The sequence below is a fragment of the Neiella holothuriorum genome (assembly GCF_019457915.1).
GTDB classification, from domain to species: Bacteria; Pseudomonadota; Gammaproteobacteria; order Enterobacterales; family Neiellaceae; genus Neiella; species Neiella holothuriorum.
Genome location: NZ_JAHZSS010000005.1, coordinates 1 through 191,625 on the forward strand (window position 1 = coordinate 1; position 191,625 = coordinate 191,625).

The following is a 191,625-nucleotide window of genomic DNA, read 5'->3' on the forward strand; positions in this document are numbered from 1 at the left end:
CAGTGTGGCTCTGGTTCGACTAACCCACGATAAACCGCAGGAGATCGACACTTCGCCTCAGGGAATCATGATGTCTATTTGCACAATGGAGAGTTGTGAATGTTCAAGTCATGGATGAAGTACTTATCAGTTTTCGCTCTCGGGTTCGGATTTTGTGTTGTTCTGCATGTTGACGAGCTTACACAAAGTGAAGAAATCTCGGCCAATGGATCAGAGCAAAACGAGGTAATGAGCCGCAAGCTTAATCACAGTGCAACTGCCAAGTTACTCATAACCATGTCGAACCGCTATGCCCGGTTTTCGATGTGCGACCTCGATTCAACTAAGAAATATGACATTGCCTCAATGTTTATTTTAAACAGTATGTTGCTCGGCTCAATGACAGTTCAACCAGATGAGATTCACAAAGAGAATTTTACTGTTTCAGTATCCTTAATGTCTCTTCTCAAGCAATCCACTTCAGGTAAATTATTTAGTTCGTTGCTGGCTAAAACAGAGGAATACCGTGCTGAACACTTAAGCTATGACTGTAATAAAGTAAGTGATGTGGTTGATGTCGTTAGCGAAGTGTGCAAATAACAAGTTACTCAACAAAAAACGCCTGCGAAAAACGCTGGCTCGGACTCGCTAACGCTCGCCCGTTAGCAAGACTCTAAGTACTCACAACGACAAGGAAACACTATGTTCAAACTATCAATGATCTTCATGTTGCTAATTTTTAGCTCAACGGTGCTTGCTGCGCCGGAGTTGGATGAACAGCCGTCAGACTCCATATTGCTTACTGTTGTTCTGAAGCATAACCAAAGTAACAACTTTGAAGAGTTTCAGAAAATTTTGGCAGACCAAGGGTTTTTCGAAAAATTCCCGCCCAAAGGAGTCTCTGTTGTGAGCTGGTACGTGATGATGGGCATTGGCCAAGTGGTTACGTTGGAGGTTCCTGCCCATAAGCTTCGAGAGGTCAATTTGGCAGTAGAGAAAACCGCTTGGAAAGCGTTTACGGTTGAGTTCTATCCAACATACAACCTTTATCCAGTATTCAAAGACCGGCTTAGCAACAAGGCAAAAGTGTCTTATTAGCAAGCGCACTTAACAAGACATTGCCTCGGCGTTCGGGTCAAGGGGCCATATTACTATTCGCCCTCTAACTTAGCGCCGATCAACCCTAAACGTTTCGAATGGATAACGTGTTGAGTAAAAACCATTTAGTCACCATCTTTGAAGTGTCAGGCTCTGTATTGGCCATGATCTATGCACTTCTGATTGCTTCAAATACTGGCAACGAGATCCTTGGGTTTAGTTTGTTATTGGTGTCAGCTCTTTTGTTTGCTGCTTGGGGTTATTTAGACAAGCGTTGGGCATTTTTTGCGTTGCAATTCTTCTATGCTAGCTCCGCAATAATCGGCCTCATAAGATGGAGCTAGTTCAAGGTTACATAACAAAGCAGCTATAAACGGGCTATGGTGACAACGGTGATCTTTCGCCCGACTTAACGTCATTGCCCTGCTCTATTATTCGGCGTAATTTGTGACTGCCACATTAGGCTTAAACAGCTCACAAATAAGGAGAAACACGATGGAACCCAGACACGTTGTTGAGGCATGGGTAGAAGCGTTCAATAACGGAGATGCCAACGCTATTGCTGAGTTTTACACTGATGATGCTGTTAATCATCAAGTTGCCAATCAGGAAGTTTTTGGCAAGGAAGCGATTCGCTTAATGTTTCAACAAGAGTTCGCGGCGGCAGACATGGTTTGTATTGTTGAGAATATCTTTCAAGATGGCGAATGGGCCATCCTCGAGTGGAAAGATCCTGTCGGTTTGCGTGGTTGTGGTTTCTTCAAAATAGAGCACAACAAAATTTCATTTCAACGGGGATATTGGGACAAGTTGTCATTCCTAAAGCAACACGGGTTGCCCATTCCTGAAACTTAGTTTTATTGCCTGCCCCAACGTTGTTTCTGCTGCCTGCTAGCGTTAATAAGCCGTGATAATGCATCCGTAAAGGGGTTGCCATGCTCAGGCTTCATTGCATAACGGGTTCAAAAAGCGCCGACGGTAGTTGGTTTAGCTTACGCTTCGTTCCCACGTTTAGTGCTTACGCGTTGTCCTAACGCATGGCTAAAAAGGTATTTTGCCAGCAGAGCCAGTCTACTGGCAAAACACCTAAAGTTGCCGTTGTGCCCCGCATGAGGAAGTTGATTGTGATCCTCAAGGCTATGATGAAAAGACGGTGAGGCTTGGAATAAAAGCGTAGCTTAATTAACTTGACAGAAGACCATGATTTATATGCAGTTACGGCTAATTAGATCATTCTGCTTTGTTATTTCACTTGTATTTTTATCTTTTTCAGCAATCGCCAAATCTATTTTAGCCGCTGTACATTTGTCAGATAGTTCTTTGCTCATTAGATACGATTGATCTTTCTGCTGCTGGGTTAACCCTTCGGCACCGCTATATTGATCTCGATCTTCAGGTTTTCGATCTTTTTGATATGGTGGTGGTTGACTTGCATTACATGCTGATAATAAGACGATCAGCGAAATCGGAAGTAATTTATTTAACAATGCTTGACGCTCCTTGCGAATACAACACCTAAATCTAAGGAACCCGATCACAATGGTGATTCCTTTCAATAGGATAGACCCACACGAGGAGATTTGAGCTAATTCATTTCTCAAAGATTAACCAACAAAAACCTCATGCGTGATGTCGCTATCTTACATGATTTACTTAAAAATCAATGCCTTTTACTCTACAACAAACGATTTAACTCTCTGGGGACTTAGCCCAACCTTCTAGGGGTTAGGTAACATCAATGCGCACTCCTAAACTGACGCAAGGCTCCAACAGCGCAAACAAGTCATGCGGATAACCAAAACCCGCGTATATCTGCAAGGTCAACCGCCGACACTTGCTTGCCAATGGTCGCTCACTGAGGCTCTTCAATGTCAGAAATAAATGCTCGGTAGGGAAATGGCAAACCGGCGGCAGAACCAACGTCGGGGCAGGCAATTGTGGCCATTGGCAACCTCTCTCATAGCCCCGCTGGCCGTTAGGGGTAATAGTATTGAACCGTGATGGCTGCCACCTTCTCGCCGAGTAAGTTACCTGCCTCAGTTGAAGAGCGATAATGCACGCCGTCATATATTCTTGCGTCTGATACTTCTTGTATAAATTCATCAACGCTCGTCCAGGAGCGGCTTGTTCCATTTGCGGTTGCACTGGTGGTTGTAAGACGCGGCATGCTTTGTTCTGCCACATCCGCTTTAATGATGTTGCCAAGCGTTGCTGCCACCGTGCAATGCGCACATGGGTATTCTGGATGCATTGGGGTGGGTATCAACGGTGCCCAGCTCGCGGCCCGTAATGTCTTTGGATGGCCATCGATATCAGCATTACGAATTGCCGTGATCGGCCGCCAAAAATTGTAATGGTATTTACCGTCAAATACCGCGATGACAGCATCATCGATCCCTGTGGTGACGGCAGCAAATAAGCGCGCATTTTGGGTCACGTCTCGGTGAGGTTGGGTCGCTACCGATCGAATGATTCCGTGATACAACGGCGGTAACGTGGCTTGCCAAAAATAGGCAATGGCGGTTTGTTCTGGGCTCCTTACTGCACTATTTTTTTCACCAATGGCTTTCACTTCGTTGAAATCTCTCAACCAAGTATCGCTAGCAAGATCTGGCGGTGGCTCTGAGCGAAACTGCGAGGCGTTGCGGAGTAACCAAGGTTGCCGTTGCGCCCAAGTAGGCGCCGCAGGCATTGTTGTTGGTACGTATTTCCCTGGGCTGGTGTGAGGCCTATAACTTTCTTTCGGCACATTGTCGTGTGCTCTATGGGCAAACACTTTGTTAGCCGCTAATTCACCTAGTGCCACGCCGCTATTTTTGGCTTTGCCATTAGCAATGGTACTTAGCATTGTTTTATAGATCGATTCGATGTCTGAACGCTTATCGGGGATGTTCGATAGCAAACTCACATAGGCTGCGCTAGCAATTGCGGCGTCTATAGAGGCTTGCGGATTGCTGGTTACACTTAACTCGTTTGGCGGGTACTTTTGGCTAATCGCATTGGTTGCTTGATACATACTGACATGGACAATCGCCAGTACTTTGTGCCCCGCACCAGGGCTAAGTTTGGCATCGCTGACGATTTGTAACGCATGACCATTCCAATCCACTATTGGATCGGCCACGGCGGATGAATGTATCGCCAAACTAACAACCAAGGCCTTTATTACTTGGGCTGCTCTCAATTTAATGTTGATCATCTTCTAATCCTTCATCATGAATGGATTGACACGCTTGCACGTATTTTTATGTGGCGCGTTCACCACTTAACTTTGAACAACGCAGCTCCATGTTTATCGATTGGCTTCAATGTAACTAGTACACTTTTTGTACTGCCGTTTAGAAAGTAGCCGTGTTAGCTTGAAGCTAGCAACCTAAAAGTAAGGTGATGTATGAACACACAACAAACTGGGCGGCGTCGAGGGAGTTACGGTCAGGCCTGCCCAATGGCCATGGCTGCAGAATTTCTTTGTGTTAGGTGGTCCATGTTGATTCTGCGTGAGCTGATTGCCGGTGCAACATCGTTTAATGACATTAGTCGAGGCGTATCAAAAATGTCGCGTTCGTTGTTGTCTCAGCGTTTAAAAGAATTTGTTAGCCGTGGCATCATCACCAAACAAACATCCCCATCAGGTTACGATCAATATGAGTTGACCAAAGCAGGCAAAGGCTTAGGAAACGTGGTTGCCAGTATGGGCTGCTGGAGCCAAGAGTGGATGAGTATAGAGCCTTCGCTCGTGGATATTGATGCAGATAATTTGATGTGGAATATTCGGCGCAGCGCGAAGCCTCATCCTGATTTACCCAACCCTTTTGTGGTTGAGTTTTTCATGCCCGATCAGAAGCTCAAATTCCAACATGCATGGCTCGTCTTTCAAGATAATAAGGTTGATTTATGCACCTTAGATAACGACTTTGATATTGATGTTCAAATAGAAGCAACAGCCGAAGTACTCACCAAAGTTTACATGGGCTGGGATGATTTTGATGACGCAGTTAAAAGCCACCAACTAACATTGCGCGGCTCAGAACCCTATTTGAAATTAACCAAGCTGTGGATGGGTAGAAGTGTTGTGGCCGATATTAAAAAGCAACCTAAAGCGCTGAGAGTAGGCTGATACCAGCGCCGCTAAGGCGTGGCATTCTCGGCCACTGTTGTCGCTTACAACACGCTTACTTTTGCCAGCTCTACTCTTTGGTTAAACCGCTTCAAGTACCCGAATCGAAATGGCCGATGCTGACGTTCGGTTATCTACATTGAGCTTTTTGAAAATTTGTTCGAGGTGTTTGTTTACGGTACGGGGGCTCATCGATAAGATTTGCGCCACTTCCCAGTTGGTTTTGCCAAACGACACCCAGTACATCACCTGAGATTCGCGTTTGGTTAGCCCCAGCTCTTCTTGCAGCGCTTCTGCGGTTTTTGTTTTCTTGGGCGTGACTAAGCGAATCAGTTGATATACGCCTTCGTGCTCACCCGAATGGTAGGCCTTAAGTGGTGGATCAAAGGCCAACAGATCGAGGCCGATGGTTTTATCAGGCTGACTCAGCCAAGGCGACAACTGGCTCTGTATTTTTTGCCACGTTGTTTCTGACTGTTCAGTTAATGCGCCCACCAATTCATGGGTGTGTGGCGTAGCCCATTGCAACAGCCCCTGATTATCAACACAAAACACATATTGCCCGCTGTAATCGAGGGCGGCTTGTGCTGTTTCGGCCAGCTTGGCATTTTGGCAATGGACGCGAATACGCGCGAGCACTTCGTCGGGCACAATGGGCTTAGTGACATAATCTACTCCGCCCACTTCAAACCCTTTCAACACGTGCTCGGAGTCGGTTAAACCGGTCATGAAAATAACAGGCGTTTGCGGCAGCTTAGTTTTAAGTTGCAAGCACGTATCAAAACCGTCCATTTCCGGCATCACCGCATCCATCAAGACAACGTCCGGCGTCACGCGCTCAATAATGGTGAGCGCTTGCAGGCCATTAAGTGCAACCAACACCGTTAGACCGGCATTGTTCAACGTGACGTTGAGCATCCCTAAGGACTCTGGCGAATCATCAACAACCAGAACAATCGTGCTATTTGTTTGAGCTAGGTTCATGAATCAAGGTATCTAAGTAGTGAGTGATATTAACGAAATTGCACTGCTTCAAATCAGTACCCAGGCGTTCAATAAACTGGCCGCAGATACGATTGTCTTGCTCCAGTTCGTGGAATTTCTGACTAAAGGCGCTCATGTAACCAATCTCCGCCCAACTTTTTAATTGCAGCAACACATCAGCGGTGGGGATTTGGTCACCTCTGGTGATCAACTCGGTTGCTTCGTCATCGGCAAAATCCCAGCTCAATTTGAGATGTTTTTCTAGCGTTTCTAGCAAGGTCTCAAGAGCAACAGGTTTGGTGATGTAGTCGTCATGTAATTGCGCAACAATGCTTTTTTGTTCCATTTCTAGGGTATTGGCAGAAAACATCACAATGGGCGCAGTGACACTCGCGGCGCGAAGCTGTTCAGCCAATTGCCAGCCCGACATACCGGGCATTTGGATATCGAGCAAATACAAGTCAAACGCACTTGATTGGGTTTGACTGATGCAGTCGCTTGCATCGGCCGCTTGATGAATGTTGAAGCCTAACGGGGTCAGCATGTGGTGCAGCATTTCACGCTGAGCAGGTTCATCATCCACCACCATAATTTTAAATGGCCCACCTTGGTACCCGAGGACTTTCGCATGATGAATTTCAGCGCTGGATTCAGGTTGTTGTACTTCCGCCAACATCAGGCTGAGGGTAAAGGTACTGCCCTGCCCTAATTGCGTGTCACAGCGGATCTCGCCGCCCATCAACTCAGCCAAGCTGTTGGAAATGGTCAGGCCAAGGCCGGTACCACGGATCCCTTTTGCCGATGAGGCTTCGCCGCGCTCAAAGGGTTTGAAGATCCGTTCAACGTCTTGCTTGCCAATGCCAATACCGGTATCAGAGACGCTAAACCGAGCCACATCGCTTCTGAAGCTAACGCTCAATGTCACGCTGCCCTTGGAGGTAAACTTGATAGCGTTATTGAGTAAATTAATAAGAATTTGGCGCAGCCGCTTTTTGTCCGCCGCCACGTAGGCTGGTAGTCGATCGCTGATCTCAGCCGTAAAATTAATGCCTTTGCGCTGCGCTTGTAGCTGAAACATGTCGACAAGCTGGGTGAGCAGTGCGCGCACGTTGAATTCATCGCGCGCAAGTTCAAGCCGGCCGGCTTCAATCTTAGAGATTTCCAATAAGCCTTCGAGCAAGTCAGATAAGTGTTCGCCGCTGCGTTTTAAAATATGGGCATAATCGCGTTTTTGTTGGGTCAGCTCATCGTCGTTACATAGCAACTGGGCATAACCGAGCAAAATATTCAGTGGCGTACGAAGCTCGTGACTGATCCCCGCCAAGTACCGGCTTTTAGCTTGGTTGGCGGTTTCAGCTAACTCTTTGGCGTGTTGCAGCGCTTTGTGCGTTTCTTGGTGGGCTTCGACTTCTTCGGTCAGCAAACGAGCGTGCGACTGCACTTCTTTCATGGCCACCAGTCCACTGGAGCGCGCCAGTACAAATAGCCAACTGACCACACCAATTAAGATTAACAACAAGAAGAATGCTTTTACAAAACCCCAAAAAACTGGGTCGGAGACGTAATCGGCCTCATAGGGTAACTGCGCGTAAGCCAGCGTTAAGATCACCGCCATAATGGTGCTGATGGTGATCATCACCAACATAAATTGGCCCAGCGAAGACGACAGATGAGTCATCCAAGCGGGATTTAAATAAGGGCTCAACCAGCGCTTGAACTGGGCACCTATGGTGGCTTTGGGGCGACATTTATCGCCACAGCGAACGTCCAGCGAACAGCACAACGAGCAGATTGGCCCTGCGTATGCTGGGCACCACGCCATGTCTTCGTGCTCAAATTCCATTTCACAGATGCTACAAGTGCTTTCGGGCTGATCAATTGGTTGAGCCGCACGAACCAAATAGAATCGCCCTTTGGTCCAGTAGGCAATGGCTGGGGCGGTAATAAACGGTAATGCGAACGCCATGTACGACGCCAACGCTTTGCAGATCTCACCGAAGAAATCCATGTGCGCCATAAAGCCAATGGTAGATGCGATAAGCATGGAGCCGAGGCCAACCGGATTGATGTCATACAGTTGCGAGCGCTTGAATTCGATGTGCTTTGGGCTTAGTCCCAGCGGTTTATTGATGATGAGATCGGCAACCAACGTGCCGATCCAAGCCAACACCAACACGGAATAAACCTGCAGCATACTTTCAATGGCTTGATAAACACCCAGCTCCATCAACAACAAAGCAATGGTGACATTGAAGAACATCCACACCACTCGGCCTGGATGACTGTGGGTTAAACGAGAAAAGAAATTCGACCACGCTAACGAGCCTGCATAGGCGTTGGCGACGTTGATTTTTAGCTGCGAAACAATGACAAAAATCGCCGCCAGCAATACGCTCACTCTCGGGTTGTCGGTGACGTAGCTAAACACCACTTGATACATATGCGCCGGATCGTCGGCTACCGCTACGGCAACGCCGTGTTTTACGGCTAGATACGCCAGAAAACTGCCCAGCACCAGTTTTGCCGCGCCCACAAACATCCAGCCAGGGCCGCCCAAAATCACCGCGCTCCACCACTTCAATTTGGTCGTTTTTTCTGGCGGCGGCAAAAACCGCAGAAAGTCGACCTGCTCGCCTATTTGTGCCACGACCGATAGCAATACTGCCGAAGCCGCGCCAAACATCAGCAAATCAAAACTATTGCCATCAACGCCATCAACACCGGCGAACGATAACCACTCGTCAACTCGACTGTCTGGGTGGCTGAAGACGTAAAACAACGGCACCAGTTGCATCAACAACCACAATGGTTGTGTCCACAATTGGAACTTACCAATACGGCTAATGCCGTGCATCACCAGCGGGATCACAACCACAGTGCTGATGATGTAACCCACGACTAATGGGATCCCGAGCAATAACTGCAAGGCCATCGACATGATGGCTGCTTCTAAGGCAAAGAAGATGAAGGTAAAGGAGGCGTAAATTAACGAAACGACAGTGGAGCCAATATAACCAAACCCCGCACCACGGCTTAATAAATCGACATCAACACCATATTTAGCGGCGTAATAGCTAATGGGTAAGCCGCTGATAAACACCACACATGCAACGGCTAAAATGGCCCATAACGCATTGGTGACACCGTAATTCAGGGTGATTGCGCCACCAAGTGCTTCGAGCACCAAAAACGACACTGTGCCTAGGGCGGTGTTGGCAATCCACGCTGACGACCATTTTCGCGCGCGCTTCGCGGTAAAGCGCAAGGCAAAGTCTTCTTGCATCTCATTACAGACGAATTTGTTGTAGATACGGCGAGTAACAAGGACTTTCTGCATACTTTTGGCGAGCTGCCCTGCGCTTGGCAGATTTGCTTCCTGCGGCACTTTTTGCTGCATAGGTGAACTTCGTTTTCCTAGTTTATTGAGTCAGCCTTTTTCCGAACATGCGTTATTTGACGTAGGCCTATGCGCTAATCACCTCATTGGCCGTTTTCTTGATTCCCCGGATAGTAGCTACAAGCCAACGTTGCAGGATCGCAAACAGGGATTTTCCAAGCGTCGCCTGAGCCTGAAACGTTAGCGACAAAAACACACTGCGAAGGTTTTAACGAAATATCAACATAACATTTTTCAGGAGAAATAGCGTGATGAAAGGCTTTCACAAGAACGCACTAGCACTGGCAGTACTGATGGCGAGCCCAATGGCCAACGCCCTTACCGCCGACGAACTTGCAGCTCAATTCGACAAATTCAGCATCTCTGGCTTTGTAGACATGTCTTACTACTACGAAGATCCAGATGATGGCAGCTCAGATTCAAGTGCAGCACTTGATCAGGCTGAAGTGCAACTAGGTTTCGCCTTTACTGACCAACTCAGCACCCATGCCGATATCGAATGGCATGACAATGGTGATGGCGAAGAAATGCACCTTGAGCAAATGACCATCAACTATGCCTTCAACGACAAATTCTCAGCCAAAGCCGGTCGCTTCTTAAGTTACTCCGGTTGGGAAACCGAAGATCCAACAGGTTTGTTCCAATATTCCGGTACCGGCTATGGCAAATACTTCTACGGCGCATATCAACAAGGTGTTTCCGGTTTGTATACCGGTGACATGTTTAGCGCAGCCGTATCTGTGGTTGCAGATACCGGCAACCTAAAAGGCGATGGCAGCGATTTCTCAAACCCAGCAATTGAAACCATGCTGGCGTTCAACCCAATTGAATCAGTGACGGTGAAAGGTTTTTATCTGGCGGATAAGAACGATGATACTGGCGAAGACATTAGCATGGTCAACGTTTGGGCCAGCTATGCCGAAGGCCCAATCACACTCGCTGCGGAATACAACACGTCTGAAGAAACTTACGCGGCAACCGCTGTTGGCGGCGTTGGTGCAGAAGCCGATGGTTACTTGTTTATGGCCAATTATGCCTTTGAACAAGCCGGTATCACTCTGCGTTACCACGCTTGGGAAGTTGAAGACGGATCAGGCGCCACTGTTGAAGACATTAGCGGTGTCACCATCTCGCCAAGCTATGCCATCAATGACTACCTGCTGATTGTTGCTGAATACCGTATGGATACCGACGACGCCACCGACGTTGATACCGACAGTTTTGCACTTGAAGCACTGCTGACCTTCTAAATGACTCGTTCAAATATGCTCGTTAAACAAGGATAAATAACGATGAACCTGAAAAAAATAATGTTAGCTGCGGCCATTGCCGGCAGCATGAGCGCCACCCAAGCGATGGCAGCAGATGACACCATTAAAGTGGGCGTACTGCACTCACTGTCGGGCACCATGGCCATCAGCGAAACAACCCTAAAAGACACCATGTTGATGCTGATTGATGAGCAAAACAAAAAAGGTGGCTTGCTCGGTAAGAAGCTTGAAGCCGTGGTTGTTGACCCCGCCTCTAACTGGCCACTGTTTGCGGAAAAAGCCCGCGAACTGATTGAGAAAAAAGATGTTGATGCGGTGTTCGGTTGCTGGACATCGGTATCACGTAAATCGGTATTACCCGTATTTGAAGAGCTTGATAGCTTACTGTTCTACCCCGTTCAGTACGAAGGTGAAGAGTCATCGAAAAACGTGTTCTACACGGGTGCTGCGCCAAACCAACAGGCGATCCCTGCGGTTGACTACTTGATGGATCAAGGCGTTAAACGTTGGGTTCTGGCCGGTACTGACTATGTGTACCCACGAACCACCAACAAGATCCTCGAAGCTTACTTAAAAGCCAAAGGCGTAGCGGCTTCAGACATCATGATCAACTACACCCCGTTTGGTCATTCTGATTGGCAGTCGATCGTTTCTGACATCAAGAAATTCGGCTCGAAAGGCCAAAAAACGGCAGTGGTCTCCACCATTAACGGTGACGCCAACGTGCCGTTCTACAAAGAGCTGGGTAACCAAGGCATCAGCGCAGATGAGATCCCTGTGGTGGCGTTCTCGGTTGGTGAAGAAGAGTTATCAGGTATCGATACCAAGCCGCTAGTGGGCCACCTTGCGGCGTGGAACTACTTCATGAGCGTTGAGTCGGACGTTAACGACGAGTTCATCGATGCATGGCACGCCTTCATCAAAGACGAAGATCGCGTCACTAATGATCCAATGGAAGCCCATTACATTGGTTTCAACATGTGGGTTGAGGCCGTTGAGAAAGCCGGCACCACGGATCCAAGCGTGGTAGGCGATGCGCTGATTGGCGTAAGTGTACCCAACCTCACCGGCGGCTATTCAGCCATGATGCCAAATCACCACATTACCAAACCCGTGTTGATCGGTGAGATTCAAGATGACGGCCAATTTGAGACCGTTTGGAAGACCTCTGGTCTGGTCGCTGGTGATGCATGGTCTGACTACCTGCAAGGTTCTAAAGATTTGATTTCAGACTGGCGCGCACCACTGTCTTGCGGCAACTACAACGTTAAGACATCGAAGTGTTCGGGTCAGAACTACTAATTTTGCTAGTTTTCTCCCAACAAAGCAGTACCACACGTTAAGTGTACACCTGGATTGATGGCCTCTCTTTTGGGGGGCCATCCTTTTTCCTTTTAGCAGTTCTGGAGGAACGCAAATGATAGCTCGGGTACTTTGGAGCTTTTTGCTACTCGCTTGCGCATTGACCACCCATGCCGCAACGCTTGAGCAAGGCCTAGAACAATTAAAATCCAAGGACTTCAGCCATATTGAACAGGGCATTGCTACGATTGCAGCCAGTGGTGATGACAACGCAGAATTGATCCTGAATCTGCTGTTAAATGGCGAGATATACCGCCACAAAAAATCCAATGAGTTGGTAACCATTCAAGGTAAGGAAGATAAACAGCTCATTATCGTCAATTTGTTTGATGACTCAGGTGATAGCGCCCAGACCGTCAGCAAACGAAAAATCAAAAAAGTTCGAATTAACAATAAGCTCCGCGCTAGTTTAAAGTCAGCCATTGCATCGCTAAAACTCAACTCAAACGATCCTGTATTGCGACTTGAAGCGGTTAATCAACTGATTGGCAAGCTCAACCCTGTGCTCTACCAAACCTTATTAGAACGTCAGCAAACGGAGTCTGACGATCGCGTTAAATCGCTCATTGATGTTGCGCTCGCCGTTACCGATTTAAATAGCCAAGACAGCGATAAAGCCAGCCAAATTAATGCCATTGAGTTGTTGTCAGAAAGCTTGCAACCTGCTGCCCGCAATGCCTTACAGCAGTTTGTTGACGAAACAGATAATGCGTCGCTTAAATTTAAAGCCAATAAAGGTTTGCGCAGCATTGACGAAAGACGCAAATGGGCCGGCCATGCCGAGACCTTATTTTTTGGTTTAAGCCTTGGTTCAGTATTGGTATTGGCCGCCATCGGTTTGGCCATTACGTTTGGCGTGATGGGCGTCATTAACATGGCGCACGGCGAGTTGATCATGCTCGGCGCCTACACCACCTATGTGGTTCAGTTGCTGATGCCGAACAATATTGCCCTGTCCATTTTAGTGTCGATTCCAGCCGCATTTTTAGTTTCAGCAATAGCCGGGATCATGATTGAGCGCGGCGTTATTCGGTTTTTGTACGGTCGCCCGCTCGAAACATTATTGGCAACCTTTGGCATCAGCTTAATCTTGCAACAAGCGGTTCGTTCTGTTTTTTCTCCGCTAAACCGCTCGGTTGCAACACCTGAATTCATGAGTGGCGTGATTGAGATTAATCCGGTGCTCAGCCTTACCTTAAATCGCCTCTACATTATTGCGTTCTGCCTGATTGTTTTTGCGCTGTTGTTCATGCTGCTGCGCTATACCCGGCTCGGAATTGAAGTGCGTGCAGTGGCCCAAAACCGGGCTATGGCCAGAGCCATGGGGGTTCGCTCAGAATGGGTGGATGCCATGACCTTTGGACTCGGTTCCGGCATTGCTGGTGTGGCAGGTGTGGCATTAAGCCAGCTCACTAACGTCGGGCCAAACTTGGGACAGGCTTACATCATCGATTCATTTATGGTGGTGGTGTTTGGTGGCGTCGGCAACTTATGGGGCACCTTAGTCGCAGGATTGTCGCTAGGTGTTGCGAACAAAATTATGGAGCCATGGGCCGGTGCTGTGCTGGCAAAAATCTTGGTGCTGGTATTCATCATTCTATTTATTCAAAAACGGCCGCGCGGATTGTTCCCTCAGAAAGGCCGTTCGGCTGAGGGTTAATCCATGACAACATATCAAGGAATTTTCGATAAAAGCACCGTGCGTTTTCTTGCCGTGCTCATCGCCATTGCGGCGGCGGTGCCGCTGCTTAATACGCTGGATAGCTCAAACCCGTTGCATGTATCGACGTACACCATGACCTTAATGGGCAAGTACCTGTGCTATGCCTTGCTAGCCGTTGCCGTGGATTTAGTCTGGGGTTATTTGGGGATCTTGAGCCTTGGTCATGCCGCATTTTTTGCATTAGGCGGTTATGCCATGGGCATGTATTTGATGCGTCAAATTGGTGATCGCGGCGTGTATGGCGATCCCCTCCTCCCTGATTTTATGGTGTTTCTTAACTGGCAAGAATTGCCATGGTTTTGGAACGGCTTTGATCAGTTTTGGTATGCCGCACTCATGATTGTGTTGGTGCCTGGTTTGCTGGCGTTTGTATTTGGTTGGTTAGCATTCCGCTCACGCGTGACGGGTGTTTATCTATCGATTATTACGCAAGCCCTAACCTACGCCTTACTACTGGCTTTTTTCCGTAACGAAATGGGATTTGGCGGCAACAATGGTCTGACCGATTTCAAAGATATCTTAGGCTTTGATCTGCAAGCCAATGCGACACGTGTGGCGCTATATATCGCTTCAGCCGTAGCGCTTGGACTGAGTTATATTGCCTGCCGCTTTGTGGTCACAAGCCGTTTAGGTCGAGTCGCAATGGCCATTCGCGATGCCGAATCGAGAACCCGCTTTATTGGCTATAAAGTTGAAAATGTAAAACTGTTTATCTTTGTGATGTCAGCGGTACTGGCTGGCATTGCCGGAGCACTGTACGTCCCGCAGGTTGGCATTATTAACCCGTCGGAATTCTCGCCCCTTAACTCCATTGAGTTAGTGGTTTGGGTTGCCCTTGGTGGTCGCGCCACGCTTTACGGCGCCGTCGTTGGCGCAGTGGCAGTCAACTACGCAAAAACCTACTTAACCGCGGCGCTACCCGAAGTTTGGTTGTTTACCCTTGGCGCCATGTTTGTGCTGGTGACACTGTTCTTACCGAAAGGTGTCATGGGGATCTTGCAACGTAAATCGCCTGCTAACAGTAGCGGCTCTGACGACGACACACCTAAACCAGAATTACCGCAAGATGGAGTTAAAGCATGAGGCTTATTGAAGAATTTCAACATCGCGAAAAGGTGTTCGATTTCATGATGCCGAACACCAGCCCAGCATTAGATGTCAGCAAGGGGTACCTACTCTATTTAGAAGACATCAGTGTCAGCTTTGATGGTTTCAAAGCCATCAATAACCTCAACTTGTATATCAAAGAAGGTGAACTGCGTTGCATCATTGGGCCAAATGGCGCCGGTAAAACCACCATGATGGACATCATCACGGGGAAAACCCGACCGGATTCTGGTTCTGCTTGGTTTGGCCAAAAAATCAATCTGTTAGAAATGTCCGAGCCGGAAATTGCCCAAGCGGGTATTGGTCGAAAATTTCAAAAACCAACAGTGTTTGAACATCAAACAGTGTTTGCCAACTTGGAATTATCAATGGCCGGCGCCAAAGGCGTATTTACCACGTTGATGGCTCGGTTCAGTGCATCGCAACTCGATCACATTGACCACGTTCTCAATCAGATTGGACTTAAGCAGCAACGTAACTTGCTCGCTGGCGCCCTCTCCCACGGCCAGAAACAGTGGCTAGAAATTGGCATGTTGTTAATGCAGAACCCCAAGCTTTTACTCGTTGATGAACCCGTTGCCGGCATGACCCATCAAGAGATGGATCGAACCGGCGAGTTATTGTCTTCGTTAGCCGGTGAGCACACCGTCATTCTGGTGGAGCACGACATGGATTTTGTTCGCTCGCTGGCAAATCAAGTCACCGTGCTACACCAAGGTTCGGTGCTCGCTGAGGGCACCATGGATCAAGTGCAAAGTGACAAGAAAGTCGTGCAAGTGTATTTAGGGGAGTAATCGCGGGTGACCAGCATGTTAAGTATTAAGAAGTTGAATCAATACTATGGCCAAAGCCATACCCTGTGGGATCTTGATTTGGAGATCGAGCAAGGCAAATGCACGGTATTAATGGGCCGAAATGGCGTTGGTAAAACCACGTTATTGCAAAGCATCATGGGCTTGTTACCAGTCAAAAGCGGCGAAATGATTTATCGAGGCAGAGGCAAGGACATGGGCTTACAAAAGCTATCCTCCGAACGCCGCGCAACACTGGGTATCGGTTATGTGCCGCAAGGAAGGCAAATTTTTCCGCTGTTAACGGTCGAAGAAAATCTCCGCATTGGCCTCCCCGCACGCCCCGATAAGCAACGCCAAATTCCGCCGTTTATCTTTGATATGTTTCCAGTTTTGAAACAAATGCTGGCACGCAAAGGCGGCGATTTGTCCGGCGGCCAGCAACAACAATTAGCCATTGGACGAGCCCTAGCCATTAAGCCTGAGTTGTTGATCCTCGATGAACCAACCGAAGGTATTCAGCCCAACATTGTGGCGGAGATTGGCGACATTATTCGTAAGCTCAATCAGGATATTGGTCTGACGGTGCTCTTGGTTGAGCAGAAATTGCCATTTGCTCGTAAAGTGGCTGATAACTTCTGTTTAATGGATCGAGGCCGCCAGGTTGCCAATGGTGTTATTGGCGATTTGGACGACAAGCTAGTAAAACAATACCTGACGGTTTAATGGATGTATTGCGAGCCTTCCGTTGATGTTTCGACAAGCTCAATACCAACGGCACTCAAGACAACGGCGTTGAAACTGCGCCACGATTTTAGGCGCTGGGGTTAACCAGAGCGAACCGTTAGCTCAGAACTTGTTGAAAAGAGAGCGGTAAAAACAACGACAGGATGTACCCACAAATTTATGACTGAATTTCTCAAACAAGTGCATAGCAGCAACGACTCGAGTCAACGTCATTGGCCAGCTTGGATTGCGCTTGGTTTTGATCACGCCCGCGACAAAACCCGCATGCATCAAATGCAATTTTATGGCCCCCTCCGTGTTCAACGTCCGTTCTATCCAGAAGGCGACACCTGTCATGTGTATTTGCTGCACCCTCCGGGCGGTTTAGTCTCCGGTGATGATTTACATATTCAAGTTGATTGCCAACCACAATCACACGCACTGATCACCACGCCGTCGGCAGGTAAAATCTATCAAGCTGACTCTGCCAATATCCAACAAAAACAACGTGTGGATATTAGTGTCGATAATGCCTTGTGTGAGTGGCTGCCAATGGAAACCATTGTTTTTGATGGCGCCCATGGTTTGTTGAATACGCAAGTGAATCTGTACGGAGAAGCCCGTTTTATTGGCATGGATGTGTTTTGTTTAGGCCGCAGCCACAGTGGATTGCCTTTTGAACAAGGGATCATTGAGCAAAGCTTTAACTTGTATCACAACGGCACACCTCTGCTGCTTGATCGGCAACGCCTCGGCACCAAAGATCCGCTCATCAAAGCACTCGCGGGTTATAATAATTGCACTGTTTCTGGCACCTTAGTTGCGTTTGGATGTGCGGATCCTGCGCGACAAGTTGAGCAACTCCGCGAAGCAATGACAGTTGTGGAATCAGAGCGTTGCATCAGCATTACCCAGCGCCTCGATTTAATTTTGGTGCGCTATCTCGGCAACTGCTCAGAGCAAGCGCAACGGTTGCTTCGCCAGTGTTGGCAAATCATGCGCCCATCAATCATTGATAAGCCCGCATGCGTCCCGCGAATTTGGCACACCTAAGGCATCAACACTTAATTTGCATGGTAATAGCAACAAAGCCCCGCGTATGATACCTCCACACTTAATGTGAATTTACGAAGGGATTCTTTGTATGTATGGCACTTTGTTACTACTTCATTTGCTGGCTGCAACCATTTGGACTGGCGGCCATATTATTTTAGCGACCGTGATTTTGCCGAAGGCGCTGCGCCAACGTTCAGTGGCTCATTTACAAAACTTTGAAACGGCCTATGAGCGCGTTGGCATGCCCGCGCTAATTGTTCAAATCATTACCGGCCTGATGTTGGCATATCGCTTGGTGCCAGACATTGGCGGCTGGTTTAACCCTGCAAACCCGCTCGCTCATATCATTATGGCGAAACTAACCTTGTTAGGATTAACGCTGGCGCTTGCAATTGATGCCCGTTTTCGCGTTATTCCAAATTTAACCCCTGACAAACTGGTTGATATGGCATTCCATATTGTGCCGGTAACACTGATATCCATTCTGTTTGTTGTGGTCGGCATTTCAATACGCACTGGATGGCTATTTTAGTGGCTCGGGTGAGCTGAAATTATTGCGCAAAAGGCACACGCCCAAAAACCTAAAAATAGCCTTATATCTGTCCTTTGGGCTGCTGTTTATTCCAATAAAAAAGCCGGCAAGTTGCCGGCTTTTCATGCACCAATCGTCACACTAGCTGGCGCTTAGTAGGGCCAGCAGCTCGTCCGTTTTGGCCTGCATCAGCGCCATATCGGCGCGGCTTTCCACATTCAAACGCACCACAGGCTCGGTGTTAGACTTGCGTAAGTTAAAGCGCCAGTCAGCAAATTCCACGCTAATGCCATCAGTACGGTCAACCAGCAAGGCGTCGGCTTCGTACTTAGCTAACACCGCTGCAATGGCACTATCGGGATCGCTTAAGGTTTGGTTAATTTCACCGGATGAGGGATACGCGGCAATCCGCTCTTTCACCAATTCAGATAACGGCTTGCCCGTGGTGGTTAATAGCTCGGCCACAAGCAACCATGGGATCATGCCGCTGTCACAATATGCAAAGTCGCGGAAGTAGTGGTGCGCACTCATCTCGCCACCATATACCGCATCTTCTGCGCGCATGATGTCTTTGATAAAGGCATGGCCAGTTTTGCTCATAATAGCCTGGCCGCCGGCTTGCTCTACCACATCGATGGTGTTCCAAGTTAAACGTGGGTCGTGAATGATTTTAGAGCCCGGTTGCTGCACTAAAAATGCTTGCGCCAACAGGCCAACAATGTAGTAGCCCTCAATGAATTCGCCGCGCTCATCAAACAAGAAACAGCGGTCAAAATCACCATCCCAAGCAATGCCCATGTCGGCACCATGCGCTTTGACTGCATCGGCAGTATGAGCGCGATTCTCTGGTAACAATGGGTTTGGAATACCGTGAGGGAATGTTGGGTCGGGCTCGTTATGAATTTTTATCAGCTCGACGGGTACTTGTGCTTGGGTAAACACGGCTTCAAGGGCATTGACCACATGACCCGCAGCGCCATTACCAGCATTCACAACCAGCTTGAGGGGCTTGAGTTTGGCGATGTTGATATAACCCAATAAATGGGCGATGTACTCGCCCAGCAAGCTTCGTTGCTCGTAGCTGCCTTTGGGTCGCTCGGTGCTAAAGTCGCCATTGCGCCACGGTGCTTCACCAGCAATACGCTTAATGTCCGCGAGGCCATTACTATTGCCGATAGGACGGCTGCCCTGACACACCAGCTTCATGCCGTTGTAGTCAATAGGATTGTGCGAGGCGGTGACTTCGACGCCGCCATCAATGCCCAGGTGGGATGTGGCAAAGTAGATTTCTTCGGTGCCAGTCATTCCTAGGTCAATGATGTTGGTGCCTGCATCCATCAAGCCTTCAGCCAGGGCATTTTTTAAGGCTTCACTGGTTTCTCGCGCATCACCGCCGACGACCACGGTTTCTGGCTGCAAGAACTCACCATAGGCGCGGCCAATGTCATAGGCGATTTTCTCATCAAGCTGAGTGCCCAGCTGGCCGCGAATATCATATGCTTTAAAACAAGTTAACTCTGCCATAGTTACTTTTCCACACGCCCATAACGGTCTTCAAATCGAACAATGTCATCTTCACCCAAGTACGAGCCAGATTGTACTTCAATCAGCTCAAGCGGCACCTTGCCAGGGTTCTCAAGGGCATGCACAACACCAACGGGAATGTAGGTCGATTCGTTTTCGGTTACTAAGAAGGTTTCGTCGCCATTGGTCACACTGGCGGTGCCACTGACCACAATCCAATGCTCAGCGCGGTGGTGGTGCATTTGCACTGACAATTTAGCGCCCGGTTTGACGGTAATGCGTTTAACCTGATGACGCTCGCCATTATCAATGGAATCATAACAACCCCATGGGCGGTACACATACCGATGGTGCAGGTATTCGCTGCGCTCTTGCGCTTTGAGCTCATTGACGATGCTTTTCACATCTTGCACCTTGTTTTTGTCAGCCACGAGCACCGCATCTTTGGTTTCCACCACAATGATGTTGTCGAGGCCCACCACGGCAACCAGCTTTTCTTCGGCATTAACATAGGTGTTGTTGCTTTGATGCACCATGACATCACCACGGGTGACATTGCCGGCATCATCTTTGTCATTCACTTCCCACAGCGCAGACCAAGAGCCAACATCGCTCCAGCCAGCATCGAGGGGAATAACCACAGCACGGTCAGTCTTTTCCATTACCGCGTAATCAATGGAGTCATCTGGGCAGCTCAAAAAGGCCTCTTGATTCACCCGAACAAAATCTAAATCGTGGCTGACATCGGCCATGGACGCCTGACACGCGGCTAAGATAGCCGGTTGGTGTTTACCCAGCTCGGCTAAGTACTGGCCGGCAGTGAACATGAACATGCCCGAGTTCCAGTAGTAATCACCACTGTCGACATACGACTGAGCCGTGGCTAAGTCGGGTTTTTCAACAAACTCGCCAACTTTGTAGGCATCACCTTGGGCGGCACCACTTCGAATGTAACCGTAGCCCGTTTCAGGCCCCGTGGGCACAATACCAAAGGTTACCAGCTCGCCGGCTTGGGCCAGCGGTGTCGCTTGCTCAATCACGCGATGAAAGGCATCGGCATCTTGAATCACATGGTCTGCGGCGAGCACCAACATCAAGGCTTCATCACCAACGGTTTGCTGCAAGGTTAATGCAGCAAGTGCCACCGCCGGTGCCGTATTACGTCCATCGGGCTCTAAGATAATCGTACCCAAATCGCCAAGCTGATGAAGCTGCTCGGCCACAATAAAACGGTGTTCTTCATTGGATATGACCACAGGCGAATGCGTTTTCACCCCCGCAAGACGGGTGATGGTTGCCTGCAACATAGTGCTGTCGCCGTGCAGCGGCAGGAACTGTTTCGGGTAAAGCTTGCGTGAAAGTGGCCATAACCGACTGCCGGAGCCACCGGCCATGATGACGGGGTAAATCATGTCGTATCCTTACTTATCTAAGATATGTGCAACATAAAGCAACTCAGCTCAATCTGAGCGCACGTCAAATTCTTGGAACTTCAATCTCTATAGCAACAGCAAAGTGCGCCATTTCTACTCATAACGAATCTATTTGAAATGCCTTATCCCTTTGTCTAGCAATCTACTTTTTACCTTACAAGGCAACAATAATCGATAATTGCCAAGTGTTCTTCTCATATTCCACCGCATCACTAGTTGAATCGACTTCAGCATAGCTGTAGCCCAACGATGTCGATATATTGCGGCGCCATTCATAAGTGGTGGACAAACCAAGATTCCAAACATCATCATCCCGCGTCACGCCAACATACTCTTTATTTGAATAGCGGACTAACACGCTCGTGCTCCACTGGTATAGCCACGAATGCTTCCAATTTACTTGTAACGACTCAACATCAACGTAGTCACCTAAGGTATTTGGATCCCGCGCTTCTTTGCTACCTTCGAGGCTTAAATTCGAGCTTGGCCGATAAGCCCAGCGGCCGCGCAACTTCCAAGCATTGCCACTGAAATCGATACGGTTAGGATTCGAAAAATCTTTACGTTGATGACCGAACTGAGCGTAAAAGCCCGTCTCCGCGGAAGCCTGCCATCGCACACCAGCCAAAACGCGTGATACTTGGTTGTCACGACTTCCGGAGCCGGTATCCACCGTGTCGTAATTAATGTCCTCGAAGTCACCATCGACAATAATCGACATTCTGGCGGTCAAACGCCACGACATACCAAGCCCAGCTAGCAAGGTTGAATAGTCGCGCTGGCTCGTCACATCGCGAAAATTCTCATAGGTTTTATCAAAGTAACCGACCGACCCACTGAGGTTCATTTGTGCCCCATCAACACCGTACTCATAGCCCATGTTGAGGCGATTGGTTGAGTATTCGACCGGCTCATCAATGAGTATTCCGATCCCTTCAGAGATCCCCTGCCCCCGCGCTTCATGACGATAATCATAAGCCGCGAGTGCATTAAATCGATGCTTTGAGGTCGCTTGCCAATGGCCTCGCAACGTACTGCCGTAATCCAAGTAGTTGTCGTCGCTTGAGTCATGAAATTGAGCGTTTGAAAAATCAACATCCATGGTCAAATGACGAATCTCGTTACCACCGTAAAAATTCGCCCTACCACGAACCGCCAAATAGCTGCTCGTGATTTCATCTGTAGGTGAAAAGGCTAAATTGTCATCATAACCAAACGTCGTTGTTAGTACCGGCGTTACGCGGACATTGCTATCTGCAATCGGCACCGAATTAGGCTGAAACAATTCGCCTGCAGTGACCGATGCGCAAGTCAAATAACACAGGCCACCGCTGCTAAGCATCCACCTTGACTGGAATAATTTTCGCATCCGTTCGCTCCATGACTTGATGACACAATGCGCTTGCTCAGGGCTGATGACTACAACCCACTAAAGTTAAGCTTTGCTCGCGCTTTTACTTCGGCTAAGCGGAGCGTTAATTTGTCGACAAGCGCGACTTGATCCGCCAGTACTTCGGTGGCTTTTGAAGCAACCTGCGAACCAAACCCAGCTTCCGGCGCAATGGAATATTCTTTAATATCAAACATCTGCTTTAGTCCATCGACTTTACCCTGCGTCGCAAGTGTAATCGCAGGCACCGCATTCCAAAGCGACATAATCGCCAAATGCATACGGCCTGTTACCACTAATTTCGCTTCCTTGGTGATCCCTCTCACTTCTTTGGGGGCAAACAAACGCTCGATCAAATAAACCTGAACGCCTAAATGAAAGAAGTAGTTGTAGAGCTCTTTACACGGCGGAATATCATCGCCACCGGGGCGAGATACGTGGGGAATAATGACGGCAAGTAGATTTTGTTTTTTTAACAATTCGCCAAGCGCATGCCACTCGGCAACATCTAAGCCTTTTTTACTGATCAAGCCACTGGCATTCACCAGCACATAGCCTGCTAAATTTTGTTCGCTAACTTTGTCTTTGACCGCCAACAATTCATCGGTTTCAACAGCGCCCGTTGACTCGAATACAAGATCGGCAACTTCAACCACATTGGCTAAATTATCCTCACGCGCACGCTTTGCAGAGAGCGGATCTCGTAAACACAGTTCGGCACCTTGATTCGATGCTTGCAATAACGCATTTTTGGCAATGTCTGAAGGCGCGCCATTCCAGCTAAAACCAAGCACCTTGGCTTTGCAGCCAAACTTGCTTGCAAAAAACACCGCATTGGCACGCGCCGCAGATGCCACTGGATTGTAGGCACCGTCCATAATATCGGCACCAACCACCGACACAGATTCAGCTTTGCTCAGCAACCCAATAAAGCGAGTAAATGACACAATGTAGTGAACAACATTGCCATATATTAGGCCTTTGAGTTCAACCATTCGAAATGAGCTTTGCACGTGCGCAGGCAGCTCAATATCAGCTTTGCGAGTGACCACCAATACCGTAGGTTTGGTGGTATTTTCCAAAAACGATTCCACCATGGCTTGATCGCCAATATTACCGCCGCCGGGCGGTGCAATTAGAATTTGATATTCGGCCTTCGTTTTGCCAAATGACAGCACTTTTAAAAAGAAGTACCCGACTAAAAAGATGGCCCATCCCAACCAAGATCTGATTTGAGTTCTCGTATCCATCGTCTCACACTCTCCGTACATTAAATCGCTTAGTGGAAATATTCGATAATTGCCCAACAGCATCAAAACGGTTGTACCAATTAACGCCAAATTTAAACTTACGCCCATTCCGTGTGCGCTATTTGCAGGTAGTCCACCGCTACACAGGACTCAGCACCCGTTGCCAGCTTTCAGACAGCGCATTGGTGCCATAGCATTGGTTGGCTTCGTGCATGACTTTTTCCGCGCCAACGTAATCTAGCGATGCCATAACCGACGCCAGTTGCTCATCTTGGTATTGCGTTACAAAGCCGTGCTCGCCAACCAGCCAATCTGAAAATGCGCTCTTCTTAACAAGCACGTTCGCGCCCAGTGCAATTGCGTGATAAAACGCGCCGGAGACAATCATCCGTCCATCTTGATGCGGAATAATGACGTATCGGCTACGAGAAATCGCATCAGCCAAATCCGCATCAGGGACAAACTCGTTACGCCACTCAACCGTTAATTGGCGCGTGCGAATCACATCTTGAATGTCATCGGTAAGCTGTTGCTCGGTGGATTTTCCCAGCATCACCAACTTACGTTGTGCCGGCCAGCTAGATAGCAGCTCGATCAAGCCTTTGTAGTGCGATACAACGCCAAAATATAGAAATTCAATATCTCGCTCTTTCGAAGAACAAGCCTGTGCTGCATCGTAAATCGGGTGCGGTACATAGCTAAATTCGGGGAATGTACGATGCGATACTCGTTCATCACTGCACCAATTCATCAGCCGCATCATCGTTTTGTTCATCCATGGGTAAACGGGCCCGGTAAGATTGGAATGCGTCACCACATTGTGTCGCACCCAAATCACTTTCCGCGCACCCAATCTAATTAGGAGCAACTTGGCGACATGGATAAACCAGGACAGGAATCGTGATTTTTTGCTTGTCGTCCACTGATCTTCAAACCAGTTGAGCACAGCGACCGAATGCTGACGACTTGCAGGCCGCAGCGCACTGATGGGATGCACGTCATACCCCATTTGCGACCATGCCCGCTTGTTCAGTTGGACGTAATCGTTTCTGTCCGACGCAAACGGAAATAAATAAATGCTCGGTTTACTCATACCTTCGCCTTCAATGGTTGTCGCTACAGTACGGGGGCATTCCACCCCTGCCTCAAGAAACTTGCGTGACACTTGCTACGGGCACCGTCGCGCTATCAATGGCGCGTTGATACTCAACAAGATAATTAGCAACCATCATCTCGACTGAATAGTTGGCAGACGCTTGATATGCTGCCTCTTGCATCGTTTGATACTCGTGGCCCATTCGATTGATTAACTTGGCCAACGCGTCAGCAAAATCAGCCACCTCTGTAGATGCTGCTAATTCACTAAATTCCGGTTGGACGAGCTCAGGCAAGCCGCCCATTGGTGACACCACTAACGGCTTGCCATGGGCAATAGATTCAATCGCCACGCGCCCCATCGGTTCATGCCACAACGAGGGCACTGCCAGGCAATCTATTTCAGCAAAAAAATCCGCCGGCTCGACTTGCCCCCAAAATCGCACATTCAAACCTAGCGCCGCCTCTTTCAGCTGGTCGACATAGGCTTTGTCGCCCGTTCCAGCAATGCTCAAACAAATTTCCAACCCTCTTGCCTTTAATAAATGTGCAGCGTTAATAAGCATGGCGATGCCCTTGGTTGGCACTAAACGACCAATAAAGCCAACCGTAACGGGGCCATTTAACTGGTGAGCTGTTTTAGCATTGAGATTGCAGTAGGCGTTGTAAATGACGGTTGTTTTCTTGGCTTTTACGAAGCCTTTATGGAGATGGTGGGCGCGCATAAAATCACTGATCGCAACGAACCGATCGACCAATTTCACGGCATGTTTTCTCGGTAAGCTGAAGCATTTGCAGTCGGCACAGATGGCGTCACATTGTTGACTGTTTTTCATCATGGTTGTTTTTGGGCAGAGCAAGTAGAAGTCTCTTGCTGTGTGCACCAATGGCATACCGACTCTTTTAAGTTCAGACCACACCGCCACGGAGATCCCAGATAAATTGTTGGTATGCACCACATCGGCTTGCCAGCGTTCAATATGGTTCGACACCACTTTAGCCATATCGCGGTTGTAGCTATCCTTGGTATGCCAAAGCATTCGAGAAATCACCGAAGGGTTGGGAGCGTTCAGCGGTAGATAGCTATTGCGAATCGGGAAACGAACCACTTCCACATTGCGGATCGAGGTAGCAGAAAACGTTTCGGAAAGCGTCACAACCAGTACTTCATGGCCTGCATCAACAAGCCCTTCAGCTAAAATCCTAACCGAGCGCTCTGCCCCGCCGGGCTCATCTGGAAAGTAGTAACTATTGATAATGGCAATTTTCATCGTGTGGCAATTCCTTTGCTAAGTGCGTCTATCGCACCTGCTAATTAATCCAGTCAATAACTTGCTGACCAACACCGGCAATACTGGGCAGTTCGATTAACGGCGCCACAACCCACAGCAGTAAGCAGGCTGTAACCGGCCCCGCCCATGAGCGTATGTATGGTGTGAATCCAACTTGAACCGACTTCTTCAAAAACAATGGGTACGACACAAACGTGACAAACAATTGGGCTAAGGACAGCGCCGCTGCATAGTGGATTAGATCGGCATTCGAAAACGCCAACGCGAAAAACACGGGTACCGTTAACGGAATGCAAATCAGTTGCCAGTTAAAATTGTGGCGGGTATTTCCGACCGCCTGAGCCGCTAAACCGGCGTTGATCGTAAAAGACCGTAAGGTGCCAAATAACGCCATAAGCGGCACTAGGCTTGCCACTGCCATATACGCTTCACCGTACAAAATGGTGACAGCCCAAGGGGCAAATAACGCCAACACAATAAACACTAACGCGCTGTATTTTGCTGTTTTTCGGGTGTTATCAAGCACCGTCTTTTTAAGTTTTTCTGCATCGTGTTGATCCCTTGCCATTGCCGGCAAAACCACTCGAGCAAGTACTGGGCGAATCACTCGCATTGGGTAACGAATCAACTCTTTGGCAAGCGAATAAATGCCCAGCATTTCAGGCCCTAATGCCTTGCCGACGACCAGTTGGTCGACTTGTGACCGCAGCTGGTTAAGTACTTGTGACACTGCGTGATAACCGCCATAAGACATGGCACTCTTGGCGACTTTGGTGTCGAAACTAAAGTTTGGATGCCAGTGCTTATCAGCAATGATGACAAGGCCAACTAACTGCAAAAAAGCAAAGATTAATGAGCCTGCAATAATCGCCGGGATCCCCCAATGCCAATAGGCCAAGCCAACGATAACGGCGGCGGTTGACATTAATCGTGCAGCCACCTCTAACTTAGCCAGTTGGTTAGCACGAAATGTGCGGATCACATTGGCTTGATACTGCGCACTCAGCCCGAGTAATAAGAAGTTAAGTGCCGAAAAAGGAATCAGATATTTCAGCTCTGGGATTTCGTAGAACACCGCCAATGGGATGGCGCTGCTCGCGGCAATAGCAAATCCAGCAATGCCGAGGGTTACACTCACCCAATAGAGTGTTGAATGGGTTTTGCGTTCTGCTTCGCCAATATGGATGCAATAGCTACTCAATCCCATCCCTTGTATTTCTATGACGATCCAGTTGAGTACATTGACGATCGCCAATGCGCCAAATTCATACGCCGACAAATACCGAGCTGCGACCATGAGCTGAACCATTTGCACCACAGCCGCGAGCACCGTAGCAACGATCGTCCATTTAACATTACTTTTTTGACTGGCCATCCTTGCGTCCTCTTCTAAAAGCTCGCTGCTATAAATCAAGCACTCTCGGGAGTCGACGTCATGTGCATTAATAGTTGCTGGGCAGCACCATGCCATGAAAACAGTTTGGCTCTCGACAAACTTGATTGACTCATTAACTTAGCTTTTTGTTGGTCGCTAAAGAGACTATTCAGCTTTTGTGCCAGCTCCTTCGGATCGTTCGGGTTAAAGTAATCGGCAGCGTCACCGCAAACCTCCGGAATCGATGCTGCGTTAGCCGCTAACACCGGCGTACCACAGTTCATCGCTTCCAACGGCGGAATACCGAATCCTTCATAAGTTGACGGAAAAACGAAGCAGTAGGCGCTTTCATAAAGTGCCCTTAACTCTTCATTTGAGACATAGCCCAACCAGTGAACCGCGTCTTTATTACCAGACGGTGTTGCATGTTGACCGCCGAAAACAGTCATGTTGGCGCCGCCAGCAATCGCCACTTTGAATGGGACTTCAACCATATTTTCAATAGCTTGAAGAACTAACTTGAAGTTTTTGTGCTTCGCCATGCTGCTCACGGCAAACAAATATGGAGTATTGTCGAGGTCATATTTTTTTAAGATATTTTGATCCGAGGCCACATTCAGAATGTGCTCTCCCCCTTCTGAAATCACACCAATATTTTTAGGATTTACATCATATTGCTTAGCAATATCATTGCGAGAAAATTCAGATACGGTTAAAACATGATTTGCTGTTTTTAGTAATACGGGAATAAGAATTTGATACCAAAGTTTAAATTTCCAACTATAAACTTCTGGCATTGATTTGGTAGCAGCATCATGGAGCACCCAAATGTGAGACTTGCGCCATATTGGCGCAGTGTTGCATAAATTAATTAGTCGTTCGCCTTTGCATAGCGCAAACGGCAAACTGAACTGCTCCCACAATAATCCCGGCAATTTCCCCATCTTCTGTACAACAATATTTTTATAGCAAGGTGTTTCTCCGCAATTCTCCGGCACCAACAATCGAATACGTACCGATCTAGCTAATACTTCATCTTGTTCTAATATTTCATCTAACGCTTTAATCGTTTCATCCGCAAAACGATCTACGCCTGTCAGTTTACGCCCAAGGAACCGGCCATTAATTGCAAATCTCATAGTCATACAAATATTTCCACTTCCGGTGTAGTCAAGATCCATTCGAACTAACAGACAATTCGATGTTGTCGAACCTGTGAAAACAAGGCTTCTGCTTCAGCATATGCGGGATGAGCTTTTATTCGCTCGACCATTTTGTTCTTAATTCGCTCTTTCTCTTCACTCGGAAGTGCCACAAGCATGGCTTGAGGATTTCCATCATTTGACTTTCTAATATTCTCTTTAATTTTTGAAAGAGAATCGTCGCACGATTCACCAACATTAAACTGGGTACCAAACTCAGCATTTACTTTGTCAATCACGTGAGTTGTTACATCATTCAAATCTGAATTATCAACAACATAAACATCGTCTAAATAAGGTAGAACTCCATAATAAAAATCTTTGTAATAACTTAGCGCTTGGCGGATAGAAATCTTTTCATCAACAGCATATAAAGATGCAATTGTCTGTATTGGTTCACGTACAACTAAGATGCATGGGATTTTATGGCGCACAGCCAACTTAACTTGTATTGGCGCATGTACATGATGGCTAACTTTGGTGCCTGGATTGAAAAATGAAAAATAATGATAAAGAAACGTGTTGCCGCTTCGTGGAAATCCCTCAATGCAAATTTCCTTGTCTTGGCTACTACGGCGTTGATAAACATTATTGATGCTTAACTTGAGTACCCAATAGAGTATTTCACTGTTCGAAAATGCTGTTTTCAACCAAATTCCGGTGGCTTTCATCATCGCATGGCTCCTTTTATGCAGCAGTTACTTTGTTAACGACAGAAGCGATAACTGGCTTGTGATAAGCCACGTAACTCTCATCGATCATACGTTTTATTTGATCGCGAAAGCGTTCGGCCGAAAATGATTCAGCATGGTTTCTAATAAATGCAGCGTCGAATGACCCGCGATAGCTATCAAATTGATCCAGTGCCGAAACCAGATCATCAACCGATTGGTTTTTAAAATGAATACCAGTCTTCCCATGCATTACGGTTTCTAATGTGCCGCCTTTAGCCAGCGCAATTACAGGGGTGCCGCAGGCTTGTGCTTCGACCGGTAAGATGCCGAAATCTTCTTCGGCGGCGAACACAAACCCCTTCGCCTGTTGCATATGCGTGATCAGCGACTCATCATCTTGATAGCCGAGCAACTCAATATTTTCAGCACCTTGTGCCAGTGCGCTAATTTTGTCGAAATCAGGGCCTGTTCCTATAACTTTGAGTTGTTGTTCGGGGCGTTTTTTAAAGGCTTCAACGATTAAGTCAATTTTTTTATAAGGCACCATTCGCGATGCAGTTAAAAAATATTCCGACTTTTCTTTGCACAACGAAAAGTTGGTAATGTCTACTGGCGGGTAGATGACTTTCGCTTCACGCCGATAACATTTCATAATTCGCTTTTGGATAAAGCTCGAATTTGCCAGAAACTTATCGACACCAAATGATGATCGAATATCCCAAATACGGAATCGATGCAAAATATAACGAGTCACCATCGACATAAAACCTTTGTCTAAACCACTTTCTCTTAAGTACTGACTTTGTAAATCCCAAGCATAGCGAGCCGGGGAGTGGCAGTAACAGACATGGAGTTGGTCTGGCCCTGTGATCACCCCTTTCGCTACTGCATGGCTGGACGATATAACAAGGTCATATGAAGACAAATCAAATTGCTCTACCGCGACGGGGAAAAATGGCAAATATTTACGGTAGTGTTTCTGCGCTTTTGGAAAACGCTGAATAAATGAGGTGGTGACATTGATATTGGACAGCCAGCCTCGATCTTTTTCTGGTAAAAAATCAACCACAGTAAAAACATCAGCTGCAGGAAAAACTTTTAATATTTCCTGAACAACTTTTTCACTCCCTGCATTTACAACTAACCATTCATGGATTAAAGCAACCTTCATGGTATCGATCTCCTATCAAGAATCCCTATTAACGGTAGAGTAAAACTATGTCACTTTATAGATTGCACCCTGCGGTAAATTCATCTTCCGCTAAAATATAAGAACGTGGTTTATCGGTTAGCGAGATACTATTTACACCCGACTTTAATTGCTCTCCACCAAATACATCATCAACAGGTGAATCACCAGAACGGTTTATATCGACAGTTGCACTTCCTTCGCCCCAAAGCGTTAAGAGTTTGCCCCCACCTTGTAAGTCATGACGTAAAATAGTGCACTTTGTTAATAAGCCATCAACGGTACCGGACAATACTTGAGGAACTTCCTGGTGCAGTAGAATGAGGTAATTTGCCGCAGGTTTTTCTTTGTATTCATCGTTCCAGAATCCAAACTGCTGTTCTCGGTCTTGTTTATTGGCTGTTGATTTATCGACAAGCTCGAAGAAGTGAAGCCCTTTGATACTGTCTAACGTTTTCAATAACAGAAAGTATTTGAGCGAATGTAGTCCCGAATCTTCATAAGAAAAGCCATGATGATCTTCACTAGTGGGCCAGCCCATCTCGGTAACGTAAATTGATGTGCCTGTTGGTTTTAGCTTTTCATTTAGTCGTAATAGATAATCATACGAATGCTCAGCCGTTCTTAGGTCGGGGTTGTGGATCCGATAAAAGGTATAAGGGTGAACCGCAAATCCATCGACAAACGCCAGTAAACCTTGGTCGATCGCTTCATCGGTCCAAGGGCTATCGTAACCAGATGTGCTACCACCTAAGACAATGGTTTCAGGGTTTACCGCCTTAACGGCCGCTGCACACGGCTTCGCCATCTTCACATACGAGGTTGCGGTTCCTTTCGCTCGATCCGCATTCCCCAAACCACCATTCCATTCATTCCAAATCTCGAATACCGGTTTATAGCTGGCAAATTCGTTGGCCATATAGCGGCAATACTCAGCAAAGCCATTGATTGCCTCATCTGTTTGCGGTTGGCCGCCGCCGTACAGGGAATTGCCATACGCCAAAATAATCACGGGCTTAAGGCCCTTACTGGCTGCTACTTTTGTTTCTGCCATCATGTTAGCGCCACGCCAGTTGGGCTTATAGCCAACATCCTTTAGTTCGACATCGGTCCACCACACTTCGCTTCTAAACGAATTTGCGCCGGCCTGAATTGAAAGCTGAGCCCCTTTTTCAGCAGCAAAGGTATTCAAAACAAACACGCGATTAAAACCAAACAAGAAGTCGTCGGCGATTCCATTGCTCGTTGCCATTAGCGACACCAATGCGCCCATCATTAGCTTGCGGGCACTATCGAAAAGACACTGGAGGGCCTTAAGTGGCCGGCGAAAGTGCAATCGCATCGTTTGCTCCTTGATTTGATAAGGTTTGGGAAATCGCTATACACACGCCGAGTAACAACCACATAAAAGGCATTGCTAAATCGGGCACGCTAATCATGGCGCCAATCAACATGCCCAGCACAGTGACGCTAATGGCTTTGTCATTGTCACTGGCTGATTTTCCTAAAATACGAATGACGCAAGCGAATGTTATAACGAGGAAAATAATTCCGAATAAGCCGTTTGAGGCCAAGGTGTTAGCCAGCCAGCTGGACGCACGGTTACTTCCAACGCCAACCCCAATGCCATAGGTTTCAAACAACAACCCAACGGCGTGGAAATCTGCCTGGCTGCGGGCAACGCCCGAATTAGATGACAATTTGTTGAGAAACACTTTTTCGAGGTATTGACCATCAAAAAACAACGTATCGAACGCCAACAACAGAACCGCCATGAGGGTGCCGCCAACAATCACCACGGTGATGCGCCGAAACAGTTCCAAATCAATTTTCTTGAACGATAGGAAGAGATACGTTGCGAACAACAGCACGCAACCGACAATCGCCGTTGTTGACGACGTCAATAACAGCATCAACGCCAGCCCACCAATCAATAGCCGATGCCGTTTGGCAACGATCATCAAGCCAAGCAAACCAATGCTATGCATCGCCATAACCGACGGCTCGACAAAGGTGGCCGAAACCCGCTTAACGCCATTGGCAAATTGATCAAATGACTGTGCGCCGCCAGCGTTGGAATTGATGATTTCGCTTGGCCAATACAAGCCAACACTAAACGCCACCATCTGATAGGCGCCGACCAACACAATTAGCCAAACGGCAAGCTCACAGCCCTTGATGACGTCTTTTACGCTGGCCTTTTGCTTCGACAAGATGAAGAACGCAAAAAAGCAAAGTAAGAAGTTAAAAACGATATAAACAGATTGGAAAACATTGCCCATGCCAAAGCGAAGCGGCAGCAAGCCCGCAGACACCGAAATTCCCTCCCGCGGCGACATGATTTTTACATCGCCAGCAAAGACCTTTGGCGCAAGTACCGCACAAAGCACGGCGTACATTGAAAACAGCAGTAAGGCCCAAATTTCTTTAGGGAATCGCATGGCAACGAGTCGTTCTCCGCCACTTGCTCGAACATCTTTAACCACCAGGTTAAATACATGGAAAAAACCCACCGCTAGCATTAGGTAAGCGGGTGTCATACCAATAAACCGGCCAGCAGCAACCAGCAAAAACGGGCTTGCTGCTTGAAACGTTGCGCACACAATCGTTGCCTTCAGCCAATTCTTTGGCGAACTTAACGACCACATTAATAGCAGCGCAAATAGTGGGAAGAAGCCGGTTATGATCATCGGTTAATCACCATCCAATTGAGATTTAAATCTCAATTGCGAACTCCATAGAGCCATGCATTGCAGTGAGATCTTCGATACTTCTCACCTTCGGGCTAACCAACTCTCTGCCGACCACGCCAACGGCGGTCATGAAGCTTGCAAAAATAAAGGCCGCAACCGTAAACAAGCCGGTTCGTGGACCGGTTGGTTTTAGGGGCGCCGAAGCCCACGACAACACGCTGACATCGATGGCCTGCTTTTGGCTGGATAGATTCACTTGCGACAAGCCGTCATTCACTAAATCAAATGCTTTCTCCATATTGACAATGTCTTGCTGCAATAAGGCGATATAGTTGGAGTGACGACGCAGCTCTAACACCACGCTTTTTTGCTTCTCTATGGCTAGGATCAATTCGGAGATGCGCGAGCTGGTAATGCGCTCACTTGAGTCAATCGAGCTGGTAATTTGACTTGTTTCAAACGCGATTTTTGCCATAACCGTCGCTATTTCAGCGTTGAGCGAAGTGACGATGGGGTGGTTAACGCCCAGTTGCTCCATTGCCGTTGAGCGCTGTTTTTCGAGTTGAAGCAGCTGAGATTTCATATTTGAGATCAGTGGGTTGTTCAGTACCTCTTGGAGCACGTCACTGTTGCCTCCCGCGCCTTGTTTCGACATGGTGTCGACCTGCATGCCCTGCACCAAGGTAAGCTGCTTCATCATGTCCGCCAGCTTCATGGTTTCTAAATCCAACTTACCGTAGTCGCCCACAATGCCGTGCTTCACTTGATAGTCAGTAAGTGCGGTTAAACCCTCTTGGTAACGATCACGCAGGTTATCCACTTGTCCATGAAACCATTCAACGTATTGCTTAGCTGGCTGAACCTTAATATCAAGCGCGATTTGCTTGTAGGCTTCAGTGAATGCATTGACAATTTGGGCCGACTTTTCGGCATCCGAGCTGGTGTAAACAATATTGAGTACATTGCTATCTCGTGCTGGCGCCACTTCCAGGCTGCGTCGCAACAAAGCACCGATCCAAAGATTTTTATCACCAACGCCCAGCGTTTCCTGCAGCCAGGCTTCGGTAAATTCAGGCGATTCATCGAGCCCCAACAGCTCAACGGCACGGACTGCGACACGATCTGAGCGAATGATTTCGACTTGCGTGGCAATAATGAGTGGGAAGAGATTTGATGGTACGTTTCGCACCAGCGGATCGGGCGACTCAATATTAACGACCATCTTTGACGCGGCGGTAAAGGTCGGCGACATCAGCTTACCAATAATAAATACCGCAACAGCAACACCGATAGGTATCAGCACCAGAAACCATAGACGGGCTTTAAATAGTTCCATTAATTGATTAATACTCATGGCCAGCATTCCTTTCGCTCAGTCGATTTTGGGCAATTTGCGGTAAGTTGGGCTCGCCCGATTGAAGCATTAATTGCTGCAGGGGCTCGGAAGACGCAGAAACAAAGTCTTTAAGAAAATGTGCAAGCAAGGTGGCCGCTTCGTCCTCAGACAAATTAGCCCCCGCTCGAGTTGAAGCTCGAACCAAGATGCCATCAGGTATATGACCGGTAAGCCCTTGCTGAAAAATGTGTTGGCGTGTCTGTTGCCCTGACGTGCTGAAAAAATCGCCAATTCGCATCCAATAATTCACAACTTCGATGCCATAACCATTTCGAGTGGTCATAGTCACACCTGCTACTAGCTGCACCGGACTGTTGTTACCTAAGTTGAATTTTTGAGGCGTTAGGGTTTCGACCTTGTAGCCTTGGGCTTTGTAACAGAGCGGCGGCTGGTGAATTTTGAGTTCTTGCGTTTGCTGCTGCCCCCAAGCTAACGCCAACATGATGATATGACCTTGTTGGTGCTGGTAATTGACCATTTCAACCAGATCGTAAGGCTGGTTTTCGGTCGCCACACTGACCTGCATAAATGGAGAGTCGACTTGCTGCCAAGCTGAAAACCTCGCCGGGAGCTGTTGCTTGACGTCAAAATCGAGGGGTGTCACCTTCTTGGTTGGCGTTAATATTTGGGCCGCCAGATAGCTAGCCAGTAGCAACGCAACAATGACCACGAACTTAACAACGATCACTAACTGAAAAGCAGACGCTGGCCGATTCATACCCTTCATACCGCCCCCTTCTCTGCAGGCACGGCCGATTGCTTGCGGCAGTAGTTAATCACCGTTCGGATAAAACTATCCGCCATCAAAATGATGATCAGGGCAGAAATGAATAGCACCATGCCGGAAAAATCATGCATGAAGCCCTGCCCTGCGCTATCGCCCCAATAATAAGTAATCAAGCAAAGGCTTAGCACTCGAATCAGATTGGCCAGAAAGCTGATTGGTACAATCAGGATTGCCATGGTGACATTGCGCCAAATAGACGAATGCTTAACTAACGTCATATACAGTAAGCCCAGTGCTTCGAGGGTAAACAACGAATTGAGGCCAGCACACGCATCGGCCACTAGCAGTTTGTATTGACCAATGTTCAATACAACACCAGCCCGGGCAATGGGGTAACCCAGCTGATACAACACCTGCTCGGCTCCCATCGATACGGCAAGTTTCATCGGTTGCGTCACGACATCAATCACCGAGCCAGGAAATGGAATAACAAACAATAAAAAAAAGTAGCCAATCCAAGCGTTAGCAACGACACGCCAACCTAGAAACAGTGCATTCATCGCCAGCGCCGTCAAAATAAAACTGCTTACTTCGAAGATGTAGACCGACTGTGATTTGCCAACCACATACAGCACTAACGACACGACAAATAGCAACCAAGCCGCTAAACCACTAGCACGACCGTTGGGCGCTACCATTCCCTGTCGTAAGGCTTCGCTAGTGCGAATGTAAAGGAGTGCGAGCGAAATGATTAAGACAACCGGGCCATGGGCATTTTGATCCGTTGCCCATAGGCTTTGAGACAACGATAAAAAGGTAGGAACGTATAACAGCGAAGCAGCGACAAGGGACGCAATACAGCCCCATACAGTGAGTGGCAACCCTGTATAGCGTTTGCTTTTGTCCTGTAGTGAGCTAGCCAATAGTTCCATCAAATCTGGTACCTCAGAACGTATTGAGCACAGAGCCAGCGATGGTCACGCCAAGCTCCCGCAATTGTTCGAGTTGCAGCCGAGTAGCTTCAACGGAGCTGGAATTTTTCCGACACATTATGATGGTTTGCCCCGTTTGAACGAGCACCAATTGCGCGTCGCCGCTGCGGTTATCAGGGGCATCAATCAAGATCACATCAAAGCGTTCTTGCAAGGTGTTAAGCAACTGGCCAAATGAACTTTGCGAGAGTAGCTCTTGTGGATTAGGGGGCACCGGACCTGCCGTTAGCACTTGCAATTGGCTCAGGTTTTGAACCGGTTGGATCACTTCTGGCCCATACGCGCCGCGCAAAATGCCTGACAAGCCTTTTTTATTGGAGCAACCAAATAATTCGTGTTGCGACGGTTGGCGTAAATCGCAGTCGATAACCAAGGTTCGCTCGCCTAATTGAGCAAACACCACGCCTAAGTTGGCTGTCATCCATGAGCAACCAGATTCGGGCTCTTCAGCGTATATGGCTAATTTTTTATTGGGTTTTTCGGCAGCCAGCCAACGCAACATTAACTTGCTGCGAATACGACGAAAAGTTTCGACCTTAGATGACTGAGGTTGGTATGCAGCAATGATTGATTCATCAACGTTGCTGTCACCTTTGTTGAGATAAGGGAAGTCATACTGCTGTGACAACGCTTGAGCAATGTCATCTTGTGACACTAGGTTCAATGCCACGGCTGATTCACCGAATGAACGTTTCGTCTGTTGTTGATCAGTCAATATTTGTTTGATCTTATCCTTATCCAAGCGCCCGGACGCGATCAAAATATCGCCAAGAGCGAGTTGCTTCGGGCGCTTTTCAAGCTTTAATACTGTTTCCATTTCAAACTCCGTTTTTAAGTTTATCCGTCACCGAATCATCGGGTTTTCTGGCGCCAATCAACCTACTGTTCGCCGGCAACTTAACCGCTTGAAACTAACCTTTAAAAAAAGCTTTCTTGTACAAAAATCACATCGCCCGAACTGACCCTGTCGGTCAATTCAACTTTTATTTCTTGATTCGCACCAGATGCCGTTGGACGGTTGATCACGATGTCTTTACTTGAGCCACGCAAGGTGATCCCTCCGCCTGTTGAAATGGCTTGCATTACCGTCATATGGCGCATCAATGGAAACGCACCTGGTCGCTGCACTTCGCCATAGACATAAAACACAGGGGCCCGATCAACAAAAACTGAATCGCCAGCCATGATTAATGGGTTTTGCTCGGGTGAGTTAGACTCAAAAATCATTGGAATATCGATGTCCAACTGGAATGCGAGGCCATCTCTAGTGCCTTTAACAACGGCCACTTCGCCTCCTGTTGATGAAATCCCCCCAGCCATCGCCAACACATCGGTTAACCGCAATTCAGCCGAATTGATGGGGTACCGTCCTGGCCGGTTAACAAAGCCTAAAACGGAAACTTGGCTACCAATAAACTGCGTCACCAACAAGCTAATTTGCGGCTTTAACACGTAGCCGCCCGCTTTTAATAAACGAGCAATTTCGCTCTCAGCGTACCGAATGCTTTTACCTGCAACCGGCACTAATCCAATCAAAGGAAACTTGATCGAACCATCTTCAGAAACACGGACCTCGGCATTAAGATCTTGATGGTTAAACACCGAAATTCGTACCACATCACCAGACGCTAACAAGTAGTCACTGGCCATAGCGCTATGACTTATGAACAGACACAAACTCGCTAATGTGGAAATAACTATTTTTCTAAACATGCACATCCCTAGCATCAATAACGCTTGCCAAAGTTCCCGTACCGGCAGCGTTTTAATAAATCAAAACTATTGCAATGAAACCGGCTTATCGCTCGCGTGGCCATTGCCATTCAAATCGCTAAATTTTCCGTAATAGGCAATGTCAGCTTGCGTCTTAAGACGCAACAACTCTTTGTGCATTAACTGTTCCATATTCTTTTTTTGCCAATGTTTTTCTAACAGGGGTTTAGCCTCTGCAAGGCTCAATGGCATTGGCGTTGATTCTTTTAGGTAAACCAATGTCGTTGTATTTTTTCCTTTAAAAATGGCAACTTGATCTTTTTCCATCGCCACCATTTTATCGAGTTGTTCAAGAGGAATATTTTCTGAAAAATTAGCCATATCTTGCGCGGTAAAGGTAAGTTGCTGTTGTTCAAGCCATCGTTCAAGTTCATTTAAGGTAGCGGCTGCAACAACTTGATTGCGAAAGTTTTTAGCTTGGCTTTCAGGAATAGATATTTCTAATTGTCGATAGGTATATAATTTTCGGTTAGCAAACACAGACGGCTGAGCGTTATATAATGCTTGCGCATCATCATTTGAAATTCGGGAACTTTGACTTAGTCGCGCCACATAGGCTTGCGCTAAAATAGTGCTTTTTGCATCTTCTATTGCCCGCATAACATTAGGATCGCGATCAAGTTTAATTTCAACAGCCTTCTCTACCAGCAATGACTTACCAACCAGCTGCTCAAGAAGATTCCTTTGATAATCGTCTAATTCTTCAGGTGGCACAGTAGCAGCTTGACTAAGAGCGCTATTTAGCTGATGAATTGATATTTCACTATCGTTGACTTTAGCGATCACTTGCGACGATGTTTCTGCGTCAGTTCCACACCCCACCGCCATGAAGGGCCCAACAAATAGAACAAACACCAAACGAATTAATGTCAGCCACATATCATCACCTATAAACTATTAAACGATTAAATTTAAAAGCATCATCAAATTCATAAAACCCACTAAAACATATAGATCTAATTTAATGAGTTTAAATTTAGAATTTATTGTAAAAGTAATAGATAAATAAAAGGGAATACTGCTGACTTTCCCTTGACAGGTTTATATTACTTACAGCTATTGCTTGTTGCGTTGGCGACGGCGCGCGGCAAAACCAACGACACCTAGACCAGCAAACAACATGGCATAAACACTTGGCTCAGGTACTGGCGTTACTGACGAAGCAAAGCCAAATACTGAACCAACGTTTGCTGAGCTTTCAGAGCTAACAACGTACTTGTAGCTGCCAGAGTTGAGCATTATGTCAGACGCATATACTTGAGAGCCTGGCGCAAGCAAAGCTCCTGCATAAGTCGTGGCGCTATCGAGAGAAGACAACGATAACGACACAGGCATAAATGCACCTGAAATTGCTGTAAACGATAAATACGAAACCTCAGAGAGCGTGAACTCAAAGACGCCCGAAAATACCGACGGAGTATCAATAATTTCAAAACCTACTTCCAGCTCGCCGTGCTGACCACCGTCAAACGTGGTTAGCGCTATAGCTTTGGTAGGAATTGCAGCGATACTGCAAATCAAAACTAACGTCGAAATAAAACCGCGAATCGACATACCATTCCTCCTTGTCATGGGACACGTTCGCGCGTAACCCAGACATGACTTTAAAATAAACCGGACCCTAAAGAGTTCGGCACTTGTTCAAGGGCAACACATCCACAACGCCCCACTTCGAAGTTAACTACCAAATACCGCCCGACGAACTGCATTCAAGCACCATCTGATAACAACGAACCTGAAATTAGGTGAGCCACATTGCTCTAGCTCCCCTAACCCATTAATAGGCATTTTTGTTCACAAGGCCTTTCCAGAAGGTTTTAAACACGATGGAAAGATCCAAACCAAATGACCAGTTTTTGATGTACCAGATATCACATTCGATTCGCTTGCTAATGGATGTGTCACCACGCCAACCGTTGATTTGTGCCCAGCCAGTTATGCCTGATTTCATTTTGTGGCGAAGCATGTAGTAAGGGATCTCTTTTCTAAATTGCTCGACATACATTGGTCGTTCGGGTCTTGGGCCAATCAAGCTCATGTCCCCAATGACGACATTCCACAGCTGAGGCAATTCATCGAGCGACGTTTTACGTAAATATTTGCCAACCGTTGTGACTCTCGGATCGTCTTTGACAGTCCAGCCTTGATGGTTCTCACCACCGGTCGTCATCGAACGAAACTTCCACATTTTGAACTCTTTACCGTCAGCACCAATACGGATTTGACCATAAAAGATAGGGCCTTTACTGGTCGCTTTTACCAGCAACGCAATGAGCAGCATGAGGGGCGAGATAAGGAGAAGACCCAAGCCGCAACTTGCAACATCGAACATGCGTTTTTGCCAGATAGACGGCCCCGCTAACGGCGAGTCAAACACGCTAAGGGTTTGCACATTACCGACGCCATACCAGCGAGAATTTAGAATTTTGTACATGACTAAATTGGGAACGATATGAACGTCAACCGTTGAATCGGCACAACGATTAATAATTTCACTAATGCGCTTTTCAGCTTTAAGTGGCATGGCAATATAAATTAAATCGATTTCACCATTTTTAGCTTTTTCAATTGCTTGCTCTATGGTGCCAACGATTTTTTCGCGCATCGGAGGCTCGAATCGTTCGGGGTTTCTATCTTCGAAAAAGCCCATCATGCGGACACCGAGCTGTTCGTTATTCATTAACGAACGCTCCAGATTCATGCCTGACTCTGTTAAACCTAAGATGATGGCTCGCCGCGCGTTATGACCTTTGCGGCGCATGAGTTTCAACACTTCACGAAGGATCATTCGCCAAAAAACAGAAATTCCGCAAACACTTGCAAACCAAAACAGCATCACCTCAATTTGCATAAGGCTAACGACATTGATGTAATAAATCGCAATGCCAATAACCGAAAACGTCACCAAGTTCGTGAGGCTAGCTGTCGATAACAGCTCTTTGAATGTCGCAAATCGCCAACTCCGATATAAATCCATGCTTTGAGAAACAAATATAAAGGCGACAACTGAAATTAAAGCCACCGTCAATAACTCACCACTCGACATGCCTAGAGAAAAGTAACCGTTAGTCAAAAACAAACTAGAAAAAACGATTAACAGATCAACGACTTTGTAGAAAAATGTAAATTGCTCTTGGTGACTTCTTATAAACCCAGAGTTACTAGCTAATTCCTTATCCATAGCACGTCCTCACAAAAGTAATTTGCTAATAAAGAAAAACACCATTAACAAAATGCACTACACATCAAAAAGGTTTCGACACAGCCATTAAAGAGACAAACTTTTACATTTGGACTGACATAACCTTACACTTTTATTTCATTCAAAATAACGACAAACAATACAGCTCACTAAACATAGGTCAGCTCACAAAAATAATGCAAAAAAATATTTAGACAAATAATACATGCAATTAAAGAACCGAATAGATAATGAGCAATAAGGATTTTTTCAAAAAACTTGAAGTGAAGAACAACCAAGCAGATTCGCCCCAAATAATCTCCTAGCCGCTCAACCATAAAAAACAATGCAAATAACTGTTATTATTAAATCAAACAAAAACAGCTAATAAACTAAATTAATAACCTCTAAACAAAATATTTAATAAAACATTTTTTTAGCGCAACAATAGACCACACCCTCCATAAGGACAAAACAAACATTTAATTAACAAACAATTAACCAGGCGTAACATTTAACTCTAACTAAGCACCAAAAATAACCGACACTCCCTTATTTAGGTCATTCAAATAAACCATTAATTTAAATAAAAACTCTAAAAACAATTAGCTCTAAAATTAAGATTGGGGTTATTTTTAAGTGTTAGCGAATCGCCCATTTTGGAACCAGTCCTTGCTATGACAGAGTTGATGATCATCAGAGCTTGCTTGAAACCGGCCTTAGCCCTAACCTGTGGCGTCTTAAAAGAGGTATTCAATGAAGCAAACACAATCCCTATATCCGGTCGGTACTCCTGGGTGCCCTTGGTCTGCCGCAGAAAAGTCGCAATGGCTACAGGCCCAGTCAATCAAACGCTCTTATCAGCAAGAAGTCGTCAAAAAGCTCGATGCGCTTAAACAAGATTGCGAGCTGATCCAATACGGGCAATTGTGCTACGAGCAGCAAACTTATCCGTTACTAGCGCTCAAAAGCCTGCAATGGCAACCCGAACGGCCTGTCATTCTGGTAACCGGCGGCGTTCACGGTTATGAAACCAGTGGCGTACAAGGTGCCATTCGCTTTGCTCAAACTGAGATGAAGAAATATCAGGCGCACTTCAATATTGTGGTTGTTCCCTGTATTAGCCCCTGGGGCTATGAATCTATAAACCGCTGGAACCCAAACGCCATCGATCCCAACCGCTCTTTTTACGCTGAATCACCAGCACAGGAAGCTGCCGAAGTGATGGCGTTCATCGCGTCATTGGACGTACCGATTTATGCCCATTTTGATTTACACGAAACCACTGACAGCGACAACAGTGAATTTCGCCCTGCATTAGCTGCTCGGGACGGGGTAACCCATGACAATTGGAATATTCCTGACGGCTTCTATTTAGTGGGCGACACCGAAAAACCTGTACCGGCATTTCAAAAAGCGATTATTGATGCGGTTGAGCCGGTTACCCACATTGCACCGGCAGACGAACAAGGCAAGATCATTGGCGCGCCTATTGAACAACGCGGTGTGATTAATTACAGCAAAAGCAAGCTGGGATTATGTGGTGGTTTTACCAACGCGGCCTTTGTGACAACCACTGAGGTTTATCCGGATAGTCCAAATGCTGATGACGAAACTTGTATTCAAGCGCAAGTAGCAGCCATTACCGGTGGCTTGTCATACTTGATGGCTCAACCATAAGCCTTCGTTCTATCGCCGCTAGGGCGTTGCCCCTTATGAAGGGCGAACATTCGCCCTTCTCTCGCCCACATGCCATCAAAGCGGGGTTATTTTTCGCCTCATCGCAATGCCGTAGTGCCGATACTTCAAAGCTCAACTACGCTTGGTGAGTCTTAAAATTTATAAATTAAAACCGACAGTTACTTATTTTGATTGAGTAACAGGCGAGCGCCTATACGGAGTGCATGATGGCTGATGTAGAACTTGAGGAAGTGTATGCGTTTCTCGTCCAGTATCCGCCGTTTAATGAGCTGCCCGATCTTGCACTCAAAAATTTAGTCGCCCATGTGGAAATTGCCTATTACCGTTCAGGCGTCGAACTTCTCCAACTCGGTGAGCCCATTGCCGATTTGTATATGGTGAGAAGTGGCTCTATTGAGGTCTATAAACGCAATGGCGAACTATTTAACCGACTCGAACAGGGCGAATTGTTCGGTCATACCGGTCTGCTGATGAATCGGAAGGTTCGCTTTCCTGCAACAGCGCTGGAAGATTCTCTGGTTTACTGTATTCCCGACGCAATATTTTTTAGCTACTGCGACGATTACGACGTTTTCGCAGACTTTTTCGATCCTGATAGCGGTGCGCAACTGCGCCAAGCGGTATCGAACCTTGCCGATAATAATGACCTCTCCACTGTCAAAGTGAATACCTTGCTACATCGTCAGGTGGTGAGTGTTGCCAAGCATACCAGCATTCGAGAAGCCGCCATGCTGATGAGCCATGAGCGCGTTTCATCACTGTTAGTGACCGATCCGGAAAAACCCTTACCCAATGATCCTGAAGACGATGATGGCCAAGTCATAGGTATCGTGACCGATGGTGATTTGCGGCGGCGCGTGTTGGCCACCGATCTTAATCCAGCCACGGCTGTTGCCGAAATCATGACCCAAGATCTATTGGTTGCAGATGACAATACCTATGTATTTGAAGCCATGCTCATTATGTTGCGTCAGAACGTTCACCACCTGCCGATCGTTCATCGCAAGCGGCCTGTCGGCGTACTGTCACTGTCCGATTTACTGCGCCACGAATCGCAAAGCAGTGTTCTATTTGTGCGCGGTATATTTAATCAACAATCGATCGAGGAGCTAGCCAATTACGCTCAACAATTACCCGACATTTTTGTCCGCCTAGTAAAAGAAGACTCCAATTCTCATATGATCGGTAGTGCCATGTCGGTCATTGGCAAAAGCTTTAAACAGCGGATATTAGAGCTTGCAGAAGATACGTTAGGGCCGCCACCGGTGAAGTATTGCTTGTTGGCATTGGGCTCAATGGCACGCGATGAGCAGTTAATTGTGACCGATCAAGATAATGCGCTGGTATTAGATGACAGCTACGACTCAGCTCAACATGACGCTTACTTTGCAGCGCTGGCAACCTTCCTATGCGATGGCCTGAATGCTTGCGGTTATCGCTATTGCAGTGGTGACATTATGGCCACCAATCCTATGTGGCGTAAAACGGTCAGTCAGTGGCAATCATGTTTTGAAGATTGGATTGAGCACCCAAGCCCTAAAGCACTACTGCACAGTTCAATTTTCTTCGATTTAGAGGGCGTGTATGGCCATATCAAATGGGCCGACACGTTAAATCGTTTTATTGCCACCAAGGCAAAAAGCAGTCAGCGCTTTTTAGCCTGTTTGGCGCGCAATGCATTAAATCGCACACCACCGCTTGGGTTCTTTAAAGACTTTGTGATGGAAAAAGACGGCGAGCACAAAAACTCCATTAATCTCAAACGACGTGGCACGGCACCATTAACCGACGTTATTCGAGTTCATGCGCTGGCGGTTGGCTCGCGCACCCAAAACTCATTTGAACGGTTAGAAGACATTGCCGCAGCCAATATTTTGCCAGCCGGTAAAGCCACTGATTTAAGTGATGCACTTGAGTACATTTCTATGGTTCGCATCAAGCATCAGGCCATGGACATTGAAGCCAATCGAGCGGCTGACAATAATGTTGAGCCAGAACATTTATCGAGCTTCGATAAACGAAATTTAAAAGAAGCATTTCAGCTCGTGAGCAATGCGCAAAACTTCTTAAAATTCCGTTACAGCAACAATCGAGCAATGCAGTGAGTCGAAACGTACTTATGGAGTCAAGGGCATGACTCATTCAAACAATATAAATTGGCACGATCGCGTGCAAGCGTTGCAGCATCAAGCGAGCGATGCCAGGCTCAAGCACTTCTACTCACAAGTGATCACATCCGGCACCACGCCCATTAGTCACATCAACATGGTTGCAATGGACTTTGAAACAACCGGTTTGGACTCGAATGACAACGATATCGTGAGCATGGGTTTGGTGCCGTTTAACTTAAACCGTATATTCTGTCGCCAAGCACGCCACTGGCTTCTCAAACCCACAACGCCTTTGGATGAACAGTCGGTAGTCCTACACCAAATTACCCACGCAGAAGTCGCTGACGCGCCGCGTTTTGATAAGGTGATCACGGAGCTATTAACGGTATTGGCAGGCAGTGTTGTGGTGGTTCATTACCACCAATTGGAACGCGCGTTTCTAAGAAATAAAATTCAGCAGGTATTAGGCGATACCTTGCTGTTCCCGCTGATCGACACCATGGAACTCGAATTTCGAGCGCTTGATGCGAGACGCGGTTTACTGGGTAAGTTATTTGGTGCGCCAATTGGCTCAACACGCTTGACTGATAGCCGCAAGCGCTATGGCTTGCCGGTCTATAATCAGCATCACGCACTAACCGACGCGTTGGCCACCGCCGAGCTGCTACAGGCACAACTTGCACACCATTACCGCCGGGACACGCCGCTTCAAGATTTGTGGATGTAGAAGCCCTACTCAATACGCATTAAGCTGCGATACTCATTTCAATCTGTTAGCGCTGCTCTGTCCGCAACCCCATCACCAAGCTGACGCACATTAGTAACAGCACAAAAGTAAATGGCAAACCAGACGAAATGGCGCCAGCTTGCAATGCTTGCACGGCCTCAGTACCACCAACCCACAACAAAGCCGCCGCAATTGCACCCTCAACCACTGCCCAAAACACCCGCTGCGGTGCAGGCGCATCGATTTTACCACCGGCCGTAATGCTATCGATCACCAAAGACCCTGAATCCGACGACGTGATGAAGAACACTAACACCAGCACAATGGCGATCACCGATAACAATGAACTCATGGGCAAGGCATCAAACATTTGAAACATTGCCAGCGATACATCGGTCAGCCCTTTTTCACCTAAAGTACCCACCCCATTCATCACTTGTTCAATGGCAATACCGCCGTAAACAGACATCCAGACCACAGTCACTAACGTCGGAATAAGTAAAACTGCGATGATGAATTCCCGAATCGTTCGCCCTTCAGACACGCGCGCAATAAACATGCCCACAAACGGCGACCACGAAATCCACCACGCCCAATAAAACACCGTCCAGCCTTGCAGCCAGGCTTCATCTTCGCGACCGTGAGGATTGCTAAGCGGAATAATATGTTCAACATAGGCGATCAGCGTCGTGGGAATAGTGCCCATGGCGACGGCAAATCCCGCCATAGCCACGCCGACCAACAAGGCAGCAGCAATGACCATATTGACGTTACTTAACACTTTCACGCCACCTTCAAGACCGCGCATCACGGAAATCACAGCCAGTGCGGTCACCACCAAGATCACCAGCATTTGCAAACCGATACCGCCGTCCACCCCAAACACGTGATTAATACCACTTGCGGCTTGTTGCGCGCCTAAACCAAGGGATGTCGCGAGGCCAAACAACGTAGCAAGCACCGCCAACACATCAATCACATGGCCCGGCCAACCCCAAGCGCGGTCGCCCAACAAGGGATAAAATATCGACCGAATCGATAATGGTAACCCTTTATTGTACGTGAAGAATGCCAACGATAAAGCAACCACCGCATAAATAGCCCAAGGGTGCAGCCCCCAGTGGTACATGGTTGCGCCCAACGCTAATCGCGCCGCTTCATCGGTATTCGCTTCAACACCCAACGGCGTTTCATACCAGCCGGTCAGATACGCCACCGGCTCAGCAACGCCCCAAAACATCAAGCCAATGCCCATGCCAGCAGCAAATAACATCGCAAACCAAGACAGTCTCGAATGACTAGGTTTGGCATTAACACCACCTAAACGAATGCGACCCCACGGAGAAATCGCCAGTACGATGCAGAACACCACAAAAATGTTGCCAGCCCACATAAACAGCGCATCAAAGGTCCCGATAATTTGCCATTTAAAGCCATCTAATATTTCTTTGGCGGCGTGCGTGTCGCTCACTAACACGGCAACGAGAAACAACAACACCAAACCTGCACTGGTGCCAAAAACCGGGTTATGAATATCAAATCCCCATTTCTGAATATTGTCCTGACCAACCGTGTAGTCGGTGCTTTCGATACTGTATTTATCGCTAGGCTTACTCATAATTTCTCATTGTTAATAGGACTTATGGGGAGGTGTGGGGGCTTAAAATCCATTAAAAGTAATAGCCAAAGTTGGCATTAAAACGGTGTTCGGTATCGCCATCGCCAGCCATACTGCCACCAATGAATGGTTGATTTTCGGCCATCACGTAATCGAAGTAGGTATACAAACCGCCGGCAGTGACAGCAACGCCGGTTACATTCATGAAAGTATCTTCTAAATTGCCCGACTTTCCTGACACTAAGGTGTAGTCATTATAGAAGGTCAGGTTACTCACCGGCCCCCATTGCACCGGCTGACTGTAGGCAATATTAGCCAGATACAAATCGGCTTCCGCAGCAATTGTGTCAAAGAACGCATACGCACCAACCACCATTTGATCCACGTTCATGCCATCAACATCGTATTCGTAGGTGCTGGCTTGCAGTTGAATATTCCATTGGCCCACATCAATCACGCTATGCAAAGCCGCCGCGAAATGATCACCGTCTTTTCCTTGATCAAGTTCAAGCTGGCCAACTTGACCTGACACGCCAACTTCCACCGCCATCTGATCGAAGTTAAAGATGTGCGCGTAGCGACCATTTAGGGTATTGGTTTCGGCCGCTTGCAACGTCGGCACATCGAAGATCCCTTCCCCTTCGAGGCGCACCCCGACGACATCATAGGAATATCGCTCAGAGCGATCCGACACATAGCCATCAATGCCGCCTTGTTCGTCGTTTTTGTAAAACGCCAAATCAAGTTGATCACTCGCAGTGACATAGCTGTAGTTCACGCCCATGTCGTAATCATCTTCCAATCCGACGTAATAATTAGCGCTAAAGAAAAAGTTGTGAGACGCATAAGGCAAAATGCCAAATGGCACTTTGGTGATGCCGATACGAGCTTGCTGCTCCTCATAGAAGTTGTACCCTACCCACGCATGATGGATAACGTCCATGTAATCGAACCAGCGGTATTGAGCCGATAAAATGACATCGCCGACATTGCCATTAAGATCGAGACGAAAAGTATCGAAATCAAAATCCCCGCCGCGATCTTTATTGTCGCTATCGTAGGCTTCGTAACTGTATTGAAAACGCACCGCACCACCGAGTTCAACGCCTGACATTTGTTCATTGTTGGCGGCCACCTCAACGTTATCGTCAGCGGCTAATGCAACTGCAGACGACTCAGCGCTGTTCTCATTGCCGGCTTCGTCCTTCTGTTCAGAGCTGTTTTTAGCAAGGTCTTCATCACTCAGGCCTGTGGCTTCTGTTGCACTAACGCCGTCACCTTCAGAGGATGGCAATTGGGCCTGTTTGGCTTGCGCCTCAATGAGCGCTTCAAGTCGTTCTATTTTCGCTTCGAGTGCGGCAACTTTCTGTTCAAGTGTTTGGGCGGAGAGGGAAAAGGGAGCTATAGCTAGGGTAAGCAACAACGCGATTTTGAACCGTAAAACTGTAACTAGTTTTAACATGTCAATTCCGTTTAGTAAGCATTTGTTTTTTTTGAAAATTCGAATTCCCTTTAGCCTAGTTAGCAATCGACGTATTTGCCAACCTATCTGCGCCATTTAAATTTGTTTCAGGCGTTTCTTTAATTCTCGATAGTGCTGCGGGGGCGTATTCGGCTCAAATCGCAGCGCCACGAATTGGGCGATCCACGATCGGATTCTGGTTTGTTTCTGCGCGGGTATATCATCAAGCTGAGTCAATATCGCGTTTGGCGACAACCCTTCATCAACCTCAACACCGAGCTTTTTAAGCTTGCGACAAAAGTCAGTAAATAGCGCGACTTGTGGGTCAACCTTTGGGCGTCGCCAAGGCTTGCTTTGCCAAAGCGCGATGATTGTAAGAAAGCCGCTAATAGCAATGACCAGCCCGACCAACATTTGGCGCCAATCAAAATCGCCAAACCACCGTTTTAATAATTCGAGCTGCTGTTGTTGCTTATAGTTCAACACATTTCGGTGCCATAAATACTCCAAACGATCCCAACGTTGGCGCCAAGACAACAGCCATTCACTACCGCTAAAGCGCCAGCTTGATAACGCATTGGAATGCTCAAACTGTTGCATTCTAAGGCTTTGAACGAATGATGATTCGATTCGCTCTGGCGCAATGGCTGCGGTCGGATCGAGTCGGATCCATCCGGCATCAGGCTGCCAGTATTCAACCCAAGCATGAGCATCATACTGACGCACTTGTAAGTAATTGGCCTGTTCATCCCACTCGCCACCTTGGTAACCGCCAACAACCCGACTTGGAATACCAACCACCCGCAACATCAACGCAAAGGCACTGGCGTAATGGGCGCAAAAGCCCGCTTTATGTTGAAACCAAAACTCATCAACGGCATTTAACCCAGCGAGCGGCGGCGATAACGTATACGCATAATCATGCTGGCGCACATAGCGCATTAGCGATTGCACAAAAGCGTTCACCCGCGGTTGTTGTTGCCACAGTGCTGCAGCATATTGCTGAATTTGCGGGTTAAGGTCTTTGGGGTAGTCTAAATAGGACGTTCGATGCTCGCTAACGATGGCTTGTTCCGCATGTTTGTCGAGTGGCGTTGCCCGGCTAGAAACCTCGTATTGAATACGCTGCAAAACCGGCCGGCGGTGCACTAAGCGCTGATCGGCGACTAAACCAATGTTGGGATCAGCACTGGTCGGCATCGCCAATGCTGGTAACCAATGTTGCTGCGACGCTTCCAAAATCACGCTGTATTGAGGCGCGCCACTACTCTGCTCTGCCCACGGTTTTGGCTGCCCCTGCCATGAAACCCAAGGCGTTGCCTTCGGATCAAGTGGTTTGGGCCAAGCTGGGTTCGCAACAGGATTGCGACCAAACCATTGTTGGTTGGCTTGTTGCCAACTACGGCCATCAAATTCCGTCATCACCACGGCGCGCCAATACAACGCTTGCTGTGGCGGCCTCTCTTGGTTAAAGCTAACTCGAAATGCCAACTCATCGGAGCGAACAAGCTGCGAGATATCGCCCGGCGACATGCGATCAGACAAGCCTGTTTGCGCTTGCCCGGTGTTGAGCGATACCTGCCAAAACGGCGGAATTCGTGGCACCAGTAAAAACAATGCAATGGCAATTGGCGCTGCCATCACATAAAGCTGTGCAGCCAGTCGCATTGGCTGACGCCACTGCACCTCGGCGCCAATGTGGTTTAACCCAATCCAGCAGCACAACAACACAAAAAAGCTGATAGCACTTAGAATCGATACAACGAGGGTTTGCGACAGCAGCAAATTCACCGCAAGTAACATCACCGCCAACACCAACACCAGAAATGCATCGCGCAGGTTCTTCAATTCAATCAGCTTGAAAATAAAGCCAAAAGCCAGCAACAGGGCAAAACCTTTTAAGTGCAGCAAGCGGCCTTCGAGTAGCACAACAAGTGCCACACAAACCACCACCGCCAAACCACTAAACCACTTGCCTGGCGGCGATACCCGCCCATTCAACAAGGCTAAGCGCCAGCCCCAGCAGCTTAAACTCAACACAATGAGCCAAGCCGGTAAATTAATTGCCAGCGGCGCCAACACCGCCAACTGTAGGACCATTAACCAAATCAGCGCAGTGCGACTAACGGGGCGTTGTTGCAGCATCATGGCCTCCGTTAGCATCAGCATGGCGGCTGTAATTCGCTTGAATGCCTGCGACATAAGGTTGCAGCGCCAATTGCGTCAAGCAGCGAATCATGTGCTTAGCGCCGCGGTCAGGCGCAATCATGCCGTCGGCTAAGATCAAGCCAAAGTCGATCGGTTGCTGCTGATATTGCAAGCACAGGTAACACAACTGGCTCAATTTCGATTCGTGATCAGGCCCAGGCATGTCGTGATAGTTCAACCACAAGCGTTGATCCTGGTGTTGTTCAAATTGCTTACTGACCAAATCGGCGGGCCGTTTGGCACTTGCCTTCCAAGCAATATGATGAAGCGGATCGGCATTACGATATGGCCGTACCGACGCTAATTCATCAAAGCCTGGAGCCGGCTTCGACGAAGCGCTTTGGTTTGAATGCACTGCGCTGGGCTCTGGCATGTCACAAGCGGTTGGCGTTGGATAAACCAACGCTTGGCTATTAAACGCAACACTGCTCCAGGCTCGGAATAACATTAGCGGGTAACAGCTCACCACTTGTAATCGCTCAGGCTGTAAATAGCCACGACGTGTGGTTGGGTAGAACACCTGTTGCTGAACCAACGCATGTGCAGGTACATCAAACCGAGTTATTTGCTGAGGTTGCCAATACAATTCAATAGCATAACGCGGGCGTTGATCAGCGCTGCCAATCTCAATGTCAAAGCCGAGATCATCGCCAGCATGCACGTGGCGTGATCCTTTTAGCCGCAAGGTTAACCCCGACAAGCTTTGAAATGTCCAGTGCAGCGCCAATAACCAAACCGCGAGCAAAGCGAAGCAAAGGGCAAACACCATGCTGCTTTCATAGTTAATCGCGAGTAACAACAGCAATACGATGAGCCCCAACACCACAAAGCCGAGCCTAGTTGGTAAGATCATGATTGAATTCAGGCCTAGCTGAACCTGTTGCGCAGGCGGTAGTTTTCGCGCAATCCAACGATTAATTGGCCGCTTAAACCATGCCTTTACCTTGTCGAATAGTCCAGTCATGAACAATGACTACGACACAACGGCAACACGCTGTAATAGCTGTTGGCTCAACGCACTACCCGTTTGCCCTAACTGATCGTTTGGCTCATGCAATCGATGTTCAACCACGGACGGCAACACCGCTTGAATATCTTCGGGCAAAACATGTCTGCGGCCTTGAAGCATCGCCCAGCAACGGCCACATTGAAGTAACGCCAGACTTGCGCGCGGCGATAAGCCAACAGCAAAGCTTGGCTGACTGCGGCTGAAATCGACAAGCCGTTGCACATAATCATAAATAGCATCAGCGCAATGGATGGCTTGAGCTTGTTGTTGCAACTGTTGGAAACTCGCCAAATCCATTGGCGGCTTAATTTCATTGAGCTTGATACGACCCGATTCGCCTTTGAGCATTTGCCTTTCGGCAGCTGCGGTTGGGTAGCCAATGGCGATGCGCATGAGGAAACGATCAAGCTGCGATTCCGGCAATGCAAAAGTGCCAGATTGAAACACAGGATTCTGGGTGGCAATGACGAAAAATGGCTCTGGTAAGGGGCGGGTTTGGCCATCAACCGTCACTTGTCGCTCTTCCATGGCTTCTAGCAGCGCGCTTTGAGTTTTTGGCGTCGCTCGGTTGATTTCGTCTGCCAACAACAATTGGCTAAAGACAGGCCCAGCGACAAATTCGAATTGCTCTGATTTGGGTGAATAGATACTAACGCCAGTGATATCAGACGGTAATAGATCGCTAGTGAATTGAACCCGTTGAAATTGCAACCCTAGCGCTTTGGCTAACGCTTGCGCGAGGGTTGTTTTTCCCATGCCAGGCAAGTCTTCAATTAATAGATGGCCGCCACTGAGTAAACAGCAGACGGCCAGTTCAATGGCGTCACGCTTGCCGCTCAGGGCTTTTTCAATCTCATCAATCAGATCTTGCAATAAGGACATACCACACTCCTTTCAAGCCGAACTGTCATTCAGCGTTCAACATGAGCAGTCACTGTGGCGTGTCCATTGTTTTGCGTCAAGTTTCAGCGGTTTTGATTGGGTTAATGAAATGCTCGATATCAGCCAAACTCAGTTCTGGCGTAGCCCCTGCGCGTTGCGCCACCATAGAACCCACTGCACAGGCAAAATTTAGCATTTGCTGCGGTTTATCGTGGGTACATAGCTGATAGATCAGCGCACCAAGGAAATTATCCCCCGCGCCCACAGTATCAGCCACTTTAACGTGATAACCAGCATGATAAGCATACTGATCATCGAGTTTTAAAATAGCGCCATGAGCCCCTTGGGTAACGCACAAAAAGCGCGTGTTGGTGCGCTCCGCCACAAACTCCAAATGCTGATCAAGACCGTGAAACGGCGAACCAAGATGGGCGGCTATTTCCAGCAATTCTTCATCGTTTAACTTGATGAAATCTGCTTGTTCCATTAACGAAATGAGTTTTTCAATGGTGTAGTGCGGCGCGCGTAGATTGACATCAAAGATCTTGAAGTTTGCCACTTTGAGCATCTGTTGAAGGGTGTTGTACGAACAATCGGCTCGCCCCACTAAACTGCCAAAGACAAACGCATCAGCAGATGATACCGCCGCCAATAACGCGTCACTTGGCGCGACGTTGTCCCATGCCGTATCTTCAACAATCTGGTAGCTGGCCGAACCTTTACTATCGAGCGTAACCCGCACTTCGCTGGTCGCTTTGGTTGGATGTTGCAATACCAAATCGGTTGCGACACCGCGCCCTTTGATAAAGTCCAGCAACTCCGCGCCAAGGGCATCGCGCCCTACACTGCTAATGATTTTCGCAGGCAAGCCAAGCGCATTTAGGCGAAGGCACACGTTCAGTGGAGCACCGCCAACGCGGCGCTCGTCTGGAAACACGTCCCATAAGACTTCACCAAAACAGCTAATTGTCGGCTTTGGGTTTTCACTCAATCTTGGGATTAATGCGGTCATCACTCAACCTCCACACTCGCGCTCAACTGATCTTCCATTAGCGTTTTAATGGCTAGATTTGGCGCATACAAACGCGCAATACACTGGCGGTAAACATGACTAAATGTGGCATTGTGTTTGAGATCGCCAAACAAGTCTTCTATCGCTAGAAAAGCGAGTGGATCGGCTTGAGTGTTGGCTGCATGGTGATGAAGCTCCTGTGCCATATCGTCGCTAATTTCAAGGGCATTGCCGTGCTGATCCACACGTTTGTCGCTATATAAACACCAACTCGCCAACACTAAGGTTGCCAATTCGATTTGGCATTCGGCTTTATAGTCCAACTGAGAATCGGCAACACGTGATAAGTTTTCTTGCACGGTGGCAATTAGAAATTTCGGCAATTTAGCCGAGCTCTGCAGGCAAATGCGCGCCAAGCTGTCTTTGATGTTGGGGTTCGAGAAGCGCTCAATTAACGTGTCTTTATAGGCCGTTAAATCAATGCCTGGCAACGCATCTAGCAGCGGCGTTACTTCATCATCCATAAAAGTTCTTAAGTAACGGGCAAATAGTAGATCGCAGACCGCTTCATCAATCGTCGCAAAACCATGAATTGCCCCCAGTAAGCCAAGCACCGAGTGGCCAGCGTTCAGCAATCGAATCTTCATTTTCTCGTAGGGCGTGACATCAGTAACAAACTGCCCACCAGCGCGATCCCAGTCAGGGCGCCCATTACAGAAGTCATCTTCAATAACCCACTGACTAAAGGCTTCACACGTGATCGGCCAACGATCGTCAATAGCAAACTCATGGGCAAGATAATTGATGTCGTTGTCAGTGGTAACCGGCGTAATGCGGTCGACCATACCGTTTGGAAACGAAACATGCTCAGCAACCCAACGAGCCAAATCGGTATCGAATAGTTCGATAAACGCCAGCAACATTTTGCGCGTGACAGCGCCGTTGTGCTGAATGTTGTCACACGACTGAACCGTAAACGGTTTTAAACCCGCATCTCGGCGTGCCTTTAAGCCTGCCGCCAAATAACCAAAGGTGGTTTTAGGTTGCGCTGGGTTCAATGCATCATGCTGAATATCTGGGTGGCTGCCATCAAACTCGCCAGTCGCCGGGTTAAAGTGATAACCGCCTTCGGTGATGGTTAGCGACACCACTTTGGTCGTTTCGCTAGCTAGCTTATCGATTACGGCTTGTTGGCTATCCGGCGCAAATAAGAAGTCGATCATTGCGCCAATCACGCGATTTTCGACCGTTCCGTTCGGATGACGAACAATCAGGGTGTAAAGGTAGTCTTGTTGCTTGAGGATTTGCGCTAACTCACGGTTAGCTTCCAGTAAGCCAACACCACAGATTGCCCATTGCTCATTACCCGGTTGCTGTAACAACTGATCGATGTACATTGCCTGATGAGCACGGTGGAAGCCGCCGACGCCAATATGGACGATGCCGGCAGAGAGCTTGCTACGGTCATAATTGGGTACTTCAATCGCAGCCGGTAACTTGGCAAGGCTAGCTTGTTTCAATTCAATCGTTTGCTGCGAAGTCTTGTGTGGGTTTTCGGTTGTCATTAGAACAACTCCTATCACGTCTTTGTCATTGCTCAGCCAACCATTCATTGACTGAGCTTTATTCGAAAATCGGTTGAGACCCGGTATGCCGTCGGTTTACAGCATGACGGGTGAAGCTTGGCTATCGATGGCTTGCTGCTGCGTCTGCAGCGCAAGCTTTTTTTGCCGCTGTAATGCCAAATACGAGGTCACGAAATACACAATGGTGCCAATAAAGCAGTAAAACTCGAAGGTGGCTTTATTGCCGGTATAAATGTCGAGCGAGGGGCTGAAAAACATCACCTGAACAGCAAAGATGCTAATGACGATTAACGACAGCCACGATGCCGCATTCAGAAACCGGCTAACTAAGCTGTTATCCACCACTTCGGCGGGTAACGCTGATTGCGCTAACGTTGCTTGGTACGCTTCGATTTGCTCTTGCTCTAATGCTTCGGCTTTGATTTCTGCGCTGTAGTCTTTGCCCGCGCCATACTGTTTAGCCAGCACCGTATAAACCACAATGGTGAACAGCCACGTTGGAATGAACAGGTAGTAGAACGACATCACATCGACAGCGTTGAGACCAAACCCGAACACCAAGGCTAATCCCCAGCTAGCAACCGCAGGCACACTAAAGACAAGGTTCTGATACTTGGCCCAGTAGCGCGTCAAACCAATTTTTGGAAACAACACGTGCTCAGCGAACACGATGGCACCAACCGGCACCACTAATAGGCCCGCATACGTTAGTAGCGGCAACATCTTGGTAAATACAAATGGGAAGCACGCGATAATCACCGTAGCAATGCCGACGATTGCCGTGGTTTTCTTACGCGACACACTGGTGAAAATAGATTGCGCCGCTAACCCTGCCCGATACAAATTGGCATTAGCCGTTGTCCAGCCAGCAATGATGATGATGACGAAGCCAGAGAAGCCAAGCGCATGATAAGCAACATCGCCCGGATCAAGCTGAGTAATTGAGGTTTGCAACAACACGGCAGCACCAGCGCCCATAATACCGGCGGAGATCCACGCTAAGTAATGGCCAAAGAACATGCCGACGCCAGAAAACAAGCCGTAACTTTTCTTCTTGGCGTAGCGCAAAATCGCCATATCAATCAGGCCAAAGTGAGTGATGGAGTTGGCCGCCCAGGCAAAGCCAATCACTTCCAGCAAACCGATACCCGACTCGCCTTGGTCATTGGTCCCAGTCCAAATCGAGGTATCGCCTATTTGTAAAAAGTCGCCCCAAGAACCAATGGTTGTGGTACCCAGTACGTGATTAGACAAAGCAGGAAACAACGCAAACGAGCCGGAGATGAAGATAACAAAGAGCCACGGTGCGCAAATTTTTGAGAAATCCGCCACGGTGGTAAAACCATACATAGCGACCAATACCACGATGGAGCCAACTGCCAGCACAATAGCCACAAACCAGAAGCTATTGGGATACCAATTGAGCTGCGCCGGAATATCGAACAAGAACCGCACCGCCGTTGACGAGACGGTAATCATGGCGGCTGAAATCACCGAAAATATCACCACGTTGGCCCAGTTATAGAGCTTGGTCATGGAGTTACCGGCAATTTTATTCAGGTAGTTATACAGGCTCATGCGGGTTTCAACCGCAATTGGCGTGGTCACTAACCACCATGAACACATGGCCAGTAAGTTACCAATAAGCAAGCCTAAAAGAATGTCTCTGGTACTGGCACCTAAGGCAACGAACGTGGCGCCAATCACGAATTCAGTGGCTGCAACATGTTCACCCGCATATAGACCTGCGAAGTGTTTCCAGCCATGGAGCTTGTGCTTAGCTACTGGCATTTGTTCTTCATTCATATTGGCGAATGATGAGGTGGACTGTTTAGTTGTCATGATGAACTCTCCAACTAATCCTGCGTGTCATTTAAAATCATCGTGGCAAGTTTGCAGACTCATTCACGACGTATGAATTGCTGAGCAAAGCGCTAAGGGGTTCGCTTTAAAATTTGTTCAGCGGTGTACTCATTGGTGATCAGTGCGTTGATCAAACGCCCTCGCAAGGCACAGTCCATTGCAGAAACTTTATCTTCGCCGGCTGCAACGCCATAAACAGGCTTATTGGGCGCAGCAATAATCGGTGCGCTGGCAACTCGGCTATTAATCGTATTGGGTAACAAACGGCCATTCTGGTCATAAACCCAGCTAATGATTTCGCCCGCAGCGCCGGCTTGCTTCAGCTCATCGAGCTCTGCTTGGCAAATAAATCCGTCCACAAGCAGCGGCGGCTGTTCGCCCATATGACCAACGCCCACGAAACATGCATCGGCTTGCTCGGCTAATGCCAAGATGCTCTGCACAGCATGGAGGTTATGGAGCGTGTCTTTTTCGGCGGTAGATTCAGCGACAACCGGCAATGGCATGGGGTAATGACGCGCTTGAGTGCGGTTAGCCATTCCCACCACGATGTCGTATTGTGACGCCGCACCATCGGACATCATATTGCCCACCAGAGAGACCAATTTGTGTTGTGGACAATTCATCGCTGGCATTTCATCAGCAATACTTTTTAGTGCTCGGCCAGTACCAAATGCCAAGGTTGTTGGCATACCAGAATTTAAGTAGCGCTCGACAATCGTCGCACCGCGCTGAGCTAAACCAGTAATGGCAGACGGTGAAGCCGGATCACTAGGAACAATTTCACAATCGACCAAGCCAAACCGCTCGGTTAACGCTTGTGCCAAATCCATGCACTTAGCAATCGGATGATCCAAACGAACTTTCACTAGGCCTTCGGTCACAGCCAGTGTCACCAAGCGCTGGGCAGACTGGCGCGATACTTTTAATTTTTGAGCAATTTCCTCTTGGGTGTTTTTGCCCACGTAATAAAGCCACCCGGCTCGGGCTGCGTCTTCTAGTCGTTTCAGTTCACTGTTCGATTTAGTCGTCACTGCTAGCTCCTAAGTTCGGCTTAATACGTTCAAAAATTAGGCTAAAAAAAGTGATGGATAGTGCTGTTCAAACTGTTGCCATTGCTCAAGAACGGCAACATTTGGGTAACGTTCGGTCACTTCTGTTATTTGGTTATTCAAGTGTTTGCCGCCCCGGTAATGCAGCGGCACCATCCCAGCTTTCAGTGCAGCGGTCACACCAAAATAGCTATCTTCAATAACAAGACATTTGTGGGTAGGAATTGCCATTTGTTGCGCCGCATAAAGGAATAAATCTGGTGCGGGTTTGCCGTGTTTAACTTGCTGAGCGGTAAACACCCAACCGGCAAAATTTTCAGTTAGGCCAACAATAGAAAGTGCTCGAGCCGTGCGCTCAATGCTGCTGCTAGTTGCGATGCAGTATGGCCGGCGAAGTCGTTTTAACGTGTCTTTAAACCCCTCGGTCACCTGCAATGACGTTTCAAACGCTGCTAGCAATTGTTGGCGGTATTCGTGCTCAAAGGAGTCGGCCAGATCGACACCGAAATGGTTTTTGATTTTTGTTTTTACTGACTCAAAACTCGCCCCCAGAAAATGTTGCTGGACATGCTGGGTATCGATATTGATGCCTTGCTGCGCCAATTTTTCAATGAGCACAGTGGCGCTGATAATTTCACTATCAATCACCACGCCATCGCAATCAAAAATCACACATTCTGGGTTCACTGCTAATCCTCGTATCATCATTTCGACAAAAACCACATTGAGCATTTGCCCAACCAATGAGCACATAATCATATTCGATTCTTTTTTAATCAATCAGCGGGTTATCAGAATGCGGGATAGCGCACAAAAATAGTCAAACGGGATGGGCAGCAGGTCGAATCATAAACATAACTAACTGGTTTCATACGAATTTTTAAAGATTTATATACATAAATGAACAACGTGAGAATAAACAACAGGTTATCGAGTGACATCAGTAACCAGAGCTTACCTTTACTCGATATTTAGATTTATTGCGTATCGTTGCCGTTGTAGCTCGAAGTGTTTTGACTGCAAACGTGAGCACAGTTAGCGAAAGCGCCTAGCTGCGCGTTCATCTGATTTGAGCGGGTTTGAACGGATGATTGATGGCACGCGCCAGCATTCGTCGCTGGCATTGGAGATCTACCTAAGAGAAGAAGAAAACACCCGTCACATTCACGCCGCAATGTTTAACTTCTCAAGAGTAATGTTGGGCAGCGCCCTCCCCCTCATTGTGTTGCTCAACAAACCAAAAGGCACGATCTCAGGAGGTGTTTACAAGACGTCACGGCGTTGAGTTAGGCGGATCTCTAATTCACTAAAAAGCCCCGTCAAATGACAGGGCTATTCGCAATATTGCGGTTTGGATAAAACGGTTGTGTTTTAGCGAGCATGCAAGTGAATGGTTTGCATCGCTCTTGGCGCCATTTGAACCGAATATTGATTGCCTTCCAGCACAATGTTTAAGTCCAGCTCTTTATCATTGCGGTTGAAAACGACTACAGCAATGGAGCCATCAACGTTTTTAGCTGCGGTGTATTTAACGCCGTCAACAACATCGCCATCAACGCCAATACGGTGTGCGCCTGGGCGAATGAATTTACTGAAGTGACTCAGTAAATAGTAAAGTGGCGTATAAGTAACCTGATGAGTTTCTGGGTTTATGAGTACCGGCGCACTATTAAAGTTGTCATAAGGGTTGGGCTGACCTTTGTGACTCAGTATGGCGCACCATTCAACATACCCTTGGGTACCGTGGTTGAGATCGGTAAGAATGTCATATGCATAAGTATCAAACGGGACGAAGGTGCCAGCATAATCAGTACTGTCGCGCCAGTACTGTCCAATCGGGTCATTCGCATCAATATCAATGCTCGACTCGGTATGGATCATCGCTTTGCTGGGCCACGTTTTTTGCAATGTCGCTAACTCATCAGCGTACCAGTTGTTGTTCGCTAATTCAGAATTGGTATACCAATGAAAGCCAGTTCCCCAAGCGTATTTTGACGCTTCAGGATCAGAGTAAGTAGGCGCAACGTATTCATTCATTTCACTTTTATTGTGATCATAAATGAGAACCCGCACGCCAGCTTCTAAATCAGCTACATCAAGATGACCATCGGCTTCTAGTTGCGGACCTAAATGATCGCGTAGGAAAACTCGCGCTTGTTCGCCGGTCCAGCCATTACTATCCCAACGAGCATCATGGGCGTGCAATGGTTCATTCTGTGGCGTAATGGCCCAAATCGGGATCCCTTGTTTCTGATATTCGGTGATGTATTTTGAAATGTACTTTGCCCAAACTGGCTGATACTCAGGCTTTAAGTGACCATTGGTCATTTCCGCAGTTTCACCCGTTTTCATCCAAGATGGTGGGCTCCAAGGTGACGCGATAATGTTGAAATCGGCGCCTTCAATTGACATGGCTTCCAATATCATGGGAATCAAGTCATAACTAGGATCGTCAAGTTCAATCCCTCTAACTTGCACATTTTCATCGCCGCTAAATCCTTTCAAATCTTCGTGAAGACTAAACGTAGAGAGACTGTCATCACCTTCCTCAACGTATGAATAGTGGTTATTTGAGTAATCACTACTGTTGATATGTGTGCGAGTTAAGGTAAATCCGGCGCCTTCAGTAGGGCTAAATAGTCGAGTCAGTACTTCTCGGCGTTGGCTCTGGGGAATTGCCGCTAAGTTCCACGCCGAAGACTCGGTAAATGAAGCACCAAACCCATAATATTGCTGGAACTCTCTTTCAGGCAGTAAGTTAAGGCTAATGGTGTTTGGCTTAACCTGAGTGTTTTGTGATGCATCTAACGTCGTAATTAGCGCTAAGTTATCTCCCGCAAATGATGTTTGATAAACAGCTGCGGCAAAGGCTTGCTGATCAACTTGTGGCTGTTCTTCAACGTATGAACAAGCGGTTAAACCGCCATAAGCGCATGTCAGAGCAATTAACGAGTTACGATATTTAGTGTGAGTCATGTTAATTAGTAGTCCGTCGATCTAATTTTATTCATGGTTGTAACGAGCATCAGATTTGTTCAATGCAAGCGACAACGTTTGTGGGTTATTGAATAAAGGGGATAGGCGAACAACAACAAAACTTATGACGCTGTTCGCCAAGAGCTAACAATCACAAAACACGTGATTGTTAGCCTGTCGCTGCTTAGTTAAAACCGTAACGAACGCCTAGCGCATAGCGAGGGCCGTACTGACGAGCGTACATAAACTGCTCTTCATAGCGGCCATAACCTTGCTCGGTTTCGTCGTTGAGGTTGATGCCCTCGAAGAATACGGTTAGCTGCTCTGTGATGTCATAGTTGATACTGACATCAATTTGACCAAACTCCTTCACTTGCTGAGGTTCGTTGGCGGAACCTTGGTCTTGTCCCATGCCGGCATAATAAGAATCGCGCCACGCATAGGTTACTTTTGCTGACAAGCCATGCTTCTCGTAAAACCCTTGAAGGTTAGCGGAGTCACTTAGCCCTTCTAACGGAGCCTGAGTACCAACAATCGTCGGATCATACTCAACATCACCATCAACAAAGGTCGCGTTTGCGCCAAAGCCAAAGCCCGACTCTCCAAACAAGTGTTGGATTGCAACTTCAAAACCATCAACTGTCTTACTGTTACTGTTGACGGGCTCTTCAATCGTCCATTCGATGAGTTCATCTGTTGCAGAATCTGGCTCAATTTCGTTGTCAGAGTTGCCATAACCGTTGTCGATCAGCCACCAGTAGATATCATTTTCTGTTGGTGTTACGCCCTCAGAAACTAGCTCGTTGTAGGCTAAATTATACCGTTGCCCACCGTAGACATCATAAAGCCCGTCAACGGTTTGCAGTGACTCTTCAATAACGATGAAGTTATCAACATCCTTTTTAAACCAGCCAATCGCAGCGTAGTTGGCATCATCGTAGTAATACTCAAGCGTCACATCGATATTGACTGAATCAAATGGCTGTAAGTTAGTGTTCCCTTTACTACCATTGCGAGCGCCAGGTTTAGGGCTACCACTAAGACTCTGGCCACCGGCCAAATATGCTAGTGGCGCACGGGACATCGTTTTGCCCGCCGAGAAACGAGCCACTAAGTCATCGGTAATATCGAGCTTAAGATCGAGCATTGGCAAAAACATGGAGTAATCGCCTTCCTCGGAGTAGAACGTCTGATCGCCATCTTCATACTTCATAATCCACTCAGAAGGGCTCGCCCAGACCACCTGCTCTTCAACGTCTTGCAATACCTTGCTCTCGGCGTCGGTACGCTCATATCTGAAGCCCACATTCATGGTCAACAGGTAATCGCTAATATCGAATTCCCACGCGCTGCTTGCGTAAATGGCAAACGTATCCTCGTAAACGGTTTCATCAGAGTCGGTTCCATCGAAGTAAGGATCGGTTGAGAAGTAATTACTACCCACTTCATCTTCAGTGAAATATGCTTCGTGGCGAGCAATCATTTCATCAAAATCGAAGGTGTAATAGTAATCGGTTTGCAGATCACTTCCGCCGCCATTAAAGGCATCAAGAAAACCGCCAGTGCCATGGCGAGTGAACATGCTATCAGGCATGACAGCTTCATAGCCGCCCAAATAGGCCCCGCCGCGTAAACCACTCCAAGCGCTGGTGCCCGCTGACTCCATTTCGGTGTAAGCAAGGCCCGCTTTAATGCTTACCAATGGCGTGTTAAAGGTGCTATACCAAGTCGCATCAAATTGAATTTGTTCAATTTCCGTCTCGCCTGGGGTGTGAATAAATTGACCAAAGTTCGAATCAATTTCACTTGCTTCAAGCGTATTGCTGCCATTGTTCCAATTGACAGAAAACTGAGGGATCTCGCCGGAACGGTAATCGTATTCCTTCGAACTCAGCTCATCTGATCCAAGGATCATCTGAGCGGTGCCCTCAACGCTCTCATTCGTTGAATTATGGTAATCAAGTGCAACTTCCCAGTCGTCATTAATCTGCCATTGCAGATTCAAGCCTATGGACTTAGCCTCAACATCCGAATAGGTCTGTGTTTGACTAACTGAAGAGTCATTGCCGGCAATATCGGCATAAACCGCTGTACCATTTTCATCCAACTCAAACGACAACAAGTTACTACCGAAGTTGTTCCAAATGCCCCAACCCACTTTAGAGCTTTCTGTTAGAGCATCGGTATAGGTGTAGTCCAGAGTCGCGACTAAGCCTTCAACCGGAATAAACTGAACGGTGAACTGAGCATTGGTCTTTTCTCGTTCCGTGTCGGTGAAGCCATAATGCATGTCTTTTGGCAGCCACAAGTAACCATCGGTTGTGGTCCGGTTATCAATGAAGTCTTCTTCACTGAGCGTCGGTAAATCGTCGTCAGTCTGACGAACCCAACCTTGCATGTACGCATGTTGCTGCTGAAAATCTCGCTGCTGATGCGACAAGGTAAACGAAACACCCAGGCGATCATCCATAAAGGTATTACTGTAAATCGCCGACACTTCTGGCGTGATGTCATCGCCATTTTCATTAGATGTATCGTGAATACCTTTGGCCATGACAGAAAAGCGCTGGCCCGGGTTATCAAGCGGTTTAGCCGTGACAATATTAACGGTTGCACCTAACCCGCCGGTCGGCAGGTCGGCCGTTGCAGTTTTATGTAGCTCTAATGAACTAACCCCTTCAGAGGATAGGTTTTCCAAAGAGTAAGACCGGCTGTAGCCTGTTGCTGGCATTTGGCGCCCGTTGAGCGTCACCAAGTTAAAAGCTGGTCCAAAGCCGCGTACCGTGATTTTGCTACCTTCACCATTAGCTCGACTGACCGAAACACCGGTAATACGTTGCAGAGATTCAGCCAAGTTGGTATCAGGAAACTTGCCCATCTCTTCGGCCGAAATGGCATCAACAACACCATGAGCTTCGCGTTTAATATCTGCAGCCCGCATTAAGCTGCCTCGAATTCCTTTGACGAGTATGACTTCCGTAGCCTCGTCCGCTTGATCAGTTACCGCCGCTTCTTCTGCAAAAGCAGAGGTCATCGCAGTGCCTGCAAGTAACAGCGATACGGCGCAAGCTATACGAGTTTTTTTAAAGTTATTAGTATTCATAACTACCTTCTTAAATTCTTTGCTGTGTCAAGACGAGTGACTAATGATTAACAAGTCACTCGGCCTCGCTATGTATGTTTAATCGTTTGCAATGACTGCGTTATCGATTTGGAATTTAGCGCCCTCGCCACTACCCCAGGCAGGGAAAATCATGACCACATCAATGTTGGCCACATCTAAACCTGCGGAAAGTAAATCGGACAGCATGAAGGTGTATGTTTGCCAAACGCCATCGGCGGGATCAGCTCCCTCGACACTGGCATTAAGGTCAAGCTCAACCGCGGTAGCAGCATCGCCAGACTCAATTTTGAATTTCCATGCGGCAGACGAATCAATTGGCATAGACAGAACTTTCATTTCGAATTGCACGTAGCCGTCAGAGACGATTGACGAAGCATCGAAGTAAACGCCATCGTCGGCTAGAAACCCAACGACTGTTGAGGTTGAGCCAATTTCAAACTGAGCAACGGTGCCGTATTCAGCTTCATCTGCCTCAACTTCAGCTGGGGTCGAGCCTGCGCAGCAATCCCACGTAGTCCAGCTATCCGCTACTGTGTCGACAAATAAGTCCAATGTGCTAGACGATGGAGAACTAGCTGTCGGATCATAAATTTTCATGTTGTCGATGCGGAAAACAGCACCATTACCGGCTCCCCAGTTTGGGAACACCATGATGACGTCAATCGCACTGACATCTAGACCTAAATCAGCAAGCGAGGCCAGCGGGAAGGTATAGGTTTGCCATTCGCCCGTTTCTGGTACAACACCTTCAGCACTTTCCGTAAAAGCAAGTTCAACGGCACTATCGGCGTCATTACTTTCAATTTTGAAAGTCCAAACGGCTGACGAATCAAGGGGAGCATCAATAACTTTGATATCGAAGGTTACGACACCCTCATCAACAATTGATGATGCATCAAACTTGGCTGTATCAGGGTCATCACTAATCTTGCTGTTAAAACCAACGACCGTTGCCGTTTCACCAATGGTGAACTCGATGGTGTTGTTATGATCAGCATCGTCATCGACTTCTTGGTTTGGCGTAGTACCACCACAACAATCCCAAGCAGGCCAAGCAGCATTTTCTTCTTCTTCGTAGATGATCAGTTCAGCTGAGCCCATATTGGTATTGAATTCAACGTTATCAATACGGTACACCGCATCAGCGCCTTTACCCCAAGATGGGTAAACCATGACAACATCGATGGCGCTAAGGTCTAGCCCTGCTTCCGACATTTGCTGATAGCTAAAGGTATAGGTTTGCCATTGACCAACAACCGGATCGAGTCCTTCAGCACTCTCGTTAAGGCTAAATGCAGCGGCTGTATCAGCGTTGTTGCTCTCAACTTTGAAGCTCCAAGTGGCTTCCGCATCAGTCGGCGCATCAACAACTTTCATATCGAAACTAAAGGTACCTGTCGCTTCGGCAGCCGTACCGTCATACATTTCTTGTGCGCCGCCGGCATCTGAGCGAGCACTAAAGCCCATTACGGTGCCATCATTGTTATTAATGACAAACTCGATGACTTCGCCGTAAGCATCATCATCAATCTCAACCGTAGGAACCGTGCCACCGCAGCAATCCCACGGCGACCAATCGGTGTAGCTTGAATCAGCCCAGACGACTAAGTCTTCAGCTTCATCGCTCTCAATCACGGGATATGGTGCTTCACCAACTTGCAACGAACCAACGTCACTTTCGTCTTCGTACTGATCGTAACCTGCACGAATCGTTTCACAGCCAGTGCCTAAATCTGTTCCCGACGCACATTCATAGACGCGAACGTAATCGATGATGTACGACTGGCCTTCTGCAAATGCAGCCTCATCAATGCCTGTGTCGTTCGTGTATTCGGGCCAATCTCCGCCCACAGCGAAGTTCAAAATCAGGTAGAATTCTTGGTCAAAAGGAGATGCATCCCAAACCGTTTCTAGCTCGCCATCTGGGTTGTATTGCTGGGTAAACCAGCCACGATGCTTGAGAGTGTAGGCTTCACCATCGGCGTTATACGCAGGTTCAGATGCCCGTTGTGTTGCATACAGATAGTTATCCATATACCAGCGAATTTCGCCTTCTTGCCACTCAATGGCATAGGTATGAAAGTCATCAGCGGGGTTACCATTTGGCGACACATACTCAGCGCCAGTATGGCTGTTATCAGGCCAAGCCTGACCGTAGTGAAGCGTTCCGTAGATGCTCGATTCGACGTTACCTTCGTCATCACTCACTTTCAGGTTTACCGCTTCAAAAATGTCGATCTCACCAGAGCGAGGCCAACCACCATAAACGCTATCAGAAGGCATCATCCAAAATGCAGGCCACGAACCTTGTCCATAAGGAGCCTTAGCACGCATTTCAATTCGGCCGTACTTCCAATCCGCAATATTTTGAGTCGTTAGGCGCGCTGAGGTGTATGGCAACTCAGCCCCGTCTTCGGCAGGTTGTGCAACGATATGAAGATAGCCATCTGCGACATACGAGTTTTCGGCTGAGTCGGTATAGCATTGCTTCTCGTTATTGCCGCCGCCTTCGCAATTGACTTCATGATTCCATTTGTCATCATCAATGCTATTGCCATCAAACTCATCGCTCCAAACTAAACTCCAATCATCGGTGGGTTGTGAAACATCGATTTCTTTGTAGTTTGTGTCCGGATCGCTGCCACAACCACTTAGTGAAGTGGCCGCGAGTAACGATGAAAACACGAGTCCTGCTAGGTACTTTATTCGTGGATTTTTCATTATTATTTCCAAAGGTGCTTTTCTGGTTTAAAACAACGGTGTACAAGGGGCTTGCAAGCCCCAATTTTTAATTTTTTTGAAAGTATTGGTGGGCATTGTGAAAGCAGATATCGCTTACCATCGCGCCAAGCAGAGGGATATCCGGGGGCGCCTCGCCACGCTCAACCCAGCCACCAATCATGTTGCAAAGAATGCGGCGAAAATATTCGTGGCGAGTAAATGATAAGAAGCTGCGGGAATCGGTGAGCATGCCGATAAATTGGCTTAGCAAACCCAATTGAGAGAGCTGTAATAGCTGGCGCTCCATGCCGTCTTTTTGATCGTTGAACCACCACGCCGAGCCAAATTGAATCTTGCCGGCGATGCCACCGCCTTGAAAGTTACCGACCATGCTGGCCAGCATTTCGTTATCTTTGGGGTTCAGGCAATACAAGATGGTTTTTGGAAGTTCGTCGGTCTTGTCCATTGCATCCAGTAACTGAGCCAGTTCCTTGGCGTACGACGTATCGCCAATGGAGTCAAAACCAGCATCGGCGCCGAGCAAACGGTACATGCGGCTGTTGTTGTTGCGTTGCGCACCAATATGCAGTTGCATCACCCAGCCTAACTCGGCGTACCGCTTGCCCAGCCAGACCTGAACGGCTGTAGAAAACTGGGCACATTCAAATTCAGTTAAAATTTCGCCTTTGAGACGTCGGCACAATAAAGCTGTTAAATCAGACTCAGTTAAAATGTTCGCAAATCGAACCACTTCAATACCGTGGTCGGCTGCTCTGCAACCATGATCATGAAAATGCTGTAAGCGCTTACCTAGCGCATCCAAAAAAGTGAGGTACGATGAAATTTCGAGATCAGCAGATTGACTAAGTTGTTCAACGTAATTAGAAAATTCTGGTAATTCGATTTTGAAAGCCCGATCTGGGCGCCAAGTTGGCGTGACATCAACGGTAAGGCTTGGGTCTCCCGCAATGGCTTGATGGTGCTCCAAGGAATCGATTGGATCATCTGTCGTACCAACCATTTTAACGTTCATTTGGCGCAAGATACCGCGAGCAGAAAATGCTGGGGTTTGCAAAATATCATTGCAGTCCAGCCAAATTGATTGTGCGGTGTTGGGGTTAAGTAAGGTGCCGTCAATACCAAGAGGGCGGCGTAATTCAAGGTGGGTCCAGTGGTAAAGTGGATTGCCGATACATTTGGGCACCGTTTCAGCCCACGCATGAAATTTTTGCCACTCAGCAGCATTCCCCGTAATGAAAGCTTCATCAACTCCCGCGGTACGCATCGCACGCCATTTGTAATGATCGCCTTCTAACCAGATTTGTGTCAGGTTTTCGAACTGGCGATCATTGGCGATATCAGCTGGGTTTAAGTGGCAGTGATAATCGAATATCGGCTGATCTGCGGCGTATTCGTGATACAACCGAATCGCAACCTCGTTGGTCAATAAAAAGTCTTCATTCATAAAGGGCTTCATTGCACCGCCTCCCATAATTTCTTCACTGTATTTCGAGCACCATCGGCCACTAATCGTAAATACGCAGTGGTAACCGCTTCAATCACCCGCTCGTTACAGCCAATATCTGGCGGAAAAATAGCGTCGAGAGACAACAAAGTTGCCACGGTTGCATCTCTATATCCGTGCTTTTCGGTAATTGTGTAAAGTTGTTTGGCCATTGGATCACGTACATCAATGGCCTGCCCTTGTTCATCAACGCCAGCCACGTAACGCATCCAACCAGCAATTCCTAAGGCGAGCCATTTAAAGTCGGTATTGTTGGCTAAGTGATGGCGTATCCCGCCGGCAAATCGTTGCGGAATTTTTTGACTGCCATCCATGGCTATTTGCCAGGTTTGGTGTTTGATATTGGGGTTGGAGTAACGCGCGAGGAGTAAACTGGCATAAGCGCTCAAGTCGGTATCTACAGGCATTGCCAACGACGGGGCTTGCTCCGCTAGCATCAGTGCCCGTGCCGCACCTCTGAAGTTTTCATCGGCCATCGTCTCACCAATATATTGATAGCCTGCGAGGTAGCCTAAATAGGCTAAAAATGAATGGCTGCCATTGAGCATGCGAAGCTTCATTTCTTCGTAAGGCACTACATTCTCGACAAACTGAGCGCCGGCAATATTCCAATCTGGACGACCTGCAACAAACTTGTCTTCGATGATCCATTGGCGAAAGGCTTCGCACGCAACAGCACATGGATCGGCCCGACCATCTTGTAACTGTTCAATTTGCGCTAACGTTTCAGCTGTAACAGCCGGCACAATCCGATCGACCATCGTGCAAGGGAACGTCACGTGTAGTTCAATCCACTGAGCCAATTCAGGGTCAAGCTGATGAGCAAACTCCGTCACCACTTTTTTAGTCACGTCGCCATTTTCCTGAACATTGTCACATGACATAACGGTGAATGGAGCGAAGCCGAGCGTACGGCGCATTTGAAGCGCCCGAACGATAAATCCAATAGCACTCTGAGGTTGGTCTTCATTGCAAAGATCGTGAGCTATCAGTGGGTTATTGATATCGAGCGAACCACTCGCCGGATCAGCACAATAGCCCTTTTCCGTAATCGTTAGTGAAACCACTGCAACTTGCGGCTCAGCCAGTTTATTGAGCACAGCTTGAGGGCTGTCTAAAACCGGATGAAGCGACTCCTTAATCGATGAAATGTGCTTACAGCAAATGTCATCGGCACCTTTTTCAGCAACGGTGTAGTTATGCCCTTGAGCACGTAACGATTCGATTAATGGTTTACCACCGATGAGGTTAATGACACATATACCCCAATCACTCGCTGTTTTATTGTTGACTTCATCGGTAAAAAGCAATGGGTGCGCTCTCGCAAATGCGCCGAACCCCAAATGAACAATCTTTGTCGAAAGTCGTTCTTTGTTACCGATTGACGAGAAAAGTCCGTTCGATTGATATGTCTTGTTCATTCGCTTCAATATCCGAAATCGATTAGTTGTGGCTATGTATTAAGAGATTTAAGGGTATGTATGACGCCACGTAGTTCGGCGAGACCTTTCATACGCCCACCGAACGAGTAGCCAGGATTAACGCCAGGTTTGGTAACTTCATCCCCCATCAGGTGACCATGGTCGGGGCGCATAGCTATTGCGGAATTCAGTCCAGCTGATTTACGCCTCTGCTCTTCGTCTAGCAACGCTTTGATGATTCCTATCATGTCGTTGTCGCCGTAGAGGTGTTCAGCTTCGAAAAACGAACCATCCTCTTCTCGAATCACATTTCTCAAGTGAGCGAAGTGAATGATTGAAGCAAATTCCTTCACCATACCCACAAGATCATTATCACCTCGAGCCCCAAATGAGCCGGCGCACATGGTCAGGCCGTTTGCTGGCGACCGTACTGCTTGAATAAGCGCTCGAATATCATCTGCTGTTGACACCACTCGCGGCAAACCAAACAAAGAAAATGGTGGATCATCTGGGTGAATGCACATATTGACACCGTACTCTTCTGCCACCGGAATAATGGCGCGCAGAAACTCAATAAGGTTGTGCCGTAATCCTTCCGTACCAAGCGCAATAAAATCACCAATTGTCTGGCGGATCGATTCGCGATCATAAGAACCTTCACCGCCCGGCAAACCGGCAATAATGTTTTCTTCAAGGCCCTGTTTTTCGACATTCGACATGGCTTCGAAACGAGCCTTAGCCTTTTCTAATTGCTTGTCTGAATAATCTTCCGACGCATTGTTACGCGCTAGAATATGCACGTCATAGGCAATGAAATCTGTCATTTCAAAGCGCAATGCAAAGGATTCATTGTCGAGTTGATAGGTTAAATCTGTGCGCGTCCAATCGACCACGGGCATGAAGTTGTAACACACCACCTTGATTCCGGCCTTACCAATTGAACGGATCGACTCTTTATAGTTCTCGATCAGTTGTAGGTAGTTTCCTGTGCGCGTTTTAATGTCGTTATGAACGGGGATGCTTTCAACTACGCTCCAACTCAAACCGGCCGCTTCAACCTCTAGCTTCCTAGCTATAACCTCTTGATAAGACCATACATCTCCCGTTTCAACATGGTGCAACGACGATACAATACCGGAAGCTCCGGCCTGAACAACATTTTTTAAACTAACGGTGTCATCAGGCCCATACCAACGCCATGTTTCTTGCATTAAGTTCTCTCTAAAGGTGATTAGTTAGTTACTTCAAATTAATTGGATAAGCCACTTGAAAACTGGCCTGTCCAGTGTTTACATGCTGCATCATGACTTTTAACGATGCAAGCTGTTTTGTTGCGGCAATGTTTGAAATTCGAGAGTAAAATTAAAAAATGAGATCTGCATTAAGTTCCAACTACCGGTTCAGAATTCTGGCCCTGTTGTTTTTTGCAACCACAATCAATTACTTCGACCGGAGCCTGATCGCGGTTCTAGCTCCCACGTTCGAGAAAATGTTCAATTGGTCAAATACTGACTACGCCCACATTATGATTGCGTTCAAGGTGGCTTACGGGCTCGGGCTAATCACAATGGGGCGGCTAATCGATCAGCTTGGGACTAAGAAGGGATACACCGCGGCCATCGGTATCTGGAGTCTTTCAGGAATGGCGCACGCACTGGTGCAACCCTCTTTCAGTGTTATCGGCTTTGCCATGGCTCGCTTTGGCTTGGGATTCGGTGAGTCAGGGCACTTCCCTGCCGCCAACAAAACCGTTGCCGAGTGGTTCCCCAAAAAAGATCGCGCATTCGCTACCGGCATTTTCAACGCAGCAACGTCCATAGGTGCAATCGCTGCCCCGTTTGTCGTTGCAACGATCGTTCATGACGATGGTACTAATTGGCGAATCCCGTTCTTAATCACTGGTTTCCTAAGCGCTATTTGGCTGTATTTTTGGTGGAAATGGTATAAGAAACCACAAGATCATGAAGCCATTACGACACAAGAGTTTGACTACATTCATAGCGATTCTGTGGCGGAAACAGATGCCCCATTAGCCTGGAGGAAAGTCATTGCAAAGCGTGAAACGTGGGCGTTTGCTACCGCAAAGATAACGGATGCAGTTTGGTACTTTTTCCTATTCTGGGGAGCCAAGTATTTAGCCGATAAGTTCGGTGTTGATATCAAAGGGATCGCGCTGCCATTTTTCATTTATTACGCCATGGCCGATGTCGGCAGCATCATGGGCGGTTACCTCTCGGGACGCTTTATACGGGGTGGATGGTCTATCAACAAAGCTCGTAAGATCACGCTATTGATTTGTGCCTTAGCCACGCTTCCACTGAGTTACGTTGCCTTTACCGATAATCAATGGATTGCCATTAGTTTAATTGGTCTTGCGGCCGCGGCTCACCAAGCTTGGTCAGCCAATATTCTTACCTTGGTATCCGATATTTTTCCCAAAAAGGCGACAGCATCAGTCACAGGAATTGGCGGTATGGTGGGGGTTGTTGCAGGCATTATCGCCGACTTCTCTCTTGGGGAGATGCTCGACTCTGCAGGTAATGAAGGCTATTTCTGGGCGTTTCTGGTAGCTGGCATGCTGTATATCGTCATCCTTGGGTTAGTCCACCTGATTACCCCAGACATGGCACCGCTCGATGAGAACTTGAAGCGAATTCCGCAATAACGATTTAACAAGCGCTACCAATCACTTGAAACACGAACAGCGCATGAATGAGATGCGCTGGTTGAGCGAGGAAACACGAAACACTACTTGATATCACAACAGGCGCCGTAGCCATGAGTGAGATACGACTAACAGCATAACTTGTGTCGGCTATAGCAAACTTTCTATTACTCGGTGCAGATGTTCATCCATCGCAGCTCTGGATTTCTCCGTATCCCTAGCTTTGAGTGCATCGAGTATCTTTTTATGATCTTCAATAATAGGGCGAATACCGTCCATACGAGTTTGCTTATGAAAGTGGCTGACCAGATCTGATTCATTTCGTAACTGCCATAGCCACATAACGGTTTGGTAAATAGCACTATTGCCTGATGCTTTTGCAATTTCACAATGAAATTCTTCATCCGCTTTTTCCGTGGGCGAAAGACTCTCATTTTCTTCCAGCATCGCATCCAAAAGTGCTTCTAATTTATCAAGCTGTTCATCGGAGATCCGCTTGGCCGCTAAGGCGCACGCTTCGCGCTCAAATATTTGTCGCGCTTCTAGAATTTCAAACGGGCCAGGGCCCCCGTCAATCAATAGTTTTGCCGATTTTGTGGCTGCGTGCTTTAGGTAAATACCTGATGCAGTACGAATTTCAATCATATCTGCCAACTCTAAAGCGACCATCGCTTCTCTGACAGTAGGACGACTAACACCGAGTTCAGAAGATAAAATTCGCTCGGATGGCAGTTTATCGCCCTTGCTAAAATCTTTTTGTTTTATGAGATCAAGGATTTGGTCAGCAACCTTTAGGTAAAGCCTGTTTTGGTTAATCGATGAAAAAATCATAGGAGAGCAAATGACCGCCGGTAAACTAGTAGCCGGAGATTGTACCAAACAACCTTCAGTCCTGACCAGCAAGATACTGTTCAGGCCAGATATAAAAATTGTTCCATTTAGGCATTTATTCCTTTTTATTTCTGTATGCGTAGCAGCAATGAACTATTTGCTAGCGTCATCGCAATGCTTATTTCACCTTGGCAGGGCTAAAGGCTGCCAACATCCCTATCATGCTAACGCAGCTTAAGAACAAAAAGCTGCCAGTCATTGCGCCAGTAGCCCAAATTTGAAGCGCTAATCCCCCAACAAACAACGGTAAAGCCACGAGCCAAGGGCTGGCAGATGTAGCAATTGCACCGCCACTGCGAATTGCTCGACAAGCAAAAAACAACAAAACTAATGACACTAACAGGGCAACACCTATCATGATTGTTTTTCCTCTACCACACGGCCGCTTGTGAGTTGCGCGCTAAGCGCGAGCTGAGATGTTTCAGCGGTTGACAGAAATGCTGCAGAGTTTGGCTTCCAACGTAAACTTAGCCACCACAACAAGCCGCCGATAGCAAAGAGCACCCAGTCCACCGCGACGGACACGTAATGGCCAGTGCTCAGCACATTCAATAAATGGCTACCGGTCAACAGCACATCAAGTGGCATAACAATCAACAATAATCCCGCGGTAAGACGTGTCATCCATTTGACCGTGTGCGCCGCATCAAACCGCACTAGTGCCCACATAATGCAAAGCAACCAACTGGCGAAAAATGAGCCGAACACCAGCTGATTGTTAGCAAGGTTTAGGTTGGTGAAGCTCAACACAAGTTGCAGTGGAAACAACTGCGCGGTTGCCAACACAACGCCGCCACAAGCTCCAATCACCAAACGATTAAAGCGCTGATAGGTTTGCAGCGAATATTTTGGCTGACTCGCATTCAATCCACGCTCTAACCACAGCATTAAGCCAGACAACGGCAGCAGCGCTGTGCTCAGGCCCAGCAAAGTCCAAATAGCCTTGACTAACACGCCACCAAAATTGCCGAAATGCGCAGGGAACATGATGTCGAGAACAATGCCCGATACCCCCTCAATTTTGCTGTAGTTACCAAATGCCTGCACAAATTCGCCGCTAGCACCTTGATGCTCTAGGATCAGCGTGTGCATCTGAGGGCCACCAATGAGGTTGCTATATATCACCGCATTGGCATCGCCATACCCCAAGATCCGAGCAGTTCTCAATTTGCTATCAGGGTGGTAGCTCAATGCATGTTGCAGTGGCTTGGCAATCTGAGTGGGCTGTTCAATATGTGCAATGACTGGATCCGGCGTTGAAGTAAAGTCTTCAATAAGTGCCTCCATGTCGCCTTGGTAACTCACATAAGCTGCTGCCGGAACTAAAATCACGAGCGCCAAACCAAGGAACGCACCAGTAAAACCGATTAAGCCATGGAATAGCATGCCCCACACACCCATGACTTTATGGCCATCGTTCATCAATAGACTAAAGCCCTTAAACGGGCGAAAGGTAAACAGCTGGCGAAGGATTTTTCGGTGAATGATAACGCCGGTAACCAGTGATGCCAGCAAGGTTAAGCCCAGTAAACCGGTGATCAACAAACCGACAGGTCGACCTAAATGCAAGTCAGCATGAAAGTTGGCAATGAAATCGGCCATGTCGTACTGGTAATCATCAAATAGGGTCTCAAAATCACCCTGTTTTTCGCCCAGTAATTCATAGCTGTGCGGATCAAATTGGTACTGGATTACACTGTCGGGCCCGCCGTTCTCATGATCATGACCATGATATTCATAACGAATCTCTAATGCGGTAGCCGAGCGCATACCTGGCATGGCAATAGTAATGGCATCAAAATGGTTGTCAGGCACCATTGCTGCGTATTCGTGGACGAGCCGTTCAACCTGTATGGGATCAACTTGGGCCGGCGTTCGAATCTCAGGTGAGGCCCAAATCTTCAGTTCTGGCCTGGCGAATACCGCCACAGCACCCGTAAAGGCAACCACAAACAATAAAATGCCAGTAATAATGCCAACCCAACTGTGAATCGCATATAGCTTTTTAATGTTGATACTTTTCATGAAACCAACTTCCTTTAAGTCACAGCAAAATAAGCCATCAGGCCATGACTAATGGTTAATATCAGCATTAGGACGGTGGCATGCCATGCTTTATCTGCCATGTAGGCATACACAAACAATCCAGTCCAAATGAATGGAAATAATAAAATGGGAACTGCCACCTGATCAGAAGCGGTCAGCGGTAAATAGGTTGTCATGCCAGGGATCATGGCGGTAGATGCGATTAGCGCGAGCACTAAGGATGCAATGTGGCGTTGTGTGAGGGAACTAAATGTTCGTTTTACGCTACGGGTTGAATCATTCATATCCGTGCACCTAAAAAGCAAAATTGTCGTTAAAGCAATGCGACTGTTTTCAGTCACAAACGGCTGTTACGGTTAATAAAAGACCACTAATAATCCGCTTACCCGCGCTTGGTCATGAGCGAGATGAGCAAGCAGGCAAATATAGGTTGATTGAGGAGTAATTAACGGTCTAGATACTTGAATAACTGGCCTGTTGTGGTCAGCTTAAATCTATGCAAACGATAACGATTTGCGTTACCTTTCGCAACCTTATATTGGCAAGATTGAGTAAAATACTTGCGTGCAAAGCCACCTATAAGTTGGCGTCACAGCATTATTGAGTGATCGTTTAGCTCATTTAGAAGCGTTATCAGCAATCGGTGCAACTAGGTACAAGAACACAAAGTATGATGAACCTAACTTCGATTTATATCGTCGCCAGTTTCACGCAAGAGTTATCACCCAACAGCTAAAAAGTATCTATCAACAACTTGCACCTCATAAGCTTCCCTAGTGGTGCAACACAATAAGCTCACGGAGACTTCCGATGAATAGGCGACATTGCATACGCACGGAACTTGGTAAATCAAGTGAGGTAGTAGCGAGTTTTTCTCAACAAGCGCTTCGTCGCTTAGCCAATAAAAAAGCCCCCAAACCGAAGGGTTTGGGGGCTTTGAGCGCTTTATTCAATCTAAATTCAATTGATTAAACGTTTTAGTAATACTCGCTATTTAGCGATATTCAACTTCCTGAGCAACATCACGACCATCAACACTGCTGACGACATCTACCGCATACCTGCTAAATGCGTCGCTGGATTGAATTTTCAATCTCGACTTGGAGTTTTCAAAGCTAGTCATTTGCTCGAATGAGTTTTTCAATGTAGACCTTGATAGCATCACGGGATCTGTTGGCGAGACAGAAGGGATTATGCCTACGCCAACAAGAACACCTCGGTTAGCTCCTGATTTTTGTCACGGAGACTGATCCCATATAGTCAAAGTAATAAACATCCAGTTTTTAGGTGATATCAATGAAGGCAGTCATATCAACATTCACGCTAACCATTGCGACTTTTATAATCATCGCAAAGTTGTTCTTCAGTAGCTTATTGTCCTTGGCTGGTTATGCGGCGATGCCAATTAGTGAATTTCAAAAATTAACGGCTTCAAAAGCTACTATTGAAAAACTAAAGCACAACCACGCTAAAAAGAAATCTAGGGTAGCCAATCGGTTCGTAAAACGAACAGCAAAAAAGATTGGAGCGACCGCAGTATCGGCCGCAACAATAGGTACAGTCGCAGTGGTCGGTACATTAACTTACATTGAGATTAATGAGTTCTGTGAAGACAAAAAGCAATTATCAGAAGAGGAAAACATCCTGTTTGATAAAAACGATGCGTTTGATTTCAATGCTTGCGTGCAATCAGCAACAGATGATTCTGTCGAGATCACCCAAGAAGCGTGGGCAGCAGTTCAAGAGAAAGGCGAAAGCGCGGTTGATGCTATTGATGAGGCTTTAGAGCCTAGTCGTAAAGAACTCATTAAAATATTTGAAAAAATTGACCGATTTTTCAATTCGTCTGCAGCTGATTGACGCTCACCTAAGCGATTGAATAGCCCTGCAGACTTGAAAGCAACACCAAGTCCGAACGAAATGCGGCGTGCAATGCATTTGACGGTAAAAATACGCAGCGCTTATTGCACTGATTACCCTGTATGGCCTGCCTATCACTAATGTACCTTGCTGTTGTGTTAGGCCAGCACAAGTTCCCCCTACACCGCTGATCTGCGCTATGAATTCACGCCAACCATCAACTATTCCCATTTATTGCAACGTCATCCATTGACAACTTTATCGCTTAGATCTATCGTAAATGATAACGATTCGTATTTATATTATCATATTTATGACTTAGCAACAGTTTCTCGATCGGGGCAACGCCCTGTTCCATCAGCAGGAATATTCGCAAAGCGAAAATTACTACCAGCGCGCTCAATCGCTAACTGAGTTGATGCTTGAGCATAACAACTACAGCGAAGAAGCAATATATGGCTGGGTATGTTGTTGTCACAATCTAGCCGATTTGTATCAGCGCCAAGGGCAGCTAAGCCTTGCATTACATAGCTTGCTAGAAACTTACGAGCGCATAACAAATTTGGTTCAAGATGACTTAGATGGACTGAATACCACCGCATTAAATGCGACCCGCATAACGTTCAGAGCATTGGTGGAATTCCAGCAATCATTTCCTGAAACCAATTCCTGTATGTGCCAACAATCCCGCTCAAACGCTCTGAAGCACTAGTTTCAACCAAAGGATCTTAAGATGCTGACTCATAAACTGAAATATCTAATGCTCCTATTATCCATAACCTTGTTGATGCCATTTCAAGTCACGGCCCACCCCGGCCATGACCATCATTCAATCTGGGCTTCACTCGCACATTGGGGCTGGCTTGCGCCCTTGTTATTTGCCATTGCTGCCCTATCCCATGCCTTACACCGCCATCAGGCTAATAAGGGAGACCAGAAATGATTTATTCATTACTTAATAAAATCGATGCGATTTCTCCTTTTACTAAGGTTTCAGCCCACTGCGATATCCCTTGCAAAATTTACGACCCAAGCGGGGCACAACTAGCGGTTCTGACCATGATTCGCATGGTCGATTTAATTGAAGAATTAGCCGTTAAAGAATCGCTGACGGTTAACGATCAAGCCCAGCTTGCGCGGCTCGTCGCGCAAAAAGAAGAGCATGGTTTTATCGTGAAGAAGGAAATTCAGGTGATCTGGGGCGATTACATGAAGGCGCCGCAATTTGAGCGATTCCCACAACTTCATGAATTAAGTCATAACATCATGTTGGCGGCGTCTAAAGCCAAGCAACATATCGACAAACAAGCAGCCCTTGATCTACTCGCCAAAGTTAATGAGTTTGCTGCCATCTTTTGGCATAGCAAAGGCGTTGCGACCTTCACTGCCACCTGCCCTTACCCACCAGCACAACCGGTGGTGTATCCAGATCTCAAGGAGTAACCATCATGTTAGGCTTTACCATTAACAAGGTTGACGGCAATAGCATGACACCATCATTAACCGATGGCAGTTACGTGTTGTTTGCCAAGCCGTGGTTTAAGCATTTTGTTCGGCCTGGGCAAGTTGTGAAAGTGCGTCACCCAAAATTTGGACTGATTATAAAAGCAGTCCAATATGTCGACCGATATGGGTTTGTGTGGCTCAAAGGCACAGGTGCAGAAAGCATTTCGACCCTTGAGATAGGCCCCGTTTCGTTTGCAGACATTATTGGCAAAGCGCTATTTCATGTCTCCCCCGAACCAGCCATGCACTAGCGACCTTGAGCACCTATCACCAAGGACTGTTCAATAGGCGATTCTCATTGCTCTAGGGCTTGTCGAACGCAGCTCCATTCAAACAAGCTAATTTGTATGAGCTCGCGGCAATGCTGCGCGCACGCGAGCAAAAGTTTATAACAACCATTCGGTGCCAGTTAACCAAAGATAATCAGGCCAACTAAACTGACAAATCCAGCCCCAATCGACATCATCGACATCACTTTTACTTGCCGGATCTGCAATGCCAAAATCACCCCGGTGCCAATACTAAACACCAAACTCACACCAAAGAGTAATCCAAATAGCCACAGCAGCTGACTGCCAAACCCTTTGTGAATGAGCAGCAGTCGATGCCACCAATCATGCTCTTTAACTTCGAGCTCAATAAAGCCTTCGCCGTTGTCCGGGCGTAACGTCACCTCTTGTTTGTAATCGAACCAAACATGGGTTCCTTCCCACCACCAATAGGCTGCGGGGCGACGCATATGGTCTTCTGCAATTAAGTAAGGCTCTACCATATCAATGGCCGTTTGCTCATTGTCAGGCCAAACCGTCTCTGCGGGTAACTGGTAGTGAAACTCATCTGCCACACCACCTTCGATATCAAACAAATACAAGATACCGGTGGCAACAAATAGCACGGTAATGGGTAGAAAAAAGCACGCCACATAGGCGTGCAGTTTCATCCAAAGCATGCGGAATTTTGTGTTCATAAGGATAATCCAGCGCCTTGCAAGCAAGGCGCTTTACTCGTTTGATTTAGAACTGATAGGTGGCTGAGAAGCGAATGTCTCGGCCTGCTTCATACAAGCCAGCAACACCATCCCAGTAAGGTATGTGGTTGTAGTCTGCAACACTTGAGTGGTCGCGGTAGTGCTTATCGAACACGTTAGCTACCGAGAAATTAATCAATACGCTTTCATCAACTAACGGAACCCACTGGACGTACATGTCATGTACTGCATAACTTGGCTTATCAACCGTTTGAACACTGTCGATCCAGCCTAGTTCTAGAGCACGGTGTAGCACTTCGATGTTGTCGAGTGCTTCAACGTAATTAACGCTCCAGCCCATTTCCAGTTGATCAGACCATTCATAGTCCAGCGTCAACAGCCAGGTATCGCCTCGTGCGTTAGCCAGGCCATTGTGCTCATAGCCTTCAACAGGGTTGCCGTTGAGCTCCGCATCATTCTCTGCATAGCTAGCAGTGAGGTGAAGTTGCTCGAAGTTGTAGCCCATGGCTACTTCAAAGCCGTCACTTTCAAATTTGCCTACATTCTCGTAGTACACGCCTTGGCCGATTTGATCCATGATCACATCGTCAATTTCCATATCGTAATAGGCAGCTGTAAACCACAAGCTTTCACCGACATATTCAACACCAACCTCAAGGTTGTCGACTTCTTCCGCGTCTAAATCAGGTGCGATAGAAATACTTCCTGGGGCATGCTCAAGGGTAAATGCGTCACCGACTTCCTTACCACGCATCGCTTCGGCATAACCGGCATTGACTCGCCAATTCGCATCGATTTGATATTCGAAACCAATGTTTGCGCTAACGCCGTCACTGTCGGTGCTATCGTCGTAAGTCACTTGATCAAGTTCATATTCGTCGTAGCGAACACCAACGCTCAACAACAAGCTTGGCGTGATTTGCCAATGATCTTGAGCATAAATACCGGTGACTTCGCCTTCTTCTTTGAATTTGCCAACGTCAGGATCCCACGCCCAGTCTTGCCAGCCCTCGTCTAAATAACGACTTTTTACCGTGTCATCACGATGTTCAACACCATAAGTCACCGTATGTTGGCCAATTTCGCTGGTGTTGCGAACATCAAAACCAATGGTTTCAACTTCACCGGAATAGCGGCCCCAGCGATCGAATCGATCCATGACCAATTCTTGATCGGTGTAGTAAAGAGTACTCTGCAAGTTAACCAGTTCGCTGTAATGCCAGCTGTGGTTGGCTACCAAGGTTGTACGTTCTGCATCGCCGGGATATAAAGTCTCGCCTTCGAGCACAGGCCAGTTTGGACGAGCGCCGAAATCGCCTTCTTCATCGCGGCTTTCAAAGCTCAAGGTGAGATGTTGATTGTCACTAAGCTGACCGCTCAGTTTTGTGAAAAACAACGATTGCTCGGCAGCTGTACCGTACAGTTCATTGCCATCGCCATCTTCCATATTCTCACGGTCTACATAGACATAAGAGCCCAGTACGCCCCAGTTGTCCGATAGATTGCCGTAAAATGTAGCGCTGCCGGTATAGCCATCGTTACTGAAATAACCCGCATTAACTTGTCCGCCAAAATCTTCGCCGGCAGTTAATAGATCGTCAACATCTTTGGTTTTGAAGCGAATTGCACCACCAATAGCACCAGCGCCGGCTGTCGCTTCACCTGCGCCCGCTTGGACCTCAACTTCTTTGAGTAACGATGGGTCAATGCTGACTCGGCCAACGTGGTGGAACAGAGTTGTTGTTTGCGGCGCACCATCAACGGTCACGTTGAGCAAGGTGTCTTCCATGCCACGGATATATATTTTCTGCGCTATACCCAATGACCCGCCAACAGAAACTGATGGCACGCGTCGGAAAACATCAGATAAATCATTAGCTAAATATTTTTCTAGCTCTTCAGGCTCAACGACGGTATTCGTTGTTTGGCCAACCACCACAACCGATTCAATTGATTGTTGGTCTGGCGTTTGATTCAGCTCTTCGGCTGTTGCAGGAACATGCGCCAACAAGGCAGCTACAGAGCTGGCTAGCGCAGTTTTGTGAAAGCGACGTGTGTTCATAGAATTGCAGGTTCCTGTTGCAAAAATTAATGGGAATGCAAATTATTCTCATTATTCCAGTTTAACAACAGTACTTTTACAATTGTTACATTTGAAAGCCAATACCAGCAGCGTATTTCCGCGCGTTAAGCTGGTAATAGTATTTGCATCGACAAACCGCCAGCGGCACGGTTTGAGGCGATAACCTGCCCTTGCACTGCATTCAGTTGACGCCTCGCCAATGCCAATCCCAAACCAAAACTATCGCTGTTGGTGCCGCGCGATTGATCAACACGAAAAACTGGCTGGAAGATAGCTTCCAAATATTGCTCGGGAACGCCAGGGCCGTCGTCATCAATGGTCAATTTGTAACCCCCTTTCATATCAAGCAGCGCAATGGTGACTTGTTGATTCTTAGGCGTGTGGCGCATGGCGTTGCGCACGATGTTCTCTAAGGCTTGGCCAACTGCGCGGTGGTTGCTGTTGGCAATAATTGCGCTGTCGGGTTGGTAAATTTTTAACTGGCGATCAGGAAATTCAAAGCGCGCATCTTCAGCAACAACATCAATTAAATCGACCAAATCGAGTGTTTCATGCTGAAGCTCTGGACGTTCATTTTCGAGCCAGGCAAGCGTTAAAGTATCGTCAACAAGCTTGCGGATGTGCTGCGATTCGCGCTCGATGCGCGCAATATTTTCTTGTTTATCATCCTCAGCCAACGCTGCGACAGCTATATCTAAGCGCGTTAACGGTGTACGTAGCTCGTGCGATAAGTCGGCAATGAGTTGGCGTTGATTGGTAATTAACTCGCCAATTCGAGATGCCATTACATCGAAGGTGTTGGCTAACTCACTCAGTTCGTCCTTACGATTGCCTAGCAAATTCGCAACGCGCACATCTAAGTTACCCTGACTAAAGTGGCGCGTGGCGGATTGCAACTTGCCCAGTGGGTGCATGATGTGGCGATAAAGAATGAGCGATAAGATCGCCAGAAAAATCATTGGCACAATAATTTGCATGGCGAGTTTTACCAGTTGCCAGTGCAAGCCGGGGCGCATACGCTCGGGCAACTTAACCAACAAGCTGTGGCTGCGATCTGAAAACGGCAATTCCATCACCGGGTTGTGTTCAAAATAGAGGTGCACTTTCCAATCGACACTTCGGCCGAGGTGATAGGTATCGCTATACAAATCGCCCAACGGCTCACCGGCCAGTTGTTTGGCTGAAAAACTAGCAACCGAAACCCAAGTCTGCTCTTGCTCACCCAACGCGGTTAGCCATTGCTCTAACTCTTCGGGATCATCGGCGAGATAGAGTTGTTCTGCAGTTTCGCCCCAGGCTCTCAACTCAGCCCTGTGGCTATCGTCAAGCATGCTCATCCCTTCCTCGGTGCGGCTCGTTAGCATGCTCACTAAATAGAAAAACGCCACTACTCCAGTGGCGATAATCAGGCACAACTTCCACAACAGACGGCGTTTCATATCAAGCAATATCCTTTACCATGTGCTGTTTGCAGCCGCTCGCCGTTCCAACCTGCATCATTGAGCTTTCGCCTGAGTCGACTCAAATGCATATCTAAACTGCGATCGTGCGCGCCCAAGCTGCGATTAAGAACCTGCTGATACAAGTAGGCTTTGCTCAGTACTTCGCCACGGTGATGTGCCAGCTCGTATAGTAGCTTGAATTGAATGGGGGTAAATTCCAGCTCGAAGCCTCTGACTTCTGCTCGCTTGTTTTTCACATCAATCTGCAAACCATCAATCTCAAGGCTGTGTTCATGGCTCGGCGAGCCACTTTGACCGCTGCGTCGCAAGATGGCTTCAATACGCAACTTTAATTCAACAGGGTTAAATGGTTTGGCAATATAATCATCGGCACCTATGGTTAACCCTTGGATTCGCTCCTGCTCCGCGCCCTTTGCGGTCAGCATAACAACGGGTACATCTCCAACTCGGCGTAAGCGCTTTAGGAGGGAGTAGCCATCAACCTTTGGCAACATCACATCGAGCAAAATGAGATCGTAGTTTTTGTCTTGTATTTTTAAGTAGCCGTCTTCACCGTCGAAGCTCTGATCGCAGCAATAGCCCGAACGACTCAACATGTCAGTCAATTGATCGCTCAATGAATGGTCGTCTTCAACAATCAGAATTTGTTTATCGAGTATCATAATGCGCCTTTTTTCGCCCTCGTGTAGTTACCACTAGCGAAGTTCTATGTCGACCATATCCGCTAATTCACGCCGCATCCGTAACGCTTCCGTCAATAGCCGCCGACTTGATGCCTTCTCTGTCGCATGTTGGATAGCGAATACCACTTGGTCCAAACACTGGCGGCGCCAATGTCCGGCTAATCGCTCATCACATGCAGCATCTAGAAACACACGAGCCATTTGTAAATAAGCTTGAGAGCTCCATTTACGAGGCGATTTAATACCGCTTACTCGGGCCGCCAAATCGAAATAAATACCGAATAACGAAGGGTTGTCAGGCTGAAGGCCGTGACGAATAAAACAGCCAACTGAGTAAAAGTTAAATAAATCCATAATTCGTAATGACATAAACCGGCCAACGTTCATAAGGGCCGGTTATCTAGATGTTCTTTCAATGCAATGTGGGGTGCGCTGCAAATGCCCCTGCAGGACTAAATTTAGCGCTAGGTGCCCATTCGGTTTTGAGCAAGTCGAGGCAGTCGACTATCCAGCAAGGAACAGCTTGGAGTTCGTAAGTAAAGGCTATTGCTTCAATCCGCCGGCGTGCTTGGCTGATAACGACATAGGCCATGTCTTGGGCATCAAGCTCGGTAAAACATCGGCTTAATGCCCTCGCCGCTTGGCACAGTAACGACAACACTTCAGCAGATGGTTCAACCGAACAATCATCGAGAATTTCCGCAGTTTCAAAAATACAGCCCCAGTACGGTATTGCATCGTGCCAACGCAATTGGCGCAGCATTCGCTGCCCTTTACGTTTCGTATCGGCAACAAACTGGCGCGATTGCTCAGGGTTTTCGCTCACCCACTCGCGGTGATTGGCGCACAAGAAATGCAGTTGAAAATCTGTGGTTGGGGGAGTTTCCATCCGTGCCACCTCAGGGCTAATAGCAATGATTAACTGAGCTTCGATAATATGACCTCACCCACATAAATGCAAATGATTATCAATTGCTTTTAATTCAGATAAAACAAAGCACCATAGCCAAAGGACTCTGCTTCCCTGCAAATTCGCGCCCGACAATGCGTGACTTAACCGGAATAAACGCAGGCAATCATTTGTTATCGCAATGCTGAGGCTACCTCTCGCCGCAGCAGCAAAAACTGCAGCGCGGGCATTTCAAAAAAACATGCGATGAAAGTCGAATTACAAGCCTGAGCAGCATCGTGGTAAAACTAACACGCAGCCCCAAATTGATATGAACAACAATATGTTCGAACGCTAAAAACTGTCCAAGACCATAGCGCTATACCACTAACAAACCATCAAGTTTTTATTTCAAATTAGGCGAGTACAGAGTTTCTTCTACTGACTATAACGAGAAAGGATGCACCTTAATGTGTAAGAGAGCCGTTAAAAAACTAACAATCAATAAGCTATTTAAATTAGCTGTTGTGGTCATGTTCGGCGCAAGTCTTTCAATGAGCGCCATAGCCAAAGATGTCGTGAAAGTAGGCTTTGTCTACATAGGTCCAACCGGAGACACCGGCTGGACGTATTCCCATGACATGGGGCGCCAGTTTGTAGAACAGCGCTTGGGCGATAAAGTCAGTACCACTTACATTGAAAATGTTTCTGATGGCGCCGATGCTGAACGCGTTATTCGCCGGCTGGCAAAATCGGGCCACGACTTAATTTTCACCACGTCGTTTGGGTTTATGAACCCAACACTTAAAGTCGCCAGATCGTTTCCCAACGTTGCGTTTGAACATGCCAGTGGCTATAAGCGCACAAAAAATGTGGGCACCTACTTCGATCGCGTCTATCAGCCACGTTATTTAACAGGTGTTATTGCTGGAAAGATGACCCAATCTAATGTCATTGGGTACGTCGCTTCATTTCCCATTCCAGAAGTAATACGTGGCATTAATGCTTTTACACTTGGTCTACGCAGTGTTAATCCAGAGGCGACAGTCAAGGTTGTTTGGGTTAGCGCATGGTATGACCCCGCCAAAGAACGAGAAGCAGCAGACGCTCTGATTGGTCAAGGCGCAGACATTATTAGCCAGCATACAAATTCTCCTGGGCCGGTTCAGGCAGCTGAAGCCAAAGGTGTTTATTCATTTGGCTACAATGCAGATATGTCGTCGTTTGGCGAAAATACCCACCTAACTGCCGCCATACATAATTGGGGACCAATGTACTTGGCCAAGACCCAAGCCGTGTTAGACGGAAAGTGGAAGTCTACCGATGTGTGGGCCGGGTTGGAGGCCAACGCGACCGACTTGGCCCCTTACCATCCGGCTATCCCTAAAGATGTTATTGAGCTGGTAGAACGTAAAAAGCTAGCCATAACCCAAGGTTCATTGCACCCATTCTCCGGTCCAATCAAAGATCAAACGGGACAAGTGCGTGTGGCCGACGGTGAGACCATGAATGATCGCCAGTTGCTAGGTTTCGACTGGTATGTTGAAGGCGTTGTTGGAGAGCTTCCGAAATAGATACTCGTTCACTAGGCTTAGAATCGCCGCCGCTTTAGCAATGACGGCGACTCTAACCTTTCAGATGAAAATCATGGAATTTGCCGGGCTCTATAAACTGCGTTGCTTAAGATCGAGCGCCAGAGTTCGCAGTCGCGTCAGTACTTCAAATTCATCAACGCCTACGATTTTCCGGTCATCCATCAAGATTTTTCCATCCACAATGGTATAGCGCACGTCATCAGCACGACTGGAATAAACAAGGGCCGCTTCAGGGCTGTATACAGGGGTTGTGTGAGGGCGATTTATATCCACGATGATCATATCCGCCGCCATACCTTCTGCCAGATAACCAGTTTCAGGGCGGTGCATGGCGCGAGCAGACTTGCTTGTGGCTAACTCCAGCATTTGCTTCAACGGCAAGAGCTCAGGATCGTTGTAGTTGTTCTTGTGGATAATGGCTGCAAATTTCATTTCTTGAAACATATCCAGCGTGTTATGGCTCGCCGGGCCATCAGTTGCTAAGCCTATATTCACGCCGGCTTCGAGCATTTCTTTGATTGGCATGTTGCCAGAACAGAGCTTTGCGTTGCTAATCGGGCAATGAGCAACTTGCGATTCAGAATCGGCGAGCAGCCGAATATCTTCTGCATTCAATTTTGTGCAATGTGCCAGCGTAACATCAGGGCCGAGTATGCCCATACTTGCGAACCATTGGGCCGGAGTTGTGCCATAGCGCTCTCCCACATACTTTAGCTCTTGGACACCTTCAGCCATGTGGGTGTGGATGGTAATTTTCAATTCATTGGCGACTTGGCGGCAAAGGCGCCACATTTTTTCACCGCATGAATAAGTAGCATGGGGCGAAAGTGCAACGTGCAGGCGACCATCTTGCGTCTGGTGATGTTTTTCAACCTTATCAGCAAACTGTTCGAGGGCCTTCCAAGAATAGTCAGTGATTGGGCTATAGAGTCCCCTATCCGCAAAGCCATAACCGAGAGTTGCCCGCATTGGCAATTGTTCTAACGCTCTTATTTGTGGAGACACCGCATACGCATCGAAATGTTCATTAAACGATGTGGTGCCTGCACGTATCATCTCGATCAAGCCTGCCAAACTTGCCCAGTAGAGAATTTCGGGATCGAAATTTCGTTTGAGCTTCCACATATGTTGCAGCCATTCGAATAGCTTGGCGTCTTCGTTCAATCCCCGCAGAAGCACGTTTGAGGCAATATGGGTATGACAGTTAACAAAGCCCGGCATGACAACACTTTTGTTCGCATTGATCACACGCTTGGCTCGCCATGAATCGATGTGCGCCGCTTCGCCCAGCATTAGGATTTTGCTCCCCTTGATCAGAATGACGCCGTTATTTATTGGCGGCTGGCCGTTCATGGGCAATATGTAGGCATTTTCAATGGCGATATCTGCCTGATAGTTAGTCAAAGTCATCAATAAAGCCTCTTTGCAGTCAGTTATTGAGGAGTATGCAGGCGCTTAGCGCTGTCGATTCCTGCAAACAAAATGCAATTATCTGCGTTTATTCCGATTGATAAGCGATAGGATGTAATGACTGAACCGATAGGTATCGATTTCAAAGTAAGTCGGTTTTGTCAAATGAAGTACAGCGCTTTGAATAACGCATTCGGTTTGCGAATTCGCTGATGAAGAGATCACCCAGCAACAAGGCGAACATAGGCTAAAAACAAGTCGGCACTACGTTGGCTGATAAAGGCAGAATTATACTAAATCACCATGTTTTTCCTCAGGAGGCGCCATGGCATTAACGATAGAACAACTGTTGACGATTAAGGCCGCCGCAGATTGCGGATCCTTTTCTGCTGCAGCGCGTAAATTGGGCAAGGCGCAATCAACGGTGTCAGCAACGATTAACAACCTTGAACAAGAAACGGGGGTTGTTCTGTTCGATCGCTCTGGCCGATACCCAACATTAACCGAGGCAGGCCAAGGTATTGTTGAACATATTGCCACCTTGTTGGCGCAAGTTGATAATCTTGAGGGTAAATTCAATGCGAGCGCCGTGGGCATCGAGTCCGAATTGACACTCGTTGTGGACGCAGCCATTCCCTATGATTTCCTCGCCCCTACCCTGAATAAATTTTACCAAGAATTTCCTTACGTCACATTGCATGTAGAGCACCCAAACCTCGACGCAACGCTCAATGGGCTTGTTTCTGAACACTATGTTCTAGCGCTGATGTTGACCCAGCCCAATTACCCAGATGAACTAAAGTTTCACCGGCTGGGTAATTTGAAGATGGCAGAAGTGGCTCAAGCCGAACATCCCCTATGTCAAATTCAACCCGTTACGTTTGCTGATTTAAGTAGTTATCGGCAAATCATATTTAGTCCCCATGGCCGAAACTTGGTTACCGCTGAATATCTTCGCTCATCCATGCGTTTATACATTGATAACTATGCAACGCTCATACAAATGACGCTAGACGGATTAGGCTGGTCAGTCGTACCAGAAAGTATGGTAGCGCCATTACTGGAAAAAGGTGAATTAGTGGAGTTGTTGCTGGAGTCCTACCCACATACCAAATGGGAAGTGGGTATTGATTTGGTATGGAGCCGCCGTGCGCATCTTGGGTTGGCTGCTCAGTGGTTACAACGGGATTTATCTTCTCGCTCAGCAAACACATCAAAAACAATGGTTAGCGGCCATAAAGCGCTTCGGTAAATCACGGCATATGACAGAAAGTAGCGCCAACAGTTTGCCGTAACGGTCTAGGAAAAACATATTGGAAAAGTAATTGAGCACAGGATAAAAACGAAGAATCAACAACCAAGCGCTATGCGTAAGCCTGCACGATTCTGCGTGCCCCCTCCCCCTACGCTAACCATTAGCGACACTACGAGCAGCGCTCTGCATTGCTAATCGTTCGCTTATTTTCACCAAATCGCTGTTGTTAATAGATATTCTCAGCTCTGCCTATCATGCTGACAACATACAAAGATTGTTCCATTCAAAAGTGCCCAGCGTACCGACATGTGGGCAAATGTAATTGTCACAACTTGATCCTGATCACGAATAATAATAATTATCATTTGTAATAACTTTGTGATCGAGATATTGTTTTTGCTCCCCCTACAAATCTAAAACCTACAAAAAACATAAGCCCCTAACCGCGGCATTGACTGTGATTTTTTCGAGTTTTTTTATAAATTTAGATGGATAAATGCGCACATGAACACACTCAAATTTCCCAAAAGTAAGCTTGCCTTAGCATGTCTTACTGCTTTAGTCGGTGTTAGCCCCAACGCTCTGGCTGATGATGAGGCCTCTCCTGAAACAGTGACCATTGTGGGTCACAAGTTAACCGAGCTTGGCGAGCAAAATAACGCTGGTGCCTTGGGGATGACAACCGTATTGGAAACACCGTTTTCAGTAGATGTTATCTCTCTCCAAGATATGGAGTTACGTCAGGTAAATACCTTGGACAGCCTGTTCAGCCGTGAAGCTTCGGTATCGACCGACGCCAGTGCTTACAGTACCTTCGGATCGAGTATTCGCGTTCGTGGTCTCGCATTAGACTATACAAACAGCTTTAAAATTAACGGCTTATCGTTTGCCAACTTTGGTGGCGAGCTTCCATATGAAGCATTTGAGCAGGTTACCCTATTAAAAGGTGCAACCGGCTATATGTATGGTATGGCCGCGCCGGGTGGTGTGGTCAACTATGTCACCAAAAAACCAGTTGAATCCATGGTGAGTGCCAATGCCGGTGTACGTAGTGACAGCATCCTCCATGCGCATGTTGATGCCAGTGCTCGATTTGGTAGTGAAGATGAATTCGGCGCGCGCGTTAACGTCGTCAAGGAGAAAGGTGATACCTACCTAGATGGCGGTAACATCGATCGTGAAACCGTTACATTAGCAGTAGATGGCCAGCTTACGGACTCCTTGTACTGGACCATGGACTTCATCTACAACGATCGCTTGACAGAAAATTCATGGACCGTCATGAACAACTCCATGTCAGCCGATGATAGTTTGCCAAAAACCGTCAGCGGTGATCGTAACATTGGTACAGACGGTACGTTTGATAACTACAAAACAACCGTGTTGTTGACGGCTTTAAACTGGGACATCAGTGATAACTGGAGCCTAAAAGTTGAATACGACTACTCGAAAAATGAAACCGAATGGGTCAAGTCGTTAGCTTATTTGCTCAACAGTGACGGTGATGTATCAATCAGCATGTATGAGCAGTACTTCGACATCGACTTCGACCAAGTTCAAGGTATTGTGAATGGTCATTTTGATACGGGCTCTATTAACCACAAAGTGACCTTGGGCGGTTCTTGGCAGCGCAGCAAAACCTACCGAAATGACGGCGGAGAATATGGCCGTAAGGTGACCTGGGGTTATGGCGTTGACAACTTGTTCGAGCCAGTTGATTTGCCACGCTATGAAGCAACCCTACAAAAAGATTTGGCATTAGCTTGGGAAGACGAGCAAACCTCTTTGTTTGCCAATGATCTGATTAGCTTTAACGATCAATGGCAAGCATTAGTTGGTGTACGCCACACCGATGTTGAGCACTCTCCGGGGGAGTACTTTGAGTCATACCATGATCATACGGATGATTCTGCAACTACGCCTGTCGCAGCCTTGATGTATCGCCCTAACAACGAAACCAACATCTACGTCAGCTATGTTGAAGCTTTTGAGGCCGAAAGCACTTTCGTTGACGAACGTTATGAAAATGAAGGTGATTTGCTGCCACCGCTTGAGAGTAAGCAATACGAGGCCGGGATTAAGACCTCGCAACAAGATTGGACAATCACCGCCGCTATTTTCCGCATTGAACGCGGAGCAGAGATGGTCGATGGCGATAATCGCTTGGTGCAAGATGGCGAGACCATCTATCAAGGTATTGAGTTTAGTGGTGCTCTAAGCGTCACTGAAAACTTCTCGCTGTACGGCGATGTCATGCTCCTCGATAGCGAATACGACAAAACCGACGGTGACTACGAAGGTAATGACGTAGCAGGAGCGCCTAAGCGCCAAATGACGTTGCAAACCAACTATGACGTTTCTGCGTTGCCTGGCCTAAGTCTTAATTTAGGTGGTAAATACTACGGAGAGACCGCTTCTGATTCGGCCAATAACTGGGACTTGCCGAGCTACACCTTGGTGTACGGCGGTGCCAGTTACCAAATGCCTGTCGGCGACAACCATCTGACCATCATAGGCACTGTCGATAACCTATTCGACAAAGAGTTCTGGACCGTTGGCGATAACTATGGCGCCATTCGTATCGGCGAGCCTCGTACCTTTGCGGTAAGGGCTAAGTTGGACTTCTAATCGCGATTTGGCTGATCAACGGCGCTGCTGTTGATCAGCTTTTTTGTCTTTGTCATATCTGCCAATGACCTGTTGATTAGCTGATTCATCACCGGCGAGCACATTTGGGTAGGCTTACTGCCGGATCAGAAACTCAGGTTAAGCAATGATATGGATTGCTCCTAGCGACCGTAGCACTTGCATCGGAACTGCAACGTTCATTTCTATAAGCGTGCAGCAATACCGCTAGGGCCAGTACTTTACGGCATATTTTGAGGAGATATTCCAAATGCTGCTGAACTACGTGCTTGCTGCGTTCATGCTTTGTTGCGTGCTGCTGTTATATGTAACCAATCGCCACCAAATTTTGCTGGCAAACCCCATCTCAAAACGTTTTCGCCCACTCGCATACGCAGGGTTAGCCCTCTCACTGATCTGCTGGTTGTTGTTGCTATCGTTTGCTAGCGCACTGTTGATGTGGTTCATGGTGTTAATGATTGGGCTGATGCTAATGCCGATGGTTAGTTTGAAGCAGGAGCGGTAGCAAATGGCTGTGGCTGAAAAGAAAAAAATCCAACCGCAATGGTGGCGAAAATCTCTCATTGCAACCTTCGGTGGGCTGTTGTTGAGCTATGGCCTTGTTGGGATCTTTGCTTGGTTTGGTCCGGGCGGGATCGATGCCAATGCAAAAGTGCAATTCAACATGTGGATGATAACGCCCATCTGGCTAACCATTTTGTCATTTAGCTTCATGTTCAGCACTTGGCGATCTGCGCTGGTTTATTTGGGAGGAGCCAACCTAATCGTGTTTAGTAGCTTTATAGGATTGAAGTGGTTGTTATGAGAGTACGCAGTGATATTTTAAGGACTTACCAAAACATTCATACTTGGACCGGTATTCTATCGGGCTTGCTACTCTTTATCGGTTTTTATGCAGGCTCGTTGACAATGTTTCAACAGCAAATTGATCAATGGGCAACCCCTCCAGCGCAACACCTGCCAATGGTTGAACATGATCAAATGCAGCTATTGGTCGACAAAGTGTTGGCAGAGCATCCAAATGCTGCCAATGCAATGACCCTGCACCTTGATGGCAGTAAATCGCCGATTACTTGGTACGAGCAGGGAGAGCCGCGAGAGTTAAGCCTAAACGATGTTCTTTGGCATGCGACCTTGGATGACTCGAATCAACTAGTTGCCGAGCAAATTCCTGCCAATGCACTCTCAGCGATGATCGATTACTTGCATCGCAGTGCCGGTATTTTAGGTGAATTAGGGCACGACCACGTAGGAGTTTACCTTCTTGGTATCGCCTCTGTGCTGTATTTTATCGCGCTGATATCTGGTGTTATTTTCTTATTGCCGACCTTAGTGAAAAGCTTTTTTGCGCTGCGCACAAAAAAGGGAGCCAACCGCTTCTGGCTTGATAGCCATAACTTAGTGGGAATTGGTAGCCTGCCATTTCATTTGATGATTGCATTTACTGTTGTGGTATTTGCCTTTCATGACTTTTTTTATGGTGGGCTTAAGGTGTTGATATATGGTGATCAGCCAATGTTTCCGCGCCTCGCACCAAGTGAAATTGCATACCAACTGGACGATATGCCATCGATTGAAACGATCCTTGATGAAGCTCTATCTTATGACGCGAGCTATCAACCGGTACAAATCGATTTGCAGGGGCTGAACGGGCAACGGCCGCTAGTAGGCGTTCAAATGGCGAGTGAAACCGCCATGATGCGCGGTCCGATTACCGATTACATCATGCTCAACCCATACACCTTTGATATCTATGGCAGTAGCTTTAGAACCAATGAAGACGGCTTGTGGGAACGTATGGTAGCAACGTTTTTTGCCATGCATTTTGGTTCCTTCGGTGGTGATTTGGGTCGTTGGCTTTACTTCTTTATGGGGTTGGCTGGCGCATTTTTGTTTTATTCCGGTAACTTACTATGGCTAGAAAAACGCCGTAATAAGACACAACAGCAACAGTCTAGCGCCGTTACCATTATGGCGAAACTAACCGTTGGCGTAAGCTTAGGCAGTATTGCAGGTGTTGTACTGTGTTTGGCGGCAACCAAGTGGTTGGTGCCATTATCTCTCAATATTAACCATGCCTATATGTGGCTCTATTACACAAGCTTTTTGGTTGGCATAGCGTTCGCTTTTGGTTTCCGCCCTATTGTGGCGGCAGTGCACCTACAACGCATTATTGCCGTCCTTTGCTTAGCGATTCCATTGACTTCGTTGGTTGGCTGGGTGATGCCGCAGCTAGGGCCTTGGCCATCAATCGATGCTGCTAGCCTTGGTGTTGATTTTACGTCGTTGATCTTTGCCGCGCTGTTCTGGTGGGGGGCGACTAAAACCCAAGCTCGAGGAAATAATGGTGAGCCCAATAGTATTTGGGCTAGATGATTTGATCGGCAGGTAGCACTACCGCTATCAATTTTTTCAATCAGGTAGGATAACGGGGCGACTTAATCTAATCAGTCGCCCCTAATAAATCGGTTGTATTAACTCCCCAAAAACCCTGCACTTCACGCTTTCATCTCGATCAAGCAGAGGCTGTATTGAGCCTAAGCCTCAAGTTCGTTTGGGTCGCTCATATCTGGACAAAAATGCGTTAGATGTCTGACTATAATTGGGTGACACAAAATCAGTGTGCCACCACGCAAATCTAAGCTGCCCTTCAGTTTGAGCCGAAACAGACTATATTTAATTTCCTAATCATTGATAGGTTATGTTATAAACACCATTCGCTATTAATGATTCGATATAACTTAACATTTCATCATTAAATGGGTTATCAGCTATTATCAGAGTAGCATTTGTATCTACTAAAGGGCTAAAATCAACATAATTTAAATCATTAAAGACTGAGACCAAACCCACTATATTGGGTGCATTTTCTAGGTTAAGATTGCTCAACCTTGAATTGTAGTTTAAATCTAAATACCTTAAATTCAGCGCATCGATTGAGAACTCATCAATTAATGTATTTTCAACTGTAGCTTTAGTTAAGTTGTTCATCGTTCCCGTTAGAATCGTATCTATTGCTGGGGAACCTTTAATTGTAATCTCCTCCAGCTGAGTGTTGGATGTTAAGTCAATACTTTCTAAAGAAGTAGCGCTAACCAAACTGATCGTTTTTAGTTGATGGTTTTCAGTTAGATTAATCTCTGAGATAGCTACATCCGTAATAGTTAAGAACTCTAAATTAGGAGCGTACACTAAGTCTATATTGATTGGATCTTCATCTGGACCATTAGTAAATAAATATATTGTTTTTAAATTTGGGAGGAGAGCTAAATCGCTCCAGTCATTAACACCTGAAACATCCGTGCATGGTAATGATGTGACATCGGAAACATATTCTTTGTCTATACAATTTTGAATTTTCGATTCATTAAAATTCAAATCGGAAACTTTTAATGGTGAATCATCACCTGAGCCGCCACAACCTACAATTAGCAATATTAAGCCAGTTAATATTACTCCATTAAATTTATTCACAAATAGTCCCTGTTGTGCTTAATGATCAATCAGTAGTCAAACTCTAACACATAACCTTTGCATATCATAAAGATACATTGATTCAGACCAATTCTTTACCGAAACACCAAGCCTCAGGAGGGAGCCGAGCTTAGTTGACCTTCTGACGAGCTGACATACCTAGGGACCTTTCCCCGAAACTAACACCACAACTTTGACGGGATACAGCAGGTTTCACTGTTAATAGTCCTTGGCTTATAACTCACTTTGGGGCAACAATGTGTTTGTTGTGCTTAGTGCGCATACAACACCATCATAAACAAAATCAGAGAAATTACCGATCCCCAAAAGTATGTTCTAGCCTTCAAATACCCATCAGGATTTTTTTTGGCGTTTACAATATCAACGATGACTTTTACCGCTAATTTAGGCTCTGAAACAGGAATCCTCTTCTCAACCAGTATCAGCACAAAGTTCAAGGTAAAGAACATGTAAACCAATAAGCCCCCAAGTACCAGTAGCAGTTCAGCTTCCTTCATTATTACTCCCCAAATTCACTTTTGTCGGCTCAACTAGTTAATACTGGATTGACTAGCGTTCCAAGTCCAACGTCTACTACTACAAGATCTTGATCAACTGACTGGAGTTGATAACAAAAAATGGGGCACTTCCGTGCCAGCCAACCTAGCAAGTTGATGGACAATTCCGATTTAAGTATCAGTGGCTAACGCCACGTTAAGCGGTAGATAAATAGCAGACTAAAGTTATGAGCACAGCCAGCTGCTTTGTGTCCGTTTAATTTAACGCCTTGTTATGCCTCTATTACCAATACTCTTTAACTAATACAATTTTGCCTTCGCTAAACTCTATTAAACGCATTAGTGGTTTAGGATCTACTTCCGTTTTACCATTTATTGTTGTGGTTGATACATAAGCAATGGTCACTGCGTTGACACCAGCTATACGGTTAGTCACGTTGGTTGCTAAAGATTCAGCCGCTCCCATGTAGCGAATTAAACCATCAATGAATTCAGCCTTTGACAAATCAGCATTATAATTTGGATGTTGATAACGCATTTGAGTTGAAAGCAAATCAGCTACGGCATTTATATCGTTTTGAGTTGCACCTTTTACTTTGGTGGCATCACTCAACTTAATAAATTGATCAACAAGGTCAATTTCTGATGCTATTGAAAGCGAAGGAACTAAAAACAATAAAAATAGAAATTTATGCATGATTTTCCTTACAGCTATAGCCCCTACTAAGCGGCGAACTTTTCTGACGAAACTTGATGAGGAACGAACCTCAGCTAGCTAGAATTTGTTCCAGCCCGCTTTTCAGGGCGAACCGTAAACCTTCCGTGGGTTCGTTGGCCCCAGCGCGTTTCGCTTCCTATACACCCTCTCTTTTTGACGCGACAACATTAGGCGTTGAAATCGTTGGATGCTGTCTTTTTCTCTCACGGTTGCCGTTTACAACTGCGCCAACTCTTTGGGCAATTCGGTCTCTGGGAACTGCTTCATCAGCAGCTTTTTTTCTGATTTTGCCTGCTCGATAAAACCCTGATCGAGATAGGCGTTGATCAAAGCCATCGAATACTTGGGGTGGGAAAACTGTTTGCCGATCCGAGCCATGATCTCAAGCTCTACAAGCTTTTGTTCGGGCATATCTGCAAGTTGGTAGGCATAAAAGCCATACAACGCCATATAGTTTAGGTTGTAGCTTTCCTTTGCACTGGCCAAAGCAATATCGATGATAAAGGCGCCTTCGGTTCTTGCCCGTGAGATCAATTGAAACGTGGCTTCATCCCTGTACAGGGTTCTAGCCTTAGGCGTCAGTCCCAGCTTTACCACCAAGGCATCTGCCGCTTTGGCCACAGACATCGGATTTTGAGCAGTGATTAGCAGACCGTCTTCGGCCACAAATGGCAGCATCGGAGCATTTGACTGGAAGATTGCGCCGCGTGTTACCAACTCGGTTTGCAGCATAAATGGAAATTTATCCAGCAACTCGGCACTGAAGGCGTGTTCTTCTTTCAGGGTGAAACTGTTTACCCGTTTGCCCTTAATAAAATACTCGCCACTTGTTTGTTTGATGTTTAACAAAGCCGCTGGGCCATGACATACCGCAGCAATCGGTTTGTTTTGATGGACAAATTGCGTCAACAAGGCCTGGGTATTTTTGTCGAACGGCAGGTCGAACATGGCGCCATCACCACCGATCACCATCAGCCCATCGTATTCTTGGCTAAGCGCCTGTTTGGCCGACAAGGTGTCAGCTAGTTGGCTTAGAGCTGGCGTTTGTTGTTTGAATTGCTGAATGTACTCGAGGTCGTCTTTCTTCTTGTGAACAGGGACTGCGCCGCCTTTCGGGCTGACGATATCCAGCGAGATCCCATTGTTTACCAGTACAAGATAGGTTTGGGCCAGTTCTTCCAGATCGTAACTGATGCTGCCATCGCCTTCGTTGCCGTATCCAGAAATCAGAAGTGCAACGCGAGTGTCAGAAACGGCAGCAAATGAAACGCTGATCAGAAACAGTATCAGCAGGGTGTGGAAAATGTTTTTCATGGTGTGCTCCTCAAATGTTGGGAGCACTTTAGCCAAGCCTTTGTCGTGATTTTGTGAAGAAATCAGTCACAAGTCATGGCTGATTGAAAATAATGGTCAGCGTAAATTCTGATAGTGCGCTTTCACACTGAGAACGTTCAGAGCATGAGATGCGTGTTTCCATCTGCCATTGATTGACGTCACAGATACGCTTTATCAGATTGAGGCCTTGACCTATACCTGAGCTGTGTAGACCTTTGACCCCAGCAACTTCGGGTTGCCTAGGAACAGGCGCTGAAGTTTGGTTAGTAACGGAGAGTGCATCTGGGGTAAGCCTGATATCCACATCGCTACCTGTGGCGTATTGCACGATATTGGAAATGATATTGCTGAGCAGGATCTGTGTCAGGTTCCGGTTCGCTTGCAGGTAAACGTCTTCCTGCAGTGACAACTGCAGCCCGAGCTTTTGCCCTTTCTCCGAGTTGTTTAATTCAAAGTGTTCAAGCAGTGTGTTTTCTACTAACTGCGTCATATCGAGTTCAGATGTCTGCTTCGATTCGTTTCGTGCCAGCGCCAATAAGGTGTTGGTCATCTTTTCCAGTTCAAAGATCGCACGCTGGGCTTGCTGATAATCACTTTGCGTGAGCTGCTGTGAGTGACTTTGGGTATCGAGAATGTTCTTAAGAATACTGATCGGCGTACGGATCTCATGGCTGACATCGCGGGTGAAGTTTATCTCCCGCTCCAGCGCGTCTTGCAAGTTGCAAAAACTGGTTTCGACCGCGTTGGCAAGCACCCGTATTTCATTATTTGGGTAACTGTTAGCGAACCGTGAGCCATTGCTTTCAGCCGGTAAACTGCTTACCTGATCGGCCAGTTTTTTTATTGGCCGGGTTAACCGACGGCCAATCAGAAAAGCGATGATGGAGACCAAGGTTGCACCAGCAAACGCCAGCAGGGCAAGCCAGCTAAGTAGATTTGGAAGATACTCTTTGCTGACTTCAAAACCGTTAACCTTGGCCATCAATACGTACGCGACCCCCTCTAGCTGCAATACATGGATATGCACTGTGGAGCCATCATTTAAGTCAAACTCAATACGATCCGGCTTACGCTTACGCGCATCTAACAGCTCTGGCGGCATATCCTGCCAATTGCGATGCAGGGTTATAAAGCCTGAGCGAGGCTGGGACAGCGTGCCGTTCTGTTGATAGGACTGTTCAATAAAATCCGCTTCTGCAGCAACCAGTCGATTGAAAATATTGTCTTCAACCACCCACGAGTAGAGCAGGATCAGCAGGCTGTAAATCAAGGTAATACTGATGGCTACCCCCATAACAAGACGGGTAATAGCTGACGGTAAACTGGTTTTCATTCGGGCCATATCCTACTACTCGGTTGGCAGTGCCAATCTGAAACCAATGCCGTGAAGCGTTTTAAGCATTGGGTAAGTAAAAGGTTTATCCAGCACATTCCGCAGAGTGTAGATATGGCTGCGAAGTACATCCGTTTGTGGCGGATCATCGCCCCAGACCTGCTCGGTCAGTTGTCGTTTGCTGACCGAATTTGGGTAAGCCTCCGCTAACAGTTTCAGTAGGGTAAAGTCAGTGCTTGAGAGCGAGAGTGGCTGGCCTGCTCGAATCGCAGCGTGTTTATGAAAATCGACCTCAAGCTCACCAATCGTCAGTGTGTTCTGCTGGTGCAGTTGATGACGTTTTCCTAACGCCAGACACCGTACATACACCTCTTGCAACGCAAAGGGCTTCGTCAGATAGTCGTCAGCACCTGCTCCAAAGCCCTGTACTTTTTCATCCAGGCTGTCTCTAGCGGTCAGCATCAGCACCGGAACATTGGTGCTCAAGGTTTGTTTGATATGGTCACAAATGCTGAGGCCGTCCATATCAGGCAACATCAGGTCGAGCACAACAATGTTGTAGCGCTGTGCGGCCAGCAATTGCAGCGCGGTTTTACCATCAGCGGCATAGTCGACCACAAACCCCTTGTCAGCGAGGTAGTCGACAAGTTGTATTGCTATATCCTGATTATCTTCGACTACCAGAACGGCATACTTAGGCGTCATTGGCTTGTTTTTCCTCAATCAGAGTTAGCGCGCGTGCAATGCCAGCATCTCTTTGCTTCTTTATATCATCTATTGAGCGGTTAACCACATGATGGGGCTCGACACTGCGTCGTTCGGTGTCGCCACTTGGCCTTATCAGCGTTCGGGTGGTGACATAGGTTCGCAACTCAGAATGGGGTAGATTAAACAAATTACCCTGTGCGGTTTGATTGGCAAATCCACCGGTTTTCTCGCCAATCAGAGTCGCAAACTGATTGTCTTTGAGTGTAGTTGCCAACACAATTGCTGCAGAGTAAGTCACCGGCCCCACCAGCAGATAGACCTCGCCTTTAAATCGCTGCTCTGAATCGATAGGCGTCTCCCACTCTTGCCATTGGGTAGTAATGAGCTCACCCACCTCACCTTTGTAATTAAACCAACCTCGGTTATCTCGGTTTAACTTCTCTCGAACTGAAGAAACTAACCTGAATGGCTTATCCGCCAGGTAGCGGCTCAGGTAGGTGACTGTATCGGTATTGCCGCCCGGGTTATCTCGAATATCGATGATTAACGAATGAATCTGGTCCCGCTTTATTTCAGCAAATGCACCGTCAATAAAGTCTTCAAATTGATTTGGTTCGATATCGAAATGGGCGAGATAGAGCAATCCCACTCCCGCTTGCAGCTGCTTATAATAATGTTCGCCCTGTTGTTCTTTGTTGTATGCAGAAACTCGCTGCCAGGACTGTTCTTTAGTAATGGCAAGCGATGCTGGTCTGCCATCGAGCTCAAGTTCGAAGCTGTCAATAAATCCGAAAACAGCCCAGAGCGACAGATCGAACCGCTTGGCAACGACCTGCTCTCGCAACCGGCGAGATTCACCGCCGCTGTATTGCTGCAACGTGCTGACAATGGAAGAGGCTGGTACGCCATTGATAGTGAGTATCTGGCTGCCAGCCGCCAACTGCTTCTGCCCGTTTTGATAATCGTGTTTTAAGTAAATTGCGCCTTGTTGTGAAATGACCACGTCAAAAGGAAACGGATTGTGACCGTTACCTTTGAGTTGTTTGTACTCTTGATATGGCCAGATCAAGAATGAGTGGCCGTCATTTAAGTAGTGATTGAGCCTGCCCGCAATGCGATAAAAATCGGTTCTTAACATAGGCTGCGTGATCTCAGCTTTGGTCTCTTCGACCGCAGCCATAAGTGACCCCATATCCGCATAAGCATCGAGTTCAGGGTGGCGCTCCAAGACCCCAGCCACAAACGCATCTATGTCCTGATGCATCTGCTCGACGGTCAGCTTTCTCTCCATCACGGACGGATCTTCCAATGGCGGCAACAGATCTAAATGCTCCGGGTTGCAGCCAAGCAGCCATAGTGCAGAAAGTAGAGTGAGAAATAGAGGTTTGTTCATCATCGTGGCCGTATTAGCAATATATGCCCTTAGGCTAACGATAGGTTTGTGAAGGTTTTGTCGTGATAGTTAAAGTCTCGACTCCCCTAAGCTGCGGCAGATTGAATTGGAGTTCTCCAGTTCTGATGTGGCCGAATTGCATCACAAATTTTCGGAATGGCACTCGATGTGAATACCCTGTATTGGAAGTGACTCATGAGCCGTTTAGTCACGCCTATCGGCGGTATTAAGGTTCCAGATATAGCTGGAGTGAACACCGCAACCAAGTTCGCCTAGCCAAGTTCCCCTAGCCAAGTAAATGCGCAACAGAGACCATTCACCAAACGCCGAAACCAAAAAAAATACCTAATAAGCAAATGATATTAATCAATATTCACGCATCGCATCAGAACAGAGGCGTGATAAACTCTCCTCTTATCAGTTAACATTCGTTTGATGAAATTTAAGGCCCTCTGGTTGACATGATGTCGACTGGCCACCTACGCAAGGAGTGAAAGGAAGCATGCGCAATATCTATTTAGGTTTAGTGATATCTGCCGTTTTAACCGGATGCGGCGGAGGCAGTAGCTCTTCAACACCCGCCACCTCACCAACTACCAACCAACCCGATACAAATTGGCAGGCCGGAGTTTTTGAGCCAGCTAGTGACTATGAAAGCCAGTGTGAAGTGGTTCGAACCCACCTCGATATTAACGGCGATTCCTATCCAGATGTGCAAGGCAGCGAAGATGACGAAAAACTATGGCTGCGCTCTTGGAGTCATGAAACCTACCTCTGGTACGATGAAATTGCCGATCTTAATCCGGCCAATTACGCTTCGCCACAAAGTTATTTTGAGGTGCTGAAAACCACTGAAACAACGGCATCCGGCGCCGCCAAAGACAATTTCCACTTCTATGAATCAACCGATGACTATGAGGCTTACTCACAGTCCGGCACCATCACTGGATATGGCATTAACTGGAGCTTTATTGAGAGTTCGCCGCCTCGCGATCTACGGGTTACCTCGGTAGCGACCAATTCTTCAGCAGACCTTGCTGGCGTTACTCGTGGTGACAAGCTGATTCGCATTAATGATGAAGATGTCATCAACGGTGACGACGTCGACTTCTTAAACGACGCGTTGTTTCCCGAAGAAGAAAATAGCCAATACAGTTTTACCTTTGAGCGTGTCGACGGCAGTGAAGTCACCTTTAACCTCTCATCTGGCATATTCGAGGAGAGCTTTGTCAATAACGTAGCGATATTGACCACAGACTCGGGCAAAGCCGGCTACATGAGGTTTGAAGGTTTTCAGCGCTCGGCCCAAACGCCATTGATTGAAGGCTTTGAGAATTTCGCTGCCGAGAACGTCACCGATTTGATTCTCGACCTACGCTACAACGGCGGCGGCTTATTGGCGATGTCGTCTCAATTGGCGTATATGATTGCTGGGGAGCAGAACACCTCCGGCAAAATTTTTGAGATGCTGCAATACAACGATAAATCATCTGATGAAAACTTCTCTACGCCCTTCTACTCTCAGGAAATTGACTGGGATCTAGGGGTGCTAACCAGCAACCAATTGCCAACCCTCAATCTCGATCGTGTTTTTGTCATTGCAACAGGAAACACCTGCTCAGCCAGTGAGGCCTTGATGAATAGCCTAGTGGGCATTGATGTGGAAGTTATTCAAATCGGCGGTACTACCTGTGGTAAGCCTTATGGCTTCTATCCAACAGATAACTGCGGTACGACCTATTACACCATTCAGTTCCAAGGGGTGAATGACAAAGGCTTCGGTGATTATGCCGACGGTTTTAAGCCAGAGGTAACGCCTGAATTTGATGACGAGCTACCGGGCTGTGAAGTTGATGATGACTTTGAACACGAGCTTGGCGATACCGATGAGGGCATGCTGTCGGCAGCATTAGAGCGGTTAAATACCGGCACCTGTCCTGTCACTAGCGGTGTTGGCATTGCCAATATGCAAACCAAAATTGCAAATAACTCACTGAGTGAACTGTTACTGTTTGATTCAAGAAGCCAAGCGTTCCTCAAGAACAACCGAGTTTACGTGCCAATTGAGGAAGCTGATGATGAATAAGTTGGCAGCAGCCATTTATTCTGGAACGTTACTGTTGGCACTAGGAGGCTGTATGAGCACGTCTGCCGATGCCAACGAGCCAGTTCCTGCGGTGCTTGATGAAAGCGCAGGTAACAAGCAAGCGCTGGAAAGTGCCGCTTCACAACTGCTTTTTGATCGCAAATTGAGTTTGTCTCCGTTGGCTTTCACCACCAGCAGCCGAGTTCCGATTGAGAAAAAACAAGCCCGTGACGCCCAAGGAAAGTTACTCAACGGGCGCGAGCTTCAATCAGAGGTGATCGTCTTTTCGCTGTGGCAGCAAGATGGTGAATGCTGGCTGCAACGCGATGATACTGACCAGCGCATTTTGCTAACCGATGTTGCGTGTAAACCTGAGTAGTAACCAAAAGCAGGCTTCGGCCTGCTTTTAAATCTTTCTTGTGGCTGAAAGAATTGCCCGCCTGAAACACCAAACCTTCGATAAGATTTAGTTAGATGAAGAACAAAAATCACTGCAAATTCCACTCCTCCTGACCCCGTGTTCCGCTCAACTGAACCGCTATTCCGCCAAGCGGTGAACCGCGCTTCCGGCAACTTGGGACAGTGCAAGCAAAAAGCGATGATAAGAAATTCGCTGACTCGCTATGCGATCAAATTACCCTGCCCCCTTTTGCTGGGGGCAGCTAGGGTATATTTGGAGCTAATACAGATAAGTACTAGAGAGCTATCAAAGCAAAGCTCTCTGAACTTTTTATTTTCAAGACTTAGATATTCACAGTTAACATTTTTTCTTACAGAACCTAAGGCTTAAATTTCGCTCCTAATTTAGAGTAAAAATGCGTAACGCTGCTATCAGCTGCCTTATAAATTGTTATGTCGTCCGCCCCTTGAGATTTCATTAAGCCATACGGCAAATGAAGTTGCTCTATAGGCTTGCTAGATTGAATATGTGCGTCGTAGTAACAAGCAGAGGCTTTCATTTCGAAATCGGATTGGTTGACGATTTCTTCAACTGTGAACGCATAAAGGTTTTTAAACCACGGTGGAGTTACAACTTCCCCTTTTACTGACACAGAATAGCGCCCACTCTGCAAGCAAGTAATATTTCGCTAGTCCCAATAATCAATTGCTCGCCTCTACCGCTGCTTCCCCATAAGAAGCTCACAAACGCACAAGCTGCCGCCCCAAGAACGAAAAATGTAATCGGACTAGTTAATTTTGTCATTGCCACGACCACCTCACATCACCGATTTCATGATATTCATGAACCACTTCAAATTGCCCATAATTTATGACATCTCTGTACATAGTTTCCGAACCAACTGTAACGGTCTAACAACCTTGGACACCGAGTTAGGCTGTTTTTAAGTTGCTTCTTATGATCGAAAAGTTAAGGTCGTGCCTACAGTCGGTAGTGAGTCTCACCACAAATCGTATTCGGAAAGTAATTCGGAAAAGAGATAAAAATGAAGTATGGGTATACAGGAAAGATTTGTAACTTATTGATTTTAAATGGTGCCCGGGGCCGACACCATACTAATATCTTATCGACATGATAAACAATAATTTAATAAATTATTACCACCATTAATGTTACATACAGTGTTACCAAAATTCATATTAAGTTTTGATACGGTTCACGCCGTTTAGAACCCAAAATTGTAACCGTTCACCCTCCCCTGCTTACAACTAATCTCGAGATCAATGTGCCGAACATCACTCAATCGCGCCTCGGCTGTACTTGCATGCGATACAATATCTGCGAAGCACTGATTTAGTCGGCTTATCAATATCTGAAAGGCTAAATTTGATCGGGATTCGATTTCCAGTACCGCGCTCTAATAACAGTCTGGGCTTACCGCCAACGCTATCAATGGGGAAAATCACCGGCCGCAGCATTTCGTTCAGCCCATCTGGGCCGCCAAACCTCGCGCTCAATCTTGTAAAACTTCCCATATGACTCTCGACTCGACATGTTCCAGTGACTACACGGTTAATATAACAGAGTATTGCTTGTTAACCTCAGATCTGCGTAAGCGTATACTTTTCATACCTAGCGAGCTTTGTGTTAATAAGAATTAGGGGATAGGTGCGTTTTTCTACGTACCGCGTGTTGTAATTCTACAAAGCTTGGAAACTTTTGCATTCTTAGCCCGTTATGAAGGAGTCTTATTTGTCAATTCGCTGCCAATAAGCGCATTTACTCATAGGCAGAAAACCTTGCCCATCAAACATGATATTGCTCCATATGAGGGGCCAAACGGATTAAATGATGGATTTAAGTTGTCGATGTTCAATACAGAAAAAACTAAGTTTCCCGAAAAGCTCGTTCAATATGGTTGAGCAAAGGAGACATTAAAAACGACAATATAGTCCTCGCTTCTGTTTGAATGTATGCCTCGACAGGCATTCCCGGGATCAATTTATAACGAGCCAATTTAACAAACTCTTGCTCTTGGATGACAAGTTGAACTTCATAATACAGGTTGCCAGAAATCTCATCTTGGACTACATCTGCTGAAATATTAGCCACGTCTGCTGCAATTTCAGGTGCAGATTGCGGGTCAAGCCCGGTAAATTTGAGGACTGCGGTTTGTGCGACCGACAGTGAATCGACATCGGTCGGTTGCACTCTGGCCTCAATTATCAACCGATCGGATTCCGGAACAATCAGCATGATGGTCTCACCAGGCCCTATCACACGTCCAATAGTATGCACCTCTAGTTGATGGACAATGCCAGATTGCGGTGCCCATATATCCATCCGATCTAGTTGCGACTTTGCTGCTATTTTCTTCTCCCGAAGCTGACTAAGCTCCGATCTGACTTGGCTCAGTTGCTCTACGACTTCTCCTCTCATGTCGTTGTCAATCTGGCTAATTTGCAAATGGCGTTCGGCTATTGCTTGGCGCGCCTGTGCGACGGAAGATTTCAACCCTCCGATCTCCCCCTGAAGGCTGGCCTGAGTCCTTTTTAAGGTCATGATTCGAGACTTTTCAACAAAACCGTCTGCAAGCAAGCCAGAAAAGTCACGAAGTTCTTCCTCAACAAGTTCAAGTTCTACAGATTTTGAGTTCCATTGAGCATCAAGCCCTTCTATTTGGATCTCTAGTTGCGCAATTTGTTCATTGAGCTGATCAGCCTGAGTCGAGCGATAGGATAGCCGAGCTTCTAGCAATACCTGTTGATTTGAGATTAAGGCAGCTAAGTTCTGGTCCGACGTAGTTGCTAATTCCATACTTTGAGTGGCTTGAACTTGTGACTCACCACTCAACTCTGCGTTGAGCCTCGATTCAACAACAGAAAGTTCCATGAGGCGTGTACTTAACATGGCGTAATTGGCACCAACAAGGGTTTCATCGAGGCGAATTAGTAAGTCTCCGCGCTCAACCAGGTCCCCTTCCCTCACCAGAATTTTCTCGACAATACCGCCATCTTGGTGTTGCACTCTCTTGCTCTTAGACTCAACGGCTAACTGACCAGGAGCGATCACAGCGCCAGTTATCTCAATGGTTGCCCCGACAAACAACACCAGCACTACCAATAGGAAAATGGTAAAACCTCCAAAAGCTAGTTGGCTTTTAAGCTTGTTGTCATTCACCGAGGATGTGGTCACCTTGATTTGTCCCTAAGCAGTCTTAGACATTGATGCTTTCAGCACATCTGATTTTGGTCCAAATGCGACGAGGTTGCCCTCTCTTAGCACTGCCAGTTGGTCAACAGCGGTGATAGCGCTGGGGCGATGAGCAATAACAATGACTATCTTACCTCGTTGTTTCAGTTCCAATATGGCTTTGGTTAATGCTGCTTCGCCATCTGCATCTAAATTCGAATTTGGTTCGTCTAACACAATTAGAAAGGGCTCTCCATATAGCGCTCTAGCAAACGCTATTCGTTGGCGCTGGCCCCCTGATAGCGCAACTCCTCCAATGCCTACTTTTGTGTCATAACCGTTTGGCAAATCTAAGATAAGCTCGTGAGCACCAGCTAATTGCGCAGCTTCAATCATTGTTTCAGTCCTAACGTCATCTTTAAATCGAACGATGTTTTCCGCTACGGAGCCCTGAAACAATTGAATATCTTGGGGTAAATACCCGATATGACGCCCCAATTCAGATTGATGCCATTGCGCCAATTCAGCTCCGTCAAGCTTAATCTTGCCTTGCGCTGTGGGCCAAACTCCAACAATAGCTCTCGCTAGAGAAGATTTACCGGAAGCAGATGGTCCAATGACGCCCAAAACATCACCACGACTTAGCTTAAAGGATACTCGGTTGACAATTGCCTGCTCAAAATCTGGCGCTCTGACGACAACGTCTTCGAGAGACAACGAACTATTTGGCGAGGGTAAATCTGTTTTATCTTGCTCTGATGAGCTATCCAATATGCTTTGGAGGTTTTTATAGGCTAATCGCGCAGACACAAAGGAACGCCAGTGCGTAATGGCCTGCTCAATAGGCGACATCGCTCTGGAAGTTAATACCGTCGCGGCAATAATCATCCCCGCAGTAATTTCTTGCAAAAGCGCTAGATAAGCTCCGATCGCCAAAACACTAGATTGAAGAAAAAATCGGAAAGTTTTTGTCAGTGCGGAGAAGTTAGCCCCTAAAGTGGTATTAGCTTCTTGCTGTCCCGCTAATTGTTCTGTGAGCTGATTCCATTTACTCGCTAATCCACCCAACATTCCCATGGCGATCGCCGCCTCACCATGACGGCGCGTGTCTTCGAGCATTATCCGGCGTTGAACCGCCAATCCAGAAACTCGTTCGCTGTATTTTCTGGTGCTCAACTCATTTAACCCGATCAGCACACACATGATAAACGCACCTGCTAACGCCACAAATCCCAACAGCGGATGAAACAGGAAAATAATCCCCAGATAAAAAGGTAACCACGGCAAATCAAAAATTGCACCCGGTCCAGGACTCGATAAAAAACGACCTATTCGTTCTAATTCAGATACCGGCTCTTGCGTGCGTTTGTTCTTTGCATCCAAGCCACTTGGTAAGCAAGTTGATGTGATAAATGAGATTTTTTCAATAGACCATGTAAACTTGCGACCAATACGCATCAGAGATTTGGTGCGTACAGCATCAAGAACACCGAAAAATACATACAGAATAATCATGATCGCCGTTAAGGCGATTAAAGTTGCAACAGAGCGGCCAGTGAGCACTCTATCGTATACCTGCAACATGAACAGCGGCCCAGTTAGCATCAATAAATTGATGACGAGGCTTATCGATGCAACGCCCCAAAGCGCTGAGCGGCAGTTACCAAATGCGGCTTCAACTTTGCTCTGTTCAGAGGTAGCCATTGGCTGATTAGGTTAGGCTCTTAGTCGGTTGTTTGCAGCAAAGCGCCAAGCCAAGCCAGAAATTAGTAACAATGCCAGAGAGCTTGGCTCTGGTATTGGTTGGGAGTTATCAATAGCAACACCGTAAATAGTCATATTTGCAGCATAAATTAACGGTACGGGGCTAAACGGTGGCGGATTCAACAGAAAGTTTTGCGGCAAAGTGAACCCAAAGGCTAACTCCATCACAGCAAAATCAGAGCCAAAAGAAGCTCGGTTCGAGCCACTATTTAAGGCAAATAGTAGCTCAACGACACCATCAGACCACCTTGTGTCTGCCAGTATGCCAGATAATAACAAGTTACCCGGACCATCAGTGGTAACGAAACTTCCGCTTGGAGCGCTTGCATTGTATGGTAGGTCAATTAAACCATTGGTTGCTATCGGCGGCGGAACGAACAAGGGAGGGATGGTAGTCGATTCATATGTATCGAAAAAACCAAATACCGACATGGTTGATGAGCTAAAAATTACGTTGGTGGCACTATTGGTTATCTTATCTGAGTCAGCAAGCACACTAGCATGACTCAGTAAGCCAGCTTGGGCATTTGCGGAGGCAATAAAAAACATCGACAAACACAAAGTCCTCAACCAATGGCGAAGTGACACATTTACCTTATTTTTATTCATCTTATCTTCCCTAAATTACAGCCCAAATGAGAATGCGATTAATCTTCATAATCGACAACAAATGAAAACCAAGCAAATCTCATACCTTATTTTTTACACATAAATTTCAGCCATATAAGTTAACAACAACATGCAACTGCATAATTTTCTGACAGTGTTAACTGGTTTACTGACATTGCACCGCTAAACCAAACTCCAAGATAATCCCCTAAATGAATGAAATTTCATCAATAGAAGTTACGCCATTAACAATCAATGTGTCGTAGTCCGCACCTTCTAGAAACAGGTACAGTGTGCCGCCCACGCCATAGGAGAAAGCGACATTGCGCCCCCCCAAGTCAATGGAATCACCAATTGAGTAATCAGTTATAGTGGCAACCTCGCGAGCGAAATCAGCAAGAGGTGCAAACACAAAAACATCATCTCCTTTGCCTCCGGTAAAGAAATCAAATGCGCCGCCATTGCCGATCAAGGTATCATCGCCATCACTGCCCAACAGATTGTCATTTCCGCTGCTGCCCTGAATGATTTCTCCTACCACTGGGTCTGGCAACTCTTCAACATCATTTAGGTTTACCTGTATTTGCTGGTATGCATGACTGTGACCATCGGTAGCACTAACGAGCAACTCATAAATACCATCAGCATTATTATCATCCGGCGATTCGAAATCCGGCGCTTGTTTGAACGTGACGGCTCCGGTTTGCTCGTCGATATCAAACCATTGGCCATCTAACCCCTCTTCTATGGCGTAACCAATGACATCTTCGGAATCAATGTCATCTGCCTTCACAGTCCCAACGCTGGTTTGGTTTTCATCGGCATTATATTGAGTAGGAGAGTTAAAAAATGGATCATCATTTTCGCCAACAATGGTGACAACCACTTGTCCTTCGTCAGTTCCGCCAAAGCCATCTGACACGTGATAATTGAACGTATCGCTTGCTATTTGGCCAAGACCAAGGGCATCAAACAGGTCGCTCGGGTCGTAACTGAACTGACCATTCCCCAGATATTGAATAATGGCACCAGACTCACTTTGATTATCAAACTGGCTAACGACGACATCATCGCCGTCAGGATCAGAATCATTCAGTAACACGCTGCCTGTAACCAATTGACTATTCTCTGACGTCGTAAACTCAATGCCACTATCATCGACGACACGCGGCGCCAAGTTGTCTTCGTCAATCAAATTGTCCTGATCATTGTCTTTGCCGTCATTGATTTCTGGTGCATCTGGGTAAATGGTAGCATCGCTATCGTCACTATCTCCGGCAATAGAAACATAGCCTTCAGGAGCTTGATAGCTTTCAATGCGATTATTGACGTTACCAAAACCATCCATATCGGCATCTGAATAATAACTAAACGGCCCGTTGAGCCCCTCTACTAGGATTTTAATCTGGCGTGTTGCTCGGGTACCTTCATCATCGATGACGACGAGCGTAATATTGATATCAAGCGTTTCGTTGTCGTCTAGAATCGCAGCGAATTGATTGGGGTTTATTTCGACAAAGCTACTATCCAGTAACAGTTGATAGACAACATCATTACCACTGCCATCGACGATTTCGAGTTGTTCAAATGACAGCATGCCGCCATCAGGATCAACAGCATCCGCCAGCAGATCAATGGTCAAAGGAACGCTAGCCTCAGAGACTGAGCCAAGGTTAATATCATCGAACTCAGGCGCTAAGGGTTCAAATTGATCGGACACGGACACCATGATTTGCTGCTGCACCGCACTCACCCCATCAGAAACACTGACATTGAATTCATAAACGTTGTCAGCGTTAGCATCAGCAGGCACCTCGTAATCGGGCGCATTTTTAAAGGAAATCACCCCGGAGGTAAGATCAACCGCAAACAAATCGCTATCACCACCTGCGACCAAAGAAAATTCGAGGCTATCAGATTCATCGACGTCGCTCGCTTCAATGAGGCCAACTGCTGTTTGATTTTCCTCAACAGAGAACACGGCATTTGGCAGAACAAGCGGCACATCATTTTCGCCTTCAATGGTAATGGTGACCAATGCCGTATTTTCGCCGCCAAAACCATCGGCGATGGCGTAACTAAAGGTATCAGTCGTCGACTGGCCTTGGCTCAAGGCTTCGAAATAGTTCGCGGGGTTGTATCGGAAAACGCCGTCTCCTAAATGTTCGATGGAGACTCCCAAGGCACTCACTAGGTCATAGTCGTTAATGACGAGGACATCATTGTTACTATCAGTATCATTGTTCAGTACCGACGTTGTTTCCAGCGCTTCACTTTCAGAAGTGGTGTAACCAACGCCTCCGTCATCTTGAGCGGTGGGAGCGGCGTTGTCTTCGTCGGTAGCGCCGTCCTGATCGTTGTCTTTACCATCATTTAGCTCTGGCGCACTGGGGTACACTGAATTATCGGCATCGTCATTGTCCCCTTGAAACAATGCATAACCATCTGGTTGCTGATAAGCGCTGAGCTCCGTATCGGTCCAACCAAAACCATCGTTATCGTCATCTCGATAGAATTTGAACGGTCCACTGACTCCCTCGATCAGTAAAGTCGCGCTGCGTTCAATGATGGTTCCTTCATCATCAATGACATTGAACACAACAGATACTTCAACACTGTCTCCATCATCAAGTTGATCGGCAAACTGAGCTGGATCGACTTGAATTGTATTGGTATCAGCGATTGACGAAAACGCGACTGGGTTGTCCTCGGCATCCGTCACTGTCAGATCGGCGGTAAATAGATCGCCGCCATCGGGGTCAACGGCATCTTGCAGCAAATCGATGGTAACCAGCGCTGCATTTTCTACGAGCGCGCCAAGGTCAATATCGTCAAATACTGGCGCTTCATTGACATCATCATTGATAATTTCAGTGGTTGCATAGGCATTATCAATCGCTGCGCCTTCAACGGCCACCAAACGCACCACAAAGGCCTCATCTGGTTCTCTGACATCATCGCCTGCAACAGCGATATTGAAATCATGGGTCAGAGTTCCTGCTTCAATGACGACATCGAATAACAACGGCTGTTGCGACGCGAAATCTTCGGTCGTCGCTGTCGCTTGTTGTGCTGAAGCAATGACCGCGACAGTCACTTTAACTGCGGTTTCAGCTGTGTCCGAGAGAGATAATCTGAACTGAGCGTTGGTGGAGCCGCTACTTCCCTCTTGTAAACTTTCAGAGAGTGCAGCAAGAGATAGCGATGGCAATACCGGCGCGTCGTCATCAATCACAGTAGTGGTCGCTATGCCAGAGGTAATCAGCAGATTCTCTGGACCATCGATTGGCGCAATGGACAAAGTAACATCGCGGTCGCCATTGAGTGAATCATCGCTAGCTAACTGCAGGGTAATGATCGTCGATTGTTCTCCTGCAGCTAACATCACATACTCTGGTGGCGGACTGACAAATTGCTCGGCAGACACATCGCCTGACAGTGATATGGCAAATTGCATTGCGTCGCTGCTATCACCGGTGCGATACAATTGGTATTGCAGGTCAATCACAGCATCATCGACTTCACTAACGATTGGAGTAAGAGCAAAAACCCCGGCCAAAGTTGCTTCATTAGCACTGGCGTCATTTACTTCTAACACCTCTTCAGCGCCGATATCTTTATCGATGGCGGCTTCTATAAACTCTAAATCACCACTCACGAGCAAGTCGTAAATGGCTTGATCTCGCGCCTCAATATCAGTTATTCCTGCGGCATCAACTAAAGCTTCCGCGGCATTCACCGCTTCAATCGGAAAATCAGCAATAGATATCGCTACGCGTGGAAAATCCAGATCGGTAAAGAAAGCTGAGTTTTCTCCAGCCTGGTAGTAGAACAGTGAGTTGCCATCAATACCATCTGTGACTCGCCAGCTATCAGCGTACTCACCATAAAGAACATCAAAATCAATCGGCTGTTCCACGATGGTGCCATCAACAAGCATTAAATCATTGCTGACCTCTCCGTCGCCATTGCCCAGCAAGCCACGAAAGCTATTCGGAGAACGATCCAGCCCAGGTCCAAATGCAACATCTAAGAAACCCTCATATAACGCTACATTGAGCACATCGCCGGAATCATATTGAACGGTGTACGACTCACCATCGAATAAAAGCCGCCCCCCGTCTAAATCCAAATACCCCGGCGACACTGGAATACTAACCGCTTCGCCATTAATTAAGAGCTCAGAGGTCGCTGCCGAGTTAATCATGATTCGATCACTACCAAGCTCAGTTGCTAACGCTGTGATCTGGGAGGCAATATCACTGCCTTCTACCGCAGCGGTACGAACTTGAATATTGAGATCGGGCCCTGTTACCGACTCAACTAAAACGAACTCACCAACAGCATGAAAATCATAATTCAGCCCATCTAAAGTCGAGAGGTGCGGATCCCCCCTAAACCTAGCAAACCTACCGACACTGGAAATCCTAACAAAACCGTCATCGTCAAGAACCATTACCTCAGCGCTTGCTTGATCAATCATGGCGGCGCTGAAGTCAGATAACGTCACCCCATCAATATTGAAGATAATATTCTGGTGGGCTTCTGGCACTTCATCTCGCTCAGGAGAAAAGGTAATGACTTTTTCTGTTTCACCCGGCTCAAAGGTCACTGAGCCTGAGAGCAGCGAATTCTCAGCAGGGGCTTGTTGGCGAACAGGAATCAAGAAATCGAATGAAACTTCATCAAACAAATCATCTAGCACAATGTCATCGATAGAAAAGAGTTCGATGGGGTCAAACAAGTCGATTTGCAGGCTCGTATCCAATAATGGGCCAACACTGGCACTAAAACGATCAAGCACTTCCAAGTTGGCGGTATCTTCGTTGAAGTCTTCAATATCATCGAGAATGAGTTGCAACGAGGCGCTTAGTGCTTCAATACCTGCCGAAGCAACCGGTTGAAGCAGATAGGAGACGTCGAGTTCAAGTCCCAAGTCGAAATGGAGCGCCCCTTCTAAATTACCAAAATCATATTCCGAGCTTGAAAAATAGGCGGTATCTCGGCCCTCAACTTCTGTCGTTTGCCCGCCGATTTCAATCCACGATGACAATACCGGTGTCAATGAAAATGACTGAACGAATTCAAGTCCTGCACTCGCCATTAACTCAAGGAAGGTGACATCTAACTCAATTTCAATCTCTGTGCCCAAGAAGTCGAACTCTGCTAACTCCGCATTGACTTTAAACAAGTCAAGGAACTCAGTGAGGTAACTCAATTCTGATGCAGCTTCCAGCAAACTGAAATCTAAGCTCATCAATGAGCTACCCACTTGATGTTCTATCGGATCCAGCAAACGGTTATACAACGTTGCTTTATCACTTTCCCCACTTGGCCAAGCGAAGTTAAAAGTCACACCATCAAATAATTCCGCTTCAATGTTCTCTAATGGGCTGAACTCAATAATCGGTACTTCTTCAAAATCAAACTCTGGCACCAGTAAGTCTGGTAGGGCGATCGGCGATAGAACGGGTAAATCAACTTCCAAATCCGCCAGGCCAATCCCTGAGCTAGCAAGGTCAAAGTAAATCCCCATGCCACCAAAGTTGAGTGATTCAGACTCAATAATATGGCGGACATTTGTTCTGCTAACATCTATTTCGAATGCATCACCAGCAGTGATGTAACTCGGGATCTCAATGCCTGAGGAGACGTCGGTATCGACAGCAAGTTCACCAAGGCTGAATCCCTCTAATTGGGCATACAAGCTGCCGTATAAGTCGAGCAACCAACTGCCAGATATAACGCCATCGAAGTCGCCACCCAGTTGATTAGTATCAAACTCCCAGATCGGAATATCTAAGCTTTCACCAAAACTATCGGGTAGCCCAGCAGCCTCATTGAGCTGAATGGGAGAATCAAGCGAAAAGAGGTGGTTAAAGTTGACATATTGGCGCCCATCATCGGAGTCGTTGCGTCCATGGCGAGTAAATAAGCTTGCCTCTGTCGCAACAGCATAATCTTCGATAAAGAAATTCAGGTTGGAATTCAGGTATCGCCAACCATTGAAAAAGTGAGTGACGCTCACTCCGTCATAGTCACGCGGGATGAGTTCACTTTCGAGTAGCGAATAGTCAACTGTGGCAGTGGTATTCAATTCTCCTTCACGAGTAACAACAAATTGTAAGTCACCGCCTTCTTGATTTCGAATCCGCCAGCCAGAAGTTCCTGCTTGACGGGGAGAAACAAGCGAACCACCACCTTCTAAAATTGAGTCTTCAATGGCTTCAACTGAAATAACAGTACCTTCGTCATCATTGATGATAGTGCCAAAGGCAACACCGTTATTAATCAATTCAACTTGATTGCCTAAATCAGAAACAGCACCGGTAACACTGAATTGAACCTGTTCATCTTCCTCAAGTGAATAATCACCTAGGATCTGAACACTCACTTGTTTGCTGGTTTCACCCGCGGCAAAACTGATGGTGCCGCTTGAAGGCAATTGCTGCTCAATATCGAACTGATCTGTAGTGTCATGGGTGAAGGAGAAACTGACATCGATTGCATCCTGGGTGCCTCCAGTGCGATTGATGGTAAAGGTCATCTCACTGACTTCACCTGCAGCACCTTCAACCACCGATGTGTTTAGAATTTGCAGTACCGGAGCTTCATCATCGTTGATAATGGTGCCGATAGACGCCGCGTTGGCGATCGAGACCAATCCACCATCGCTGTTTGACGCGCTAACCAGTTGTAGCTGCAATGCTTCGTCGGCTTCAGCGACTAAATCTCCAGCAACATCGACCACCACCGTGGCTGAACTTTGCCCCTCTGCAAAAATCACACTGCCATCTAATGGAGTGCCACCAAGATCGGATGTTTGAGCAGGGTTATCCCCATAACCGATTAGGCGATAATCTACTGTGGTAACACTCGCTAAATCACCCTCACGGTGCAGTTCAAATACCAACGAGGCGGTGCCACTATCACCTTCGCTAACACTGGTGTTGGCGCCGGTCATGACGATTTGATCGTTACCACGTATGGTTCCAATAGCACTGCCATCAACGACTGTTACCTGTCCTTTTGAATCAGTATCCGTTGACGTAATGCGCAGACGCATCGATTCTGACAATTCGTTGTCGTTCAAGTCGGCCAAGGCCGCGATCGGCACCGAAAGAGCTTGCACTCCCGGGTCAAACACCAATTGAAGTGATTGCGGAATACTAATATCAATATCCGCTCCGGAGACGGGGTTGTCGCCAGCGCCTTCAAGCTCCAAATTGACCGTCAACTGATTATTCACATTGCCTGTTCGACTCACTACGAATTCACCGGTTTGCCCTTCTTCAATGGTGAAGCCGCTGACAATGAGCTGTTGATCAATGACAATCGCATCGCTTTCAGCAATGGATAAGGTAAAGCCACTACCGCCGTGAATGCCGTTTCCATCTGCGGCAATGTCATCGCGGACAGCGATAAAATAATCGCCGCTAGTTGGGGCAATCCAATCCGCCTGATTGATGGTTTCCACCCCACCACTAAAGGTAGCCAGTTCATTACCATTGGCATCGTGAATGGCAAAGTCGGCCGAAGCCATTTCGAAGCCTTCAACTAAATTACCCTCGAGGGTAATTTGATAACTCTCTCCTTCATTCAATTGTACTTTGAACCAATCTTGATCCGATCCGGACTCCAATGAGCCTGCAATCGATTGATTGATCGCCAATGAGGCTTCAGAATTCTGATCATCGCCCGCGGTGTCATACACCTGCAGGATGGTTATCACATAGTCACCAGCCGCAGATTCATCATCGTCCTGGGACATGATTTCTAAAATTGGCCATATCGGTAGATCACCACCTGCGATAAAAAACGATGTCGCGGAACTATCAGCCACATGGCTCTCAACCAAGGATTCACGCTGGTAGTAATCGACAATATACGAGTCACGTTCATCATCCCTGTAAAACAGCGGTTGTTGCGCCGCAACTTGATAGTTGGCGAGTGGCGTATCACCGACAGGGGTGATGCTAACAAGAGCAAATGCGCCATCGGGAATACCGAGAAACACGTAGTCCTTGCCACCCGCGCCATCAATGCGCTCAACCAACGCAGTCCCCAAATCTAAGATCGAACCATCATAAGGACCGTTGGAATCATAATTTTGGGGATCTCTCGCTTCCAACACTGATACACGATAATCGCCAGTTTGCTGTTCGAAAGTGTCATATGGTGTCGCTAACTCAACAGCCGATACAGTTGCTTTAAAGTCGTCGAAATCTGAGCTTGCATAAATCAGCTGCGATGTTTGCGGTGCATTGAAACGCCCAAGAATGTCAGCAGAATCTGAGTTGCTCAGGGCTGGTAAACTCAAGGGATCAAAACCGATACCTGTTGCCGAAACCACGTAGATCTTGTTAGGACTGCTTTCGAAGTTAAACTCATCAACATCGTCAGGCGTATTTATCTTGCCTTGTGCCCCTTGGTTGGAGTCGATAACAATGTCTGAATCGCTTGCTGCGATAACATCGAACTCCCCTTCCAACATCGGTAAAAACGGGTCGGGAACGCCGCCTACTTCCGTGCCGGAATAGAATCGCCCTTCGTTGATTTCGATGAAATATTCACCAAATAGGCGCGTGCTAAATTCTAATTGTTCAACATCATAAAGGTCGCTGGCTGCGACATAGTAATCGCCGCTATAAGTAGCTTCGAAATACAGTTGGTTTTCACCAAAATCTAAAAACTCGTTGTCCCCATAAATGGACTGTAAAAGCACCTGACCTTGATCATCATAAAGCATTAAATCCGGCGAGAAGCTATTGATTCCGCCGCGGGTCAAATCGATGGTGTAATCCTGCCCCTCAACCAAGGTCAGCTTAAACCAGTCTTGATCTTCGGGCCCATCAAGTACCGCAAAGAGGCGTTCCCCCAACGCCAGCGGCGTCGCAGATAGTTGATCGTCACCATCGGTATCATAAACTTCAGTTAGTGACAGCAAGTAGTCGCCAGTGGCTTCACTGCCAAATCGGTTATCAACTTGAAGGAAAATATCCTCACCATGATAACCAAAGTGCAAAAAGTCACTGTAACCAAGAAACCCTCGGCCCTCTGTTTCAGTCCGAACCAATTCACCACTGGCAAACTGTACTGAAGTAGTCACTTGGTGATCGCCCAGTGGCGTATCACCAATCGGCGTCAGAGTAATGTAAAAGAACCCGTCACTTGGCGCTTCAATTTGATAAACGTCAATGTCATCAGACGTTTGAATACCGGCAATTACGGCGTCGCCGACGGCAATAGAATATGCATTGGCAATCTCACCTGCCACAGTATCCGTGCCGTCTTCAAGCTGTTGTGCTTGTACCAGCGTTACTTGATAGTCGCCAGTGTCGTCATATTCATTACTGATGTTAAAATACGCATCAAGATCACTGGGGTTGCTGACGATGAATTGAGCAGTTTGATAGTTCTCGCTATAGGACAGAAAATCTGGACGATTGTCGAAGTAATAACCAATGATCTCTTCGTCTATCTTTGGGAGCCTTAGTGGATCAGTGCCAATTGCCGTTGCACTAAAGACATAATATTCGTTGGCCAGTATTTCAAACGTAAAACCGTCAACATCGCCCTCTGAGTTGATCCGCCCAATCGCCGGGTTCTCTGTAGCAGCTGTGACATTGGAGCGCACTTCTGGCAAAGAAGAGTTTGCAATAATAGCGTCGCTTTGAGACTCCAACTGATTGAGCCAAATGCCGTCAGAGCTAATGGAACTAGTTTCGAAGTCAATCGGCAGGGTTAAATCGATTGCAGAGGTATCGCCAAACTGCAGCATTGTAATCGGTGAATTCAAGCCACCATCAACGCCATAAAAATCGACCAGTTGGATCACAGCATCGTCAACGTAGATATCGATTGCATTAGGCACTAGCCAGCTGCGCTGAAAAGTCAGGTCGGCTTGTTCAATACCGTCACCAAATTGAATGGTATCGATAGTCGGATAGGATGCGTTAGATATTGTTAAATCACCGCTGTTAAGCTGATACAGCAATACATTCGATCCCGAGCCATCATCATCGCCAGCTCCCGTTTCACTATCTTGAGATGACGTCACTCTCAGGCGATATTCGCCTGGCTCAGAAAACTCTCCGCCGACAGCGATCATCATAATGCCATCGGCATGGGGCATATAATCTTCGATTCGTTGAGAGGAACCTACCCCGTAGCCGTCTAACTCGAGAATCGAAAAGTACTCAAAGAATGAACCATCCTCATAGATTGGCGGGGCAGCCGCCTCTTGTGAGGGGTAAAAAGCAACATACGTTTCGACGTAGGGGCTGGCGCTATCTTGATCATTGCCGGGTAGCAATGAAATGTCATAAAGCTCACCACCGACCACATCAAAGACATAAACATCTTCGTCCGCTTCAATGTCATACGGCCCAATGTCAGCAACAATCTCCTGATTAACAGCGATCACGGTCGGGCTACTAAAGCTTGATTGATCGTCGGGCAATGCAATCACTTGCAGATCATCGGTGTTATTTTGCGAAGCGACATCAAAACTAAAGCGATAGTCCTCTTGCCAGTCGGGCCTTCCTAGAATATCGATGTAATAGTCGCCACTCTCAACCACATTTAGGGTCAGCACCTGCGTTCCAAAACCATAGGGATCGACAAACCAGTACTTTAGTTCCCTGCCTTCACTGTCCAAGATTTCGACTGCGCCCGAATAATCGCCGCCGCCCACAGCCCATGACTCCAACTGTAAGTCATACGATTGGCCGTCCACTAACGAAACCCGATAGACATCATTAGTATCGACAAAGCCACCAACTGCTCCGGTAAAAGTGCTACCTACGCTAATGGCTGTCGCATCGAAAATATCATTGCCAATATCAGGGAATTCAGCTTGTGGTTGCTCCTGAATACTCACTCGATAGCCCGATAGCAAACCCGGCGATGTCAGTTCAACAAAGTAGCGGCCATCCTCGGCCGGACTAAAATCAATTGGCCAAAAAGAGTCGTAAAACTGACCACCTTCAGCAACGATGAATCCATCGCTATCAACTACCGAGGCATAAATGCCATCGTCAAACGCATTTGTAGCGCTAAAGGCATTAAGTCGATAATCAATACCCGCTTGCAAATCAACCACAAATACGTCAATGTCCGAAATCCGCTCAAATTGCCCAGATGTGGCCTCGCCGATGGCCAGAGGTTGCTCGGAACTATAATCGTCAGCGACATCGGGCGTATCGAGGGATTCAGGGTCATAGACATGTAACTCATAGTCACCACTCGAAAGCCCCAATCCACTTGCTGCAACAAAATAATTAGCGCTGATATCGGGCGTAAAGTCGATAACAGAATCGAGAAAGAGGTAATCGTCGTTCTCCGCTAATAGATCGCCAAACTCATCATAAAGATACAGATAGGGGCCAAGATCTGAACCGAAAGCACCGGACAGAGAAATCGAGTAAGTGACACCTGCTTGCAACGAAAAACGGTAATAATCTTGATCAAAAGAAGGGGCTATTTGGCCCAAAATTCTTTCGTTTAAAGGAGCTGTAGTTGCCGAGTTGATAGCATCGGAAACATCGGCATCGAGGTCGAGTCGAAAAGTCATGCTTCTATTCCTGAAACTTGAGAGCGCCGGTAATTCCAGAGAAAATCACGCAATCACTGCTTCCATGCGACTTCAGATACTCTGAGCAAGAGTTACGATTGATAAGATTAGACCAAAATGTGAAGCAAAATAGGTCTCCTTCTCATTCAAAACTCAATGCAATTAACATTCCGAAAGTAAAATATAAAAAAATCAAAATATTAAGTTAAATCGATTGGAGTTATGTAAAAAAAACTGACATTTTATGCGGAAGTTCTGAAGGTTATGTCCCCTGCCAACATATCGACTACTCGTAAGTAAAACTGGCATCAACAAACATCAATTTGACGCGGCACGGCAACATAGCCGGTTTTATTGTAACCGTTCACCAGTCCTCGGTTGACTAACCGGAAGCAAGGCCAAATACATCAGGGTAAGGCAGAAGTGCTTTAACATCTGCGACGATTTGCTTAAGCAAGGCAAACGATGAGAGTCCACGCATTTTGCAAGTTTCAACGATGGAGAATACCCTCGAGCAGAACTTATCTCTGGGATCCTCTGACAAACAATCCTTAAAGTGCTTTCTAGCTTCGCTGGATGCATCTTGATCGTGCAGCCAGAATGCCCATTTCTCAGATGTAGCCCTAGATGTGAAGTATCTGACCTTTGCTACATCGTTCAGAGCATGCTGAATCGCGTGCTCATCTTCTAGATCCAAAGGGCCATCCTGTTCTGCTATTCGGCCTATATGCTCTTGCCAATCGCTTGGCCTGCGTCGAAGAAAATCTGACAACGCCTTGGTACTGGAACTTAGTTCGTCGTAGTCGTGTTCATGTTCCTGAGGAAAGTACACCGGCTCAATACCAAGGCTTTGCCACTTTGAATCCTGATTTTTAGTTTCGCTACCCACCAATGCAAACCGCTTGCCCTTAGCCTTATCAGGCAAAGCTCTGGCGAGATAGCTCATCACCATATCGTCGTGACTATAGCCAACGAACAAAACGGTATAAGTTTCAAACATCTGCATCAAAAACCGACTGGCCCAGCCATCGGTCAGATAGGCTTTCCCAAAGCCACGGTCTGTAACAACAATGCTTTTTGGATTCGTATTGGCACCATGAATGTGAACAATCCCTTCGAAATCATATCCCAAAGGCAACGCCGGTGCGGTATATATTTCAGGCTTATTAGTCCAGATGTTACTTGATGCTTCAGTGAATAATGGGTCGAAGTTGGTGGTGACAACTCGAACAGACCCACTAGAGGTAAACATATTCAGCAAGTGACTATGTAGCTCTTTTGGCTGGCTATTTATGGACTGAAGAGTATTTACAGTCGCATTTTGTATCACTGATTCATCTGGCGACAGGCTCCCCAAAAACTGGTCTAGTGGTTCTTTAGGCTCGTATCCAAAGCCTCGTGCAATATCTTCCGCTAGCTTCCAAAAGCTAGGTAGATTGGAGGGCTCTCCCATGGAAACTCCAGCTCCTGCAAAAACTACAAGATTGCCCTGCTCGGCCGCATCAATTAGCTTCGGCGGAAAATTAACACCACTAAGTATCACTCTGAATTTCTACCTGCACCCAGACTTATTTGCATATTTCAGTTTCCCATGACCTTCTGTAAATGCCAAGTGAAGGAGTGCAGTGGTAAGGACCTAGCCGCTTAGACACTTTCGAGTTAGATCGATATTTCAAATCTACTCGTGATGGAGTTGAATGTTACAACCCGACTCAGTAGTACACATTCACCTTTTTTAGCTGCCTCAATGCTCGCGTGCCATTTGGGCTAACAACATTTATCAGATATTGATCTGTCTTCAACAATTCGTAGGCCTCGTCTAGCGTAGATTAGCAAAACAAGGTACAAAAACGCTGCTTTCGCCGATCAAATAACTATATATATCTGATACTTGAAACCAACCTCCGGTCATAACCCTCGTTTACCTAGCACGAAATGAGGCAGTTTTTCGCTATATCGCACAGTTGACCCATTAGGACCATGACCCAATTGCGGCTATGGACTAATGATAAACGAACTGAAATTAAGCGATTTTCGCTCGAAATATAAGATTCACCCAGACACAGCAAAGTTGCTTCATTCTTTGCCCGTTGGCCTTGCGTCTCCGATTCCACCAATCCTGAGAAAACAGCGACTTTTTAATGTGGCCGATGGCACGATTGTATCGGGCAGTCTGTCGCTACTGGAGCAAGACATCCACCCAAACGATTCCTGCTTAGTCGCTCACTGTGCTTCGCGAGTTGACGATAGCTTGTTGTTACAAATGGTTTGGCGATCGCTTCTTGCCGAGTCGATCAATACAGCACACCAGGATCGTGTCATTGCCTACCTGCTAAATAAGCCGAAGTCATGGCGTGTTGAGCGGGCGTTGACAATTAAAGCGGAACCTTTGGCGTTAAAGCACATTTCAAGCTGGCAGCAGATACCAATATCAACGCTTCGAGCACGTTATAAGGGGGTTGGCAATGAAGCGCCCTGAGCCGCCACCATTTGCCAAGATGATCGAGCCAAGTCAGCTTTTGGCCGTTGCGAAAAAGGCGAACGCATACCAAGCATCACTTGAGTGCCTACTGCCCTATCTATGTTTGTGTACTGCTCGTACGCCGACAGCATTAAAAGATGCTTCTGGAGAAGATTCATCGGACTACAAGTTGATGATGCAGGGTGGTAAATCATTCATTCGCTTGTACATCAAATTACGAAAATATGATGAAGCGGTTCATGTTGATTTGGAATTGCCCGATGTTTTGACTCCAGCTATTGAGCAATTAAGGGAGATAGAGCCAAACGATTGGGAAGCATTAATCACTAGGGCAAACTCCCAGTTAGGAGATGGAATCACTCTCATTCGGCTCGCTGCACAGTATCGGTATTACAGAACCAATGGCGGTGTCGACTTTTCAATCATCATGATGATTATCGGCCGATACACCTACGCAGCAAATCACTACTTTCCGTTCACTCTAATGGAGCTACAACACGAATTTTCTGAGTGGCAGTTGCAGTGGTCGCCAAGCAGGGGGAAAGATTCATGACCATTACAAACAAACCGATTGGTGGCATCCCAATAGCAGATGACGCTGTTAGTCATATATTTCAGCTGTTGAGGCCCGATGAGATCGAAGCATCTAAAACCATTGCTTCTCATATCCGCCTGGTCAATCAAAGCTCTTGCTACACTGCTCTGCTTTTGGAGTATTCGCTGGGTGTTCGTCCAGCTCAGTTACCGCGCTGGAAGCTTAGTGAGGGGGATCGTGTAGCTAAGGTCTGAATCGACCAGCCTTCTCTAGACACTCAATTGCATTACAATTGAATGTCCCGAGGAGGACACATGCCCGAACGTTTTACCGATGAATTTAAAACCCAAGCAGTAAAGCAAGTAACCGAACATGGCTATACCGTGGCTAGTGTTGCCGAGCGCTTAGGGATCTCCACGAATAGTATTTACGCCTGGCTTAAGCGTTATGGCAACAAAAGCCTGCAATACCAACAAGTCAGTGAGCAGGAAGCGCGTATTCGCGAACTTGAGAAAGAGTTAAAACGAGTAACTCAGGAGCGCGACATCCTAAAGGAAGCCACCGTATTTTTCGCTGGCGAGTCAAAGAAAAATACGCGTTCATAAAGTCGAGACTCAACCTGTACCCCGTTCGCTTAATGTGCCACGCCTTGAATATCCAGCGCAGTGGCTTCTATGCGTGGGTAAACCAACCTAAGTCATGCCGAGCGATTGAAGATGATCGCCTGCTCGGTCTTATCAAACATTCATGGCTAGAAAGTGGCTGCGTGTACGGCTACCGCAAAGTAACCAGTGATCTCAGAGACTTGGGTGAAACATGTAGTAAGCATCGAGTTGCGCGGCTAATGCAGCAAGAAGGACTCAAGGCCCAAGTCGGTTACAACAAGCGACGTGGGATGTATGGTGGCAAGCCAGCTCTAGTGGCAGACAATCTCTTGGATAGAGCGTTTTCACCTGCAACGCCAAACCAATCATGGGTAACCGATATTACTTATATTCGGACACATGAGGGTTGGCTGTATCTAGCGGTTGTTTTAGATCTCTACTCAAGAGCTGTTGTTGGTTGGTCAATGAGCTCGCGAATGGAGAGCGAGCTGGTGACTCAAGCTCTTTTGGCAGCTGTTTGGCGTCGTAAACCAAAGAGTGAAGTCCTGATCCATTCTGATCAAGGAAGCCAGTTTACGGGCTATGAGTGGCAAGACTTCTTGGCTGAGCACAACCTAAAGCCAAGCATGAGTCGACGCGGAAACTGCCACGACAATGCGGTGGCCGAAAGCTTCTTCCAGTTGCTAAAGCGTGAGCGAGTGAAGAAAAAGATCTATCGGACAAGAGAAAAAGCGCGTGCCGATATTTTCGATTACATCGAGATGTTTTATAACTCTAAGCGCAAGCACAGCCACGCTGGAGACATGCCTCCACTGGCTTATGAGAAACTTGGAAATTACAACTAACGAGTGGTCTACGAAAGGCTGGTCGATTCAAGAGTTACGAGTACCGCAGAAACCAACATTAATTTTTTCATTCTTTTACCCTTCGAAATAGCAAACCGCAGATAAGAAAAGTCCCTTACCGCCTAAATTTTTTAGTAAGACCACTGAAACTTTCATCTAAATAAGGTGGAAATATCGAATCTGGAACCTGTGGATGGCGGAGGATGTTAGTTCAAAAAAAAGTCAACCAAAAGCAATACTTCTAACAAAAATGCAACGGACAAACATTAAATAAAATCTTTAACAAAGAATGCATTACAGCCCTACCAAGCAAACCACAAATGATTACAAATCAAACAGCATGACAACCAATTCACCACTAAAAATAGCCTTGATGACCGAGCAATTGCTCTACTTCAACCAGTGCGCCTAACCGCCCTAAAGATTACCTAGATGGTCACAAGACAGCTCGAATCGACTGCAATGACGTCGTTGTGGATGGCCAATTGTGGCAGAAGATAATGGCTTGGAGCCGCATACTGGCATCACTAGAGAGGAAGTGGACAAGCTGACACGTAGATGGACATAAATGAATAAGGGGGATGGCTCTAAAATACACATTACTTATCCCTGAACATTATAACGGTGTTTCTGCGCATTCGGCAGCGCATGATTTAGTCCTTATCCGCCGGAATAAAACACTCTTTTCTAGTATGTTGTTTTAGTTTCTAAAACTGCGTTCCCAACAATGATCATCATAGCTTTAAGCCAACTCATGTTCGCTCGGAACTTGTCTAGTTCTTCACCTTCCAAGTCATACTGGTAATCGCTACCTAATAAACGCACCATGTATTGCTGTTGTGACATGAGGAGTGGAATAAGCTGTTGCAATTTTTGCTTGCTGAGATTAGCTCCACATGTTTCGTGGATGTAGCCACCGTAACCCACATCTCGCGTACAATCGACCTTATCAACGAAACGCTCACCGCCCGTCGTACCAATTGCAACGCTACGAATGAACAACCAATCAGAAGCGACGTATTCGAGACGGTACTGGAATTTAACGGCTTTAATGTTGGGCGAACGTGAATCCCATTTCATGACAAATGCAGGCCCTTCTCCGATGGCTTTCTTGTGGAAGCTGTAAGCTCGGCATTGGTAGGTAAACTGATCGCACTCGACCGAGCTGTGGTCCAATATGCCTTTCAGGTCGATTTGATCAACCTTCAACGCGGTTGCTACCAACTGTGAAATCTGTTGCTCGTATGGTTGGTTTTCCTCTTGAATCGTGGTTGCGCAGCTCGACAATATTAAAGGCATTGCAATCGCACCAAGCCAACGTTTTATGAGTCCGTTATTCAATCTTTTCATATGGTTTCCTTTCCTATTTGTTTATCTTTATATTCTAATGTATTGAATCAGCTTAAACCTTTACTACATGAATTTAGGCCATCGATTATAACCAACGTCGGGGTTGTTAGAGCCGTACTTTCGAATCAATTCAGGCTCTTTCTTGTTCACCTCTTCAGCACTTTGAGAAAAGAAGATAATCTCGCGCTGAATGGTCATATTCATCCTCTCTTCAAAGCTGAAATCCTCGGCAATCAAATCACTTTTAGCGCTTCCCCAGTAGTTGATGCTATTTGTGAGATCCTTCCCAATGTAAATCTTGCCGTTTGGATATGTGATTTTGTAGATAACCTTGCTATTACTGTCCATATTGGCCTCAAACGATACTGGTAATATATGCGCTTCTATCATTAGAAAATATGGCTCACCATGCTCGTATTTGTTTGGTGGAGTGCAACTGTTATAAATCGAAACGGGGCAATTCCGTGCTAGCCCAGCTAGCACGTTGATGAATACAACCTCTATAAAATGAGAATTGATTAATGCCCTGGATACTTGCCCCAAATGGCATTGCTAAACTCCTGGTTCTCGGCCAACTCCCCAATATCCCAGTCAGGAAAGTAGAAAAGATCTTCGGCCAACTCAGCAATGTTTGAGCTCAACTCAAGCTCATCAATCCATTGGTTGTTGCATGCTAGCTGCCCGTAGGATGCGCCCCACAGGTTACCAGCTATAGCGCCTGTGGAGTCAGAATCGCCATTGTGCGAGACACTGATCGTCATTAATTCAGCGAAAGTTGGAGCTACTAGTACGCAATAAATAGCTACAGCCAGCGCTTCTTCAGCAATCCAGCCCTCACCTATCGCAGCGATCGCCTGATGGGGCGGCTCCTGTGAGTTGGCTAATTTTAGTGCTTGCTTAATGGCATTGGTTGTTTCTTGGTGGGCGTCGTATGTTCGCAGTATTTCTAGGGTAAGGTCGCAAGCATCGACTAATTGTTTACCGTCTACCAGTTGGTAAATAATCGCCGCAAACGCTCCGGATGCAAGATACCCTGTTGGATGCCCATGGGTTAGTTGAGCGGCATCACTAGCGAGCTTAAAGCACTCATGTAAGGAAAAATGCTGCTTTAATCGCCAGCAGTATAGTCCTATTGGGGCTACACGCATAACTCCCCCGCATCCCTTACTGTCGTTAATGGCTGGTGACTCAAAGCTATCCATTAGCGGCAAGGCGTCTAAGCAAGTATTGCCAGGGGCTCTTTGGGAAAAGAGTTCTTTTTGCTGTGACAAGTAACCCGTCATTTCCGTACAAAGATGGTTTAGCGAGCCATAGCCCTGGGTTTGATACCAGCGCTGATAGGCATGCCCGATACAAGATAATTCCGACGTACCCCCTTTGAAGCGGCTACGAACCCAAGCGCGAATAAGCCCCTCGGCGGTAAACAAAGTCATTTGCGTATCGTCCGTTATAGCGCCTTTTCGGCCATAGGCGATATCGAAGTCAGTGATACCATTGCTACCGTATTTTTGGAGTATGGCTTTGCGACTCATAAACTCTACCGGAGCACCAAAAGCATCGCCAATAGCGCCTCCTAGAAGACAGCTAATGAATTTCAATTTGATTGCACTCTGCGACTCCGCAGTTTGGTCTAGTGTTGCGTTATTCATGTCGGCTTGTTGTTGGAAGTAGGTCGCAAAACAAAAATTAGGCTGATTGAAAAATTCATTCACCATCAATTGTGTCCCTAGGTCTAGATCTGAGATAGGAGTTAACGTGGTCTGTTCTCGCCAATTGGGTATTTCCTCACCATTGTGAGCTAGGCCTAAGCCGTGTTGCCAGTAGCTGAGGTAACTTTGTCCTGCCTCTGCTCGGTAGTATTGTCCGGTGCTATCCGAGTACCCTTGGGCGTAGCGAAGCTTGTTTGGTCCTATGAGCTCTCCCGTCATCCTGTCAATGTGCTGAGTTAATTGGCGGATATAATTTAGGCTACTATCATCGAGCGGTTGGTAGGCCCGTACAACCAAGTCGTTGCCCTGTTGCTTTAAAGCTGCCAGCAATTGATCGTTACGTTGTATGGTTACAATCTCATCATGTGCTAAGTCAATGTCACCATATAATACCCCCCAATTGTCGCCTTCCACTTGTGTTTCCGTGGCTAGTTCCGGTTCATAAAACAACCGGCACAACGCTTTAATTGCTAGATGTTGATCTTGGTATGCTGCGCTTTTTTCCGACATGTGCGCCTGAAGCCCGTGCAACAACAGCTCTTTAGGAAGCCAGCCGTTGTTGCCCATGTCAGCTTTGATCGTTTCCAATGGAAGCGGGTATTCTTGGTTTGGTAAGCCCCACTCATCGAGTAAATTTTGTTTAAGGTCTAATCCAACGTAATCCGTCATTTTACTTCTTTCCTTTGTTTGGCCTGTCTGCAGACGAATTCGATTTCATCTGGGCCACCTTAAAGCCCTAAGTTTTCTACTTTGGCCTAATTGTGTTGTAGTTATGGACTGATCTTACCTACTGTACAATTCTTATTATTTTGTTGTGCATTACAGTAGCTGTTGTTTCCGATGTGCATAAATGAAGTTGGCTGTTAGCACTGAAGTAATATGTTTAGTTGATTTTTAAGTTTGTCGGTTGGCTTGACAACTCTGTTGCGCCTTTCTTGGATTCATTCAATTTGAATAGTTTGATGTCGCTCCCATGCGCCCTGTCTTTCTTATATTTCTTGGGGCTGAAACTTACCCGATAAAGGACAGGAAGGCCATATGGCTCAGCGCAGCTTCCTTGGATTCTCTAAAAACTAGGAGGCGGCGTACAAGTTTGAAAAACGTTTTGGGGCAATTCCGTGTTACCCCGGCTATCAAAATGCGCTACGAATGGTGTTAACCTGAGCTGCTATGGTTAGAGCGGTTCATCGCTCTCAAGCCTTTTCTATTAGCGCACTCCACCAACACATCATTTCCCTCCGCCGCTCAATGTATTCAGCACGGTTATATGCTCTACGGGTATCGTTTTTATCTAGGTGGGCCAATGCGGTTTCGACTAAATCAGGTTCGAAGCCTTTTTCATTGAGCGTTGTGCTAGCCAGCGCACGCATGCCGTGAGCTACGAGCTTTCCACCAAACCCCATACGTTTGAGGGCTACATTCGCAGTTTGGCTCGTAATGTGGGTCTTGGGATTGCGATGGCCAGGGAAAACGTACTCTCTATGTCCTGCTGCAACTTTTCGGCGTGCTAACACCTCCAACGCCTGTGGTGATAAAGGCACTGTATGATCACGGTTCATTTTCATTGTTTCTTTGGGGATGACCCAAAGCGATTTTTCAAAATCTACATCAGCCCAAAGCGTTGAAGCGGCCTCAACGGGTCTTGTCATTGTATGGAGCTGCCACAATATCAAATCGCGAGTTCCGGCTTGGATGTTTGCAGCGCTAAGAGCTTTGACTAGCAGCGGCAATTCGTCTGGCTTAAGTGTTGGATGGTTGTTTGACTTGTGAGCCGGAAAAAGTAGTGTGACGTCAGACAAACAGTTAAATTCCAAGTCACCCGATGCCACAGCCAGACGCATGATCTCATTGATGTAGCGACATACTCGCTTGAGTGTATCGATCTTGTTTTCGACTACTAAATGATCCAGTGCCTGAACCACATTACCCGGCTTTAATTCGGTGAGCGGAAGCTTGCCTAACATCGGTAGCGCGTGCTTTGTCAGCCGCAAATGCATTTTTTCAGCAGTTTTGGGCAAGACGTTCTTTTTCTTTAACTCGTACCAACGTTGAGCATGAGCTTTGAACGTGTTGGTAGACTTAGCTTGCTGCTCAGCTAAATGTTCACTTCGTTGGTCCTTCGGATCAATTCCGTGCGCCAATAGCGTTCGCGCTTCGTGGCGCAACTCCCTTGCTTTGGCCAAGCCAATTTCTGGGTAAGTGCCCAAAGACAGGTTCGTTCTTTTGTTAGTGAGAGGCTTGGTGTAATTGAACAACCAGCTTTTTACACCAGAGGGACGGACTCGCAGCTGCAAGCCGCCGCCATCGGCTAGGTTGTATTCCCTTTCCCGTGGTTTGGCTTTTTTGATTTGCGTGTCTGAGAGTGAGGTAGTTGGTTTTGCCAAGGGAACCTCGTAGTAACATTGGCTCGGTGTTACCACCAGTGTTACCAAAAACTTGAGATTCCGCAAGATCACATGGAACAGCATGGGACAGAGAAACCATTTAACCCGCTGAAAAACAATGCGAATTGAGATTAAATGAGACTATATGGAACTATAAAATGGTGCCCGGGGCCGGACTTGAACCGGCACGTTGTTACCAACGAGGGATTTTAAAACAGATATCAAAACAGTGTAATGACGCGGGTTACAGCCCATTTTTCCGAATATTCATAGCTAATCAGGTGTGATTAACATACTGATTTATAGAGGTTGGACTCTGCCCTATTCGGAACAAATGAGGCAAATACCAAACGGCCGTGTTGTCCAGCACTGCGTTCAAGTCACACTGGGATCGTACTTAAACCACAGGAACCAATCCCATGACCAAAGAACTGACGAAAATGCAAAGCCTGCTGGTTGAAGCAGTGATTACTGGTGATACCAATCGAGCATCTAGCCTACTACCATACATGCGCCGGCGAGAAGTTTATTTGACGCCTAGGGCTTATGCCGAACACTGCAGCCACGATTTAGAGCCAGAAGCACTACTGCAACACATCGAAGCACTGGATGGCTTTATCCGCACGGTATTATGACCGAGCGCTTTACGAACTGAGGGCTTAGCATTGTTTTGATTCTAAGCTTGAAGTTCGTTTGTGTAACAAGTTAATGGTCAGAAACCAACGTCATAGATGAGTAGCACGTTAGACTGCACTGTTATCGCTCGTTGTAGTAATCAACGATCTCATAGATATCATGTGTTTTTGCTAGATTTTTAGCTGAAGTAGATAATATCTTATACCTCTCGGGGTTAATTTCTTTCAATTGCTGCGCAAAAAAATGAGAGGCAATACCAAGGGCTCGATTGCTTCTGTTGTTTTTTAGAAGGAGCATGGATTTATCGTAAAGCTCCACCCCTTCGTCGATAAACCCGCTTTTAATCAACGCCATTCCTGATGTCGCTAAGAAAATCGAGCGCTGATGAATATCGGTCTTGTCCATTCTGTTCGACATAAGTTTTAGGCAATTATTTACGATACTAAAGTCACCAAGCATTAACTTTGCAACAACTAAATTGTTTAACTCCCCAAATGTCATGTGAGTATGCGGGACTCTGTTCTCTGATGTGTCAATGACGAATTGAGGATCGTTTAAAGCAGCCAAGCTAATATATCCGGCATCTTCAAGAGGAGCGGTTGAATAAGGTTGAAAAGCAAATAGATTCATTAATGCCTCACGGCACGCTGTAAAATTTTTGCTGGTATAAAGCTTGTTCACATTTGCTTCAAAAGGAGTGTCATGGGGGATATTGTTAATTTTTGTTTTGTGTTTTAGGTTCAGCCATACTGCTTGTGAAACGACATTTTCCGAAGGAGTCAGCAGCGCTTTTTCGAGCCTAGCTTTACCTCGACTCAAGGCTCCATTCTTGATTTCCTCAGTTCCTAGTGAAGCCAGCAGTTCTGTTAAGAAAAACGGATCGCCCCGCCACGAATCAATCAGCTTTATCGATTTTTTATAGTTCCATTTTCGCAAGTCATAAGTGGTGACTATTGATGAATAAGCACTTTGAATTAATGGGTTGATATCAATTAACCCAGTCTTTCTCAAGAAGTACTCGGCCTGCTCAGGCTCATTAAGATGCAATAAAAATCGAGCGTAAGAGCGAGCAATATAGGAGTTGTTGCCACTTATAGATATGGCAATACGAGCACATTTGACTGCCTTAGCTTCTTCTCCAAGGATGGAATAATAAAAGCAAAGATCCATCCATGTCAGACTGTCTTTGGGGTATTTGACTATGATGTTTTTTAGTTTGGCAATAATGAGACTGACATGTTCTCGTTGAGTTGAGTAGCCATGGCTTCTATCTGACTTCCTCAACTTAGGTATTACTAAGTCTTTTACCGCGGGGGGTAAATCTTGCAAGTTGTCCAGCAGGTAGCTGAGCACTCTTTCATAGAGTTCGCCATATCGATGCTCATGCTGGATTAGTCTGACAAAAATATCGATGTGATTTTCAAGATTAGGCTTGGATTGCAATTCGCTCACTGCGCGATCAAACCAAACGTCTCCTTTTGGTAGGGCATTTGATTTGGTTTCAGTGCATTTGGGGATATTAAACTTGTCAAAGTTTCTGGACGTATGCCAACGGGGTATGAGTTGGCGGTTGTCCATCATAACTATTCGATTCGTCATACTATTTCATTCCGAGAACACAGGCATTTTGGTGGACCATATTCATCTTGCCCACATAGCGATCCATTGACAGCCTTGCCCCTTTCGATAGCTTTTTTATGTTACCTCTGGTATCGGGATCAGGCTCGCACAGTTCTTTAACGATGCTTGTTAGCTCATCCGCGATCCGTTGGTCGAAGAGTTCATTGCACCTCTCGCTAAAACGGTTCAATATTGTCACAAAAGCGCTTTTGTAAAATGGCAGCCCCTCAGCGAAACTCAAGCTGTTAATCCTTGGGTGGATGAGCTTTACTTCTTCCAATATGCAGGCCGAAATCTGTACCCCCATAATGGTATGAAAAACTAAACTTCCGAACATGAAAACATCCGATAGTTTTCGATCACTAAACTCTCTTATCATGCCAGGAAACCAAGCTTCAAGAGGCGCATAAGAGCGGTCGCCAGTATATTCAATGTTACTAAATGGCGAAGTTCCGCTGACATTAGTTACTCGACCCAAATCAGAGATCTTTGAACCTTTATCTTGGTAACACAGAATATTGGATGGCTTTATATCTTGGTGAGCAATTCCAATGCCGTGAAGCTGCCTAATTCCTATTGCTACATGGTGAAGTGACTTAAACAGCTCTCGCCATGATATGGCTTCTCCTTGCAAATACTGACCTCTTAAATCATTATCAGCCATGCTAAAAATGATGTACCACACTCTGTTGAATGGGTCCGGGTGGTTCGGACTTTTTACTTCTCCGCTATCCAGTGGTGTAACAACTCTTGTTAACTTATTGCCTTTGCATTCCTTTAGAATGTTTTGCTCAAATACATACTCATTAATGGTTTTACCGATAGCTTCAAGATTGCCCGACGACATGGCGCGGGTCAGATCCATAGCCTTGAGAAAACCTATTTCACCAGAGGGTGATTGGGCTGTGTACTGAACACAAAAATTTCCTCCACTGCCGGCCCTCTTATCAATCATCGAGCCGATGACCCATCCTGTATCTGTTGTAATCCCTTCAAGTGCTGTAGACGGCATAAGGTCCTTCTTAACAATTGGTATGCGGTTTTTTTTGTAATAGAGCTTATTAGTTATTGCATTCGAGCAAGTTCGACTGTCGCTCTCAATCGATGTTAAATCATTCTATTGAAGTGGGGGCGGAATTACTAATAATCAAGGTTTGACATTGAGTTATGAGAAGCTGGATTTGTTTAACAGTAGGGAAATACAAAATCTCGAGAGGCAAAGGTTGCAACCAATGGGGCCAGAGTAAGTCGATATTCATCAACATCACATCAACAGCTTCCGGAGTTCTATTCGACCGTCGCCATCGGTGATTAGCGCATTGCTCGAAAGGTGAAGCCGAGGGCTATTTGAGCATTAGTGATTATTAAGGCGAGTTTCAAATCAAACCTTTTTCACTAAAATATTTAATTCGCAATATCGGTCAAAACTACGCCGTTTGGACAGCGAAATGCGTTGGTTTTTCGGACTACAAAACCCGTTGGTATTTTATGCAATAAGGACCTATCCCAACGGAACCATTCTCTAAATAAACATACGGAACCAGTTGGTACAATTCTCCAAGTAGAATGTACCAACGCGCTTACGTCATATTTTTGCAGCAACTATTCCAACACATGAACGGCACTGCGTTGGAACGAAAACCTTGTACGACAAGTCGACTTGCTGACCCAGTATTGACCTTGACTACCGCGCACTTTGCTCAGCAATATGTCATACGATGCTGATGACAACTGCAATTTGAATTCCTTGAATAAACCAACTGATGCCCCAACAGCATGAGCCATAACACGGTAACCGCGAGTTTGAGCAAGTTAAACTGTACGACATATCGAAGCTCTAGATAGCTTGATCCGCTCGATTTCATAACCGAGCGATGCACGAGCTATCGAAGACTTAAGTTGCCACTGCAAATGGCATCACCTATTAATTAGACGCTATAGTCACAGGCCGCCCAATTCTTAGCATCATCCCAAATATGCTCTTCCTTGTCGTCTGAATAATAACTTCCAGGGGCGGGGCGAAAGAAAAAACCAGGGGTGTTAACTCTCGCCTTACCTTTAACAAGAATTCGAATTCTATGGTTAGACACATCATCAACAAATCCATATAAGTTGTTCCATGAGCATATTTCATCTCCTATCGACTTCGGCGCGTCAGATAGTCTAGAAAAAGTTGCATAGCTATTGGCTCGCACTGCATCGCGGAATTGTTGAATCTCTTGCTCCCTTTGTTTTCTAGGCTTAGAGGAGATCAACCCCTCTAACACTTCTTTGTTGTTCGCCTCTCTAACAGTTAGAGTGTAACCGTGAGTTGGCGAGAGGCCGCCGTAGTCCTTCATTGCATCAATCATCACAGCCCAAAGAACCGGTTTGTTTTCTGCCTGACAATGGAATTGACCTGATATTAGCAACATCTCATCGTGCCTTAACGATACGTTTCCATCTTTGGCAACTTGCTTCAGAACACCTGAATCTTTCGCGCAATAGGCCACCAACGCTTCGTATGGTGCTCTAGCTTTAGGTCTTGAAATTATGTTAAGCGAGTCGGTTGTGTAGGGAATCCAAAGAGGCTCTTGAAACTCAGCCTTAATCATTTCACTATGATTGGCATAGTTGTCTGGGACAGTTGAAGCACAGCCGAACATCAACATGCCGAGCAAATAAGTAGGTGTTCTATTCATATCCAATCCTTGGTTTTGTATCGTTTCGTCAATCCAAAAGCTTGAACCCGGGTTGGTTCAATACCCATTGCGATAACAACGTCGCAATAGCATTCAATGCTTCAATATTAATTAATCTGTGACCGTTAGTAGTGTACGTTCGCTAACGTAAGAATCGATTCTTGCATCTACACTGACCCCATCAAACGTGTATATTTTGCCATCATAAACAAGCTGCCTTGGTCTAACCCAGTTTGCTCCGAATAAAGCATAACGATCGAATAAAATTCGGGATAGCTCCCTGCCAAAGCGTGTACTCATTATGTTGCGACCACCTTTGGGAACCTTTATGAATGGGTGCTCGTCTGAGGCACCAACTAATTCGGGCTCACCATGTTCATTGATAGGGTACTCGGCCACCATATCTATAACGTAGGTATTCCCTAGCCCAGTCCGATACTTAACTCTTTCGCCAACAATTTCATTAATCGGGGCATCATAAAAAACGGGCCTTAAAGGTGAGGCATAGAAACGAATGGTGAAACGTTCGGGGACGTATGTATATTCCCTAGGGGCAACCACACCAGCTTTTTGGACAAGCTGATATAGTTGATGGCGACCTTTGCAGCCATGCAAGCATTTTAAATCATACCCAAAAGAGACGGCGATAGCGTGAATCTTATCTTTTGTATGCTCGAACAGAGCTAGGTTTGCATCTGCAACTGAATCTATTTTTTTACCCTTAAACGTTTCTGGCAGCCAGGCTTCGCTGATCACATCGAATTGCTCAGGTTTATCTGGTCTCGAGGTCAAAGCTATCGCAATACTCGCCAGCCAAGCAGCAATGAATACCACATCACCTTCCGAGCTTCCTGCTTGTCCTGCGGCTAAATCTGCAAGCATGGACGCTTGAACTGCACCATCACCGGCTTTATATGACTCCTGTTGGAGTTGTTCTGAGAACTCACCTTCAAGCTTTTTTCGCTCTTCTTGGTGCATAAGCAGCCTAGCTAAATAATTAACCCTTATCAGCTCAACTTGATCTGTTATTGGTTCTTGTGGAGGGGTAGACAGTCTGTCTAAGTCAAAGGGCTCATTACTCATGTGAGCGCATGATGCTACGTAAGCGGATACTGCAACCGCCACAGCAACAGAGTGTTTTGATTTCCATATCACGACGAACTGTCCTTGTTGTAAGTTCTCAAGGAACTCTAGTACAAGTCGCTCTTTTTTTCTCAGCTAATACTAAGGTCGCCAAATTCATTCAAATGACATTCTTGAATATTCATCCGATATTCATCGAGCTCAGCCCCAAAATCACGTTGGTTATGTGAAGCGACGATCACGTTGGTAACAAATACAATTTAGACGTATCCCACTAACTTAATTTACGAAATAAACATACGGAACTAGTTGGTACTTTTTACCTAAGTAAATGTACCAACGCGCTTACATCATTTTGAGAATCAATTAGTCCAACAGCCCAATAAAGATAAAATGCCACCGTATCAACGTAACACTTTGTTTTAGTAATTTATTTTGTCGCCGAGCAACAGCGAAACTTGCTCAGAAGTGTGTATGATTGACTACATGTTTAACTAAGTTTGGATGAGTGATCACCATGGCTGAATTATTGACTGAGCATGATCTTATTGCACTGACAGGTAGCCGGCGTACGGCTGATCAGCGTCGTATTTTGGCAAGTGCTGGGATTGTATTTATCGAAAAAACGCACGGTCAAATCACAACGACTTGGACCGCGGTGCATGCTGCTATGCACCCAAATCATTTCAAAAATGAGTCGCCCAACGCTGATGATAATTTCAATATCGATGCACTGAGGTAATTGGACTATGCCGCGCACACGTAAGCCCAAAGATGCGTGGATGCCGCGTAGAGTTTACGCCGGCAAATCAGCCTATGAATATCGCCCGCCCGGTGGCGGAGCGATACGCCTATGCTCATTGTCGGCGCCGCGCTCGACGGTACATTTGCGTTACGAAGAGGAATCTGACCAGTACAACCGTCAATTGGTTTTCGTACAAGACTTAGTAGAAGAGTACTTTGCGAGTCCTCGGTATCAAACCCTCGCAGCTCAAACTCAAGAAGATTACAAAAAGCATTCTAAAAATGTTCTCAAAGTGTTTTCAAACATGCGAGTCAATTCCGTCCGAGCGAGCCACGTGCGACGTTACATGGATAAGCGGGGACTCAAGTCTGAAACACAAGCCAACCGAGAAAAATCGTTTCTGTCAGTCGTTTTCAACTGGGCGGTTGAGCGTGACTACGCAAAGGCAAATCCCACACGCGGGGTCAAGAAGTTCAAAGAACAAGCTAGAGACAAATACGTATCAGGCGAAGAGTACCAAGCAGTTTACGATCATGCGCCTCGAGCCGTACGGGTGGCGATGGAGCTTGCTTACCTTTGCGCCTCCCGTCAAAGCGATATTCTCAGTATGGCTTGGGATCAAGTTATTGACGCTGGCATATATATAGAGCAGTCAAAAACTCATGTAAGGCAAATCAAGGCGTGGTCACCTCGCCTGCGTGAAGCAATTGACTTGGCCAAGTCATTATCAGATGCGCCAACCAAGTACGTACTAGCCAAATCAAATGGTGGCGGTTACACCAAGAACGGCTTCAATGCCGCTTGGCAAAAAGCGAAAAGAAAAGCGCGAAAAGCTAGTGGGCTTGCTATCGACTTCACTTTTCATGACCTCAAAGCGAAAGGTATAAGCGATTTCGAGGGCACCCGGTCCGAGAAACAAAATTTCTCTGGCCACAAAACAGAACGTCAAGTTGCTTCTTATGATCGAAAAGTTAAGGTTGTACCTACAGTTGGTAGTGAGCCTCACCACAAATCGTATTCGGAAAGTAATTCGGAAAAGAGATAAAAATGAAGTATGGGTATACAGGAATGGTTTGTAACTTATTGATTTTAAATGGTGCCCGGGGCCGGACTTGAACCGGCACGTTGTTACCAACGAGGGATTTTAAATCCCTTGTGTCTACCAATTTCACCACCCGGGCATCGGGGGTATTTTTGAAGTGATGGAGGCGGGTCCCGGAGTCGAACCGAGGTCCACGGATTTGCAATCCGCTGCATAGCCACTCTGCCAACCCGCCATCACAAAAGGTGCTTAACACCTACCTTCTGTAAACAGAAGGTTTGGAGCGGCACATCGGGTTCGAACCGATGACCTCGACCTTGGCAAGGTCGCGCTCTACCAACTGAGCTAGTGCCGCATCACAATGTTTGAAGCGCTGCTGCTCCTCAAACGTGCTGGGCATTCTACCCATATTTACTCGCCAGTCAACCGCCGCCGATTAAGTTTTTGATGATTTTGAGCCGTTTACTCAGAAACTGAACAAACTGGCTGATTTATGCTCTTTTCTTGAGGAATTGCCAAGCACTGGCAAGATAAATCATCATCGACCACAACGTCAGTGCCGCTGCAACGTAAAACAGCGCTATGGCCAAATAAACCATGTACTCAGACTGCTGCCAAACTAAGCCGCCAATGGATAACATTTGAACGGTGGTTTTCCATTTGCCGATATTACCGACCGCTACAGCGGCTCGTTCACCAAGCTCCGCCATCCATTCGCGCAACGCGGAAATGACGATTTCACGACCGATCATGACAATAGCCGGTATGGTGATCCAAAGGCTATTAAAGTCTACGGCAACCAACACTAACGCCACCGCAACCATAAGTTTATCGGCTACAGGGTCAAGAAAAGCGCCGAAAGGCGATGTTTGTTGTAACTTCCTCGCGAAGTAGCCGTCGGCATAATCTGTCAGCGAAGCAATGAGAAAAACCAGCATCGCGAAAAAGTTTTGGTCGCCAACTGGCAGATAAAACATCACCACAAAAACTGGGATTAGAAAGATTCGAAAAATTGTCAGGATATTTGGGAGCGTAAACATAATGCATATACAGGATTTCAGCAGCCTTCTTTATACACTAACCACGGCTTCGTGACACCTTCTATTCTGGATGAAAATGATCGTAAATCTGCTGCGCTAGTGCTTTGGAAATGCCTGGTACACGATTGAGCGCATCAACACTAGCTGCTTTGATACCTTGCAGGCCGCCAAAGTTTTTGAGCAACGCCTGCCGACGTTTATCCCCTACCCCTGGAATTTGCTCCAGGCTGGACGTTCTCTTGGCCTTACCACGCTGCTGCCGGTGACCGCTAATGGCGAACCGATGGGCTTCATCTCGAATGTGCTGAACTAGGTGCATGGCCGGCTCCGTCGCATCCACGGCAATTACTTCCCAAGTGCCGGACAACAACAGCGAATCAAACTGAGCTTTGCGTTTATCACCTTTTTTGATGCCAATGAGCAACGGAGCTGAACATTGTTCAGGCCACTCAACTTGCTCTAACACTTCTTGGGCTTTACCAAGCTGCCCTTTCCCGCCATCAACAATAAGTACATCGGGCACTTTGCTTGGATCATCGAGCTTTTTAAAACGCCGTGTCAGCACTTGTGCCATAGCTGCGTAATCATCGCCGGCAGTAATGCCGCTAATGTTATAACGTCGATATTCGCCGTTGGCTGGCCCTTGGGCATTAAATACGACACAAGAAGCAACCGTTTGATCGCCTTGCGTGTGGCTAATGTCAAAACATTCCATTCGATGAATGGGCTGTTCAAGCTCCAATAATTGCTGCAATTGCCTAAAGCGCTGCTCTGCCGTTGTTCGATCAGCGAGTTTGTTCGCCAGCGTACTGCTCGCATTTGTTTTTGCCAGCTCTAGGTATTTCTTTGACTCGCCACGTTGCCCTTGGCGCAAATGGATTTGCCGCTCTGTCACCGTGCACAACGCTTCTGAGACAATGGCAGACCGCTCTGCAGGTAACTCTAAAACCACAACAGCTGGCACATGGCGTTCGCTGTTGTGACTTAGATAGTACTGCATGATGAAACTTTCGATAATTTCTTCGAGCGCCGTATCTGATGGGATTTTGGGGAAGTAACTACGACTTCCTAACAACTGGCCATTACGAATCGAGAGCACTTGAATACAGCACATGCCGTGCTCATAAGCCGATGCAAACACATCAATTTCGTTGGTTTCGCCACTCACCCCTTGCTGCTCTTGAACAGTGCGTAGCGATTGGATTTGATCGCGGATAATTGCCGCTTGCTCAAAGGCTAAATCCATCGATGCCTGCTCCATATCAGCCATCAGTTGATCAATCAGTTGCTGGTGCTTGCCTTGCAAAAATAACTGGGTGTGGCGCACCTGCTGTTGGTAATCCGCCTCACTGACTAACTCAGGCACGCAAGGGCCGGAGCAACGTTTGAGTTGGTATTGCAAACAAGGCCGTGAGCGATTGGCGTAATAGGAGTCTTCACACTGGCGTACCGCAAAAACTTTTTGCAGTAATTTGAGGCTGTGTCGTACCGCGCCACCCGAGGGAAACGGGCCAAAATAGCTCCCTTTGTGGCGCTTAGGGCCGCGATGAAAAGCCAGCCGTGGGTGTTGATGATCGCTTAGAAAAATATATGGATACGACTTATCGTCCCGCATCAAGACGTTATAGCGTGGCCGATGAGCTTTGATGAGGTTATTTTCAAGGATCAGCGCATCGGCTTCAGTTAGCGTCACCGTCACATCAACATTGGCAATTTGGCTTACCAAGGCTTTAGTTTTTCGGTTTAACTGATTGCTACGGAAATAACTGCTGAGGCGATTCTTTAAATTCTTCGCTTTACCAACATAAATAATTTGTTGTTCAGCATCGTACATACGATAAACGCCGGGCGACTGAGTCACCCGGCGTAAAAAAGATTTTGAATCGAATTCTGAGGCTTGCGCCGACATATTAAAGCAAACTGATTAGATTAGAGCTTAGTGCTGTCTAGCATACCATGGCGAATTGCCAAATGAGTTAGCTCTACATCACCGTTAATCTCAAGCTTATTAAACAAACGATAACGGTAGCTGTTGACGGTTTTAGGACTTAAATTCAACTGCTCTGAAATGTCCTGCACTTTTTCGCCCCGAGTAATCATCATCATGATCTGTAGCTCGCGATCCGATAAATCGTGGAACGGATTGTCGCTAGCGCCAGGCTGAATTCGGTATAGGGCAATTTGCTGAGCAATTTCAGGGGCAATATAGCGCTGTCCGGTATGGACTTGGCGTATTGCATTAATAACTTCGTCAGGGCAGGCATTTTTTGACAAATAACCAAATGCGCCAGCTTGCATGACTTTGCTAGGGAGTGGATCTTCAGTGTGAATGGTCAACACCATGATTTTGATATCAGGGTTAAAACGCAAAATTTTCTTTGTCGCTTCAATACCGCCGATACCGGGCATATCCATGTCCATTAGCACAACATCTGGCTCTTGCTCACGACACCATTTAACGGCAGCTTCACCTGATTCGGCTTCACCTACCACTTTGATACCGCGAACTTCTTCCAGAATACGCTTAATTCCTGTTCGGACGAGTTCGTGATCGTCTACCAGAAATACATTGATCAAACTAACACCTCAAGACGGTCTTATTTCTTGTTTTGTATCCGTTACATTGATGGAATGCGTATCCTGACGCGAAGGGTTGCTTCTTGAACAACTTGAAAAAGTTGATGCGAAGCCCAGCCAAGTTATAGCGCATTGGCCTTCGACGCAAGCAAAAAAAGCAGCCGAGCTTTGCAATTTAGTAACAATCCTTTCATCTCTGGCTAATTATTGATCTGAGATAGTAACAGACTCTTTACCGGCCATTGCCCACCAGTAACCATTGCAGCGACAGTCCTTAATTTGCTGCGGATTTGGCTGCGCTAATTGTTGCTCTATATTGGCAATGACAGGTCGAATTTGTTCCGAATTTGCACTGATGCGGAAGTAGTCCACCAAATCGCGCATTGACGCGGTGTCATTGCTTAAGTCATAGCAGTAGCCACTTTGCGTTTGAATGCCATTGAGTACAAACATAGGCTGTTGCTCTAAGTTTTTAACTAAGCGACCATCTGGGTAATCCAAACAGCACTTTTTACATTGGTCTTTTGGCCGATCTAATGAGCGAGCGGTAAAACAACGTGCTGAATAGGCCAGCGGCAAATAGCCATAGCCCAGCACTTCCACATCAAATTTGTCACGAAAGCCACGTTCCGTAGACTCATCAAGCACGCCTTTGAGCCATTCACGTGAAAGCTCCACCGGCATCACCCAACTGATCATGCCGGCATCCACCATTCGAGCAAGCGCCGTGGTGTTGTAGATGTTAAGCGCGTTCCCTGCCACAAACGGCAACTGGCGCTCCTTACAAAGCTGTACCACCGCAATGTCATTCGCTTCGAGCACAAAGTCTTGCTGCTCTAAGTACGGCGTAATCATGTCGAGCTCTTGCCGCGCTTCAATGAGTGCTAGCGTTGATAACCGCACGTCTTTGCCTGCTTGAGCAAGTTCGTTGCCAATGGCCAACCAATCACTCAGTGATAATTCTTTGCGCTTGCTACACACGTTTTCACCAAGATAAACACGCTGCACCGGACTGTCGGCAACCTCTCGATAAAATTGTTCAACCGTTTGTTTCGGCCAGTAGTACTGAATAGCACCAAGCGAAATTTGCGTCGTCATAAAACCCTCATTTACTTCCATGTTCGATGGTAGGCGCCAAGCGTGGTTTGACACCCTTCGCTAAGCTGCGCCATTGCGCCATCTAATTCTGCTGTGACTTGATAATGCGCAGGATCGGCCACACAGCGATCAATGGCCTGACGCCACGCTTTCGTCACCTCCGCAACATAAGCGGGGCTGCGCTGGCGGCCTTCAATTTTCACCGCCGCAATGCCGGCTTGCATGAGCTTGGGGAGTAACGCCATGGTGTTCAGGCTAGTCGGCTCTTCCAAGGCGTGATAAACATCGCCATCCACATCAAACCGCCCTTTACACAAGGTCGGGTAACCCGCTTGTTCATCTGGGCCGAACTGATCGATTAATAAATCATTTAACCGGGTCTGCATGCCGCCGTTGTCCATTGGCTGCCAGCGAACAAACTTGGCTGGCGAGCAGGCGCCGACGGTATTCGGCGACTCGCCGGTGAGGTAAGACGATAAATAGCAGCGCCCTTCAGCCATGATGCACAAACTGCCAAAGGCAAAGACTTCGAGCTCTACGTCAACACTGTCAGCAAGTTGTTGCACTTGCTTCATCGACAAGACGCGCGGCAACACCACTCGTTTGACGTTAAATTCTTGCTGATAATATCGGATTGCTGCGGTACTGGTTGCCGATGCTTGTACCGACAAATGAAGCTCGGTATCTGGGTAACGATTGGCGATGTAATCCAACACCCCAATATCGGCCACAATCAGCGCATCGGCACCACTGTTAACGGCGCTATCCGCGGCATATTGCCAACGCGATTCTTGCCCCGGATGTGCAAAGGTATTAATGGCAATGTGTAGTTGTCGCTGATGTTTTTTGGTGTATTCAACCGCTTGCATTAAGCGCTTGTCATTGAAGTTTAAACCAGCGAAATGACGGGCATTGGTATCATCTTTTAAGCCCAGGTAGATAGCGTCCGCACCGTGGTCAATTGCCGCTTTTAGCGCGGGCAACGAGCCGGCAGGACTCAGCAGTTCCATCATTCAAAATTCCAACACTTATTCAGTGCTGCCGATTGTAACCACTGTACTGATGTTGTTTTTTGATTTGACCCCAGCAGGGCGATAGCCGAACATGCCTATAATGTTGCAACTTTTTAATAATATGGCGCTTTATCATGCTCAAACAATTGCTTCACCGAGCAGTGAACCATGCCCCGCAAGTTCTTCGTTTACCATTGCAGAAAATGCCGTTCAGTTGGTATTGCCGGCCCCTTGAGTTGGCATTGCAACAACTGCTTAACGAGCAAGTGACCGAGGGCGAACTGGATTTCTTGGACGAACGAACCGTGCAGGTTCATGTGACCGATTTAGGGCTTCGCTTTGTCATTACGGTTCTCGACGATCAGCTGAAGGTATTGCCGCCTTCTGCGCAAGCCGAAGTAACCTTTGCTGGTGCTAGCCCTGATTTACTCATGGTTGCCGCCCGCCGGCAGGATCCAGACACGCTATTTTTCCGTCGTAAATTGTCCATTGAAGGCGACACTGAATTAGGTTTAGCCGCTAAAAATATGTTGGATGCGGTTGACTGGGATCAGTTACCTAAATTACTGATGTTGGCGCTCGATAAAACAGCTAGTTTGGTCGAACAAGCACAACAATCTGAACAAGCTGAGTCACCGCAACACGCTCAATCGGCGAATGCGTAACACACCATTTAATCTCAATGTAGCGGCGCGTTAAACGCCGCTTACTTCGTTATCCCCTAACTTAAAAAGACTTTTCGCATGCGCTCAAACCTGTGGACTCAACAAGCGATTCAATTGATTGAAGCTGACTATATGCGCTCGGCTGATACACACCTCATCCGGCTCGACTTGCCCGCATCACTCAATGCCACGCTGTACCTTAAAGACGAGTCAACGCACCCAACGGGCAGCCTCAAACATCGTTTAGCCCGCTCCTTGTTTTTGTATGGTCTTGTCAACGGCTGGATCACCGAAGGTAAGCCAGTGATTGAAACGTCATCGGGCAGTACCGCTGTGTCAGAAGCGTATTTTGCGCGCCTGCTCGGCTTGCCTTTTTATGCCGTCATGCCCTCAAGTACGTCAAAGCAAAAAATACAACAAATTGAACACTATGGTGGTATTTGCCATCTCATTGATACGGGCGACGTGTATCAAGCCTCCCGTGATTTGGCGGCGAAACTCGGTGGTCATTATATAGATCAATTCACCTATGCCGAGCGAGCAACAGACTGGCGCGGTAACAACAACGTTGCTGAGTCCATGTTCCGCCAATTAAGTTTGGAGCCCAGTCCAGTACCAGACTGGGTTGTGGTGAGCGCTGGCACAGGCGGCACCGCAGCCACCATTGGTCGCCACATTCGCTATCAGCAAATCGATACCAAGCTTTGCGTTGCTGATCCAGAAAACTCCATGTTCTACGATTACTTTGTATCTGGCGATGCGTCCGTTACGACCAACAAGCAACCTCGCATTGAAGGTATTGGCCGACCACGGGTCGAGCCTTCATTTATGCCGAATGTGGTTGATGACATGGTTCGTGTGCCAGATGCAGCCTCAATCGCCACCATTCGAGTGCTAGAGAAAATGCTCAACCGAAAAGTTGGCGCATCAACCGGAACGAATGTGTACGCCACGCTTCAGTTGTTGGCCAGCATGCCCGTGACCGATCAACCAGTCAGCATGCTCACCATGATTTGTGACGCTGGCGATCGTTATCTCGATACCTATTATAGTGACGATTGGCTGGCTCAACACGACTTCGACATTGCCCCATATCAGGCACAAGTCGAATCCATTTTATTTGACGGTCAGTTTGGCGATAACTTCGCAAAACCTGCAAGCTTTGCTTCTAGCCATAAAGGTAAGTAGCAGGCGCGGTTAAACATTTTGCCGCCACCACAGTATTAGTGATTCGCTTTTATCTGTGGTGGCACAGCAGCCAGAGTCGAGCTCCTTCCCTATTCAACTCGTACTCGATATTAGGATTGTGATGGCGCCGTCCCAAAGGCTTGTGGGTGTTGCTTGCCATTATCGCCGATAAGCTCCCAGCCCGCTTTTGAATCAACCCAAATATGGTGAGCAACCTTGAGTCGATCTTGTTCATCGAGCAAGCCAACCGGCACATACATCGCCTTTTCACTGTCTGCGCCAGGTAATGGAGAGCCACAGGTTTGGCAAAAATGAGTGTGCCAGTCATGGCCAGGCTTACGCCAACTTTTGATCGCTGTCTGTCCCGTTAGCCAACTAAAATCAGGCGTTGCGATCACCATTACCGCAATACCGCCACTGCCCGTGGATTTACGACAAATCGAGCAATGGCAAATGTATACATCAGTCACTTCAGACGCTTTGCCGGTCAACTCAAAGCTTACGGCTCCACAATTACATGCGCCTTTCACGATTCGGCCCCTTATTTAATGTTGATTGTATTTCCAGTTGTTTCTATTGCGATGGATTCGCCCGACGCAGTAAAGAAATAGGTCGATGGCATTAAGTCGACCTGTTTTTTTAGCTCAGCTTTTTTCTCATTACCACTTTGATGGGTGAGAATCCTAAATCGGGCATTTGATTGAGGCGCTAATGCCGTTACAAATTGAATGTCTATGACATTTTCGGGGGTAAAGCTTGCCGCTTCGAGCGCATAGGCCAAATTAACATCATCCGCAGTTACTTCAACGTTGAGCTGCTCTAGCCCACCCCAGTGTGCCGTTTTTGTCATCGCAACAATCAGCCCTTGATGGGAAATATGCGTGCGCTGCCCCATCTCAGATCTCGGATAGTGAATTTGGTTTAGTGATGATGATTGCAGCTCTCCAAGCTCGGCAAGTTGCGAGTAAACCGCTTCGGTGGTAACAACCAAAGCCTGAGGATTGTTGATGATAACTTGGGCAATTGACGTTGCCTCAAAGTGGCCTTTATGGGCGTGGCTCACCAAAATCATATCTAGCTTATCAAATGGTGGCTGTGCGTGTATTAGCTGCTGTTTTATGGGCTCACTTGCGGTCGTTACTTCAAATCGAGCAACGTCATTATCAAAGGCGCCGTCTAACAATAATTTATGGCCAGTGGTTTTAACAAGGTAACCAGACGAACCAATATAAGTAATGGTCGCGGAGGGTTCAGCGCCAACAACACCAGCAATGGGCTGGCAAAGTAGTAACAGCCAAACCAATAAACGTAAGAGCTTCATTACCACGTCCTATGTGATCGGAAGAAGCACTTATTTTTGTCTATTTATTGAGCATGTGTATTGATCTTAACCCACCAACTCATCATGCCTCGCTACGAAGGGGTGGTGACGAGTTCAAGCAGCGCTTCAACCGGATGCTTCGGCTTAAAGCCTTCCAACCGTTTGACCTGTGAACGGCAACTATATCCCGTGGAAAGCACCTGTTGTTGCGGCACGGTAGCCATTGGCTCAGCCCAACTCATTGCGTACAAGTCTTTACTATTTGTTTGATTAGGCGCTTCGTGACCATAGGTGCCGGCCATGCCACAGCAACCAACCGATTGCGGTTTCAACGTGCCGCCAAAGTGACTAAAAATGCGTTGCCAATCGGCATGAGTAGTTGGCAAGTACGCTTTTTCAGTACAGTGGGCAAACAAGGTGTATTCGCTGTCACTTGGCTCTTTCACGGGCAACTCAGCAAGCTGCGGTAACAACCATTCTTGCAACAACATGACATTGAAGTCACCTCGCGCGTCGCCCAGAGCATGCTGGTATTCATCTCGATACGTCATCACCAAAGCAGGATCGAGACCGATCATGGGTAAATCCAGCGCATGAAGCTCATTAAGAAATGCGGCTGAATCGGCGGCCGTTTTAGCAAATGCCGATAAGAATCCTTTAATGTGCTGAGGCTTACCGTTTGGTTTAAACGGTAACAGCACCGGTTGTTTGCCCATGGCACTAATAAAGCGAACCAATGCCTCCACTACCTGCGCGTCATAGTAGGTCGTGAATGGATCCTGAACGATGAGCACTAACTGCTGGCGTACTTCCGGCGTAAGCGACTTAATTTCATCGAGTTCAAATGCCAACGCTGCATTTTGCTGTAAGCGTTGCTTGAGCGTAGGTACTGACAACAGCGGCAAGTCCACCATGCCAATTGTTTTTTCACCCAACCAGTTCGTCAGCGAACTGCCAACAATGGCATTACTGAGTTTGGGTGCTTTTGCCATCAGTGGCGTATACCACTCCGATGTCGCAATCACATAGTCGCGCAAAGGGCGCTGGTAGCGCTGGTAGTAAAGATTCATAAACCGAGCACGAAAAGTGGGTACATCAACGTTAATTGGGCAGGCGGTGGTACAAGCCTTACACGCCAAACAGCCCTTCATGGCATCCATGACTTCGTGGTTAAAATCGTTCTCGCTGGGCGTAATGAAGGTGCGTTTCCACTTCGCAAAGATGGCTTTCGCTTGCTCAGCCAAACCATTCGATTGCTGCTCCAACGCGATTGGATCTTGGCCGAGATCAGCCACTTGCCGCAACCACTCGCGCATCAAGCCTGCGCGCCCTTTAGGGCTATGACGACGATCGCCAGTAACCTTGTAGGATGGACACATAGGCGATGTCACGTCGTAGTTAAAACAAAGGCCGTTACCATTACAGTCGACGCTTTGCTTGAAGCTATCGCGCACATTCACTGGGATTTGCCGATCGTAAGCGCCGCGCTTTTTAGCATCAACTGACACCAGAATTTCGTCCGAGTCGATTGGCGTGGCAATCTTTCCTGGATTCATCCGATTGAGCGGGTCAAAGGCAGCTTTGATTTTGCGAAGTTCAGCAAACAAGGTCTCGCCAAAAAATTCCGGCCCATACTCTGAGCGATAGCCTTTACCGTGCTCACCCCACATCAGCCCTCGGTATTTGGCTGTAAGGGCAACCACTTGGTCTGAAATAGTACGCAGCAGCACTTCTTGCTCTGGATCGCACATGTCCATGGCAGGGCGAACATGAAGCACCCCTGCATCCACATGGCCAAACATGCCATATTGCAGTTGGTGGGCATCGAGCAACGCTCGGAACTCCATGATGAAGTCAGCTAGGTTTTCAGGCGGGACACAGGTGTCTTCGGCAAATGCGATAGGTTTGCGCGCGCCCTTGGTATTACCCAACAGGCCAACAGCTTTTTTACGCATGCCGTAAATGCGATTGATGCTGGCCAAATCAGAGGTGAGTTGATAACCAATAACGCCGGCTTGCTGCCGCGCCATCATGTCATCAAGTTTGGCAATCAGGGCATCGACTTTAACTTGGTGCTCCGCTTCATCTTGATCGGCGTACTCCACCATGTTTAAGCCTTGCATGTCATGGCCCGGCACATCTTCAATGAGATCACTGACCGAATGCCACACCACATCCTGACGAGCCAAGTTGAGAACTTTCGAGTCGACCGTTTCCACGCTGGTCGCGTTGGCTTCAACCATCGACGGCGCGTTGCGCAATGCAGCCTCAAAACCGTCGTATTTCACATTCACTAAGGTACGAATTTTGGGCAACGGCGTGATATTGAATTTAGCTTCACAAACAAACGCCAGCGAGCCCTCAGAGCCAGCAATCAGTCGACCTAGATCAACCTGTTGTTGTTGCCAGTCGATGGCGTGCTTGAGATCGTATCCGGTTAAAAATCGGTTCAGCGGAGGAAAAGTGTCATCAATGCGTTGTTGCTGTTCGGTGCAGGTTGCAAGCACTTGTCGATAAACCGCGGCTACACTCCCCTCGCCCTGCGCGAGCTGTTCAGCTTCCGACAAGGCAACAGGCTTAGTTTCTAACAAGCTGCCATCCGCTAACACCGCGGTAACTGCGAGCAAGTGATCGCTGGTTTTGCCATAGACTAACGAGCCTTGACCCGATGCATCGGTGTTAATCATGCCGCCAACCGTTGCGCGGTTTGAGGTCGATAAGTCCGGCGCAAAGAAAAAACCATGTGGTCGCAATGCGTCATTAAGTTTGTCTTTAACCAAACCGCCTTGAACTCGCACCCAGCTTTGTTCTGGGTTCACTTCCAACACTTGGTTCATGTGGCGTGATAAATCCACCACCAGGCCAGGCGTTAACGACTGACCGTTGGTGCCAGTGCCGCCACCGCGGGGGCCGAAGCGAACATCTTTAAAGTCAGCGCGCGAAGCGACCTGACCAACGAGTTGCACATCCGCTACGGAGCGCGGGAACACTGCGGCTTGAGGCAGTTGTTGGTAGACACTGTTGTCGGTTGCAAGACTCAGTCGAGCGCTGTAGCTAGTTTCAATGTCACCGCTAAAGCCCGCGCTTTTCAAAGCATCCAGATAGGCCATATAAACAGGCGCAATGGATGCTTGTGAAGGGATATGGGGAATGACAGTTTGGTCTGACACAGCAACACTCCAATGAGATAACGGCTTGCAACGCAAGTTGCACTACAAAAAATAGGCGCACAATCTAGCAAAAGCGCTTGTTTTTCACCAGTGCTAGCGGCTCACGTAGGAGCAGTCTGTTAACACTAATTGATCAATAAATCAGGCGTAGCTTGGATCACCGTCAGCAGCGCCCGCTGCCCCACGGCCACTTTACGGTTCGGGAATACGATAGCTTCGCCATCATGCTCGGCGACTATATCGGTATCACCGTCACGCCCTAACAATTGACCCTGTTTAAACTGGCTAAAGTTAGCAAGCTTGTCATCAAAGCTGAGCTCAAAATCTTGCTGTTGTCGATGCACTGCGCGAGTGACGGTAAACAGCTTAAGTTGCTCCGGCGCAATCGTTGGCTCTGGCCACTGACCGTACAACATCTGGTTTAGCAATTGCTTCAGAGGCTGCAATTTGCTCATGTCGTTTTCGCCAAACGGTTTTACTTTGCCCAGTTCGACAGTAAATGCTTCGGCTTGATGATGCGCATGGCTGTAATAACTAAATGTCGTTGCTGGTTCATGGGATAACAGCACCGTATTGACGTCTGCAGCTTGCATTCGAGCAACGGCTGCTCGTTTAAAGCCATCGGGGTGATAAGGATAAACCGCGAAAAATGGGTATTGGGAATCTCGGATCGCGGTATGCAAATCGTAATGAACGCGACGCTGGTGAGGCAATGCTTGGCTAAAAAATTGATCAACGGCGGCCATTAAGTCGATAGCGCGCTGCTGCTCTGGATTTTTCGCTTTTGCTTGCTGTTGGCTGGCGCTGAACAACCGGTTGAGGTTTTCTTCTATGAATCGAGTTTGATTCACAACCGCTGGCGGATTGCCCAAAATAAACAGTACACGGGCCTGTAATCGCCGTGGCGAACAAGACAGCTGTTGAATCATATCAACCAGCAATTCAATGGGGGCCGTTTCATTGCCGTGAATTGCGCACGACAGCACAATTGCACGATCGCAATTACGGCTGTCTGCCGGGCTGAGCGGCGCAACGTGCAGCACGCCTTGGTCAAGCCATTGCCACACGTTGAACTCATCCTGCCAGGATTCGCCCGGTGTCATTTCGCCATTTAGCGTGGCCGTCAACAAATCAAATGCCTTCATGACTTGTTTTTCCCCTTTCATACATTGATTACTCATTATGGCGCTAGTTAGTTCAAAGGCCGTATCTAGCCATCAGTATGTTACAGCAAAGTCATAATTGAGGCGGCTCATTCTAATGATTCATTGCCGCCTTGTAACGACGAGTGGACATTTAGCTAAATACACCAATTTTCCGGCCGGCAAGCTTTAAGCAGTAGCGCGGGACAGGTATAGTTGCGGCTTTATTTCCAATAGCGTGTCCCTATGTTTAAAGACAATCCGCTGCTGGCGCAGCTGAAACAAGATATCCGTGAAAGCCTGCCAACGGCTGAAGGAACCATCAAAGCCACCGCCAAAGGTTACGGGTTCTTGGAAGTTGACCGCAAAACTAGTCATTTCATTGCCCCTCCGTTTATGAAAAAGGTGATGCATGGCGACAAAGTCAGCGCCGTGATCCGCAGTGAAAATGACAAAACCCAAGCGGAGCCAGACAAACTCATACAACAAGCAGTCACTCGCTTTGTTGCCACGCTAGGTAGTCGCAATGGCAAATGGTTTGTGACCCCTGAAAACCACAACATCAATATCAACATCAACGCCAAGGCCGATCTACAAGTGCCAACCAAGTTAGTTGAAGGTGATTGGGTTCTGGCTGAATTAAAACGTCACCCGTTAAATGGTGATAATAGTTTCTACGCTCACATCATTCATAAGATCGCCGCAAAAGATGATCCTTATGCCGCTTGGCAATGCACCCTCGCTCGCCATAATTTGCCGGTTGTAGAGCCCGAACTACCTGAGCAACTTGCGGTTATTGACGAAGGTCTTGCCCGCGAGGATTTAACCAAGCTGCGCATGTTCACCATTGATGGTGAATCAACGCGCGATATGGATGACGCTCTCGCCATAGAAACAACCGAATCTGGCTGGCGCCTTACCGTTGCTATTGCTGATCCGACAGCCTATATCGAAGCCGGCTCAACCTTGGATTTAGCTGCTCGCGACCGTGCCTTTACGGTGTATTTACCCGCTCGCAATGTCAGTATGATCCCGTCTCGTCTCAGTGAAGAGCTTTGTTCTTTAGTGGCCAACGAAGATCGTCCCGCGGTTGTTGCCACCTTAGAAATTACTAAAGATGGCACCCTGACAGGCGAGCCTAAGCTTTGCTTGGCTACCGTTCGTTCCCATTACAAATTAGCGTACGACAAGGTATCGGACTGGTTGGAGAAAACGGGTGATTGGCAGCCAGAAGATGGCGAGTTAGAAACCCAACTGCAAGCCTTGCATGCGATGACCCAAGCCCGCGTCAATTGGCGTAATGAACATGCAATCACCTTCCCCGATCGCCCAGACTATCGTTTTGAGTTAAACCAAGATGCCAGCGTGAAAGCCGTTCATGCCGAGCACCGTCGTATAGCCAATAGCATGATTGAAGAGTCGATGATTGTGGCCAACATTGCGGTCTCTACTTGGCTACGGAACCACAGTGACAAAGCCGTTTATAACGTTCATCTAGGCTTTGAAGACGAACAACTCGACGCGGCGGTCGCCCTCATTAGCGAACATGGTGGTGAAGCCTCTGCCGAGTCATTGAAGTCGCTCTCCGGTTTCTGCCAATTGCGCCGTTGGCTCAACACACTGGAAACCGGCTATTTGGATTCGCGCTTGCGTAAATTCCAATCCTTTAGTGAAGTACAAGTAGAGCCAGGCCAACATTATGGTATGGGCTTGGATTGCTACGGCACGTGGACCTCGCCGATTCGTAAATATGGTGACATGATCAACCACCGCTTAATCAAAGCAATTTTGCGCAAGGAATCTCAACTGCCACAACCGACAGCAGATGATGCTGAGCACCTCACCGAGCGCCGCAAGCGCAACCGGTTTGCGGAGCGTGATTTATCGGACTTCTTGTATGCTCAATACTTGCAACAAGCCTTGGCCGAGAAGCAGGAATTCAGTGCCGAAATTTTTGATATCAATCGCGGCGGAATGCGCGCTCGCTTGGTGGCAAATGGCGCCATGGTATTTATTCCGGCACCAACCCTGCACGCCGATAAAAAACAGGTGAAAGTTAATGCTGATGAAGGCGTTATCTTGGTCGAAGGTGACGTAAAACATCGCTTGGCCGATGTGGTAACGGTTCGTTTGAGCGAGATTAAAGCGCTCAACCGAAGCTTAGTGGCCGAAATCATCTAACGTTGGTTTAAATTAAAAAAGGCGGCTCCTATGGGAGCCGCCTTTTTTATTGTTTATTAGCAACGAGCGCGGTGCAAGGCTAAGGCTTGTCTTCGTCAATCGCTCGGTGCTGCGAAGGAAAGGTAATCTCAAACTGGCAACCTTTCTCAAGGTTGGCCACAGAGACGCGACCATTCAATTTTGCGTGCACTAAGTTAAATAGAATATTCATGCCCAACCCGGAGCCGCCCTGACCACGTTTGGACGTGACAAACGGATCAAAGACACGATCAATAATGTCTTTGGCAATGCCATGGCCATTGTCTTTGTAGACAAACTTCACTTCATTTTCATCTTCGGTCAGCACCATGGAGATCTCGCCATCGTCCATATCTTCAAAGCCGTGTTTATGCGAGTTCACCATCAAGTTGGTTAAGATTTGGTGCCAAACACCCGGGTAGGTTTTCAGCTCAACACTGTTGTCGACATCAATATTGATTTTGTAATTTTCCCGCTTAAACACGGTTCGAATTGTGGCAACACTTTCAAGCAGCAGCTCTTTCATGTTGCATTCGAGCAAGGTGTCATTTGATTGGTTCACCGCCACAGATTTGAAATTACTAATCAATTCCACTGCGCGTCGTAAACTCTTATCAATCATGCCGCATGATTCAGTTTGCAGATCGAGGAATTTGGTCAACCGACCTTTGGTCAAGGTGCCGGCATCAACTTCCGAAACAATCGTGCGTAATCGCGCTGAAACGTTTGAATTGGCACTCACACAAACACCTAGCGGCGTATTAATTTCATGGGAAACACCCGCAACCAAGCTACCGAGCGATGCCATTTTTTCCGATTGAATCAAGCTGTCCTGCGCCATTTTCAGCTCTTCAATCGACTGCTCGAGTAAGCGAGTACGCTCCTGTACCTTAGCTTCCAACCGAATATTCATTTGCTGAACTTGAGCTTCAGCTTGTTGCCGACGAATAATATCGCTGCGCAATGTTTCCCGCATTTGGTTCATGGATGTCACCAAGTCATCCAGCTCATCAGTACCTGTTCTGCGACGCTCTAACGACAACGGCACTTCTAAGTTATCAATACTCAATTCGCGGCTATAGCTGGCAATTCGGTAGACATGGCGGGTAATGAGGTAATACACCAATGCGCCCATAAACAACGCGACGATTAAGGTGTTACCAAGCTGGCTTAACAAAATGAAACCCGCTTTTTGCTTCAAACGGCTGTAGATATCGTCGTAGTCAGCTTCAACCAACAAGGTACCAATGTGCTGGCCTTCGTAAATGAGGTCAAAGGATTTGGATGCATCGGGCAGCATCTGCGCATCACCGGCTTGATACACTTGGCCGAGTGGCGAGGTGATTTGTGCATGGCTAATGTCGGGAAGGTTGACGATACCGATCAGGTGTTGAGCAACAATGTCGTCATTGACATCCCATAGGTTTAAGATCAAGGATTCAAGCTGGCTCGATTCAATTGACTTAAATCGCAGCTGAATGCTCTCGATGTCATACACATAATCTCGATAAATTTGCGCTGCGGTGGAAAGCAGCGACAACGCAGTACTACAGATAATGATGTAGATTAAGACCTTACGGCCTAATTTGTTACTGCTCCCCTGATGGGGGCTTGCCGTCAGTTTCATTGGTCGCTTAAACAATCCCTGCCAGTGTTTACACTACGAAGGTGCCATGTTCCCTCAGTATTGACAACTTTTGTTAGTGTCGCGAACCGATTTATAGTCTCCAGTCACATTCCTGCTATTTGTCATGGCGTTATCGGCCTGTTAAACAGCAAAAAGCCACCCGAAGGTGGCTTTTAAAAAGTCTAACTGATTCAGTCAGTACTTATTTAACACTACATTTGGTCAGGTTCCAGATGTTCTTCACATAGTCTTCAATCGAACGATCTGAGGTGAACTTGCCCATTTGCGCGGTATTCAAAATCGCGCTCTTAGCCCATGCTTTCTGATCTTTATACATTTCATTAGCACGTTTATGCGCTTCAGAATACGCTTCAAAATCCGCCAGTACTAAATATGGGTCACCACCATCAAGCAAGCTGCGCTTGATAGCAGACAATGCACCTGGCTCACCTGGCGTGAAGTAGTCAGTGTCTAACCAATCCAACACGGCTTTGATCTCTGGGTTACCGTAGTAGTAATCCCAAGGATTGTAGCCTTTGGCTTTGGTTTCTTTCACTTCATCAACCGACAGGCCGAAGATAAACATGTTTTCTTCACCGGCTTCTTCCGCAATCTCAATATTCGCGCCGTCCATTGTACCTATGGTCAAAGCACCGTTGAGCGCCATCTTCATGTTGCCGGTACCGGATGCTTCATAGCCAGCCGTTGAGATCTGCTCAGACAAGTCAGCAGCAGGAATCATTTTCTCAGCCAAGCTCACGCGGTAGTTTGGTAAGAACACCACTTTCAACTTGTCTTTGATGCGCGGATCATTATTGATGCGATCAGCAACTTTGTTGATAGTGAAGATGATTTCTTTAGCCAGTTTGTAGCCTGGAGCCGCTTTGGCGCCGAACAGGAATACCATCGGGTGGAAGTCCATATTCGGATTTTCCAGCAAGCGACGATACAAGGCCAAGATGTGTAGCAAGTTCAAGTGCTGACGCTTGTACTCGTGCAGACGCTTAATCAGAACATCAAAGATGGCATCCGGAGAAACTTCAACCCCCGTCAATTCGCGAATGGTGTTAACCAGCTCTAGCTTGTTTTCGCGCTTAGCTTGCATGTATTTCTTCTGGAACGCAGCTTTACCAGCATGCGGAACCAGTTGCGTCAATTGGTCTAATTGACCCGGCCAGTCATCACCAATGGTCTCACTGATAAGCGAGCTCAAGCGTGGGTTACAAGCTTTCAACCAGCGGCGTGGTGTTACACCGTTGGTGACATTAACGAACTTCTCTGGCCATAGTGCATAGAACTCAGGGAATAGATCGGTTTTCACCAATTCCGAGTGAACGGCGGCAACACCATTGACTTTATATGAGCCAACCACACACAGGTTACCCATGCGGATCATGCGTTGCGCACCTTCTTCAATCAGTGACAACTTGATCTTCTTGGCATCATCACCAGGCCACTTGGCTTCAACTTCGTCCAAGAAGCGGCGGTTAATTTCATAAATGATTTCAAGGTGACGTGGCAATACGCGCTCAAACAAGTAGACAGGCCACTTCTCAAGAGCTTCTGGTAGCAACGTGTGGTTGGTGTAAGCGAATGCTTCTTGGCAAATAGCCCAAGCGTCTTCCCACTTCAAGCCTTCTTCGTCCATAAACACGCGCATCAGTTCTGGAATTGCAACGGTTGGGTGAGTGTCATTCAACTGAATTACAATTTGTTTAGCGTATTGGCTGAAGTCGTTGCCATGAGCACGCTTGTAGCGACGCATGATATCTTTCAGTGAACAAGCACAGAAGAAGTACTGTTGAACCAAGCGCAGTTGTTTACCGGCTTCAGTTTCATCATTCGGATACAGAACTTTTGATACGGTTTCAGCTAAGTTTTGCTCGCCTTGTGCATCTTTATAGGCACCGGCATTAAACGCATCCCAATCAAAAAATTCAGACGCACGGCTTTCCCATAAACGCAAAATGTTAACGGTGGTGCCTTTATAGCCAACAATAGGAATATCCCATGGCACACCTTTAATAACGCTACCTGGGTGCCAAACTTTACGCAGGCTACCGTCTTGCTCGAAGACCGTCTCTACATAACCGAACAGCGGCACTTCTTGAGTTGATTCTGGACGACAAATTTCCCAAGGGTTGCCGTACTCACGCCATGAATCAGCACGCTCAATTTGACGACCTTGCTGAATTGTTTGGCGGAATAAACCGTGCTCGTAGTGAATACCGTAACCAATCGCTGGGTAGTTCAGGCTAGCGAGTGAATCGATGAAACAAGCCGCTAAACGACCTAACCCGCCGTTGCCAAGCGCCATATCCGGCTCTTCTTCAGCCAGATCGGTAATATCATGTCCCAGTTCTTTTAGCGCTTGTGCGGCATTTTCAAACAGCCCTAAACTTTGCAGGTTGTTGCCCATCAGGCGTCCCATCAGGAACTCTAGTGACAGGTAATGAACTGCACGGGTGTCTTTGTTGAGGTGAGTTTTTTGGGTGTAGCTTAAACGAGAGAATACCAACTCGTTAATGGCAGCAGCGGTAGCGCCCCACCAAGCCTTGTCAGATGCTTTTTCTGCATCAGTACCTAAAGTGGTGTTCAGGTGACGAACAATACTTTCTTTAAATTCTTCAACGGAAACCTGAACCGCAAATTCTGTTTCAGCGTTACTAACAGCTGTTTTTTTAGCTGCAGGGGCTTTCTTAGCCGCAGGAGCTTTTTTGGTGGTTGTCGTCGTTTTTTTGCTGGCGGTGGTAGTGCCAGTAGCCTTTTTAATCGCCATACCAATTACCGTCCTAATGTGTGATTACCGAACTGGATATTTAGAGTAGACACCTAGCCTTAGGTTCCTTACTAAATACTGCTGGCAACATAATAGGTGGCAAAACCTGCGTATGGCGCGATCTAGATCAACTCAAATCAGCACAATAACAACCCAAAGCAACTTTAACATCACTTACTCAAGTTACTTTGGGTTTAGGTAAAAGTGAAACCGGTCTACAAGCCTGCTTTAGCAAAAGCCGCAGCAACAATATCTTGTGCCTCTTGCTGGATTTGAGCCAAGTGCTCTTCACCAACAAAGCTTTCTGCATAAATTTTGTAGATTTCTTCTGTACCCGATGGGCGGGCGGCAAACCACCCTTTAGCAGTTACAACTTTTAAGCCACCAATCGCTGCGCCATTGCCAGGAGCATGGGTAAGCTTAGCTGTAATCGCATCACCCGCAAGCGTATCGGCTTCAACCATATCTGCGGTCAAATTAGCCAACACATCTTTTTGTGCTGAACTCGCTGGAGCATCGATACGTTTGTAAACCGGCGCACCAAATTGTTCAACTAAATCAAGATAATGCTGACCAGGATCTTTACCCGTTACTGCAGTAATTTCAGCGGCAAGCAAAGCCAGAATAATGCCGTCTTTATCGGTACTCCAGACGGTACCGTCCATTCGTAAGAAGGAAGCACCCGCACTTTCTTCACCACCAAAACCGAAATCACCGGAGTACAGCCCATCAACAAACCATTTAAAGCCAACAGGCACTTCTTTTAGGTTTTTGCTGAGTGAATTGGCAACGTAGTCAATCATTGAACTTGAAACCAGCGTTTTACCAATCGCCAAATCGTCACGCCATTGAGGACGATTGGTATAGAGGTACTGAATAGCAACGGCTAAATAGTGGTTCGGGTTCATCAAACCAACTGATTTGGTCACAATGCCGTGACGATCATAATCAGGGTCATTTGAGACCGCGACATCAAAGTCATCTTTGAGATCAATCAGGCTTGCCATTGCGTAAGGCGATGAACAATCCATACGGATCTTGCCGTCTTTATCCAGTGTCATGAAGCTGAACGTTGGGTCAACACGATCATTAACGACTTCAATATCCAAGCCATAGGTTTCTGCAATTGCTGGCCAAAATGCAATTCCGGAGCCCCCCATAGGATCAACACCAATTTTCACGCCGGCGTTTTTAATTGCGTCCATGTTGATGACATTTTTCAGATCATCCACGTACGGCTTCACATAGTCATACTCGACGCATAGGTTTGATTCCCATGCTTCATCAAATGGTGTGTAACCAATGCCTTCAAGCTCAGCGGCAATCAAATCGTTAGCGCGATTCTCAATCCATTTGGTCGCAGTACTATCGGCAGGACCACCATTTGGAGGGTTATATTTGAAGCCACCATCCTGTGGTGGGTTATGCGATGGCGTGATCACCACGCCGTCAGCCAAGTTGGCTGGCTTCGACGCGTTGTGGCTCAAAATTGCATGAGAGATCACCGGCGTTGGCGTATAACCGCGGTCTTTTTGAACGCGAACTTCAACACCATTGCCTACAAAAACTTCAATGGCTGAACAGAAGGCTGCTTCTGACAGCGCATGGGTATCCATTCCTAAATACAATGGCCCCAACGTTCCTTGCTCATTGCGGTAATCCACAATTGCTTGGCTAATTGCCAGAATGTGAGTTTCGGTGAACGACTGCTTTAAACTGGAGCCCCGATGACCCGATGTACCAAAGGCAACATTGTGTTCGACCTTGGCTGGATCTGGTTTAGTCAGATAATAGTCAGTAAGTAAGCGCGGAACGCTGCACAAGTCCTGAGTTTGGGCTTTTTGCCCTGCTCTTGGGTGAATTGCCATTGGTTTTCCTTTGTAGGTCAATTTATAAACTTTCAATTAATTGTGTTTGTCGTGCGGCATCCAAGCCGAGCACTTGGCATACTTCATTGAGTATGGCTTTTTTCTTGTCTGTGTTGTTGTTGGTGACAACCCAATACGGTGAACCTTCAATCGCTTTCGGGTTGGTGCTGCTGCCCGCCGCCAATAATTCATTTTTGCTGGCAGCGAAGTACAAACGGTCACGGCCTCGAATCGAGGTTACGCCTGCAAATGCCTCGGGCGCTTCTTGATGAAGGTGAGCTAAGATTAGTAAAAATCGGCCAACAACACCTTTCTGCTCTGCTAATAAATCAAGATCGAGATTTGCCAAATCAACCATAGCGGGCTTGGGCTCAGTAGCCACAGGCGTGACTGATTCAGCCACGTCAGGAGTCACCTGAGGCGAAGTCGACGGCATCAGTAATCGCCTTAAAATATCGGAAGCACTCTCTCCGATTTGTTGGGTTTGGCCGGCAATGTACTGATATAAATCATCATCAACTTCAATGGTTTTCATAGATTTGGCTCTGGTTCTAGAACGGAACAAAGGGATTGGAAGCTAATTATACATAGATGATGGCAAGCCCCAAAGCGAAGAGCCAATCTGATGATTGATGGATGCTATTAATTCGTCATAATAGTGGCCAAATATTTCATTGATACTTCACCATGCTCAACTTTAAAGACGTCGGCCACGGCGATCCCGTGCTTTTGATCCATGGCCTATTTGGCGATTTGAATAATCTCGGAAGCCTCGCTCGCGCCTTAGTTGAACAAGGCTTTCGGGTCATACAAATTGATACGCGCAATCATGGCGCGTCACCGACCTTAGACGGCATGGATTACCTGTCGCAGGCGGCCGACGTTAAGGCGTTACTGGCTCAGTTAAAACTTGCATCGGTCAAAGTCGTCGGTCACTCAATGGGCGGTAAAATAGCCATGCAATTGGCGTTGCAACAGCCGGAGCTTATTCAATGCTTAGTGGTGGCCGATATTGCGCCTGTGCCCTACCAGAGCCATCATGTGCAAGTCATCAAAGGCTTAAGAGCGCTGCAGCAAACCAACACTGCAAACCGTAAAGAAGCGGACGCGTTACTCGCTCAATTTGTTGATGAGGTCGGCGTGCGTCAATTTTTATTGAAAAACTTAACCTGGTCAGACGCTAAATGTCAGTGGCGTTTGCGCATAGAACAAGTATTAGCAGGTTACGACGATGTCATTGACTGGCCTAAAACCGATGTCAGTTTTGATGGCCCAACGCTGTTTGTGAAAGGTAGCGAATCTGAATATATTCTTGAGAGCCACCGCTCAGCAATTGGTCAGCACTTTCCAGCTGCCAAAGCTCGCATCATACAGGGTACAGGCCACTGGCTTCATGCGCAGAAACCGGCTGACTTTAATCGAATCGTGTCAGCTTTCTTGGCCTCTAACTAGCGGCTTGTGCTATAGTCGCGCCTCCTAAATTTTGAATGATTTATTATGCAGTCCAACTGGCTTATTGAGCATTGGCAAGAAATAGAAACTCTGGGCTTGTACCTGTTCTTTGCCATACTATTTTTCTTCATCGGCATGGCCATTTATGATGTGCTTAAACGCGGTAATGTACCCGTGTTCGGTCGAGTGATTGTTTGGCTGGTTTTATTTCTTGGTTGCGCAGGCTTTATTGCCAAAGGCGTAATCAAAGCATTCTTTTCGGCAACGGGCACCGGAGGTTAAGGGATGGCCAAACAAATTGCAGATCGCACTACAATTGATCTGTTCAGCGAAGAAAAACGGCCTGGCCGCCCTAAGACCAACCCACTTCCTCGAGAAGTACAGATCAAAATTAACAAGCGTAATCAGCTACGCCGTGACAAAGACAACGGCCTGAAACGCGTAGAACTCAAGTTACATACCAATATGGTGGAGCAACTTGATCAACAGGCGAAAGCACTGGGCTTAAGCCGTGCAGCTTATATTGAGCAACTGCTGCAAGAGAAAATGACATCAGATGACGCATCGTAAATGTGGTCTTCTGCGTAAACGATTTATCAAACCTAGAAAATAAAAGTAGGAATACACCATGGCATTGGTTGGTATTTTTTTCGGTAGCGACACCGGCAATACAGAAAACGTCGCCAACATGTTGCAAAAGGAATTAGGCAAAGACATTTGTGATGTCCACGATATTGCCAAAGCAACGAAGGAAGACATTGATCAGTACAGCTTCTTATTATTCGGTATTCCTACCTGGTATTACGGTGAAGCGCAATGTGACTGGGATGACTTCTTCCCAGACCTAGAAGCGCTGTCATTTGAAGACAAGCTGGTAGGCATTTTCGGCTGTGGCGATCAGGAAGATTATGCAGAGTATTTCCTCGATGCCATGGGCATGATCCGCGATATCGTTGAAGCTCGCGGTGCCACTCTCGTTGGTTTGTGGCCAACCGAAAGCTACGACTTTGAAGCATCGAAAGGCTTAGCCGATGACGATCACTTTGTTGGTTTAGGGATTGATGAAGACCGTCAACCCGAGTTAACGGAAGAACGGATTAAGACCTGGGCCAAACAAATTTACGATGAAATGTGCTTGGCTGAATTGCAGTAAGCACCTCTATTTGTTTCATTTTTGCCGCAAGTTATTGCGGCAATTACAAATTTTTTATTGCTCTGAGTCAGAAAACACACTGCTAGTCGGTTTATTTTAGTAAACCAACCACTATAATGTGTCAATCTTGCAACGCCCTCACCTACAGGCATCATAATGACAGACGAAAATCTGGCTCTAAAAAAAGCCGGCCTGAAAGTAACATTGCCCCGTATTAAGATTCTCGAAATGCTTCAAGTACCGAGCAATCAGCACATCAGTGCGGAAGATGTGTACAAGAAATTAATCGATCAAGGAGAAGAGATTGGTTTAGCCACGGTTTATCGTGTTCTTAACCAGTTCGACGATGCAGGTATTGTTACCCGCCACCACTTCGAAGGCGGAAAGTCTGTATTTGAACTCTCAAGCCAAGAGCACCACGATCACTTGGTTTGCCTCGACTGCGGTCGCGTTATCGAATTTACTGATGATGTTATTGAGCAACGTCAGCATGACATCGCCAAGCGTCACAACATTACGCTGACCAATCACAGCTTGTACTTGTACGGTCGCTGTACCAATCAGGAATGTGATCACGGCTAATCAGCGGTGATGTGAAACATAACAATATCAAAAATAAAAAACGGCCTTGATGGCCGTTTTTTTATAGCTTATGGCTATGACTCACCGTTAACGTCGGATCACCACCGTACCTGCGAGCAAGTCATGCCAGCCACGTTTACGTTTATCAAATGCAACCCATAACAGGCCTATCATCAATACGAAAACTGACGGGATATACCCCAGGTAGCGAATGATTGCTTGCATCACACTGATGTTGCCAAATGTGGTGTTATCAACCACCGCCAAACCCAGAATCAGTTTACCGGGCGTACCAGCAAAGCGTACCCAAAGTAGCACCGTCACTGCTGCGGGCAGCACATTCTGCAACAGAGTTTCAGTCAAATTAAACGCTTCTCGGCTCTCTGGCACGGTGTAATATTCCACGCCAAAGATAAGCAACATAAGCGGTACAAATATGAGCATCAAGATCAGTGTGTCAATGAGCACTGCGCCCACGCGAAGCCAAAATCCGGCATACCGAACGTCTACTTGTTGTTCTTGCTCTGGCTCTGACTGAATAGCCTGCCCTTCGTACTCGCTCATCCGTTAGCCTCCTATTTTGGCCCATGTATCCCGTAGGCCAACGGTGCGATTAAACACCAACTTATTACTGTCGCCATTATCACGGCAGAAGTAACCTTCGCGTTCAAACTGGTATGCGTTTTCAGCTTCAGCATTCGCTAAGCTTGGTTCAATCACCGCATGCTTAATCACTAATGAATCAGGGTTCAATACCGAAGAAAAGTCATCTTCCGCGGCGGGATTTGGCACCGTAAACAAGCGATCGTATAAGCGCACTTCTGCTGGCAAGCCAAATTCTGCTGACACCCAGTGGATCACACCTTTGACCTTACGGCCATCGGCTGGGTTTTGCCCTAACGTGTCAGCATCGTAACTACAGTAAACCGTGGTCACGTTGCCACACTCATCAGTATCGAAACGCTCTGCTTTAATCACATAAGCATTACGCAAGCGTACTTCTTTACCCAAGACCAAGCGTTTGAATTTTTTATTGGCCGATTCACGAAAATCGTCTCGGTCAATGAACAGTTCGCGACCAAACGGTAGCTGGCGGCTTCCCATATCATCGCGACTTGGATGACACGGCGCAGTCAGTTGCTCCGTTTGCCCTTCAGGGTAGTTTTCAATGACCACTTTAATGGGATCAATCACCGCCATAGCGCGTGGCGCATCGGCATTAAGCTCTTCACGAATGCACGCTTCGAGCATGGCCATCTCAACCATGTTGTCTTGTTTGGTGACACCAATTCGAGCTGAAAACTCGCGTAAACTGTGCGGCGTATAACCACGGCGGCGCATGCCGGCAATGGTTGGCATCCGAGGATCATCCCAACCGTCAACATGTCCATCGTTGACCAAGGCGCTCAAGCGACGCTTGGACATCAAGGTATATTCGAGGTTTAAGCGCGAAAATTCATACTGACGCGGGCGGCTTTTAATCGTGATGTTGTCGAGCACCCAGTCATACAACGCTCGGTTATCTTGGAATTCCAGCGTACATAAGGAGTGGCTGATATCTTCCAGTGCATCAGAAATACAGTGGGTAAAGTCGTACATGGGATAAATGCACCACTTGTTGCCGGTTTGATGATGTTCGGCAAAGCGAATACGGTAAATCACCGGATCGCGCATACAAATGATTGGGCTAGCCATATCAATTTTAGCGCGTAAGCAGCATTCGCCTTCTTTATATTCGCCTTTGCGCATACGTTCAAACGCGGCCAAGTTATCGGCCACCGATGTGTCACGATATGGACTGTTTTTACCCGGCGCCTTTAACGTACCGCGGTACTCGCGAATGTCTTCTGGGGTCAGAAAATCAACGTAAGCCAAGCCTTTTTCAATCAACTCAACGGCAAAGCCATGAAGCTGATCAAAGTAGTCAGATGAATAGCAAATGTCGCCGCTCCACTGGTAACCCAGCCAGCTCACATCACGTTTGATGCTGTCGACAAAATGTTGCTCTTCTTTTTCTGGGTTGGTGTCGTCAAAGCGTAAGTTGCACTGCCCTTTATAATCTTCGGCAATGCCAAAATTTAGGCAGATGGATTTGGCGTGCCCGATGTGCAAATAGCCATTGGGCTCGGGCGGAAAACGGGTGTGCACACTGGTGTGCGTTCCTTCAGCCAAATCTTTATCAATGATTTGCCGAATGAAATTGCTCGGCTTGGGCGCTGGCACCGCCTCTGACATGAGATACCCTCTAAATACTACTAAATAAATTAATGACCGCTAATCATCTACCATTGATTCGGCAAACACAACACTTCCACCAGACGATTTAACCGCTATTTTGTGGATAGTATTAATTACGATCAATCACACGTCTCTAACGCCTCGTTGCAGGCCCCAAACGACCAACGTAAACACAGCTGAAGCGGCAAAAAATCCGGCCATGACCGAGCCACTCGTACCTAAAACGGCATAGCCAACGGCGCTCACAATGGCAACTAATACGGCATAGGGCAATTGGGTTCTGACATGCTCAATGTGATCGCAGCCAGCCCCTGTTGATGACAAGATGGTGGTGTCAGAAATTGGTGAGCAATGATCGCCAAACACCGAACCCGCCAACACGGCGGCTAAATAAGGCAGCATCATGACCAGATCGGTAGCTGCCGCCATATCACCAGCAATGGGTAACATGATGCCAAACGTGCCCCAGCTGGTGCCGGTTGAAAAAGCCATCAATCCGGCTAACACAAACAGCAACACAGGTAACCAGTTGGTCCCCATGCTATCGCCAACAAAGGAGGCCAAATAGGTGCCGGTTTTTAAGTCACTGATAACCGAGCCTATACACCACGCAAAAAACAACACAATAATGGCGCCTTTCATCGACGCAGCGCCCAATGTAAAGCTGCGCCCAAGCTGCTTAACCGTTGGTCGTTGTCGTAGCAGCATCATTACAGCAACGGCCAAGGCAATAACGCCACCAATAACGAGTGATAAGCCCACATCTGTATTTTCAAGCGCGGCCAAAGCGGTGAGTTTGTCACCGGCATTCAGCACGGCCATGGCTCCGGTAACGACTAAGCCAATTACCGTGGCAAAGACCAACGTTGCGATGGGCACCAATAAGCCCAATAAGTGGCCATTGGCAAGCGGCTCTTGTTCATCTGCTAGCGCAGAGGCATCAACCCGGCCGGTATCACCTTCCAACGCACGCCGTTCACTGTCCTTCATCGCCCCCAGGTTGATTGGCCAAATCGCCGTAACAATGACCAGGCCAATAGCAAACACGGCATAGAAATTCATCGGGATCATGGCAACAAACGCATGCAGCGGAGAGATGTCGGTTATTTGATGAGACACCAAAATGCCGCCGATCACCGCAATAATATAAGCGCCCCAACTTGAGACCGGCATCAACACGCACATTGGTGCCGCCGTTGAATCCAGCAGGTAGGCGAGCTTGGCTCTTGATGTTCTTAGTTTGTCGGTAATTGGGCGCGAGACACTACCAACGGCAAGGCTATTGAAATAATCGTCAATGAAAATCACAACGCCGAGGAAAACTGTTGTTAGGCGTGCACCTCTGGCAGTTTGGATACGTGCGATGGCCCAGTCGGCAAATGCTTGAGTCGCGCCGCTGAGCGATAACAAACTAGTAAGCATGCCAAGTAACAGTAAAAACGCAACGATGTATAGGTTCCAGGAATTCAGGCCACCGTCTGCCCAAACTAACCCACTCACTTTTTGCCATAGAATTTGTGCGCTGGCTTGCCAGTCGCCACCACCGAGCAATATCACGCCAGCAAGAATACCGATGGCCAACGATGGCACAACCCGGCGAGTCACCACAGCAGCGGTTAACGCCAGCAGGGGTGGCAATAATGACCAGGCAGACTCGGCAAAATTCATAAGGCAAGATCCTCAGAGTGATTGGCAAAAACGCTCTGAGTGTCGCATGAAATTAGTGATGGATAAAACCTAAATGCGCCGCCGGGGTATTGGAGCCTTGAGCGCATATTTACCAGCACGAGAGGCCGTTATATGGTTGCGGCCAGCTCAGCACCTTGCCGAATTGCTTGCTTGGCGTCTAATTCGGCGGCCTCGTAAGCGCCACCGATCAAATGAGGTGTTCGCCCTTGGGCCACTAATTCGTCATGTAAATGTCGCTCTGGCTGTTGGCCCGCACACACCACAATATGATCAACCGCGAGTATTCGCGCTTCACCGTCTATTTCTAGGTGCAAACCTTGATCATCGATTTTCTGATATTGAACACCTGCCAACATTTGCACGCCGTGCTTTTTTAGCGTTTCACGATGGATCCAGCCGGTGGTTTTACCTAGCCCAGCGCCAACCTTGGTGGTTTTTCGTTGCAGTAAGTAAACCTGTCGCGCGGTCGTTAATTCAGCCGCCGCTTCGGCAAGCCCGCCGCGTTGCTCTAGCGAGGCATCAATACGCCACTCGGCCAGCCATTGCTGAGGCTGGGGCTTGGGGCTTGAGTGCTGATGCACCAAGTATTCCGCCACATCAAAACCAATACCGCCGGCACCAATAATCGCGACGCGCTCTCCAACGGGAATCTTGTCTTTTACAACTTGCAAATAACTCAACACACTTGGGTGATCAATACCATCAATCAGCGGCATACGAGGCTGGATACCCGAAGCAATAATCAACTCATCAAAGTCGTGCTCGGCCAGTGAATCAGAAGTCTGTGATTGTCCCAATAGGCGCGTCACTTTTAGTTGTGTTAAACGTTCATCAAAATAACGCAGGGTATGATAGAACTCTTCTTTACCTGGAATTTGTTTAGCGATATTAAACTGGCCGCCAATTTCGTTAGCCTTGTCCATCAGTACAACATCATGGCCGCGCTCCGCGGCATAGCAGCTGAACGCTAGTCCGGCAGGACCTGCTCCAACGACCCCGATTTTTTTCGGCTTGCTGGCTGGTGTCATGACTAATTCCGTTTCATAACACGCTTGTGGGTTGACCAAACACGAAGCGCGCTTACGTTTGAACACATGATCAAGACACGCCTGATTGCAGGCAATGCAAGTATTAATGAGGTGAGCTTCATCGCGGGCTGCTTTGTTTACGAACTCAGCATCCGCCAACATGGGGCGCGCCATCGACACCATATCGGCTTGCCCACTTTGCAAAATCTGCTCAGCAACCTGAGGATCGTTAATTCGGTTTGTCGCAATCAAGGGTACCGAAACATGGGGTTTGAGCTTCTCCGTCACCCAACTAAAGGCCGCTCTTGGCACACTGGTAGCAATGGTGGGAATACGCGCTTCATGCCAGCCGATGCCGGTATTAATAATGGTGACACCACATGCTTCTAGCGCTTGTGCCAGTTCTATCACTTCAGGCCAAGAACTACCCTGTTCAACTAAATCGAGCATGCTCAGACGAAAAATAATGATGAAATCGGTACCCACTTTGGCGCGCACTGCAGCAACAATTTCAGTGGCCAGCCGTGACCGGTTGGTAAAATTCCCGCCCCATTGATCTGTGCGCTGGTTCGTTCGAGCACAAAGGAATTGGTTAATGAGATAGCCTTCGGAGCCCATGATCTCGACCCCGTCGTAGCCAGCCTTTTGCGCCAATCTGGCCGTGTTAGCAAAGTCTTTAATTGTTTTGTTAATGCCCCTTGCCGACAATCCTTTGGGCTTAAACGGGCTAATGGGGGCTTTAAGTGCACTAGCGGAAACATTTAATGGATGGTAGCCATAACGGCCTGCATGAAGAATTTGCAGGCATATTTTACTGCCTGCTTGATGCACCGCTTGGGTTACTTTGCGGTGCTTAGCCACTTGCCAAAAGAAACTGAGTTGGCAGCCATCAGGCGCCAAGCGCCCGCGAAAATTTGGCGCAATGCCGCCGGTCACAATCAAACCAACCCCACCTTCAGCGCGCGCTTTATAAAAGGCGGCGAGTTTGTCAAAGCCCCCGCGCTCTTCTTCCAGCCCCGTATGCATTGAGCCCATTAGCACTCGATTACGTAGAGTCGTAAAACCTAAATCAAGTGGTGCCAGCAGATTTGGATAAGGTTGTGATGTGTTCATATCAAATTTTTGTTATTGATTTATAAGCACAGAAACTAGCACTGGTCGTACCAGATAAAAACCACAAATTTAGCAGTGTGTGCGGCAGATTACATTTATTTACAACTTAGAGTGGCCGTGACAATCGTGCCAAGTTAAAGTTGCGTTATCAAAAAAGCTAACAAATTTAGTTAGTAGTACAGGCGAGTAACCCTATATATGACGTTAATCCGACGATTTTTCCAACTTTGTTGGCGTACCCTGAACTGGGTTCGAAAAGCACTGATAAATATTGTTTTTTTGGTCATCGTAATCGGCTTTATTGTAGCTATTAGCTCACAAGATAAAGGCCCTCAATTTGAAGAAGGCGCGCTCGTGCTGTCCCTTGATGGACGCATCGTGGAACAAACCCGCGCCATCGATCCCATGGCTCAATTCTTCCAAGAAGCCCTTGGTTCGAAAGATGAAGAGCCAGAAATTTTGCTAGCCGATGTCGTTCGCGTCATTGAAAGTGCTCGCCACGATAAGCGCATTACCGCGTTAGTGATTGATGCCAGCCAGATGCGACCGAGTGGATTAAGCAAGCTTCGTGAAATCAGCACTGCTCTGGAACAATTCAAAAAAGCTGACAAGCCAGTCATTTCAATTGGCGACTGGTACAGCCAAGATCAATATTACCTCGCAAGCCAAGCGGATTCGGTGCTAATGAACCCCAATGGCATGTTGATGTTAGAAGGTTACGGCTCTTATCAGTTGTTCTTTAAATCCATGCTGGAAAAGCTAAAAATTAACACTCACGTGTTCCGTGTCGGTACCTTCAAATCGGCCGTTGAACCCTTTATTCGTGATGACATGTCGGATGAGGCTCGCCTAGCCAATCAGGTATGGCTTAACGATTTGTGGCAAATCTACTTGAGTGATGTGTCCACTAGTCGCGGTTTGGCGAAAGAAGAGTTGGAGCAATCGATTCACAACTACGCCAAGCTCATGGAGCAGCACAACGGTGACACTGGCCAGTTAGCGCTCGCCATGGGGTTAGTCGACGAGCTAACCACACGCCCTCAAATGCGTAAATTTGTTGGTGACTTGGTCGGCTTCGACGAAGAACATAAGTCATTCAAACAAATCCACTTTAGCGATTACCTAGATATCACCAAACTCGATATTCAGCCGCCAATCGCGCAAGACAAAGTCGGTATCGTCGTTGCGAAAGGTACCATTCTTAATGGCAACCAGCCGGCCGGCACCATCGGTGGTGATAGCACCGCACGCTTACTGCGTCAGGCTCGTTTAGATGATGATGTGAAGGCTGTGGTATTGCGCATCGATAGCCCGGGCGGTAGTGCCTTTGCTTCGGACATCATCCGCGAGCAAATCGAAGAGCTGAAAAAAGCCGGTAAGCCAGTAGTTGCCTCGATGAGCAGCACTGCCGCATCTGGTGGTTATTGGATTGCCGCACCAGCCGATAAAATCATTGCCTCGCCAGCCACAATCACCGGCTCGATCGGTATTTTCGGCATGCTCACCACTTTTGAGAACAGTCTTGATCATATTGGTGTTCACGCCGATGGCGTTGGTACCACACCATTAGCGGGCTTTAGCCCTGCTCGCCCGCTTGACGAAACCTTCGAGCGTATCATTCAGCAAAGCATTGAACATGGTTATCAACAATTCTTAGAGTTGGTCGCAAGCAATCGTGAGATGACCGTTGAGCAAGTTGATGAAGTGGCACAAGGCCGCGTTTGGAGTGGCATGCGCGCCAAAGAGCTTGGCTTGGTTGATGAGCTGGGTGACTTGAATGCTGCCATCACCGCTGCCGCGGAGCTTGCCGGGCTGGAAAAATACGACAGCAGCGTGGTTGAAAAGCCGCTGTCCGAGCGTGACAAACTGTTACAAGCCATTTTTGGTCAAGCGCAAGCCATGCTGCCTGCGCATACGGCGCAGTCTGACGGCCTGTCACCACTGCTGAAATTCGCCAAGCAAGTATTGGCACACCCTGCGCTAACCGCGCAATGGGATGATCCCGGCCATACCTACGCTTTGTGCTTACAGTGCGGTAGCTAAAACAAGCATTGAAAGCACATCAAAAAAGAGTCCGAAATCGGGCTCTTTTTTATTGTTATCTCGCTAAAAATGAATAAGCTGCAAGCGCAACCATAACTCATAAGAACAGTGCCATGAAAAAACGAATCTACATTGCTTATACCGGCGGAACGATTGGCATGCGGCCATCATCTGGTGGCTATGTACCAAGCCCTGGCCATTTGGTCGAGGCACTTGCCAACATGCCTGAATTTCATCGTGATGAAATGCCCAGCTTTGAGATTCATGAATACGTGCCTTTGGTTGACTCATCAGAAATGCAGCCCGCTGACTGGCAGCGTATTGCTGACGATATTCAGCGCCACTACGAGCAGTTTGATGGGTTCATTGTGTTGCACGGCACCGATACCATGGCGTATACCGCGTCAGCCCTGTCATTTATGCTCACCAACTTGGCAAAGCCTGTGATCGTGACAGGCTCTCAGATCCCACTGGCAGAGCTGCGCTCAGACGGTCAAACCAACTTGCTGAATGCACTGTATCTCGCAGCTTATTACCCGGTGGCTGAAGTTTGTTTATTTTTCAACAATACCTTATTCCGCGGTAACCGCTGTAGCAAGGTAGATGCCGACGCCTTTGATGCATTTGGCTCGCCAAACTATCCATCGCTTATTGATGTCGGCATTGATGTTAAAGTTAAAGCCGGCGAAGTCGCATCAACATTGGTGGCAGAGCCGCTTACTGTGCAAGCCATCAGCCCTCAACCCATTGGCCTGGTGCGCTTGTATCCGGGGATCATGCCGGAGCTTATCGAGAATATTTTGCAGCAGCCTGTCAAAGCACTTATTTTGCAAAGTTATGGCGTTGGCAACGGACCAGGAAATCAGCGGTTGCTCGACGTACTCACCGAAGCCGACCAAAACGGCATTGTGGTGGTTAACACCACACAATGTTTGAAAGGTCATGTAAATATGGCGGGCTATGCATCAGGAAACAAACTGGCGCAAACGGGAGCAATATCCGGCCATGACATGACCATTGAAGCCACGCTCACTAAACTGCACTTTTTGTTAAGCCAAGATTTACCGCAGGCAGACGTGAAACAACTCATGCAAAAAAACCTACGCGGCGAACTCAGCCTCCCCGCGTAGTTGCGTGTCAGCACTACGGGTTGCCTTTTGTTGTCAGCATCAACAAAAGGCACACAGCATCATTTACAGGTCGTTTCGTGTTAGCCAGACAGCATAGAGTTAAAAGCCCGAGACAAGTTCCCTTGTGAGTGACAATTTGAGGCAGGTTTAACGCGTGATACCAAACCGTCGTAATCGTACAAGCTCCCCGATGAAATTGGCGTTATATAGCGGACTCATTGCAGCAGTCATCGGCCTGATTGCATTTACACTGAGTTGGAATTTATTCGATGTGTTAAACGGCCCCTTGCCCGGTTATCGGGTATTGCTATTTCCGGGCAACTTGACGCTTACCTACATTTGGCATCCGTTGTTTTCTGAGGAGGTCAATTTCTGGCCCAAACTCACGATGCTGTTGTTCGGTCAGTTTACGGTGGTGAGTGTTACCGTTGGCTGTATTGCGCAGGCAAGTGCTTGGTTTAAAAGCCGGCCGGATTAACAAAGGAGCGGTATCACCGCCAGTTTGCAGGAAAAGTTCAACCAACTGGCGGTCACGTGGGATTGTTTACGGCTTAAAACGAGCGATATCATCATCGCCGGAAACAGGATTGTCTGAAAACTGAGTTTTAAGAGCTTGCTTGGATTTCACATTCAGCTCGCCACCCGCGGCAACCGTCATGTGATCAGTTTGCTTCAGATTTAATGCTTGGTAGGCAATCACAGCTTGCAAGCTATGCTCTTTTTGCTCGGCGCTCAGCGGTGTGCCATCGGCCCATTTACCGAGTTCGACGGCAGTTTTTAGTTTGTCGTAGATGTCAGGCGTCATGGCGCTTACTAATTGCTCAACGGACATACTCACAACTCTCTCCTTAGCTTACTAATATCAAGCTTATGATTTGCTTTTCACTTTTTGCACCACCATAAAGATGCGCATCGACAGGTACCAGACCAAGCCTGTGACACCAACTATTTGTCCAGCTAACGGCATCCAAATATAGGTTTCATGATCCCCAAGAAAATACATTAACACGCCAGTACAAAACAGCAGCATGGCCACAAACGACTGCGTCATTAGGCTTTGCGAGCGTTTAATTTTGGCAATGTCGCGGCGAGCATCTAACTGGCCTTGTGTCAGGTTTTCAAAATCTGCTTTGCAATGGGGGCAGCTTTTCGCCTTGCTCGATATTTTTTTAGAGCACAAGGCACAGTCAACTAAAGCCATGGATTTAACCTGTAAAACGAAAACAGGGGCCATCATAACGGCCCCTGTTGTGGTTAGGCAAGCGAGCTTAATCGCTCTGTTTTTGCCAATAGTCTTTGACGGTTTGTTTCATCTCGCGTGACAACATCAGCAAACCAAACAAGTTTGGAAGCGTCATCAAGACAATGGCCACTGCGGCCAAATCCCAAATTAGCGAGGTATCGGCAAACGATGCCCAGAAGAATCCAGACACATAAATCACTCGATATGGCATCACACCACGAACACCAACCAGGTAGATCATGGCGCGATCACCATAGTACGACCAGGCAATAGCCGTGGAGAACGCAAACAACAATAAGCCTATGGACACAACGTATTGGCCGTAGTCACCCAGGTATCCTTGGTTAAAGGCAATCGTGGTTAAACGAGCCGAGTGCACCAGAGAGTCACCCCATACCGTTAAGGATAGAGGCGCACCATCTTGTTTAGGCGTGATTAAACGGCCTTTTTCAACCGCTAGCTCTCCGGTAAACGGCACACCGCCAACGCGATATTCAATATTTTCCGCAACTGAACGAGCCGCAATCAAGGTTGCATCACCTGACATCGAACGACCATCAGCAACAATCAAGGTACCAGTAAACGTGTCCACTTCACTGTCTTGGCCGTTGAGGAATTTACCAAGCTCAACACGATCATGTTCATCAACATCATTGTATTGGCCGGCCACGTATTTCATGTCCGAGCGGTCAAATTCGTTGTTGTGCTTTTGTGTCCACACACCTGACGACAAGATCACCATACCCGTTAAGGTACAGATGATAATGGTGTCGATGAACGGCTCTAAAATAGAAACCATGCCTTCAGACACAGGCTCATCGGCTTTGGCCGAGGCGTGCGCAATTGGCGCGGAGCCCTGACCTGCTTCGTTGGAGAACAAGCCACGGTTTACACCACGATTAAAAGCGTAAGCAAAAGAGGCCCCCAAGAAACCGCCAACAGCAGCGGAGCCAGTAAAGGCATCTTCAAAGACCGATAAGAATGACGGCAGCAAATTTTCGATGTTATAAGCAATAACGGCCAGAGCGCCAAGCACGTATAGCACCGCCATAATGGGCACAATGCGCGAGGTCACCGCGGCAATACGTTTAATGCCACCTAAAATAACTAAGGCTAACAGCACCGCCAAAACGCCGCCGGTTACCATCGGCTCGATGCCAAACGACGCTTGCATGCCCTGAGCAATGTTATTGATTTGCGGCAGACTGCCGGTACCGAACGAACTAATCACCGTAGCGATGGCGAAGATAATCGCCAACCACTTCATGTTTAAGCGACGATCCATGAAATACATGGGTCCACCGGCCATGGTGCCATCAGTCGTTTTTACCCGGTATTTGTGAGACAAGGTCACTTCAACAAATTTAGTAGTCATGCCGAAGAACGCGGTCATCCACATCCAGAATAAGGCTGCTGGGCCACCGAGAAAGATGGCGAACGCAACACCACCAATATTACCGGTACCCACAGTGCCCGACAAAGCGGTCGATAGCGCCTGAAAGTGACTGGTGTCACCAGCTAATTTGCTGTGATCGAATTTACCTTTGCCGCGCACCACTCGCCATGCATGGCTAAAATAGCGGATTTGCGGAAAACCCAAGTAAAGCGTGAAGAATAAACCCGTGCCGAGTAATAAGTACGGGAAATAAGCGGCAGATCCCAGCACACTGTCAAGTGCCAAGATCCATTGACGTAACGTTTCCAAAAGAAAACTCCCTGATTTTTTATTTTGTAAGAATTATGTGATCTAACTGTCGTCCGTCACGTTACACAGAATCGCCTCGTTATTAAAGCCGCAGCGCCAGCTTGCAATGAAATTTGGCTATTTACGGGTGTCACAATTTCGCACCATTAATCACTAATAATGACCAGTTCGAACAACTTTTAAGCGAAGGCAACAAAATCGTCATAGAAGGTGTTGACAGGCACCGGACATGGCTTTAAGATTCGCCCCGCTTTCGCGATTTATGTCGTGAAAAAGCAATTCCCCAGTAGCTCAGTTGGTTAGAGCGGTGGACTGTTAATCCATGTGTCGTTGGTTCAACTCCAACCTGGGGAGCCACATTTTTAGATTCGGCTCCGGCGGAATCAAAACAAGTTTATTCCTCCATAGCTCAGTTGGTAGAGCGACGGACTGTTAATCCGCAGGTCACTGGTTCGAGCCCAGTTGGAGGAGCCACATCGAAAAAGCCCGCTCATTGAGCGGGCTTTTTTGCTATTAAGCTACGGCTAAGTTAAGCGTTGAACTGCAGCGTTCGATCATCAAACAGCCAAGGCCACTTGTAGTGCCCCTGCCCGTCAAGAAAGACTAAAACGTGAGTTCGTTAATCTTAATCCTTTAATGACAGTAATTGACGGTATACCGCTTCATTGCCTTCGGCCATTACCTGAATACTGAACTCGTCCAACATAAGCTGCCGGCCTTGTTGACCTAACTTACTGCGCAGTTCGTGGTCTGCCATCACCTTTAAGATCAATGCAGTTAGTTCAGGGATTTCACCAGGCGTCATCAAATAGCCATTCACATCGTCTCGAACCGCCTCTGGAATGCCTCCCGCTCGGCCTGCAATAACCGGCACACCGCATGCGCTTGCTTGTAACAAACTGACACCAAGGCCTTCTTTAAACGCGGGGTGAACAACCAGATCTAACCCAGGTAATAGCGACGGCATATCAGTACGAAAACCGGCAAAATGAACTTTTGACGTCAATCCAAACTGATTCACCATTTCGCGCAGCTTGGCCTGTTCTGGCCCTTTGCCAAAAAAGATGACATTCACTTGAGGAAGTTGCTGCAAAATTTCTGGCAATGCGTGCAGTAACGTGTGGTGACCTTTGCGCTCGATAAGCTGCGCGATGACGCCAATGTTCAAGCTATTTTGAGGTAATTCGAATTCTTTCTTTAGGCGCGCACTGGCTGTTTCATCGGGCTGAAATTTATCGGTATCCACCGCGCTACGAATGGTTTTGACGTGTTCGGGCTGGACCCCTTCGCTTAACAGTACCTGCCGAATGCCTTCTGAAATAGTGATCACTTGTTGGTAACCGTGATATTTCCACCGTGCAAACCAACCCGGTTCAGTGTTATCAACACGGCGCGACACAATCGCTCGGATCCCTGCTTTTTTGGCTGCCAACAAGCCGAACAAGTCAGCGCCTCGGCGCGATTGCACGTGCAATAAGTCGATCTGATGTTGTTTAATCAAGCGGGCTAATCGGAACACTAAGCCAACATCAATGTCGCCGTTCATGGGCACTTCTAAAACCTGAGCCACAGCGCTTGCTGATTGAGCAATGTCACTGCCCGGCGGACACGCTAAGTAGTATTCAATATCGGAGTGTTGCAGCGCCTGCAAAATATAAAAGACTTGCTGCGCTCCGCCATATAGATGTCGGCCGGCTTCAAGGTGAAGCACTCGCATTGGTTTACTAGAACTAGTGGCCATGACGTAGCTCACTTAATTGCTGCAATTCAGCCATGACTTGATCTGCGGTTATTTGTTCTAAGCAGGTAAACGCACCATCGCATGTGGGTCGACGTCGGCAAGGCGAACAATCCAAATCATGATAAATCACACGAGCGCCCACCCATCCCGTATCAAGGTAAGGTCGGGTTGAGCCAAACAGCGCCACCACAGGTGTTTTCTGGGCGATGCATAAATGCGTCAGGCCAGTATCCACGCCAATCGCCATGCGACCTTGTTGAATAATAGCTGCGGTTTCTGTCAGGCTGGTTTGCCCCACTAAATTCACGATGTGCTCACTCGCAGCGGCCAGCTTTTCGGCATGTTCTTTATCGCCCGGCCCGCCGAGCATCACCAGTGGCATGTCGTATTTTGCTGCAAACTGCTCCGCTAGTGCGAACCAATGTTTGTCAAACCAATGCTTTTGCGGCCGCGTAGTAAACGGCAAGATCAATCCATAAGGGCCATTGATTCCAGCTTGCAGCAGTTTGTAACGCGCTTCGCCGAGTGTCGCGCCCTTAATACCAATCGTCATGCGGAAATGGTTATCATCATCGGCTCCCAAGTAGCGGGCCATTTGGCGATACTCGGAGCTGATCCGCGGATCATTGTTGAGCTTCTCAATGGCATCGGTCAGCAACCAATGGGATTTTTCTTTCGACTTAAAGCCAAAGCGTTGTTTCGCACCAGACAACCAAGCGAGAAAACTACTTTTCAGCAGGCCTTGTATTTCAACAGCCGTATCAAAGTTTTGCGAGTGGAGTTGCTGGCGAAATTCGCCAATAGCATTCCACAGTTGCTTGTATTTTTTAGCTTTCCATAATTGCTGCCATTGTTGCCGCGGCCAAACGATGATCTGATCAATACCGTCGGTTTCTTTGAGCATTTGCTGTGCGGCAGGTTCAGCCAACCAAGCGATATGGGCATTTGGATAACGACTACGAAGCGCTGGAACAATACCCGATGCCATGATGACATCACCAATGGCACTGAGCCGGACGATAAGAATTCGCTGCATGAAAATTGTGCGCCTAACGGGTTACCTCTCCATTGGAACAACAAGGAGGTAAGCAAAACGATGAGGGTATGATACGATCGCCGCTTGTAATCAACAAACCTAATGGCCCCGCCGCAGCAAATTCTACCGCCATGATTGTCAGACTTTGTTATTCCACACTGCTATTTCTTGCCTTGCCGATCATTTTGGGTCGTCAATTGTGGCGTTCGCGCCAAGATGCTGGCCACCGCCAACGTTGGTCGGAACGATTGGGTTTTGTTGCCCCGTTGGATCGAACTAACGGCCGCATCATCCATTTTCATTTGGTCTCAGTGGGTGAAACCTTGGCGGCGTTGCCACTTCTTAACTTGTGGTTAAAGCAACACCCGACTGATCAGGTACATGTCACTTGCATGACGTTAACGGGTTCACGTGAAATACAAAAGCGGCTAGGCGATCAAGTTAGTCACAGCTATTTGCCCTACGATCTGCCAATGGCCATGAGCACGTTCTACCGAAGGATCCCAGCGGCGGTCACGGTCATTATGGAAACGGAGCTTTGGCCCAATTTGTTGTACCAAGCCAAACGTCATCAGGTCAAAACCTTGGTGATGAACGCTCGACTGTCAGAGCGCTCTTTTAATCGTTATGGTCGTTGGCCTGTGGCAACCCAGCACCTACTGGCTCCAGTCAATCTGATTTGCTGCCAAAACCAAGCAACGCTCGATCGGTTTGCCGCACTGGGAGCCCGCAGCAACCAATTACAGCTTACCGGCAATTTAAAATTTGATATGGACATTGCCGATGACTTATTGGAGCGCGGCAACACGCTACGCATAGAATTAGGCGAAAAACGCCCTATTTGGATTGCTGGCAGCACCCACGATGGCGAAGACGACATATTGCTGCAAGCCCACGCCTCCATTTGCCATCGTCATCCCGACGCACTACTCATTTTGGTGCCAAGGCACCCCGAGCGGTTTGATCAAGTAGCCAAACTGATTAGCCAACACAACCTGTCATTTGAACGCCGCAGTAACCACGACGTATCCGGGCAACAACTACACACCGCAAATGTACTGCTCGGCGATACCATGGGCGAATTGATGGTGTTGTATCGAGCGGCTGATATTGCTTTTGTTGGTGGCAGCTTAGTTGAGCGTGGCGGTCATAATCCGTTAGAGCCAGTCGCATTGACCCGGCCAGTCGTAAGTGGCCGTCATGTATTTAACTTTACCGAAGTGTACCAAATGCTTGATGAACAACAGGCGGTGCGCTGGGCAAACGACGCACCAGCACTGGCAACAGCGGTAACCACACTATTGACAGATGCCGCGCAAGCGAACGACATGACATTAGCAGCCAGCCAAGTATTAAGTCGCCATCAAGGCGCAAAAGAGAAAACTCAAGCGGCGATTACGTCACTGCTAGACGAGTGACAGCAACACGTTAGCCGAGGTTGGCCACCGGTGAACCACCCGAATAAGATTGAGCTTGGCGGTACACCGTTTCTAACCGAGGCACCGACGAACAAGGGCTAAAACTTTTGCAATAAAGCTTAAAGCCAGCTTCTGCTTTTTGCTGCAGTTGTTCGGGCTGCGCTTGGTATGCTTTTATCAGTTGTTCCGCCAACCCCTGTACATCGCCCGGCTCAGTCAACCAAGCTTGCTGCTCGGTGAGAAAATCCTTGGGGCCTTCAGTACGTGTACTGACAATCGCAAGACGCTGTGACATCGCCTCAATTAACACCATACCAAACGGTTCGCTGGTTGATGGCAAAACGAACACATCAAATTCTGAGAATGCTTTACTAATGTCGGATACCCAAGGCTTCAGGTGAACATGCTCAGCAAGACCACAAGTACGGATCTGCTGATTTAGTGCATACACGTCAGGCCCATCGCCCGCTATGGTCAATGCCACCGGCACGCCTTGTTGGTGACAAAGTGCCACAGCATTAATTAAATGGTGATAACCCTTTTTCTGAATCAACCGCCCCATAGCGAACAATCGTACCGGTTGCTGATAGCTGCGCGGTTGCAACAATGGTTTGAGGCGAGTGAAGTTACCAATAACATCAACACGGTCATTCTCAACGCCGTGGGCGATAAGATACGCTCGGTGAGCTGGCGTCAGCGCAATCAGACGGTCAGCGTGAGCATAGCGTTTAACATTGCCATAATTGTGCAGGGTAACGACTAACGGAATACCGAGTCGTTGCGGGGTTGTTGCCAGTAAGGACATGGCCTTACGTAAGTGGGCATGGACCACGTCGGGCTGAATTTCTGCCAGCAAACAAGCCAAACGCCAACGCGCCAGCGGACTGTAGCGGCAAACCACAGGAAGCCGGTGCAAACGGATGTTGTCATGACGTAATTTGTTGGCCCATAAAAATTCGGGGTGAACAACTGCCTCCACCATATGACCGCGATCAGCAAGCGCCAAACTGGTGTCAACAAACACCCGCTCGGCTCCACCAACGGCTTTATTCATCATGATTTGGCAAATTCTCAAGTTTCAGCTCCCCACGCTGTTACCGCGCCAAATGGTAACAGCTCTCAGTTTCAGGTAAAGGCTTGGATAGTACATTGCTCATAAAATGGTAACGACCTCATAGGAGTAGCTCACAAAACCAGTTATCATGCTGGCGGTTTAAAAATAGGCTAGTTGGTCCTTGCTGTATGTTATAACAGCAAATTTTAGTCAATTGAGATAATGTCAGTAACCTCATTACTGATGCGTTTGATGGCTAGCGCTACGACCACCGAGCCCACAATAAAAGCAAAGGAAATCTGCAATATGTCGGCAGTTGCGAAACTAAAACTAACTACTTGGGTTCTGTTTGCACTTTGTGCGATTGTGATGCTGATCATCACCATCATGAATCTTAACCAAGCGCTGCAAAGCGATGGCCAGCGAGCATTGCAAATGGCTCGCGGCATTATTATCGATACCACGACGTCAGCCCCTGACTGGCAACCGCTTGAACGTCAATTTGCGCTTTACCAACTGACCATTACCGATCTTGATAGCAATCAAACCTTGTTGGACTACCAACGTCCGGTGAGGTTCACTATGCCCGCCAGCCTACTCTCTAATTTAACGATTGACGGTCACCACAACATTACCGTGCGCGGTTACAACGTTCAGTTGTCGTTAGATCACAGCAGCGCCCTCGCTCAAACTGCCAATACCATTTTGTTTTGTTTTATCACCCTGACGGCATTGGCAGTCCTGCTCAGCCTATTGTTGCAGCGCGGCAACCGGCAGCAAGTCAAGCTTGATCATCAAAACCTCGAAGCTGCCCTGCTCAAAATCAGTAAACTTGAAACCCACGCAGTTCTGCCTGAGACCACCAGCGAGGCGATGAAACAACTCGATAAGCCACTGAGCTTAGTGGTTCAAAAAGTTGTCACGCCGTTATTAGTAAAAAATGAAGAAATCGCGACGTTACAACGCCACGCCTTCCACGATGATTTAACCGGTTTTGGTAACAAGAACCTGTTTAAAGAAGAAATGATGCATTTGCTGCAGCAATCATCTGTCACCAATTATGGTTTGCTGGTGATCATGCGAGCCAATGCGTTGGGTGCTATTAATGATGAATCCGGCTACGCGGCTGGCGATGATTACATCAAACAATTGGTAACCGTGATTGAAGGTGCCACCGCCCATTTCCAACGATTCAGCTGCTATCGCTTAAACACCAGCGATCTGGCTGTGGTCTTTAATTTTGAAGCGAAAAAAGAACATCAAAAAATTGCCCAGCTTTATACCGGCCTGATCAATGAATTAGCGCGCAAACTGGGTAAAGAAGAGTTGGCCAATGTTGGCATCACCGACTTTCAATCGGGTGACAATGTCAGCGAATTATTGGCTCGATGTGATAATGCGCTTAGCTTAGCGACCACCCGCAGCGGCAATAGCTGGCACTTTAGCGATAGTCCAATCAGCCAAGCCGAGCAAGGCAAGCAACAATGGCGCTCCGTTATTCTCAACATTATTGAAGAAAGTCGCGTCACGCTTTACGGTCAGCCACAAATGGCCTTGAACGATAACACCAGCGTATATACCGAATTACAAGCCCGCTTTGTTGATGCCAACGGTGAGCCCTTGTCCACCGCCAGTTTGATTGCGCAAGCACAAAGCAATGACTTGATGATTCAATTGGATAAAACCATCATCGAGCATGCGGTTGAGTTAGCGCGCAACACCGCTCCTTATACCGATAACTACGCCATTAACTTGTCGAACAGCAGCATCATGGATGCTCATTTCTGTATTTGGTTAGAACGGCAGTTGTTACGTGATCCTTCCATTACCCGCCGATTGGTGTTTGAAGTCTCCGAGCATGGTTTGACCTCGGACATTTCCGCTGGCCGTCGAATCATCGATATCATTCATCGAGTGGGTGCTCGTTTTACCATTGAGCACTTTGGCACGTCGATTTTGTCGTTGAAGTATTTCCGCGAGCTAAATCCAGACTGGGTCAAACTCGATGCCAGTCACACCGCCGAGCTAGAACAAGATCGCAAGCTGCAATACTTCATTCGTACGCTTGTCGACATCACCCACCAAATGGGCGTCAGAGTGATTGCTGAAGCGGTAGAAACGGTTGAGCAAAAACAATTGCTCGACACCTTGAATATCGACGTAATTCAAGGCTATTTCGTGGGTAAGCCTGAGCCTATAGAATCACCCGACGAAACCACCATCAGCTTTGAAAGCTAAGCCACTAAGCGCTTAGCTCGATCGCCGGTGTTGACTGACCAGCACGCCGGCGAAAATCAAACCACAGGCCAGCAACTGCACCAACGTTAATTTTTCACCCAAGATCAGGTAAGCAAACAACAGGGTAAAAATTGGGATGAGGTTGGTAAACGCCGTTGCTCGGCTCAATTCAATATGGGCGATGGCTGTGTTGTACAGCAAATAAGCCCCAAGCGTTACGCCAACCCCAAGGTACAAGGTCGCCATCATCGATACATCAAAGCTTAATGGTGGGATCCCAACATACACGGCCATCGGCATAAAGAAGATCGTACCGGCGAATGCCTGTAACGCAGTAAGTGAAATGGGTGAATAACGTTGCGATAGTTTTTTCAGACACAGGCAATACACCGCAGCGCAAGCCATGGCCGCAAGCTCTAGTGCATTGCCCAACAGCGGATTACTAGCATGCTCACTTTGCTCCGCAAACCCACTCAAGATAGCAACGCCCACAAACGCAATACCAAAGCCGCTCACGGCAATTCGATTCAAGCGCTCACCTAATACGACAAATGCTGCCAGCGCTACCATTGGCGGCAATAAAGAGGTAATCATCCCTGCCTGTGAAGCTGACGTATACTGAAGCGCTAGGCCTTCGAGCATGAAATAAAGGCAGGGCTCAGCAAGCGACATCAGTAGTAGCAATTTCCAGTCACCGGCTTGGTATTGGAAATGGCGCAATTTTGGCCACATCAGCAAGAAGCACACGCTAGCTGCGACCATGCGCAAAAAGATAACCACCATTGGCGGGTAATCGGTGAACGCTATTTTCAGTGCAATAAACGAGCTGCCCCACAACAAGGTGGCAAGCACCAGCGCTAATACCGGAAGAAGTGGGTTATTTTTCATGCAATTGACTGTCATTTGGGCGAAAAGGCCGGCAACCATACCAGCTCTAAACAGGAAGACAAAATCCCTGCTCTCAGCTGGTTGTTATCAGGCTGTCAAAATCGGATAATAGCCGGGTTTTATAGCCCGCTAAACAATAATTTGGGGGAACATGGGCGACTACCTGCTTCTGATCATTGCAACGGTACTGGTCAACAATTTTGTGCTGGTCAAATTCCTTGGCTTGTGTCCTTTTATGGGCGTATCGAGCAAACTGGAAACCGCGATTGGCATGTCGCTGGCAACCACCTTTGTGTTGACGCAGGCCTCGGCAACGTCTTATCTGGTTGAGCATTACCTGCTGGTTCCCCTATCGCTTGAGTTTTTGCGCACCATGGCGTTCATTCTCGTGATTGCCGTGGTGGTTCAAGTCACCGAAATGGTGGTGCAAAAAACCAGCCCATCGTTGTACCGGTTGCTGGGCATCTTTTTACCCTTGATCACCACCAACTGTGCAGTACTGGGTGTGGCGCTCCTCAATATCAACGAACAACACAGCTTTATTGAATCATTGTTGTATGGCTTTGGCGCTGCCGTTGGTTTCTCGTTAGTACTGGTACTTTTTGCTTCGATGCGCGAACGCATTGCTGCGGCCGATGTGCCCTTGCCTTTTCGAGGCACGGCCATTGCGATGATCACCGCAGGCCTAATGAGCCTCGCCTTTATGGGCTTTACCGGGTTGGTGAAACTGTAATGGATGCCGTGTTTCTCGCCTTAATCGCGCTCGGCGCGCTTGCCCTGTTATTTGGTTTAGCGCTCGGTTACGCCGCCATCAAATTCAAAGTTGATGAAGATCCAATTGTCGATCAAATCGACCAATTGCTACCGCAAACGCAATGTGGCCAATGTGGCTACCCCGGTTGTAAGCCCTACGCCAAAGCCATTGCCGATGGTGATGAGATTAACAAGTGCCCACCAGGTGGCGATGCAACCATCAAACGCTTAGCCGATTTATTGGGCCGAGAAGCCAAGCCTCTCAATGACGCCCATGCGGGTCCAGATATTAAAACTGTGGCATACATTCGTGAAGATGAGTGCATCGGCTGCACCAAGTGCATTCAAGCTTGCCCAGTCGACGCTATTGTTGGCGCCGCGCGCCAAATGCACACTGTGATTGCCGATGAGTGCACTGGTTGTGATTTATGCGTTGAGCCTTGCCCTGTGGACTGTATCGACATGCTACCAGTGACACCAACCGTGCAAACGTGGCAGTGGCAACTAAACGAAATTCCAGTGAAACAAATCACAACCGAAGCCGCAGTAAATGGTGGTAGCGCCAAATGATTGATGTAAAACAGCTACTCACAACAGACAAACTCTGGGATTACAAAGGCGGCGTATTCCCCAAATACAATAAAGAGCAGTCACGTCAGCTGCCCATTCAGCCTTATTGGATACCGCCAGTGGTGCGCATACCGGTTCGCCAGCACATTGGCCAATCCGGCCACATTAACGTGACTGAAGGCGAACGAGTGCTAAAAGGTCAGCTCCTGACTGAACCAACGCATGGTATGGCCGTGCCCGTACACGCGCCAACGTCTGGGATTATTGAATCTATTAGTCAAGGCGCAGCCAATCACCCTTCGGGCCTTAGTGAGCTGACATTAACGATTCGCTCGGATGGTAACGATGAATGGCGGCCACGCCAGCCATATGCCAATGCTGATGAACTGTCGAACGACGACTTGCTGCAACTCATTCGTTATGCTGGCATTTCCGGTATGGGAGGCGCAGGTTTTCCAACTGAAATTAAATTGACGCCCGTTGCCGACATCAAGTTACTGCTGATGAATGGGGCTGAATGCGAACCATACATCAGTGCCGACGACACCTTAATGCAAGCTCACGCCAATGAGGTTGTGCAAGGTATTCTGCTAATGGCAAGGCTGCTTGACCATCCAGTGGTGGTGATCGCAATTGAAGATGACAAGCCTGAAGCCATCGAGGCCATGACTCAAGCAACCGCCGACTATGATCAAATCCGAGTACGCTCCATTCCTGCTAAGTATCCGTCTGGTGGTGAACGCCAACTGATACAAATCATTACCGGCGAGGAAGTGCCCCACTCAGGGATCCCTGCAGATTTAGGTATTGTGGTGCAAAATGTTGGCACCGCCCATGCGGTTGCTCGCGCGGTTTATCACGATGAGCCACTCATCTCTCGGGTCGTGACTCTGACCGGTCAACGGGTGTTAAAGCCAGCTAATCATTGGGTACTGTTGGGCACGCCAATCGAAGACTTGCTTCATCATCACGGCCTCGATGAGTTATCACAGGTGATTGTTGGCGGCCCGATGATGGGGTATCAATTGCCAAAACTTTCCGGGCCAGTGATCAAAACAACCAACTGTTTGATTGTACCCGGTCAAAATGAACTTTCATCACCAGATAATCAAGTGCCTTGTATACGCTGTGGCAGTTGCGCTGACGCCTGCCCGGTCAACCTATTACCGCAACAATTGCATTGGTACGCGCTCGCCGAAGATCACGAAAAGCTCAGCGAACACAATCTAAATGACTGCATTGAATGCGGTGCTTGCGCTTATGTTTGCCCAAGTGAAATCCCACTTGTACTTGAGTATCGCCAAGCTAAAGCGGCGATCCGGGCGAGCAAACAAGAGCAGTTAAAATCAGAACGAGCCAAACAACGCTTTGAAAGTCGCAACTTACGTTTAGAGCAAGAAAAAATAGCTCGAGCGGAAAAACATCAGCAAGCAGCCCAAGCTCGCCTCAAAGCCATGGCCGAGCGCGAACAACAAGCCAGCGCGCCAGCTGCTACCGATGATAAAAAATCAGCCGTAGCTGCGGCCTTAGCCCGTGCCAAAGCCAAAAAAGCAGGCGCAGTAAGCGCCCCACCCAAAACAGTAGTTGATGAAAGCGGTCAAACCATCCCTGATAACCGCGATGTGGCCGCCCAGCGGGAAGCACGTAAAGCAGAAGCAAGAGCCCGCAAAGCACAAAAGGCTGCGCAGGCCGTTCAAGATTCAGGTGCAACGCCAACTGAATTGCCCGCAGATAGCGCACAACAAAGCGCCGACGTTCCTGCAGCCGATAACAAAGCAGCTCGCGTTGCTGCTGCCGTGGCTCGTGCTAAAGCAAAACGCCAAGCGCAACAGACTCAAGCTGACGACTCAGTTGAACAACCAGCGGCAAACCTAACCGAACAAGTGACCGGTAAACCTGCGGCCGATGATAAAGCCGCTCGCGTTGCTGCTGCCGTGGCTCATGCTAAAGCGAAACGCCAAGCGCAACAGACTCAAGCTGGCGACTCAGTTGAACAACCAGTAGCAAACCTAACCGAGCAAGTGACCGATAAACCTGCGGCCGATGATAAAGCCGCGCGTGTTGCTGCTGCCGTGGCTCGTGCTAAAGCAAAACGCCAAGCGCAACAGGCTGAAAACCAACGTTCACCTGACGCCACACCACGCAGTAAGGATCAATCTGACTCATGAATTTATTGAGCTCTCCGTTTACTCGCCAATCGCTAAAAACCCATGAACTCATGCGCATGGTGATTTTATGCTGCATTCCTGGCATTGCGATCCAGTGGTACTTTTTTGGCTGGGGTAACCTGATTCAAATCATGCTAGCAGTCAGTGCTTGCTGGGTGACCGAGGCTGTCATTCTCATCATGCGAGCACGCCCCGTCTTTCGTATTACCCGCGACAGCAGCGCTTTGCTCACTGGCGTGTTACTGGGTATTGCACTACCACCGTTTTTACCTTGGTGGATGACCGTAATTGCTGCGGTATTTGCCATTGGCGTGGTCAAGCATTTATATGGCGGCCTAGGAAATAACCTGTTTAACCCTGCGATGGCCGGTTACGTATTGCTGCTTATTTCCTTCCCTGTTGCCATGACAAGTTGGCAACCCGTGGTGGCGCAGGCGCAGCATCAAATGGGCTTATGGGACAGCCTCAATCTCGTATTTACAGGTTTTAGCAGTGACGGTTATTCGATACAGCAAGCTAGAATGACACTTGATGGCATCACTGCAGCAACGCCTTTGGACACCATTAAAACCGACTTGCGACAAGGTTTAACACTGGACGAAAGCCAACAAAACCCCGTCTTTGGTGTATTCGCCGGCGCCGGTTGGGAATGGGTCAATCTGGCATTTTTACTGGGTGGTTTGTACCTAATTTACCGCCGCGTCATTAGTTGGGCAATTCCTGGCGGCATGCTGTTAAGCCTGTTTGTGATTAGCGGAATTAGCTTTGCTTTCCAACCTGACGGGGCAGCCTCTCCCATGATGCATCTGTTCAGTGGCGCCACCATGCTGGGGGCATTTTTCATTGCCACCGATCCGGTTTCAGCTTGTACCACGGTTAAAGGTCGATGGATATTTGGCGCGCTCATCGGTGCGATGGTTTACGCGATTCGAACGTGGGGCGGTTACCCAGATGCTGTCGCATTTTCAGTCTTACTAGCCAACATGAGTGTGATGTTGATTGATTACTACTGCAAACCCAGAACCTACGGCCATAAGGAGCGTCAATAGTGAATACGATTGGCAAAAACGGCTTGGTCTTGGCGTTATTCGCACTCGTTTGCACCGGTTTGGTCGCGGCTACTTTTGTGATCACTGCGCCCGATATTAAGCAGGCGGAGCTCGATAATAAATTTAAAGTATTGAATCAGGTCATTCCGCACCAGTTGCACGACAATAACCTCGCCGAACATTGTTTTATGGTACAGGATGATCATTTACTCGGTGGCATAGCCCCTCAGCAAGCCTACCTAGCAACGCTTGGCGATGAAGCCACCGCTGTGGCCATAGAAACTACCGCACCCAACGGCTATACGGGCAATATCGATCTCATTGTTGGTCTCAACACTCAAGGTGAAATATTGGGCGTGCGCGTGCTACAACATAAAGAAACGCCAGGCCTTGGCGATAAAATTGAGCGCCGAAAAAGCGATTGGATTGACAGTTTCATGGGTAAAACCGTTACTGACCGCAAAGATCCTGCGTGGGCAGTCCATAAAGATGGCGGCCAATTTGATCAGTTCACCGGTGCGACAATCACGCCCAGAGCAGTTGTCTCTGCGGTAAAAAATGCGGTTCTCTTTTATCAGGCTAATGCTGACATGTTGTTGAGTGCCGATGCCAATTGTGAGGACGGATGATGAATCAATTACTTGATATCAGTTGGCTGGGCCTTTGGAAAAACAATCCGGCCATGGTTCAATTGCTGGGTCTTTGTCCATTACTGGCTGTTTCGTCGACGGTTATTAACGGTCTCGGGTTAGGCATTGCGACCACCTTAGTTCTGCTGGGTTCAAATGTGACCGTGTCCTTGGTCCGTCAGTGGATCCCTAAAGAAATTCGGATCCCAGTATTCGTGATGATCATCGCAGCATTCGTCACCACTGTGCAGCTGCTGATGAATGCCTACACCTATGACTTGTATTTGGCGCTGGGCATTTTCATTCCACTCATTGTGACAAACTGCGCCATTATCGGTCGCGCTGAAGCATTTGCTTCTAAAAATGCACTTCTGCCATCGGCGCTCGACGGGCTCATGATGGGTGTAGGCTTTAGCTTGGTACTGGTTGCTATTGGCGCTATTCGTGAACTGCTAGGGCAAGGCACCTTGCTCGTTGGCGCCGAGAACTTGTTCGGCCCCGCTGCCGCGGGTATGACGATACAGCTGCTTGAGTTTGACCAAGAGTTTCTAATTGCCCTACTGCCGCCTGGCGCCTTTTTGGTGATGGGCTTTTTAATCGCACTGAAGAACATTGTTGATAACGCGGCGGCTGAACGACAAAAACGCCATCAGCCAGCACCTACCATTGAGCGGGTTCGAGTCAGTGGCAACGCAGAATAATCATCATGAATAAAGAAAAACGACGAGAGATCCTGACGCGTTTACGCGCAGCCAACCCAGAACCAACAACCGAGTTAAATTTTTCCTCGCCATTTGAACTGCTCGTGGCGGTCACCCTGTCAGCCCAAGCTACGGACGTTGGTGTAAACAAAGCAACCGACAAGTTGTTTCCGGTCGCCAATACACCGCAAGCGATTTGGGATCTGGGTGTTGACGGCCTGAAGAAATACATTAAAACCATTGGCCTGTTTAACACCAAAGCAGAAAACGTCATTAAAGCCTGTCGCATGCTGCTCGATCTTCACAGTGGCGAAGTGCCAGAAAACCGAGAAGCGCTGGAGGCGTTACCCGGCGTTGGCAGAAAGACCGCTAACGTCGTCCTGAACACAGCCTTTGGCTGGCCGACAATTGCGGTCGACACTCATATCTATCGCGTGTCCAACCGCACCAAGTTTGCAATGGGCAAAAATGTCGACCAAGTCGAACAAAAATTACTGAAAGTGGTGCCCGCTGAATTTAAGGTTGATGTACACCATTGGCTCATTCTGCACGGCCGCTACACTTGTGTTGCCAGAAAACCACGGTGCGGTAGCTGCATCATTGAAGATTTATGTGAATTCAAAGAAAAAACTGAAATTTAAGGAGCCACCATGCGCGTATTACACAGCATGATTCGAGTGGGTGATTTGCAGCGTTCTATCGATTTTTACACCAAAATCATGGGAATGGAGCTGTTACGCACCAATGAAAATAAGGAATACGAATACACCCTCGCCTTTGTCGGCTACGGTGATGAAAGTCAAGGGGCTGTCATTGAGCTGACCTACAACTGGGGAACAGAGAGCTACGATCATGGCAATGCCTTTGGCCATATCGCAATTGGCGTGGAGAATGTTTACGCAACGTGCGACAGCATTCGAGCGGCAGGCGGCAACATCACGCGCGAGCCTGGCCCAGTTAAAGGCGGCACCACTGAAATAGCCTTTGTTGAGGATCCCGATGGTTATAAGTTGGAGCTAATCCAAAATAAAAATGCCAGCGTGGGGCTTGGCTGAACACCTTGAGTAACGCATAAAAAAGCCAGCTTCAATCGCTGGCTTTTTTTATCGCGCTGTCCCGTCCTGAAATAGGTTTACACATTGGAGACCTATGATGGAAAAGCGAATCCCTTCAAAAACAAAGCGCACT

The 191,625-nt window shown here is 47.4% G+C and carries 152 protein-coding genes and 5 tRNA genes; 57 read left to right on the top strand and 100 right to left on the bottom strand.

The annotated features are described in order from the left end of the window. Positions 1–99 precede the first annotated feature (99 nt). From K0504_RS05845 to K0504_RS05855, 3 genes are all read left to right on the top strand, one after another. Positions 100–579 (top strand): hypothetical protein, encoded by a 480-nt coding sequence (locus tag K0504_RS05845; protein WP_220103243.1) that lies wholly within the window; start codon positions 100–102, stop codon positions 577–579. Positions 580–681: 102 nt separating this feature from the next. Then, positions 682–1,077, top strand: a complete 396-nt coding sequence (locus K0504_RS05850) for a hypothetical protein (RefSeq protein WP_220103244.1) — start codon at positions 682–684, stop codon at positions 1,075–1,077. 495 nt (positions 1,078–1,572) lie between these two features. Further along, the gene (locus K0504_RS05855; RefSeq protein WP_220103245.1) at positions 1,573–1,932 is read left to right on the top strand and encodes a nuclear transport factor 2 family protein; all 360 of its coding nucleotides are present in this window, start codon (positions 1,573–1,575) and stop codon (positions 1,930–1,932) included. Between the two features lie 350 nt (positions 1,933–2,282). Here the strand turns inward: K0504_RS05855 and K0504_RS05860 are convergent, their stop codons facing one another. After that, positions 2,283–2,564, bottom strand: a complete 282-nt coding sequence (locus K0504_RS05860; RefSeq protein WP_220103246.1) for a hypothetical protein — start codon at positions 2,562–2,564, stop codon at positions 2,283–2,285. Positions 2,565–3,052: 488 nt separating this feature from the next. Continuing rightward, positions 3,053–4,276: a vanadium-dependent haloperoxidase gene (locus tag K0504_RS05865; RefSeq protein ID WP_220103247.1), complete on the bottom strand. Its 1,224-nt coding sequence runs from the start codon at positions 4,274–4,276 to the stop codon at positions 3,053–3,055. A 192-nt stretch (positions 4,277–4,468) separates the two neighbouring features. On the opposite strand from K0504_RS05865, the gene K0504_RS05870 reads away from it, so the two are divergent. Then, positions 4,469–5,194 carry a winged helix-turn-helix transcriptional regulator gene (locus K0504_RS05870; RefSeq protein WP_220103248.1) on the top strand — a complete coding sequence of 242 codons (726 nt, stop codon included), beginning with the start codon at positions 4,469–4,471 and terminating at the stop codon, positions 5,192–5,194. Between the two features lie 81 nt (positions 5,195–5,275). On the opposite strand, the gene K0504_RS05875 is transcribed toward K0504_RS05870, so the two are convergent. Then, positions 5,276–6,178 carry a DNA-binding response regulator gene (locus K0504_RS05875; protein ID WP_220103249.1) on the bottom strand — a complete coding sequence of 301 codons (903 nt, stop codon included), beginning with the start codon at positions 6,176–6,178 and terminating at the stop codon, positions 5,276–5,278. After that, the gene (locus tag K0504_RS05880) at positions 6,156–9,575 is read right to left on the bottom strand and encodes an ATP-binding protein (RefSeq protein WP_225918000.1); all 3,420 of its coding nucleotides are present in this window, start codon (positions 9,573–9,575) and stop codon (positions 6,156–6,158) included. Before K0504_RS05880 ends, K0504_RS05875 begins: the two co-directional genes overlap by 23 nt. A gap of 251 nt (positions 9,576–9,826) precedes the next feature. Here K0504_RS05880 and K0504_RS05885 point away from each other — a divergent pair, with 251 nt between their 5' ends. From K0504_RS05885 to K0504_RS05920, 8 genes are all read left to right on the top strand, one after another. After that, positions 9,827–10,825 carry an outer membrane beta-barrel protein gene (locus K0504_RS05885; protein WP_220103250.1) on the top strand — a complete coding sequence of 333 codons (999 nt, stop codon included), beginning with the start codon at positions 9,827–9,829 and terminating at the stop codon, positions 10,823–10,825. A gap of 42 nt (positions 10,826–10,867) precedes the next feature. Then, entirely contained in the window at positions 10,868–12,148 is a 1,281-nt protein-coding gene (gene urtA / locus K0504_RS05890; protein ID WP_220103251.1) for an urea ABC transporter substrate-binding protein, read from the top strand. A gap of 115 nt (positions 12,149–12,263) precedes the next feature. Continuing rightward, complete coding sequence (gene urtB, locus K0504_RS05895) at positions 12,264–13,868, top strand: urea ABC transporter permease subunit UrtB (RefSeq protein ID WP_220103252.1); 1,605 nt, start codon at positions 12,264–12,266, stop codon at positions 13,866–13,868. A gap of 3 nt (positions 13,869–13,871) precedes the next feature. Beyond that, positions 13,872–15,014 carry an urea ABC transporter permease subunit UrtC gene (urtC, locus tag K0504_RS05900; RefSeq protein WP_220103253.1) on the top strand — a complete coding sequence of 381 codons (1,143 nt, stop codon included), beginning with the start codon at positions 13,872–13,874 and terminating at the stop codon, positions 15,012–15,014. Then, positions 15,011–15,832 (top strand): urea ABC transporter ATP-binding protein UrtD, encoded by an 822-nt coding sequence (gene urtD, locus K0504_RS05905; protein WP_220103254.1) that lies wholly within the window; start codon positions 15,011–15,013, stop codon positions 15,830–15,832. Before urtC ends, urtD begins: the two co-directional genes overlap by 4 nt. 15 nt (positions 15,833–15,847) lie before the next feature. Further along, on the top strand, positions 15,848–16,555 hold the full coding sequence (gene urtE / locus K0504_RS05910) for an urea ABC transporter ATP-binding subunit UrtE (protein WP_220103255.1): 708 nt from the start codon (positions 15,848–15,850) through the stop codon (positions 16,553–16,555). Between the two features lie 180 nt (positions 16,556–16,735). Continuing rightward, positions 16,736–17,608, top strand: a complete 873-nt coding sequence (locus tag K0504_RS05915; RefSeq protein WP_220103256.1) for an urease accessory protein UreD — start codon at positions 16,736–16,738, stop codon at positions 17,606–17,608. 91 nt (positions 17,609–17,699) lie between these two features. Next, positions 17,700–18,143 (top strand): CopD family protein, encoded by a 444-nt coding sequence (locus K0504_RS05920; RefSeq protein ID WP_220103257.1) that lies wholly within the window; start codon positions 17,700–17,702, stop codon positions 18,141–18,143. A 141-nt stretch (positions 18,144–18,284) separates the two neighbouring features. Here K0504_RS05920 and K0504_RS05925 read toward each other — a convergent pair whose 3' ends face one another. From K0504_RS05925 to K0504_RS06020, 20 genes are all read right to left on the bottom strand, one after another. Next, on the bottom strand, positions 18,285–19,667 hold the full coding sequence (locus K0504_RS05925) for a phosphohexomutase domain-containing protein (protein ID WP_220103258.1): 1,383 nt from the start codon (positions 19,665–19,667) through the stop codon (positions 18,285–18,287). Between the two features lie 2 nt (positions 19,668–19,669). Next, positions 19,670–21,079 (bottom strand): mannose-1-phosphate guanylyltransferase/mannose-6-phosphate isomerase, encoded by a 1,410-nt coding sequence (locus tag K0504_RS05930; protein WP_220103259.1) that lies wholly within the window; start codon positions 21,077–21,079, stop codon positions 19,670–19,672. Positions 21,080–21,254: 175 nt separating this feature from the next. After that, a complete protein-coding gene (locus K0504_RS05935; protein WP_220103260.1) occupies positions 21,255–22,469 on the bottom strand; it encodes an outer membrane beta-barrel protein in 1,215 nt (404 codons plus the stop codon). Positions 22,470–22,519: 50 nt separating this feature from the next. Continuing rightward, the gene (locus K0504_RS05940; RefSeq protein ID WP_220103261.1) at positions 22,520–23,740 is read right to left on the bottom strand and encodes a polysaccharide pyruvyl transferase family protein; all 1,221 of its coding nucleotides are present in this window, start codon (positions 23,738–23,740) and stop codon (positions 22,520–22,522) included. A gap of 139 nt (positions 23,741–23,879) precedes the next feature. Then, the gene (locus K0504_RS05945) at positions 23,880–24,833 is read right to left on the bottom strand and encodes a glycosyltransferase family protein (RefSeq protein ID WP_220103262.1); all 954 of its coding nucleotides are present in this window, start codon (positions 24,831–24,833) and stop codon (positions 23,880–23,882) included. A 52-nt stretch (positions 24,834–24,885) separates the two neighbouring features. Next, on the bottom strand, positions 24,886–26,106 hold the full coding sequence (locus K0504_RS05950) for a glycosyltransferase family 4 protein (RefSeq protein WP_220103263.1): 1,221 nt from the start codon (positions 26,104–26,106) through the stop codon (positions 24,886–24,888). 40 nt (positions 26,107–26,146) lie between these two features. Further along, on the bottom strand, positions 26,147–27,502 hold the full coding sequence (locus tag K0504_RS05955) for a lipopolysaccharide biosynthesis protein (RefSeq protein WP_220103264.1): 1,356 nt from the start codon (positions 27,500–27,502) through the stop codon (positions 26,147–26,149). A 35-nt stretch (positions 27,503–27,537) separates the two neighbouring features. Then, a complete protein-coding gene (locus K0504_RS05960; protein WP_220103265.1) occupies positions 27,538–28,683 on the bottom strand; it encodes a glycosyltransferase family 4 protein in 1,146 nt (381 codons plus the stop codon). Positions 28,684–28,688: 5 nt separating this feature from the next. Continuing rightward, the gene (locus K0504_RS05965; protein ID WP_220103266.1) at positions 28,689–29,378 is read right to left on the bottom strand and encodes a hypothetical protein; all 690 of its coding nucleotides are present in this window, start codon (positions 29,376–29,378) and stop codon (positions 28,689–28,691) included. A gap of 13 nt (positions 29,379–29,391) precedes the next feature. Then, positions 29,392–30,549 (bottom strand): glycosyltransferase family 4 protein, encoded by a 1,158-nt coding sequence (locus K0504_RS05970; RefSeq protein ID WP_220103267.1) that lies wholly within the window; start codon positions 30,547–30,549, stop codon positions 29,392–29,394. Between the two features lie 55 nt (positions 30,550–30,604). Further along, positions 30,605–31,909, bottom strand: a complete 1,305-nt coding sequence (locus tag K0504_RS05975; RefSeq protein WP_220103268.1) for a cellulase family glycosylhydrolase — start codon at positions 31,907–31,909, stop codon at positions 30,605–30,607. Continuing rightward, the gene (locus K0504_RS05980; protein WP_220103269.1) at positions 31,881–33,257 is read right to left on the bottom strand and encodes a hypothetical protein; all 1,377 of its coding nucleotides are present in this window, start codon (positions 33,255–33,257) and stop codon (positions 31,881–31,883) included. Before K0504_RS05980 ends, K0504_RS05975 begins: the two co-directional genes overlap by 29 nt. Positions 33,258–33,282: 25 nt before the next feature. Continuing rightward, the gene (locus K0504_RS05985; RefSeq protein ID WP_220103270.1) at positions 33,283–34,614 is read right to left on the bottom strand and encodes a hypothetical protein; all 1,332 of its coding nucleotides are present in this window, start codon (positions 34,612–34,614) and stop codon (positions 33,283–33,285) included. Next, on the bottom strand, positions 34,604–35,383 hold the full coding sequence (locus K0504_RS05990) for an exosortase C-terminal domain/associated protein EpsI (RefSeq protein ID WP_220103271.1): 780 nt from the start codon (positions 35,381–35,383) through the stop codon (positions 34,604–34,606). Before K0504_RS05990 ends, K0504_RS05985 begins: the two co-directional genes overlap by 11 nt. Beyond that, the gene (gene xrtB / locus K0504_RS05995) at positions 35,380–36,315 is read right to left on the bottom strand and encodes an exosortase B (RefSeq protein ID WP_220103272.1); all 936 of its coding nucleotides are present in this window, start codon (positions 36,313–36,315) and stop codon (positions 35,380–35,382) included. The genes K0504_RS05990 and xrtB overlap by 4 nt, the downstream gene beginning before the upstream one ends. 13 nt (positions 36,316–36,328) lie before the next feature. Then, positions 36,329–37,192 (bottom strand): polysaccharide biosynthesis tyrosine autokinase, encoded by an 864-nt coding sequence (locus tag K0504_RS06000; protein WP_220103273.1) that lies wholly within the window; start codon positions 37,190–37,192, stop codon positions 36,329–36,331. Positions 37,193–37,293: 101 nt separating this feature from the next. Then, a complete protein-coding gene (gene epsE, locus K0504_RS06005) occupies positions 37,294–38,088 on the bottom strand; it encodes a polysaccharide export protein EpsE (RefSeq protein ID WP_220103274.1) in 795 nt (264 codons plus the stop codon). Positions 38,089–38,154: 66 nt separating this feature from the next. Further along, positions 38,155–39,027 carry an EpsD family peptidyl-prolyl cis-trans isomerase gene (locus K0504_RS06010; RefSeq protein WP_220103275.1) on the bottom strand — a complete coding sequence of 291 codons (873 nt, stop codon included), beginning with the start codon at positions 39,025–39,027 and terminating at the stop codon, positions 38,155–38,157. Between the two features lie 177 nt (positions 39,028–39,204). Then, positions 39,205–39,702 carry an FxDxF family PEP-CTERM protein gene (locus K0504_RS06015; protein ID WP_220103276.1) on the bottom strand — a complete coding sequence of 166 codons (498 nt, stop codon included), beginning with the start codon at positions 39,700–39,702 and terminating at the stop codon, positions 39,205–39,207. A 223-nt stretch (positions 39,703–39,925) separates the two neighbouring features. Beyond that, the gene (locus tag K0504_RS06020; RefSeq protein ID WP_220103277.1) at positions 39,926–41,329 is read right to left on the bottom strand and encodes an undecaprenyl-phosphate glucose phosphotransferase; all 1,404 of its coding nucleotides are present in this window, start codon (positions 41,327–41,329) and stop codon (positions 39,926–39,928) included. A 756-nt stretch (positions 41,330–42,085) separates the two neighbouring features. Between K0504_RS06020 and K0504_RS06025 the strand changes: the two genes are divergently transcribed. The 3 genes from K0504_RS06025 to K0504_RS06035 all read left to right on the top strand — a co-directional run bounded on the left by K0504_RS06025 (position 42,086) and on the right by K0504_RS06035 (position 45,868). Then, entirely contained in the window at positions 42,086–43,009 is a 924-nt protein-coding gene (locus tag K0504_RS06025; protein ID WP_220103278.1) for a M14 family metallopeptidase, read from the top strand. 227 nt (positions 43,010–43,236) lie between these two features. Further along, the gene (locus tag K0504_RS06030; RefSeq protein ID WP_220103279.1) at positions 43,237–45,135 is read left to right on the top strand and encodes a DUF294 nucleotidyltransferase-like domain-containing protein; all 1,899 of its coding nucleotides are present in this window, start codon (positions 43,237–43,239) and stop codon (positions 45,133–45,135) included. Between the two features lie 28 nt (positions 45,136–45,163). Next, the gene (locus K0504_RS06035) at positions 45,164–45,868 is read left to right on the top strand and encodes a 3'-5' exonuclease (RefSeq protein ID WP_220103280.1); all 705 of its coding nucleotides are present in this window, start codon (positions 45,164–45,166) and stop codon (positions 45,866–45,868) included. 46 nt (positions 45,869–45,914) lie between these two features. Here the strand turns inward: K0504_RS06035 and K0504_RS06040 are convergent, their stop codons facing one another. From K0504_RS06040 to uxuA, 16 genes are all read right to left on the bottom strand, one after another. After that, complete coding sequence (locus K0504_RS06040) at positions 45,915–47,486, bottom strand: BCCT family transporter (protein ID WP_220103281.1); 1,572 nt, start codon at positions 47,484–47,486, stop codon at positions 45,915–45,917. Between the two features lie 52 nt (positions 47,487–47,538). After that, positions 47,539–48,948 (bottom strand): OprO/OprP family phosphate-selective porin, encoded by a 1,410-nt coding sequence (locus K0504_RS06045; RefSeq protein WP_225918001.1) that lies wholly within the window; start codon positions 48,946–48,948, stop codon positions 47,539–47,541. 96 nt (positions 48,949–49,044) lie between these two features. Then, positions 49,045–51,150: a transglutaminase family protein gene (locus K0504_RS06050; protein ID WP_220103282.1), complete on the bottom strand. Its 2,106-nt coding sequence runs from the start codon at positions 51,148–51,150 to the stop codon at positions 49,045–49,047. Beyond that, complete coding sequence (locus K0504_RS06055; RefSeq protein ID WP_220103283.1) at positions 51,071–52,120, bottom strand: DUF58 domain-containing protein; 1,050 nt, start codon at positions 52,118–52,120, stop codon at positions 51,071–51,073. The genes K0504_RS06050 and K0504_RS06055 overlap by 80 nt, the downstream gene beginning before the upstream one ends. Before the next feature lie 9 nt (positions 52,121–52,129). Continuing rightward, on the bottom strand, positions 52,130–53,047 hold the full coding sequence (locus K0504_RS06060; RefSeq protein WP_220103284.1) for an AAA family ATPase: 918 nt from the start codon (positions 53,045–53,047) through the stop codon (positions 52,130–52,132). Positions 53,048–53,123: 76 nt separating this feature from the next. Beyond that, positions 53,124–54,059 carry a carbohydrate kinase family protein gene (locus K0504_RS06065; RefSeq protein ID WP_220103285.1) on the bottom strand — a complete coding sequence of 312 codons (936 nt, stop codon included), beginning with the start codon at positions 54,057–54,059 and terminating at the stop codon, positions 53,124–53,126. After that, positions 54,059–55,624 (bottom strand): mannitol dehydrogenase family protein, encoded by a 1,566-nt coding sequence (locus tag K0504_RS06070; protein ID WP_220103286.1) that lies wholly within the window; start codon positions 55,622–55,624, stop codon positions 54,059–54,061. Before K0504_RS06070 ends, K0504_RS06065 begins: the two co-directional genes overlap by 1 nt. Positions 55,625–55,720: 96 nt before the next feature. Beyond that, positions 55,721–57,487 (bottom strand): purine-cytosine permease family protein, encoded by a 1,767-nt coding sequence (locus K0504_RS06075; protein ID WP_220103287.1) that lies wholly within the window; start codon positions 57,485–57,487, stop codon positions 55,721–55,723. A gap of 92 nt (positions 57,488–57,579) precedes the next feature. After that, positions 57,580–58,542: a sugar-binding transcriptional regulator gene (locus K0504_RS06080; RefSeq protein ID WP_220103288.1), complete on the bottom strand. Its 963-nt coding sequence runs from the start codon at positions 58,540–58,542 to the stop codon at positions 57,580–57,582. A 36-nt stretch (positions 58,543–58,578) separates the two neighbouring features. Further along, positions 58,579–59,265 carry an HAD family hydrolase gene (locus tag K0504_RS06085; protein ID WP_220103388.1) on the bottom strand — a complete coding sequence of 229 codons (687 nt, stop codon included), beginning with the start codon at positions 59,263–59,265 and terminating at the stop codon, positions 58,579–58,581. A gap of 666 nt (positions 59,266–59,931) precedes the next feature. Next, on the bottom strand, positions 59,932–61,536 hold the full coding sequence (locus tag K0504_RS06090; RefSeq protein WP_220103289.1) for a glycoside hydrolase family 30 protein: 1,605 nt from the start codon (positions 61,534–61,536) through the stop codon (positions 59,932–59,934). A gap of 184 nt (positions 61,537–61,720) precedes the next feature. Next, positions 61,721–64,639: a TonB-dependent receptor gene (locus K0504_RS06095; protein ID WP_220103290.1), complete on the bottom strand. Its 2,919-nt coding sequence runs from the start codon at positions 64,637–64,639 to the stop codon at positions 61,721–61,723. A gap of 78 nt (positions 64,640–64,717) precedes the next feature. Further along, on the bottom strand, positions 64,718–67,381 hold the full coding sequence (locus K0504_RS06100) for a glycoside hydrolase family 16 protein (protein ID WP_220103291.1): 2,664 nt from the start codon (positions 67,379–67,381) through the stop codon (positions 64,718–64,720). A gap of 67 nt (positions 67,382–67,448) precedes the next feature. Next, positions 67,449–68,858 (bottom strand): glucuronate isomerase, encoded by a 1,410-nt coding sequence (gene uxaC, locus K0504_RS06105; RefSeq protein WP_220103292.1) that lies wholly within the window; start codon positions 68,856–68,858, stop codon positions 67,449–67,451. Next, positions 68,855–70,327, bottom strand: coding sequence for a mannitol dehydrogenase family protein (locus tag K0504_RS06110; RefSeq protein ID WP_220103293.1), 1,473 nt, complete (start codon positions 70,325–70,327; stop codon positions 68,855–68,857). Before K0504_RS06110 ends, uxaC begins: the two co-directional genes overlap by 4 nt. Before the next feature lie 32 nt (positions 70,328–70,359). Further along, a complete protein-coding gene (gene uxuA, locus K0504_RS06115) occupies positions 70,360–71,538 on the bottom strand; it encodes a mannonate dehydratase (RefSeq protein ID WP_220103294.1) in 1,179 nt (392 codons plus the stop codon). A gap of 158 nt (positions 71,539–71,696) precedes the next feature. Between uxuA and K0504_RS06120 the strand changes: the two genes are divergently transcribed. Then, positions 71,697–72,992, top strand: coding sequence for an MFS transporter (locus K0504_RS06120; RefSeq protein WP_225918002.1), 1,296 nt, complete (start codon positions 71,697–71,699; stop codon positions 72,990–72,992). 150 nt (positions 72,993–73,142) lie between these two features. On the opposite strand, the gene K0504_RS06125 is transcribed toward K0504_RS06120, so the two are convergent. The 5 genes from K0504_RS06125 to K0504_RS06145 form a co-directional block, all read right to left on the bottom strand. Further along, positions 73,143–73,823, bottom strand: a complete 681-nt coding sequence (locus tag K0504_RS06125) for a FadR/GntR family transcriptional regulator (RefSeq protein ID WP_220103296.1) — start codon at positions 73,821–73,823, stop codon at positions 73,143–73,145. A 178-nt stretch (positions 73,824–74,001) separates the two neighbouring features. Beyond that, positions 74,002–74,241, bottom strand: a complete 240-nt coding sequence (locus K0504_RS06130; protein ID WP_220103297.1) for a hypothetical protein — start codon at positions 74,239–74,241, stop codon at positions 74,002–74,004. Then, the gene (locus K0504_RS06135; RefSeq protein WP_220103298.1) at positions 74,238–75,908 is read right to left on the bottom strand and encodes a PepSY-associated TM helix domain-containing protein; all 1,671 of its coding nucleotides are present in this window, start codon (positions 75,906–75,908) and stop codon (positions 74,238–74,240) included. Before K0504_RS06135 ends, K0504_RS06130 begins: the two co-directional genes overlap by 4 nt. 14 nt (positions 75,909–75,922) lie before the next feature. Next, entirely contained in the window at positions 75,923–76,213 is a 291-nt protein-coding gene (locus K0504_RS06140) for a hypothetical protein (protein ID WP_220103299.1), read from the bottom strand. Positions 76,214–76,923: 710 nt separating this feature from the next. Further along, the gene (locus K0504_RS06145; RefSeq protein ID WP_220103300.1) at positions 76,924–77,073 is read right to left on the bottom strand and encodes a hypothetical protein; all 150 of its coding nucleotides are present in this window, start codon (positions 77,071–77,073) and stop codon (positions 76,924–76,926) included. Between the two features lie 152 nt (positions 77,074–77,225). On the opposite strand from K0504_RS06145, the gene K0504_RS06150 reads away from it, so the two are divergent. The 3 genes from K0504_RS06150 to K0504_RS06160 all read left to right on the top strand — a co-directional run bounded on the left by K0504_RS06150 (position 77,226) and on the right by K0504_RS06160 (position 79,546). After that, positions 77,226–77,789, top strand: a complete 564-nt coding sequence (locus K0504_RS06150; RefSeq protein ID WP_220103301.1) for a hypothetical protein — start codon at positions 77,226–77,228, stop codon at positions 77,787–77,789. Between the two features lie 939 nt (positions 77,790–78,728). Beyond that, complete coding sequence (gene sodN, locus K0504_RS06155) at positions 78,729–79,232, top strand: superoxide dismutase, Ni (RefSeq protein ID WP_220103302.1); 504 nt, start codon at positions 78,729–78,731, stop codon at positions 79,230–79,232. A 5-nt stretch (positions 79,233–79,237) separates the two neighbouring features. Further along, complete coding sequence (locus tag K0504_RS06160) at positions 79,238–79,546, top strand: S24/S26 family peptidase (protein WP_220103303.1); 309 nt, start codon at positions 79,238–79,240, stop codon at positions 79,544–79,546. A gap of 158 nt (positions 79,547–79,704) precedes the next feature. On the opposite strand, the gene K0504_RS06165 is transcribed toward K0504_RS06160, so the two are convergent. The 6 genes from K0504_RS06165 to K0504_RS06190 form a co-directional block, all read right to left on the bottom strand. Then, positions 79,705–80,262, bottom strand: a complete 558-nt coding sequence (locus tag K0504_RS06165) for a hypothetical protein (protein WP_220103304.1) — start codon at positions 80,260–80,262, stop codon at positions 79,705–79,707. A 46-nt stretch (positions 80,263–80,308) separates the two neighbouring features. Next, positions 80,309–82,345 (bottom strand): TonB-dependent receptor, encoded by a 2,037-nt coding sequence (locus K0504_RS06170; RefSeq protein WP_220103305.1) that lies wholly within the window; start codon positions 82,343–82,345, stop codon positions 80,309–80,311. 125 nt (positions 82,346–82,470) lie between these two features. Continuing rightward, the gene (locus K0504_RS06175) at positions 82,471–83,805 is read right to left on the bottom strand and encodes a histidine kinase sensor domain-containing protein (protein ID WP_220103306.1); all 1,335 of its coding nucleotides are present in this window, start codon (positions 83,803–83,805) and stop codon (positions 82,471–82,473) included. Continuing rightward, a complete protein-coding gene (locus tag K0504_RS06180) occupies positions 83,802–84,491 on the bottom strand; it encodes a response regulator transcription factor (RefSeq protein WP_220103307.1) in 690 nt (229 codons plus the stop codon). Before K0504_RS06180 ends, K0504_RS06175 begins: the two co-directional genes overlap by 4 nt. Before the next feature lie 33 nt (positions 84,492–84,524). Beyond that, the gene (locus K0504_RS06185) at positions 84,525–84,881 is read right to left on the bottom strand and encodes a hypothetical protein (RefSeq protein ID WP_220103308.1); all 357 of its coding nucleotides are present in this window, start codon (positions 84,879–84,881) and stop codon (positions 84,525–84,527) included. Between the two features lie 43 nt (positions 84,882–84,924). After that, positions 84,925–85,401 (bottom strand): hypothetical protein, encoded by a 477-nt coding sequence (locus K0504_RS06190; protein WP_220103309.1) that lies wholly within the window; start codon positions 85,399–85,401, stop codon positions 84,925–84,927. A 470-nt stretch (positions 85,402–85,871) separates the two neighbouring features. Here K0504_RS06190 and K0504_RS06195 point away from each other — a divergent pair, with 470 nt between their 5' ends. Then, positions 85,872–86,975 carry a BMP family ABC transporter substrate-binding protein gene (locus tag K0504_RS06195; RefSeq protein ID WP_225918003.1) on the top strand — a complete coding sequence of 368 codons (1,104 nt, stop codon included), beginning with the start codon at positions 85,872–85,874 and terminating at the stop codon, positions 86,973–86,975. 90 nt (positions 86,976–87,065) lie between these two features. On the opposite strand, the gene K0504_RS06200 is transcribed toward K0504_RS06195, so the two are convergent. Continuing rightward, a complete protein-coding gene (locus K0504_RS06200; protein WP_220103310.1) occupies positions 87,066–88,406 on the bottom strand; it encodes an amidohydrolase in 1,341 nt (446 codons plus the stop codon). Between the two features lie 325 nt (positions 88,407–88,731). On the opposite strand from K0504_RS06200, the gene K0504_RS06205 reads away from it, so the two are divergent. The 5 genes from K0504_RS06205 to K0504_RS06225 all read left to right on the top strand — a co-directional run bounded on the left by K0504_RS06205 (position 88,732) and on the right by K0504_RS06225 (position 94,683). Beyond that, positions 88,732–89,658: a LysR family transcriptional regulator gene (locus K0504_RS06205; RefSeq protein WP_220103311.1), complete on the top strand. Its 927-nt coding sequence runs from the start codon at positions 88,732–88,734 to the stop codon at positions 89,656–89,658. A gap of 507 nt (positions 89,659–90,165) precedes the next feature. Next, positions 90,166–92,289 (top strand): TonB-dependent siderophore receptor, encoded by a 2,124-nt coding sequence (locus K0504_RS06210; protein ID WP_220103312.1) that lies wholly within the window; start codon positions 90,166–90,168, stop codon positions 92,287–92,289. Between the two features lie 268 nt (positions 92,290–92,557). Next, positions 92,558–92,812, top strand: coding sequence for a hypothetical protein (locus K0504_RS06215; protein WP_220103313.1), 255 nt, complete (start codon positions 92,558–92,560; stop codon positions 92,810–92,812). A gap of 3 nt (positions 92,813–92,815) precedes the next feature. Next, complete coding sequence (locus K0504_RS06220; protein WP_220103314.1) at positions 92,816–93,112, top strand: hypothetical protein; 297 nt, start codon at positions 92,816–92,818, stop codon at positions 93,110–93,112. Then, positions 93,109–94,683, top strand: a complete 1,575-nt coding sequence (locus K0504_RS06225; protein WP_220103315.1) for a PepSY-associated TM helix domain-containing protein — start codon at positions 93,109–93,111, stop codon at positions 94,681–94,683. Before K0504_RS06220 ends, K0504_RS06225 begins: the two co-directional genes overlap by 4 nt. Positions 94,684–94,995: 312 nt before the next feature. On the opposite strand, the gene K0504_RS06230 is transcribed toward K0504_RS06225, so the two are convergent. From K0504_RS06230 to K0504_RS06260, 7 genes are all read right to left on the bottom strand, one after another. After that, positions 94,996–95,781, bottom strand: a complete 786-nt coding sequence (locus K0504_RS06230; protein WP_220103316.1) for a hypothetical protein — start codon at positions 95,779–95,781, stop codon at positions 94,996–94,998. 272 nt (positions 95,782–96,053) lie between these two features. Beyond that, positions 96,054–96,299, bottom strand: a complete 246-nt coding sequence (locus K0504_RS06235) for a hypothetical protein (protein ID WP_220103317.1) — start codon at positions 96,297–96,299, stop codon at positions 96,054–96,056. A gap of 283 nt (positions 96,300–96,582) precedes the next feature. Beyond that, positions 96,583–96,996 carry a hypothetical protein gene (locus K0504_RS06240; RefSeq protein WP_220103318.1) on the bottom strand — a complete coding sequence of 138 codons (414 nt, stop codon included), beginning with the start codon at positions 96,994–96,996 and terminating at the stop codon, positions 96,583–96,585. A gap of 237 nt (positions 96,997–97,233) precedes the next feature. Next, positions 97,234–98,331, bottom strand: coding sequence for a type 1 glutamine amidotransferase domain-containing protein (locus K0504_RS06245; protein WP_220103319.1), 1,098 nt, complete (start codon positions 98,329–98,331; stop codon positions 97,234–97,236). A gap of 73 nt (positions 98,332–98,404) precedes the next feature. Next, the gene (locus K0504_RS06250) at positions 98,405–99,685 is read right to left on the bottom strand and encodes a histidine kinase dimerization/phospho-acceptor domain-containing protein (protein ID WP_220103320.1); all 1,281 of its coding nucleotides are present in this window, start codon (positions 99,683–99,685) and stop codon (positions 98,405–98,407) included. 15 nt (positions 99,686–99,700) lie between these two features. Continuing rightward, positions 99,701–100,390 carry a response regulator transcription factor gene (locus K0504_RS06255; protein ID WP_220103321.1) on the bottom strand — a complete coding sequence of 230 codons (690 nt, stop codon included), beginning with the start codon at positions 100,388–100,390 and terminating at the stop codon, positions 99,701–99,703. Beyond that, positions 100,380–101,786, bottom strand: coding sequence for a S41 family peptidase (locus K0504_RS06260; protein WP_220103322.1), 1,407 nt, complete (start codon positions 101,784–101,786; stop codon positions 100,380–100,382). Before K0504_RS06260 ends, K0504_RS06255 begins: the two co-directional genes overlap by 11 nt. Positions 101,787–102,288: 502 nt before the next feature. On the opposite strand from K0504_RS06260, the gene K0504_RS06265 reads away from it, so the two are divergent. Both K0504_RS06265 and K0504_RS06270 read left to right on the top strand, forming a co-directional pair. Continuing rightward, positions 102,289–103,872 (top strand): S41 family peptidase, encoded by a 1,584-nt coding sequence (locus K0504_RS06265; protein ID WP_220103323.1) that lies wholly within the window; start codon positions 102,289–102,291, stop codon positions 103,870–103,872. Between the two features lie 52 nt (positions 103,873–103,924). Next, positions 103,925–104,251 carry a hypothetical protein gene (locus K0504_RS06270; protein WP_220103324.1) on the top strand — a complete coding sequence of 109 codons (327 nt, stop codon included), beginning with the start codon at positions 103,925–103,927 and terminating at the stop codon, positions 104,249–104,251. 400 nt (positions 104,252–104,651) lie between these two features. On the opposite strand, the gene K0504_RS06275 is transcribed toward K0504_RS06270, so the two are convergent. The 6 genes from K0504_RS06275 to K0504_RS06300 all read right to left on the bottom strand — a co-directional run bounded on the left by K0504_RS06275 (position 104,652) and on the right by K0504_RS06300 (position 122,955). Beyond that, entirely contained in the window at positions 104,652–104,924 is a 273-nt protein-coding gene (locus K0504_RS06275) for a hypothetical protein (protein WP_220103325.1), read from the bottom strand. 1,235 nt (positions 104,925–106,159) lie between these two features. Then, positions 106,160–107,467 (bottom strand): HlyD family type I secretion periplasmic adaptor subunit, encoded by a 1,308-nt coding sequence (locus K0504_RS06280; RefSeq protein ID WP_220103326.1) that lies wholly within the window; start codon positions 107,465–107,467, stop codon positions 106,160–106,162. 12 nt (positions 107,468–107,479) lie between these two features. Further along, positions 107,480–109,168 carry a type I secretion system permease/ATPase gene (locus K0504_RS06285; protein ID WP_220103327.1) on the bottom strand — a complete coding sequence of 563 codons (1,689 nt, stop codon included), beginning with the start codon at positions 109,166–109,168 and terminating at the stop codon, positions 107,480–107,482. A gap of 12 nt (positions 109,169–109,180) precedes the next feature. Then, a complete protein-coding gene (locus K0504_RS06290; protein WP_220103328.1) occupies positions 109,181–109,837 on the bottom strand; it encodes a PEP-CTERM sorting domain-containing protein in 657 nt (218 codons plus the stop codon). Positions 109,838–110,045: 208 nt separating this feature from the next. Further along, positions 110,046–121,412: an Ig-like domain-containing protein gene (locus K0504_RS06295; RefSeq protein WP_220103329.1), complete on the bottom strand. Its 11,367-nt coding sequence runs from the start codon at positions 121,410–121,412 to the stop codon at positions 110,046–110,048. Between the two features lie 382 nt (positions 121,413–121,794). Beyond that, positions 121,795–122,955 (bottom strand): SIR2 family protein, encoded by a 1,161-nt coding sequence (locus K0504_RS06300; protein WP_220103330.1) that lies wholly within the window; start codon positions 122,953–122,955, stop codon positions 121,795–121,797. Between the two features lie 462 nt (positions 122,956–123,417). Between K0504_RS06300 and K0504_RS06305 the strand changes: the two genes are divergently transcribed. The 4 genes from K0504_RS06305 (at position 123,418) to K0504_RS06320 (ending at position 125,879) form a co-directional block, all read left to right on the top strand. Beyond that, positions 123,418–123,891 (top strand): hypothetical protein, encoded by a 474-nt coding sequence (locus tag K0504_RS06305; protein ID WP_220103331.1) that lies wholly within the window; start codon positions 123,418–123,420, stop codon positions 123,889–123,891. Further along, entirely contained in the window at positions 123,878–124,447 is a 570-nt protein-coding gene (locus K0504_RS06310; RefSeq protein ID WP_220103332.1) for a hypothetical protein, read from the top strand. Before K0504_RS06305 ends, K0504_RS06310 begins: the two co-directional genes overlap by 14 nt. Beyond that, positions 124,444–124,683 carry a hypothetical protein gene (locus tag K0504_RS06315; RefSeq protein WP_220103333.1) on the top strand — a complete coding sequence of 80 codons (240 nt, stop codon included), beginning with the start codon at positions 124,444–124,446 and terminating at the stop codon, positions 124,681–124,683. The genes K0504_RS06310 and K0504_RS06315 overlap by 4 nt, the downstream gene beginning before the upstream one ends. A gap of 60 nt (positions 124,684–124,743) precedes the next feature. Further along, a protein-coding gene (locus K0504_RS06320) for an IS3 family transposase (RefSeq protein WP_404822993.1) occupies positions 124,744–125,879 on the top strand; the annotation gives its coding sequence in 2 pieces (ribosomal slippage) (positions 124,744–124,978 and positions 124,978–125,879; 1,137 coding nt in all). A 687-nt stretch (positions 125,880–126,566) separates the two neighbouring features. Here K0504_RS06320 and K0504_RS06325 read toward each other — a convergent pair. The 4 genes from K0504_RS06325 to K0504_RS06340 all read right to left on the bottom strand — a co-directional run bounded on the left by K0504_RS06325 (position 126,567) and on the right by K0504_RS06340 (position 131,322). Then, entirely contained in the window at positions 126,567–127,229 is a 663-nt protein-coding gene (locus tag K0504_RS06325; protein ID WP_220103335.1) for a hypothetical protein, read from the bottom strand. A gap of 63 nt (positions 127,230–127,292) precedes the next feature. Next, a complete protein-coding gene (locus tag K0504_RS06330; protein WP_220103336.1) occupies positions 127,293–127,577 on the bottom strand; it encodes a GIY-YIG nuclease family protein in 285 nt (94 codons plus the stop codon). A 170-nt stretch (positions 127,578–127,747) separates the two neighbouring features. Next, entirely contained in the window at positions 127,748–129,607 is a 1,860-nt protein-coding gene (locus K0504_RS06335) for an ADP-ribosylglycohydrolase family protein (RefSeq protein ID WP_220103337.1), read from the bottom strand. Between the two features lie 524 nt (positions 129,608–130,131). Beyond that, a complete protein-coding gene (locus K0504_RS06340; RefSeq protein WP_220103338.1) occupies positions 130,132–131,322 on the bottom strand; it encodes an integrase arm-type DNA-binding domain-containing protein in 1,191 nt (396 codons plus the stop codon). A 419-nt stretch (positions 131,323–131,741) separates the two neighbouring features. Here K0504_RS06340 and K0504_RS06345 point away from each other — a divergent pair, with 419 nt between their 5' ends. Next, a complete protein-coding gene (locus K0504_RS06345) occupies positions 131,742–131,957 on the top strand; it encodes a hypothetical protein (protein WP_220103339.1) in 216 nt (71 codons plus the stop codon). Positions 131,958–132,078: 121 nt separating this feature from the next. On the opposite strand, the gene K0504_RS06350 is transcribed toward K0504_RS06345, so the two are convergent. The 4 genes from K0504_RS06350 to K0504_RS06365 form a co-directional block, all read right to left on the bottom strand. Beyond that, positions 132,079–133,539: a hypothetical protein gene (locus K0504_RS06350; RefSeq protein ID WP_220103340.1), complete on the bottom strand. Its 1,461-nt coding sequence runs from the start codon at positions 133,537–133,539 to the stop codon at positions 132,079–132,081. A gap of 19 nt (positions 133,540–133,558) precedes the next feature. Next, positions 133,559–134,590, bottom strand: a complete 1,032-nt coding sequence (locus K0504_RS06355; protein WP_220103341.1) for a protein kinase domain-containing protein — start codon at positions 134,588–134,590, stop codon at positions 133,559–133,561. Between the two features lie 916 nt (positions 134,591–135,506). Beyond that, positions 135,507–136,259, bottom strand: coding sequence for a hypothetical protein (locus tag K0504_RS06360; RefSeq protein WP_220103342.1), 753 nt, complete (start codon positions 136,257–136,259; stop codon positions 135,507–135,509). Positions 136,260–136,370: 111 nt separating this feature from the next. Next, complete coding sequence (locus K0504_RS06365) at positions 136,371–137,237, bottom strand: hypothetical protein (RefSeq protein ID WP_220103343.1); 867 nt, start codon at positions 137,235–137,237, stop codon at positions 136,371–136,373. Between the two features lie 622 nt (positions 137,238–137,859). On the opposite strand from K0504_RS06365, the gene K0504_RS06370 reads away from it, so the two are divergent. After that, positions 137,860–138,084, top strand: a complete 225-nt coding sequence (locus K0504_RS06370) for a DUF4224 domain-containing protein (protein ID WP_220103344.1) — start codon at positions 137,860–137,862, stop codon at positions 138,082–138,084. Positions 138,085–138,229: 145 nt separating this feature from the next. Continuing rightward, a complete protein-coding gene (locus K0504_RS06375) occupies positions 138,230–139,132 on the top strand; it encodes a tyrosine-type recombinase/integrase (protein ID WP_220103345.1) in 903 nt (300 codons plus the stop codon). Between the two features lie 49 nt (positions 139,133–139,181). On the opposite strand, the gene K0504_RS06380 is transcribed toward K0504_RS06375, so the two are convergent. The 8 genes from K0504_RS06380 to ubiU all read right to left on the bottom strand — a co-directional run bounded on the left by K0504_RS06380 (position 139,182) and on the right by ubiU (position 144,854). Further along, positions 139,182–139,268, bottom strand: a tRNA-Leu gene (locus K0504_RS06380). Between the two features lie 22 nt (positions 139,269–139,290). Next, positions 139,291–139,364, bottom strand: a tRNA-Cys gene (locus K0504_RS06385). Between the two features lie 44 nt (positions 139,365–139,408). Next, positions 139,409–139,484, bottom strand: a tRNA-Gly gene (locus K0504_RS06390). A 136-nt stretch (positions 139,485–139,620) separates the two neighbouring features. Continuing rightward, positions 139,621–140,169: a CDP-diacylglycerol--glycerol-3-phosphate 3-phosphatidyltransferase gene (gene pgsA / locus K0504_RS06395; protein ID WP_220103346.1), complete on the bottom strand. Its 549-nt coding sequence runs from the start codon at positions 140,167–140,169 to the stop codon at positions 139,621–139,623. Between the two features lie 61 nt (positions 140,170–140,230). Further along, positions 140,231–142,078, bottom strand: a complete 1,848-nt coding sequence (uvrC, locus tag K0504_RS06400) for an excinuclease ABC subunit UvrC (protein ID WP_220103347.1) — start codon at positions 142,076–142,078, stop codon at positions 140,231–140,233. A 20-nt stretch (positions 142,079–142,098) separates the two neighbouring features. Further along, the gene (gene uvrY, locus K0504_RS06405; protein ID WP_220103348.1) at positions 142,099–142,746 is read right to left on the bottom strand and encodes a UvrY/SirA/GacA family response regulator transcription factor; all 648 of its coding nucleotides are present in this window, start codon (positions 142,744–142,746) and stop codon (positions 142,099–142,101) included. A 204-nt stretch (positions 142,747–142,950) separates the two neighbouring features. Next, positions 142,951–143,844 (bottom strand): U32 family peptidase, encoded by an 894-nt coding sequence (locus K0504_RS06410; RefSeq protein WP_220103349.1) that lies wholly within the window; start codon positions 143,842–143,844, stop codon positions 142,951–142,953. 11 nt (positions 143,845–143,855) lie between these two features. Continuing rightward, positions 143,856–144,854, bottom strand: coding sequence for a ubiquinone anaerobic biosynthesis protein UbiU (gene ubiU, locus K0504_RS06415; protein WP_220103390.1), 999 nt, complete (start codon positions 144,852–144,854; stop codon positions 143,856–143,858). 137 nt (positions 144,855–144,991) lie between these two features. Here ubiU and ubiT point away from each other — a divergent pair, with 137 nt between their 5' ends. Both ubiT and K0504_RS06425 read left to right on the top strand, forming a co-directional pair. After that, entirely contained in the window at positions 144,992–145,522 is a 531-nt protein-coding gene (ubiT, locus tag K0504_RS06420; RefSeq protein ID WP_220103350.1) for a ubiquinone anaerobic biosynthesis accessory factor UbiT, read from the top strand. Positions 145,523–145,600: 78 nt separating this feature from the next. Further along, positions 145,601–146,710 carry a PLP-dependent cysteine synthase family protein gene (locus K0504_RS06425; RefSeq protein WP_220103351.1) on the top strand — a complete coding sequence of 370 codons (1,110 nt, stop codon included), beginning with the start codon at positions 145,601–145,603 and terminating at the stop codon, positions 146,708–146,710. 110 nt (positions 146,711–146,820) lie between these two features. Here the strand turns inward: K0504_RS06425 and K0504_RS06430 are convergent, their stop codons facing one another. From K0504_RS06430 to astE, 4 genes are all read right to left on the bottom strand, one after another. Then, the gene (locus K0504_RS06430; protein WP_318837944.1) at positions 146,821–147,240 is read right to left on the bottom strand and encodes a GFA family protein; all 420 of its coding nucleotides are present in this window, start codon (positions 147,238–147,240) and stop codon (positions 146,821–146,823) included. An 11-nt stretch (positions 147,241–147,251) separates the two neighbouring features. Then, positions 147,252–148,031: an MBL fold metallo-hydrolase gene (locus tag K0504_RS06435; RefSeq protein ID WP_220103352.1), complete on the bottom strand. Its 780-nt coding sequence runs from the start codon at positions 148,029–148,031 to the stop codon at positions 147,252–147,254. A 92-nt stretch (positions 148,032–148,123) separates the two neighbouring features. Next, positions 148,124–151,201, bottom strand: a complete 3,078-nt coding sequence (ydiJ, locus tag K0504_RS06440; RefSeq protein WP_449867073.1) for a D-2-hydroxyglutarate dehydrogenase YdiJ — start codon at positions 151,199–151,201, stop codon at positions 148,124–148,126. 125 nt (positions 151,202–151,326) lie between these two features. Next, positions 151,327–152,367 (bottom strand): succinylglutamate desuccinylase, encoded by a 1,041-nt coding sequence (gene astE, locus K0504_RS06445; protein ID WP_220103353.1) that lies wholly within the window; start codon positions 152,365–152,367, stop codon positions 151,327–151,329. Between the two features lie 222 nt (positions 152,368–152,589). On the opposite strand from astE, the gene K0504_RS06450 reads away from it, so the two are divergent. Beyond that, positions 152,590–154,524, top strand: a complete 1,935-nt coding sequence (locus K0504_RS06450) for an exoribonuclease II (protein WP_220103354.1) — start codon at positions 152,590–152,592, stop codon at positions 154,522–154,524. A 79-nt stretch (positions 154,525–154,603) separates the two neighbouring features. On the opposite strand, the gene K0504_RS06455 is transcribed toward K0504_RS06450, so the two are convergent. The 4 genes from K0504_RS06455 to seqA form a co-directional block, all read right to left on the bottom strand. Continuing rightward, on the bottom strand, positions 154,604–156,169 hold the full coding sequence (locus tag K0504_RS06455) for a sensor histidine kinase (RefSeq protein WP_220103355.1): 1,566 nt from the start codon (positions 156,167–156,169) through the stop codon (positions 154,604–154,606). Positions 156,170–156,371: 202 nt separating this feature from the next. After that, complete coding sequence (locus K0504_RS06460) at positions 156,372–158,948, bottom strand: glycogen/starch/alpha-glucan phosphorylase (RefSeq protein ID WP_220103356.1); 2,577 nt, start codon at positions 158,946–158,948, stop codon at positions 156,372–156,374. Between the two features lie 215 nt (positions 158,949–159,163). Beyond that, positions 159,164–160,816: a phosphoglucomutase (alpha-D-glucose-1,6-bisphosphate-dependent) gene (pgm, locus tag K0504_RS06465; RefSeq protein ID WP_220103357.1), complete on the bottom strand. Its 1,653-nt coding sequence runs from the start codon at positions 160,814–160,816 to the stop codon at positions 159,164–159,166. Between the two features lie 22 nt (positions 160,817–160,838). Continuing rightward, positions 160,839–161,351: a replication initiation negative regulator SeqA gene (gene seqA / locus K0504_RS06470; protein WP_220103358.1), complete on the bottom strand. Its 513-nt coding sequence runs from the start codon at positions 161,349–161,351 to the stop codon at positions 160,839–160,841. 152 nt (positions 161,352–161,503) lie between these two features. Here seqA and K0504_RS06475 point away from each other — a divergent pair, with 152 nt between their 5' ends. From K0504_RS06475 to fur, 5 genes are all read left to right on the top strand, one after another. Beyond that, positions 161,504–162,268 carry an alpha/beta fold hydrolase gene (locus K0504_RS06475; RefSeq protein ID WP_220103359.1) on the top strand — a complete coding sequence of 255 codons (765 nt, stop codon included), beginning with the start codon at positions 161,504–161,506 and terminating at the stop codon, positions 162,266–162,268. 45 nt (positions 162,269–162,313) lie between these two features. Next, the gene (locus tag K0504_RS06480; protein ID WP_220103360.1) at positions 162,314–162,550 is read left to right on the top strand and encodes a DUF2788 domain-containing protein; all 237 of its coding nucleotides are present in this window, start codon (positions 162,314–162,316) and stop codon (positions 162,548–162,550) included. A gap of 3 nt (positions 162,551–162,553) precedes the next feature. Continuing rightward, positions 162,554–162,838 (top strand): LexA regulated protein, encoded by a 285-nt coding sequence (gene ybfE, locus K0504_RS06485; RefSeq protein ID WP_220103361.1) that lies wholly within the window; start codon positions 162,554–162,556, stop codon positions 162,836–162,838. Positions 162,839–162,896: 58 nt separating this feature from the next. Beyond that, positions 162,897–163,421 (top strand): flavodoxin FldA, encoded by a 525-nt coding sequence (gene fldA, locus K0504_RS06490; protein WP_220103362.1) that lies wholly within the window; start codon positions 162,897–162,899, stop codon positions 163,419–163,421. A 156-nt stretch (positions 163,422–163,577) separates the two neighbouring features. Continuing rightward, a complete protein-coding gene (gene fur, locus K0504_RS06495; protein ID WP_220103363.1) occupies positions 163,578–164,003 on the top strand; it encodes a ferric iron uptake transcriptional regulator in 426 nt (141 codons plus the stop codon). Between the two features lie 87 nt (positions 164,004–164,090). Here fur and K0504_RS06500 read toward each other — a convergent pair whose 3' ends face one another. The 4 genes from K0504_RS06500 to K0504_RS06515 form a co-directional block, all read right to left on the bottom strand. Next, a complete protein-coding gene (locus K0504_RS06500) occupies positions 164,091–164,567 on the bottom strand; it encodes an RDD family protein (protein WP_220103364.1) in 477 nt (158 codons plus the stop codon). A gap of 3 nt (positions 164,568–164,570) precedes the next feature. Further along, positions 164,571–166,238, bottom strand: coding sequence for a glutamine--tRNA ligase (gene glnS / locus K0504_RS06505; protein WP_220103365.1), 1,668 nt, complete (start codon positions 166,236–166,238; stop codon positions 164,571–164,573). Between the two features lie 126 nt (positions 166,239–166,364). After that, positions 166,365–167,909, bottom strand: coding sequence for a Na+/H+ antiporter NhaC family protein (locus tag K0504_RS06510; RefSeq protein WP_220103366.1), 1,545 nt, complete (start codon positions 167,907–167,909; stop codon positions 166,365–166,367). 128 nt (positions 167,910–168,037) lie between these two features. Then, on the bottom strand, positions 168,038–170,071 hold the full coding sequence (locus K0504_RS06515; RefSeq protein WP_220103367.1) for an oxidoreductase: 2,034 nt from the start codon (positions 170,069–170,071) through the stop codon (positions 168,038–168,040). Positions 170,072–170,269: 198 nt separating this feature from the next. On the opposite strand from K0504_RS06515, the gene sppA reads away from it, so the two are divergent. From sppA to K0504_RS06530, 3 genes are all read left to right on the top strand, one after another. Next, a complete protein-coding gene (gene sppA, locus K0504_RS06520) occupies positions 170,270–172,114 on the top strand; it encodes a signal peptide peptidase SppA (RefSeq protein WP_220103368.1) in 1,845 nt (614 codons plus the stop codon). Positions 172,115–172,227: 113 nt separating this feature from the next. Beyond that, positions 172,228–173,244, top strand: a complete 1,017-nt coding sequence (gene ansA, locus K0504_RS06525; protein ID WP_220103369.1) for an asparaginase — start codon at positions 172,228–172,230, stop codon at positions 173,242–173,244. 190 nt (positions 173,245–173,434) lie between these two features. After that, positions 173,435–173,722 (top strand): hypothetical protein, encoded by a 288-nt coding sequence (locus K0504_RS06530; RefSeq protein ID WP_220103370.1) that lies wholly within the window; start codon positions 173,435–173,437, stop codon positions 173,720–173,722. A gap of 66 nt (positions 173,723–173,788) precedes the next feature. Here K0504_RS06530 and K0504_RS06535 read toward each other — a convergent pair whose 3' ends face one another. The 3 genes from K0504_RS06535 to K0504_RS06545 all read right to left on the bottom strand — a co-directional run bounded on the left by K0504_RS06535 (position 173,789) and on the right by K0504_RS06545 (position 176,192). After that, positions 173,789–174,076 carry a YeaC family protein gene (locus tag K0504_RS06535; protein ID WP_220103393.1) on the bottom strand — a complete coding sequence of 96 codons (288 nt, stop codon included), beginning with the start codon at positions 174,074–174,076 and terminating at the stop codon, positions 173,789–173,791. Positions 174,077–174,112: 36 nt separating this feature from the next. After that, entirely contained in the window at positions 174,113–174,445 is a 333-nt protein-coding gene (locus K0504_RS06540) for a zinc ribbon domain-containing protein (RefSeq protein WP_220103371.1), read from the bottom strand. A gap of 67 nt (positions 174,446–174,512) precedes the next feature. Then, complete coding sequence (locus K0504_RS06545) at positions 174,513–176,192, bottom strand: alanine/glycine:cation symporter family protein (protein WP_220103372.1); 1,680 nt, start codon at positions 176,190–176,192, stop codon at positions 174,513–174,515. Positions 176,193–176,472: 280 nt separating this feature from the next. Between K0504_RS06545 and K0504_RS06550 the strand changes: the two genes are divergently transcribed. Continuing rightward, positions 176,473–176,549: transfer RNA gene (locus K0504_RS06550), tRNA-Asn, on the top strand. Between the two features lie 41 nt (positions 176,550–176,590). Continuing rightward, positions 176,591–176,666, top strand: a tRNA-Asn gene (locus K0504_RS06555). A gap of 151 nt (positions 176,667–176,817) precedes the next feature. On the opposite strand, the gene K0504_RS06560 is transcribed toward K0504_RS06555, so the two are convergent. Both K0504_RS06560 and K0504_RS06565 read right to left on the bottom strand, forming a co-directional pair. Further along, entirely contained in the window at positions 176,818–177,933 is a 1,116-nt protein-coding gene (locus K0504_RS06560) for a glycosyltransferase (RefSeq protein WP_220103373.1), read from the bottom strand. Continuing rightward, positions 177,923–178,969: a glycosyltransferase family 9 protein gene (locus K0504_RS06565; RefSeq protein ID WP_220103374.1), complete on the bottom strand. Its 1,047-nt coding sequence runs from the start codon at positions 178,967–178,969 to the stop codon at positions 177,923–177,925. Before K0504_RS06565 ends, K0504_RS06560 begins: the two co-directional genes overlap by 11 nt. Positions 178,970–179,037: 68 nt before the next feature. Between K0504_RS06565 and waaA the strand changes: the two genes are divergently transcribed. Next, positions 179,038–180,387 (top strand): lipid IV(A) 3-deoxy-D-manno-octulosonic acid transferase, encoded by a 1,350-nt coding sequence (gene waaA / locus K0504_RS06570; protein ID WP_220103375.1) that lies wholly within the window; start codon positions 179,038–179,040, stop codon positions 180,385–180,387. A gap of 10 nt (positions 180,388–180,397) precedes the next feature. Here waaA and K0504_RS06575 read toward each other — a convergent pair whose 3' ends face one another. Further along, positions 180,398–181,462 (bottom strand): glycosyltransferase, encoded by a 1,065-nt coding sequence (locus K0504_RS06575; RefSeq protein ID WP_220103376.1) that lies wholly within the window; start codon positions 181,460–181,462, stop codon positions 180,398–180,400. Positions 181,463–181,747: 285 nt separating this feature from the next. Here K0504_RS06575 and K0504_RS06580 point away from each other — a divergent pair, with 285 nt between their 5' ends. Further along, a complete protein-coding gene (locus K0504_RS06580; protein ID WP_220103377.1) occupies positions 181,748–183,679 on the top strand; it encodes an EAL domain-containing protein in 1,932 nt (643 codons plus the stop codon). Positions 183,680–183,691: 12 nt separating this feature from the next. Here the strand turns inward: K0504_RS06580 and K0504_RS06585 are convergent, their stop codons facing one another. Further along, positions 183,692–184,567 carry a DMT family transporter gene (locus tag K0504_RS06585; RefSeq protein WP_220103378.1) on the bottom strand — a complete coding sequence of 292 codons (876 nt, stop codon included), beginning with the start codon at positions 184,565–184,567 and terminating at the stop codon, positions 183,692–183,694. 151 nt (positions 184,568–184,718) lie between these two features. Here K0504_RS06585 and rsxA point away from each other — a divergent pair, with 151 nt between their 5' ends. From rsxA to gloA, 8 genes are read left to right on the top strand one after another with little or no spacing between them, the layout of a single operon-like run. Next, positions 184,719–185,300 (top strand): electron transport complex subunit RsxA, encoded by a 582-nt coding sequence (gene rsxA / locus K0504_RS06590; protein WP_220103379.1) that lies wholly within the window; start codon positions 184,719–184,721, stop codon positions 185,298–185,300. After that, positions 185,300–185,890, top strand: coding sequence for an electron transport complex subunit RsxB (gene rsxB / locus K0504_RS06595; RefSeq protein ID WP_220103380.1), 591 nt, complete (start codon positions 185,300–185,302; stop codon positions 185,888–185,890). Before rsxA ends, rsxB begins: the two co-directional genes overlap by 1 nt. Further along, complete coding sequence (gene rsxC / locus K0504_RS06600) at positions 185,887–188,058, top strand: electron transport complex subunit RsxC (RefSeq protein WP_220103381.1); 2,172 nt, start codon at positions 185,887–185,889, stop codon at positions 188,056–188,058. Before rsxB ends, rsxC begins: the two co-directional genes overlap by 4 nt. Further along, complete coding sequence (gene rsxD, locus K0504_RS06605; RefSeq protein WP_220103382.1) at positions 188,055–189,107, top strand: electron transport complex subunit RsxD; 1,053 nt, start codon at positions 188,055–188,057, stop codon at positions 189,105–189,107. The genes rsxC and rsxD overlap by 4 nt, the downstream gene beginning before the upstream one ends. After that, the gene (gene rsxG, locus K0504_RS06610; RefSeq protein ID WP_220103394.1) at positions 189,104–189,736 is read left to right on the top strand and encodes an electron transport complex subunit RsxG; all 633 of its coding nucleotides are present in this window, start codon (positions 189,104–189,106) and stop codon (positions 189,734–189,736) included. The genes rsxD and rsxG overlap by 4 nt, the downstream gene beginning before the upstream one ends. Next, positions 189,736–190,437 carry an electron transport complex subunit E gene (locus K0504_RS06615; protein WP_220103383.1) on the top strand — a complete coding sequence of 234 codons (702 nt, stop codon included), beginning with the start codon at positions 189,736–189,738 and terminating at the stop codon, positions 190,435–190,437. Before rsxG ends, K0504_RS06615 begins: the two co-directional genes overlap by 1 nt. Positions 190,438–190,442: 5 nt before the next feature. Beyond that, positions 190,443–191,078 carry an endonuclease III gene (nth, locus tag K0504_RS06620; RefSeq protein ID WP_220103384.1) on the top strand — a complete coding sequence of 212 codons (636 nt, stop codon included), beginning with the start codon at positions 190,443–190,445 and terminating at the stop codon, positions 191,076–191,078. Positions 191,079–191,087: 9 nt separating this feature from the next. Then, positions 191,088–191,492 carry a lactoylglutathione lyase gene (gene gloA, locus K0504_RS06625; RefSeq protein ID WP_220103385.1) on the top strand — a complete coding sequence of 135 codons (405 nt, stop codon included), beginning with the start codon at positions 191,088–191,090 and terminating at the stop codon, positions 191,490–191,492. The last annotated feature ends 133 nt before the right edge of the window (positions 191,493–191,625 follow it).

What these genes read in the sequence shown, in the direction of transcription:
- K0504_RS06050 (WP_220103282.1), bottom strand. Translation starts at nt 51,150, where the DNA reads ATGTCGCAGGCATTCAAGCGAATTACAGCCGCCATGCTGATGCTAACG.
- pgm (WP_220103357.1), bottom strand. Translation starts at nt 160,816, where the DNA reads ATGGCAATTCACCCAAGAGCAGGGCAAAAAGCCCAAACTCAGGACTTG.
- K0504_RS05970 (WP_220103267.1), bottom strand. Translation starts at nt 30,549, where the DNA reads ATGAAGGTTGCTTTAATCCATGAATGGTTAGTTGTAAATGCAGGGAGT.
- K0504_RS06180 (WP_220103307.1), bottom strand. Translation starts at nt 84,491, where the DNA reads ATGATACTCGATAAACAAATTCTGATTGTTGAAGACGACCATTCATTG.
- K0504_RS05960 (WP_220103265.1), bottom strand. Translation starts at nt 28,683, where the DNA reads ATGGATCTTGACTACACCGGAAGTGGAAATATTTGTATGACTATGAGA.
- ybfE (WP_220103361.1), top strand. Translation starts at nt 162,554, where the DNA reads ATGGCCAAACAAATTGCAGATCGCACTACAATTGATCTGTTCAGCGAA.
- K0504_RS06010 (WP_220103275.1), bottom strand. Translation starts at nt 39,027, where the DNA reads ATGTGGCTGACATTAATTCGTTTGGTGTTTGTTCTATTTGTTGGGCCC.
- K0504_RS06305 (WP_220103331.1), top strand. Translation starts at nt 123,418, where the DNA reads ATGATAAACGAACTGAAATTAAGCGATTTTCGCTCGAAATATAAGATT.
- urtE (WP_220103255.1), top strand. Translation starts at nt 15,848, where the DNA reads ATGTTAAGTATTAAGAAGTTGAATCAATACTATGGCCAAAGCCATACC.
- rsxC (WP_220103381.1), top strand. Translation starts at nt 185,887, where the DNA reads ATGATTGATGTAAAACAGCTACTCACAACAGACAAACTCTGGGATTAC.
- K0504_RS06345 (WP_220103339.1), top strand. Translation starts at nt 131,742, where the DNA reads ATGACCAAAGAACTGACGAAAATGCAAAGCCTGCTGGTTGAAGCAGTG.
- K0504_RS05850 (WP_220103244.1), top strand. Translation starts at nt 682, where the DNA reads ATGTTCAAACTATCAATGATCTTCATGTTGCTAATTTTTAGCTCAACG.
- K0504_RS06000 (WP_220103273.1), bottom strand. Translation starts at nt 37,192, where the DNA reads ATGGAAACAGTATTAAAGCTTGAAAAGCGCCCGAAGCAACTCGCTCTT.
- K0504_RS06500 (WP_220103364.1), bottom strand. Translation starts at nt 164,567, where the DNA reads ATGAGCGAGTACGAAGGGCAGGCTATTCAGTCAGAGCCAGAGCAAGAA.
- K0504_RS05845 (WP_220103243.1), top strand. Translation starts at nt 100, where the DNA reads ATGTTCAAGTCATGGATGAAGTACTTATCAGTTTTCGCTCTCGGGTTC.
- ubiU (WP_220103390.1), bottom strand. Translation starts at nt 144,854, where the DNA reads ATGGAACTGCTGAGTCCTGCCGGCTCGTTGCCCGCGCTAAAAGCGGCA.
- K0504_RS06120 (WP_225918002.1), top strand. Translation starts at nt 71,697, where the DNA reads ATGAGATCTGCATTAAGTTCCAACTACCGGTTCAGAATTCTGGCCCTG.
- uxuA (WP_220103294.1), bottom strand. Translation starts at nt 71,538, where the DNA reads ATGCAAGAAACATGGCGTTGGTATGGGCCTGATGACACCGTTAGTTTA.
- K0504_RS06290 (WP_220103328.1), bottom strand. Translation starts at nt 109,837, where the DNA reads ATGAATAAAAATAAGGTAAATGTGTCACTTCGCCATTGGTTGAGGACT.
- K0504_RS06095 (WP_220103290.1), bottom strand. Translation starts at nt 64,639, where the DNA reads ATGAATACTAATAACTTTAAAAAAACTCGTATAGCTTGCGCCGTATCG.
- K0504_RS06425 (WP_220103351.1), top strand. Translation starts at nt 145,601, where the DNA reads ATGCGCTCAAACCTGTGGACTCAACAAGCGATTCAATTGATTGAAGCT.
- K0504_RS06295 (WP_220103329.1), bottom strand. Translation starts at nt 121,412, where the DNA reads ATGACTTTTCGACTCGACCTCGATGCCGATGTTTCCGATGCTATCAAC.
- K0504_RS06125 (WP_220103296.1), bottom strand. Translation starts at nt 73,823, where the DNA reads ATGATTTTTTCATCGATTAACCAAAACAGGCTTTACCTAAAGGTTGCT.
- K0504_RS05865 (WP_220103247.1), bottom strand. Translation starts at nt 4,276, where the DNA reads ATGATCAACATTAAATTGAGAGCAGCCCAAGTAATAAAGGCCTTGGTT.
- K0504_RS05950 (WP_220103263.1), bottom strand. Translation starts at nt 26,106, where the DNA reads ATGAAAATTGCCATTATCAATAGTTACTACTTTCCAGATGAGCCCGGC.
- K0504_RS06240 (WP_220103318.1), bottom strand. Translation starts at nt 96,996, where the DNA reads ATGCATAAATTTCTATTTTTATTGTTTTTAGTTCCTTCGCTTTCAATA.
- K0504_RS06210 (WP_220103312.1), top strand. Translation starts at nt 90,166, where the DNA reads ATGAACACACTCAAATTTCCCAAAAGTAAGCTTGCCTTAGCATGTCTT.
- K0504_RS06310 (WP_220103332.1), top strand. Translation starts at nt 123,878, where the DNA reads ATGAAGCGCCCTGAGCCGCCACCATTTGCCAAGATGATCGAGCCAAGT.
- K0504_RS06055 (WP_220103283.1), bottom strand. Translation starts at nt 52,120, where the DNA reads ATGACTGGACTATTCGACAAGGTAAAGGCATGGTTTAAGCGGCCAATT.
- K0504_RS05855 (WP_220103245.1), top strand. Translation starts at nt 1,573, where the DNA reads ATGGAACCCAGACACGTTGTTGAGGCATGGGTAGAAGCGTTCAATAAC.
- K0504_RS06585 (WP_220103378.1), bottom strand. Translation starts at nt 184,567, where the DNA reads ATGAAAAATAACCCACTTCTTCCGGTATTAGCGCTGGTGCTTGCCACC.
- K0504_RS05965 (WP_220103266.1), bottom strand. Translation starts at nt 29,378, where the DNA reads ATGATGAAAGCCACCGGAATTTGGTTGAAAACAGCATTTTCGAACAGT.
- K0504_RS05880 (WP_225918000.1), bottom strand. Translation starts at nt 9,575, where the DNA reads ATGCAGCAAAAAGTGCCGCAGGAAGCAAATCTGCCAAGCGCAGGGCAG.
- K0504_RS06030 (WP_220103279.1), top strand. Translation starts at nt 43,237, where the DNA reads ATGGCTGATGTAGAACTTGAGGAAGTGTATGCGTTTCTCGTCCAGTAT.
- K0504_RS06015 (WP_220103276.1), bottom strand. Translation starts at nt 39,702, where the DNA reads ATGTCGATTCGCGGTTTTATTTCGACGTTAGTTTTGATTTGCAGTATC.
- urtD (WP_220103254.1), top strand. Translation starts at nt 15,011, where the DNA reads ATGAGGCTTATTGAAGAATTTCAACATCGCGAAAAGGTGTTCGATTTC.
- K0504_RS05925 (WP_220103258.1), bottom strand. Translation starts at nt 19,667, where the DNA reads ATGGCAGAGTTAACTTGTTTTAAAGCATATGATATTCGCGGCCAGCTG.
- K0504_RS06065 (WP_220103285.1), bottom strand. Translation starts at nt 54,059, where the DNA reads ATGACCGCATTAATCCCAAGATTGAGTGAAAACCCAAAGCCGACAATT.
- rsxD (WP_220103382.1), top strand. Translation starts at nt 188,055, where the DNA reads ATGAATTTATTGAGCTCTCCGTTTACTCGCCAATCGCTAAAAACCCAT.
- uxaC (WP_220103292.1), bottom strand. Translation starts at nt 68,858, where the DNA reads ATGAAGCCCTTTATGAATGAAGACTTTTTATTGACCAACGAGGTTGCG.
- K0504_RS06515 (WP_220103367.1), bottom strand. Translation starts at nt 170,071, where the DNA reads ATGAACACATCACAACCTTATCCAAATCTGCTGGCACCACTTGATTTA.
- ansA (WP_220103369.1), top strand. Translation starts at nt 172,228, where the DNA reads ATGAAAAAACGAATCTACATTGCTTATACCGGCGGAACGATTGGCATG.
- K0504_RS06255 (WP_220103321.1), bottom strand. Translation starts at nt 100,390, where the DNA reads ATGACGCCTAAGTATGCCGTTCTGGTAGTCGAAGATAATCAGGATATA.
- K0504_RS06185 (WP_220103308.1), bottom strand. Translation starts at nt 84,881, where the DNA reads ATGTCATTACGAATTATGGATTTATTTAACTTTTACTCAGTTGGCTGT.
- K0504_RS05940 (WP_220103261.1), bottom strand. Translation starts at nt 23,740, where the DNA reads ATGGATACGAGAACTCAAATCAGATCTTGGTTGGGATGGGCCATCTTT.
- rsxB (WP_220103380.1), top strand. Translation starts at nt 185,300, where the DNA reads ATGGATGCCGTGTTTCTCGCCTTAATCGCGCTCGGCGCGCTTGCCCTG.
- K0504_RS06370 (WP_220103344.1), top strand. Translation starts at nt 137,860, where the DNA reads ATGGCTGAATTATTGACTGAGCATGATCTTATTGCACTGACAGGTAGC.
- K0504_RS06090 (WP_220103289.1), bottom strand. Translation starts at nt 61,536, where the DNA reads ATGACTCACACTAAATATCGTAACTCGTTAATTGCTCTGACATGCGCT.
- K0504_RS05935 (WP_220103260.1), bottom strand. Translation starts at nt 22,469, where the DNA reads ATGCGAAAATTATTCCAGTCAAGGTGGATGCTTAGCAGCGGTGGCCTG.
- urtC (WP_220103253.1), top strand. Translation starts at nt 13,872, where the DNA reads ATGACAACATATCAAGGAATTTTCGATAAAAGCACCGTGCGTTTTCTT.
- K0504_RS05885 (WP_220103250.1), top strand. Translation starts at nt 9,827, where the DNA reads ATGAAAGGCTTTCACAAGAACGCACTAGCACTGGCAGTACTGATGGCG.
- K0504_RS06075 (WP_220103287.1), bottom strand. Translation starts at nt 57,487, where the DNA reads ATGACAACTAAACAGTCCACCTCATCATTCGCCAATATGAATGAAGAA.
- rsxA (WP_220103379.1), top strand. Translation starts at nt 184,719, where the DNA reads ATGGGCGACTACCTGCTTCTGATCATTGCAACGGTACTGGTCAACAAT.
- K0504_RS06225 (WP_220103315.1), top strand. Translation starts at nt 93,109, where the DNA reads ATGAGAGTACGCAGTGATATTTTAAGGACTTACCAAAACATTCATACT.
- K0504_RS06060 (WP_220103284.1), bottom strand. Translation starts at nt 53,047, where the DNA reads ATGTCCTTATTGCAAGATCTGATTGATGAGATTGAAAAAGCCCTGAGC.
- nth (WP_220103384.1), top strand. Translation starts at nt 190,443, where the DNA reads ATGAATAAAGAAAAACGACGAGAGATCCTGACGCGTTTACGCGCAGCC.
- K0504_RS05920 (WP_220103257.1), top strand. Translation starts at nt 17,700, where the DNA reads ATGTATGGCACTTTGTTACTACTTCATTTGCTGGCTGCAACCATTTGG.
- astE (WP_220103353.1), bottom strand. Translation starts at nt 152,367, where the DNA reads ATGAAAGGGGAAAAACAAGTCATGAAGGCATTTGATTTGTTGACGGCC.
- K0504_RS05985 (WP_220103270.1), bottom strand. Translation starts at nt 34,614, where the DNA reads ATGAGTATTAATCAATTAATGGAACTATTTAAAGCCCGTCTATGGTTT.
- K0504_RS06450 (WP_220103354.1), top strand. Translation starts at nt 152,590, where the DNA reads ATGTTTAAAGACAATCCGCTGCTGGCGCAGCTGAAACAAGATATCCGT.
- K0504_RS05955 (WP_220103264.1), bottom strand. Translation starts at nt 27,502, where the DNA reads ATGGCCAGTCAAAAAAGTAATGTTAAATGGACGATCGTTGCTACGGTG.
- gloA (WP_220103385.1), top strand. Translation starts at nt 191,088, where the DNA reads ATGCGCGTATTACACAGCATGATTCGAGTGGGTGATTTGCAGCGTTCT.
- K0504_RS06025 (WP_220103278.1), top strand. Translation starts at nt 42,086, where the DNA reads ATGAAGCAAACACAATCCCTATATCCGGTCGGTACTCCTGGGTGCCCT.
- K0504_RS05980 (WP_220103269.1), bottom strand. Translation starts at nt 33,257, where the DNA reads ATGATCATAACCGGCTTCTTCCCACTATTTGCGCTGCTATTAATGTGG.
- K0504_RS05945 (WP_220103262.1), bottom strand. Translation starts at nt 24,833, where the DNA reads ATGAGTAAACCGAGCATTTATTTATTTCCGTTTGCGTCGGACAGAAAC.
- K0504_RS06615 (WP_220103383.1), top strand. Translation starts at nt 189,736, where the DNA reads ATGAATCAATTACTTGATATCAGTTGGCTGGGCCTTTGGAAAAACAAT.
- K0504_RS06565 (WP_220103374.1), bottom strand. Translation starts at nt 178,969, where the DNA reads ATGCAGCGAATTCTTATCGTCCGGCTCAGTGCCATTGGTGATGTCATC.
- xrtB (WP_220103272.1), bottom strand. Translation starts at nt 36,315, where the DNA reads ATGGAACTATTGGCTAGCTCACTACAGGACAAAAGCAAACGCTATACA.
- K0504_RS06035 (WP_220103280.1), top strand. Translation starts at nt 45,164, where the DNA reads ATGACTCATTCAAACAATATAAATTGGCACGATCGCGTGCAAGCGTTG.
- K0504_RS06510 (WP_220103366.1), bottom strand. Translation starts at nt 167,909, where the DNA reads ATGAATTTTGCCGAGTCTGCCTGGTCATTATTGCCACCCCTGCTGGCG.
- urtB (WP_220103252.1), top strand. Translation starts at nt 12,264, where the DNA reads ATGATAGCTCGGGTACTTTGGAGCTTTTTGCTACTCGCTTGCGCATTG.
- K0504_RS06165 (WP_220103304.1), bottom strand. Translation starts at nt 80,262, where the DNA reads ATGAACACAAAATTCCGCATGCTTTGGATGAAACTGCACGCCTATGTG.
- sppA (WP_220103368.1), top strand. Translation starts at nt 170,270, where the DNA reads ATGACGTTAATCCGACGATTTTTCCAACTTTGTTGGCGTACCCTGAAC.
- K0504_RS06245 (WP_220103319.1), bottom strand. Translation starts at nt 98,331, where the DNA reads ATGAAAAACATTTTCCACACCCTGCTGATACTGTTTCTGATCAGCGTT.
- K0504_RS06260 (WP_220103322.1), bottom strand. Translation starts at nt 101,786, where the DNA reads ATGAACAAACCTCTATTTCTCACTCTACTTTCTGCACTATGGCTGCTT.
- fur (WP_220103363.1), top strand. Translation starts at nt 163,578, where the DNA reads ATGACAGACGAAAATCTGGCTCTAAAAAAAGCCGGCCTGAAAGTAACA.
- K0504_RS06560 (WP_220103373.1), bottom strand. Translation starts at nt 177,933, where the DNA reads ATGGCCACTAGTTCTAGTAAACCAATGCGAGTGCTTCACCTTGAAGCC.
- epsE (WP_220103274.1), bottom strand. Translation starts at nt 38,088, where the DNA reads ATGTTTAGAAAAATAGTTATTTCCACATTAGCGAGTTTGTGTCTGTTC.
- K0504_RS06530 (WP_220103370.1), top strand. Translation starts at nt 173,435, where the DNA reads ATGAAATTGGCGTTATATAGCGGACTCATTGCAGCAGTCATCGGCCTG.
- ubiT (WP_220103350.1), top strand. Translation starts at nt 144,992, where the DNA reads ATGCTCAAACAATTGCTTCACCGAGCAGTGAACCATGCCCCGCAAGTT.
- waaA (WP_220103375.1), top strand. Translation starts at nt 179,038, where the DNA reads ATGATACGATCGCCGCTTGTAATCAACAAACCTAATGGCCCCGCCGCA.
- K0504_RS06580 (WP_220103377.1), top strand. Translation starts at nt 181,748, where the DNA reads ATGTCGGCAGTTGCGAAACTAAAACTAACTACTTGGGTTCTGTTTGCA.
- K0504_RS06475 (WP_220103359.1), top strand. Translation starts at nt 161,504, where the DNA reads ATGCTCAACTTTAAAGACGTCGGCCACGGCGATCCCGTGCTTTTGATC.
- K0504_RS06350 (WP_220103340.1), bottom strand. Translation starts at nt 133,539, where the DNA reads ATGATGGACAACCGCCAACTCATACCCCGTTGGCATACGTCCAGAAAC.
- K0504_RS06100 (WP_220103291.1), bottom strand. Translation starts at nt 67,381, where the DNA reads ATGAAAAATCCACGAATAAAGTACCTAGCAGGACTCGTGTTTTCATCG.
- K0504_RS05930 (WP_220103259.1), bottom strand. Translation starts at nt 21,079, where the DNA reads ATGATTTACCCCGTCATCATGGCCGGTGGCTCCGGCAGTCGGTTATGG.
- K0504_RS05990 (WP_220103271.1), bottom strand. Translation starts at nt 35,383, where the DNA reads ATGAAGGGTATGAATCGGCCAGCGTCTGCTTTTCAGTTAGTGATCGTT.
- K0504_RS06460 (WP_220103356.1), bottom strand. Translation starts at nt 158,948, where the DNA reads ATGGCGATTAAAAAGGCTACTGGCACTACCACCGCCAGCAAAAAAACG.
- K0504_RS06410 (WP_220103349.1), bottom strand. Translation starts at nt 143,844, where the DNA reads ATGACGACGCAAATTTCGCTTGGTGCTATTCAGTACTACTGGCCGAAA.
- K0504_RS05975 (WP_220103268.1), bottom strand. Translation starts at nt 31,909, where the DNA reads ATGCGATTGCACTTTCGCCGGCCACTTAAGGCCCTCCAGTGTCTTTTC.
- K0504_RS06435 (WP_220103352.1), bottom strand. Translation starts at nt 148,031, where the DNA reads ATGAAGCTCTTACGTTTATTGGTTTGGCTGTTACTACTTTGCCAGCCC.
- K0504_RS06020 (WP_220103277.1), bottom strand. Translation starts at nt 41,329, where the DNA reads ATGGATAAGGAATTAGCTAGTAACTCTGGGTTTATAAGAAGTCACCAA.
- glnS (WP_220103365.1), bottom strand. Translation starts at nt 166,238, where the DNA reads ATGTCAGAGGCGGTGCCAGCGCCCAAGCCGAGCAATTTCATTCGGCAA.
- K0504_RS06175 (WP_220103306.1), bottom strand. Translation starts at nt 83,805, where the DNA reads ATGAAACGCCGTCTGTTGTGGAAGTTGTGCCTGATTATCGCCACTGGA.
- K0504_RS06250 (WP_220103320.1), bottom strand. Translation starts at nt 99,685, where the DNA reads ATGAAAACCAGTTTACCGTCAGCTATTACCCGTCTTGTTATGGGGGTA.
- K0504_RS06335 (WP_220103337.1), bottom strand. Translation starts at nt 129,607, where the DNA reads ATGACGGATTACGTTGGATTAGACCTTAAACAAAATTTACTCGATGAG.
- K0504_RS06220 (WP_220103314.1), top strand. Translation starts at nt 92,816, where the DNA reads ATGGCTGTGGCTGAAAAGAAAAAAATCCAACCGCAATGGTGGCGAAAA.
- K0504_RS06455 (WP_220103355.1), bottom strand. Translation starts at nt 156,169, where the DNA reads ATGAAACTGACGGCAAGCCCCCATCAGGGGAGCAGTAACAAATTAGGC.
- K0504_RS06365 (WP_220103343.1), bottom strand. Translation starts at nt 137,237, where the DNA reads ATGCACCAAGAAGAGCGAAAAAAGCTTGAAGGTGAGTTCTCAGAACAA.
- K0504_RS06170 (WP_220103305.1), bottom strand. Translation starts at nt 82,345, where the DNA reads ATGAACACACGTCGCTTTCACAAAACTGCGCTAGCCAGCTCTGTAGCT.
- K0504_RS06355 (WP_220103341.1), bottom strand. Translation starts at nt 134,590, where the DNA reads ATGCCGTCTACAGCACTTGAAGGGATTACAACAGATACAGGATGGGTC.
- K0504_RS06200 (WP_220103310.1), bottom strand. Translation starts at nt 88,406, where the DNA reads ATGACTTTGACTAACTATCAGGCAGATATCGCCATTGAAAATGCCTAC.
- K0504_RS06235 (WP_220103317.1), bottom strand. Translation starts at nt 96,299, where the DNA reads ATGAAGGAAGCTGAACTGCTACTGGTACTTGGGGGCTTATTGGTTTAC.
- K0504_RS06130 (WP_220103297.1), bottom strand. Translation starts at nt 74,241, where the DNA reads ATGATAGGTGTTGCCCTGTTAGTGTCATTAGTTTTGTTGTTTTTTGCT.
- K0504_RS06135 (WP_220103298.1), bottom strand. Translation starts at nt 75,908, where the DNA reads ATGAAAAGTATCAACATTAAAAAGCTATATGCGATTCACAGTTGGGTT.
- K0504_RS06285 (WP_220103327.1), bottom strand. Translation starts at nt 109,168, where the DNA reads ATGGCTACCTCTGAACAGAGCAAAGTTGAAGCCGCATTTGGTAACTGC.
- K0504_RS06070 (WP_220103286.1), bottom strand. Translation starts at nt 55,624, where the DNA reads ATGACAACCGAAAACCCACACAAGACTTCGCAGCAAACGATTGAATTG.
- K0504_RS06325 (WP_220103335.1), bottom strand. Translation starts at nt 127,229, where the DNA reads ATGAAAAGATTGAATAACGGACTCATAAAACGTTGGCTTGGTGCGATT.
- K0504_RS05915 (WP_220103256.1), top strand. Translation starts at nt 16,736, where the DNA reads ATGACTGAATTTCTCAAACAAGTGCATAGCAGCAACGACTCGAGTCAA.
- K0504_RS06045 (WP_225918001.1), bottom strand. Translation starts at nt 48,948, where the DNA reads ATGTTAAAACTAGTTACAGTTTTACGGTTCAAAATCGCGTTGTTGCTT.
- K0504_RS06215 (WP_220103313.1), top strand. Translation starts at nt 92,558, where the DNA reads ATGCTGCTGAACTACGTGCTTGCTGCGTTCATGCTTTGTTGCGTGCTG.
- K0504_RS06190 (WP_220103309.1), bottom strand. Translation starts at nt 85,401, where the DNA reads ATGGAAACTCCCCCAACCACAGATTTTCAACTGCATTTCTTGTGCGCC.
- K0504_RS06110 (WP_220103293.1), bottom strand. Translation starts at nt 70,327, where the DNA reads ATGAACAAGACATATCAATCGAACGGACTTTTCTCGTCAATCGGTAAC.
- K0504_RS06315 (WP_220103333.1), top strand. Translation starts at nt 124,444, where the DNA reads ATGACCATTACAAACAAACCGATTGGTGGCATCCCAATAGCAGATGAC.
- pgsA (WP_220103346.1), bottom strand. Translation starts at nt 140,169, where the DNA reads ATGTTTACGCTCCCAAATATCCTGACAATTTTTCGAATCTTTCTAATC.
- sodN (WP_220103302.1), top strand. Translation starts at nt 78,729, where the DNA reads ATGATTTATTCATTACTTAATAAAATCGATGCGATTTCTCCTTTTACT.
- K0504_RS06270 (WP_220103324.1), top strand. Translation starts at nt 103,925, where the DNA reads ATGAGCACGTCTGCCGATGCCAACGAGCCAGTTCCTGCGGTGCTTGAT.
- seqA (WP_220103358.1), bottom strand. Translation starts at nt 161,351, where the DNA reads ATGAAAACCATTGAAGTTGATGATGATTTATATCAGTACATTGCCGGC.
- K0504_RS05875 (WP_220103249.1), bottom strand. Translation starts at nt 6,178, where the DNA reads ATGAACCTAGCTCAAACAAATAGCACGATTGTTCTGGTTGTTGATGAT.
- K0504_RS06480 (WP_220103360.1), top strand. Translation starts at nt 162,314, where the DNA reads ATGCAGTCCAACTGGCTTATTGAGCATTGGCAAGAAATAGAAACTCTG.
- K0504_RS06195 (WP_225918003.1), top strand. Translation starts at nt 85,872, where the DNA reads ATGTGTAAGAGAGCCGTTAAAAAACTAACAATCAATAAGCTATTTAAA.
- K0504_RS06160 (WP_220103303.1), top strand. Translation starts at nt 79,238, where the DNA reads ATGTTAGGCTTTACCATTAACAAGGTTGACGGCAATAGCATGACACCA.
- K0504_RS06085 (WP_220103388.1), bottom strand. Translation starts at nt 59,265, where the DNA reads ATGATACGAGGATTAGCAGTGAACCCAGAATGTGTGATTTTTGATTGC.
- K0504_RS06205 (WP_220103311.1), top strand. Translation starts at nt 88,732, where the DNA reads ATGGCATTAACGATAGAACAACTGTTGACGATTAAGGCCGCCGCAGAT.
- K0504_RS06330 (WP_220103336.1), bottom strand. Translation starts at nt 127,577, where the DNA reads ATGGACAGTAATAGCAAGGTTATCTACAAAATCACATATCCAAACGGC.
- K0504_RS06265 (WP_220103323.1), top strand. Translation starts at nt 102,289, where the DNA reads ATGCGCAATATCTATTTAGGTTTAGTGATATCTGCCGTTTTAACCGGA.
- K0504_RS06040 (WP_220103281.1), bottom strand. Translation starts at nt 47,486, where the DNA reads ATGAGTAAGCCTAGCGATAAATACAGTATCGAAAGCACCGACTACACG.
- K0504_RS06540 (WP_220103371.1), bottom strand. Translation starts at nt 174,445, where the DNA reads ATGGCTTTAGTTGACTGTGCCTTGTGCTCTAAAAAAATATCGAGCAAG.
- K0504_RS06360 (WP_220103342.1), bottom strand. Translation starts at nt 136,259, where the DNA reads ATGAATAGAACACCTACTTATTTGCTCGGCATGTTGATGTTCGGCTGT.
- urtA (WP_220103251.1), top strand. Translation starts at nt 10,868, where the DNA reads ATGAACCTGAAAAAAATAATGTTAGCTGCGGCCATTGCCGGCAGCATG.
- K0504_RS06535 (WP_220103393.1), bottom strand. Translation starts at nt 174,076, where the DNA reads ATGTCCGTTGAGCAATTAGTAAGCGCCATGACGCCTGACATCTACGAC.
- K0504_RS06150 (WP_220103301.1), top strand. Translation starts at nt 77,226, where the DNA reads ATGAAGGCAGTCATATCAACATTCACGCTAACCATTGCGACTTTTATA.
- uvrC (WP_220103347.1), bottom strand. Translation starts at nt 142,078, where the DNA reads ATGTCGGCGCAAGCCTCAGAATTCGATTCAAAATCTTTTTTACGCCGG.
- K0504_RS06140 (WP_220103299.1), bottom strand. Translation starts at nt 76,213, where the DNA reads ATGAATGATTCAACCCGTAGCGTAAAACGAACATTTAGTTCCCTCACA.
- fldA (WP_220103362.1), top strand. Translation starts at nt 162,897, where the DNA reads ATGGCATTGGTTGGTATTTTTTTCGGTAGCGACACCGGCAATACAGAA.
- K0504_RS05870 (WP_220103248.1), top strand. Translation starts at nt 4,469, where the DNA reads ATGAACACACAACAAACTGGGCGGCGTCGAGGGAGTTACGGTCAGGCC.